This is a genomic window from Janthinobacterium sp. GW822-FHT07H11 (assembly GCF_058798615.1).
On sequence record NZ_CM179507.1, the window covers coordinates 2,164,084 to 2,394,769 of the forward strand.

The 230,686-nt window shown below is 63.9% G+C and carries 178 protein-coding genes and 2 tRNA genes (2 of these 180 running past the window's edge); 115 read left to right on the top strand and 65 right to left on the bottom strand.

Features of this window, described 5'->3' with window-relative positions:
* Positions 1-1,950, top strand: partial view of a M16 family metallopeptidase gene (locus AC3RCJ_RS09755; RefSeq protein ID WP_492960853.1) — the 3' portion only. Its footprint begins 891 nt before the window's first position; only the last 1,950 of its 2,841 coding nucleotides appear in the window; its start codon lies beyond the left edge, outside the window; its stop codon occupies positions 1,948-1,950.
* A gap of 203 nt (positions 1,951-2,153) precedes the next feature.
* Here AC3RCJ_RS09755 and AC3RCJ_RS09760 read toward each other — a convergent pair whose 3' ends face one another.
* From AC3RCJ_RS09760 to AC3RCJ_RS09775, 4 genes are all read right to left on the bottom strand, one after another.
* On the bottom strand, positions 2,154-2,837 hold the full coding sequence (locus AC3RCJ_RS09760) for a YiaD family glycine zipper/OmpA-like lipoprotein (RefSeq protein WP_492960855.1): 684 nt from the start codon (positions 2,835-2,837) through the stop codon (positions 2,154-2,156).
* 149 nt (positions 2,838-2,986) lie between these two features.
* Positions 2,987-3,133 (bottom strand): lmo0937 family membrane protein, encoded by a 147-nt coding sequence (locus AC3RCJ_RS09765; RefSeq protein WP_010396376.1) that lies wholly within the window; start codon positions 3,131-3,133, stop codon positions 2,987-2,989.
* Positions 3,134-3,351: 218 nt separating this feature from the next.
* Positions 3,352-3,621 carry a hypothetical protein gene (locus tag AC3RCJ_RS09770; RefSeq protein WP_492960857.1) on the bottom strand — a complete coding sequence of 90 codons (270 nt, stop codon included), beginning with the start codon at positions 3,619-3,621 and terminating at the stop codon, positions 3,352-3,354.
* Positions 3,622-3,780: 159 nt separating this feature from the next.
* Positions 3,781-4,452, bottom strand: coding sequence for an outer membrane lipoprotein (locus tag AC3RCJ_RS09775; protein ID WP_492960859.1), 672 nt, complete (start codon positions 4,450-4,452; stop codon positions 3,781-3,783).
* A gap of 237 nt (positions 4,453-4,689) precedes the next feature.
* On the opposite strand from AC3RCJ_RS09775, the gene AC3RCJ_RS09780 reads away from it, so the two are divergent.
* Positions 4,690-5,433 (top strand): Crp/Fnr family transcriptional regulator, encoded by a 744-nt coding sequence (locus AC3RCJ_RS09780; RefSeq protein ID WP_492960951.1) that lies wholly within the window; start codon positions 4,690-4,692, stop codon positions 5,431-5,433.
* Positions 5,434-5,497: 64 nt separating this feature from the next.
* Here AC3RCJ_RS09780 and AC3RCJ_RS09785 read toward each other — a convergent pair whose 3' ends face one another.
* Positions 5,498-5,716: a YMGG-like glycine zipper-containing protein gene (locus AC3RCJ_RS09785; RefSeq protein WP_492960861.1), complete on the bottom strand. Its 219-nt coding sequence runs from the start codon at positions 5,714-5,716 to the stop codon at positions 5,498-5,500.
* A gap of 183 nt (positions 5,717-5,899) precedes the next feature.
* Positions 5,900-7,927, bottom strand: a complete 2,028-nt coding sequence (locus AC3RCJ_RS09790) for an AsmA family protein (protein ID WP_492960863.1) — start codon at positions 7,925-7,927, stop codon at positions 5,900-5,902.
* A gap of 252 nt (positions 7,928-8,179) precedes the next feature.
* Here AC3RCJ_RS09790 and AC3RCJ_RS09795 point away from each other — a divergent pair, with 252 nt between their 5' ends.
* From AC3RCJ_RS09795 to AC3RCJ_RS09825, 7 genes are all read left to right on the top strand, one after another.
* Complete coding sequence (locus AC3RCJ_RS09795) at positions 8,180-8,584, top strand: DUF4398 domain-containing protein (protein WP_077401548.1); 405 nt, start codon at positions 8,180-8,182, stop codon at positions 8,582-8,584.
* 32 nt (positions 8,585-8,616) lie between these two features.
* Positions 8,617-9,516 (top strand): OmpA family protein, encoded by a 900-nt coding sequence (locus AC3RCJ_RS09800; protein WP_492960865.1) that lies wholly within the window; start codon positions 8,617-8,619, stop codon positions 9,514-9,516.
* A gap of 192 nt (positions 9,517-9,708) precedes the next feature.
* On the top strand, positions 9,709-10,245 hold the full coding sequence (locus tag AC3RCJ_RS09805; RefSeq protein WP_492960867.1) for a ferritin-like domain-containing protein: 537 nt from the start codon (positions 9,709-9,711) through the stop codon (positions 10,243-10,245).
* Positions 10,246-10,303: 58 nt separating this feature from the next.
* Positions 10,304-10,606: an ElaB/YgaM/YqjD family protein gene (locus AC3RCJ_RS09810; RefSeq protein WP_034786336.1), complete on the top strand. Its 303-nt coding sequence runs from the start codon at positions 10,304-10,306 to the stop codon at positions 10,604-10,606.
* A gap of 18 nt (positions 10,607-10,624) precedes the next feature.
* Complete coding sequence (locus AC3RCJ_RS09815) at positions 10,625-11,011, top strand: phage holin family protein (RefSeq protein WP_099760050.1); 387 nt, start codon at positions 10,625-10,627, stop codon at positions 11,009-11,011.
* 21 nt (positions 11,012-11,032) lie between these two features.
* Entirely contained in the window at positions 11,033-11,371 is a 339-nt protein-coding gene (locus AC3RCJ_RS09820) for a hypothetical protein (RefSeq protein WP_071078646.1), read from the top strand.
* 133 nt (positions 11,372-11,504) lie between these two features.
* Positions 11,505-12,656, top strand: coding sequence for a patatin-like phospholipase family protein (locus tag AC3RCJ_RS09825; RefSeq protein ID WP_492960953.1), 1,152 nt, complete (start codon positions 11,505-11,507; stop codon positions 12,654-12,656).
* A 33-nt stretch (positions 12,657-12,689) separates the two neighbouring features.
* Here the strand turns inward: AC3RCJ_RS09825 and AC3RCJ_RS09830 are convergent, their stop codons facing one another.
* From AC3RCJ_RS09830 to AC3RCJ_RS09840, 3 genes are all read right to left on the bottom strand, one after another.
* Positions 12,690-12,998: a hypothetical protein gene (locus AC3RCJ_RS09830; protein ID WP_492960870.1), complete on the bottom strand. Its 309-nt coding sequence runs from the start codon at positions 12,996-12,998 to the stop codon at positions 12,690-12,692.
* A 44-nt stretch (positions 12,999-13,042) separates the two neighbouring features.
* Entirely contained in the window at positions 13,043-13,195 is a 153-nt protein-coding gene (locus AC3RCJ_RS09835; protein ID WP_492960872.1) for a DUF3309 family protein, read from the bottom strand.
* A gap of 80 nt (positions 13,196-13,275) precedes the next feature.
* On the bottom strand, positions 13,276-13,722 hold the full coding sequence (locus AC3RCJ_RS09840; protein ID WP_492960874.1) for an outer membrane lipoprotein: 447 nt from the start codon (positions 13,720-13,722) through the stop codon (positions 13,276-13,278).
* A gap of 278 nt (positions 13,723-14,000) precedes the next feature.
* On the opposite strand from AC3RCJ_RS09840, the gene AC3RCJ_RS09845 reads away from it, so the two are divergent.
* The 3 genes from AC3RCJ_RS09845 (at position 14,001) to AC3RCJ_RS09855 (ending at position 16,221) form a co-directional block, all read left to right on the top strand.
* Entirely contained in the window at positions 14,001-14,555 is a 555-nt protein-coding gene (locus AC3RCJ_RS09845) for a hypothetical protein (RefSeq protein WP_492960876.1), read from the top strand.
* An 82-nt stretch (positions 14,556-14,637) separates the two neighbouring features.
* Positions 14,638-14,949: a BON domain-containing protein gene (locus AC3RCJ_RS09850; protein ID WP_046682432.1), complete on the top strand. Its 312-nt coding sequence runs from the start codon at positions 14,638-14,640 to the stop codon at positions 14,947-14,949.
* A gap of 72 nt (positions 14,950-15,021) precedes the next feature.
* Positions 15,022-16,221: an AI-2E family transporter gene (locus AC3RCJ_RS09855; RefSeq protein WP_492960878.1), complete on the top strand. Its 1,200-nt coding sequence runs from the start codon at positions 15,022-15,024 to the stop codon at positions 16,219-16,221.
* Between the two features lie 56 nt (positions 16,222-16,277).
* Here AC3RCJ_RS09855 and AC3RCJ_RS09860 read toward each other — a convergent pair whose 3' ends face one another.
* Together AC3RCJ_RS09860 and AC3RCJ_RS09865 are read right to left on the bottom strand one after the other, a co-directional pair.
* Complete coding sequence (locus tag AC3RCJ_RS09860; RefSeq protein WP_492960880.1) at positions 16,278-17,225, bottom strand: YihY/virulence factor BrkB family protein; 948 nt, start codon at positions 17,223-17,225, stop codon at positions 16,278-16,280.
* A gap of 67 nt (positions 17,226-17,292) precedes the next feature.
* A complete protein-coding gene (locus AC3RCJ_RS09865) occupies positions 17,293-18,318 on the bottom strand; it encodes an OmpA family protein (protein ID WP_492960882.1) in 1,026 nt (341 codons plus the stop codon).
* A 491-nt stretch (positions 18,319-18,809) separates the two neighbouring features.
* Between AC3RCJ_RS09865 and AC3RCJ_RS09870 the strand changes: the two genes are divergently transcribed.
* Both AC3RCJ_RS09870 and pbpC read left to right on the top strand, forming a co-directional pair.
* Positions 18,810-24,557 (top strand): alpha-2-macroglobulin family protein, encoded by a 5,748-nt coding sequence (locus AC3RCJ_RS09870; protein ID WP_492960884.1) that lies wholly within the window; start codon positions 18,810-18,812, stop codon positions 24,555-24,557.
* 17 nt (positions 24,558-24,574) lie between these two features.
* Positions 24,575-26,659 (top strand): penicillin-binding protein 1C, encoded by a 2,085-nt coding sequence (gene pbpC, locus AC3RCJ_RS09875; RefSeq protein ID WP_492960955.1) that lies wholly within the window; start codon positions 24,575-24,577, stop codon positions 26,657-26,659.
* 25 nt (positions 26,660-26,684) lie between these two features.
* Here the strand turns inward: pbpC and AC3RCJ_RS09880 are convergent, their stop codons facing one another.
* Positions 26,685-28,160, bottom strand: a complete 1,476-nt coding sequence (locus AC3RCJ_RS09880; RefSeq protein WP_492960957.1) for an MFS transporter — start codon at positions 28,158-28,160, stop codon at positions 26,685-26,687.
* Between the two features lie 123 nt (positions 28,161-28,283).
* Between AC3RCJ_RS09880 and AC3RCJ_RS09885 the strand changes: the two genes are divergently transcribed.
* Complete coding sequence (locus AC3RCJ_RS09885; RefSeq protein ID WP_492960886.1) at positions 28,284-28,913, top strand: TetR/AcrR family transcriptional regulator; 630 nt, start codon at positions 28,284-28,286, stop codon at positions 28,911-28,913.
* Positions 28,914-28,940: 27 nt separating this feature from the next.
* Here AC3RCJ_RS09885 and AC3RCJ_RS09890 read toward each other — a convergent pair whose 3' ends face one another.
* From AC3RCJ_RS09890 to AC3RCJ_RS09950, 13 genes are all read right to left on the bottom strand, one after another.
* Entirely contained in the window at positions 28,941-30,260 is a 1,320-nt protein-coding gene (locus AC3RCJ_RS09890) for an LLM class flavin-dependent oxidoreductase (protein ID WP_492960888.1), read from the bottom strand.
* Entirely contained in the window at positions 30,257-31,063 is an 807-nt protein-coding gene (locus tag AC3RCJ_RS09895; RefSeq protein ID WP_492960890.1) for an ABC transporter ATP-binding protein, read from the bottom strand. The genes AC3RCJ_RS09890 and AC3RCJ_RS09895 overlap by 4 nt, the downstream gene beginning before the upstream one ends.
* A complete protein-coding gene (locus AC3RCJ_RS09900) occupies positions 31,060-32,130 on the bottom strand; it encodes a FecCD family ABC transporter permease (RefSeq protein WP_492960892.1) in 1,071 nt (356 codons plus the stop codon). Before AC3RCJ_RS09900 ends, AC3RCJ_RS09895 begins: the two co-directional genes overlap by 4 nt.
* A complete protein-coding gene (locus tag AC3RCJ_RS09905; RefSeq protein WP_492960894.1) occupies positions 32,127-33,284 on the bottom strand; it encodes an ABC transporter substrate-binding protein in 1,158 nt (385 codons plus the stop codon). The genes AC3RCJ_RS09900 and AC3RCJ_RS09905 overlap by 4 nt, the downstream gene beginning before the upstream one ends.
* 5 nt (positions 33,285-33,289) lie before the next feature.
* Positions 33,290-35,566: a TonB-dependent siderophore receptor gene (locus AC3RCJ_RS09910; RefSeq protein WP_492960896.1), complete on the bottom strand. Its 2,277-nt coding sequence runs from the start codon at positions 35,564-35,566 to the stop codon at positions 33,290-33,292.
* A 495-nt stretch (positions 35,567-36,061) separates the two neighbouring features.
* Positions 36,062-36,742 carry a hypothetical protein gene (locus AC3RCJ_RS09915; RefSeq protein ID WP_492965446.1) on the bottom strand — a complete coding sequence of 227 codons (681 nt, stop codon included), beginning with the start codon at positions 36,740-36,742 and terminating at the stop codon, positions 36,062-36,064.
* A gap of 69 nt (positions 36,743-36,811) precedes the next feature.
* Positions 36,812-37,102 (bottom strand): hypothetical protein, encoded by a 291-nt coding sequence (locus AC3RCJ_RS09920; protein ID WP_492960900.1) that lies wholly within the window; start codon positions 37,100-37,102, stop codon positions 36,812-36,814.
* Positions 37,103-37,207: 105 nt separating this feature from the next.
* Entirely contained in the window at positions 37,208-38,554 is a 1,347-nt protein-coding gene (locus tag AC3RCJ_RS09925) for a sigma-54-dependent transcriptional regulator (protein ID WP_492960902.1), read from the bottom strand.
* A 3-nt stretch (positions 38,555-38,557) separates the two neighbouring features.
* Positions 38,558-40,456: a sensor histidine kinase gene (locus tag AC3RCJ_RS09930; RefSeq protein WP_492960904.1), complete on the bottom strand. Its 1,899-nt coding sequence runs from the start codon at positions 40,454-40,456 to the stop codon at positions 38,558-38,560.
* Positions 40,457-40,690: 234 nt separating this feature from the next.
* Positions 40,691-41,482 carry an ABC transporter ATP-binding protein gene (locus tag AC3RCJ_RS09935; protein WP_307780313.1) on the bottom strand — a complete coding sequence of 264 codons (792 nt, stop codon included), beginning with the start codon at positions 41,480-41,482 and terminating at the stop codon, positions 40,691-40,693.
* Positions 41,483-41,493: 11 nt separating this feature from the next.
* The gene (locus AC3RCJ_RS09940; RefSeq protein WP_442908093.1) at positions 41,494-42,303 is read right to left on the bottom strand and encodes an ABC transporter permease; all 810 of its coding nucleotides are present in this window, start codon (positions 42,301-42,303) and stop codon (positions 41,494-41,496) included.
* A gap of 42 nt (positions 42,304-42,345) precedes the next feature.
* Positions 42,346-43,347, bottom strand: a complete 1,002-nt coding sequence (locus AC3RCJ_RS09945; RefSeq protein ID WP_492960907.1) for an ABC transporter substrate-binding protein — start codon at positions 43,345-43,347, stop codon at positions 42,346-42,348.
* A gap of 412 nt (positions 43,348-43,759) precedes the next feature.
* A complete protein-coding gene (locus tag AC3RCJ_RS09950; RefSeq protein ID WP_492960909.1) occupies positions 43,760-43,993 on the bottom strand; it encodes a hypothetical protein in 234 nt (77 codons plus the stop codon).
* Between the two features lie 570 nt (positions 43,994-44,563).
* On the opposite strand from AC3RCJ_RS09950, the gene AC3RCJ_RS09955 reads away from it, so the two are divergent.
* From AC3RCJ_RS09955 to AC3RCJ_RS09990, 8 genes are all read left to right on the top strand, one after another.
* Positions 44,564-45,064: a winged helix-turn-helix domain-containing protein gene (locus tag AC3RCJ_RS09955; protein WP_223278908.1), complete on the top strand. Its 501-nt coding sequence runs from the start codon at positions 44,564-44,566 to the stop codon at positions 45,062-45,064.
* 263 nt (positions 45,065-45,327) lie between these two features.
* Positions 45,328-46,200 carry a M90 family metallopeptidase gene (locus AC3RCJ_RS09960; protein ID WP_492960911.1) on the top strand — a complete coding sequence of 291 codons (873 nt, stop codon included), beginning with the start codon at positions 45,328-45,330 and terminating at the stop codon, positions 46,198-46,200.
* 111 nt (positions 46,201-46,311) lie between these two features.
* Positions 46,312-47,142, top strand: a complete 831-nt coding sequence (locus AC3RCJ_RS09965) for a transporter substrate-binding domain-containing protein (protein ID WP_492960913.1) — start codon at positions 46,312-46,314, stop codon at positions 47,140-47,142.
* Between the two features lie 14 nt (positions 47,143-47,156).
* Positions 47,157-47,840, top strand: a complete 684-nt coding sequence (locus tag AC3RCJ_RS09970) for an amino acid ABC transporter permease (protein WP_492960915.1) — start codon at positions 47,157-47,159, stop codon at positions 47,838-47,840.
* Positions 47,840-48,532, top strand: coding sequence for an amino acid ABC transporter permease (locus AC3RCJ_RS09975; protein ID WP_492960917.1), 693 nt, complete (start codon positions 47,840-47,842; stop codon positions 48,530-48,532). Before AC3RCJ_RS09970 ends, AC3RCJ_RS09975 begins: the two co-directional genes overlap by 1 nt.
* Positions 48,529-49,272 carry an amino acid ABC transporter ATP-binding protein gene (locus tag AC3RCJ_RS09980; protein ID WP_492960919.1) on the top strand — a complete coding sequence of 248 codons (744 nt, stop codon included), beginning with the start codon at positions 48,529-48,531 and terminating at the stop codon, positions 49,270-49,272. The genes AC3RCJ_RS09975 and AC3RCJ_RS09980 overlap by 4 nt, the downstream gene beginning before the upstream one ends.
* Positions 49,273-49,375: 103 nt before the next feature.
* A complete protein-coding gene (locus AC3RCJ_RS09985) occupies positions 49,376-49,942 on the top strand; it encodes a glycine zipper domain-containing protein (RefSeq protein WP_492960921.1) in 567 nt (188 codons plus the stop codon).
* 181 nt (positions 49,943-50,123) lie between these two features.
* The gene (locus tag AC3RCJ_RS09990) at positions 50,124-50,486 is read left to right on the top strand and encodes a hypothetical protein (RefSeq protein WP_492960923.1); all 363 of its coding nucleotides are present in this window, start codon (positions 50,124-50,126) and stop codon (positions 50,484-50,486) included.
* A 21-nt stretch (positions 50,487-50,507) separates the two neighbouring features.
* Here the strand turns inward: AC3RCJ_RS09990 and AC3RCJ_RS09995 are convergent, their stop codons facing one another.
* A complete protein-coding gene (locus tag AC3RCJ_RS09995) occupies positions 50,508-51,374 on the bottom strand; it encodes a universal stress protein (protein WP_492960925.1) in 867 nt (288 codons plus the stop codon).
* A gap of 86 nt (positions 51,375-51,460) precedes the next feature.
* Complete coding sequence (locus AC3RCJ_RS10000; RefSeq protein ID WP_492960927.1) at positions 51,461-51,781, bottom strand: hypothetical protein; 321 nt, start codon at positions 51,779-51,781, stop codon at positions 51,461-51,463.
* A gap of 228 nt (positions 51,782-52,009) precedes the next feature.
* Between AC3RCJ_RS10000 and phbB the strand changes: the two genes are divergently transcribed.
* On the top strand, positions 52,010-52,756 hold the full coding sequence (phbB, locus tag AC3RCJ_RS10005) for an acetoacetyl-CoA reductase (protein ID WP_492960929.1): 747 nt from the start codon (positions 52,010-52,012) through the stop codon (positions 52,754-52,756).
* A 214-nt stretch (positions 52,757-52,970) separates the two neighbouring features.
* Here phbB and AC3RCJ_RS10010 read toward each other — a convergent pair whose 3' ends face one another.
* The 6 genes from AC3RCJ_RS10010 to AC3RCJ_RS10035 all read right to left on the bottom strand — a co-directional run bounded on the left by AC3RCJ_RS10010 (position 52,971) and on the right by AC3RCJ_RS10035 (position 57,759).
* Complete coding sequence (locus tag AC3RCJ_RS10010) at positions 52,971-53,342, bottom strand: TraR/DksA family transcriptional regulator (RefSeq protein ID WP_492960931.1); 372 nt, start codon at positions 53,340-53,342, stop codon at positions 52,971-52,973.
* Between the two features lie 112 nt (positions 53,343-53,454).
* A complete protein-coding gene (locus AC3RCJ_RS10015; protein ID WP_492960933.1) occupies positions 53,455-53,874 on the bottom strand; it encodes a VOC family protein in 420 nt (139 codons plus the stop codon).
* A gap of 80 nt (positions 53,875-53,954) precedes the next feature.
* A complete protein-coding gene (locus AC3RCJ_RS10020; protein ID WP_492960935.1) occupies positions 53,955-54,416 on the bottom strand; it encodes a hypothetical protein in 462 nt (153 codons plus the stop codon).
* Complete coding sequence (locus tag AC3RCJ_RS10025; protein WP_492960937.1) at positions 54,374-55,195, bottom strand: hypothetical protein; 822 nt, start codon at positions 55,193-55,195, stop codon at positions 54,374-54,376. Before AC3RCJ_RS10025 ends, AC3RCJ_RS10020 begins: the two co-directional genes overlap by 43 nt.
* A 157-nt stretch (positions 55,196-55,352) precedes the next feature.
* A complete protein-coding gene (gene otnI / locus AC3RCJ_RS10030) occupies positions 55,353-56,141 on the bottom strand; it encodes a 2-oxo-tetronate isomerase (protein ID WP_492960939.1) in 789 nt (262 codons plus the stop codon).
* Between the two features lie 244 nt (positions 56,142-56,385).
* Complete coding sequence (locus AC3RCJ_RS10035; protein WP_492960941.1) at positions 56,386-57,759, bottom strand: DEAD/DEAH box helicase; 1,374 nt, start codon at positions 57,757-57,759, stop codon at positions 56,386-56,388.
* 290 nt (positions 57,760-58,049) lie between these two features.
* On the opposite strand from AC3RCJ_RS10035, the gene AC3RCJ_RS10040 reads away from it, so the two are divergent.
* From AC3RCJ_RS10040 to AC3RCJ_RS10055, 4 genes are all read left to right on the top strand, one after another.
* Positions 58,050-59,780: a methyl-accepting chemotaxis protein gene (locus tag AC3RCJ_RS10040; protein WP_492965456.1), complete on the top strand. Its 1,731-nt coding sequence runs from the start codon at positions 58,050-58,052 to the stop codon at positions 59,778-59,780.
* Between the two features lie 91 nt (positions 59,781-59,871).
* Positions 59,872-60,249 carry a BlaI/MecI/CopY family transcriptional regulator gene (locus AC3RCJ_RS10045; protein WP_492965082.1) on the top strand — a complete coding sequence of 126 codons (378 nt, stop codon included), beginning with the start codon at positions 59,872-59,874 and terminating at the stop codon, positions 60,247-60,249.
* A 3-nt stretch (positions 60,250-60,252) separates the two neighbouring features.
* Positions 60,253-61,776, top strand: a complete 1,524-nt coding sequence (locus AC3RCJ_RS10050) for a M56 family metallopeptidase (protein WP_492965080.1) — start codon at positions 60,253-60,255, stop codon at positions 61,774-61,776.
* Positions 61,777-61,853: 77 nt separating this feature from the next.
* A complete protein-coding gene (locus AC3RCJ_RS10055) occupies positions 61,854-63,986 on the top strand; it encodes a TonB-dependent receptor plug domain-containing protein (protein WP_492965079.1) in 2,133 nt (710 codons plus the stop codon).
* Between the two features lie 157 nt (positions 63,987-64,143).
* Here the strand turns inward: AC3RCJ_RS10055 and AC3RCJ_RS10060 are convergent, their stop codons facing one another.
* On the bottom strand, positions 64,144-64,410 hold the full coding sequence (locus tag AC3RCJ_RS10060; RefSeq protein ID WP_492965078.1) for a hypothetical protein: 267 nt from the start codon (positions 64,408-64,410) through the stop codon (positions 64,144-64,146).
* Positions 64,411-64,626: 216 nt separating this feature from the next.
* Between AC3RCJ_RS10060 and AC3RCJ_RS10065 the strand changes: the two genes are divergently transcribed.
* The 4 genes from AC3RCJ_RS10065 (at position 64,627) to AC3RCJ_RS10080 (ending at position 67,562) form a co-directional block, all read left to right on the top strand.
* Positions 64,627-65,280 carry a hydrolase gene (locus AC3RCJ_RS10065; protein WP_492965077.1) on the top strand — a complete coding sequence of 218 codons (654 nt, stop codon included), beginning with the start codon at positions 64,627-64,629 and terminating at the stop codon, positions 65,278-65,280.
* Between the two features lie 67 nt (positions 65,281-65,347).
* Entirely contained in the window at positions 65,348-67,198 is a 1,851-nt protein-coding gene (locus AC3RCJ_RS10070) for an amidohydrolase (RefSeq protein ID WP_492965076.1), read from the top strand.
* Between the two features lie 14 nt (positions 67,199-67,212).
* Positions 67,213-67,407, top strand: a complete 195-nt coding sequence (locus AC3RCJ_RS10075) for a XapX domain-containing protein (protein ID WP_492965075.1) — start codon at positions 67,213-67,215, stop codon at positions 67,405-67,407.
* On the top strand, positions 67,404-67,562 hold the full coding sequence (locus AC3RCJ_RS10080; protein ID WP_492965074.1) for a XapX domain-containing protein: 159 nt from the start codon (positions 67,404-67,406) through the stop codon (positions 67,560-67,562). The genes AC3RCJ_RS10075 and AC3RCJ_RS10080 overlap by 4 nt, the downstream gene beginning before the upstream one ends.
* 96 nt (positions 67,563-67,658) lie before the next feature.
* Here AC3RCJ_RS10080 and AC3RCJ_RS10085 read toward each other — a convergent pair whose 3' ends face one another.
* Complete coding sequence (locus tag AC3RCJ_RS10085) at positions 67,659-68,441, bottom strand: inositol monophosphatase family protein (protein WP_492965083.1); 783 nt, start codon at positions 68,439-68,441, stop codon at positions 67,659-67,661.
* Between the two features lie 195 nt (positions 68,442-68,636).
* Between AC3RCJ_RS10085 and AC3RCJ_RS10090 the strand changes: the two genes are divergently transcribed.
* The 12 genes from AC3RCJ_RS10090 to AC3RCJ_RS10145 all read left to right on the top strand — a co-directional run bounded on the left by AC3RCJ_RS10090 (position 68,637) and on the right by AC3RCJ_RS10145 (position 82,565).
* Positions 68,637-69,401, top strand: coding sequence for an RNA methyltransferase (locus tag AC3RCJ_RS10090; protein ID WP_492965073.1), 765 nt, complete (start codon positions 68,637-68,639; stop codon positions 69,399-69,401).
* Positions 69,398-70,300, top strand: coding sequence for a LysR substrate-binding domain-containing protein (locus AC3RCJ_RS10095; RefSeq protein ID WP_492965072.1), 903 nt, complete (start codon positions 69,398-69,400; stop codon positions 70,298-70,300). Before AC3RCJ_RS10090 ends, AC3RCJ_RS10095 begins: the two co-directional genes overlap by 4 nt.
* Before the next feature lie 91 nt (positions 70,301-70,391).
* Complete coding sequence (locus tag AC3RCJ_RS10100) at positions 70,392-71,594, top strand: MFS transporter (protein ID WP_492965071.1); 1,203 nt, start codon at positions 70,392-70,394, stop codon at positions 71,592-71,594.
* 70 nt (positions 71,595-71,664) lie between these two features.
* Positions 71,665-72,192 (top strand): hypothetical protein, encoded by a 528-nt coding sequence (locus AC3RCJ_RS10105; RefSeq protein WP_492965462.1) that lies wholly within the window; start codon positions 71,665-71,667, stop codon positions 72,190-72,192.
* Between the two features lie 7 nt (positions 72,193-72,199).
* Complete coding sequence (locus tag AC3RCJ_RS10110; protein ID WP_492963346.1) at positions 72,200-73,837, top strand: GMC family oxidoreductase; 1,638 nt, start codon at positions 72,200-72,202, stop codon at positions 73,835-73,837.
* Positions 73,834-74,793 carry an alpha/beta fold hydrolase gene (locus AC3RCJ_RS10115; RefSeq protein WP_492963344.1) on the top strand — a complete coding sequence of 320 codons (960 nt, stop codon included), beginning with the start codon at positions 73,834-73,836 and terminating at the stop codon, positions 74,791-74,793. Before AC3RCJ_RS10110 ends, AC3RCJ_RS10115 begins: the two co-directional genes overlap by 4 nt.
* A gap of 309 nt (positions 74,794-75,102) precedes the next feature.
* On the top strand, positions 75,103-78,732 hold the full coding sequence (locus AC3RCJ_RS10120; protein ID WP_492963342.1) for an EAL domain-containing protein: 3,630 nt from the start codon (positions 75,103-75,105) through the stop codon (positions 78,730-78,732).
* Between the two features lie 150 nt (positions 78,733-78,882).
* Complete coding sequence (locus AC3RCJ_RS10125; protein ID WP_492963340.1) at positions 78,883-79,431, top strand: phasin family protein; 549 nt, start codon at positions 78,883-78,885, stop codon at positions 79,429-79,431.
* Positions 79,432-79,585: 154 nt separating this feature from the next.
* The gene (locus tag AC3RCJ_RS10130; protein ID WP_492963338.1) at positions 79,586-80,257 is read left to right on the top strand and encodes a TetR/AcrR family transcriptional regulator; all 672 of its coding nucleotides are present in this window, start codon (positions 79,586-79,588) and stop codon (positions 80,255-80,257) included.
* Between the two features lie 68 nt (positions 80,258-80,325).
* Entirely contained in the window at positions 80,326-81,099 is a 774-nt protein-coding gene (locus AC3RCJ_RS10135; RefSeq protein WP_492963336.1) for a hypothetical protein, read from the top strand.
* A gap of 12 nt (positions 81,100-81,111) precedes the next feature.
* Entirely contained in the window at positions 81,112-81,657 is a 546-nt protein-coding gene (locus AC3RCJ_RS10140; protein ID WP_492963357.1) for an LOG family protein, read from the top strand.
* Between the two features lie 311 nt (positions 81,658-81,968).
* Entirely contained in the window at positions 81,969-82,565 is a 597-nt protein-coding gene (locus tag AC3RCJ_RS10145) for a PEP-CTERM sorting domain-containing protein (RefSeq protein ID WP_492963355.1), read from the top strand.
* A gap of 300 nt (positions 82,566-82,865) precedes the next feature.
* On the opposite strand, the gene AC3RCJ_RS10150 is transcribed toward AC3RCJ_RS10145, so the two are convergent.
* From AC3RCJ_RS10150 to AC3RCJ_RS10160, 3 genes are all read right to left on the bottom strand, one after another.
* Entirely contained in the window at positions 82,866-83,378 is a 513-nt protein-coding gene (locus AC3RCJ_RS10150; RefSeq protein WP_492963334.1) for a YgjP-like metallopeptidase domain-containing protein, read from the bottom strand.
* A 366-nt stretch (positions 83,379-83,744) separates the two neighbouring features.
* The gene (locus AC3RCJ_RS10155; protein ID WP_492963332.1) at positions 83,745-84,155 is read right to left on the bottom strand and encodes a KGG domain-containing protein; all 411 of its coding nucleotides are present in this window, start codon (positions 84,153-84,155) and stop codon (positions 83,745-83,747) included.
* 45 nt (positions 84,156-84,200) lie between these two features.
* Positions 84,201-84,701, bottom strand: coding sequence for a phasin family protein (locus AC3RCJ_RS10160; RefSeq protein ID WP_492963330.1), 501 nt, complete (start codon positions 84,699-84,701; stop codon positions 84,201-84,203).
* 353 nt (positions 84,702-85,054) lie between these two features.
* On the opposite strand from AC3RCJ_RS10160, the gene purU reads away from it, so the two are divergent.
* Together purU and AC3RCJ_RS10170 are read left to right on the top strand one after the other, a co-directional pair.
* Positions 85,055-85,936 (top strand): formyltetrahydrofolate deformylase, encoded by an 882-nt coding sequence (purU, locus tag AC3RCJ_RS10165; RefSeq protein WP_492963328.1) that lies wholly within the window; start codon positions 85,055-85,057, stop codon positions 85,934-85,936.
* A 38-nt stretch (positions 85,937-85,974) separates the two neighbouring features.
* On the top strand, positions 85,975-86,517 hold the full coding sequence (locus tag AC3RCJ_RS10170; RefSeq protein WP_492963326.1) for a YaeQ family protein: 543 nt from the start codon (positions 85,975-85,977) through the stop codon (positions 86,515-86,517).
* Between the two features lie 64 nt (positions 86,518-86,581).
* On the opposite strand, the gene AC3RCJ_RS10175 is transcribed toward AC3RCJ_RS10170, so the two are convergent.
* Positions 86,582-87,130: a helix-turn-helix domain-containing protein gene (locus AC3RCJ_RS10175; protein WP_492963324.1), complete on the bottom strand. Its 549-nt coding sequence runs from the start codon at positions 87,128-87,130 to the stop codon at positions 86,582-86,584.
* A 141-nt stretch (positions 87,131-87,271) separates the two neighbouring features.
* Between AC3RCJ_RS10175 and AC3RCJ_RS10180 the strand changes: the two genes are divergently transcribed.
* Together AC3RCJ_RS10180 and AC3RCJ_RS10185 are read left to right on the top strand one after the other, a co-directional pair.
* A complete protein-coding gene (locus AC3RCJ_RS10180; protein ID WP_492963322.1) occupies positions 87,272-88,087 on the top strand; it encodes an aldolase in 816 nt (271 codons plus the stop codon).
* Positions 88,088-88,122: 35 nt separating this feature from the next.
* Entirely contained in the window at positions 88,123-89,010 is an 888-nt protein-coding gene (locus tag AC3RCJ_RS10185; protein ID WP_492963320.1) for a dihydrodipicolinate synthase family protein, read from the top strand.
* On the opposite strand, the gene AC3RCJ_RS10190 is transcribed toward AC3RCJ_RS10185, so the two are convergent.
* On the bottom strand, positions 89,007-89,798 hold the full coding sequence (locus AC3RCJ_RS10190) for a head GIN domain-containing protein (RefSeq protein ID WP_492963318.1): 792 nt from the start codon (positions 89,796-89,798) through the stop codon (positions 89,007-89,009). The genes AC3RCJ_RS10185 and AC3RCJ_RS10190 overlap by 4 nt on opposite strands.
* Positions 89,799-89,986: 188 nt before the next feature.
* On the opposite strand from AC3RCJ_RS10190, the gene AC3RCJ_RS10195 reads away from it, so the two are divergent.
* Complete coding sequence (locus AC3RCJ_RS10195) at positions 89,987-90,622, top strand: class I SAM-dependent rRNA methyltransferase (RefSeq protein WP_492963316.1); 636 nt, start codon at positions 89,987-89,989, stop codon at positions 90,620-90,622.
* A 118-nt stretch (positions 90,623-90,740) separates the two neighbouring features.
* Here AC3RCJ_RS10195 and AC3RCJ_RS10200 read toward each other — a convergent pair whose 3' ends face one another.
* Entirely contained in the window at positions 90,741-92,015 is a 1,275-nt protein-coding gene (locus AC3RCJ_RS10200; RefSeq protein WP_492963314.1) for a c-type cytochrome, read from the bottom strand.
* On the bottom strand, positions 92,012-92,758 hold the full coding sequence (locus tag AC3RCJ_RS10205; protein WP_492963312.1) for a c-type cytochrome: 747 nt from the start codon (positions 92,756-92,758) through the stop codon (positions 92,012-92,014). The genes AC3RCJ_RS10200 and AC3RCJ_RS10205 overlap by 4 nt, the downstream gene beginning before the upstream one ends.
* Before the next feature lie 143 nt (positions 92,759-92,901).
* Here AC3RCJ_RS10205 and AC3RCJ_RS10210 point away from each other — a divergent pair, with 143 nt between their 5' ends.
* Positions 92,902-94,320, top strand: coding sequence for an aminotransferase-like domain-containing protein (locus AC3RCJ_RS10210; protein ID WP_492963310.1), 1,419 nt, complete (start codon positions 92,902-92,904; stop codon positions 94,318-94,320).
* A 6-nt stretch (positions 94,321-94,326) separates the two neighbouring features.
* Here the strand turns inward: AC3RCJ_RS10210 and AC3RCJ_RS10215 are convergent, their stop codons facing one another.
* Genes AC3RCJ_RS10215 through AC3RCJ_RS10225 form a run of 3 tightly spaced genes read right to left on the bottom strand, consistent with a single transcriptional unit; the run spans position 94,327 to position 95,947 of the window.
* On the bottom strand, positions 94,327-94,767 hold the full coding sequence (locus AC3RCJ_RS10215) for an SMI1/KNR4 family protein (RefSeq protein WP_492963308.1): 441 nt from the start codon (positions 94,765-94,767) through the stop codon (positions 94,327-94,329).
* A 13-nt stretch (positions 94,768-94,780) separates the two neighbouring features.
* Complete coding sequence (locus AC3RCJ_RS10220) at positions 94,781-95,428, bottom strand: 3'-5' exonuclease (protein ID WP_492963306.1); 648 nt, start codon at positions 95,426-95,428, stop codon at positions 94,781-94,783.
* A 9-nt stretch (positions 95,429-95,437) separates the two neighbouring features.
* Positions 95,438-95,947 carry a ProQ/FINO family protein gene (locus AC3RCJ_RS10225; RefSeq protein WP_492963304.1) on the bottom strand — a complete coding sequence of 170 codons (510 nt, stop codon included), beginning with the start codon at positions 95,945-95,947 and terminating at the stop codon, positions 95,438-95,440.
* A gap of 567 nt (positions 95,948-96,514) precedes the next feature.
* On the opposite strand from AC3RCJ_RS10225, the gene rpoD reads away from it, so the two are divergent.
* Positions 96,515-99,064: an RNA polymerase sigma factor RpoD gene (gene rpoD / locus AC3RCJ_RS10230; RefSeq protein WP_492963302.1), complete on the top strand. Its 2,550-nt coding sequence runs from the start codon at positions 96,515-96,517 to the stop codon at positions 99,062-99,064.
* Positions 99,065-99,126: 62 nt separating this feature from the next.
* Here rpoD and AC3RCJ_RS10235 read toward each other — a convergent pair whose 3' ends face one another.
* The 3 genes from AC3RCJ_RS10235 to ppc form a co-directional block, all read right to left on the bottom strand.
* Positions 99,127-100,266, bottom strand: a complete 1,140-nt coding sequence (locus tag AC3RCJ_RS10235; RefSeq protein WP_492963300.1) for an HAF repeat-containing protein — start codon at positions 100,264-100,266, stop codon at positions 99,127-99,129.
* A gap of 91 nt (positions 100,267-100,357) precedes the next feature.
* A complete protein-coding gene (locus tag AC3RCJ_RS10240; RefSeq protein WP_492963298.1) occupies positions 100,358-102,118 on the bottom strand; it encodes a PAS domain-containing sensor histidine kinase in 1,761 nt (586 codons plus the stop codon).
* Between the two features lie 181 nt (positions 102,119-102,299).
* Complete coding sequence (gene ppc / locus AC3RCJ_RS10245) at positions 102,300-105,140, bottom strand: phosphoenolpyruvate carboxylase (protein WP_492963296.1); 2,841 nt, start codon at positions 105,138-105,140, stop codon at positions 102,300-102,302.
* 251 nt (positions 105,141-105,391) lie between these two features.
* On the opposite strand from ppc, the gene hemC reads away from it, so the two are divergent.
* The 6 genes from hemC (at position 105,392) to AC3RCJ_RS10275 (ending at position 110,978) form a co-directional block, all read left to right on the top strand.
* Positions 105,392-106,387, top strand: coding sequence for a hydroxymethylbilane synthase (hemC, locus tag AC3RCJ_RS10250; RefSeq protein WP_492963294.1), 996 nt, complete (start codon positions 105,392-105,394; stop codon positions 106,385-106,387).
* Positions 106,380-107,162, top strand: a complete 783-nt coding sequence (locus AC3RCJ_RS10255; protein ID WP_492963292.1) for a uroporphyrinogen-III synthase — start codon at positions 106,380-106,382, stop codon at positions 107,160-107,162. Before hemC ends, AC3RCJ_RS10255 begins: the two co-directional genes overlap by 8 nt.
* On the top strand, positions 107,159-108,307 hold the full coding sequence (locus AC3RCJ_RS10260; RefSeq protein ID WP_492963290.1) for a uroporphyrinogen-III C-methyltransferase: 1,149 nt from the start codon (positions 107,159-107,161) through the stop codon (positions 108,305-108,307). The genes AC3RCJ_RS10255 and AC3RCJ_RS10260 overlap by 4 nt, the downstream gene beginning before the upstream one ends.
* A gap of 4 nt (positions 108,308-108,311) precedes the next feature.
* The gene (locus AC3RCJ_RS10265) at positions 108,312-109,508 is read left to right on the top strand and encodes a heme biosynthesis protein HemY (RefSeq protein ID WP_492963288.1); all 1,197 of its coding nucleotides are present in this window, start codon (positions 108,312-108,314) and stop codon (positions 109,506-109,508) included.
* A gap of 147 nt (positions 109,509-109,655) precedes the next feature.
* Positions 109,656-110,204 carry an inorganic diphosphatase gene (gene ppa / locus AC3RCJ_RS10270; protein ID WP_092801086.1) on the top strand — a complete coding sequence of 183 codons (549 nt, stop codon included), beginning with the start codon at positions 109,656-109,658 and terminating at the stop codon, positions 110,202-110,204.
* 192 nt (positions 110,205-110,396) lie between these two features.
* A complete protein-coding gene (locus AC3RCJ_RS10275) occupies positions 110,397-110,978 on the top strand; it encodes an HdeD family acid-resistance protein (RefSeq protein ID WP_492963285.1) in 582 nt (193 codons plus the stop codon).
* A 51-nt stretch (positions 110,979-111,029) separates the two neighbouring features.
* Here AC3RCJ_RS10275 and AC3RCJ_RS10280 read toward each other — a convergent pair whose 3' ends face one another.
* Positions 111,030-112,163: a GNAT family N-acetyltransferase gene (locus AC3RCJ_RS10280; RefSeq protein WP_492963353.1), complete on the bottom strand. Its 1,134-nt coding sequence runs from the start codon at positions 112,161-112,163 to the stop codon at positions 111,030-111,032.
* Between the two features lie 103 nt (positions 112,164-112,266).
* On the opposite strand from AC3RCJ_RS10280, the gene AC3RCJ_RS10285 reads away from it, so the two are divergent.
* Together AC3RCJ_RS10285 and AC3RCJ_RS10290 are read left to right on the top strand one after the other, a co-directional pair.
* A complete protein-coding gene (locus AC3RCJ_RS10285; protein ID WP_492963283.1) occupies positions 112,267-113,883 on the top strand; it encodes an NAD+ synthase in 1,617 nt (538 codons plus the stop codon).
* Positions 113,884-113,924: 41 nt separating this feature from the next.
* A complete protein-coding gene (locus tag AC3RCJ_RS10290; RefSeq protein WP_034758685.1) occupies positions 113,925-114,263 on the top strand; it encodes a P-II family nitrogen regulator in 339 nt (112 codons plus the stop codon).
* A gap of 144 nt (positions 114,264-114,407) precedes the next feature.
* On the opposite strand, the gene AC3RCJ_RS10295 is transcribed toward AC3RCJ_RS10290, so the two are convergent.
* The 3 genes from AC3RCJ_RS10295 to trxB all read right to left on the bottom strand — a co-directional run bounded on the left by AC3RCJ_RS10295 (position 114,408) and on the right by trxB (position 116,808).
* Positions 114,408-115,037 carry a trimeric intracellular cation channel family protein gene (locus AC3RCJ_RS10295; protein ID WP_492963281.1) on the bottom strand — a complete coding sequence of 210 codons (630 nt, stop codon included), beginning with the start codon at positions 115,035-115,037 and terminating at the stop codon, positions 114,408-114,410.
* A 135-nt stretch (positions 115,038-115,172) separates the two neighbouring features.
* The gene (locus tag AC3RCJ_RS10300) at positions 115,173-115,847 is read right to left on the bottom strand and encodes a Smr/MutS family protein (protein ID WP_492963279.1); all 675 of its coding nucleotides are present in this window, start codon (positions 115,845-115,847) and stop codon (positions 115,173-115,175) included.
* 7 nt (positions 115,848-115,854) lie between these two features.
* Positions 115,855-116,808 (bottom strand): thioredoxin-disulfide reductase, encoded by a 954-nt coding sequence (gene trxB, locus AC3RCJ_RS10305; protein WP_034758671.1) that lies wholly within the window; start codon positions 116,806-116,808, stop codon positions 115,855-115,857.
* Positions 116,809-117,023: 215 nt separating this feature from the next.
* Here trxB and AC3RCJ_RS10310 point away from each other — a divergent pair, with 215 nt between their 5' ends.
* From AC3RCJ_RS10310 to AC3RCJ_RS10320, 3 genes are all read left to right on the top strand, one after another.
* Entirely contained in the window at positions 117,024-119,384 is a 2,361-nt protein-coding gene (locus tag AC3RCJ_RS10310; RefSeq protein ID WP_492963276.1) for a DNA translocase FtsK, read from the top strand.
* 31 nt (positions 119,385-119,415) lie between these two features.
* Positions 119,416-120,045: an outer membrane lipoprotein chaperone LolA gene (lolA, locus tag AC3RCJ_RS10315; protein WP_099759968.1), complete on the top strand. Its 630-nt coding sequence runs from the start codon at positions 119,416-119,418 to the stop codon at positions 120,043-120,045.
* Between the two features lie 71 nt (positions 120,046-120,116).
* Positions 120,117-121,436, top strand: coding sequence for a replication-associated recombination protein A (locus tag AC3RCJ_RS10320; RefSeq protein WP_492963274.1), 1,320 nt, complete (start codon positions 120,117-120,119; stop codon positions 121,434-121,436).
* A 2-nt stretch (positions 121,437-121,438) separates the two neighbouring features.
* Here AC3RCJ_RS10320 and AC3RCJ_RS10325 read toward each other — a convergent pair whose 3' ends face one another.
* Complete coding sequence (locus AC3RCJ_RS10325) at positions 121,439-122,191, bottom strand: NAD-dependent epimerase/dehydratase family protein (RefSeq protein WP_492963272.1); 753 nt, start codon at positions 122,189-122,191, stop codon at positions 121,439-121,441.
* Entirely contained in the window at positions 122,188-122,478 is a 291-nt protein-coding gene (locus AC3RCJ_RS10330) for a DUF2917 domain-containing protein (protein WP_492963270.1), read from the bottom strand. The genes AC3RCJ_RS10325 and AC3RCJ_RS10330 overlap by 4 nt, the downstream gene beginning before the upstream one ends.
* A gap of 180 nt (positions 122,479-122,658) precedes the next feature.
* Here AC3RCJ_RS10330 and AC3RCJ_RS10335 point away from each other — a divergent pair, with 180 nt between their 5' ends.
* The 5 genes from AC3RCJ_RS10335 to AC3RCJ_RS10355 all read left to right on the top strand — a co-directional run bounded on the left by AC3RCJ_RS10335 (position 122,659) and on the right by AC3RCJ_RS10355 (position 126,495).
* Positions 122,659-124,080, top strand: a complete 1,422-nt coding sequence (locus AC3RCJ_RS10335; RefSeq protein WP_492963268.1) for an aminotransferase-like domain-containing protein — start codon at positions 122,659-122,661, stop codon at positions 124,078-124,080.
* A 149-nt stretch (positions 124,081-124,229) separates the two neighbouring features.
* Entirely contained in the window at positions 124,230-124,433 is a 204-nt protein-coding gene (locus AC3RCJ_RS10340) for a hypothetical protein (protein WP_289950889.1), read from the top strand.
* A gap of 135 nt (positions 124,434-124,568) precedes the next feature.
* On the top strand, positions 124,569-125,858 hold the full coding sequence (gene serS, locus AC3RCJ_RS10345) for a serine--tRNA ligase (protein ID WP_492963266.1): 1,290 nt from the start codon (positions 124,569-124,571) through the stop codon (positions 125,856-125,858).
* Between the two features lie 111 nt (positions 125,859-125,969).
* Positions 125,970-126,059: transfer RNA gene (locus tag AC3RCJ_RS10350), tRNA-Ser, on the top strand.
* A 346-nt stretch (positions 126,060-126,405) separates the two neighbouring features.
* Positions 126,406-126,495: transfer RNA gene (locus AC3RCJ_RS10355), tRNA-Ser, on the top strand.
* A 165-nt stretch (positions 126,496-126,660) separates the two neighbouring features.
* On the opposite strand, the gene AC3RCJ_RS10360 is transcribed toward AC3RCJ_RS10355, so the two are convergent.
* A complete protein-coding gene (locus tag AC3RCJ_RS10360; protein ID WP_492963264.1) occupies positions 126,661-127,032 on the bottom strand; it encodes a hypothetical protein in 372 nt (123 codons plus the stop codon).
* Between the two features lie 116 nt (positions 127,033-127,148).
* Here AC3RCJ_RS10360 and hisC point away from each other — a divergent pair, with 116 nt between their 5' ends.
* The 9 genes from hisC (at position 127,149) to AC3RCJ_RS10405 (ending at position 137,711) form a co-directional block, all read left to right on the top strand.
* Positions 127,149-128,204 carry a histidinol-phosphate transaminase gene (gene hisC / locus AC3RCJ_RS10365; RefSeq protein ID WP_492963262.1) on the top strand — a complete coding sequence of 352 codons (1,056 nt, stop codon included), beginning with the start codon at positions 127,149-127,151 and terminating at the stop codon, positions 128,202-128,204.
* A 56-nt stretch (positions 128,205-128,260) separates the two neighbouring features.
* Positions 128,261-129,130: an NAD(P)-dependent oxidoreductase gene (locus AC3RCJ_RS10370; RefSeq protein ID WP_492963260.1), complete on the top strand. Its 870-nt coding sequence runs from the start codon at positions 128,261-128,263 to the stop codon at positions 129,128-129,130.
* A 206-nt stretch (positions 129,131-129,336) separates the two neighbouring features.
* Positions 129,337-130,401 (top strand): YeiH family protein, encoded by a 1,065-nt coding sequence (locus AC3RCJ_RS10375; protein ID WP_492963258.1) that lies wholly within the window; start codon positions 129,337-129,339, stop codon positions 130,399-130,401.
* A gap of 16 nt (positions 130,402-130,417) precedes the next feature.
* Positions 130,418-131,731, top strand: coding sequence for a D-amino acid dehydrogenase (locus AC3RCJ_RS10380; RefSeq protein ID WP_492963256.1), 1,314 nt, complete (start codon positions 130,418-130,420; stop codon positions 131,729-131,731).
* Positions 131,728-132,543 carry a thiazole synthase gene (locus AC3RCJ_RS10385; protein WP_492963254.1) on the top strand — a complete coding sequence of 272 codons (816 nt, stop codon included), beginning with the start codon at positions 131,728-131,730 and terminating at the stop codon, positions 132,541-132,543. The genes AC3RCJ_RS10380 and AC3RCJ_RS10385 overlap by 4 nt, the downstream gene beginning before the upstream one ends.
* An 84-nt stretch (positions 132,544-132,627) precedes the next feature.
* Positions 132,628-133,638 carry a porin gene (locus AC3RCJ_RS10390; RefSeq protein WP_492963252.1) on the top strand — a complete coding sequence of 337 codons (1,011 nt, stop codon included), beginning with the start codon at positions 132,628-132,630 and terminating at the stop codon, positions 133,636-133,638.
* Positions 133,639-133,864: 226 nt separating this feature from the next.
* The gene (gene xsc / locus AC3RCJ_RS10395) at positions 133,865-135,691 is read left to right on the top strand and encodes a sulfoacetaldehyde acetyltransferase (protein ID WP_492963250.1); all 1,827 of its coding nucleotides are present in this window, start codon (positions 133,865-133,867) and stop codon (positions 135,689-135,691) included.
* A 255-nt stretch (positions 135,692-135,946) separates the two neighbouring features.
* The gene (gene pta, locus AC3RCJ_RS10400) at positions 135,947-136,948 is read left to right on the top strand and encodes a phosphate acetyltransferase (RefSeq protein ID WP_492963248.1); all 1,002 of its coding nucleotides are present in this window, start codon (positions 135,947-135,949) and stop codon (positions 136,946-136,948) included.
* 1 nt (position 136,949) lies between these two features.
* Complete coding sequence (locus tag AC3RCJ_RS10405; protein WP_492963246.1) at positions 136,950-137,711, top strand: TSUP family transporter; 762 nt, start codon at positions 136,950-136,952, stop codon at positions 137,709-137,711.
* 10 nt (positions 137,712-137,721) lie between these two features.
* On the opposite strand, the gene AC3RCJ_RS10410 is transcribed toward AC3RCJ_RS10405, so the two are convergent.
* Positions 137,722-138,405 carry a response regulator transcription factor gene (locus AC3RCJ_RS10410; protein WP_492963244.1) on the bottom strand — a complete coding sequence of 228 codons (684 nt, stop codon included), beginning with the start codon at positions 138,403-138,405 and terminating at the stop codon, positions 137,722-137,724.
* Positions 138,406-138,486: 81 nt separating this feature from the next.
* Here AC3RCJ_RS10410 and AC3RCJ_RS10415 point away from each other — a divergent pair, with 81 nt between their 5' ends.
* The 6 genes from AC3RCJ_RS10415 (at position 138,487) to AC3RCJ_RS10440 (ending at position 152,689) form a co-directional block, all read left to right on the top strand.
* Positions 138,487-140,493 carry a sensor histidine kinase gene (locus tag AC3RCJ_RS10415; RefSeq protein WP_492963242.1) on the top strand — a complete coding sequence of 669 codons (2,007 nt, stop codon included), beginning with the start codon at positions 138,487-138,489 and terminating at the stop codon, positions 140,491-140,493.
* Positions 140,494-140,714: 221 nt separating this feature from the next.
* Positions 140,715-147,740 carry an MBG domain-containing protein gene (locus tag AC3RCJ_RS10420; RefSeq protein ID WP_492965483.1) on the top strand — a complete coding sequence of 2,342 codons (7,026 nt, stop codon included), beginning with the start codon at positions 140,715-140,717 and terminating at the stop codon, positions 147,738-147,740.
* A 29-nt stretch (positions 147,741-147,769) separates the two neighbouring features.
* Positions 147,770-149,434 carry a ShlB/FhaC/HecB family hemolysin secretion/activation protein gene (locus tag AC3RCJ_RS10425; RefSeq protein ID WP_492964834.1) on the top strand — a complete coding sequence of 555 codons (1,665 nt, stop codon included), beginning with the start codon at positions 147,770-147,772 and terminating at the stop codon, positions 149,432-149,434.
* 318 nt (positions 149,435-149,752) lie between these two features.
* On the top strand, positions 149,753-150,640 hold the full coding sequence (locus AC3RCJ_RS10430; RefSeq protein WP_492964833.1) for an RNA ligase family protein: 888 nt from the start codon (positions 149,753-149,755) through the stop codon (positions 150,638-150,640).
* Positions 150,640-151,779, top strand: coding sequence for an AAA family ATPase (locus tag AC3RCJ_RS10435; RefSeq protein ID WP_492964838.1), 1,140 nt, complete (start codon positions 150,640-150,642; stop codon positions 151,777-151,779). The genes AC3RCJ_RS10430 and AC3RCJ_RS10435 overlap by 1 nt, the downstream gene beginning before the upstream one ends.
* A gap of 217 nt (positions 151,780-151,996) precedes the next feature.
* Complete coding sequence (locus AC3RCJ_RS10440; RefSeq protein WP_492964832.1) at positions 151,997-152,689, top strand: choice-of-anchor E domain-containing protein; 693 nt, start codon at positions 151,997-151,999, stop codon at positions 152,687-152,689.
* Here the strand turns inward: AC3RCJ_RS10440 and AC3RCJ_RS10445 are convergent, their stop codons facing one another.
* From AC3RCJ_RS10445 to AC3RCJ_RS10455, 3 genes are all read right to left on the bottom strand, one after another.
* The gene (locus AC3RCJ_RS10445) at positions 152,690-154,423 is read right to left on the bottom strand and encodes a cobaltochelatase CobT-related protein (protein WP_492964831.1); all 1,734 of its coding nucleotides are present in this window, start codon (positions 154,421-154,423) and stop codon (positions 152,690-152,692) included.
* Positions 154,420-155,349 carry an AAA family ATPase gene (locus AC3RCJ_RS10450; RefSeq protein WP_492964837.1) on the bottom strand — a complete coding sequence of 310 codons (930 nt, stop codon included), beginning with the start codon at positions 155,347-155,349 and terminating at the stop codon, positions 154,420-154,422. The genes AC3RCJ_RS10445 and AC3RCJ_RS10450 overlap by 4 nt, the downstream gene beginning before the upstream one ends.
* 86 nt (positions 155,350-155,435) lie before the next feature.
* Positions 155,436-156,272, bottom strand: a complete 837-nt coding sequence (locus AC3RCJ_RS10455; protein WP_475413612.1) for an IclR family transcriptional regulator — start codon at positions 156,270-156,272, stop codon at positions 155,436-155,438.
* Positions 156,273-156,495: 223 nt separating this feature from the next.
* On the opposite strand from AC3RCJ_RS10455, the gene xsc (AC3RCJ_RS10460) reads away from it, so the two are divergent.
* The 16 genes from xsc (AC3RCJ_RS10460) to AC3RCJ_RS10535 all read left to right on the top strand — a co-directional run bounded on the left by xsc (AC3RCJ_RS10460) (position 156,496) and on the right by AC3RCJ_RS10535 (position 201,231).
* The gene (gene xsc, locus AC3RCJ_RS10460) at positions 156,496-158,304 is read left to right on the top strand and encodes a sulfoacetaldehyde acetyltransferase (protein WP_492964836.1); all 1,809 of its coding nucleotides are present in this window, start codon (positions 156,496-156,498) and stop codon (positions 158,302-158,304) included.
* Positions 158,305-158,601: 297 nt separating this feature from the next.
* Positions 158,602-159,018 (top strand): nuclear transport factor 2 family protein, encoded by a 417-nt coding sequence (locus tag AC3RCJ_RS10465; RefSeq protein ID WP_492964830.1) that lies wholly within the window; start codon positions 158,602-158,604, stop codon positions 159,016-159,018.
* Positions 159,019-159,043: 25 nt separating this feature from the next.
* Positions 159,044-160,486, top strand: coding sequence for an NAD(P)/FAD-dependent oxidoreductase (locus AC3RCJ_RS10470; protein WP_492964829.1), 1,443 nt, complete (start codon positions 159,044-159,046; stop codon positions 160,484-160,486).
* 122 nt (positions 160,487-160,608) lie between these two features.
* On the top strand, positions 160,609-161,661 hold the full coding sequence (gene tauA, locus AC3RCJ_RS10475; protein WP_492964828.1) for a taurine ABC transporter substrate-binding protein: 1,053 nt from the start codon (positions 160,609-160,611) through the stop codon (positions 161,659-161,661).
* Positions 161,662-161,732: 71 nt separating this feature from the next.
* Positions 161,733-162,548 carry a taurine ABC transporter ATP-binding protein gene (locus tag AC3RCJ_RS10480; RefSeq protein ID WP_070219220.1) on the top strand — a complete coding sequence of 272 codons (816 nt, stop codon included), beginning with the start codon at positions 161,733-161,735 and terminating at the stop codon, positions 162,546-162,548.
* Between the two features lie 79 nt (positions 162,549-162,627).
* Entirely contained in the window at positions 162,628-163,422 is a 795-nt protein-coding gene (locus tag AC3RCJ_RS10485; protein ID WP_058049276.1) for an ABC transporter permease subunit, read from the top strand.
* A 324-nt stretch (positions 163,423-163,746) separates the two neighbouring features.
* Entirely contained in the window at positions 163,747-165,174 is a 1,428-nt protein-coding gene (locus tag AC3RCJ_RS10490; protein ID WP_492964827.1) for an amino acid permease, read from the top strand.
* Complete coding sequence (sorA, locus tag AC3RCJ_RS10495; RefSeq protein WP_492964826.1) at positions 165,167-166,399, top strand: SorA family sulfite dehydrogenase catalytic subunit; 1,233 nt, start codon at positions 165,167-165,169, stop codon at positions 166,397-166,399. The genes AC3RCJ_RS10490 and sorA overlap by 8 nt, the downstream gene beginning before the upstream one ends.
* Before the next feature lie 10 nt (positions 166,400-166,409).
* On the top strand, positions 166,410-167,021 hold the full coding sequence (gene sorB / locus AC3RCJ_RS10500) for a SorB family sulfite dehydrogenase c-type cytochrome subunit (RefSeq protein WP_492964825.1): 612 nt from the start codon (positions 166,410-166,412) through the stop codon (positions 167,019-167,021).
* A 571-nt stretch (positions 167,022-167,592) separates the two neighbouring features.
* Positions 167,593-169,251, top strand: a complete 1,659-nt coding sequence (locus tag AC3RCJ_RS10505; RefSeq protein WP_492965488.1) for a ShlB/FhaC/HecB family hemolysin secretion/activation protein — start codon at positions 167,593-167,595, stop codon at positions 169,249-169,251.
* A 44-nt stretch (positions 169,252-169,295) separates the two neighbouring features.
* A complete protein-coding gene (locus AC3RCJ_RS10510) occupies positions 169,296-181,886 on the top strand; it encodes a YDG domain-containing protein (protein ID WP_492965490.1) in 12,591 nt (4,196 codons plus the stop codon).
* 585 nt (positions 181,887-182,471) lie between these two features.
* Entirely contained in the window at positions 182,472-184,130 is a 1,659-nt protein-coding gene (locus AC3RCJ_RS10515; protein ID WP_492965492.1) for a ShlB/FhaC/HecB family hemolysin secretion/activation protein, read from the top strand.
* A 44-nt stretch (positions 184,131-184,174) separates the two neighbouring features.
* On the top strand, positions 184,175-196,024 hold the full coding sequence (locus AC3RCJ_RS10520; protein WP_492965494.1) for a YDG domain-containing protein: 11,850 nt from the start codon (positions 184,175-184,177) through the stop codon (positions 196,022-196,024).
* Positions 196,025-196,166: 142 nt separating this feature from the next.
* The gene (locus AC3RCJ_RS10525; RefSeq protein WP_492962599.1) at positions 196,167-197,000 is read left to right on the top strand and encodes a sulfotransferase family protein; all 834 of its coding nucleotides are present in this window, start codon (positions 196,167-196,169) and stop codon (positions 196,998-197,000) included.
* A 297-nt stretch (positions 197,001-197,297) separates the two neighbouring features.
* Positions 197,298-198,746: a glycoside hydrolase family 19 protein gene (locus tag AC3RCJ_RS10530; RefSeq protein WP_492962597.1), complete on the top strand. Its 1,449-nt coding sequence runs from the start codon at positions 197,298-197,300 to the stop codon at positions 198,744-198,746.
* Between the two features lie 112 nt (positions 198,747-198,858).
* Positions 198,859-201,231: a chitinase C-terminal domain-containing protein gene (locus AC3RCJ_RS10535; protein ID WP_492962595.1), complete on the top strand. Its 2,373-nt coding sequence runs from the start codon at positions 198,859-198,861 to the stop codon at positions 201,229-201,231.
* A gap of 71 nt (positions 201,232-201,302) precedes the next feature.
* On the opposite strand, the gene AC3RCJ_RS10540 is transcribed toward AC3RCJ_RS10535, so the two are convergent.
* On the bottom strand, positions 201,303-202,571 hold the full coding sequence (locus AC3RCJ_RS10540) for a maltoporin (protein ID WP_492962593.1): 1,269 nt from the start codon (positions 202,569-202,571) through the stop codon (positions 201,303-201,305).
* A 305-nt stretch (positions 202,572-202,876) separates the two neighbouring features.
* Here AC3RCJ_RS10540 and AC3RCJ_RS10545 point away from each other — a divergent pair, with 305 nt between their 5' ends.
* The 8 genes from AC3RCJ_RS10545 (at position 202,877) to AC3RCJ_RS10580 (ending at position 212,610) form a co-directional block, all read left to right on the top strand.
* Positions 202,877-204,187 carry an ABC transporter substrate-binding protein gene (locus AC3RCJ_RS10545; RefSeq protein ID WP_492962591.1) on the top strand — a complete coding sequence of 437 codons (1,311 nt, stop codon included), beginning with the start codon at positions 202,877-202,879 and terminating at the stop codon, positions 204,185-204,187.
* Positions 204,188-204,313: 126 nt separating this feature from the next.
* Positions 204,314-205,174 (top strand): carbohydrate ABC transporter permease, encoded by an 861-nt coding sequence (locus AC3RCJ_RS10550; protein WP_492962589.1) that lies wholly within the window; start codon positions 204,314-204,316, stop codon positions 205,172-205,174.
* Between the two features lie 10 nt (positions 205,175-205,184).
* Complete coding sequence (locus AC3RCJ_RS10555) at positions 205,185-206,003, top strand: carbohydrate ABC transporter permease (RefSeq protein ID WP_492962587.1); 819 nt, start codon at positions 205,185-205,187, stop codon at positions 206,001-206,003.
* Between the two features lie 20 nt (positions 206,004-206,023).
* Complete coding sequence (locus AC3RCJ_RS10560; RefSeq protein WP_492962585.1) at positions 206,024-207,073, top strand: ABC transporter ATP-binding protein; 1,050 nt, start codon at positions 206,024-206,026, stop codon at positions 207,071-207,073.
* A complete protein-coding gene (locus AC3RCJ_RS10565; protein WP_492962583.1) occupies positions 207,073-208,548 on the top strand; it encodes a mannitol dehydrogenase family protein in 1,476 nt (491 codons plus the stop codon). The genes AC3RCJ_RS10560 and AC3RCJ_RS10565 overlap by 1 nt, the downstream gene beginning before the upstream one ends.
* A 15-nt stretch (positions 208,549-208,563) precedes the next feature.
* Complete coding sequence (locus AC3RCJ_RS10570) at positions 208,564-209,481, top strand: cupin domain-containing protein (RefSeq protein WP_492962581.1); 918 nt, start codon at positions 208,564-208,566, stop codon at positions 209,479-209,481.
* A gap of 64 nt (positions 209,482-209,545) precedes the next feature.
* A complete protein-coding gene (locus AC3RCJ_RS10575) occupies positions 209,546-210,484 on the top strand; it encodes a helix-turn-helix domain-containing protein (RefSeq protein ID WP_492962579.1) in 939 nt (312 codons plus the stop codon).
* A 71-nt stretch (positions 210,485-210,555) separates the two neighbouring features.
* Positions 210,556-212,610 (top strand): esterase-like activity of phytase family protein, encoded by a 2,055-nt coding sequence (locus tag AC3RCJ_RS10580; RefSeq protein ID WP_492962577.1) that lies wholly within the window; start codon positions 210,556-210,558, stop codon positions 212,608-212,610.
* A gap of 172 nt (positions 212,611-212,782) precedes the next feature.
* Here the strand turns inward: AC3RCJ_RS10580 and AC3RCJ_RS10585 are convergent, their stop codons facing one another.
* Positions 212,783-214,864, bottom strand: a complete 2,082-nt coding sequence (locus AC3RCJ_RS10585; RefSeq protein WP_492962575.1) for a S9 family peptidase — start codon at positions 214,862-214,864, stop codon at positions 212,783-212,785.
* Between the two features lie 118 nt (positions 214,865-214,982).
* Positions 214,983-215,690 (bottom strand): glutathione S-transferase family protein, encoded by a 708-nt coding sequence (locus AC3RCJ_RS10590; RefSeq protein ID WP_492962573.1) that lies wholly within the window; start codon positions 215,688-215,690, stop codon positions 214,983-214,985.
* Positions 215,691-215,804: 114 nt separating this feature from the next.
* Here AC3RCJ_RS10590 and AC3RCJ_RS10595 point away from each other — a divergent pair, with 114 nt between their 5' ends.
* From AC3RCJ_RS10595 to AC3RCJ_RS10610, 4 genes are all read left to right on the top strand, one after another.
* Positions 215,805-216,155 carry a winged helix-turn-helix transcriptional regulator gene (locus AC3RCJ_RS10595; protein WP_492962571.1) on the top strand — a complete coding sequence of 117 codons (351 nt, stop codon included), beginning with the start codon at positions 215,805-215,807 and terminating at the stop codon, positions 216,153-216,155.
* A gap of 80 nt (positions 216,156-216,235) precedes the next feature.
* On the top strand, positions 216,236-216,817 hold the full coding sequence (locus AC3RCJ_RS10600; protein ID WP_492962569.1) for a hypothetical protein: 582 nt from the start codon (positions 216,236-216,238) through the stop codon (positions 216,815-216,817).
* 378 nt (positions 216,818-217,195) lie between these two features.
* Positions 217,196-218,452: a cyclic di-GMP phosphodiesterase gene (locus AC3RCJ_RS10605; RefSeq protein ID WP_492962567.1), complete on the top strand. Its 1,257-nt coding sequence runs from the start codon at positions 217,196-217,198 to the stop codon at positions 218,450-218,452.
* A gap of 141 nt (positions 218,453-218,593) precedes the next feature.
* Positions 218,594-220,234, top strand: coding sequence for a methyl-accepting chemotaxis protein (locus tag AC3RCJ_RS10610; protein WP_492962565.1), 1,641 nt, complete (start codon positions 218,594-218,596; stop codon positions 220,232-220,234).
* Here AC3RCJ_RS10610 and AC3RCJ_RS10615 read toward each other — a convergent pair.
* The 3 genes from AC3RCJ_RS10615 to AC3RCJ_RS10625 all read right to left on the bottom strand — a co-directional run bounded on the left by AC3RCJ_RS10615 (position 220,206) and on the right by AC3RCJ_RS10625 (position 223,134).
* Entirely contained in the window at positions 220,206-221,054 is an 849-nt protein-coding gene (locus AC3RCJ_RS10615) for a DUF2071 domain-containing protein (RefSeq protein ID WP_492962563.1), read from the bottom strand. The two genes, AC3RCJ_RS10610 and AC3RCJ_RS10615, sit on opposite strands and share 29 nt — an antisense overlap.
* Positions 221,055-221,169: 115 nt before the next feature.
* Positions 221,170-221,952 (bottom strand): 3-hydroxybutyrate dehydrogenase, encoded by a 783-nt coding sequence (locus AC3RCJ_RS10620; protein ID WP_492962561.1) that lies wholly within the window; start codon positions 221,950-221,952, stop codon positions 221,170-221,172.
* A 105-nt stretch (positions 221,953-222,057) separates the two neighbouring features.
* Positions 222,058-223,134, bottom strand: a complete 1,077-nt coding sequence (locus AC3RCJ_RS10625; RefSeq protein ID WP_492962559.1) for an AraC family transcriptional regulator — start codon at positions 223,132-223,134, stop codon at positions 222,058-222,060.
* 116 nt (positions 223,135-223,250) lie between these two features.
* Here AC3RCJ_RS10625 and AC3RCJ_RS10630 point away from each other — a divergent pair, with 116 nt between their 5' ends.
* From AC3RCJ_RS10630 to AC3RCJ_RS10650, 5 genes are all read left to right on the top strand, one after another.
* Positions 223,251-224,867: an FAD-binding oxidoreductase gene (locus AC3RCJ_RS10630; protein ID WP_492962557.1), complete on the top strand. Its 1,617-nt coding sequence runs from the start codon at positions 223,251-223,253 to the stop codon at positions 224,865-224,867.
* The gene (locus AC3RCJ_RS10635) at positions 224,864-226,432 is read left to right on the top strand and encodes a glycerol-3-phosphate dehydrogenase/oxidase (RefSeq protein ID WP_492962555.1); all 1,569 of its coding nucleotides are present in this window, start codon (positions 224,864-224,866) and stop codon (positions 226,430-226,432) included. The genes AC3RCJ_RS10630 and AC3RCJ_RS10635 overlap by 4 nt, the downstream gene beginning before the upstream one ends.
* Before the next feature lie 46 nt (positions 226,433-226,478).
* Entirely contained in the window at positions 226,479-226,784 is a 306-nt protein-coding gene (locus AC3RCJ_RS10640; RefSeq protein ID WP_492962553.1) for a hypothetical protein, read from the top strand.
* A gap of 3 nt (positions 226,785-226,787) precedes the next feature.
* Positions 226,788-228,365 carry an FGGY-family carbohydrate kinase gene (locus AC3RCJ_RS10645; RefSeq protein WP_492962551.1) on the top strand — a complete coding sequence of 526 codons (1,578 nt, stop codon included), beginning with the start codon at positions 226,788-226,790 and terminating at the stop codon, positions 228,363-228,365.
* Between the two features lie 287 nt (positions 228,366-228,652).
* Positions 228,653-230,686, top strand: partial view of a TonB-dependent hemoglobin/transferrin/lactoferrin family receptor gene (locus AC3RCJ_RS10650; protein WP_492962549.1) — the 5' portion only. It continues 207 nt past the right edge of the window; the window shows 2,034 of its 2,241 coding nt (coding positions 1-2,034); it begins with the start codon at positions 228,653-228,655; its stop codon lies off the right edge, out of view.

The window sequence follows — 230,686 nt, forward strand, 5'->3', positions numbered from 1 at the left end:
GGCGGCACGCAATTCGTCGGCGCCGGCTACCACGTGGCGCCGTCCGGCAACCCGGACGCCGTCGCCATCGAGGTGCTCGGCCACGTGCTGACCGATGCGCCCGCCGGCCGCCTGCACAAGGCGCTGGTGGAAACCAAGCTGGCCAGCAAGATCGAATACAACTCCGTGAGCAACCTGGAACCGGGCTACAACCTGTTTGGCGCGCTCGTGCCCGTCGATGGCAACCTGGATGCGGCGCAAGCGGCCATGCTGAAAGTGCTGGAAGAGCTGAAATCGCAGCCGATCACGGATGCGGAAGTGGCGCGCGTGAAACAGCAGCTGAACAAGCAGGTCGAGCTGATCACCTCGAACACGGCGCGCATGACGATCGCCCTGACGGAGTCGCTGGCGGCCGGCGACTGGCGTCTGTTCTTCCTGCAGCGCGACCAGCTCGACAAGCTGACGACGGCGCAGGTGCAGGCGGCGGCCGAGAAATACCTGAAGAGCTCGAACCGCACCCTGGGCCGTTTCATCCCCACCGATGCGCCGGACCGCACCGTCGTGCCGGCCTACGCCGACGTGGCGCCGCAGCTGGCCGGCTACACGGGCCGTGCCGTCGTGGCGCAGGGCGAGGCGTTCGACCCCAGTCCCGACAATATCGAGGCGCGCACCACGCGCTTCACCTTGCCGAACGGCTTGAAGGGTGCCTTGCTGCCGAAAAAAACCAAGGGCAGCAACGTCAGCGTCGTATTGAAACTGCAGCTCGGCAGCGAAGAGAGCTTGCGCGGCAAGGCAGCCGTGGGCAGCTACACGGCCAATCTGTTGTCGCGTGGCACGGATAAATTGTCGCGCCAGGAAGTGAAGGACAAGTTTGACCAGCTGGGCATGCAAGTGGCCATCTCCGGTGGCGCCGAGGGCGTCACCGCCATGCTGACGGGCAAGCGCGAGAACTTGCCGGCCGCCATGGACCTGCTGGCGCAAGTGCTGCAAAAACCGGCCTTGAACGAGACGGAATTCCTGGAATTGCAGCGCGAGCGCGTCGGCCGCGCGGAGCAGGAATTGCCTGAACCGCAGCCGCTGGCCGTGAACGCCTTCCGCCGCCTGCTTGACGCCACGCCGGAAGGCCATGTGCGCCACGTGGTCACCTTGCCGGCGGAACTGGCGCAATGGAAAGCCATCCAGGTGGCCGATGTGAAAGCCTTCCATGGCGCCTACTATGGCGCGTCGAACGCCACCTTTGCCGCCGTGGGCGACTTCGACCCGGCCGCGCTGAAGGCGCAAGTGGCCAGCCTGTACGGCAGCTGGAAGGCGCAGCAGCCGTATGTGCGCATTCCCGACGCCGTCAAGCCCGTCAGCGGCGAGAAAGTCACGCTGGAAACGCCGGACAAGGCGAATAGCGTGCTGTTCGCCATCGAGCCGATCGCCCTCAAGGATGACGCCGCCGGCTATCCCGCCTTGCTGATCGCCAATCACATGCTCGGTGGCGGCGCCTTGCGCAGCCGTCTGGCCGACCGCATCCGCCAGAAGGAAGGCTTGTCGTACGGCGTCGGTTCGCAAGTGACGATCCCGGCGCGCGAGCCGGCCGGCTTCTGGATGGCGTATGCCATCAGCGCGCCGCAAAACACGGTCAAGGTGGAAGCGGCCCTGCGCGAGGAAATCGCCAAGGTGCTGGCCGATGGCTTTACGCAGGAGGAGCTGGCCGAGGCGAAGAAGGGCTGGCTGCAATCGGAAGAGGTGGGCCGCACGCAGGACAGCGGCCTGGCGCGCGGTCTGGCCGAGTACCTGACGCATGACCGTACCATGGCTTACGACAAGGACCTGGAAGCCAAGGTGGCCGCATTGACGCTGGCGCAAGTGAACCAGAGCCTGCGCGAGTACCTGAAGCCGGCGGCCGTGTCCATCGTGGTGGCGGGCGATTTTGCCAAGGTGGCGAAAGAGGGCGAAAGCGGCGCCAAGGCGACGTCGAAATAAGCTGTTTTAACTAAAGAAGCCCACTGGCAAGTTACCTTGCCAGTGGGCTTTTTGCTGTTGTCGTTGACGTGATAGTCACGACAACGAACCAAACCGGAGCGAGCGGAACGGAGAGGTGGCCGAAAAGCGCCGCCGTATGGAGGCCCCTAGCCGGTGAGCATCGCAGGCCGCCTATGCCGACGCGCAGCAGGTTTGGTTCGGTATTATCCGCGTGGCGCCATTTCGGCGACGTAGATTTCCACGCGGCGATTGCGGGCGCGGCCTTCGGCGTCGGCGTTCGAGGCAACCGGTTCGCGCGAGCCGCGGCCTTCGGTGACGATGCGCGTTGGCGATACGCCGCGCATGGCCAGGTAGTCGCGCGTATGGGCGGCGCGCTCGACCGACAATGGCTGGTTGATCGAATCGCTGCCCGTGCTGTCCGTGTGGCCGATGATGCTGACCGTGGTGTTCGGGTTTTCATTCAGGGTCGACGCAAAGCGGTCGAGGATGGGGCGGAAATTGCCCTTGATGTCGGCGCGGTTGGTATCGAACGAGATATCGCTGGGGATTTCCATCTTCAGGCGGTTATCGGCCGTCTGCGTCACTTGCACGCCCGTGCCCTGCGTGGCTTGCTCCATCGCGCGCTTCTGGTTTTCCATGCGGTTGGACCAGATATTGCCGACTACGGCGCCAGCTGCCGCACCGATCAGGGCGCCGCCCGCGGTGCGGCCACCGCTGCCGCCGCCGGTGGTGCCGCCGATCAGCGCGCCCAGGCCCGCGCCGATGCCGGCGCCCGTGGCCGTGCCGCGCTGGGTGGCGGACATGTCGGCACAGCCCGAGGCGGCCAATGCGAGGACCAGCATGCCGACCAGGGTTTTGGCGGTGGCGCCATTTTTGACTGTTTTCATGGATTTTCTCCTTGTTTTGTTATTGGGACATACCCAGGAACTACCCGTACACGTTACTGCAAAAATGCGCGTCTTGCCAGTGCAAGCGGCACGCAAAAGAACGGCGCCCGTTTGCACGCGCGCCGCCGGTATCCGTTTTCGCTAAGCGTCTATAGCCCGCGCCCGCTGATCAGGCGCAGCAGGACCATGATCACCGCCACGACCAGCAGGATATGGATGAAGCCGCCGATGGTATAGGAAGTTACCAGGCCCAGCAGCCAGAGAATGATGAGTACTACTGCGATTGTATAGAGCATGATATGTCCTCCGAGAGTAGTGTGTGGATGACGGCCCTTGCGCGTCGCCGGCTTGCAAGCCGCTAGCAGCAGGCGCTGTCATCGTTGGTTTGCCATTCCCGTTGCCCGCTTGTTGTGCAACGTTGATGCCATGACTTATTGTCTACTTTGTTTCTGAAATTATCTGTACGCTGCCGTACACAAGCTCTATTTAGAGCGTATTCCGGCAGGACATGTCGTTATTTGCTGGCGCGGTTCGTGGCCGGATTCTTCGCTGGCGCATGCTGCACGGCCATGCCAGGTATCCAGGCCAGCATGCCGGCCATGCCGACGGCGCCCGCCATGCAGCTGAGCATGCCGCCCGTGAGCAGCAGCATCACGCCGAAGACGGGCGCGCTGTCTGCCGCCGGCGCCAGGTCCAGCGCGCAAAAGCCCAGCGCCGTGGCCAGCATGCCGCCGCCGATAAAGCTGAACCAGATCTTGTTGCTGTTTATCTTGTCCGTATTCATTGCATCTCCTGTCCGGGATATTCGTTGAACTTTCCTGAGTGCATCATCTCCCGTCAGTGGCTAGCTCATCTGTACGCCAGCGAACATGATCAAAAAGAAAACGCCCGGACGGGCCGGGCGTGTATTCAATTTACAACTAATGGCTGACCGCCACGCGCATCAGCCGATGGCGCGCAAGCCGCCATTGACCACGCGTACGCGGTCGCCCTGGCGCCAGTTCGGCGCGGCGCTCTGGTGCACGGTGCGCGTCTTGCCATTGTCCAGGCGCACGACGATGTTGTAGCTGCGCGTGGCGCGCACGCTGCCTTCGATCTGGTTGCCCGCGACGGCGCCGCCGATGGCGCCCAGCACGGTGGCCACCTGCTTGCCATGGCCGCCGCCGACCTGGTTACCCAGCAAGCCGCCCACGACGGCACCGCCGGCCGCGCCCACGCCGCTGCCTTCGGCGCGCGTATTGACTTCATGGATGGCTTCAACCACGCCGCAGTTGCTGCAAACCTGCGGCGCCGGTGCCGGCGCGGCGGCCGCGTATTGCGGCTGCGGCTGGCGCACTGGCGCGGATTGCTGTTGTTGTGGCTGCTGCTGCTGCTGCTGCTGCTGCTGCTGCTGCTGCGACGGCATCGCGGCCAGCGGCTGCACGCCGGGCGGCGGCGCGATGGCTTGCAGGCTGGCCAGTTGCTCGGCCGAGGCGCTGCCATTCAGTGGCTGGCTGTCGCCCGCCGATGATGGCAGCCAGCCCATCAGGGCGGCCGTGCCCACGCCGCAGAACAGCAGCACGGCGACGGCGGCGGCAAGCACCAGCGGGTGCAGGGATTTGGTGGTGGTAGTCATGGAATGCTCCTTAATTATTGGTAATGAAACTGCGTATGCCATCGGGGATGGCCTTGCCCGCTGCGGACAAGGCGGAATGCCTGCTTTTTTCCCGTCAGGGCCAGTGTGCGGTGCCGCGTCCGGCGCTTCCGTGCGTCACCGTACATACAGGACCAGGGCTGCACCGTAGCCTAGGTAAAAATTATGTCGAGTTGTAACGACACCAAGGAAAAGGCAATGCCAGCTATGACCGCTACCATGAACCTGTCCCGCGATGCAGGCCGTCCGGGCTTGGCCGCGCCCAATGCGGGCAACCGCTTGCTGGCCAGCCTGCCCGAGTCCGACCTCAAGCATCTGGCGGCGCTGTTCGACACCGTCACGGTGGAGGTGGGCGAGGTGCTGTACGAGCCCGGCCAGCCTATCGGCCACATTTATTTTCCCGGCGATTGCCTGATCTCGCTGCTGGCCGTCGCGGAAGGACGCATGACCCTGGAAGTGGGTTCCGTCGGCCGCGAAGGCGTGCTGGGCGCATCCGTTGCGCTCGGCCACGAACTGGCGCAGGTGCGGGCCGTGGTGCAGCGTTCCGGCACGGCCAGCCGCATCGCGCGCGCGGCGTTCTGCGCCGAATTCGCCCAGCTCGATTCCCTGCAGCGCCTGCTGTACCGCTACACGGACACCTTGCTGGCGCAGGCGATCCAGATCGCCGTGTGCAGCCGCTTCCACGTGCTCGAAGCCCGGCTGGCCCGTTCGCTGCTGATCACGCGTGACCGCTTGCAGTCGGAAAAATTTCACCTGACCCACGAATTCCTCGCCCATACCCTCGGCGTGCGGCGCGTCGGCGTGACCAAGGCGGCCAGCGCGCTGCAGCAGCAGAAACTGATCATCTATAGCCGTGGCAATATCGAGATTCTCGATTCGGCCGGCCTGGAAGCCGTCTCCTGCCGCTGCTATGAGCTGGTGAAGGACGCGGGCACGATGGGCATGGCCAACGTCTTCGTCTGACGGTGCGGGACGCAAAAAAGCGGGGCGGGCGCATTCAGCACCCGCCCCGCTTTGGCATGGCCGATTACTTCGGCTTGACCTGGTTGCCGATCACGCCGCCGACGGCCGCGCCGCCGACTGCGCCAACGGCGCTGCCGCCCGTCAGCACGGAGCCGGCGACGGCGCCCACGCCGGCGCCGATGGCCGTGTTCTTGTCCTGGTTGGACATGTTGGCGCAAGCGGTCAGGCTCAGCATCAGGGCGACGACGGAAGTGGTGGCGGCGAGTTTTTTAATGGTTTGCATGGTATATCTCCTTTGAATTCGGACCCCGCGGCGCCGGCATGGTAGGGCCGGTCATTACACCGCGTATGAAGTGTTTCAGGCACGGTCACAGGATAGGATTGCGGCAAGGCAGGGTCTGTTCGGCAACGCACATAGGGGTGTAACAATTGTAAATGTGCCAGCGCGCCTTGCCATGCGTCGCGCTCAGGGCTTGACGACGCGCCGATGCTTGCCCGGCGGCGGCGCCACGGGCTTGACCCTGGCCTTGGCCAGCAAGGCCGCGCACTCGCTGTTTTCGCCTGGACCGGTATTGACCAGCGGCAGCAGGGCGGCGACGGGCGCCACCACGGCCAGCGCCAGCGCGCCGCCCGCGCGCAGGGCCAGCACCCCCTTGTCGACGCTCACGTCGGGCTTGCCGAAGGTGCCGTGCACGTACAGGGGCGAGCGCAGCGAGAAGATACGCAAGCCCTTGCTGTCCGGCTGCAGGGTCAGGTCCAGCCGTTCGTTCGCCAGGTTCACCGTGCCATCGATGTTGAGCACGGCGTCGTCCGTGTCGACGATGAACTGGCGCGTCTGCATCAAGCCCTTGGTGACGACGAAATCGGCGGCCATGCAATTGAGCTTGACCTGCTTGTCGCCGGCCAGCTTGGTGAGCACGATGCTGCCGATATTCAAGCCCATCTCTTCCAGCAACAGCTTGCTGATGCTGCCCCGGTTGATCAGCGCGCGCACTTCGCCGTTCGAGCTGCCCAGCAGGGTGGCGACGGAATTGCCCGTGGCCGACAGCGAGGCATCGCCATTGATCTCGCCCACGCTGGCCTGCAAGGCATCGAGCGTGGGAAACAGCTGCTTGATGCGCAGATGGCGGGCGCTGGCCTTGAGTTCGGCGGCGATGCCGTTGGCGATGACCTTGCCGCTGCCGTCGAGCTTGATCTGCGAGGTCAGCGTGCCGCCCGCCACGTTGAAGTTGAGCGGCGTCAAGGACAGCACGCCATCGGTCAGCACCACATGCGTATCGAGCTTGCTGATCGGCAGGTCGGCGTCGCGCGTGATCCTGTCGGCCGTGTAGCGCACGTCCGCGTCCAGGCTGGTCCAGCGTTCCGTCTTGAAGGTTTCCACCGGCAATACGCGTCCGGCCGGCTGCGTCGACGGCACGCCCCGTTCCGCCTTGCTGGCGCTGGAATCGGCGCCCACCAGCGGACCCAGGTCGGAAAATTGCAGCAGGCGCGAGTGCACCTCGCCCGTCAGGCGCTTGCGCGGCTTGCTGGCGGAGAAGGCCAGCTTGCCGCCGATGTCGCTGGAACCCACCTTGCCGCTGAACTGGTCGTACACCCATTCGCCGCCGCCCGGCGCCAGCGTGCCCGTCAAATGGCCTTCCGTGCTGAAGCGCGGCGTTTCCGGCAGCAAGACCCCCGTCAGCGGATACAGGCGGGCCATGCTGGGACCGGAAACCTTCAGGCGCACGTCGAGCGCGGCCAGGTCCGTGGGGCGCGTCAGGGTGCCGTCGATGGCGACGGTCGTGCCGCCCACGCGCACGTCGGCCTGCACGGGGAAGGGCGTGCCCTGCCGCTGCAGCGACAGCACGCCGCCGGCCTTGCCGCCGCCCACGATGGCCTGGCCATGGTAGTTGCCCGTCAGCTTCCATGCGATGCCATAGCGCGCGTCGCCCGCGATGGTATCGACGTCGGCGCGCATCTCGGCTTGCGTGAGCGCATCCGTCAGATAGACCGTGCCCTTGCTGAAGACCACGCTTTGCAATTCGAGCTTCCACGGCGACGCCTGCGCCTGCCGCTCGAAGGTCCAGTTGTTCTTGCCGTCCTTGCCGCGCAGCAGGTGCACCTGTGGCGTGTCGAAACGCAATTCCGGAATGCTGATCTTTTGCTCCAGCAGGGCCAGCGGATTGAGCGAAAACGCCAGCTGGCCGACGCTGGCCAGTTGCGCGCCATCGGCGCCCATGGCGTCGGGATTGCCCAGGCGCACATCCCTGGCCTGCAGGTGCGGCCACGGCAGGTAGTCGCGCCAGCCGCGCGGGCCGGCCGGCTGCTGCCACGTCAGCGACAGCTCGCCTTCGATGGCGAATGGCCGCCCCAGCGCTTCGCTGGTGCGCGCATTGAGCCAGGGCTTGGCGCGGTTCCAGTCCGTATTGAGGAGCACGAGGACGGCCGCGACGGGCAGGGCGACGAGGACGGCGGTGCTGGCGAGGGCGATTTTCTGGCGGCGTGACAGTTGCATGGGGGACGATTCTTTCTGGACAAGTATTCACGATGCTACAGGAATCGCTCCAAAGCCGGGCTCGTTTCTCGCTTTTGCAGCCCGGCACGTGCGCTGGCGCACGTTGCCGATGCAAGTATTGTCGATTTCTTACTCTATGTGCGGCACCGAACGGATATGCGGGGAGCCGAAGCCTATAACGTCATACATCAAACGCAGTTCCTGATTCGTTCCACGTGTCACACATCACTCACATTCTCCAGGAGAACAAAAATGACAAACCGAGATTTCATCAACACCCCCATGACCGCACTGGCCGCCTGCCTCACCGCCGTCGTCTTGATGACGGGCTGCTCGAGCCTGAAAACGCCGGCCACGGCCGATGTCGCCGTGTCGCGCGCCGCCGTCGATAACGCCGCCAGCGCCGGCGCCGCCGACCTGGCACCCGATGAAATGCGTTCGGCACGCGAAAAGATGCGCATGGCCAACCAGGCCTTGAAAGACCGCGACTACAAGCTGGCGCGCGACCTGGCCGACCAGGCGCAAGCCGATGCGAAGCTGGCGCAAAGCAAGGCCAACTCGGCCAAGGCCACCAGCGCCGCCGATGAAATCAACGAGAACATCCGCGTCATGCGCGAAGAACTCGACCGTGCCAACCAGCAAGCGCCAAAACAATAAGCAACAACAATAACTAATAACAGGATTCCATCATGAAAAAAGCTACCTACACCACCATTCCCGGCCTGCTGGCCATGGCCGCCCTCGTTGCCGCCTGCAGCTCCGCACCGACCACCACCAGCCTGCTCGACCAGACCCGCGGCGACTACATGGCCGCCCAGTCGAACCCGATGGTATCGACCTATGCGCCACGCGAATTCCGCGAAGCGAGCGCCGCGCTGGAAGCGGCCAATGCCGCCGCCACGCGCCAGGAAGATAGCGAAAAAGTCGACAAGCTGGCCTACCTGGCCAAGCAAAAGATAGCCACGGCGCAAGAAGTCGCCAAGCAGAAAGCGGCGGAAGCCGATATCGCCAACGCCGGCAAGCAGCGCGACCAGTTGCGCCTCGATGCGCGCACGCAGCAGGCTGACCAGGCCACGGCCCGCGCCCAGGCTGCGCAAGCGGATGCGGAAGCGGCCAAGGCCCAGGCGCAATCGGCTGAAGCATCGGCGCGTGACGCCACGGCCCGCGCCGCCGCGCTGGAAGTGCAGCTGGCCGACCTGGCCGCCAAGAAAACCGAGCGCGGCATGGTCATTACCCTGGGCGACGTGTTGTTTGGCACGGACAAGGCCAACCTGACGGCCGATGGCGCGAATACGGCGCGCAAGCTGGCCGAGGTGCTGAAAAACAACCCGCAGCGCACCGTGCTGATCGAAGGCTTTACGGATAGCACGGGCGGCTCCGCGCACAACCTGGAACTGTCGCAGCGCCGCGCCGAATCCGTGCGCAATGCGCTGCTCGAGCAAGGCATCAGCCGCGACCGCATCGCCACCAAAGGCTACGGCGCCGCCTATCCGGCCGCCGGCAACGATACGGCGGCAAACCGCCAGCTGAATCGCCGTGTGGAAATCGTCTTGTCCGAAGATAACACGGCCATTCCCGCCCGCCGTTAAAACACCAGGCCAAACCTGCTGCGCGTCGCCACTTGCGGCCTCCGATGCTCACTGTGCTATAGCACAGCTTCGCTTCTCGGCCACCATTGACTGCCGCTCGCGACGGTTTTGCCTAGTGTTTGATTGGTTAGCAGGCAGCACCGGCCGCTACTTGGCCGGTGGATACCCATGTACCACTTGAAAGGAAGCATCATGACACCAACATCTGTTGAGATTCCAGCTGGCATCGATACGGCCGCCATCCGCGCCGCCGCCAAAAACCTCGATGACGGCGCCGTGACGGCTGGCTACCAGGGCGACCGCCAGGAGCTGATCACCCTGTTGAATGGGGCGCTGGCCACCGAACTGGTGTGTATTGCGCGCTATAAACGCCATTACTACACGGTGAGCGGGCGCGACAATGGCACCATCAAGGCCGAGTTCCTCGAGCATGCGCAGCAGGAACAGGAGCATGCGGACTGGCTGGCCGAACGCATCGTGCAATTGAATGGCAAGCCAGATTTTAATCCTGCAACATTGCTTGCGCGTAGCCATGCCGAGTATGATGACTCCGAGGACGTGCAGAGCATGGTGCGTGCCAATCTGATCGCGGAACGGGTAGCGATCGAGTCGTATCGCCAGATGATCGTGAAAATCGGCGACAAAGACCCCACCACACGCCATTTGTTGATCAAGATCATGGCTGTCGAGGAAGAGCACGCCGATGATATGCGCGATCTAATGGAATAGTGTTTTTGAGTAAAGTAGGTATAGTAACTACATTCATCCACAGCTAAGGAGCTAAACCATGTTGGAAAACAATATCACCACCGTCAATAACGATGTCAAAACCCTGGTCAAGGATGCGCAAGCCCTGTTCAGCGCCGCTGCCGCCCTGACCGGCGAAAAAGCCGACGAAGTGCGCGTCAAGGGCATGAAAACCCTGGACGCCGCGCTGGCCAAGGCGCACGAAGCGCAGGCATCGGCCATCGTCGCCACCAAGCAGCTCGCCTCGCAGGCGGACGGTTATGTCAAGGAAAACCCATGGCGCACCGTGGCCGTCGCCGCTGGCGTCGGCGTGCTGGTCGGCTTCATCCTGGGCCGCAAGTAATCCACTGTCAGGAGCGATATGGACAAGTCTGCTTCGTCTCACCAGGGGCCGGGATTGATCGGCTCGGTCGCCGGCCTGGCCAAGAACGCCGTCGGACTGATGTTGTCGCGGCTGGAACTGGCCACCATCGAACTGTCGGAAGTGCGCAATCACATGCTGCAGCTGGTGGTCATTTTCGCCCTGGCGACGGTGGCGGGCTTGTTTGCCATCGCTTACGGCAGCGTGCTGATCGTTTTCCTGGCCTGGGATAGCCTGGGCTGGAAGATCCTGGCGATCATGACGGTCGTGTTCGTACTGCTGGCCATTGCGCTGGTCCTGTATGCGCGCGCCATGCTGCGTCAAGGAAAGCTGTCCATGCCCGCCACCATGGCGGAATTGAAGGCCGACCGCGACATGCTGATGTAAGCGGCCTCACGAGGAGAATTCATGTCGGAAAACGACAAACTGGCGGCGCAAGCCGCCCGCAAGCGCCTGTTGATCGCCCAGGGCGAAATGTACCGCGTGGGCATCGTGCATGCGCGCGCCAACGTGGGCTATGCCTTGCGTCCCGAATCGCTGCTGCAGGGCGTGGTCGAGACGGCGGTCGGCTTTGCCGGCCATCGCGTCGAGTCCCTGCTGGCGCCGGGCGGCATGCGTTTGCAAGGTGCCATGCCCTACGTGCTGACGGCGTTATCGTTTATCGGTCGCAAGAAGCTGGTCAAGCCGGCCCTGGTCCTCGTGGCCGTGGCCGCCGTTGCCGCCAGCTGGCTGCGCCGCAAGCGCTGAGCGCCAGCCGCACAGGAACGCCGTCATTGACGGCGTTTTTTTTGCCCGTACCCAAGCTCCGGCACGGGCAGGCGCAATCCCTTACAATGATACCCGCCGCATTCCGCGCGGCGGACAGAGGGCCCTCTTGATGATGCATGCGAAGACACCGGTCAATCAGTTAAATCCCTCGCGCCTGCGCATCGTGCTGGTGCTGCAGGGCGGCGGCGCGCTGGGCGCCTACCAGGCCGGCGTGTACCATGCGCTGCACGAACACGGACTGGCGCCCGACTGGGTGGTGGGCACCTCGATCGGCGCCATCAACGCCGCCATCCTGGCCGGCAACAAGCACGAAGACCGGCTCGTGCGCCTGAAACAGTTCTGGCAGCGCGTGGCGCACCGCGACAGCATCGACATGAACCTGGTGTCCGACCAGCAGCGCCGCTCCAACATCTGGCTCGCCACCCTGGATACGCTGTTGCGCGGCGTGCCCGGCTTCTTCAAGCCCCGTTCGTTCAGCCTGTTTCCCGCAGGAATTGCCGTCAAGCCGGAAGAGGCCAGTTTCTATGACACCAGCGAGCTGGCCAGCACCCTCGAGGAACTGGTCGATTTCGACTACCTGAACCAGCCTGGCGGCATGCGCCTGACGGTCAATGCCCTGCGCGTCAAATGCGGCAGCCTGACCAGTTTCGATAGCCAGCAGCAGCCGCTGACGGCCGACCATATCCGCGCCAGCGGCGCCTTGCCGCCCGGCTTTGCCGGCGTGCGCGTCGATGGCGACCTGTACTGGGATGGCGGCCTGTATTCGAATACGCCGCTGGAAACCGTGCTCGACGATACGCCCCACGTCGATACCCTGGTCTTCATGGTCGACTTGTGGAGTTCGGAAGGGCCGGAGCCGACCACGCTCGATGAAGTGCAGACGCGGCAAAAAGACGTCACCTTCGCTTCGCGCTCGAAGCGCCATATCGAAGACTACGTCAATACGCATACCTTGCAGCACAAATTGCGCGAGCTGTATGCCAAGCTGCCCGACGACGCGCATAATCGGCAGCAGACGGAAGAGCTGGTGGCGCTGGGCTGCGACAGCACCATGCACATCGTGCGCTTGCCGTACGCGGGCCGCGACTGGCATATGGCGGCCAAGGACATCAATTTTTCCAGGGGCTCGATCGAATGGCGCTGGGAACAGGGCTACCAGGATGCCTTGCGCGCCATCAAGGCGGCCGGCTGGCTCGCCTTTGTCACGGAAGACACGCCGCTGGTGGTGCATGAGCTGCCACCGTACGAACGCGACGCCGCGTAGTGATGTCGTAACAGCACTACCCGGCGCTGCTTGTCACTGCGGATGGGCTGCTTCGCGCAATTTTTCCGCGTTCGCCATGTCTTGCCGGTACGTGTCTTGCGCATCCTTCAGGCAGCTGGCGCGCGTGGCCGATGGCTCCAGGCGGCAAGCCTTCTTTGCCTCGGCCAGCGCGGCCGTGATTTCCTTGCGCAGGGTGCGCAGCTGCGCCTGCGGCGTGCTGTCGTCCTGGTACCAGCGTTGCGGGTCGCCCGGCTGGGGCGTGGCGGTTTGTGCGTGGGCCAGCGGCGCGAGGCAGCAGGCGAGCAGGGCGGCGATGGCCGGGAATGCGATGCGGGTAGTCATGATATTTCCTCCTTGAAATAAAAAAGGCGCCGTAGCGCCTTTTTTTACAACCTGCCTGTGAGTAACAGCAGGATCAGTATCACCACGATCAGGCCTGCCACTCCGCTGGGGCCGTAGCCCCAGCTACGGCTGTGCGGCCAGGTGGGCAGGACGCCGACCAGGGCCAGGATCAAAATAACCAGAATGATGGTGCCCATGGTATCTCCTTGTTGTACTACATGTCGTACTGAATGCTGGCGCGCGTGCCCGTCATTGCGGGACCGCGGCGCCAGTGGAATTAATAGCGGTAGACGCGGCCGTCGACGACGCGCACGCGGTTGCCGGGACGCAAGTCATACGCGCTATCCTGGACCACCGTGCGGTATTCGCCATTGTCCAGGCGTACGCTGATCTGGTAATTCTGCGCCTGCTGCTTGCGTCCTTCGACCTGGTTGCCCACGACGCCGCCGGCAACGGCGCCAGCCACGGTGGCGGCCGTGCGGCCGCTGCCCGAACCGATGGTGTTGCCCAGCAGGGCACCGGCGATGCCGCCGACCACGGCGCCGGCGCCGCTGGTCTGTCCGCTGCCCTGCACCAGCTGGATGGAATCGATGGTGCCGTAAGTTGCGGACTCAGGCTGGTTGGCCGGGTAGTACTGCTGTGATTGGGTAGGGCCGGTGGCGCAACCGCTCAGAATGGCGATGGCGGCAAGCATCAGTGCAGCCAAGGTGGCGTTGGTTTTCATTTTATTCTCCTGACGTGGTGAGGGTGTAAGGCCATCTTAGACATCGGTGCAATCCCGGTCTGTACGCTGCCGCACGTACTTATTGGCGGCTACGCCAGCCTGTTTGCCATCGCGATTTGTGCGCAAATGTTGTTTTATCTCCCGCCCCGCTGCGTGCTTTCAAAATAAATTGCTTGTGTACGGCAGCGTACAGAAGGGATGGAACTATCCACGTAAAACGGTAGTCATGCCAAGCAGACATGCTTATGACCACCAGGGAGTACCAGATGAATAAAAATATGCACAAGAACAAAATGTTTGCCGCCATCGTCGTCAGCTTCGCCTGCGCCGCATGGGGTGGACTGGCCGTCGCCGCCACCCCCGAAGCCAAGCTTGCTTACAAGACCGCCAATGAACAGGCGGCCCTCAATTACAAGGCGGCGCATGCGCAGTGCGAAAAAATCACGGGCAATCCCAAGGATGTCTGCATCGCCGAAGCCAAGGCCGTGCGTGCCTACGATGAAGCGGTAGCCCAGGCGCAATACACGAATACCCTGCGTGCCTATACCAAGGCGCGCATCAAGATCGCCGATGCCAACTACGACGTCGACCTGGCCCGTTGCGATGCGCTGACGGGCAACGACAAGGATGTCTGCGTCAAGCTGGCCAAGTCCACCAAGGTGGCGGCCCTGGCCGATGCCAAGGCGGACAAGAAAGTCATTGAAGCGCGCAGCGATGCGCGTGAAGCAAAAAGAAAAGCCGAGTACAAGGTCGCAGCAGAAAAATGCGATGCATTAGCCGGCGCAGCCAAGGATGACTGTATCAAGGCTGCAAAAACCCAGTTTGGCTATTGATCGCCTGTCGGCGTGATGTAGGCACACTGGTATAAGAAGCTCACTGTGAGCACGTTGATTGACCACTCCTAAGGAAAAAACCATGAAATTCACTAAATCTATCGCTACCGGCCTCTTCGTCGCTTCCCTGTTCGCCGTTGCAGGCTGCGCTTCGACCCCGACCAAAGAAGGCACGGGCGAATACATCGACGACGCTGCCATCACCACCAAAGTCAAGGCCAGCATCTTCAATGAGCCGACCCTGAAATCGACGGAAATCAACGTTGAAACCTTCAAGGGCGTGGTTCAGCTGAGCGGCTTCGTGGCCCAGCCATCGGATGCTGCCAAGGCGGGCGAAGTCGCCCGTGGCGTCAAGGGTGTGAAGTCGGTGAAAAACGATATCCGCGTCAAGTAATGGCATGACCTGCCGCGGCGGCCGGCCCCACGGCCGGCGCTGCGGCCCTCCACCGACCGTCGCGGGAATCGCATGCATATCCAGCCTACAGATACCCCGCCCGAGCCGGTGGCGGCGGCTTCCACCGAGCCTGCCGGGCCACCTCCCGGCGCGCCCGTGGAACAAACCGATTCATCCTTGCGCCTGCCGCTGCATGTCAATGCGCGTGGCGTAGCGCTGGGCATCATTGCCACTGTCAGCTTCGTGTATGCCTTGCAGTGGGCACAGAAATTCCTCATTCCCGTCCTCTTTGGCATCTTCATTGCCTATACCCTCAATCCCGTCGTCGCCTGGCTCGAGAAACTGCGCCTGCCGCGCGCCATCGCCGCCAGCGTGGTCACGGCCCTGATCCTGTTCGGCTCCGTCGCCATGATCGAGCGCGTGCATGGCGAGTTCGAATCCATCGTCGAGGAGCTGCCGGCGGCCACGCACAAGCTGGCGCGCCTGATCGCCGAAAACACGGGCGGCAAGAACAGCACTTTCCAGAAAATGCAGGCGGTGGCCAATGAGATCGAACAGGTCGCCGCCGGTGCCGAAGCGCGCCGCAACAACCGCCGCGCCGGCACGGCGCCCGACACGCCCAATTTCAAGGTCATGGACTGGGTATGGGCCGGCTCGCTGGGCCTGATGGGTTTCATCAGCCAGGCCACCATGGTCATCTTCCTCGTGTTTTTCCTGCTGCTGTCGGGCGACACCTTCAAGCGCAAGCTCGTCAAGCTGACAGGGCCGTCGCTGAGCCGCAAGAAGGTCACCGTGCATATCCTGGAAGATATCAATACCTCGATCCAGAACTATATGTTCATGCTGCTCGTCACGAACGGCCTGCTGGCGCTGCTGATGTGGATCGCCCTGCGCGTGATCGGCCTGGAAAACGCGGGCGCCTGGGCCATCGTGGCGGGATTGCTGCACATCATGCCGTATTTCGGCCCTCTGCTCATCACCATCGCCACCGGCCTGGTGGCCTTTTTGCAGTTCGAATCGCTGGAAATGGTCTTGCTGGTGACGGGCACGTCGATGGCCATCGCCACCCTGGTCGGCACCTTTGTCACCACCTGGATGACGGGGCGCATCGCCCGCATGAATCCCACGGCGGTGTTCATCAGCCTGCTGTTCTGGGGCTGGCTGTGGGGTGTCTGGGGCTTGCTGCTGGGCGTGCCCATCATCGTCATCGTGAAGGTGGTGGCCGAGCGCGTGCAGGGCATGGAAGTGGTGGCCGAGCTGCTGGGCGAATAGCTTGCGGCAACGCAAACGGCGCCCGCGGGCGCCGTTGCTGCATCTGTAGCACAGCCTTACGACTGGTGGCGTTTCAGTATCTTGACCTGCACGTCGCCGTCGTCCGTCTTCGGCATATCCTTCATGCTGCCCAGCTGCAAGGCGAACTGGCGCGTGAATTCCGCGCCCAGGAAGAAGATTTGCGCCGAGTAATATACCCACAGCAGCAGGGCGACCAGCGAACCGGCCGCGCCATAGCTGCTGGCCACGCCGCTATTGCCGATATACACGCCAATCGCATATTTCCCCAACGAAAACATGAAGGCCGTGCCCAAGGCGCCGATCAGCACGTCGCGCCAGGACAGGCGCACGCGCGGCAGCATTTTATAGATGACGGCGAACAGGCTGGCGATGACGGCAAAGCCGATCAGGTTGGACAGGACGGTAAACAGCACGGCCGTGTCCTTCCACACGCCTTCCCAGAAATTGGCGAGGATGGCCATGGCGGCGTTGACCACCAGCGACACCATCAGCAGGAAGGCCAGCACCAGCACCAGGCCGAAGGACAGCAGGCGCGTGCGCAGCATGTCCCAGGCGCCTGCTTCCTTCAGCGGCGGCACTTGCCAGATTTCATCGAGACTGGCCTTCAGTTCCGCAAAGACGCTGGTGGCGCCAAACAGCAGCAGGGCGCTGGCGATGAGGGTGGCGATGCGGCCCTGTTCGTGGTTCTTTGCGCCGGCCAGCACCAGCTGGATGGCTTCGGCGCCCTGCGTGCCCAGCAAACCCTGCAGTTGCCCCATCAGCTCGCCGCGCGCGGCGGCCGGGCCATAGAAAAAGCCGGCGATGGCGATCACCAGCACGAGGATGGGGGCGATGGAAAACAGGGTGTAATAGGCGAGGGCGGCGCCCTTGCTCGAGGCGCGGTGTTCCAGCCATTCGGTGACGGAGCAGACGATGACACTGCGCATCTGCTTGCCGAACGGCGCCAGGCCGGCCAGTCTGGGATAGCGGGTAGAGAAATTCATAGCGGCTTTCAATGAAAAAAAGGGGCCGCGGCCCCTTTTTTAACTAGTGGCGTACCACTGGCATTGCTTACTGTACGCGGCGTTCGATGGTGATCTGTTCCACTTCAACGCGGCGGTTCGGTTCCAGGCACTTGATCAGGTCGGCACGCTTCTTGTTATCGCAGGTGACGACAGGATTGGTGGAACCCTTGCCTTCGGCCGTCAGGCGGTTCGCGGCCACACCGTGGGCGACCAGGTATTCCTTGACGGCGTCAGCGCGCTGCTGCGACAGTTTCAGGTTGTACTTGGGCGCACCGATGCGGTCGGCATAACCACTGATGACGACGTTGTTGACGTCCGGTGCCGCGTTCAGCACGCGGGCGATTTCGTCGAGCTTGGTCTGTGTCGGGCCCAGCTTGGCGCTGTCGAATGCGAACAGTTCCGTCGCCGACATCGTTACTTTTTCAAAGCGGGCTGGCGGCGGTGGCGGTGGTGGTGGCGGCACGACGACGACGACTTCTTCACGCACGGGCGGCGGCGGTGGCGGTGCCGGCGGCGTAGGCGGTTTGTCGAACGCGTAGTTCAGGCCCACGGTCACGTAGTAGTTGTTCGATTTGCTGTTCGGGAAAGTGTTGCCACGCAAGAAGCCATGCACGTTGCGGATATCGACCTGGGTCGACCATTGATCGCTGAGTTTGCTTTGGAAACCCAGGCCCACGCTGGCATAAGGCGAGCTCTTGCTGCGGTCGCCCAGCACACCCGAGTCCTTGTCGCGCTGCATGCCGGCACCTACCAGCAGGAAGGGGCTGAACGACGGGCTGCGATTGAACATGTACAAGCCATCGACGCCCAGCGTGTTTTGCTGATAGCGCCGGCCGTTGTCTTTCGAGCGCGCATAGGTGGTACCCAACTGGATATCCCAATCTTGCGAAACTGGCTTACCGAAACGTAAGCCAGCACCATAGCCGGTCTTGTCGGTGGCGAAATCCGAATCGGGCTTCATGGCGTTGATGCTAGGTTGAATATACCAGGAGGGATTGATTTCCTGGGCCTGTGCGCCGAAGGCGGAGCACAGGGCGGCGGCGGCAACGGCGATTTTTTTTAGATTATTCACAAGTAACTCCCAACGTTGATAAGAGATTTTCTCTACAGCATCAAAGCGACATCTTGCTACACAGGCTATTGCCCAAGATGGAGAACAATTCCAGCTGCGGCCACGTACTATTGTGTAATTTGCACTGCTGTTGGACTAGAGAATACGTTTCCAGGTTCAGGCAGTCGGTGCGCTGGCGCACAAAGCATTGTTGTACATCAAGGGTGTTGCGGATTCACGACAAATACCACGATGTTGAAAGAAACTAATCCGCTACAGTGAAGGAAGTTTGCATAAAAAACAAATCTCCCCTGGCTTCTACAGAGGCAATCGTACGTCTTGTTACCAGCTTGCCACTGTATATTAGCAACACTGATGAGCTTGATAATTAATATTACATTGATGTCGCATTGTTGCTGCATTCCGGCTGCGCACCGTTGCTCATTATTTTTCCTTTGGGTAACTTTTCAGCGCCGCCGCCAGCTTCGCCACTTTTCCTGAAGGAGTCACCCGTGCCCCAGCCTATCCCTACTTTCCCGCTGACTCCGCTTGGCGCCCTTGCGCTGCTGTTAGCGCTGGGGACGGCGTTGCCGGCCTGGGCCGACAGCGGCGTGGCCCTGTTTTCGCCGAGCGGCACGGTCAAGGCCGTGCGCCAGGTACGCGCCCAGTTCGCCACGCCGATGGTGCCGTTCGGCGACATGGGCTTGCCCGCGCCGTTCGCCATCGATTGCGGCAAGGCCGAGCCTGGCGTCGTGGCGGGCGCGGGGCGCTGGGCCGACGAGCGCAACTGGAACTACGATTTCGAGCGCGACCTGCCGGCCGGCGTGGCCTGCAGTTTTAGCTTGAAGGCGGGGCTGAAGGACCTGGCGGGCCAGCCCTTGCAGGGAAGTACGTCCTACCGCTTTTCCACGGGCGGACCGGCCATCGTCGAGGCCGTCCCCTATGACGGCCAGCCCTACATCGATGAAAACCAGATCTTCGTGCTGGGCCTGGACGCTGTGCCGAACGAGGCCAGCGTGGCCGCGCATGCGTATTGCCGCGCCGATGGCATCAATGAAAAGATTCCCGTGCGGCGGCTTGTGGGCAAGGAACTGGAGCAGGTATTGACCCTGCGCAAGAGCTTTCTCGACCGCTACCTGACTGTCTACTTCAAGAAGCGCGGCACGCTCTGGAAAGCGGGCATGCCCGTCGCCAGCAAGGGCGCGCCGCCGTTGCCCGTGACCGTACTGCAATGCAAGCGCAGCTTCCCCGCCAACGCCAAGGTGTCGCTGGTGTGGGGCGAGGGCATCGCCAGCGCCAGCGGCATCGCCACGGACAAGGCGCAAACCCTGCAGTTCAAGACGCGGCCCGATTTCACGGCCAAGTTCAGCTGCGAGCGCAGCAATCCGAAGGAGCAGTGCATTCCCTTCCTGCCCATGCGCGTGCAGTTTTCCGCGCCCGTGAGCGCGGCGCAGGTACGCGCCATGACCCTGAAGGGCGGCGGCAAGACGTATGCGCCGACGATCTCGAAGGAAGAGGAAAAGGCGGAATTCCTGCAGTACGTGACCTTCAACGGACCGTTTCCCGTGCAGGCCAGCTTCGTGCTGAGCCTGCCGCCGGGCCTGAAGGATGACGCGGGCCGCGCCCTGCTCAACCATGCGCGCTTTCCCATGACGGTGCGCACGGGCGAACAGCCGCCGCTGCTGAAGTTTCCGGCCCCGTTCGGCATCATCGAAGCGAAGGGCGACGGCTTGCTGCCCGTGACGGTGCGCAATATCGAGCCCGTGCTGTCGGGCAAGGAAGTCGCGCAGCTATCCGCTGCCGCCACGGGCGCCACCCTGCGCGTGCCCGACAAGGACGACAAGTTCATCATCGAGTGGATGCAGCGCCTGGCCGGCAATGGCGACGGAGGCGAGTACTGGCAGCCGTACGCGCAATATGCGGGCAACATGAGCAAATCCGTGCTGGCCGATGCCGCCGGCACGCGCCCCATCAGCCTGCCCCGTCCCGATGGCAAGAAAACCTTTGAAGTGATCGGCATCCCTTTGCTGAAACCGGGCTTCTATGTGGTCGAGCTGGCCAGCCCTATCCTCGGCAAGGCGTTGCTGGGCAAACCGACGACCGCGTATATCCGCACGGCCGCGCTGGTGACGAACCTGGCGGCCCATTTCAAGCATGGCGCGCAATCGTCGCTCGTGTGGGTGACGTCGCTCGACAAGGGCGCGCCCGTTGCGAATGCGCAAGTTGCCGTGCGCGACTGCGTCGGCAAGCTGCTGTGGCAGGGTGCCACGGGCGCGGACGGCGTGGCGCACATGCCCGGCGAGCTGGCCGCTTCCAGCTGCAAGAACAATGGCGGCTACTTTATCAGTGCGCGCAGCGGCGGCGACATGACGTTTACCTTGTCGGACTGGGTGGGCGGCATCGAAGCCTGGCGTTTCAACTTGCCGACGGACGACACGCGCGCCGACAACACCCTGCTGGCGACCGTATTCGACCGCACCCTGCTGCGCGCCGGCGAAACCGTGCACATGAAGCATTTCATCCGCAAACACACGGAGCAGGGCATGGGCCTGGTCGACAAGAATAACGGCCCGGGCAGCGCCACCTCCGTCGTCATCACCCACCAGGGCAGCGACCAGAACTATCAATTACCGCTGCGCTGGTCCGCCAGCGGCACGGCGGAAAGCGACTGGGCCATTCCCGCCGACGCCAAGCAGGGCGAATACAGCGTCACCATGGCGGGGCGCCCGTCCGGCAGTTTCCGCGTGGAAGCGTTCCGCGTGCCGACCATGAAAGCCGTGCTGCAGGGACCAAAGGCGCCCGCCGTGCAGGCCAAGCAGCTGGCCCTCGATGCGCAAATCACGTATCTGGCCGGCGGCGCCGCCACGAATGCGCCCGTCAAGCTGCGCACGCTGCTGCAAGACAAGAGCGTGACGTTCGCCGATTATCCCGACTATAGCTTCAGCAATGGCGACGTGAAGGAAGGTCTGGTGAAGCAGGGCACGGGCTACGACGACGATGAAGGCGAGTGGCAGGACGAAGGCAACGGCGGCGCAGCCGGCCCCGGCGCCACGGCCGCGCGCACGCAAAGCTTGACCCTGGACAAGGCCGGTGGGGCGCGCATCGTCATCGACCAGCTGCCGCAGCTGTCCACGCCGCGCGACCTGGTGGCGGAAATGGCCTTCCAGGATGCGAATGGCGAGACAGCCTCGGTTGCCACGCGCGTGCCGCTGTGGCCGTCAAACTACGTGATCGGCATCAAGCCCGACGCCTGGGCCTTGAGCAAGGATGCCTTCAAGTTCACGGTGGCCGTGCTCGGTACCAATGGCAAGCCTGTGGCGAACGCCGCCGTCGCCGTCGACTTCTTCCAGCGCAACAGTTACTCGCACCGCCGGCGCCTGATCGGCGGCTTCTATGCGTATGAAAACAGCAGCGAAGTCGTCAAGCTGGGGCCTGCCTGCAATGGCAAGACGGATAATAAAGGCCTGTTGATCTGCGACGTGAAGGCGCCCGCCAGCGGCAATCTGATTTTGCGCGCCCGCACGCAGGATGCGTCCGGCAACGCGGCCGTGGCGAACCGCGAAACCTGGGTGGCCGGCAGCGGTGACTGGTGGTTCAACGCCAGCGACAATGACCGCATCGATGTCTTGCCGGAAAAGAAACGCTATGAACCGGGCCAGGAAGCGAGCTTGCAGGTGCGCATGCCGTTCCGCTCGGGCACGGCGCTGATCACGGTCGAGCGCGAAGGCATCCTCGACACCTATGTGCGCCAGCTCAATGGCCGGGAACCCGTGGTGACCATCCCGGTCAAAGCTAATTACGCGCCGAATGTGTACGTGTCCGTGTTTGTCGTGCGCGGGCGCGTCGATGGCGTGCAGCCGACGGCCCTGGTCGACCTGGGCAAGCCGGCCTACAAGATGGGCATCGCGCCGCTGAACGTGGGGTGGCAGGCGCATGAGCTGAACGTCATGGTCGTGTCCGACAAGGAAGTCTATAAAACGCGCGACAAGGCGGAAGTATCCGTGCGCGTGCGCCGCGCCGACGGCAAACCGCTGCCGGCCGGCGCCGAAGTGGCGCTGGCGGCCGTCGATACGGGCTTGCTGGAACTGATGCCCAACGATAGCTGGAAGTTGCTCGACACCATGATGGCACAGCGCAGCCTGCAGGTGGAAACGGCGACGGCGCAGATGCAGGTGATTGGCAAGCGCCACTTCGGCCGCAAGGCCTTCCCGGCCGGCGGGGGCGGCGGCAAGGGCGCCAGCCGCGAGCTGTTCGACACTTTGCTGTTCTGGAAAGGCACCGTCAAGCTCGACGCCAAGGGCGAAGCGACGGTGCAAGTGCCGCTCAACGACTCCTTGACGGGATTCCGCATCGTTGCCATCGCCAGTGCCGGCAAGCAATTGTTTGGCACGGGCAGCACGGATATCCGCAGCTCGCAAGACCTGATCTTGATGTCGGGCTTGCCGACGCTCGTGCGCGAAGGCGACCAGTTGCGCGCGGGCTTTACTGTGCGCAACACCTCGGCAGCGCCCCTGAGCGTGGAACTGAACGCCAGCGCGGCCGGCAAGGCCTTGCCGCGCCAGAGCTTAACCCTGGCGGCCGGCGAAGCGCGCGAAACGGGCTGGGATTACCAGGTGCCGCTCGGCGCGCAAACGGTCGTGTGGGAGATCAGCGCCAAGGCGGGCAACGGGCTTGGCAACACCTCCGATAAACTCAAAATCACGCAAAAAGTGGGCCAGGCGACGCCCGTGCGCACGTATCAAGCCACCTTGCTGCAGATCGAGAAACCCGTCAATATGTCCGTGCAGATGCCGGCCGGCGCCTTGCCGGGCCGGGGCGGCATCCAGACCAGCTTTGTCGCCAGGCTCGGTGGCGAGCTGCCCGGCGTGCGCGAGTACATGGCCGCCTACCCGTACACCTGCTTCGAGCAAAACACGTCGAAGGCCATCGCCCTGCAAGACCAGGAGGCGTGGAACCGGCTGGCCGCCAGCCTGCCCGCCTACCTGGACAGCGACGGCTTGCTGAAATATTTCCCCATCATGGAGCAGGGCAGCGACAGCCTGACGGCCTACGTCCTGTCGGCCACCAGGGAAGCGGGTTACGCGATTCCGGAACAGACGAAGAACCGCATGGAAGCAGCGTTGACGGCCTTTGTGCAGGGCAAGATCGTGCGCCGTTCCGCGCTGGCCACCACCGACCTGGCCGTGCGTAAACTTGCGGCGCTGGAAGCGCTGTCGCGTTCGAATAAAGTGCCGCCCGATGCGCTGGAGAGCATCAGCATCAGCCCGAATTTGTGGCCGACGTCCGCCGTCATCGACTGGAGCTTGTTGCTGCAACGCACGCCTGGCCTGGCGCGCCGCGATGCGCTGCTGGCCGAGGCGCAGCAGATTTTGCGTTCGCGCCTGAATTTCCAGGGTACGACCATGGGCTTTTCCACCGAGCGCAAGGATAACTGGTGGTGGCTGATGGTCTCCGGCGACGTCAACGCCAACCGTTTATTATTGGCCGTGATGGACGACCCGGCATGGAAGGACGATATCGGCCGCCTGGTGCGCGGCAGCATGGGCCGCCAGAAGAAGGGCCGCTGGGATACGACGGTGGCCAACGCCTGGGGCACCCTGGCGATCGCCAAATTCTCGGCCAAATTCGAATCCACGCCAGTGACGGGCGCCAGTGCCGTCAAGCTGGGCAGCGATACGCAGGCGCTCGTGTGGAATGGCGCGGCGAAAGTGGGACCCGTGCTGCAGGCGTGGCCGAAAGGCATGGACACCCTGGGCCTGGCGCACAGCGGCACGGGCAAACCCTGGGCCACCGTGCAAAGCCTGGCGGCCATCCCGCTCAAGGCGCCCGTCTCCAGCGGCTACACGATCAAGAAAACCATCACGCCGGTGGAACAGAAGACGGCGGGCGCCTGGTCGCGCGGCGACGTCTACCGCGTGCGCCTGGACTTGTCGGCGCAGGCGGACATGAGCTGGGTGGTGGTCGATGATCCGATTCCCGCCAGCGCCAGCGTGCTGGGCAATGGCCTGGGCCGCGATTCGCAGTTGCTGACGGCCGGAGAAAAATCCACGGGCTGGGTCTGGCCCACGTTCGAGGAACGGGCCTTCGACGCTTTCCGTGCCTACTACGCCTTCGTGCCGAAGGGTAACTGGAGCGTGGAATACACGGTGCGCCTGAACAATGCGGGCGACTTCAGCCTGCCGGCCACGCGCATCGAAGCCATGTATTCGCCCGAGATGTTTGGCGAGTCGCCGAATGCGAATGTCAAGGTGAACCAGTGAAACGGTTGATCTTGATCATGGGCGGCCTGCTGGCCGGCCCGGTTTTCGCCGAGGCGGTCCTGACACCGGCCCAGGTGCAAGCCGCTTACCGCAGTTCCGAAGCGCAATTGCTGGACCGCGGCGGCGCACCGCTGCAATCGTTACGCGTGGACATGAAGGTGCGGCGCTTGCCATGGGTGCCGCTGGCCGATATTTCACCGGCCGTGCAGCAGGCCGTGCTGCTGGCGGAAGACCAGCGCTTCATGCGCCATGGCGGCGTGGACGTGTCCGCGCTGGCCACGGCCGCCTGGGACAATCTGTTTTCCAAGAAAGCCCGGGGCGCTTCGACCATCACCATGCAGCTGGCGGGCCAGCTCGACGCGGACTTGCAGGCGTCCTCGGGCGGACGCAGCCTGCGCCAGAAATGGGACCAGATGCGCGCCGCCCAGGCGATCGAGGACAGCTGGAGCAAGGCGCAGATTTTTGAGGCCTATCTGAACCTCGTGTCGTTCCGTGGCGAGCTGCAAGGCATCGCGTCCGCCTCGTACAGCCTGTTCGGCAAGGCGCCGTCCGGCCTGAACCAGACCGACGCCATCATCCTGGCCAGCCTGGTGCGGGCGCCGAACGCGCCGCCGGCCACCGTCACGCGCCGCGCCTGCGCGCTGGCCAAGGAGTGGCGCATGGACAGCAGCTGCCAGCTGATCGGCCAGAGGGTGCAGACGGCCCTGCAGCGCAATGCGGTCTACGCGGAGCTGGCGCCCGCGCCGCAGGTGGCGCAGCAGTTATTGAAGCAGGCGGGCGCGCAAGTCGCCAGCACGCTCGATGGTCCCTTGCAGCGCTTCGCGCAGGAAAACCTGCGCCAGCAGCTGGGATCTTTGCGCGAACGCAATGTCAACGACGGCGCCATCATCGTGTTGGATAACCGCAGCGGAGAGATCCTCGCCTATGTCGGCAATGCGGGTGGCAGCCACGTCGATGGCGTGACGGCCTTGCGCCAGGCCGGTTCCACCTTAAAACCATTCCTGTATGAACTGGCCATCGAGCGCCGGCTGATGACGGCGGCCTCGGTCATGGACGATACACCGCTCGACGTCGCCACGGCGTCCGGCATGTACGCGCCGCAAAACTATGACCGCAATTTCAAGGGTTACGTCAGCGCCCGCACCAGCCTGGCCAGTTCCCTGAACATTCCGGCCGTGCGCACGGTGCTGCTGACGGGGCAGGACGGTTTTTATAACCGCCTGAAGGACGTTGGCTTGTCCAGCCTGACGGAGCCGGCCGAATACTACGGCCCCTCGCTGGCGCTCGGTTCGTCGGAAGTGACCCTGCTGGAACTGGCCAACGCCTACCGCGCGCTGGCCAATGACGGGCTGTACAGCACGGCCAGCCTGCAGCCGGGGCAGGCGGGCAAGGACAAACGCCGCGTGATGGAGCCGGGCGCCGCCTTCATCGTGAGCGATATCCTGGCGGACCGCGCCGCGCGCAGCATGACCTTTGGTTTGCGCAACGAGCTGGGGACGAATTTCTGGAGCGCCGTCAAGACGGGCACGAGCAAGGACATGCGCGACAACTGGTGCATGGGCTACTCGGCGCGCTACACGGTGGGCGTCTGGGTGGGCAATTTCGACGGCAAGCCCATGTGGGACGTGTCGGGCGTAACGGGCGCCGCGCCCGTGTGGCGCGACGTGATGGATTATCTGCACAAGAACGTGCCCAGCCACGCGCCGAAAGCCCCGCCCGGCGTGCAGCAGCAGATGGTGGCCTACCAGCCCGCGCTGGAAGCGCCGCGCCGCGAATGGTTTATTGCCGGGACGGAAAGCCCCGTCATCGCCGTGCTGGGCGACACCGTGAAGCCCCCCGCCATCGTGTATCCGGCCGAGGACAGCATCCTCGCCATCGACCCCGACATCCCGCCCGCCCTGCAGCGCGTGTTCTTCCAGGCGCAGGGCAGCCACGGCTTGCGCTGGGTGCTCGACGGCAAGGATATGGGCGCCGCCCTTGACAGCATCAGCTGGCGCCCCGTGCCCGGCAAGCACGCGCTGGCTCTCGTCGATGATGCCGGCAAGACGGTAGCCAGGGTGGCGTTCCAGGTGCGGGGGAATGCGCTGGCGTCGTTGCACTAAGCGTCCCTACGGCGATGGCGCATCGTCAATCCGCCGCAGGGCCTAGCGTCAACAGCAGGAGCATGGCGATCAGGCACGCCAAACCGGCGCACAACATGGCCAGGTGAAAGCCACTTTCCATGGCTGCCGTGTACAACGGCACAAATCCGGCCTGGATTCCGTGCATGAGATGCTGGGTCACGGCCCGGCGCGCCACCCCGGCGGCATCGGCAATACCTTGATGGGCGGCGCTGTCGGCCAGTACCTGCATTGCCCGGTTGCTCAACAGGGTACCCAGCAAAGCGATGCCAACGCTCATCCCCGTCTGGCGCAAGGCATTCATCGTCGCCGAAGCCATGCCCGAGCGCTCTGCCGGCGCCGTGCTCATGACGAGCAGGCCAGTGGCGGGTACGGCAAGTCCGGCGCCCAGTCCCAGCAAGCCAAACAGCGAACCGACGATCCAGTACGGCGTCGCCGCGTTGAAGACGACCATGGCCGACATGGTAATCGCCGTCATGCCGTAGCCGGCTATCATCAGCCAGCGCACGGGGATGGTTGAACTGAGCCGTCCGAACAGCATGGAAATACATCCTGTCATGACGAACTGGGGCATCATGCGCCACCCGGTTTCGACCGGCGACCAGCCCTGGATTTGTTGTAAAAAAATGGAAAAAAAGAACAGGCTGCTGTAATACGAAAAGCCCAGAATGAACGACGCAAGGTTGGCGATCGCGAACGAGCGCTGTCGGAACAGCGCCAGCGGCAGCAGGGGGCGCGCCGTGCGCGTTTCCACCAGCGCGAACAGGAGCAAGCAGATCAGTGCCAGCAGCAGGGCCGCTATCGGGGCCGCGCCGGCAAACCCATGTTCACCAGCTTCGATCAGGCCATACGTCAGGGCGCCCAGGCTGATCACGCTCAGGACCTGGCCGAGCGGGTCCAGCGCCGCGTGATCGGGATGCTTGCGCTCAGGAATGCCCCACAGGCCCAGTGCCAGCGCGACAAGGCCGAGCGGCAGGTTGATCAGGAAAATAGTCTGCCAGCCGGCACTGTGCAGCAGCAAGCCACCGAGCAGCGGACCGAGGATCAGCGCCAGCGCCGTGAATGCCGACCAGCCGCCGATGGCATGCGCGCGTTCTTGCGGATCCGGAAATGCATGCGTCAGGATGGGCATGGCGCCGGGGATCAGCAAGGCACCGGCCACGCCCTGGACCGCCCGGCCGGCGAGCAGGGGGCCGAGAGCGCTGGCCATGCCGCAGATTGCCGAGCCGATGGTGAACAGGATGACGCCGCAGAGCCAGGCCAGCTTGTGGCCATAGCGATCGCCTAGCGGGCCGGCCGACAGCATGAACGCCGACAGGCAGATGGCATAGGCATTGACGACCCATTGTAGTCCTGCGATATCGGTTTGCAGCGCGGTTTGCAGCGTCGGCAGCGCAACGTTGACGATACTGATGTCCAGCGTGGCGAGGAACGTGCCGAGATAGGCGGCGGCCAATGCTGCACGGCGGCGGGAGCGCGACATATTGATTCCTTTGCTAGTAGCAGGGTGAGCGTTGTTCATGATTTATGCCGCATGCAGAATATTCGAAGACTGCGGCGGCGCCTTCCAGTAAACTGTCCGGCTTAGCCTAATTTGCGAAAAGACATGATGAAAGTGAAATCCCCTGCACCCGCCATGCCGTCCACGCCCGCGCCGCGTCCGCGCACCAAGCCGGCGGAAGTCCGGCTCGATGAGTTGATGGCGGCGGCTGAAAGACTGTTCCTCGCGCAAGGTGTGGAAGCGACCACGATCAATGAAATCGTCGAGGAGGCGCAGGTTGCCAAGGGCACTTTCTATCACTACTTCACCTCCAAGAACGACATGCTCGAAGCGCTTGGCAAGCGCTACACCGAGCAATTTTTGGCGTCTGTCGAAGCGGCGGTCGACGCCTGCGCCGTCGGCGACTGGGCCGGGCGGCTGCGGGTCTGGATTCATGCCAATGTCGACACCTACGTCAAGACCTACCGCATGCATGACATCGTGTATACGAACCACCATCATCAGAACCGCTCCAACCAGGCCAGGAATGCCATTCTTGAGCAATTGCTGGCGATCATAGAAGGCGGCCGGGCCGCCGGTGTGTGGGCGACTGAGCAGCCAAGAGTGGTTGCATTGCTGATCTATTCCGGCGTGCATGGCGCCACCGATGACGTCATTGCAGCGCAAACCGACGATTGCGCGCCGTTCGCCCGCAGCCTGTCGGATGCCTGCCTGCGCATGCTGACGGTGAATTGAAAAAGCCGGGCATGACATCGGTGGCTCTCAGCGCTGATGGCAGCGATGCCGTGCTGCCGCCAGGCCGAGATTTTCCCGGAAGGTCGCCCCCGTGTATTCTTGCCGGAGCAGGCCGCGAGCCTGCAAGCGGGGTACCACTTGCTCGACGAACTCGGTGACGCCGCCTGGCAAGTGCGAGAACATGACGTTGAAGCCATCTGCCGCGCCGGAGCTGAACCACAGTTCCATCTGCTCCGCCACCATGCTTGCGGTCCCGACCATTTCCAGTCCCTGGTAGCCGCAGATGCGCTTTGCCAGGGCGGCAATGCTCAGGTGCTCGCGCCGGGCCAGTTGTAGCACGCGGTCGCGTCCGCTCTTGCTGGCATTGCTGTCTGGAATATGCGGTAACTGGCCGGCCGGATCGTAGCCGGAGATATCGTGTCCCAAGGCAATGGACAGGGTGGCCAGGCTGCTTGGCTCATCGACCAGCCGGTCCAGCGCGGCCCGCTTTTCCTGTGCCTGCGCCAGGCTGTCGCCGAGAACCACAAACACGGCGGGAATGATCTTGATGGGCTGCGTGCGGCTTGCCGCCGTGGCACGCGATTGCATGTCGGCATGGAATTGCCGGGCCGAGATCAGGTCGGTCTGGTAGGTGAAGACCAGTTCTGCGGTCTCGGCGGCAATCTGGCGCCCGGCCTCGGAGGCGCCGGCCTGGACGATCACGGGCCGGCCTTGAGGCGGGCGGGCAATGTTCAGCGGGCCCTTGACGGCGAAATGCGCGCCACGGTGATGCAGCACGTGCATCTTGCCGGCATCGAAGTACCTGCCATTTTCCACGTCATGTGTGAATGCATCTTGATCCCAGCTGTTCCACAGGCCATTCATCACATCGGTGAATTCGCGCGCCCGCCGGTATCGGTCGCCATGCTCCATGTGGTGCTCCTTGCCGAAATTGGCGGCTTCGTTCGGATTGCTGGAAGTCACCAGATTCCAGCCGGCGCGGCCAGCGCTGATGAGGTCTAGCGATGCCAGGCGACGCGCCAGCATGTACGGTTCGTTGTAGGTCGTGCTGGCGGTGCCGATCAAGCCGAGGTGTTCGGTCACGGCGGCCAGGGCCGGCAGCAGTGTGAGCGGATCGAGCGTCACCGCGCTGTGGCCACGCGCCAGCACCTCCAGTGGCGCTGCCCGCATGGCCAGAGAATCGGGCAGGAACAGTCCGTCGAACTTACCGTACTCAAGCATGCGGGCAAACCATTTCATGTGCGCAAAGCTGGACTGGAAACCGGGTTCCGCGCCGGGGTAGCGCCAGGCACCGGCGTGGATGCTGGGCATGCCCAGCAGGATGAGCTGTCGGTTTGGCTGATTCATGGTGTGGTGATGCTCCTGTTGGTGATTTGTCGGGTGGACCGGTCGACGACCAGCAATGGAAGTCCTTGCGTGCAACGTTCCAGGCGCGCCTGCACGCCATACACGCGCTGCAGCAAGGCGGGCGTCAGGACGTCGGCCGGCGCGCCGCTGGCATTGACCTGGCCCTGGTGAATGACGACAACGTGGTCGGCAAAGCGCAAGGCATGATTGAGGTCGTGGATGGCCATGACGATGCACATGCCGCGTTCCTGCGCCAGACGCCGCAGCAGCTCGAGTACTTCATATTGATGTTGCAGGTCCAGCGCACTGGTGGGTTCATCGAGGAGCAGCACGCGCGGCGCGCGGATCAGGGCCTGGGCAATCGAGACCAGCTGGCGTTGCCCGCCGCTGAGCGCGGCCAGTTCGCGCCCGGCGAGCGCATCGATCTCCAGCGTGCGCAGCAGCCGGGTGACCGCATCGAGCTCATCGCTGCCGACAGACCAGCCGCTGGCCTGTTTGCTGGCCAGCAGCACCGCTTCGAATACGCGCAGCGTTGAGCCCATGGAAATGTCTTGCGGCACATACGCCGGTAAATTCGGATGGTGCGCGGGCCAGCTTTCCAGCGCTGCGCCCATGACCTCGATGTGGCCGGCGCCGCGCAGTTCGCCCGCGATCCTGCGCAGCAAGGTGGACTTTCCTGCCGCGTTGGAGCCCAGCAATGCGGTGACGCTGCCGGCGGGAAGCGGGCCGAAGCTCACGTCTGTCAGTACCGTGCGGTGGCTGAAGCTGACGGACACGCGCGATACTTCAAGCAGGTGCTTCATCGTGCCCTCGTGCGCAGAATCAGCGCGAAAAACAGCGGCACGCCGACCAGGGACGTGACGATGCCGATGGGGAGCGTCTGTCCTGCCACCAGGGTTTTGCTCAATACCGACGCGGCCGACAGCATCAGCGCGCCGCACAGCGCCGAGGTGGGCAGCAGAAAGCGCTGGTCTTCGCCCACCAGCATGCGCGCGATATGCGGGCCGACCAGGCCGACGAAACCGATGGTGCCGACAAAGGACACGCAGACGGAAGCGAGCAGGCTGCCCAGTAAAATGCCTTGCAGCCGCAGCCGGGCGACCGGGATGCCGAGGCTGGCGGCCCGGGCTTCGCCCAGCCGCAAGGCGGTCAGCGCCCAGGCCTGACGGGCAAAGGCGAGCGATACGACGGCCAGGACGCCGCTCATGATGCCAAGCTTGGGCCAGCTGGCGCGCGACAGGCTGCCCATGGTCCAGAACACGACGGCAGAAAGTGCTTGATCCGGGGCAACATACTGCAGTGCCTCCAGCAGTGCCGTGAACGTGAAGACCAGGGTGGTGCCCAGCAACACGATCATTTCGGTGCTGATGCCGCGCTTCTGGCTCAGGCGATGGATGAACAAGGCCGCCGCCATGGAGACGAGGAAAGCGTTTGCGGGAACGGCGAAGGCCACCGCCGATGCCGGCAGCACGCTCACGCCCAGGATCAGTCCCAGCGCCGCGCCGAAGCTGGCCGCTGCCGACAGCCCCAGCGTGAACGGGCTGGCGAGGGGATTATTCAATACCGTCTGCATCTCCAAACCTGCCACCGCGAGGCTGGCGCCAACCACCAGTGCCGACAAGGCCACGGGCAAGCGGATGTCCCACAGAATGACTGTAACGGATAGCGGAGCATCCGCATGCCAGAATGCGGACAGTATTGTCAGCGGGCTGTAATGGGCCTGGCCGGAGCACAGGTCGATGACGAAGCAGGCGATGGTCAGGATGCCGATCGCGCCCAGCAGGATCAGGCGCCGCTGCGTCAGTTGGCTGTAGAGTTGCCGGCCGTGGACCAGCGCGCTGGACGAAGTGCAGGGAATGGGCGTGCTCATGTCGATGCTCCATCAAGGCTGAGCCAGTAGCCGGGTTGATACGGAACAGGCAGAAAACGCGCATGCAGTTCACGAAAGGTCGCATCCGGATCCAGCGCGGTAAACAGTTCCGGGTGTAGCCACTTAGCGATCCGCTGCAGCGCGATGAAGTAGTAGGGGTTGTCGTAGAACGGATGCCAGATCGCATGGACCTGCCGCGCCTTGACTGCGCTCAAGGCACGGTACGCCGGGCGGTGCATCAGCCGCCGCAGGCGAGCCTGGCCCTGCACCGGATCGGCGCCGGGACCGAGATTGACCCAGTCGCCGGCAGGCGAGTACAAGGACCAGTTGGCGCCGGTGACGAGGACGACGTCAGGGGCGGACGCAATCACCTGTTCCGGATGTAAGGTGCCAAATGCGCCATGCAGAAAGCGCGTGCCGAGGTTGATACCGCCGGCGACTGCAACAAGCTCGCCGAAGTTGCCGTTGCCATACGTCAGGCAACAATCGTCATACAGTCCGGCGGCGCGTTCGACCATCACGCTGGGCCTGGCACGGATGCCGCGTAGCGGCGAGGTCACCCGTTCTATCTGCTGGCGGCGAAAGCGCAGGAACGCTGCCGCCCGCTGCGGTTGTCCAAGTAGTTGTCCCATCACCTCGATACTGGCGGCGGTGTTGTCGAACATGCGGGTGCGAAAATCGACGAAGACCACGGGAATGCCGACCTGCGCCAGTCGCGCCATCAGACCGGAGGATACGGCCGCCGTGCGCGAACTCAGGTTGAGCACGACCACGTCCGGTTCCATCGAGATCGCCAGTTCGCTGCCGATGGAATCGAGCGTCGTGCTGGGAAAAGAGGGGATGTGCGCGATTCCGGGGAAGCGCCGTAAATAGGCTTGATAGCCATCGAGGTCGGCCGCGCGGAAGTTGTTTCCCCAGCCCACTACATTGGCAAACGGCTGTTCCGGTTGCAGCAGCGCCACCACATACGCCAGTGGGCCGTCGCCGAGCAGGATGCGTGTGACCGGCTGGCCGATGCGCACCGTGCGCGCGGCAATATCCTGAAGCAGCAACGGTGGCCGCCGCGCCGCGTGCAAGCCCGGGACGGCGAGCAGCAAAGCGCCGGCCAGTCCGCAGCGCAGCAGGGATCGCCGCGCAAGCGCGTCGTCGGGCATGGCGCTCACCATCGATAGCCCAGCGTGGCGACCGCGGTGCGATCCTGGCCTATGAAGCAATACAGCCTGGACGTGCAGCTTGCTACATAGCGCTTGTCGGTGAGGTTGCTGACATTGAGGGAGAACGTCGCGCCGCGCAATTGGGCAGAAAGGACGCCAAGGTCGTAGTGTAGTGCCAGGTCGGTCAATGTCACGCCGGGAACCTTGAACGTATTGCTCGGGTCGCCCCAGGTGTCGCCCAGGTAGCGCACCCCGATGCCAGCGCGCAGGCCACGCAAGGGGCCGCTGCCGATCAGGTAGTCCAGCCACGCCGAGGCGCTGTGCTTTGGTGTCTGTACCAGGCTCTTGCCCTGGTAGCGCGCGTCCTTGATCAGCGCGTTATCGAGATAGGTATGGCTTGCGATCAAATTGAGATTGCGGAGGATTTCGGCGGTCGCCTGAAAATCGGCACCGCGCGTACGCACTTCGCCAGCCTGGTTGTTAAAGCCGAGATGATCTGCATCGCTGGTCTTGACGTTGGTCTGATTGAGCTGGAAGAGCGCCGCGCTGACCTGCGTGCTGGAATTGGCGGGGTGATACTTGATGCCGATTTCAGATTGCTTGGTTTCCACCGGCACAAAGGCCGTTCCCTTGTAGTCACTGCCGAGCAGGGGATCGAATGAGGTGGCATGGCTGATGTAGGGCGCAATGCCCTCGGCGAACTGGTAACTGAGTCCCGCCCGGCTGCTCCATTTCCGGTCATCCTGCCTGGTGTACTTAATGGCCGGCGCATAGCTTTGCGTCTGGTCGTCGGTCTGGGAGCGATCATGCCGGGCACTCAAGGTAAGGCGCCAGTGCCCGTATGCCATTTGATCCTGCGCATACATGCCGATACGCTCGAATTGCTGGATCACATGGTACGGCGACCGGGTGTGGCTGGCGGTGAAGTCCGGATGGATAGCCGGCCGGTAGCTGGCACCGTAAGGATCAAACAGCACGGGACCGTCACTGTAATAGGCATTGCGCACCGTCCCCCTGGCGTAATCGATTCCCAGCAAGACCGTGTGACGGGCCGCGCCCAGAACGATATCTCCGCTCACGTGATTGTCCATCGAGAGCGTATTCGAGCTTCCTGGAGCCTGTTCGTAAGTGCCCTTGAGCAGCATCTTGTCGGCGACATCCACATATCCATATACGGCGCTGCGCTGCAGTGGGGCGTTGATATACATGTAGCGCAAGTTGCTGGTGAAACGCCAGTCATTGCCGAACTTGTGCTCGAACAGCGAGCTGGCCGAATCCTGGCTGCGCGAACTGTCAGCGAAATGGATATCGGTGTAATTCCTGGCGCGATTGACTTGCGGATATGGACTGTTCCCGAGTCCCAGGGCGGCTGCCGGCAAGCTATTGTAATTGCCGATATCCGGCTCGCGTACATGCGTCGCCATGACCGTCCACGATGTCTGGCTGTCGGGACGCCAGGTCAGGGACGGCGCCAGATACAGGCGCCGGTGGCGCACGTCTTCGATCTGCGCGTTGGTGTCCAGCCCGGTAGCGGTGAGACGGTAGGACAGGGTTTTCTCGTCGTTGAGGGGCCCGGTGGTGTCGATGCCGAGCTGTTTGCGTCCGAAATTGCCAACCTGCACGCTCACCTCGTGCGAGGCAACGTCCTGCGGCTTGCGGCTGACCTGATTGACGATGCCGCCGCCCGTTCCTTGTCCATATACCGAAGAGGATGGTCCGCGCAAGACTTCCACCCGTTCCAGGGTGTAGGGATCGATCTGCGGCGTCCAGCTTCCGGTATTGCTGATGATGCGCAAGCCATCGAGATAGTAATCGGCATCGATACCGCGAATCTTGGTCAGATCCAGATGGCTGCCGAATCCACCGTATTTTTCACCGGTGGCACCCGAGGTGTAGCGCAATGCCTGGCTGGTACTCAGTGGTTGCTGCACCTCCATCTGCTGGCGGCCCACCACCGACACCGATTGCGGTATCTCGAGTATGGCGGTTTGCGTCTTGCTACCCATTCTTGATTTTTCGGCAGCATAGCCGCGCGTCACGCCATTTTCGTCAGGCGCTGGATTGTCTGCGGTCACGGTGACAACCGGAAGTGTCGGGATTGTCGACGAGAGATCCGCGCTCTGGATGTCTGCTCCGGCATGGCCGGTGACGCCTGCGGCATGGGCTGCACCGTAGCCTATGCACATCAAGGCCGCAGTGATCGTGGTGTAGCGGCGAGCGGGGAAGTGCGGGCGGCACTGGCTTTGCTGTGCGCCGGAAGGGGGGCGTGGGTCGCGATCCATGGTCAATTTCAGTGTGGAGTGAAGTGGAGGAAAATGGATTATATTGTTCGACCGACCGTCGGTCAATGGTAAATGATAGTCATTTCCATTTGCGATGATGGCATTGTCCGCTGGTGTGGATAGTTATTTATTGCGCTAATTGCACGGTAATCGCGCTGGCCGCAGATGTCTTAGGGAGGAGTAGTGCGTTGTGGCTTGGTGAAATATGCAATCTACAGCAGCGGATGGTGGTCACCGCCCGAGGTGAGGCGGCGCCGGGGGCGGATGTATTGATTTGTCGGGCAGGCTTCAGATCAATTCGCCGGATCGATGGCTGGCGTGGCGCAGTGCTGGAGTCGTCGGATACGTCATCGCCGCTCCTTGCTGACCTGACAAGACAGCGTAGAAGGGCGGGGTGGTGAATTAATTGCGCTTACGTAAAGTTTGCTGGAAAGCATGCGGTGCTGCGCCAGGAGACTGATGTGTTTGCTCCTGGCGCACTGTGCCAGCAACGCATTACGGTGCACTGATGATTTTCGTCAATGCGATTCGGTAGGCCGGCTGCACGTCGCCATCCTGGTCCAGCTTGTCCGTCATGATCACGCCGAAACCTTGTGCGTACCACACGTATTCGCCGCTCTTGCCCTTGCTTTTGCCGCCCACGTCGCGCAGTTCGAACTTGCAGGCGTCGGGGAAGCGGCGCCCGCCCAGTTCCAGGCGTTCCCAGCCCAGGAAGGTGATCGAGAAATCGCGTTTGTCCGTGCGCGTGGAGGTGGTGATCTTGTCGGACAAGCCCGCCAGCGGGTAGTGGGTGCTTGTTTGCGTGTCCGTGAATTGCACGCGCACTTCCTGGCCGGGGCGCATCCTGGCGGGAATGGCGGACTGCGGCGTGTAGACGTTCTTGCTGCGCACGCTGCCGTCTTCGTTGTAATGGACCGTGCCCGTCAGGAAGACCTGGCCGTCGCGGATGTCCTGGTAGGACGTGGCCAGCAGCACGCCGCCGTCGAGGATCAGCTGGATGCCCTTGAGTTTCTTGCCTTCGAAGACTTCCTCGACGTTGACTTGCGCGTCGCCATTGTTCTTGCTGAACTTGACGCCCGGCGTCAGTTCCATGCACTCGCCCACCGTGGGCGCCGCCTGTACGCTCGCGGCCGCCAATACGCCTGCCGCCACCAACACTTGCCATGCTGCTTTCATTGTCATCCCGGCCATCTTGTAAAGCCGCGATGATAGCGTGCCTAGGAGCAATGTGGCGCAGCGCTGATCTTATTTCGCAGGGGCGATGGGGATGCTGGGCACAGCGGGGGTGGACGCTGGCGGCGCCGTTGGCTTGCCACGCCGCGTGCGCTTGTCCGTGCGCGCCTTGGCGGGCTTGGCGTCGTGGATCAGCCTGCCCTTGTTGTCGAGCTTGTCGGATTGGTCCGATTGCTGTCCCGGATCATTGGCATTGTTGGTGTGGTTGCCCGTCTGGTTCACGTTTGTCGTCGACTGGGCTTGCACCCAGGCGCCGCCAACGGTCATCAGGGTGGCGGCCAGCAAGAGAGCGGCGGTTTTCATGGCAGTGTCCTGTGCAGAAATGAATAAGAGCTTGCATTCTCACACAGGAGCTTGCCCGCACGGGTAGGACGCCGCCGCATGGCTGTGTCGGCTAGTTGCTAGTGCTTATCGGAATTGCTCCGTCGAGATATCGAAGCGCTTGAGCTTGTCGTACAGGGTTTTCTTCGGGATATTCAGCGCGGCGGCCGCGTCGATGACGTTGCCGTTGTGGCGGCGCAAGGCTTCCTCGATGATGGAAATCTCGAAGGTGTCCACCTGCTCGGCCAGCGACGCTTCGCGGCAGCCTGCCGGGCTCAGGGTGTCGTCGAGCAGGCCCAGCACGAAGCGGTCGGCCACATTGTGCAGCTCGCGCACATTGCCGGCCCAGCGCTGCGCCATTAATGACGCCAGCAGCTCGCCGCTGACGAGGGCGGCCGGCTGGCCATAGCGCAGCGCCGCCTGCAGCACGAAGAATTCGAACAGCAGCGGGATATCCTCGCGCCGGTTGCGCAGCGCGGGGAGCGTGAGGCTGGCCACGTTCAGGCGGTAATACAGGTCGGGCCGGAACTTGCCCTGTTCCGCCAGCACATTGAGGTCTTCCTTGGCGGCGGCGATCACGCGGAAATTGACGGAAATGAGTTTGTTTGAACCGAGCCGTTCCACCTGGCGCTCCTGCAGCACGCGCAGCAGTTTCACCTGCAGGGCCAGCGGCATGCTTTCGATTTCATCGAGGAACAGGGTGCCGCCGTTCGCGTACTCGATCTTGCCGATGCGCTGGCGCTGCGCGCCCGTGAATGCGCCTTCCTCGTGGCCGAACAGCTCCGATTCAAAGATCGATTCGGGCAGGGCGCCGCAGTTGATCGCCACGAAAGGGTGGTCGCGCCGCTCGCTGAAGTCGTGCAGGCAGCGCGCGACGAGTTCCTTGCCGGTCCCCGTTTCGCCGAGGATGATGATGTCGGCCGACTTCGGCGCCAGGTTCAGCACCAGCTGGCGCACCTTGGCCATGGCCGCGCTGCGGCCCACGATGCGCGCCTCGATGCCGACCCGCTGTTCGAGCTGGCGGCGCAAGTTCATGTTTTCCAGCACCAGGTGGCGTTTGTCCAGGGCGCGGCGGCACACTTCCACCAGCAGGTCGGCGGAAAACGGTTTTTCGATGAAGTCGTAGGCGCCCCGGCGCATGGCGCCCACGGCCATCGACACGTCGCCATGGCCGGTGACGAGGATGACGGGCAGGCTGGCATCCTGCGCCACGGCGATATCGAGCAGTTTCAAGCCATCCATGCCGGGCAGTTTGATGTCGCTCAATAAAATGCCCGCAAATTCGGGCACCAGATAGGGCAGCGCTTCCTCGGCCGTGGCCACGGCCGTTACTTGCAGGCCCGCCAGTTCCAGCGATTGCCGGGCGCCCTTGCGCACGACGGCATCGTCTTCCACCAGCAGCACTTGCATGCCTTCAAAATTATTCTCGTGCATACCCTATTCCTTCGTCTCTCTCTTATTCTCCCCCGGGTCGCAGCTCAGGGTGATGGTAAATTGCGCGCCGCCCCCTTCCTGCGCGCTGCGGTTGCGCACGGCCAGGGCGCTGCCGGCCGCGCGCAGTATGCCTGCGCTGATCGACAATCCCAAGCCCAGCCCGTGTTCCTTGGTGGTATAGAAGGGGTCGAAGATCTTGTCGAGCGAGGCCAGCGGGATGCCGGGGCCATTATCGGTGATATGCAGCACGGCAAGGCCGCCTTCGCGGCGCGCCTGGAACCAGATCTGCACGGGCTCGCTTTCCGGCACGGCATCCATGGCATTTGTGATCAGGTTGGTAAATACCTGCTCCAGGCCGATGGCGTTGCACAGCACGATGATGTCGTCCTCGAGCCAGCTTTCATGCAGGGTCAAACGCTGCGAGCCCTTGCGCGTGCGGATTTGCAGCATGGTTTGCGCGAATGCCTGGCGCACGCTGACGGGCTTGCGCGCATCGTCGCTGCGCCGCGCAAAGCCTTTCAATTGCGACGTGACGTAGCCGAGGCGCTTGACGAGGTCGGAAATGGTCGACAGATTGTCGAGCGCATCGTCGATGCGTCCGCGTGCCAGAAACACCTTGGCATTGTCGGAAAACGTTTGCAGGGCCGCCAGCGGCTGGTTCAACTCGTGCGTGACGCCGGCCGCCATCTGGCCGATGGCCGCCAGCTTGCCGCTTTGCACCAGTTCCGCCTGGGCGTAGCGCAAGGTTTGCTCGGCCCGCTCGCGCTCGGCCACTTCGGCCTGCAGGCGGCCGTTCGCGTGGACCAGGTCGGCCGTGCGCTGTTCGACCTTGATTTCCAGCTGTTCATAGGCACGGGCCAGCGTCTGCTGTGCATTGAGCTTGTCGGCGATGCGGCGCCGGCGCTGGCGCGCATACAGCAGGGCCAGCAGCAGCAGGGCCCAGCCCAGCGCCGTGGCGATGGCCGCGTTGCGCGCCGCCTCTTCCACCTGGTCGAGTTCGGCCAGCACCGTGATCTGCCATTGCAGGGGACCCAAGGCGCGGTTCACGGCCAGATAGCTGACCTTGTCGGCACTGCCGGACAGGGCGGGCGTATCGCCCGTCTGCGGACGCTCCAGCGTCATCACGCTGGCGCCGTCGGCGAACTGGCGCCGCACCTTGTGCGGCAGGATGGGAAGATTTTCCTGCAGGAACTGGCGCTGTGCGCTGATATCGTTCTTCGCTGCCGGCGACAGGGGCGCCAGGGTCTTGAACTTGAAGGCTTGTGTGGTGGCCAGGATGATCACGCCATTCGCATCCTTGACCCAGATCTGTTCGCCCGCACCGGGCGTGCGCCACGATTGCTCGATCCAGTCCAGGTTGACCTTGGCGGCGACGATGCCGAGAATGCGCCCGTCGCGCTGCACGGGCTGCGAAATGAAATAGCCGGCCTCGAAGGTGGAGGCACCGATGCCGTAGAAGCGGCCGATGCCGCCCGCGATCGCATCCTTGAAGTAGGGCCGGAAGCCGTAGTTGACGCCCACGTACGAGCTGCGGTCTTGCCAGTTGCTCGACGCCAGGGTGGTGCCCTTGTCGTCGAGCACGTAGACGGCAAACGCGCCCGCGCGGCGGTTCATGTCGACCAGGTAGGCATTGATCTGCGTCACCTTGTCGGCGCTGGGCTGCTCCAGCAATTGCGCCACGGCATCGCTCTGCGCCACGGCCAGGGGCAGGAATTCGTATTTGTTGAGGGCGCCGCCGATGGACGCCGCATACAGTTCCGCGCGCGAATCGAGGGTGCGGTGCAATTCATCTAGCTGGCGCTGCTTGACCCAGGCATACGAGGCCCACGTCAGCACGACCAGCGAGCCCACGGCCAGCAGGGGGGCAAGCAGCTGTCTCAGGGGCCATTTGCCGAATGCCATGGTGCTCCGTCTATTTGGTTAAGCTTGCGTGTGCCGCAAAGAAGGAATGGTAGTGTACGGCGGGATTCACCCGCATGGGCGAATCCTGATTTTGCACCGACATGCAAACGTGCGGTGCCTGACAAAACCGTAGCGAGCGGAAGGGAGAGGTGGCCGAGACGCGCAACCGTACTCTGGTACGGTGAGCATCGCAGGCCGCCTATACCGACGCGCAGTAGGTTTGGTCAGACACCACTAATCTGCCGTGCTGGCCATGGTCTCGGCATTGTGATGACGCTGCTGCTCCTCCATCACCATCTCGCCCAGCATGCGTTTCAGGCGGTTGAACTCGGGGTCGCTCGGGTCGCGCGGGCGGGGCAGGTCGATGGCCACGTCGCGCTTGATGGTGCCGGGACGGTAGGTCATGACGATGGTGCGGTCGGCCAGGTAGATCGATTCCTCAATCGAGTGCGTCACAAACACGATGGTGGTGCCGAAGACTTTCCAGATTTTCAGCAATTCATCTTGCAGGTTGCGCCGCGTCAAGGCGTCCAGCGCGCCGAACGGTTCATCCATCAGCATGATCGGCGAATCGAGGGCCAGCACGCGGGCAATCGCCACGCGCTGGCGCATGCCGCCGGACAAGTCTTTCGGGTAGCGGGTACGAAATTCCGTCAAGCCCAGCATGCTCAGCAGCATGTCGACCCGCTCCTTGATCTCGGCTGGCGTCTTGCCGGCGATTTCCAGGCCGAAGGCGATATTGCTTTCAATCGTCATCCAGGGGAACAGCGCGTATTCCTGGAACACCATGCCGCGGTCGGGGCCGGGCTCGGTGATCAGCTTGCCGCCGGCCAGGATCTGGCCCGACGTCGGCTGCGAAAAGCCGGCGATGGCGTTGAGCAGGGTCGACTTGCCGCAGCCGGACGGCCCCAGCAGGCAGATGAACTCGCCGCTGGCGATTTCCAGGTTGATATCCTTCAGGGCGATGACGTCGGCGCCGCCCGTGGTGAAGATTTTATTGACTGCATTGATATTGATCGTGGTCATGGCCGTTCCTCTCAGTGTTCCAGGCCGCGATGCCACTGCAGCAAATGATTATTCAGGGCATTCATGGCCATGTCGATGGCCAGGCCGAACAGGCCGATGGTGAACATGCCGGCGATAATTTTATCTGACCAGAAATATTCGCGCGCTTCCAGGATGCGGAAACCGAGGCCGCTGTTGACGGCGATCATTTCCGCCACGATTACGACGATGAAGGCCGTGCCCATGCCGATGCGCGCGCCGGCCAGGATGTAGGGCGTGGCCGCCGGCAGGATGACGCGGCGGAACATGGTCATCTGGCTGGCGCCCAGGTTGCGCGCGGCGCGAATATAAATGCCGTCGACCTGGCGCACGCCGGCGATGGTATTCATCAGCACGGGGAAGAAGGAACCGATGCTGATCAGGAAGAAGGCGGGCGGATTGCCCAGGCCGAACCACAAAATCGCCAGCGGAATGTAGGCGATCGGCGGAATCGGGCGCAGCACCTGCACCAGCGGGTCGAACAGTTTGTAGATGGTCTTGTTGGTGCCCATCAGCAAGCCCAGCGGCAAGGCCAGGCCGGCGCCGATGGCGAAGCCGCCCAGCACGCGCGACAGGCTGGCCCAGGCGTCGTGCGGCAGTTCGCCGGAGAACATCCACACCAGGTAGTTGCCCGCTTCGGGCGTGTAGGCTTGCATCGGGATCAGGTATTCATACCATTTGACCAGCACGGCCACGGGCGAAGGCAGGATTTGCGGGTTGATCCAGCCAAACGTCGACATGGCTTGCCACAGCAGCAGCACGGCCACGGGCACGGCGGCGCCGTGCGCGAAGCGTTTCATCATTTGCATATTCATCGTGAGACTTTCAGATTGGCGGGGTCGTGGTTAGCGTGGGACATAGGACTTCTTGGCTTTTTCCAGCAGGTCCAGCTTGACCCAATCCTTGGCGGCAGGTGCCTTGGCCATGCGGCCCACGCCGAATTTCACCATGTAGTCGGTGGTCAGCTGCACGTGGCTTTGCGTGATGTCTTCCGTGAAGATGGCGTTGTCGATGGCGTCGCGGTAATCCTCGCTCGTGATCTGGTTCTTGAACATCGATTCGCGCACGTATTTTTCCGCCAGTTTCGGGTCGGCCAGGAAGGCGCGGGTGGCGGCGACGAAGCAATCCATGAAGCGCTGCGCCACGGCCGGCTTTTCCTTGTACATCTTTTCCGTCATCACGAGGGCGCGCACGGGCTCGCCCAGCGGCGTGTCGTAGGGCTTGATGACGGCCGCGCCGTATTTCTTGTGGATGGCCTGGGTCGAGTACGGTTCGGACTGGCTCATGACGTCGATATCGCGGGTCAAGAGCGCCTGGTTCAGGTCGGGGTAGCCCATGTACAGGATCTGCACGTCCTTGCCCGGCTTGTCGGACCAGGTCAGCTTGGCCTTGGTGAGCTCGGCAAACAGCAGGATTTCCTGCGGGCCGCCGCGCGTGACGCCGACTTTCTTGCCTTTCAGGTCGGCGATGCCCTTGATGTTCAGGTCGGGCCGGGCGACGATCTGCACGCCGCCCTTGGCAAAGCCGCCCACCAGGTACACGGGCAGGCCGGTGGCGCGGCCCGTGATGGCCGCTTCCAGCGCACTGGCGGACACGTCGATTTCGCCGGCGATCATGGCCGGCACGATGTCGAGGCCCTTGGCGAAGATGCGTTCCTCGATCTTGAGGTCGTATTTGGGCGCGATCTCTTTCATGTAGGCGACGGCGCCGTAATGGGCGAATTTCAGGTTGCCCAGGCGGACCAGGTCGGCGGCGTGCGCCGACAGGGGGAACTGGGCCGCCAGCGCGACGGCCATGGCCAGTGCTTTGGTATTCAGGAAGGACGCGATACGGAAGGGGTGTGCCATGCTGTTGTCTCCAAAAAAGGTAGATGGTTTTATTTGGGCATTGCTGCTGCTCTGTCGGCGGCTATGAAAATATAAAAGCATCTTCCGTGCCAGTGGATCGCATTTTGACACTTATTGCAAGTGATTGTTTATAAAGGTTTAATTTGCATACATTAAAAGCTGGAAATATCCGGATTCCGCTTTTCCGCACGCCAGGCGGGAAATGCGTGCGGATTGCCGGATTCGCGGCGGAGGCGAAACCAGGGGCGGGCTGGCCGCGAGCTTGTGCAAAATCAAGGCGGCGGGGCTGAACCTAAATGCGCGTGGCAGACTCCAACCGTAAAAAAACGCGTTGCAGAAAAGGCTGGCAACGCGTAACTCCCCCGTGGAGTCGGGGTAGCGCTGGCACGGGTGGCAGCGCGTGTGCTTGAACTTACTTCGGTGCCGTGGCGGGCGGCAGCGCGGGGGGCGTGGCCGGGTCGGTCAATGGCGTGGGCGGCGGTACGCTGCCCGGCCCCAGCTCGGGCGTGGCCGGCGCGGCCGGGGCAGGCATCACTTGCGGTGCGGAAGATGGCGGCACGGTTTCGGGCAGCGGCGCTTCGGCAGGTTTTTTACACGCGGAAAGGCTGATCAGGGCGGCGGCAGCCAGCAGACAAGGCATTTTCATGATGGTTCCTTTGCAAATGGCGACAAACGGATACAAGCAAGGGGAGACAGGCGGCATGCTGAATCAAAAAAGCGGCATGCCTGATCAAAAGTTAATAAACGCTCAGCAAACGGTCAACAGGCTGGTGAGCAGGGCAAGATTGCATGGAGCAAGGCACGGCATCTGCGCATGCGGGTCTTGCGGGTCCGTCAGCTTGAATTTATTGCAAGACAGGCCGCGCTTCTGTTCGCCATTTCACCTTGAGCGAAGAATTGATCGGCGACTGATGGAATAGTGTCACATGGAAATATTTTCACTTTTCTTGCTTCTAATGTTCGTTAACGCACAGACCAACGCCGCGCAGGCAGGCATTCTGTGGTCAGACGCTCAGGATTTGCAGTTCTCTGGCATAAAAATTGCCAAGAATTTAACAATCCGGGCTACCGGCAATCGTTTAAAAGGAGTATTCAAATGCATGCAATGACTCAGTCTCACGTGAAGAGCGAATTAAAGGCAGCGCACCAGGAACTTCGTAGCCCAGAAAAAGGCTCGCAAATGGTCGAACGTGCAGCACCCATCCCCCCGGAACGCATGAATCCTATTTCCATGGCACCGATCGAGCGCGTGCGTTCGACGTCGGCCACCCTGCGCCGCATCGAAAACATGCAAAAACTGATCGGTGAATTGTCGCTGCACGAGATGCTGGCCGATGAAATCGCCTGGTTCCTCAAGTTTTCGCCATCGGGCGCCCGCAAATACATCCGCGACCTGCGCGAAGCGGGCGTGATCGAACTGGCCCGCTACATCGAAGGCACCGCCACCTACCTGGGCAAGGCAGTGTACCAGCTGACGCCAGACCCCGAGCGCGTGCGTGCCTTCCTGGCCGCCATCGTCCAGCCGAAACGCGAAGGCGCGCCACCGCGCAAGGATCGTCCAGGCCTGCGCGAGCAAAGCATGGCAGGCAGCGGCCGTCACTTCCACATCCTGGCCGATGACACGCATTATGCGATCCGCGTCAACCGCGGTCCCGTGACGCGCGATCCGCTGGTGGCTGCATTGTTTGGCGCGCCACAACAGAAATCGGCTGAGTAATCGCCCTCCCGCCTGGCCGCCTGGCGGCTGGCGGGCGTCGCTGGTGGTTCGTCGTATCAGACGCATGTCGAAAGCCGGGTCACGACCCGGCTTTTGGCGTTGCGCGCGGCTCGTTGATCTGGTCTGATTGAAAAGACTGCAAGCATCCCCATGTGGGCTGGACTGCCGCCCGCAACGCGCGGGTTCACTTGAAGGAGTTCGTCCTTGCCTGCCTACGCCGCCCGCTTGTTTTCCTGCCCCCGTGCCCTGAAACGGGCCGCCGCATGAACCCGCTGCTGTGGATCGCCCTCGTCACGGCCGCCATCGCCTTGTCGCTGTGGCTGCCCCGCTGGCGCTTGAAGCGGGCGCTGGCCAAGCCCTTGCCGGCCGCAGGCCTGGCCGTGCTGGAAAAAAATATCCCCGTGTATCCGCGCATGCCGGCGGCGCTGCAGGAACAATTGCGCCGTCTGGTCGTGCAGTTCCTGTTCCAGAAGAAATTCGTCGGTTGCGGCGGCCTGGAGATCACGGACGAGATGCGCTACACCATCGCCGGCCAAGCCTGCTTGCTGCTGCTCAACCGCCAGACCCAGGTGTATCCCGAGCTCGACACCATCCTCGTGTATCCCACGGAATTCATCGTCACGCGCAATGAAGTGGGGCCGGGCGGCGTGGTCACGCCATCGGCCAACGGTTTATTGGGCGAATCCTGGGGCGATGGCCGCGTCGTGCTGGCCTGGGACCACGTGCAGCGCGGCGCGGCCGACTGGACCGATGGCCACAATGTGGTGCTGCATGAATTCGCCCACCAACTCGACAGCGAGTCGGGCGCCGCGAATGGCGCGCCGTACCTGCCCAGCGTGTCGAGCTACCGCAGCTGGGCCACCGTGCTGTCGCGCGACTTCGACAACCTGCGCCATGACGCCATGGTCCAGCAGCAAAGCGTGATGGACCATTACGGCGCCACCAATCCCGCCGAGTTCTTTGCCGTGGCCACGGAAACCTTCTTTGAAAAGCCGTACCAGATGGCCGAGCACCACGAAGAGCTGTATGCGCAATTCTTGCAGTACTACAAGGTCGACCCGCGCGACTGGATGGCGCCGCCCGTGGAACCCGAGCACATGGCCTCGCCGTTTCCCAGCTACGCGCCGCACTGGTAGGTGGCGGTGCCTTACATGATTTACTCATAAGCAAGGGTGAAAAGATTCCTTTTTGGAAATATGGGCGCTGCGGTCTAATGGCGGCATTATTCATGCCACCAGAGGAATTTCATGCAGACCCGTCTTTACTTTGCCGCGCTACTTCTTTCCACCGTCGCCTACACGCAGGTGGCGCAAGCGGACCAGCTGGCCGGCATCAGGGCGAAGGGCGAACTGGTCTGCGGCACCCTTGGCACGGACGAGCCGAACAGCTTCATCGACGCCAAGTCGCGCCAGCTGGTCGGCTATGAAGTGGACCTGTGCCGCGCCATCGCCCAGGGCCTGGGCGTCAAACCGGTGATCCGGCAACTGGCCGTGGCGGCCCGCATTCCCGAACTGCAGCAGGGCCGCATCGATATCCTCACGGCGTCCCTGACGCACAACAAGGAACGCGAAGCGCTCGTCGATTTCTCGCTGTCCACGTTTTATACGGGCCAGCGCGTGCTGGTGAAAAAAAGCAGCAACATCACCACGGTCGCGGGACTGGCCGGCAAGAAAGTGCTGACCGTCAAGGGCGGCACGCAGGAACCGAATATCCGCAAGGCCGTGCCCGGCGTGGAGGTGGTGACGTTCGAGACGGCGGGCCAGGCTTACCTGGGTTTGCAACAGGGCAAGGGCGTCGGCTATGTCGACGATGAAGTGTCCTTGCTGAACAACTACGCCAAGCTGGGCGCCGTGCAAAAGGATTACCTTGTGCTGCCGCAAAACATCAGCAAGGAAGTGTTTGCCTTCGGCATCCGCAAGGGCGAGACGGGCCTGAAAACGGCCGTCGACAATGTGCTGCGCGGGTTGGAAAAATCGGGCGAGGCGGAAAAGCTGTTCTTCAAATGGTATGGCCCCACGAGCAATGTGAAATTTCAAAAACGGAACTTCAAGATTGAATCGGACAAGATTGACGCCTGAACCTTGCCTGACGCTTGCGCATGTTTGATCTGAACTTTTTGCTGTCCGGCGACTACCGCGACTGGCTCATCTCCGGCTTGCTGCTGTCCCTGCAACTGATGGGCATCACCTTGCTGCTGGCCCTGCCGCTGGCCTGCGGCGTGGCCATGCTGCGCCTGGCGCCGTCGCGCCTGCTCAACGGCCTGGGCGCCGCGTATGTCGAGCTGATTCGCAACGTGCCCCTGCTGGCGCACTTCCTGTTCTGGTATTTCGGCGCGCCCGAACTGCTGCCCCAGGCATGGAAGGAGCGCTTGTACGCCGGCAATATCGAAGCCGTCAGCGCCGTCACGGCCCTGACCCTGTACACGGCCGCCTACATGGCCGAAGACATCCGCAGCGGCATCCGCGCCATCCCGTCCCAGCAATTCGAGGCGGGTCGGGCGCTGGGCTTCAGTTTCCTTGCCACCATGCGCCTGTGCATCGTGCCGCAGGCGCTGCGGCTGGCCGCGCCGCCGCTGCTGTCGCAAACCCTGACCCTGTGGCAAAACACCAGCATCGCCACCGTCATCGGCGTGGCCGAGCTGATGTACCAGACGCAGCGCGTGGAAGCGGCCTCGTTCCGCAGCGTGGAGGCTTTCGTCTTCGCCAGCGCGGCCTACCTGGCGGTTTCCCTCGCCATTGCCGGCCTGGCGGCCTTGCTGCAAAGAAGGAGCGCCTGATGCTGGAACTGCTGCACGATTACTGGCTGTATTTTCTGGTGGGACGCTATCCCGCAGGGCCGCTGGGCGGGCTGGCGTTGACGGTCGTGCTGGCCAGCCTGGCACTGTTGCTCAGCCTGCCCGTGGGCTTGCTGCTGGGCCTGGCCCGCATCAGCCCGTGGCGCGCCCTGCGCTGGCCCGTGACCGCGCTGATCCACGTGGTGCGCGGCATTCCCTTGTTGCTCGTCATCTTCTGGGCGTATTTCTTCCTGCCCAGCATCACCGGGCATGAAAGCGGGCAGTTCGGCACCATGCTGGCGGCCCTCGTCATCTTCGACGGCATTTATCTGGCCGAGATCGTGCGCGCCGGCGTGCAAGCCGTGCCACGGGGGCAGGTGGAGGCGGCCCGTTCGCTGGGCCTGACTTACCTGGACAGCCTGCGCACGGTGGTGCTGCCGCAGGCGCTGCGCCACATGTTGCCCTCGCTGGTGAACCAGTTCGTCTCGACCATCAAGGAAACCTCGCTCGGCCATATCATCGGCCTGGCGGAAGTGTCGTTCATCGCCTCGCAAGTGAACGGCCTGGTGCTGACGAAACCGCTGCAAGTGTATTTCCTGCTGGGCATGAGTTATTTTGTTTTATGTTTCAGCCTGTCGCGCGCCGCCTTCTGGCTCGAGCGGCGCCAGGCGCGTTTCCTGAAAGCGGCTGCATGATTACCTTTGATAACGTCAACAAATACTATGGCGCGTATCACGCCTTGCGCGAGATCAATGAACACGTGGCCAAGGGCGAAGTGCTGGTCGTGTGCGGCCCGTCCGGCTCCGGCAAGTCGACCCTGATCCGCACCGTCAACCGCCTGGAAGCGATCGCTTCGGGCCGCATCACGGTGGCCGGCCAGGACATTCACGGGCCGGGACTGGACGTGAATGCCTTGCGCTCGCATATCGGCTTCGTCTTCCAGCAGTTCAACCTGTTTCCCCATCTGTCCGCGCTGGACAATTGCGCGCTGGCGCCGCGGCGCTTGCACGGCCTGAGCCGCAAGGAGGCCGAGGCGCGCGCGCTGGCCCTGCTCGAGCGCGTGGGCCTGGCGCACAAGGCCCATGCGATGCCGGCGGACCTGTCCGGCGGCCAGCAGCAGCGGGTGGCCATCGCGCGCGCGCTGGCCATGCAGCCGCCGCTGATGCTGTTCGATGAACCGACGAGCGCGCTGGACCCGGAAATGGTGGGCGAAGTGCTGCAGGTAATGCGCGACCTGGCACGCGACGGCATGACCATGGTGTGCGTCACCCACGAGATGGGTTTTGCGCGCGATGTGGCGGACCGGGTCTGGTTCATGGACCACGGGCAAGTGCTGGAGCGGGCCACGCCCGACGAGTTTTTTGCGCGTCCCCAGCATGCGCGTGCACAACAATTCCTGTCAGATATTCGCAGCCCGTTTGCCGTGGCGGCTTGATTTTTTCGCCTGCGTGCGTAAGCGAACAGTCGGGCCAGGGAGGGGCGCGCACGCTAGACCCATGGCGCGCGGGCGCCGGCAGCCCCATCCGAAGGAGGAGATCATGTCACGCATTATTGCAGGTCATTTTCAGTTGCAGGAACAGATAGATGCCGCGCGCGCGGCCTTGAACCATGCGGGCTTTCCCGACAGCCGCATCAGTGCCTTCTTTGTCAACCAGCCGGGCCAGCATGACTTGCATGCGCTGGGCGGCGACCGCGAGGTCTCGCCGGGCGCGCAGGAAACGCCGCAAGGCGTGGTTGAAGGCGTCGCCGTGGGCGCGGCGGTGGGGGCGGGCATCGGCGCCGCCACCACCCTGGCGACGGGGCCGCTGGGGCCGGTGGTGGGCGCGCTGGTGGGCGCCCACGTGGGCTCGCTGTACAGCTTCAACAAGATGAAGGAGGCGGGCGAGGGTGAGGCGGGCAAAGGCGGCAACGGTGAAAACCGGCGCCAGCCCCGTCATCCTGGCATGCTGATCGCCGTGGCGCTGGGCGGCCTGGACGACCGCCAGCGCGCGCTCGATGCCCTGCACCGGCTGGGCGCGGAGCATATCGAGGAAGCCGAAGGCACGATCGCGAACGGCGATTGGCACGACTTCGATCCGCTCAGCATTCCCGTGCTGGTGGCGTAGGCTGCGTTGTTGTTGTAGTGAAAGCTTCAGCGCCATGCGGCACGAAATTCGGTATGATCCCTGTTACTATTAATAAAAATACCGACAGGGATAGTTCCCGTGCGCCCGCTGCAGCAAGGACCATCGTGACTGCCCATCAGCTTGCCTCGCATGCTAACGAGTATGGATAGGAGGGCGCGTCATGACACAGGCATGGTTCATTCTCACGCGGGCCGATGGGCGCGACATCTGCGCGCCCTCGCCGACCCAGCTGGCCGATGCGCTGGCCGAAGTATACCGCGCGCCGGGCACGCTGCCCGACGGCAGCCCGGCCGCTGTGTTGTTGCGTTTTGGTTACGACGATGGCTTGATGTACCAGGTGGAAGTCGCTAGCGGAGGCGAAGTCACTTTCGAGGAGTGGTCGGACCGCGATTGCGAGATCGCCCTGGCCAGCCCGCGCCGCATGTCGGCCCTGCCGCAGGATGCCGCCATGCAATTGTGGCAGTGGCTGGCGCAGCGCCAGGTGGCGAAGATCCGCAGCCAGCCGTGGCAGTCGGGTGGCTAAGCGGCTCCCCTTTCGCGCCGGCTAGTGCGCCATCAGCACGGGGATGGTCATGCTTTGCAAGATGGTGCGCGTGACGCCGCCCAATATGGTTTCGCGCAGGCGCGAATGGCCATACGCGCCCATCACCAGCAGGTCGGCCGACAGGTCGGCCGCCTGCGACAGCAGGGCTTCGCCGATATCGCCGCGGCGCACGCCGCCGCCGTCGAGCAAATGCAGCCGCGCTTCCACGCCGTGGCGCGCCAGGTAGTGCAGCAGCTCCGCGCCCGGCTGTTCGCCGTGCTCGGCCGCATGCGCCTGGGCGTCGAAGATGGCCACGTGGACTTGCCCGGCGCGCTGCAGCAGGGGCAGGGCGGCGCTGACGGCGCGGCTCGCTTCCTTGCTGGCATTCCATGAAATGAGCACATGGCGGGCGCTGGCCGGCGGCGCCAGCATGGGCAGCGGCGGCGCATAGGGCACGATCAGCACGGGCCGGCCCGAATGCAGCAGCACGTAGGCGGGGAAATCGCGCATCACGGACGGCGATTTATCGCTGGCATTGTATTGGCTGATGACCACCAGGTCCGCATAGCGGGCCAGCAGGCTGATGCCGCCGGCCGCTTCGTCGTCGACCACGCGCTGCTCGAACGAGGCGACGCCGGCCGCGCGCACCTGCGGTTCGAAGCCGTCGAGGGCACGCGTGGCCCGCTCGCGCAGGAAGTTCAAATGCAAGCTCAGGTTCGGGTCCGCGTCGAGGTCGGGCTGGTTCTGGTACAGCAGGCGCGACACGCCCGTCAGCGCCACGCCGGCCAGATGGCCGCCACAGGCTTGCGCGATGCTGGCGGCCGCTTCTATGCGGGCGCCGCGCCCGCCGCTGTCGTCAATGTGGAGCAATACGGTTTTATACGTCATGGCCTGGCCTCTCGCTGTGCAGTAAGGGCCATTCTGGCACAGACCGGGGCACCGGCCGCGCACGACTGCGGCCGGCGCCTGGCGCCTCAGTTCATGCCGATGATGATGATGTCGGCGTCGCAGTTGCGGTAATGAATCACGATGATGATGATGCGCCGCAATTGCGCCGCCTTTTGCGCCACCTCCAGCATGGCGCGGCTGGCGCGGTTCTTCATGCTTACCTGCACTTGCGAGGCGTCGCTGACGGGGATGCCCATGGCTTTCAGCGCCGCCTTGGGGTTGGCCATCAGGGCCAGCGCATGCTGTGGATCGAGTTCGGCCTGATGCAGCGATTCCACGTCGCTCATGCCGGGATTGATGTCGTTGAACAAATCCCGCAATGCTTCTGTGTCGTCCTGGATGTCCATCGCGTTCTCCTTTGGATTGTCATCAAGCAAGGTTTCCGGCCTCGCCCGCCGAGGTGCCATCACCTCATCGCCAAGTATGATTTTGATAATTTTTCGCATATGGACCTGGCGCAGACGAACGCGTCCATAGGCAGGCTGAGCCTTTGATCTGGCGCAATGCCGTCTGCAAAAGTGCCACCTACACTTGATCCCACGCAGAACAACCATAACAAGCGGGGAGAGACAGCAATGACTGAACAAAAAGTAGCACTGGTGACGGGCGGCATGGGTGGCCTGGGCACGGCCTTGTGCCGCCGCCTGCACGATGCGGGCTTTGCCGTCGTGGCCGCCCACACGCCGGGCAACCCGCGCGTGGCGCAGTGGCTGGCCGGGCAGCGCGAACAGCACTACCATTTCCAGGCGCTGGCCGTCGACGTGGCCGATTTCGCGGCCTGCAGCGAGGCCGTCGGCCAGGTGCTGGCGCAGTCCGGCCGCATCGACGTGCTGGTCAACAACGCCGGCATCACGCGCGACCAGAGCATGCGCAAGATGCAATTGCCGCACTGGTCCGAGGTCATGCGCACCAATCTCGACAGCCTGTTCAACATGAGCAAGCAGGTGCTGGAGCCGATGCTGGCCAACCGCTGGGGCCGCATCATCAACATTTCTTCCGTGAATGGCCAGAAGGGGGCGTTTGGCCAATGCAACTACGCGGCCGCCAAGGCGGGCGTGCATGGCTTCAGCAAGGCGCTGGCGCTGGAAGTGGCGCGCCACGGCATCACGGTCAATACGGTCTCGCCCGGCTATTTGCGCACGCAGATGGTCACGGCCGTGCCCGCCGACATCCTGGAAACGAAGATCCTGCCGCAGATCCCGCTGGGCCGCCTGGGCGAGCCGGACGAGGTGGCGGCGCTGGTGGCCTACCTGGCGTCGGACGAGGCGGCATTCGTGACGGGTGCGAACATCGCCATCAACGGCGGGCAGCACATGAGTTAGGCATGGACGCGCGTCATCGCGCACAAGGCAATGGCAGTGGAGGAGACGCCGGCCGCCCAGCACGCACGCAGAGGCTGGCGGGTGGACGGACAAGCAGGGCGCAAGTCGTTGTACGGTAACACGGGTGGCTGGCAAGGGGCAGGGCAGCGATGCCTTGCCTCTTGTTCTTAGCCGAGCCGGTCTGGGCCGGTCCTGCCCGCCAGCGGCATGGCGTTTAGCGCTGCGCCTTTTCCAGGCGCGTCTGGCAATCGATGCACAGCCGCGCTTCCGGGCGGGCATTCAGGCGCGACAGGCCGATGGCTTCGCCGCAGTTGTCGCACAGCCCATAGCTGCCATCGGCAAACTTGGCCAGCGCATGCTTGATGATGGCCAGCTGCGCCAGATTGTGCTCGGCCGCTTCGCTGAGCAGCGCATTGAGCGTGCGCACGCTGGCGTTGTCGGCCGGCGACGCTTCGATTTCATTGAGCAGCGAGGCACGGGCAGCGGTCTCGGCCATTTCACTGTCGATTTGTTCTTGCAAGGCATGCTTGCGTTGCTCTAGCACGCCCTGCAAGCGCTGTAGCTGGTCTTGCGGCAATCCATTCATGGCCTGCTCACCGGGTTGGAGTCTCTTCCATCATGGTAGTCCAAGATGGCCCGCTTTGCTTGCGCCACTACCCGCGCCGCGTTTGAGGCGGCGCAGGGGGGAGGTTGCCGTTCTATGCTGGTTCTTTCAGGCAGTTGACCATCCACGACACGCCGAACTGGTCTTTCAGCATCCCGAAGCGTTTGGCCCAGAACGTTTCCTCGAGCGGCATCTGGATCGTGCCGTCACGGCCCAGCGCGGAGAAGGCCCGCTCCGCTTCTTCCGGTGTATCGATGGTCAGGCAGATCGAGCAGCCGCTCATGGCCTTGGCGCCGTCCTCGGAACAGCCGCCATCCGTCCCCATCAGCATGGTGTTGCCCAATTGCACGGAGCCGTGCATGATCTTGTCATACCAGTCTTCCTTGACCTGGTCCTGCGCCGGCGAGCCCCGGTACGGCATCAGGCACAGATTGTCGCCACCCAGATGCTGGCGGTAGTATTCCAGCGCTTGCGCGCAATTTCCATCGAATTGCAAATACGGTTCGATACGCATGTTGGTCTCCTCTGGTCGTCCCCCGGGCGTGATTGCCAGGCGGGGACGTCCCAGTATAGGCGCTGGCCGGCCGATTGCAATCAGTCCGGCGTCATCTCTTGCAGCCGCTCACGCACCTTGCCCAGCGTGCTGAGGATGCGTTCCGGGTTGCCGGCGATGACGGCGCTGCCCAGGTGCAACAAGCTGGTGGACAGTTCTATCCAGTGCCGCACATTGTCATTGCGCGCGATGCTCAGGCGCACCGTGTCGAGCAGGCCGCTGAGCTGGCGCTGCGCCGTCTCCAGCCCCGCCACCGTGTGGCCGGCCGCATCCGCATACAGCAGGTTGGCTTGCTGGCGCAAGGCCACTTCCAGCGCAAACACGGCCTGGGTCTGCGTCAGGGTGATGCCATTTTCGCCCTGGCTGGCGCGCCGGCGGATGGCGCGCATGACGGCCTCGTGCAAGGTGGCGGCCGCCTGCGACAGGCTGTCGGCCAGTTGCTCGACCCGCATGGCGCTGCTCAGGGCCGCTTCGCGGCGTTCGGTGATGACGCTGTCGTCCATGTTGCCTCCGTGACTATGCCGGCCAGGCGCGCATGTTCGCGCGCCAGGGCGGCGAGATGCCGGCGTGCCAGCGTGTGGTGCAGGCCGGCCAGCCGGTATTCCTCGCTTTTGCTTTGTTGCATGCTTTTCGCCAGCACGGACAGCAGGCGCTGCTGCGGCGTATCCGCATACGCGATTTCCGTTTCCAGCAGGCCGAGCACGATATCGCGTTCGTTGTCGCTGCCCTTGTCGTACAGGCGCAGCAGGTCATCGAGCGCGGCCAGCAGCGCTTGCAGCGGCGCATCGCCAGCGTGCAGCGCCTGCGCCACGCTGGCCTGCTGGGCCGACGTTCCCGCCAGCCGGGACAGCTGTTGCAGCAGCATGGCGTAGGCGGTCACCTGGCGGTCGTCGATGCCGCTGCCGGGCCAGGCGCGGATGGCGCTGGCGGCGCTGCCCAGCTCGCTTTGCACATCGTAGGCGTCCGCGCCCGCCAGCCTGCCCAGCGCCTGCAGATACAGCCGCACCGCTTGCAGCAGGTGCGCGACATCGGCCTGCATGGCGCGGCGCTGCGCATCGAGCTGGCGTTCGCGTGCATCCTGCGCCGGCGACAGGTAGGGGCGAAGGCGCTGGTAGCTGTCCAGCTGGCGCTGCGACAGTTCGCCGAACGCCTGCAAGCCCTTGCCGTCGGCGGCCAGGGCGCGCACTGGCGCCAGATCCGCGCGCGGACCGGCGCAGCCGGACAGGGCGACGAGCAAACTCAGCAAAAGGAAGCGGCTATGCCAGGCGGACAGGGAAGACATGGCACCTCTCGATACGATTGAAAATACTGTATGGAAAGGTATTGTTGTGCCGGCTTGCGCCGTCCGCCTTGTGCGGACGCAAGGTAGCGGTCGTTAGAGACTATCCCGGCAGGAAATGTCTTCAACCGCCGGGAGGGTCTCTTGGCCGGCGCGATGCTCAGGCCGGAGCGGACGTCAGTTGCTCGCGCCAGCCCAGTCCGGCGACGGTATCGCTGGCGGGCCGGTATTCGCAGCCCACCCAGCCCGCGTAGCCGACCTGGTCCAGCAGCTTGAACAGATGACGGTAGTTGATCTCGCCCGTGCCCGGCTCGTGGCGGCCCGGTGTGTCGGCGATCTGGATGTGGCGGATCAGGGGCAGCAGGGCGCGGATGGTGTTGCTCAGCTCGCCCTCCATGCGTTGCATGTGATAAATGTCATACTGCAGGAAGATATTGCTGCGCTGGCAGTCGGCGATGATGTCGGCCGCCTGCTGGCTATGGTTCAGAAAGTAACCTGGCATGTCGTAGCGGTTGATCGGCTCGATCAGCACATTGATGCCATGCGGACGGCAGGCGTCGGCCGCATATTGCAGCTTGCCGATCAGGCTTTGCCGCGCCCGCTCCAGGCTCATGCCGGGCGGCACGATGCCGGACATGCAGTGCAGCTGTTTCGCCCCCAGCGCCAGCGCGTAGTTGAGCGCCAGTTGCACATTGGTGTGGAATTCCTCGCCGCGGCGCGGATCGCAGGCGATGCCCCGTTCGCCGTGCTCCCAGTCGCCGGGCGGGAAATTGAAGACGGCCAGTTGCAGATGGTGGCGTTCCAGCCGCATGGCGATCTGGCGCGCCTCGACGGCATAGGGAAACAGAAATTCGACGGCATCGAAGCCCGCCTCCCTGGCGGCCGCAAAGCGGTCGAGGAAGGGCAGTTCGGTAAACATCATGCTGAGGTTGGCAGCGAAGTTCGGCATGGCGGCACGCAGGTAAGGAGGATGGACACTATCCTAGCCCAAATCGGCAATCAGTGGCGTGCATGAAAAAACCGTTCCAGAAACAAGTCCTGGAACGGTTTTTGTCGTCTTTTTGAGAAAGACAAACGGGGTCTGAAAGCGTCGCGAGCGGGAGTGATATTGCGTCGCGTCGCGCAGCCGTACTGGAGTACGGCGAGCAACGCAAACGCAATAGCGCCCCGCGCAGTAGCTTTCAGGCCGCGTTTTAGCGGCCGCGGCCGCCGGAGCGGTGGTTGGCCGCCGAACGCGGCGCATTGCCGGAACGGTTGCCGCCGCCACCGCCGCCGCCCGACGGGCCGGCGCTGCGTGGCTTGGCGCCGCCGCCACCGGTTTTCACGCGCACCACGGCGCCGGCTGGCGCGCGGCTGTTGTTGCGGTGGCCGCCGGTGCCGCTGCGCAATTGCACAGGCTGGGCGCGGGCGTTCAGGTCCGGTTCGAAGCCTGGGATGACTTCGCGCGGCAGGCTTTGCTTGATCAGCTTTTCGATGTCTTTCAACATTTCGTGCTCATCCACGCAGACCAGCGACACGGCCTCGCCCTTGGCGCCGGCACGGCCCGTGCGGCCGATACGGTGCACATAGTCTTCCGGAATGTTCGGCAAGTCGTAGTTGACGACGTGCGGCAACTGGTCGATGTCGATGCCGCGCGCGGCGATATCGGTGGCGACCAGCACTTGCAGGGTGCCATCTTTAAATTCCGACAGGGCGCGCGTGCGCGCCGACTGGCTCTTGTTGCCGTGGATGGCCAGGGCGCCGATGCCGTCCGCGCCCAGCTGCTCGACCAGTTTATTCGCGCCATGCTTGGTGCGCGTAAAGACCAGCACTTGCGTCCAGTTGTTCGACTTGATCAGGTAGGACAGCATCGGGTGCTTCTTGTCGCGGTCGACCGGATGGATCTTTTGCTTGATCACTTCGACGGTCGAATTGCGGCGCGCCACTTCGATCATGGCCGGCTTGTTCAGCAAGCCGTCGGCCAGGGCCTTGATCTCTTCCGAGAACGTGGCCGAGAACAGCAGGTTCTGGCGTTTCGGCGGCAGCACGGCCAGCACTTTCTTGATGTCGCGGATGAAACCCATGTCGAGCATGCGGTCGGCTTCGTCGAGGATCAGGATTTCCACTTTCGACAGGTCGACGGTGCCCTGGCCCATGTGGTCGAGCAAACGGCCCGGCGTGGCGACGAGAATGTCGACGCCATGCTTGAGCTGCTTGATTTGCGGGTTGATGCCGACGCCGCCGAAGATCACGGTGGAGTTCAGCTTGGTGTACTTGCTGTAGGCGCGCACGCTTTCCTCGACCTGCGCGGCGAGTTCGCGCGTCGGGGCCAGGATCAGGGCGCGGATGGGGCGCGTCGAAGTGTTGCTGGTGATCGATGCGCCATTCGCGTCGGTCGACAGGCGGTGCAGCACGGGCAGGGTGAAGCCGGCCGTCTTGCCGGTGCCGGTTTGTGCACCGGCCAGCAAATCGCCGCCAGCGAGCACGGCGGGAATCGCCTGCGACTGGATCGGGGTCGGCACGGTGTAGCCGTGTTCGGTAACGGCACGTACGATAGCGTCGGACAATCCGAGGGAGGAAAAGGACATGGTAACTTTATTGTGAGATCGGCCTGTCGCCATCGTGGGGCGCCAGTCGCAGGCAATCAGATTAGGGGTCGAAAGACAGCGGCAAGGGGACTGGTCATATGTGCCGCACACGCGAAGTATAACAGCATGGCAAAAAACCGCCGAGTTTGTTTAAAGTATGCAATGCCACAGGTAAAAGAAATACATGCTGAGGGCGCGCCTTTTCATGTCGATATTCATTATGATTGCCTGTAGCACTCCATGCGCGGGACTCACCGTGGCGCCGGGGTGTTCACTCCCGGAGGAATCCCATGCGTATTGCCGATCTTCGCATCGCCACCCGCCTGTATGGCGGTTTTGCCATCATCGTCCTGCTGCTGGCCGCCCTGCTCACCGTCGCCACGCTGAATGTCTCGCGGCTGGCCGACGCCAATGCCATCAATACCCACACCTACCAGGTACTCGCTGAAAACAGCGCCATCCTGGAAAGCCTGATCAACATGGAAACAGGCCAGCGCGGCTATGTGATCACGGGCGCCGAGGCTTCGCTGGAGCCGTACAAGGCGGGACAGGCCGCGTTTGGCACGCACCTGGCCAGGGCGCGCGCCTTGACCAGCGACAACCCCGCCCAGCAGGAGCGCCTGGCGAAGCTCGATGCCGCCAAGCAAGCCTGGCAGGCCGGCGCGCTCGATCCCGTGATCGCCTTGCGGCGCGCCGTGGCGCAGGGCACGGCGGCCATCGAACCCGTGCTGGCGCTGGAGAAGGAGGGCCGGGGCAAGCAGGGCATGGATGCCATGCGGACTTTGCTGGGCGAGATCGGCCAGGCGGAAACGGTGCTGCTGGCGCAGCGCTCGGAAGCGGCGGCGGCCCTGCAGGCGCGCACGCACTGGACCTTGCTGGGCGGCGGCGCGGCGGCGCTGCTCCTGGCCGCCGGCATCGCCTGGTGGCTGGCGCGTAACATCAGCGTGCCGCTGCGTTCGGCCATCGACGTGGCCAGGCAGGTGGCGCAGGGCGACCTGACGGTGCGGGTGGTGGTGCGCTCGAAGGACGAGACGGGCGAACTGATGCAGGCATTGCAGGACATGACGGCCAGCCTGCTGCGCATCGTCACCGAAGTGCGCGGCGGCACGCAGGCCATCGCCACGGCGTCGCGCCAGATTGCCTCGGGCAATATCGACCTGTCCGCGCGCACGGAGCAGCAGGCCAGTTCGCTGGAAGAGACGGCGTCGTCCATGGAGGAACTGACCAGCACGGTACAGAGCAACGCACAGAATGCCAGCGAGGCCAATGGCCTGGCGGCGTCGGCCTCCGCCGTGGCAGGCAAGGGCGGCGCGGTGGTGGCGCAGGTGGTCGACACCATGGGGGCGATCAACGACTCGTCGCGCAAGATCGTCGACATCATCGGCGTGATCGACGGCATCGCCTTCCAGACCAATATCCTGGCCCTGAACGCGGCCGTGGAAGCGGCCCGGGCGGGCGAGCAGGGACGCGGCTTTGCCGTCGTAGCCACCGAGGTGCGCAATCTGGCCCAAAGATCCGCTGGCGCGGCGAAGGAAATCAAGGCCCTGATCAACGACTCGGTGGCCCAGGTGGAGAGCGGCGCGCGCCTGGTCGACGAAGCGGGCCACACCATGCGCGAGATCGTCGACAGCGTGCACAGGGTCAGCAGCATCGTCGGGCAGATTTCCTCCGCCAGCGACGAGCAGCGGGCCGGCATCGAGCAAGTCAACCAGGCCATCACCGAAATGGACCAGGTGACGCAGCAAAACGCCGCGCTGGTGGAAGAGGCCGCCGCGGCGGCGGAATCCATGCAGGATCAGGCCTCCCGGCTGGCCGATGCGGTGAGCGTGTTCAAGACCGCGCAGGTGGACGCCGCGCCGCCGGCGCCACGCCGCAAGCCAGCCGTTCCGGCCGCGCGCCCGTCCGCCAGCCCGGCGCGCCCCGCGGCCAGGGCCTTGCCGGCCGGCAAGGCGCCATCGCGTCCGCCGCCAGCGGGCGATGGCAAGCGCCAGGCCCGGAATGACGAATGGGAAGAGTTCTGAAATGCTCATGCGACACGTGTCGCAGATTTTGCTTGTGTTGTCTGTGACAAGTGTCGCATAATTGTCTCATTCGTCACACAAGGAGATTTCCATGAGCACGCCATCCGTTACCGAGCTGTCGCTATTGAAAGCGTTGTGGAAGGAGCAGCCGCTGTCCGCCCGCGAACTGCATGCGAGGGTGGAAGAGGAGCTGGGCTGGTCGTTTTCGTCCACGCGCAAGACGGTCGAGCGCATGCTGGACAAGGGCATGTTGCTACAGCGCAGCGTGCACGGCGTCCTCGTGTATGCGGCGAACGTGGACAAGGTGGCCACGCTGGCCGCGTTTGCCCACGACTTTGGCCGGCGCGTGATGGAAATCGACAGTCCCTTGCCGGTCAGTATGTTTACAGGCAGCAAGCTCGTCGACCGGCAAGAACTGGCCGAACTGGAACAGATGCTGCAAGACTGGCCCACCGACGCCAGGGAGTAAGCGATGACCCTGTTCGCCCTGAAACTGTTGCAGGCGACGCTAGCCTGCCTGCTGGCCGGTTTGTTGCTGCAAGGCCTGCTGTACCTGGCGCAACGGCGCTGGCCCGCGCTGGCTGCCCGGCGCAGCTTGTGGCTGGGAGCGCAGCTGATGCTGGCGGCCCTCTTCATGCTGTCCCTCCTGCCCGGCAGCGCACAAGTGAGCGTCGTGCCGGAAGTGAGCCTGTCCGCTGCCGGAACCGGACCCGGCTTGCCGGCCGGGGCGGCACTGCCGGCCGTGGCGCTGGCGCAATCGCCGCAGGCGCCGGGCGACGGGTCAGCCGGCACGGCCTGGCTGGCCACCCTGGCGCTCGCGTGGCTGTGCGCGTATCCGCCGGGCGTGGTTTTCCTCGTCTGGCGCGGCTGGCGCGGCCGCGCCCTGGTGCGCGGCCTGCTGAAGGCGGCGCGCCCGCTCGACGTGGCGGCGCTGCAGGCGCGCGGGGCCGTCAATGGCGCCCAGCTGCGCCAGGTACGGCGCATGGCCGTGCTGGAGATCGACGCCCCCATTTCGCCGATGCTGGAAGGCATATGGCGGCCCCGGCTGCTGTTGCCGGCGCACCTGGCGCAATTCACGGCGGAGCAGCAGCACCTGGTGATCGAACATGAATTGACGCATGCGCGCCGCCGCGACCCCTTCATCCGGTCGCTCGCGCATGGCGTGCAGGCGCTGTTGTGGTTCAATCCTGCCGCACGCTGGCTGGGAGGCAAGCTGGGCTGGGCGCAAGAGCTGGGCTGCGACCGGCAAGTGCTGAGCGGCCGCCCGCAGCGCCAGCGCCAGCAATATGCGGCGGCGCTGCTGCGGCAGTTGAGCCTGCAGGCGCACTTCTCCGGCGGCCTGGCCTTTGGCGGCAGGCGCAGCGGCATGGCCGACCGCATCGCCCGCATGCGCGATACCCAGGCCGCTGGCGCGCCGTGGCTGGCCACGGCGGCCATCGCCTTGGTGCTGTGCTCGCTCGGCGCCGCCAGCCTGGCCTTGCAGCCGGCACTGGCCTGGAGCGTGCCCGGCGCCGCCGACGCCTCCGGGCCTGAGGCGCCGGCGCCTGCCAGGCCGGCCGCGGCCGCCTGGCGCAATCCTCTCGCCAGCATGCGCGTCACGGGTTTCTTTGGCGTGGTCCGCCCCATCACGCAGACGGGCTTGCGCGGGCTGGACCTGGCGGCGCGGCGCGGCACGCCCGTGCAGGCGGTGGCCGATGGCATCGCCACGGTGACGCAGGACGACTGGCTGGGCAAGGCCGTGCGCATCGCCCATGGCGGCGGACTGGAGTCGGTGTACGCCCACCTCGACAGCGTGGCGCTGGACGATGGCGCCATCGTCGCCGCCGGCCAGCTCATCGGCGCGGTGGGCGACACGGGCCGCGCGACGGGGCCGCACCTGCACTTCCAGGTGCGCCAGGATGGACGGCTGCAAGATCCGCAAACCCGGCTGGCCGGCCTGGACGCCAACGCCTCCGCGCGCGCCTTGCGCATGCGCAAGGAACAGTTTGGCCGCTAGCATATTGCGAAGCGGCAAGTAGGGCGGGTGCGCCGCGCGCCACCCGCCACCTCTGCCACACCTTTCCGGGAATTTTCATGCGATTGAGTTTATTGCTGTGCAGCCTGGCGCTGCCGTTGACGGCGCACGTCCGTGCGGATGACGCCGCGCCTGCCACCCTCGTTCCCACCGTCACCGTCAACGGGGGCGCGCTGGAGCAGCGGCGCAACGACACGGTGTCGGCCATCGTCGTCGGCCGCGATGAATTGCTGCGCCAGGGCGACCGCGCCTTGTCCGATGCCATCAAGCGCCTGCCCGGCATTTCCATCGGCGCGGGGCCCGGCGGGCAAGGCGCGCAGATCCGGATGCGCGGGCTGGGCCAGGGGTACACCCTCGTCATGCTGAACGGCCAGCCCGTGCCGCCCGGCTTTGCGCTCGATTCGCTGGACCCGGAACTGGTCGAGCGGGTGGAGATCATGCGCGCGGCCACGGCCGAATTTTCCGCGCAGGCCATCGCCGGCTCCGTCAACATCGTGCTGAAGAAAACCTCGGCGCGGCCCGAGCGCACGTTCAAGCTGGACGCGTCCGCCAGCCACGGCGCGCCGGGCGGCGGCGCCACGGTGCAGCTGTCGGACAAGCGGGGCACCCTGGCGTATGCGCTGGCGGGCACCCTGAGCCGCACGGCGCGGCGGGTGGACATCGATGAATGGGAGCGCGGCGCCGATGCCGCAGGCATGCCCACGGCCGTGCGCCATACGCCGCTGAACGAGCGCGTGACGGTCGACGCGCTGGAACTGGCGCCCCGGCTGCAGTGGGCGCTGGCCGGCGAGGGCAGCCTGGCGTGGCAAGGCCTGCTCAGTGTCAAGCGCCTGGCCAGCCGCCGCCATGCCGTGGAAACGGCTTATCTGGGCGGCGCCAGCAGCTATCCGGACAACCGCAGTGCCTTCGACCAGGACAGCACCAGCTTGCGCAGCGATCTGCACTGGCTGCGCAAGCTGGAACAGGGCGCCAGCGTCGAGGCCAGGCTGGGCGTGAGCTACAACCGCCGCGCCAATGACTATCTGTTCCAGGGCACGGGCGCCGCTCCCGCGCCAGGCACGACACGCGTGGTCGATTCGGGCGTCGATGACCTGGGCTTCCATTTCAGCGGCAGCTATCGCCGGCCGCTGGGCGAACGGCATACGCTGGCGGCAGGCTGGGATGCGGGCCGCCAGCGGCGCGCGGACTTTCGCCGCGAGCGCCAGTTCGACGCAGGCGCGCCGCAGGTGCTGACCGATGCAGACTATGCGGCCACGCTGCGGCGCCTGGCGCTGTTCGCGCAGGACGAATGGCAGCTGTCGGCGCGCTGGTCGCTGTACCTGGGCTTGCGCTGGGAGGTCTTGCACACGGCCAGCGCCCCGGCCGACGTACGCTCGCAAGTGTGGAGTCCCCTGCTGCAAAGCCTGTGGAAGCGGGGTGCCAGCGACCAGGTGCGCCTGGCCCTTACGCGCACCTACAAGGCACCGCAGATGTTCGAGCTGATTCCGCGCCCCTACACTATAGACAATGGCAATAGCCCGACCAACCCCGACACCCGCGGCAATCCGGCGCTGCGCCCGGAGCTGGCGTGGGGACTCGATGCCGCCTATGAATACTACCTGGGCGGGGGCGCCATGCTGGGCGCCAGCGCCTCGCTGCGGCGCATCGGCGACGTGATGATGGAGCGCCTGTATCAGGACCAGGGGCGCTGGGTGGCCACGCCCTTCAACCATGGCGCGGCGCTGGCGCGCGGCATCGAACTGGAAGCGAAGCTGCCGCTGGCGGCGATGCTGGCCGGCGCCCCCGCGCTGGAGGTGCGGGCAAATGTGGCGCGCAACTGGTCGCGCGTGGCTGCCGTGGCCGGTCCCGACAACCGGCTGGACAGCCAGCTGCCGTGGAGCGCCAACCTGGGCATGGATTACCGGCTGGCCAGCCTGCCCCTGAGCCTGGGAGGCAATCTCCATTACCAGGCTGGCGGACGCTCGCGCGAATCGGCCCAGCTGCTGGCGTACCAGGGCGCCAGGCGCGAACTCGACATGCATGCCGTATGGGCGTTCGGCGGCCGGCTGCGCCTGCGCCTGTCGGGCGCCAACCTGCTGGGCCAGGCCATCCGCACGCGCAGCCTGTATGCCGATGGCGCCGGCAGCCTGCTGCGCACGGTCGATACGGGCAGCTACCGCACCCTGCGCATCACGCTCGAAGGTCCCTTGTAGGCTTTATTTGCAATGCCTGGCAATACCGTCGCGGACGGAAGGAGGGCTGGGCGCCCCCGTTGGCCCGGGAAGCGCAACTGTATCAAGTGCGCTGCCGCCGGGGCGGTGCGCATCGCGGGGCGCAAACGACGACGCGCGGCAGGGTTGACCGGTGTTCCTAGTCGTCGATCTCCCCGACGGCGTAGTCCACGCCCTGCGCGTCGAGATAGGCGCGCAGGGCGGCCAGGCCGTGCCACGGGTCCGGGCGCAGGTGCTGGCATACATACAGGCCGCTGTCCGTCAGTCGGATGTCGCTCTCGGGCATGGCGCGATCGGGCGCGGTGCCGGGGGCGCGCGGCGTCTGTGGCAGCGCCTCGAGCAGCCGGGCGATGTGCTGGCGCTGGCCTGGCGCCAGGCTGGCCGTGATCCTGAATTCAAATCCCATGTTTTTCCTTGATCCGTATAGCGCAGCTGCGCCTGTTTTATATCATCGAAAAAATTGCATATAGCTTGGCATTCTTTCCGTTTTTCTTTTCAAAGCGGCTCCGCCATACTGCACAGCACTGGCCCGGCACGCAGAAGCTGTCGCAAGGGCAGGAGCAGAACCGCCGTACCGGAACACTTATTTTCATATTCAATTATTTTCACTAAGGAAAACATCATGCCTATCGCTACCGCCCAAGCCGCTCCAAAACTGCTGACCCCGAACGATCATACCCTGATCATGATCGACCACCAGTCGCAGATGGCGTTCGCCACGCGCTCGATCGACCTGGCCCTGCTGCGCAACAACGCGGCGCTGGTGGCCAAGGCGGCGGCGCAATTCAAGGTGCCGACGATTCTGACGACGGTGGCGGCCAAATCGTTCTCCGGCCCCATCTTCGACGAAATCCAGTCCGTCTTCCCCGAGCAGGCGCCGATCGACCGCACGAGCATGAACACCTGGGAAGACGCGCGCATCGCCGACCAGGTGAATGCCTACGGCAAGGGCAAGATCGTGCTGGCCGGCCTGTGGACCTCCGTCTGCATCGTCGGGCCAGCCCTGTCGGCGCTGGCGCAGGGCTTTGACGTGTACGTGATCGCCGACGCCAGCGGCGACGTCTCGGACGAAGCCCATGCGATGGCCATGCAGCGCATGCTGCAGGCGGGCGCGCAGCCGATGACGTCCGTGCAATACTTGCTGGAGCTGCAGCGCGACTGGGCCCGCGGCGAGACCTACAACGAGACGGTGGCGACGGCCGTGGCGCACGGCGGCGGCTATGGCCTGGGCTTGATCTACGCCAAATCCATGTTCAACGCCAGCGAAGGCCATTGATTTTTCACTGACTCCGGCTCCGCCGCCCGTCGGCGGGGCCGTGTTTTCATTTGATTCCGGAGTTCTCATGCACGCACACACGATCTTGCTCAATGGCCGTTTCCACACGGTCGACCGGACGCAGCCGCTGGCGTCCGCCGTCGCCATCGCCGATGGCAAATTCCTCGCCGTCGGCGACGTCGAAGACGTGATGCGCCATCGCGGTCCCGCCACGCGGCTGATCGACCTGGCTGGCCGCACGGTGATTCCCGGCCTGAACGACTCGCACCTGCACCTGATACGGGGCGGCTTGAACTACAACCTGGAACTGCGCTGGGAAGGCGTGCCCTCGCTGGCCGACGCCTTGCGCATGCTCAAGGAACAAGCCTTGCGCACGCCGAACCCGCAATGGGTGCGCGTCGTCGGCGGCTGGACCGAGTTCCAGTTCGCGGAAAAGCGCATGCCGACGCTTGATGAAATCAACGCGGCCGCGCCCGACACGCCCGTCTTCATCCTGCACCTGTACGACCGTGCCTTGTTGAACCGCGCCGCGCTGCGCGCCGTCGGCTACGACAAGCACACGCCGAACCCGCCCGGCGGCGAAATCGTGCGCGACGCGGCCGGCAACCCGACCGGCTTGCTGATCGCCCGGCCGAACGCCATGATTTTATATGCGACCCTGGCGAAAGGGCCGAAGCTGCCGCTGGAGCTGCAAGTGAACTCCACGCGCCAGTTCATGCGCGAATTGAACCGCCTGGGCGTCACCAGCGCCATCGACGCGGGCGGCGGCTTCCAGAATTATCCCGAGGATTACGCCGTCGTCGACGAGTTGGCGCAACAGGAGCAGTTGACGATACGTATCGCCTACAATCTGTTCACGCAAAACAAGGGCGCGGAATTGCAGGATTTCCAGAAGTGGACGGGCATGATCAAGCCCGGCGACGGTACGGATTACTATCGCCACAACGGCGCCGGCGAAATGCTGGTGTTTTCGGCCGCCGACTTCGAGGATTTCCTCGAGCCGCGCCCCGAGCTGGCGGCCGGCATGGAAGACGAGCTGGAAAAGGTCGTGCGCCACCTGGTCGAGCAGCGCTGGCCGTTCCGCCTGCACGCCACCTATGACGAATCGATCAGCCGCATGCTCGACGTGTTTGAAAAGGTCAACCGCGACACGCCGTTCGGCGGCTTGCACTGGCTGTTCGACCACGCGGAAACCATCAGCCCGCGCAATATCGACCGCGTGAAGGCGCTGGGCGGCGGCCTGGCCATCCAGCACCGCATGGCCTTCCAGGGCGAGTATTTCGTCGAGCGCTACGGCTTTGATGCGGCCAAGGCCACGCCGCCCGTGCAGCGCATGCTCGACGCGGGCGTGCCCGTGGGCGGCGGCACGGACGCGACCAGGGTCGCCAGCTACAACCCGTGGACGGCGCTGTACTGGCTCGTTTCCGGGCGCACCGTGGGCGGCCTGGCCCTGACGGATGCGGCGGGCAGGTTGTCGCGCGACACGGCGCTGGAACTGTGGACGGCGGGCAGCGCCTGGTTCTCGAGCGAGCAAGGCAAGAAGGGGCGCATCCGCGAGGGCATGCTGGCTGATCTGAGCGTGCTGTCGGCCGATTACTTTACGGTGCCGGAAGAGGCGATCAAGTCCATCGAATCCGTGCTGACCATGGTGGGCGGCAAGGTCGTCTATGGCCAGGGGGAATTCACGGCGCTGGCGCCGCCGCCGATTCCCGTGCTGCCCGAGTGGTCGCCCGTGCGCGCGGTGCCCGGTCATTACCGCCCGGTGGCCGGGCCGGCGCAAGCGATGCTGCCGCACCAGTGCGCGGGTGCCTGCGGCGTGCATGCGCATGCCCACGACCGGGCGCGCAAGTCGGCCGTGCCGGTGTCCGATTTTTCCGGTTTCTGGGGCGCGCTCGGTTGCAGCTGCTTCGCTTTCTGACAGAGGAGAGGGCCATGCGCTGCAAGAAAGTCATCCTCGGCCTGCTGCTGGCCTTTGCCGTGGGCTTCGTCTGCCAGCTGGCGCGCATTCCCGTGCCGGCGCCGCCCGTGCCGGGCGCCGCGCTGCTGGTGTTCCTGACCAGCTGCGGCTACTGGCTCACGGGGCTGTACCTTGAGCGCCGCGCGCGGCGGCACGGGGAGGCGCCATGAACGTCATGCTGGCGGGCGCCGTGCTGGGCATGCTGGTGGGGGCGGCATGCCGCTGGTTCGACCTGCCGTCGCCCACGCCGCCCACACCCACGGGCGCGGCGATGGTGGTGGCCATGACCCTGGGTTTCGTGGTGGCGGGACAGATCTGTCCCTGAATGCAAAAAAACCGGCCAGGGCCGGTTTTTTCGTGGGTGCCGCTCGCGCTGCACGTAGGTCGGCTTAGCGTAGCGTAATCCGACTAGCCTGCGCTATCAGGCGAAAGGCGTCAGCAGCGTGATCATCTGGCCAAAGATCTTCGGGCTGGCGGCGATGACGTCGCCCTTGTACAGGTACTCCGATTCGCCGGAAAATTCACCGACGATGCCGCCCGATTCCGTGATCATCAGGGCGCCGGCGGCGATATCCCAGGGCTTCAGGCCTTTTTCGTAGAAGCCGTCCAGGCGGCCGCAAGCGACGTAAGCGAGGTCCAGCGCGGCCGAGCCGGCGCGGCGCACGCCCTGGCTGCGTTCACCCATGATCGCGTACATCTTCAGGTATTCGTCCAGCGCGCGGGCGCTGCCGGCCACGTAGCCCGTGCCCAGCAGGGCGTTCGCGATGCGATCGAGCTTGGTGACGCGGATGCGTTTTTCGTTCAGGTAGGCGCCGGCGCCCTTGGTGGCCGTAAACAGGTCGTTGCGCACCGGGTCGTAGATGACGGCTTGCGTGACGACGCCGCGATGCGCGAGCGCGATCGAGATGCAGTATTGCGGGAAGCCGTGGATAAAGTTGGTGGTGCCGTCCAGCGGATCGATGATCCACTGATATTCATTCTCGTCGTGCGTGTTGGCGGAAGCGCCCGATTCCTCGGCCAGGAACGCGTGGTCCGGGTAGGCCTTGGACAGCACCTCGATGATGGCTTGTTCGGCCGCCTGGTCGACGTCGGTGACGAAATCGTTATGTTGTTTTTCCGTGACGACGACGCGGTCGAGGTCGAAAGAGGCGCGATTGATGACGGCGGCGCCGCGGCGGGCGGCTTTGATCGCCGTATTGAGCATTGGGTGCATGTGAGCTTCCGTTAAAAGCACGCGACCGCCCAGCGTCGCCTTTCGGCGCCGGTACGATGGAGTGCAAGAATGAATTAAAGAGCGGAGCGGTGCCGAAGTGGTTAAAATCCCGGCCTGGAGTCAGCGTTTTGTGGCTCCGTCTTCCGAAATTTCCTGTATCGATACCGCGCAATAGCGCTATTTTAAATGAATCTGCCCGAAATCAACACGTCTCTTTTCACACGCCTGCGATTTATTCTTGTCGAAACTAGTCGTCCTGGCAACATTGGCGGCGTCGCGCGCGCCATGAAAACGATGGGTTTTTCCGATCTGGTGCTGGTCAACCCCCGCTTTCCCGATGCCTTGACGGATGCGGAAGCGGTGGCCTTCGCCAGCGGCGCGCAGGATATTTTGTCCGGCGCGCGCATCGTCGGCTCCATCGCCGAGGCGCTCGAAGGCTGCAATTACGCGGCGGCCGTGTCGGCTAGATTGCGCGAATTCTCGCCGCCCGTCACGGCGCCGCGCGCCATCGCTGCCCAGCTGGCCGCCGGCACGGACTTGCACGCGGCCGTCATCTTCGGCAACGAGCGCTTCGGCCTGCCCAACGAGATCGTCGAGCAGTGCAATGTGCTGATCAACATCCCCGCCAATCCCGCGTACTCCTCGCTGAACCTGTCGCAGGCGGCGCAGGTCGTCGCCTATGAATGCCGCGTGGCGGCCCTCGGCGATGGGCAGCTCGCCAGTCCCGTCGGCTTCCATGGCGACGCGGCCAGCCTGGCGCAGGTCGACGGCATGTATGCGCACCTGGAACAGGCCCTGGTCGCCATCGATTTCCTCGACGCCGACAACCCGAAAAAGCTGATGCCGCGCTTGAAACGCCTGTTTTCGCGCACGGGGCTGGAAACGGAAGAAGTCAACATCCTGCGCGGCATCGCGCGGCACATCCTGGCGATGGCGAAAAAAGGCCCATGATAGAGACCCGGCTGCTGCGCCAGTTCATCGCCGTCGCCGAGGAGCTCAATTTCCGGCGCGCGGCCGAACGGCTGCACATGGCGCAGCCGCCGCTGTCGCAGGCGATTTTGCGGCTGGAAGAAGCGCTCGGCTATCCCGTCTTCGAGCGCACCAACCGCAAGGTCAGCCTGACGCCGGCCGGCAGCGCTTTCCTGGCCACGGCGCGCCAGGTGCTGGCCAGCCTGGAAGAGGGCGTGGCCGCCACGCGCCGCGTGGCGCAGGGCATCGAAGGCCATCTGCGCCTCAGCTTTATTCACATCACGCCGTATGCCCACGTATTGAATGCCTTGCGCGCCTTTCGCGCCGCCTCGCCGGCCGTGCAATTCACCTTGCGCGAAGCGTCGACGCAGGAACAGGTGGAATGGCTGGAAACGGGGCAGGTCGATATCGCCCTGCTGCGCACGCCGGGCCGCAGCACGCCGGGCTTGCGCTTCGAGCGCCTGTCGGGCGAGGACATCGTCGTTGCGCTGCCATTGGCGCACCGCTGTGCGGGCCAGGCGCGCGTGGACCTGGCGGACCTGGCCCTGGAAGATTTCGTCGCCTCGCCGCGCGACCTGGGCCAGGGTTTCCACGACCAGCTGGCCAGCCTGTGCCTGCATGCGGGCTTCGTGCCCCGCGTGGTGCAGCAGGCGCGCCGCCTGCAGACGGTGCTGGGCCTGGTGGCGGCCGGCTTCGGCGTGGCCCTGCTGCCGGCCAGCCTGGCCGCATCCCTGCCGTCCGGCGTCGCCATGCTGCCGCTGCACGGCGCTGCGCCCGCGCCGCTGCGCCAGCTCGACCTGTACATGGCGTGGGACCCGCGGCGCACGTCGCCCGTGCGCGAGCGGCTGCTGGCGCAGCTGCGGCGGTCCGCTGCCGAATGAGACCTTAAAAGTCTCGTTTCAAGATAAATAAGATATTTTACAGATGATGGCCCAGGGGCCAGCATGGCGCTTTGCCTTTACCGGAGCCGCCATGTTCCCAGCTTCTGCCTCTGCACGCGCCGCAGCTTCCCTGCCGCCCGCCATTTATCTGCTTTCCCTGTGCAGCTTCGCCTTTGGCTTGTCTGAATTCATCGCCGCCGGCCTGTTGACCTCCATGGCGCGCGACCTGCACGCCAGCGTGGCGGCGGCCGGCGGCGCCATCGCCGCGTATGCGCTGGGGGCGGCCATCGGCGCGCCCATCCTGACGGCCCTGCTGGCGCGCCAGTCCCCGCGCCGGGTGCTGGTGGCCACCATGCTCGTGCTGGCGGCCGGCAGCGTGGCCATGGCGGCGGCGCCGGCACTGGGCGCGCTGCTGGGCGTGCGCTTGGTCGTCGGTCTCGCGCATGGCGTGTTCATGGCCGTCGCCTCGCATGCGGCCACCAGCCTGGTCGACCCGTCCCGCGCGGGGCGGGCGCTGTCCATCGTCTGGCTGGGCCTGACCCTGGCGCTGGCCGGCGGCGTGCCGCTGGGAACGTGGCTGGGCGCCGTCTCGTCGTGGCGCTGGGTGTTTGCCGCCATCGGCGTGCTGGCCCTGGGCGGCGGCGCCGGTTTGCTGCTCGCCATGCCGGCCGCGCGCCAGCCGCTTGCCGCCGTATCGGCGCTGGCCAGCCTGCGCGCCATCCTGCTGCCGCCCCTGCTGCTGGCGGCCGGCGTGGCGGCGCTGGTCAGCGTGGCCACCTTCAGTTTTTTCACGTATATCTCTCCCTTCCTGCTGCAGCTGGGCGGACTCGATGCGCTCTGGCTGGGCGCCGCCATGCTGTGCTTTGGCGTATGCGCCATCGGCGGCAACCTGCTGGGCGGCTGGTGCGCGGACCGCCCCCACGCCCTGCGCTCGACCATGCTGGCCCTGGCCGCGCTGGCGCTCAACCTGCTGGGGTTTTATATATTGCGCACCCAGCCTTTCGCGCTGCTGGCCCTGTGCGGCACCCTGGGCTTGCTGTTCTTTGCCCTCGTCACCCTGTCCACCATGCGCCTCTTGCGCCTGGCGCAACGGCATTGCCCGGGCAGCGACGCGGTGGCGGCGGGCCTGAATATCGCCGCCTTCAATGCCGGCACGGCGGCCGGCGGCGCGCTGGGCGGCATGCTGATCGTCGCGTTTGGCTTGCCAGGCATCGCCATCGGCGGCGCGCTGGCGGCGCTGCTGGCCATGCTGCTGCTGTGGTGCCAGTCGCGCAAACTAGACGGCACGCTCTAGTTTTTGCGTTCAAACGCCCACTGCCTTTGGCGTACACTGGCCTGCAAAAGGTGGTGCAAAACAAGGGGACATGGGAATGCGACGCAGATCGTTTCTGAAACTGGGCGTGTTCGGCGCCGGTGCGCTGGCGGCCGGCGGCGCCGCCTACCGCGCCGTGCGCGGACCGGCGCCGCCAGGCCGTTTCGTGCTCGACGGCGAGGCGCGCGCGGCGCTGGCGGCCATCGTGCCGGCCATGCTGGGCGGCGCGCTGCCGCAGGAGCCCGGTGTACGGACCGCGGCGCTCGACGGCGCCATCGCCGGCGTGGACACGGCCATCCGTGGCTTGCCGCTGGCGGCGCAGCAGGAGGTGCAGGATATGTTCGGCTTGCTGGCGCTGGCGCCCGCGCGGCGCTTCGTCGCCGGCGTAAACGATGGCTGGCCCGGGGCCGACCCGGCCCAGGTGGCCGCCTTTTTGCAGTCGTGGCGCACGCACCGCCTGGCCACCCTGCAGACGGCCTACCTGGCCCTGCACGACCTGATCCTCGGCGCCTGGTATGCCGATGCCGCCCACTGGGCCGCCATCGGCTATCCGGGGCCGCTGCCCGAACTGAGCGCATAAGGCCGGCATGAGCACCTCTCCCATTCCCGACCCCGTCGCCATCGGCGTGGCCAGCGGCTGGAACGTCATCGACGCCAGCACCCTGGCCGCCGACCGCAGCTTCGAGGCCGATGTCGTCGTCATCGGCAGCGGCGCCGGCGGCGGCGTGACGGCGGAAATCCTCGCGCTGGCCGGTTTGACCGTCTTGATCGTCGAGGAGGGCGGCTTGAAGTCCTCGCGGGACTTCAAGATGCGCGAAGCGCAGGCCTATCCCGCCCTGTACCAGGAATCGGCCGCGCGCAAGACGCGCGACAAGGCCATCAATATTTTGCAGGGCCGCACCGTGGGCGGTTCGACCACCGTCAACTGGACCTCGAGCTTTCGCACGCCGCCCGGCACCCTCGACTACTGGCGCGGGCATTTCGGTTTGACTGCCTATTCGGTGGACGCCATGGCGCCGTGGTTCGCCATGATGGAAAAACGCCTGCACGTGAGCGACTGGGCCGCGCCGCCCAACGAAAACAACGATTTATTGCGCCGTGGCGCCGCGGCGCTGGGCATCCCCACGGCCGCCATCCGGCGCAATGTGAACGGTTGCTGGAACCTCGGCTATTGCGGCATGGGCTGTCCGACCAACGCCAAGCAATCGATGCTGGTGACGACGATACCTTCCGCGCTGGCGCTGGGGGCGGGCCTGCTCGTGCATGCGCGCGCCGAGCGCTTCAGCTTCAAGGGCGAGCGCGTCGACAGCCTGCAGGTGACGGCGCTGGACGCGGCCGGGCAAGCGCCCACGGGCGTGCGCCTGACGCTGCGCGCGAAACACTTCGTGCTGGCCGGCGGCGCCATCAACTCGCCGGCCCTGCTGCTGCGCTCGCAGGCGCCCGACCCGCACGGCTTGCTGGGCCGGCGCACCTTTTTGCATCCGACGGTGATTTCGGCGGGGCTGTTCCCGCAGCGCGTGGACGCCTATGCGGGCGCGCCGCAGACGATTTATTCCGACCATTTCCTGCATGCGGCCCCCATCGATGGTCCCATCGGCTACAAGCTCGAGGCGCCGCCCCTGCACCCGCTGCTGATGGCCACCACCATGGGCGGCTTCGGCGACGAGCACGCGCGCACCATGCGCGACTTCCCCCATGCGCACGCCTTGCTGGCGCTGCTGCGCGACGGCTTTCACCACGACTCGGCGGGCGGCAGCGTGTCCATCGACAGCTTCGGCGCGCCCGTGCTCGACTATCCGCTCACGCCCTTTATCTGGGATGGCGCGCGGCGCGCGCTGCTGTCGATGGCGGAAATCCAGTTCGCCGCCGGCGCGCAGAGCGTGTATCCCGTGCACGAGCTGGCCCGCCACTACACCAGCTGGGCGCAGGCGAAACAGGCCATCGGCGAGCTGCCGATGAAGGCGCTGCTGGCCAGGGTGGTGTCGGCCCACGTGATGGGCGGCTGCGCCATGTCGGACGATGCGCGCCTGGGCGTGACGGGGGCCGATGGCCGCTATCACGGCGTGCGTAACCTGTCCGTGCATGACGGCTCGCTGTTTCCCACTTCGCTGGGCGCCAATCCGCAGCTGAGCATCTACGCGCTGGCGGCGCGCCTGGCCAGCGGCCTGGCGCGGCAGCTGACGGGCCGGCCGGCGCCCGTGCCCATGCCGGCGTCCGCCGCATGATCGCGCGCATCCTCCGGTGGCTGATGCTGCTGCAGGTGCTGGCCGTGCTGGGGCTGGCGTACCTGGCCATGCACGCGTGGGGCGTCGGCCCGCCCGCCGCGGCCCTGCTGCTGGCGGCGACCATGCTGCTGGCCGTGCGCGCGCTCGTCGTGGCGCGCAATTTCTGGCAGAGCCGGCGCCTGGGCAGTGCCGTGCCGGCGCCATACCAGTTGGGCGTGCGGGGCGCCGCGCGCCTGTTCCTGGGCGAATTGCGCGCCACCTTGCGGGCCTCGTCCTGGGACATGCTGCGTCCGCGCCTGGCGCCGCTGGCCGCCACCGCGCCGCGCAAGGGCTTGCCGGTGCTGCTGATCCACGGCTATGTGTGCAACCGCGGCTACTGGGCGCCGCTGAGCCGGCAGCTGGCGCGGGCCGGCATCGCGCACGACGGCGTCGACCTGGAACCGATAGGCGCCGACATCGAGGATGTCGTGCCGCAGGTCGAGCAGGCCGTCGCCGAGCTGTGCGCCCGCACGGGCAGCAAGCGCGTCATCATCGTCGCGCACAGCATGGGCGGCCTGGTGGCGCGCGCCTGGCTGCGCCGCCATGGCGCGCAGCGCGTCGCGCGCATCATCACCCTCGGCACGCCGCACCACGGCACGGCGCTAGCCAACCTGGCGGCGGGGACGAATGCGCGGCAGATGAGCCGCATCGACGCTGCGCCCAGCGGCTGGCTGGCCCAGCTGGCCGCCAGCGAGACGCCGGAAACGCGCGCCCTGATCACCTCGATCTATTCGCACCACGACAATATCGTCGCGCCGCAGGCATCGGCACAGCTGCCCGGCGCGCGCAATATCGCCCTCGGCGGCATCGGCCACGTGGCCCTGGCCAGCGATGCGCGCGTGCTCGCTTCGCTGCTGGCGGAAATGACTATCATGGCCGAAGCCGCGGTCGTTTCTTCCGCGCCACATGCAGCTTGAGCACTGTTGTGTTTTGTCAGCATGGCAAGACTGTCTCTTTTGACTCTGCTGTTGCCTGTATTTAACAACTCAGGGGCCAGAAATTCCTGTTTTCCATTCGCCGCCTGTATTAAGCTAGGGGCAGGCAGCGGCTGCATGCGCGCGCTGCGCGGGCGAAATTCATGCGCGGTTTGGCGTCAATATGTTGTAGGATTGTCATGGCTGGTGCCGGCGGCGTACAGGCCTGGCGTGGCGGCGAAGCAGAACGCACACACGGCGATAGTCGTATGGCATCATGGGTTCATTATGTTTTTTTGGTGGGAGTGCTAATTGTCCGCACGTATCCTGATTATTGAAGATAACGCCACCAATATGGAATTGATGGTGTATCTGCTGCGTGCCTTCGGGTATACGCCGCTGGCCGCCTACGATGGCGAAGAGGGCGTGCGCATGGCGCGCAGCGAGGTGCCCGACCTGATCATCTGCGACGTGCACCTGCCCAAGCTCGATGGCTATGGCGTGGTGGCGGAGCTGAAAAAAGATCCCGTGCTGTGCAAGATCCCGGCCCTGGCCGTGACTGCGCTGGCCATGGTGGGCGACCGCGAACGCTTGCTCGAGGCGGGATTCAATGGCTATATCGGCAAGCCGATCGAGCCGGACCTGTTCGTGGCGGAACTCGAATCTTTTTTACCCGGGGCGCCGTCGACGCCCGTTAAAAACGACATAGCCACCATCCTGATCGTCGACGATCATGTGCTGAACCGCGAATTCCTCACCGCGCTGCTCGGTTACGGCGGCCATCGCCTGCTGGAAGCGGCGAACGGCGCCGAAGGCCTGGAAATCATGCGCACCGAACGGCCTGACCTGATCGTCTCCGATATCCTGATGCCGAACATGGACGGCTACGAATTCGTCACGCGCGTGCATGAAAACCCCGCGCTGGCCGACGTGCCCATCATCTTTTATACCGCCACCTACCGCGAGCAGGAAGCGATCCTGCTGGCGCAGGCCTGCGGCGTGCGCTGGGTGCTGCCCAAGCCGTCCGACCCCGACGTCATCGTGCGCACGGTGAACGAGGCGCTGGGACTGATGCCGCCCTCGGCCCAGATGCCGGGCCGGCTCGATGGCGCGCGCGGGCCGACGGACGGCAAGCTGGCCGGCATCGATCATCAGGTCAGCGGCTACCTGGACGAGCTTGAATCATCGAGCCAGAAGATCTCGCAACTGGCCGTGCAGGGCGATGGCCAGACTGCCGTGCCGGAAAACCTGGCGATCATGACGGAGCGCCTGTCGCGGTCCCTGTCCAGCCTGCAGGCGGTGAGCCTGCGCCTGACGGCCCTGATCGAACTGGGCATCGAGCTGGGCGCCGAGCGCGACCCGCGCGCGCTGATCGAAGCGGGCTGCAAGGTGGCGCAAAACATCTGCGTGTCCAAATACGCGTGCATCGGCGTGCTGGAAGAGGGCGCCGACAAACTCAGTTACTTTTCGTCCTGCGGTTCCGAGAAAAACCTGGAACAGATCGCCAGCTCGCCGCGCATGGGCATCCTGAACCGCCTGCTGGAGCAGCGCCAGCCGTATCGCGTCAACGGCCTGGCGGGCGATCCTGGCGCGCTGGGCTTGCCCGGCAACCATCCGCCCGTGCATTCCTTCCTGGGCGTGGCCATCGCGTCGCGCGAACGCAGCCACGGCTGGCTGTACCTGGTCGACAAGCTGGGCGCGAACGAGTTTTCCGAAGTCGACGAGCGCGTGGCCGCCACGGTGGCGGCGCAAATTGCCGTCGCCTACGACAATTTGCTGCTGTACGACGAGATCAAGCGCCACCACGAACAGCTGACCCTGGACATGGCGGCGCGCATCCGCCTCGATGAAGACTTGCGCCGCTTCCGCCTGGCGATGGACGCCACGGCCGACGCCATCTTCCTGATCGACCGCGCCGGCATGTGCTTCGTCGACGTCAACCAGACGGCATGCCGTATGCTGGGCTTCGAGCGCGAGGATTTCCTCAAGGTGGGGCCGGGCCGCTCGCACGAGGGCGAGGTGCAGCTGGAGGAGCTGTACAACAAGCTGCTGGCCGGCGACCAGGGCGGCCCGATGGCCGAATTGCAGCTGCAGCGCAGGGATGGCTCGCCGCTGGCCGTGGAAGTGCAGCGGCGCACCCTGCGCTCGGGCCAGAGCTGGATACTGGTGGCCGTGGCGCGCGACATCACCGAGCGCAAGGACGCCGAGCAGCGCCTGATGAAGCTCGCGCATTTCGACACCCTGACCGGCTTGCCGAACCGCAGCCAGTTCTATGCCTCGCTCACGCATTCGCTGGCCCAGGCTGCCGAGCACCAGTGGGCCGTGGCCGTGCTGTTCCTCGACGTGGACCGCTTCAAGAATATCAACGATACCCTCGGCCACACCATCGGCGACGAGCTGCTGCGCCAGTTCTCCAGCCGCCTGGTCGACTGCCTGCGCGTGCGCGATACCATCGGCCGCTTTGGCGGCGATGAATTCGCCGCCGTCCTGATCCTGCCCGATGGCGCCCAGCATTCCGTGGGCGTGGTCGACAAGATCCGCGAAGCGATGCGCAAGCCCTTCGACCTGCAGGGCCACGAAGTGACGGTCACCGTCAGCATCGGCATTTCCGTGTTCCCGGACGACGGCAGCGATGCCGATATCCTGATCCAGTACGCCGACACGGCCATGTACCGTGCCAAGGAAGCGGGCCGCGATGCCTTCCGTTTCTTCACGGCGGAAATGAATGCGCAGTCGATGGCCCGGCTGGACATGGAAAACGCCCTGCGGCGCGCCATCGACAACGAAGAATTCGTGCTGTTCTTCCAGCCCAAGGTCAACATCGTGTCGGGCCGCATCAGCGGCGCCGAAGCGCTGATACGCTGGCGCCGCCCGGGGCATGGCATGGTCTCGCCGGCGCTGTTCATCCCCCTGCTCGAAGAGACGGGCCTGATCGTGCGGGTCGGTAACTGGGTGCTCGACGAGGCATGCAAGAAGATCAGCGAGTGGGGCGCCAGCAGCATCGGTCCCGTGCACCTGTCGGTGAACGTGTCGGGCATCCAGTTCTTCGTCGGCGGACTGGAAGAAGAGGTGCTCAAGGCCATCCGCAAATACGATATCGCGCCGGACCTGCTGGAGCTGGAGTTGACGGAAAGCTCGCTGATGTCGAATGCCGAGGAAACCATCACGGTGCTGCGCAACCTGAAGGCGCTGGGCATCCAGATTTCCATCGACGATTTCGGCACCGGCTATTCCAGCCTGGCCTACCTGAAGCGCTTCCCCATCGACAAGCTGAAGATCGACATCGCCTTCGTGCGCGAAGTGACCAGCAATCCGGACGACGCGGCCATCGTGCTGGCCATCATCAGCATGGCGCACAGCATGAAGCTGCAGGTGATCGCCGAAGGCGTGGAAAGCGATGCGCAGCTGGCCTACCTGCGCCGTCACGGCTGCGATGAAATGCAGGGCTATTATTTCAGCCGTCCCGTGCCGCAGGAGGAATTCGAGCAGATGCTCATGGGAGGCAAGCTGCTGCAGGCGCCGCAGGATGCGGGCAGCGACGAGCAGCAAACCCTGCTGATCGTCGACGACGATGTCTTCATGCTCGACGTGCTCAGCGACTTCCTGGCGCAGGATGGCTACCGCATCCTGACGGCGCAGACGGCGGCCGAGGGCTTCGACCTGCTGGCGCGCCACAAGGTCCAGGTCATCCTGTGCGACCAGTGCATGCCGCTCATGAGCGGCACGGAATTCATGGAGCGCGTCAAGCATCTGTGCCCCGATACCTTCCGCATCATGCTGTCGGCCTTTGCCGACCTCACGCCCATCATGGCGGCCATCAACCGGGGCGCCGTCGACCGCTTCTACACCAAGCCGTGGAAGGGGGCCGTCCTGCGCGAAAATATCCGCGAGGGCTTCCGCCTGCATGGATTGCTGCACGGCACGGTCAAGGCGGCGGCCTGAGCGCGCGCAGCGTGCCGTGTGTGCGCTGCCGCACGCTGCCGCCTGTTTAGAAGCGCATCTCTATCGAATTAGACGCCTGTCTCTAGTTTTGCTCACTAGAATAAAATCATCCATGAACTGGCATGGCCTTGCATATGACGGGAGCTGACGATGGTGAAGAAATTGAAGGAACTGGCGGAAGACAAGGAGTTGGCCAGCGCGGTGCGCAGTTCGGCGCAGCAGATCTGGCAGGCCGGCCTGGGCGCTTTCGCCAAAGCACAGGAAGAGGGCGGCCGCGTGTTTTCCAGGCTGGTCAAGGAAGGCACGGAATTTCAAAAGCGCGCCGAAGACAAGGTGTCCGACGTGAGCGAGGGCGTGGGCAAGCTGGCCGATGGCGTCGGCAAGCAGGCCAGCGGCTCCTGGGACAAGCTCGAGCAGGTGTTTGAAGAGCGCGTGGCGCGCGCGCTGGCCACCATCGGCGTGCCCACGCATCTGGAGATCGCCTCGCTGCACGAGAGAATCGATGCCTTGAGCGCGCAGGTGGCGGCACTGTCGGGCAAGGCCACGGCCAAGCCTGTCGCGAAGGCAGCGGCCAAGCCCGCCGCCAAGCCCGTGGCCAAACGGGCCGTCAAGGCCGTCAAGGCCGCCGAGGCAGCGCCCGCCAAGCCGGCGGCAAAGAAAAAAGCGCCTCCCAAGGCCGCTGTCGCCAAGCGCGCCTAGCCAGCCGCCTGGCCTGGTACGCCATCAAGGCAAGCCTGCCCGCGCAGGCTTTTTTTTCGCCCCCGCCTTTTCGCCGGCGCCCACGGGCGTCGGTGTTTCGCCAGGGCTATTTTAGGTGGTATGCTTGAGGCAGAACACAGAGAGATTGCCCGCCATGCTACAAAAAGCACCACGCCGTACCCGCGAACGCATCCTGGAGTTGTCGCTACGCCTGTTCAATGAATTTGGTGAACCGAATATCACGACCACCGTGATTGCAGAAGAGATGAATATCTCACCGGGAAACCTGTACTACCACTTCCGCAACAAGGACGATATCGTCAATTCGATCTTCGTCCAGTTCGAGGCCGAGATCGAACGCATCCTGACCGTGCCTGACGGCCGCCGCTCGAATATCGAGGACGTGTGGCTGTACCTGCACCTGATGTTCGAACTGATCTGGCGCTACCGTTTCTTTTACCGCGACCTCAACGATTTGCTGTCGCGCAACCGCAAGCTGGAGCTGCACTTCAAGCTGATCCTGGCGCACAAGATCAAGGTGGCCACGCAGCTGTGCGAAGACTTGCGCAGCGAGCAGTCGCTGGAGGCGTCGGACATGGAAATCGGCGCGATGGCCACCAACATGGTGGTCGTTGCCACCTACTGGCTGTCGTACGAGTACGTGCGCAACCCGCGCAAGTACAGCGAGCAGCAATCGATGTCCGATGCGCTGGCGCGCGGCTGCTACCAGGTGCTGTCGCTGATCGGGCCGTATCTGCGCAATGAAACGCATCTGTTGTTCCGCAAATTGTCGGAAGAGTATGTGACCAAACTAAACAGCGACTGAGGGCCGTGCACGGCGCGCGGGCGCGGCCGTGGACGGTGTGCAGGACGTTCGATAACAGGAGACTCGGCATGGCTTGGAAACAATTTCCCTATCCTGAACTGGCATACGTGCATACGCCGCAAAGCCTGGAGGCGGCCTGGCCCCGCCTGCATGCGGGCGATGTCGAACCGTTTCCCAAGTCCGCTGCGCTGGTGCAGGCCTGGCTGGCCTACCATGCGGGCGACTTCGAGCGCGCGGCGAAACTGGGCCTGGCCGTCGGCGTGCCCGGCTATGCGGTGGCGCACAAGGCCACCTGCATCCATGCCACGCACCTGGAAGTGAGCGAGAGCCAGAAACTGGCCATGTACGAGGAAGTGGCCGAGCGCTGCGAGCGCCAGCAGAATGAGCAGCCGGACAATCCCGCCGGGTATTATTGGCATGCTTACAGCCTGGGCCGTTTTGCGCTGGGCATTTCCGTCGTCAAGGCCCTGGCGCAAGGCATGGGCGCGCGCGTGCGTAACAGCCTGGACCGCACCATGACCCTGGCGCCCATGCATGCCGAAGCGCATATCGCCTTCGGTATTTATCATACGGAAATTATCGACAAGGTCGGCGCCATGATCGGCAGCCTGACCTACGGCGCCAACAAGGACGATGGCTACCAGCACTTCAAGACGGCGCTGGCGCTGACGCCGTATTCGGCGCTGGCCCACAGCGAGTATGCGCGCGCCTTGAATATGCTTGATGGGAAGAAAAAACTGGCGGAAGCGATCGCCTTGTATGAACAGGCCGCCGATTGCGTGGCGGCCGATGCCAAGGAGCGTCTCGAGGTCGAGGCAGCAATTGATGAATTGAAAGAGTAAAGGGATGCTGTGATTAAAGCTTTATGTGTGTACTGTGGCGCCAATGCCGGCGTCAGCCCCCGCTATGCGACAGCGGCGCGGGAACTGGCGCGCGTGCTGGTGGCGGAAAATATCTCGCTCGTGTATGGCGGCGGCAATGTGGGCCTGATGGGCGTGATCGCCGACGAAGTGCTGCGCCTGGGCGGCGAGGTGACGGGCGTGATCCCGACCCAGCTGGTCGAGCGCGAAGTGGGCCACACGGGCTTGACGCGCCAGTTCATCGTGAAGGACATGCATGAGCGCAAGGCGATGATGGCCAGCCTGTCCGATGCCTTCATCGCCATGCCCGGCGGCTATGGCACGCTGGAAGAACTGTTCGAAATGCTGACCTGGGCCCAGCTGGGCATCCACGCCAAGCCGATCGGCTTGCTCAATGTCGACCATTTTTATGACGGTTTGATCTCCTTCGTACAGAACGGCAAGGAACAGGGCTTCGTACGCCCGCAACACGCGGCTTTCCTGAATGCCGATGCCGACCCTGCCGCGCTGGTGCAGCGCCTGAAGGACTGCGCGCCGTAGTTATTCCTGAAGAAACGTCATGTCCAGCCATGGTCCGCAAGGGCCATGGCTTTTTTATTTCCATGCGGGAAAATTTATCGAGGCTGGCATCCTCATCAATAAATTTGCGGCATAAAGTTTCTATTGAGGCATGTTTTTTTGAAAATGAAGATGCTTTTTATTCATGCCTGTGGTCTACTGCTAGTGTTCAAAAGCTAGGAATTTCGGAAGCCCGAGTCGGCATGGCCCACTCCAGAAAATGGCACCGATCTGCTTCAAGTCGCCTCAATCACGCTACTTCATCATCTCGAAAGGATGCTATTTTGAAACCTATGACCCTCTTGCGCACGGCCGCCGTTGCAGCCGTCCTCGCCGCTGGCGGCGCCCACGCCCAAACCACCACGATCGGCTTCGATGAGCTGGAACAGCCTGGCTACTTCGGTTCCGTATTTTCCACTTACTCCGAAAGCGGCTACGACTTCAACAGCAGCTTCCTGGGTCTGTTGGGCTCGGCACATCAGAGCAGCTTGGCCTATGCGGGTTCGGCCGGCCTGGGTGCCAGCCTGTTGTCGACCACGACACTGAGCCGCACCGACGGCGCCGCCTTTTCGCTCAATACCATCAGCCTGGCCAATTTCGTGAGCCTGCTGCCGGGTGCCTTTGACGTCACCTTTGTCGGCCACCAGGTGGGCGGCGGCACGGTTACCCAGACCTTTACCGTGGGCGGCAGCCATTCGTTCAGCAACTACAGTTTCACGGGCTTCAGCAACCTGCTGTCGGCATCGTGGAAGGAAGGCGCGCTGCATACCTTCCAGGTGGACAATATCGCTGCCAGCGTGAGCGCCGTGCCGGAACCGGCGACCTACGGCATGCTGCTGGGTGGCCTGGGCCTGCTGGCTTTCATGCGCCGCCGCAAGAACGCAGCCTGAGCAGGACCAGCGCGCCGGCCGGCCCGGCGCGCATGGTAAAAATCCGCCCGCCTGTGCGACCGGGCGGATTTTTTTAGGCTATGTCCCGGGCCGCTGCGGGAATTCTCCCAACGTTGCCTTCAATAATGTTTCTGCAGAGCGGATGCGCCCGGCGTCGAGTATCCGGCACCGTCCGTGGACAGTGCAATCGCTGCCGGGCTGGCGGCATGGACGGCGCCTGTTGCTTTGCGATGCGGACTCAGACAGCAGGGACGGATGGACATTCCTGGCATTGCCCTGCTGGATGGGGCGCGCCATTTTTTACGACCACAGGCGCTGGCCCGACAGGTCCAGCTGGGTAAGGTACAGGCGCACGTCGAACTCGTATTGATGGTATTGCGGTTCCATATAGGTGCATAGTTTGTAGAAGGCCTTGTCGTGCTGCTTTTCCTTCACGTGCGCCAGTTCGTGCACGGCGATCATGCGCAGGAATTCCAGCGGCACTTCCTTGAACATGGTGGCCACGCGAATCTCGTGCTTGGCCTTCAGCTTGCCCCCTTGTACGCGGGAAATGGAGGTGTGCAAGCCCAGCGCGTGCTGGATCACGTGGATCTTGCTGTCGAACGCCACCTTGTTGATGGGTTCGGCGTTGCGCAGGAATTCATTCTTCAGCTCCTGCACGTACTGGTACAGCGCCTTGTCGTTGCGCACGTCATGCGCCTGCGGATAGCGTTGGCGCAGCACCGCCGCCAGCTTGTCCTGGGCGATCAGTTGCTGTACTTGCGCCTGGGTTTGCTCGGAATACGCGCTCAGGTATTTCAGGGATGGCTGCATGCGGGAAGGGCGGGGAATCGGTGGAGGCGAGAATGTAACATACTGCCGCACATGGCGCAGCAGGGGCCAGGAGCAGCCCCGCAGGAGCAGTCCATCAGGAGCAGTCCATCAGGAGCAGCCCCGCAGGACCAGCCCCGCAGGACCAGCCGCTCAGACCCGCCCCTCATCGCCTGGCCACGCCGGCTGCGTCGTGTCCCCTGTCCGTCATCCTCCTGCGCAGGGCGAGCATGGCGCTGATGCTGTCGTCATCCCGCGCCAACGCCACTGCCAGCGGGCATGCTCCGCCGTCCCGCTTGCCATGCCGCGCTGCAAGTGCCCGAGTTGGCGCCGCTTCTGCCCGTTTCCAGGCAGAAACGGCGCCCGGCTTCAGCCCTTGCTGTCGTCGTCTTCGTCCTTGCCGCCGCCTTGCCTGCCGGTCGTCCTGGACTGCTGCTCCGACGCGCTGCCGCGTGCCGCCGTGCTGCGGGCGTCATTGGCGCGCTGCGCCGATTGCCGGCTTTCCCCGCCTTTCCGGCCGATTTCGGCCATGTGCTCACGGTTGCGGCTGACGGCCTCGCCCCCTTTTTGCCCGGCCCGGCGCGCCTCTTCGGAGTCGAATTCGTGGGCCGTGCCTTTCTGGTGCGCGGCCTGGCCGCCCTTGCTGGCGATTTCGCGCTGCTGCGCTTCGTTCATGGCGGCAAAGCCCCGCTTGCCCGTGCCTTTCTGGCTGCCTTGACCTTCCATTTTCTGGCTGCTGCCGGCGCCTTTGCCTTGTTCATTGCCTTGATTCGTTGCCATGGTGTTCTCCTTGCTGTCGATAGCGTTGTGTCGGGGGACGGGCTGTCAATGCGCCTGGTCGGATGGGCGGCTGGCGTCGCTGCCGCGGCCCGCGCCGTCGCTGCGCGCGCCCGCATGCATTTTTTCGATCAGTTCGCGCTGGCGCTGCGTGGCTTTTTCCGTTTCTTCGGCCGTCTTGCGCACGACCTCGTCGGCGAAGGCCGCGGCCGTGCGGCTCGCTTCGGGAATGTGCGTTTCCGCCGTGCGGTTCATCTCGACATTGGCGTTGGCGACGAGATGCGATAACTGCTGCTGGTACTGGCGCAGCTTGTCAGCGCCCGGCTGCATCTGGGCGGCGGCCAGCGACAGGAGCTCGCCCGTGTCGCGCGCCGTCAGCAGTTGATTGTTGGCATTGGAAATTTCCTGGAGCATGTCTTGCGCCAGTCGCATGTTGAGTTCGCTGACTTTTTGCGCCGTGTCGAACATCTTGCGCGACAGCTCGGTAATGAAGTTGAGCTGCGCTTCCAGGTGGGACTTCAGGGCGGGGCTGATGCTATTTGTGAACATGTTCTACCTCAGTAATGATCTGGTCCGAGAAACACCCGGTGCACCGGATGCGACGTATGAAACAAGCAAAGGGATAGACGCCGAACGGTGCGGCAGGTTCCGTGCAAGTGATGGGTTTATGTGCAGAATGGCCCTGGGCCGCTTGAAAAATATGTGCACTTTGCGCCAGATCAAATGAACGCTGAATACGGCGCTGGCCCTTGTCCGCCATGGGCGGTGATGGAAAATGCGGGTTTACCGGCCCAGCCGTGCGACAATAGCCGGCTCGCGGCGGCGCGGCCGATGGCCGGCGCGCGTGGCCGGGCCGAGACCGCCCTTAATCATCCGCTTATTTACTGCCATATTTCGCGACCATGACGCATCCCGAATACATCCTGACCCTGTCCTGCCTGGACCAGCGCGGCATCGTGCACCGCGTGTCCGGCTTTCTTGCCGAACGCGGCTGCAATATTATCGATTCGGCCCAGTTCGGCGACCAGGAATCCCAGCTGTTCTTCATGCGCGTGCACTTCGCGCTGGAAGACGGCGCCGTCAGCGACGCCCAGCTGCGCGCCGACTTCGCCGCCCTGTCGCAAGCCATGCAATTGAACGGCCCCTTCCACGGCCAGCTGCACGATGCGCGCGTCAAGCCGCGCGTCATGCTGATGGTGTCGAAAATCGGCCACTGCCTGAATGACTTGCTGTTCCGCTACAAGAGCGGCCTGCTGGACGTGGAAATTCCCGCCATCGTGTCGAACCACATGGAGTTCTACCAGCTGGCGGCCAGCTACAACATTCCCTTCCACCACCTGCCGCTGGCCACCGGGGCGCCTGAATCGGCCAAGCTGGCGCAGGAAGCGAAGATCATCGAGCTGATGGAGTCGCACAGGATCGACCTGGTGGTGCTGGCGCGCTACATGCAGATCCTGTCGCCGGGCCTGTGCCAGGCGCTCGATGGCAAGGCGATCAATATCCACCATTCCTTCCTGCCCAGCTTCAAGGGCGCCAAGCCGTATGCGCAGGCGCACCACCGCGGCGTCAAGCTGATCGGCGCGACGGCCCATTTCGTCACGGGCGACCTGGACGAAGGCCCGATCATCGAGCAGGATGTCGAGCGCGTCGACCATGCGATGGACGCCGACACCCTGACGGCCATCGGCCGCGACGTCGAATGCGTGGTGCTGGCGCGTGCCGTGAAATGGTTCGTCGAACACCGCATCCTGAAAAATGGCGACAAGACCGTGGTCTTCCGCTGATCCAGAATTTATCTACCGATTACCGAGACAGAAATACGATGGCCCTCAAAGCAACAATTTTCAAAGCCGATCTGCAGATCGCTGACATGGACCGCAATTACTACCAGGATCACGCGCTGACCCTGGCGCGCCACCCGTCCGAAACGGACGAGCGCATGATGGTGCGCCTGCTGGCGTTCGCCATCCACGCCAACGAGGCGCTGACCTTCACCAAGGGCCTGTTCGACACGGAAGAGCCGGACCTGTGGCAAAAGGACTTGACGGGTGCCATCGAGCTGTGGATCGAAGTGGGCCAGCCCGACGAAAAACGCATCCTGAAGGCCTGCGGCCGTTCGGAGCAGGTGATCGTCTACAGCTATGGCGCGACCAGCCACATCTGGTGGAAGCAGATCGCCAACAAGCTGGAACGGGCGAAGAACTTGACCGTCATCAACCTGCCGTCGGACGCGGCGCAAGAGATGATCAAGCTGGCGCAGCGCACCATGCAGCTGCAATGCACGATCCAGGATGGCCAGATCTGGCTGACCGACAGCGTCAACACGGTGCTGATCGACCGCGAACCGGTGAAGCCGGCACGCTGATCTTGACTGTCTGAAATGCAAAAAGCCCGGAGCGATCCGGGCTTTTTGCGTTGCGGCGCCGTTTTCAGGCGGCCGCGTCTTCGTCGTTGCTGACGATGACCAGCAGCTGTGCCTGCTGCGCGCCGATGCTGCGCGTGCGGTGCGGAATCAGGGCGTTGAAATACACGGAGTCGCCCGTGTGCAGCTGCACCGTTTCCTGGGGGAACTCGATTTCCACCGTGCCCTGGTGCACGAACAGGAATTCCTCGCCCGCATGTTCCTTGAAGGCGGAGGCGACGAAATCGGGCGCCGGATACACCATGAAGGGCAGCATTTTCTTCGGCGCCACGCCGGCCGCGATGCTGGCGAAATGCGGCAGCGGCGGCATCGTCCCCGCGCTGCCCGGATCGCCCGCGCGCGTGATGGTCACGGCCGCCTGCCGGTGGCTGTCGCTGAACAGCTGCTCCACGTCCACCCGCATGGCGCGCGACAGTTTCAGCGCCACGGCGATCGAGGGCACGCTCAGGCCCCGCTCCACCTTGGACAGGTAACTCTTCGTCAAGCCGCTCTTGTCCGCCAGCTGTTCCAGGGTCCAGCCCATCTGTTTTCTCAGCAGTTTCAGGCGCATAGCCATGGTTGCATCGTTCGATTTAAAAAAACTATTGTACCTCATGACACAAAGTGTCCTAAAATACACTCAGTTTCCTTGGATTGGGTTGCGCGGCCACGGCCGTGCATGCCGGGAAGCGTGGCAAGCATGAGTGAAGGAAAGACGATGCAGCAAAATACTCCCTATGAAGCAGCAGCGCCGGGCGCCAGCCTGGCCTTGTCGAAGGACGAACTGGTGGCCATCGCCGAGCGGCGCCTGGCCAGCGTCACGCAGGACAGCCCCTGGACGGCGCGGCAAACGCTGGCCCTGTCCTGCCGCATCCTGTTCGACGGCGGCCACGATGCGGGCCTGGCCGGGCAGATCAGCTGCCGCGGCGCGCAGGACGACACGTTTTACACGCAGCGCCTGGGCCTGGGTTTCGATGAAATCACGGCCGGCAACCTGCTCGAGGTCGACCAGGACCTGCGCGTGGTGCAGGGCGAGGGCATCCCCAACCCGGCCAACCGTTTCCACAGCTGGATCTACCGCCAGCGTCCCGACGTGGCGTGCATCATCCATACGCATCCCACGCACGTGGCCGCGCTGTCGATGCTGGAGCAGCCGCTGGTGGTGGCGCAGATGGATACCTGCCCCCTGTTCGACGATTGCGCCTTCCTGCCGTCCTGGCCTGGCGTGCCGGTGGGCAATGAAGAGGGCGAGATCATCGCCGCCGCGCTGGGCGACAAGCGCGCCATCCTGCTGGCCCACCATGGCCAGCTGGTGGTGGGACGCACGGTGGAAGAGGCGTGCATGCTGGCGCTGCTGATCGAGCGGGCCGCCCGTTTGCAACTGCTGGCCATGGCGGCGGGCAAGATCCAGCCGCTGCCGCCGGCCCTGGCGCGCGAGGCGCACGACTGGATTTCCACGCCGCGCCGCGACACGGTGACCTTCGCCTATTACGCGCGGCGCGCCCTGCGCCAGCACGCCGACTGCCTGGCCTGAACCGCACACACTCACTAAATAAAGGAAACTACATCATGCAGACTCCATTTCACGGCATCATTGCCTATCCGGTCACCCCGTTCACGCCGGACGGCCGGGACGTCGACCTGCCGCGCCTGCAACAGCTGATCGACCGCCTGATCGCCGACGGCGTGCACTGCATCGCCCCGCTGGGCAGCACGGGCGAAAGCGCCTATCTGCAGGACGCGGAATGGGACGCCGTCGCCGCCGCCTCGCTGGCCGCCGTGGCCAGGCGCGTGCCCACCGTGGTGGGCATTTCCGACCTGACCACGGCCGGCGCCGTGCGCCGCGCCCGCCATGCGGAAAAGCAGGGCGCCGACGCGGTGATGGTCTTGCCGGTGTCGTACTGGAAATTGAGCGAGGCAGAAATCGTGCGCCACATGGCGCGCATCGGCGATGCCGTGGGCATTCCGATCATGCTCTACAACAACCCCGCTACCAGCGGCATCGACATGTCGCCCGAGCTGATCGTGCGCATCTGGCGCGAGGTGCCGAATGTGACGATGGTCAAGGAAAGCACGGGCGACATCCAGCGCATGCACCGGCTGGCGCAACTGGGCGAAGGCCAGCTGCCGTTCTATAACGGCAGCAACACCCTGGCCTTCGCCGCGCTGGCGGCCGGCGCCCGTGGCTGGTGCACGGCCGCGCCCAACCTGCATGCGGGCTTGCCGCTGGCCCTGTATGCGGCCGTGCAGGCGGGCGACCTGGTGCAGGCGCGCGAACTGTTCTTCCGGCAATTGCCGCTGCTGCAGTGCCTGATGAAGGGGGGCTTGCCGCCCACCGTCAAGGCGGGCCTGGCGCTGCTGGGCTTCGAGGCGGGCACGCCGCGTGCGCCGCTGCAGCCGCTGGGCGAGGCGGCCACGCGGGAGCTGGCCGCCGTGCTGGCCGGCTTGCGCGCTTAATCCGGCGCGGCGCCCAGGCGGCGGATGCTGCTCGAGCGCTGCATGCTGCGGCTGATGCGCGGGTCGCCGTAGTAGCTCACTTCGCCCGAGCCGCCTATGCTGATGGTCAAGTCATCCTTGGCCCACACCTGCGCTTCGCCGGAGCCGCCTATGCTCACCTGCACGTCGCGCGCGGCCAGGCGGCCCGCCTGGATATTGCCCGAGCCGCCGATCGAGGCCGTCAGCTGCTCCGTCTTGCCGCTGGCCTTGAAGTTGCCGCTGCCGCCGATGGCCACCGATACCGTGCGGCTGTCGAGTTCGCGGGCATGGATCGAGCCGGAGCCGCCCACGTCGAAGCGCAGCTTGTCGCCGCGCAAGCCGGAGGCGGCGATGCTGCCCGAGCCGCCCACGCTGATGCGCTCCACCTGGCGTGCCTCGATCACGATGGTCAGCTTGGTCTGGCGGAAATTCGCATTGCGCTTGGCCGGGCGGATGCGCAGGGTGCCGTTTTCCACGGCCGTGTCGATCAGGGGCAGGATATTGTCATCGGCTTCGATGGTGATGCTGTCCGTGTTGCCGATGCGCAGTTCGACATTGCCCGGCACGTTCAGCGCCACGCCATGGAAGCTGCCCACCTCGCGCGTCTGCTTTTGCAGCTTGCCGCTGCCCTGGATGCTGTTGCCCGAGATCCATTCCAGTGGCGAGGCCAGCGCCGGCGCGGCGGGCGCGGCCAGCGCGCAGGCGCCGGCGGCTAGCAGCAGGGCGCGCGCGGCACCGGCCATGCGGGTGGGGAAAAGCGAGTGAACCATGATGACTCCCTGTTTGAATTGTCTGCGGCCATGGTAGGCGAGCGCCTGCCGGCTGCCTATGCCGTTGCGACAGACTGCAACGCTGGCGGCACAGAATGCGGGAGGATGCGACAGGATGGCATGAGGTATCATGCCGGTATTGGACATATCGAACGACCGGCGCGTGCCGGTCCCACTACTGGAATTACATGCTGATCATCACCATCAAACAGGGCAAGGAAAAAAGCTTGCTGGGCCAATCGTGGATTTACGCGTCCGCGATCGAAAAGGTCGAAGGCAAGCCGCAGGAAAAAATGAAGCCGGGCTCGACGGCCATCGTGCAAAGCTCGTCCAAGCAGTTCATCGCCCGCGCCGCCTACAATTCGAAGTCGCAGATCCGCGCGCGCATCTGGAGCTTCAAGGAAGACGAACCGGTCGACCACGCTTTGATCAAGCGCAGGGTCAAGGCCGCCATCGAGAAAAAACTGCCGGCCATCAAGAAGGCGGGCGAAAACCAGCTGTTGACGCTGATCAAGGGCGAGGACGAGGGCTTGCCCGGCCTGGTGGTGCAGCTGTTTGGCGGCGCGCAAGGCTATCTGATCTGCGAATTCAACGCCGGCGGCGTCGATGCGTGGAAAGTGGCCATCGTGCAATCGCTGATGGCGTCCACCGGCTGCGCCAATGTGTACGAGCGCTGCGACGACCTGATGCGCAAGGGCGAAGGCTTGCCCCTGATCGACGGCGCCCTGGCCGGCGAGGAGCCGCCCGATGAAGTCATGCTGACGGACAACGGCGTGCGCTATGCGCTGGACCTCAAGACGGGACACAAGAGCAAGTTCCGCTGAGAACGGCTGTTTGACGTGAAAAAAACCGGCGCGAGCCGGTTTTTTTACTTCATATGCGTGCCTGCAAACCGTTCAGGGCAAGGAAATGCCACGCCGCCATGGACGTTTTTCAGGCGCGCTACTCCAGCGGCACGCTGCGGTACTTGTTTACCTCCAGCGCCGACACCGCCGGCGCATCATTACCCCACGAGGCGCGCAGATACGTCACCACGGCCGCCACTTCGGCGTCGTCCATGACGGGGCCGAACGGCGGCATGCCATACGGGCGCGGATTGCCTGTTGTCCCGGGCGCGAAGCCGCCGTTGAGCACGAGGCGGATGGCGTTCACGGCCGAGTCCGTCGTCAGCGCGCGGTTGCCGGCCAGCGGCGGGTAGCCGGGCGGCACGCCCTTGCCGTCGGCCTGGTGGCAGCTGGCGCAGTGCGCCTCATACAGTTTCGCGCCCAGCGCCAACTGCGCCTGCGCCGCCGGCGACGCGTCGCGCGGCGCCGCTTTTTCGCGCGGCGCGGCGCCGGGCAAGGTCTTCAGGTAGACGGCCATGGCGTGCACGTCGCTGGTCTCCAGGTGTTGCAGGCTTTGCCGTACCACCTCGGCCATGGGGCCGAACACGGTGGCGCGCGGCGAGACGCCCGTTTGCAGCAGTGCCACGATGTGCGCCGTGTCCCAGTCGCCCAGGCCTGCTTCCGCATCCGAGGTCAGCGATGGCGCATACCAGCCCAGTACGGGGATCAGGCCGCCAGACAGGCCGTCGTTGCTGCCGCCCAGCGTGGTGCGGCTGCTATGGCAGGCGCTGCAGTGGCCCAGGCCCTGCACCAGGTAGGCGCCGCGGTTCCATTCCATGCTTTTTTCCGTGAGCGGCTGGTACACGCCGGGTTTGAAGTACAGCGCGCGCCAGGCCGCCAGGGCGATCTGCTGGTTGTAGGGGAAGCGCAGTTCGTGCGGCGCATTCGCCTGCCGGTGCGCGGGCACGCTCTGGAAATAAGCGTACAGGGCGTCGCTGTCCTCGCGCCGCACCCTGGTGTAGCTGGTGTAGGGGAAGGCCGGGTACAGCATGCGGCCATCCCGGGACTTGCCGTTGTGGATGGCGCGCCAGAAATCGTCGGCCGTCCAGCTGCCGATGCCCGTTTCCCTGTCGGACGTGATATTCGGCGAGAGCACCTTGCCGAACGGCGTGTGCAATGCGCGCCCGCCCGCGTAGGCCACGCCGCCGCGCGTCGTGTGGCACGCCATGCAGTCGCCGGCCTTGGCCAGGTAGGCGCCGCGCGCGACCAGCTGTTCCTGGCTCAGGGCGCTGGCGGCGGCGGGCGGGCCGGCATCGTCGCCCGGGTACAGCACGAATCTGGCAGCGGCCACGCCGAGGGCCGCGATGGCGGCCGCGATCATCCATTTTTTCATGGCGCCGCCTTCCCGGTCGAGCCCGGCACGCCGCCGCAATGCAGCGGCAAGGGCAGGGCGATGCCGGCGGCGGGGCGCGCCTCGGGGCTGGCCACTTGCGTGCCCAGCCAGGCCGAGACGGCGCCCACGTCGGCGTCGGACAGGCGCGCGGCGATCTGCGTCATGCAGTCGGGCGCCTGGGCGCGGCGGATGCCGTTCTTCCAGGCGCCGAACTGGGCATTGATATAGTCGCGTGGCAAGCCCAGCAGGCCAGGGATGGCGGGTGCCACGCCGGCCAGCTGTTCGCCATGGCAGGCGATGCAGGCGGGAATTTTCTTGGACGTATCGCCTTGCAGGACCAGCTGCCGTCCCCGCGCCAGGGCGGCCGCGCCGGCGCCGCTGGCCTGGGCCGGCGGCGGGGCGGGGTGTTGCTGTGCGAAATAATCGGCGATTTCACGCAGGTAGGCGTCCGGCAAGTGCTCGACCATGTAGTTCATCATCGGATACTGGCGCCGCCCTTCGCGGAAGTTCAGCAACTGGTTGTACAGGTAGCCGGCCGGCTTGCCGGCGATGCGGGGGAAGAAGGCGTCGTGGCGCTCCTTTTGCGCATGGCAGGCGGTGCAGGCCTTGATGCGCTGTTCCAGGCTGTCGTGGCTGGCCAGCGCGGCGGCAGGCCGGGCAGCTGGCGCGGCCCATGCCAGGCCGGGCAGCGCGACAGCCAGTGCCAGCAGGGAGAGGGAATGCGTTAGGATGGAGCGTTGCATGGGAAAATAACCTGTCTCGTCGGTCGATGTCGCGTGCCGGTGTTGCTGCCCGGATGTTGTTGCCCTAGCATATACCGGGCGCTGTCATTGTGACAGGATCAGTTTTGCAAAAAAACTACGGATCAGTTTAAAGTGGAGCAGGTTTGAAGCGATATGAGGAGCTGGCGGAAGAAATGGCCGCCATGATAGCCGCGCAGCTGCTGCTGCCCGGCGAGAAACTGCCGTCCGTGCGCCAGCAGCATGCGCGGCGCGGCGTGAGCCCGTCGACCGTGTTCCAGGCGTACTACCTGCTCGAGGCGCGCGGCATGATCGTCTCGCGCCCCCGCTCCGGGTATTACGTGGCGCCGCAGCGGGCCGCGCTGGCGCCCGAGCCGGACAGTTCCCGCCCGCTGGACGCCAGCACCACCGTCGATGTCAGCGACCTCGTGTTCGAGGTGCTGGGCGCCGTGGGCGCGCGCGACATCGTGCCTTTCGGCTCGGCCTTTCCCAGCCCGCACCTGTTTCCGATGGAAAAGCTGGCGCGGGCCGTGTCGGCCAGCATGCGCCGCCTCGACCCGTGGAGCACGGTGACGGACCTGTCGCTGGGCAATGCCGAGCTGCGCCGGCAGATCGCGCTGCGCTACCAGCTCGACGGCGTGCAAGTGTCCAGCGACGATATCGTCATCACGAATGGCGCGCTGGAAGCGCTGAACCTGTGCCTGCAAGCCGTCACGCGGCCCGGCGACACGGTGCTGATCGAGTCGCCCAGCTTCTATGCCTGCCTGCAGGCGCTGGAGCGGCTGGAACTCAAGGCGGTGGAAATTGCCACCAGCCCGCGCGACGGCGTGGACCTGGCCGCGCTGGCCGAACTGCTGGAGCGGCACCAGCCGAAGGCGTGCTGGCTGATGACGAGTTTCCAGAATCCGCTGGGCAGCCTGATGTCGGCGGAAAAGAAACGCGCCCTGGTCGCCTTGCTGGCGTGCCATGACGTGCCCCTGATCGAGGATGATGTGTACGGCGAGCTGTACTTTGGCAAGCAGCGCCCCGGCTTGGCGAAAAGCCATGACGGCGCCGGTCTCGTCATGCATTGCAGCTCGTTCTCGAAGACCCTGGCGCCCGGTTTCCGCCTGGGCTGGGCCGTGGCGGGCCGGCATGCGCGCAAGGTCGAGCGGCTCAAGCTGACCACCAGCCTGTCGGCGCCCATCCCGCTGCAGATGGCGCTGGCCGACTATCTCGCGCACGGCGGCTACGACCGCCATTTGCGCCAGCTGCGGCTGACCCTGGCCGCGCAGCAAAACACCATGCTGCAGGCGATCGCCGTGCATTTTCCGCCGGGCACGCGCGTCACGCGGCCGCAGGGCGGCTATTTCGTCTGGGTGGAAATGCCGGCCGGCATCGATGCGCTGGACCTGCACCGCAGCGCGCTGGCGGCGGGCATCAGCATCGCGCCCGGCCCCATCTTTTCGGCCACGCGCGCGTTCCGCAACTGCATCCGCCTCAACTACGGCCACCCGTGGGGCATGCAGCTGGAAGCGGCGATTGCCACCCTGGGGCGGCTGGCGGCGCAGCAGCTGGCGCCGTAGGGGAAGTCAGCCGGGACGGCCGGGCAGGGCCAGGAAGGCGGTAAAGTCCGGCGCCACGGCGCGCGTGGCGCCCGTCTCGTGCGACCACAGCACGACCACGGGCTCGCCCGATGGTCCCGCCTGGGCATAGTCGAAGCAATAGTAGTCGCCCGTGCCGAACTGCGCGAAAGGCAGCAGGTTGCTGCAATCGATGCCGCTGCCGGCGAAGTTGTCCAGCCACGCCTGCCAGCCTTCGCGGTAGTGGCGGTCTATCGACTCCCAGGTCTTGCGCGGCTTGTCCGCGTCGTAGACGGGAAACAGGGTCAGCGCGCCCAGTGCGCGGCCGTTGTTGACCAATAACCATTGCACGTAGGAAGCGGGCAGCGCTCGCCCCAGCGCCTGTTCGGCGGCGGCGATCGCGTCGGGCGTCGTGCCGATGGACTTGCTCTTGCTCTTGCTCTTGCTCATGCTGCGGGACGGCTCAGGCGGGTGCGGGTGGCGTGGCCGCCGGCATGCTGGCCCGTGGGGCTTTTTGCGGCGCCACCTTGCCGCCGTCGGCGATCCAGCGGCGGTATACGCGCAAGGCGACTTGCGCATCGTCGGCCGCATACAGGATCTGCTTTTCCGTCAGGCGCGAACTGGCCCAGTTGGTGGTGGAGATTTTTTTCGACTTCTGCAGGTGCAGGCCGAAGAACTTGGCCACGGCCGTCTTGGCGCCCAGGTCGTTGCGCTGGCCGCCGCGCAGGGCGACGGACAGGTCCAGCACTTGTGCCGGAACAATGCCCAGCTTGTTGCGCAGGCGCTTGACGTCGTCGGACAGGCCAAAGCCCACTTTCAGCGTGGTGGTCGATTCGAGGATGGCTTTGAGTTCGGCCAGGGCCGGCGCGGGCGCGCTCCCCACCTGGAACAGATAGGCGATGTCGTCGGTGGCCAGCTGGATCAAATGCGGCCCGGTGGAGGACTCGCCCTTGACGAAGGTGGGTTTCGATTCGGTGTCAAACCCGATCGCATCCATCGCCAGCAGGGCGGCCATGGCCGCTTTTGCATCGTCACTGGTGCGTACCAGCCTGACGTGCTCGAGTGCAATGCCTTGATACGGGGGCAGTGGCGGTGCGGCAGCTGTGTCCATGAAACCGGATCAGCCTTTGCGCGAGAATTTCGCGGTCAGCTGATTCAGTTTTTCCAGGCGCAGGCGGTTCGCTTCTTCGGCGGCGGCCGCGTCGCGCTCGGCCTTCTTGCGCTCGGCTTCCTTCTTGAAGCGCTGCTGCAGCACTTGCGTGGCGTGGTCGCGGTGGGTTTGCGTCACTTCCGCGCCGGCGGTGCCGTCGAGGTCGTAACGGACCTTGGCTTTTTCCATCACGCGCAGGTAGCGCAAGGAACCCGTGTGGATGCCCAGCGCCGTGCGCATCAGCTTGCGGTCCAGGTCCGGCAGGCGCGCCAGGATCTGCTTGTCGATACCGATGGACAAGGGCAGGCAATCGCGGAAAGGCGGGAATTGCTCCTGGAACTGCTTCAGCAGGGCGCGCGCGGTCAGGCCGGCGGGCGCCGGGGTGGCTGCGGCGACCGGTGCCGCCGCTGGGGCTGCATCGGCTGGCGTGTCAGGAGTGGTGGCTTGCTGGTCTGGCGTGGAGCTGGTCATCGACATCATTGGTTGGGCTATAAAAGGGGAGCATAGCACGCGGCACAGGCAAGTGCATTGTCTTTTTTGGCAACTTGAGCTGCGATAAGCGGGCCCGTACTGCAGCAGACACAGCGCGAAATGCGGGAAATGTGTATAATGTCGGCTTGCGCTGATCACTGGACCACCTGTTTCACGGTCTGGCTCAGGTGTGCAGGGGATAGGAGCAATGCCGCTCAGGGCCGCTATTATTGATATTTTTGATATCGGATATTCCGCTTATCAATTATCCAGATAACTGGCCTTCGTGCATAATCTTGCTCTCCGCTGTGTCTTCACTGAACAACAATAGATTCAAGCCCGTTCTGGTACGGGCTTTTTTTCATTCCGCAATGTACATCGCCTATTTATCTGACCCGGCTTCGGCCCCGCCGCTCCTATCGACGGATGCGCGGGCTTTGAGCGTCCCGATAGACAGGCGCCGCTGCCCTTGACGGCAGCCGCAACAACACGCTCCATCGAGTCCGGTTTCGCAGGCTTAGGTGGAATCATTCACTTCGCGCCGACACCATCTGGTCTCGCATTAAGAGATATCTCATGAAGAATACGCCAAAAACTTTAACGTTGTCCGCCAAGGCTCCCCGTCCTGCTTCCGCGCAACTTGCCGTACCGAAAACGACTTTATCTTACTTTATCGATAATGCGCAAGCGAATCCGGAAGCCACCGTCACGACGGCGCCGACCGTCGTCACCGTGGTGAAGAAGAGCCGTTCGCGCCTGGCCGCCGTGCCGCCGGCCGAGCCGGTGGCTGAAGCGCCAGCGGCGGCTGTCGACGCCGTTGCCGAAGTGACCGACGTGGCCGACGCCGCGCCGGTCAAGACGCCGAGCGTGAAGATCGCCCCTGGCGTCAAGGCCCCGGCCGCGCCGCGCAAGGTCAGCGAAAGCGCCGCCACGAATAAAGTGGTGACGGCCGCCCGCTCGAAAGTCGTGCGCGCCAAGCCTGAAGCGGCACCCGTGACCATCATCACCGGCGCGCAAGTGGTCAGCAAGACCACGGACGCCGATGCCCTGGCCGCCATCGATACCTCGAATTACTTCTTGCCGACCGTCAAGGTGCCCGGCCGCCGCGGCCGTAAACCAAGCGAATTCACGCCGGAAAACGATGAAGTGGCGGCACTGAACGCCGTCGAGCGGGCCGAACTGAAGGCCGTGTCGAAAGCGCGCGACCGCAAGGCCAAGGGCGGCCTGGCCGATGCCTTGGGCGATCCGGAAGCGTCGGCGGCGGACCTGGAACGCCGCCGCAAGCAGATCACGGGCCTGATCAACATGGGCAAGGAACGCGGTTTCCTCACCTATGCCGAGATCAATGACCAATTGCCGGAAAACATCATCGATCCGGAAGCGATCGAAGGCATCATCGCCACCTTCAACGACATGGGCATCGCCGTCTACGAGCGCGCCCCTGACGCGGAAAGCCTGCTGTTGACCGACAATGTCGCCACCGTCACCAGCGACGACGAAGTGGAAGCGGCTGCCGCCACCGCGCTGTCGACCGTCGACTCCGACTTTGGCCGCACCACCGACCCCGTGCGCATGTACATGCGTGAAATGGGCGCCGTGGCGCTGCTGACGCGCGAAGGCGAGATCGAGATCGCCAAGCGCATCGAAGGCGGCCTGAAGGACATGATCCAGGCCATTTCCTCCTGCCCCACCACCATCGGCGAAATCGTTGCGCTGTCGCAAAAAATCGCGCGCGATGAAATCAAGGTCGATGAAGTGGTCGACGGCTTTGTCGACTTGAACGAAAGCAATGCCCCGGCCCCGGCCGTCGCAGCCGTGCCCGCCAGCGCAGGCGACGACGAGGAAGAGGAAGAGGAAGCGGAAGAAGAAGACGGCGACGCCAATGGCGGCGCGGCCGGCTTCTCCAGCGAGCAGCTGGCCCAGCTGAAAAAGAATGCGTTGGAGAAATTCAACGTCATTTCCACGCAGTACGACAAGATGCGCAAGGCGCCCGAGGGTTACAACTCGAAAGCCTATATCAAGGCGCAGGAAGCCATTTCGCAGGAATTGCTGGGCATCCGCTTCACGGCCAAGGTCGTGGAAAAGCTGTGCGACACCTTGCGCGGCCAGATGGAAGAAGTGCGCCACATCGAGCGCGCCGTGCTGGAACTGTGCGTGAACAAATGCGGCATGCCGCGCGCCCACTTCATCAAGGTGTTCCCGGGCAATGAATGCGACCTGGAATGGGTCGACCGCGAAGTCGATTGCAAGTATCCGTACAGCGCCATCCTCAGCCGCAACGTGCCTGCCGTCAAGGAACTGCAAAAGAAGATGATCGACCTGCAAGCGCGCGTGGCCCTGCCATTGGCGGACTTGCGCAAGATCAACAAGCAGATGGCTGCCGGCGAAAAGCGTGCGCGTCACGCGAAACGCGAAATGACGGTGGCCAACTTGCGTCTGGTCATCTCGATCGCCAAGAAATACATCAACCGCGGCCTGCAATTCCTCGACCTGATCCAGGAAGGCAACATCGGCCTGCTGAAGGCGGTCGATAAATTCGAATACCGTCGCGGCTACAAGTTCTCGACCTACGCCACCTGGTGGATCCGCCAGGCCATCACGCGTTCGATCGCCGACATGGCCCGCACCATCCGCGTGCCGGTGCACATGATCGAGACGATCAACAAGATGAACCGCATCTCGCGCCAGATCATGCAGGAAACGGGCAGCGAGCCGGACCTGGCGACCCTGGCTGTCAAGATGGAAATGCCGGAAAACAAGGTGCGCGAGATCATGAAGATCGCCAAAGAGCCGATTTCCATGGAAACGCCGATGGGCGAAGATGGCGATTCGCAACTGGGCGACTTCATCGAAGACAACACGACGCTGGCGCCGCTGGACGCCGCGCTGCACGCCTCGATGCGCAACGTGATCAAGGAAGTGCTCGATTCCCTGACGCCGCGCGAAGCGAAGGTGCTGCGCATGCGTTACGGCGTGGAAATGTCGAACGACCACACGCTGGAAGAAGTGGGCAAGCAGTTCGACGTGACGCGCGAGCGCATCCGCCAGATCGAAGCGAAAGCCATGAGCAAGCTGCGCCAGCCTTCGCGTTCGGACAAGCTGAAAACGTTCCTGACACAGAACTAAGCGGTCAGCAGGCAATAAAAAAGAGGCGCAAGCCTCTTTTTTTTCGCCTGTACGGTCGTGGATTACATGAAACGCGTGCGCGCCCCCAGCAGGCCCATGCGGTAGTTGCGCTGCAATTTGTACAGCAGCACGCCGCTGGCGCCGGTGAGGAAGGTGATGACCAGCCAGTCCAGCGGATTGCTGCGCGGCGGCGCCGGCGACGCTTGCGACGGCACGGCGAAGGCCTGGAATTTGTGTCCCGTGTAGACGGCGCCCACGACCAGGCCGGCATCCGTGATCTTGTTGGTCAGGTACAGGCCGTCGTCGCGGCGGCGCACCGTCATCACGCCGTCTTTGTAGACAAAGGTCATCGGCTCGAAGCCCTTGATGCTGACGCTGCCGACGACGTGGCCGGCCGCGTTGACGGCCGTGGCGTAGCTGTCGCCCTGGCCTATCATGGCGCCCAGGTCGAGCATGCGCTTGCCGTCCCAGGCAAAGGCGTGCCAGCGGCGCTTCTCCGTTTCCGCAGCGCCCACGACCAGGCCCGCGTCGTTGATGGCGGTGGCCGAGCTGATGCGTCCGCCTGGCAGGGTACCGATTTCCTGCATGCCCGTGCCGGGACGGTAGACGAAGGCGCGGCGGTAGCCATCTTCGCGCTGGGCCGTGCCCACCACCACGCCATGGCTGTTCATGCCGCTGGCATAGCTGCTGGCGCCGCCCAGGGTGCCCAGGTCTTGCAGGCTGTGGTCAGCTTGCGTGACAAAGGCGTGGAAATCGCCGCCGCTGGTGTCGGCATAGCCGGCCACCTGGCCGCCGCGCGTGATGGCCGTGGCGTAGCTGCTGTTGCCGCCCAAGGTGCCCAGGTCGCGCATGCCGCCCGCCGCGTCGTAGCGGAAGGCGTGCCAGGCGCCGCCGGCCGTCTGCGCCGAACCCACCACCACGCCATGCATATTGATGGCCTTGGTGAAACCTTCATGGCCGCCCAGGGTGCCCAGCTCGCGTATGCGGCCGTGCTGGTAGGTCACGGCGCGGCGCCGTCCCTCTTCCTCGAGGATGATGCCGGCCACCAGCCCGGCCGGATTCAGGTCCGAGGCGATGCTGCCATGGCCATCCTTTTCGCCAAAGCCGTGTTCGGCATGGATGGCGGCGCTGGCGGAGGGGATGGCGGCCAGCAGGAGCAGGCCGAGCAGTGGGGCGGAGACGCGGCAAGACCGTGGCGGCATGGTAGTTTCCTAAAAGAAAAATTTACTATACTTTTTTATGCCGCAAATGCATACCTAATTTACTACTGTTTTTAGTAATATTTGTATTTCATCATGATCGCTCCGTAACGCTTTCCCTGGCCTGCGGCAAACGGATGGCCAGTTCCGTGCCCTGGCCCGCCTGGCTGTCGATGCACAGCTCGCCGCCCATGGCATGGACGCGTTCGCGGATGCTTTTGAGGCCGAAGGCGGCGCGCTTGCCATGGTCGCCCGGCTGCATGCCGATGCCATTGTCGCTGATGCGCATGACGATTTCGCCGTTGTCCTGGGCCAGCACCACGTGCACTTCGCTGGCCTGGGCATGGCGCACGATGTTCGACAGCGATTCCTGCAGCACGCGGAAGACGGCCGACGTCTGGCGCTGGTCCAGGCCCAGCTGGGGTGCGTCGCTGTCGATGCGCAGCCGGTAGCGGATGGCGCCGCGCCCTTCCATCTGCCGTATCAGCCATTCGGCCGCCGGTCCCAGGCCCAGTTCCAGCGTGCTCGGGTGCAAGTCGTTGATGATGGCGCGCACCGAGCGGATGGTGGTGTCGATGGTGTCGAGCGCGCGCTGGGCGTGGCGGTGCAGGCGCGGATGCGAGGCGGCCGTGCGCGCGTGCAGCAGCGAGGCATCGATGCGCAGCACCATCAGGTTCTGCCCCAGGTCGTCGTGGACGTCGAGCGCGATGCGCCGGCGTTCTTCTTCCTTGATGGTCTGCTGGTGCTCGGACAGTTCGCGCAACTGGGCCAGCGAGCAGCGCAATTTTTCCTCGTTGTCCTTGCTGTCGGTAATGTCGATGCCCATGGCAATGATCATGTGCGGCTGGCCCTCGGCATCGAACACGGGTTTCTTGTGCGTTTGCACCAGGCGATTTTCTTGCAGCTGGGCATTCCAGATCAATTCCTCGCGGATGACGACGCGGCGCTGCGCAAACGCTTCGCGGTCGGCCTCGTGGAAGCCGGCGTTCTGCTCGATGGGGAAGTGCAGCAAGTCGCGGCCCTCGGCCACGTCCTCGAAGCGCACGCCCCATTGCTGTTCGCACGCTTTGTTCATCAGCAATACACGTGAATCGGCGTCCTTCAGGAATAGCGATAGCGGCATCATCGAGATGATATCGTGCAGCCGCTCTTCGCTGCGTGCCAGCGCCGCTTCCGTTTGCGCGCGCATAGCGATCTCGGCGGACAGGTGGTTGTTGGCATCCTGTAACTGCGCCGTGCGCAGGGCAACGCGGTTTTCCAGTTCCGCATGGGCCAGCGCCAGTGCCTGCTCGGAGCGCTTGTGCTCGGTGATGTCGCTGGCCAGCACCAGCGCGCCCGCCAGCACGCCATGCTGGTCGTACAGCCGGCGCCCGCTGATCATGGCCCAGGCATCCGTACCGTCGCCGCGCCGGTAGTGCAGTTCTCCCATGCAGCTCTGCCCCTCCGCGCGGCGTAGCGGGCACAGGCGTTGCAAGGTGGCTTCATCGTGGAATTCGGCCATGCTGTGGCCCAGCAGTTGCTGCGCGGGCAGGCCCAGCATGTCGCACAGGCGCTGGTTGATATGCAGGATGCGGCCCTGGGCGTCGGTTTGCCACATGCCGTCCTGTGCCGTTTCGGCCAGGTCGCGGTAGCGCATCATGCTCGCGTCGAGTTGCGCGCGCGTGCTGGCCAGGTGGGCGCGCAGCGTGCGCAGCAGCCATATGGCCGTGCCGGCCGCACTCAGGAGCAGGGCGCCCAGCCACACGTGCTCCCAGAAGTCGAGTGTTTGCCAGGCGGCGCCGGCGAGCCAGCCCAGCATGGTCAGGATCAGCGCGGCGCAAGCGGCACTCAAGGTTTCAATCGACCATTTGCTCATGCACATCCCTGGCGTCTCGGTTGGCCGCAGCGGCGCGCGTGGCGGCGCAGCGGCGTAATGGCTAGTCGCTAGTGTAATGCCTAATATTGCCTTATTGAGAATATTTTTGTGACAGGAACCCAGAGGCGAGGGCCGGCGCGTGCGGCGCCGGCCCCCTGTGTGCCGATGGCAATGTGGCGCGTCAGCCCGTGTTGCGCAGGCCGGCCGCCACGCCGTTGATCGACAGCTGGATGCCGCGGTGCACGCGCTCGTCGATCTTGCTTTCCGCCGACAGCGCGCGGTTGCGTTTGATCAACTCCACCTGCAAGTGGTTGAGCGGATCGAGGTAGGCGAAGCGGTTCTGGATCGAGCGGGCCAGCAGCGGATTGCCCGCCAGGCGTTCCGTGTTGCCGGTGATCAGTTCCAGGCAGCGCAGGGTGTTGCCATGCTCGTCCGTGATGCGCTTGTAGATGCGTTCGCGCAAGTCCTGGTCCGCCACCAGTTCCGCATAGCGCGAGGCGATGGCCAGGTCCGTCTTGGCCAGCACCATGTCCATGTTCGACAGCAGGGTGGCGAAGAACGGCCATTCGGCGTACATGGCGCGCAGGGTGGCGATTTTTTCATCTTTCGACGCGCCCTCTGCCGCGTTGATCCAGGCCTCGATGGCGCTGCCGAAGCCGAACCAGCCCGGCAGCAGCAAGCGGCACTGGCCCCAGGAAAAGCCCCAGGGAATGGCGCGCAAGTCTTCGATGCGCTGGTTGGCCTTGCGCGAGGCGGGGCGCGAACCGAGGTTCAGCTCGGCGATTTCCGCGATCGGCGTAGCCGAGAAGAAATACTCCGTAAAGCCCGGCGTTTCATACACGAGGTGGCGGTAGGAGCGGTAGGCCAGGTCCGACAGCTGCGCCATCACGGCTTCGAAGCGCGCCAGCTGGCTGTTGCGGGCCGGGTTCGCTTCCTGCGGCGCCAGGCTCGCTTCCAGGGTGGCGGCCACCAGCAATTCCAGGTTGCGCCGGCCGATTTCCGCGTTGGAAAACTTCGAGGCGATGATTTCGCCCTGTTCCGTCAGGCGGATCTGGCCGTTGACGGTGCCCGGCGGCTGGGCCAGGATGGCTTCGTAGCTGGGGCCGCCGCCACGGCCTACCGTGCCGCCGCGGCCGTGGAACAGGCGCAGCTTGACGCCGGCCTTCTGGAAGTCACTGACCAGCGCCAGTTCCGCCTTGTACAGTTCCCAGTTCGAGGTGAGAAAACCGCCATCCTTGTTCGAATCGGAATAGCCGAGCATGACTTCCTGCAACTGTCCCTGCTTGGCGATCAATTGCTTGACCAAAGGCAAAGCCATCACCTGGCTCATGATGCCGGCCGCGCGCTGCAGGTCGGGGATCGTTTCGAACAGGGGAATGACCATCAGCTCGCAGCTGCTGTCGCCGGCTTGCCAGTCGGTGCGCAGCAAGCCCGTTTCTTTTTGCAGCAGCAACACTTCCAGCAGGTCGGACACGGTTTCCGTGTGCGAGATGATGTAATTGCGGATCGCGCGCGCGCCGTAGCGCTGGCGGATGTCGCGCGCCGCGCGCAGGATCGCCAGTTCCGAATCCGTTTCCGTGGCGTAGCTGATGTAGGGCGAGTACAGCAGGCGCGGCTGGGCCAGCTCGCTCAGCAGCAGTGCCTGCTTGTCTGCCTCGGCCAGGGCCGCGTAATCGGCCGCCACGCCGCTCTTGGCGAACAGGTCGGCCAGCACGCGCTCGTGCACATCGGACGTCTGGCGCATGTCGAGCGACGCCAGGTGGAAGCCGAAGATGTCGGCCGCGCGCGCCAGGGTGGCCAGGCGCGGACGCACGAGGGCCGCGCCGTGGTGCGCTTCGAGCGAGGCGACGATGGTGCGCAGGTCGGCGACGAAGGCGGCCGCGTCGGCATAGGCGGCCGCCGCGCCCACTTCCTTGCGCAGGATGTTGGTGGCGCCCAGGGCGCGGGCCGTGGCGGCCAGGCGCGCATAGATGCCGATCAGGGCGCGGCGGTACGGTTCGTCGCTGCGGTGCGGCGAGGCGTCCGGCGACTGGTCGGCCAGCGCCTGCAGTTCGGCGCTCACGCCCACCATCAGGGTCGAGACGGACAATTCGGCGCCCAGCGCATGCACTTCATCGAGGTAGAAGTCGAGGATGGTGGTGGCGTGGCGCGCCAGCGCGTGCTGCATGGTGCCGGCGTTGACGTTCGGGTTGCCGTCGCGGTCGCCGCCGATCCAGCTGCCCATCTGCACATAGGCGGCATTGATCGGCTCGATGGTGCCGTCGCCGTTCGGGTACTCGGCGGCGATATCGTCCTCGATATCGTCGTACAGGCCCGGCAGTTCGCGCAGGAAGGTGATGCGGTAATAGGACAGCGCGTTTTCGATCTCGTCGGCCACCGTCAGCTTCGAATAGCGCAGCATGCGCGTCTGCCACAGCGTGGAGACGCGCGAGCGCAGCAGCTGCATGTTGGCCAGGCGTTCCTTGGGCGTGAGCGGCAGGTCGCGCTCGGCCAGCAGGCGGGCGATGTCGTGCTCGGCGTCGAGGATGCTCTTGCGCTGCACTTCCGTCGGGTGGGCCGTCAGCACGGGCGCGATCAGCGCGTCCTGGAAGAAGGTGTCGACGGTGGCGCGCGGCACGCCGGCCATGCGCAGCTTTTTCAGCGCGAAGCTGACGCTGCCCTTTTGCGCCGGCGAGCCGGCCAGCAAATGGGCGCGGCGGCGGCGGATGTGGTGTTGATCTTCCGCAATGTTGGCCAGGTGCGAAAAATAGGAAAAGGCGCGCACGACGGAAATCGTCTGTTCGCGGCTCAGTTCCTTCAGCATGGCGTCGAGTTCCAGCGCGGCGTCCGCATCGGCTTCGCGGCGGAAGCGCACGGACGTCTGGCGTATGGTTTCCACCACATGGAACACGGCGTCGCCTTCCTGTTCGCGCAGCACGTCGCCCAGCAGGCGGCCCAGCAGGCGGATATCTTCTTTCAGCGGCGCGTCCTTGTCGGGGCTGGCCGGGGAGGCTGTTTCTGGTGCTACTGCGTCATTGAGCATAATAAAGAACCAAAGTAGGTGTAAAAGCAAAGGAAAGAGGAACGCACCGGGCTTTTAGCCGCAGAGGGGAGGGGGCGCATGATAAAATTTGTGGTCTTCAACATGGACGCTAGCCTGACTTGGCCGTATAGGCAAAGGGATAACGATTATAGCGACGATGGGCGTCATTTCGATACATATTGATATCGCGTCGGCGAAATGGCAACGATAACGGTTAATGATAACGACTACGATAGCGAAAGAGCCTTGTTTTGAAAGCATCCGAATTGACCCAGAATATTCCTTCCCGGCTGGTGATCGCCACGCGCGAGAGCCGTCTTGCCATGTGGCAAGCTGAACACGTGCGCGCGCGCCTGGCGGCCCTGTATCCGCAGTGTAGCGTTGAACTTCTCGGCATGACCACACGCGGCGACCAGATTCTCGACCGCGCCCTGTCCAAGGTAGGCGGCAAGGGCCTGTTCGTCAAGGAGCTGGAAGTGGCGATGGACGAAGGCCGCGCCGACCTGGCCGTGCATTCGCTCAAGGACGTGCCGATGGAGTTGCCGGAAGGCTTCGCGCTGGCCGCCATCCTCGAGCGCGAAGACCCGCGCGACGCGTTTGTCTCCAACGATTACGCCAGCCTGGCCGAACTGCCGCACGGCGCCGTCGTCGGCACCAGCAGCCTGCGCCGCCAGTCGCTGATCGCCGCGCGCTATCCGCACCTGACGATACTGCCCCTGCGCGGCAATCTCGACACGCGCCTGGGCAAGCTCGACCGTGGTGATTATGCGGCCATCATCCTGGCCGCCGCCGGCTTGAAGCGCCTGGGCCTGGCGTCGCGCATCCGCGCCGTGCTGGCGCCCGAAGACAGCCTGCCGGCCGCCGGCCAGGGCGCGATGGCCATCGAGATCCGCGCCGGGCGCGCCGACGGCGTCGACCTGGCGGCCGTGCTGGCGCCGTTGAACCACACGGCCACGGCACAGGCCGTCACAGCCGAGCGCAAGGTATCGAAGATCTTCGGCGGCAGCTGCCAGATTCCGCTGGCCGCGTTTGCCACCGTCGAGGGCGACAGCATGCGTTTGCGCGCCATGGTCGCCACGCCGGACGGCGCGCGCATGGCCAGCGCCGAGGTCAGTGGCCCGGCCGGCGCGCCGGAACTGCTGGGTGAACAGGTGGCCGAGCTGCTGCGCGCGCAGGACGCGGCCGGCATCCTCGCCTCGTGTGCCGTTACGCCCGACAATCACGAAGGCCTGGCGCCGCATGCCTGACAGCGTGGTGATCACGCGGCCCGCGGCGCAGGCGGGACCGCTGGCCGCCCGGATCGCGGCCCTGGGCTGGCCGGTGACCCTGCTGCCGCTGCTGGAAATCCATGCGCTCGACGGCGAGGAGGAATGCGCGCGGCTGCACGCCGTGCTGCACCGCCTGGCTGATTACGACCTGGTGGTATTCGTCTCGCCCAACGCCATCGACTGCGTCTTTGCGCATCTGCCTGCGTGGCCGCCCGGCGTGCCGCTGGCCGTGGTGGGCGAGGGCAGCAAGATGGCCCTGGCCGCGCACGGCGTCACCGATGCCAACGCCAGCATCACCAGTCCGCGCGACGCGGCGCGCAGCGATTCCGAGCATTTATTGCTGGCGCTGGACTTGCCGGCCCTGCGCGGGCGGCGCGTGCTGATCGTGCGCGGCGACGGCGGGCGCGACTTCCTGGCCGACGGCTTGCGCGCGGCCGGTGCCGAAGTCAGCTTCGTGACAGCCTATCGCCGCAAGGTACCGACGCTGACGCCGGTCTTGCGGGCGACCCTGGAAAACTTGTTGCAGCATAATAACGACTGGATCATCACCAGCTCGGAAGCGCTGCGCGGCTTGCTTGCCTTGCTGGACGAAATGGGGGACAGAGCAGCTGTTGTTGCAAAAATGCAACAGCAGCATCTGATCGTGCCGCACGCCCGCATTGCACAAACGGCGGCCGGCCTGGGCTTTGCCCGTGTCACCTTGACAGGATCAGGCGACGCAGGAGTGCTCGCCGCGTTACAATCACGACCATGAACGAAATGCCTACACTCTCCGAACCGAATGCAACGCCTGGCAGCGCCGTGAAGACGGCGCCGCAGGCGCCTGAGCAACCCCCTGGCCGCGCGCCCGGCCTGATCGAGCAGCTGCAAAAGCCGATGAGCATTGCCGTCATCGTGCTGGCCGTGCTGCTGGCCGCGCAAAGCTGGTCGACCAGCAACAAGATCCGCAATCTGCGCGAAGAAGTGGCCAAGCGCCTGCAAAAAGGCGACGTCAGCAACGCCGAAACAGGCGTGCTGGCGCGTAACGTGCAAGAAGGCACGAAAGAGCTGCAAATCAAGGTGGGAGCGCTGGAAAACCGCCAGAGCGAAACCCAGAGCCAGCAGCTTGCGCTGGAGCAACTGTACAACGACTTGTCGAAGAACCGCGACGAGTGGGCGCTGACCGAGATCGAGCAAGTGCTGTCGACGGCCAGCCAGCAGCTGCAACTGGCCGGCAACGTGCCCGGCGCGCTGATCGCCCTGCAAAACGCGGACCGCAGCCTGTCGCGCTCGGACAAGCCGCAGTTCATCACCATCCGCCGCGCCATCGGCCGCGACATGGAAAAACTCAAGGCCCTGCCCAGCGTCGATTCGACGGGCGTGGCCCTGCGCCTGGACGCCGTGATCGCCCAGATCGACGCCTTGCCGATGCTGTCCGACGAAACGCCGGCCCTGCCTGCCGCCCCGCAAAAGCCGGGCAAGGCCAAGCCCGTGCGCGACGCCGCCGGCAAGCTGGTGGGACCGCCGGCGCCGGAACCGCTGCTGCAGACAGTGCGCGACGGCTGGAATACGTGGAGCGGCGACATGTGGGACGACGTGCGCCAGTTGATCCGCATCCGCCGGGTCGATACGCCGGAAGCGCTGATGCTGTCGCCGACGCAGTCGTATTTCTTGCGCGAAAACGTCAAGCTGCGCTTGCTGAATGCGCGCATGGCCTTGTTGTCGCGCAATGAAACCGCCTTCCGCAACGACTTGATCGCCGCCCAGGATGCGCTGGCCAAGTATTTCGATACGCGCGCCAAGAACACGCAAACGGCGCAAGCCCTGCTGCGCCAGGTACAGGCAAGCAATCTGGCCATCGAAATGCCGACCTTGTCCGACAGCCTGACGGCTGTGCGCAACTACAAAGCGAAGTCCTGAGCCCATGCGTCTATTCCTCTGGTTACTCGCCCTGATGGCCGCGGCGATCGGTATCGCCGTGACGGCCCGTTTCAATCCCGGCAACGTGGTGCTGTTCTATCCGCCATACCGCGTCGACCTGTCGCTGAACTTCTTCCTGCTGCTGCAGGTGACCCTGTTCGTGCTGCTGTACCTGCTGGTGCGCGCCGTGCGCGCCACCGTGCGCATGCCGTCGCAAGTGGCCGCCTACCGCCAGCGCAAGCGTGAGCGCGACGGCAACAAGGGCTTGCGCGAAGCCTTGAAGGCCCTGTTCGAAGGCCGTTTCGGCCATGCGGAAAAAGCCGCGCTGCGCGCCGCCGAGTTGGACGAGAACGCCGGCCTGGCCGCGCTGATCGGCGCGCGCGCCGCCCACCGCATGCGCCAGTCCGAGCGCCGCGACAGCTGGCTGGCCAGAGTCGAAGGCGATGCCAGCCTGAAGACGGCCCGCTTGATGACGGTGACGGAACTGCTGGTCGACGACCACCAGCCGGAAGCGGCGCTGGCCGCCGTGCGCGAACTCAACGCCAGCGGCACGCGCCACATCCATGCGCTGCAATGGTCGCTGAAGGCCGAGCAGCAGGCGAAGAACTGGCCGGAAGTGCTGCGCCTCGTGCGTTCGCTCGACAAGCACCGCGCCCTGCATCCGGCCCTGTCCTCGCGCCTGCGCGAGCTGGCCTACGAGCATCTGCTGTCCGATCCTTCGCACGATGCGGAATCGTTGCTGCGCGTCTGGTCCAGCGTGCCGAGCAGCGACAGGGTCAAGCCATATATCGCCTGCCGCGCCGCCACGGCCCTGAATGCGCGCGGCCTGCACGATGAAGCGCGCCTCGTGTGCGAAGAATCGCTGGCCGCCGACTGGGACGAGCGCGTCGTGCGCGCCTACCGCGAAGCGGCGGCGCCGGCCGGCACGCCGGCCCTGCTGCTGCAGATCGAGCATTGCGAACAGTGGCTGAAGCAGCGTCCGCTGGACGCGGAACTGGCCCTGACCCTCGGTTCGCTGTGCCTCAAGCAAAAACTCTGGGGCAAGGCGCAGCGCCACCTGGAGCAGGCGCTGTCGGACGCGAACGATCCGCAGATGGTGCGCGACGCCCACCTGAAGCTGGCGCAGATGCACGATGCCTTGCAGCAAACGGAGCAGGCTGCCGCGCATTACCGGCAGTGCGCTTTAGCAACAATTCTGTAAGATAGCTGTCAGATAAGATAAAGAGCTGACAAAGAGCCCGTTTTCCATAAGAAAGCGGGCTCTTTTTTATGTGCTGCGGCGCACAAGCCCGGCCGAGTTCTCTATAATTACGTCGTTAAAACACAATCCGCATAATGAGGAAAATCCATGAGTTTGAATAACGTCTCTTCCGGCCGCGACCTGCCGAACGATTTCAACGTCGTCATCGAAATCCCGATGAACGCCGATCCGATCAAGTACGAAGTCGACAAGGAAAGCGGCGCGATCTTCGTCGATCGCTTCATGGGTACCGCCATGCACTACCCGTGCAACTACGGCTATGTGCCGAACACCCTGTCGCCCGATGGCGACCCGGTCGACGTCCTGGTCATCACCCCGTTCCCGCTGATCCCGGGCGTGGTCGTGCGCTGCCGTCCTATCGGCGTGCTGAAAATGACGGACGAGTCGGGCGAAGACGCGAAAGTGCTGGCCGTGCCAGTCGACAAGGTCCTGTCGATCTACAGCCACTGGCAAAAGCCGGAAGACCTGAACGAACTGCGTTTGCGCCAGATCCAGCATTTCTTCGAGCATTACAAAGATCTGGAAAAAGGCAAATGGGTCAAGATCGACGGCTGGTATGGTCCTGACGTGGCCAAGGAAGAAATCCTCGGCGGCGTCGCCGCCTACAAGGCCGATGCTGAAAAAGCCGCTTCCTGATTAGCCGCCGCGCGTGGCAAGGCGCGGCTGCCGCCGCTTTCCTGCCGTGTGCGAGTAAAAAACGCCTCCTGCTATCATGGCAGGAGGCGTTTTTTTTGCCATAAATATCATGCTTTACGGAGGATGAAGTCGCTTCATTGCGCCAATTCATTATTCATAAATCAATTTCTTCAATGATGACAGGGAGGTGATATGCATACCGGGCATGTATTCATGCGTTCGTGGTGGGTGCTGGCCTTGCGCGGGCTGGCGGCCATCGTCTTTGGCGCGATCACCCTGGCGTGGCCGGGTGTCACCGTCCTGTCGCTGCTGCTGGTGTTTGCCGCCTACGCGCTGCTGGGCGGCGGGGCGTCGGTGATCGGCGCGTTCAGCAACCGCAAGCATGGCGGCGACTGGTGGGCCTTGTTGTTGCTGGGTATATGTGGCCTGGCCGTGGGCATATTGACTATCATCAACCCGCTGCTGACGACGTTTGCCTTGATCGTCATGATCGGCGTCAATGCCCTTGTTTCCGGCGTGTGCGACATCGTGCTGGCGATCCGCCTGCGCAAGGCCATCGAGGGCGAATGGCTGCTGGTGCTCAACGCCGTCATCTCCATCGCCTTCGGCCTCCTGATCCTGCTGTTTCCCGCTGCCGGCACCTTCGCCCTCGTGTGGATGATAGGCGTGTATGCCTTGCTCACGGGTATCTTGCTGCTGACCCTGGCATGGCGCGCCTACAAGCTGCAGAAGGATGGCGCCTACGGTTCCGGTGCGGGCCGCTCGGCCGCCTGATCGCCATTGCACGCGCGATGAGCAATGCTCCCCGCCGGCCGGGGGCATTGTTTACGCGCGAAACGGGCTGTGCTCGTTCAATTCATCGAGATAGGCATCGATGCCGCCCCGTTCGCGCTCGAGGAAGCGCTGCACGGCGTCGGCAAAGGCCGGGTGCGCCAGCCAGTGGGCGGACCAGGTCTTTTGCGGCAGGAAGCCGCGCGCCATCTTGTGCTCGCCCTGGGCGCCCCCTTCGAAGGTGGCGATGCCGTTGGCGATGCAAAATTCCAGCGGCTGGTAGTAGGCCGTCTCGAAGTGCAGGCAGGGCACGTGTTCGAGCGCGCCCCAGTAGCGGCCATACAGAGTGTCGGCCGTGTGGATCACCAGCGAGGCGGCGATGGCGCGGCCTTCGCGCTCGGCGATCAGCAATAGAATGTTTTGCGGCATGGTCGCGCCGATGCGCCGGAAGAAATCCAGCGACAGATAGGGCGAGGAGCGGTGCTCGGCATAGGTATTGCTGTAGCAGCGGTGAAACAGCTTCCAGTCCGCGTCCGTGGCGTCGATGCCGCGCACCTGGCGCATGGTCACGCCCGCTTCCCGCACCTTGCGCCGCTCGGCGCGGATATTCTTGCGCTTCTTGTGTTCCAGGGTGGCAAGAAACTGCTCGAAATCCGTATAGCCGGGATTGAGCCAGTGAAACTGCACGCCGCTGCGCAGCAGGTAGCCCGCTTGCTCCAGCTGGCGCGCCTCGCTTTCCGGCGGGAACAGGAGGTGGCAGGACGACACTGCGCTGGCCTGCTGCTGGGCCTGTAAAAAGGCCAGCAGGGCGGCGCGCGCTTCGCCGTCGCGGGCCAGCAAACGCGTGCCGCTCACGGGCGTAAAGGGAATAGCGGACAACAGTTTCGGGTAATATTCGAGGCCATGCTGCTGATAGGCATCGGCCCAGGCCCAGTCGAACACGTACTCGCCATACGAATGCATTTTCAGGTACAGGGGCAGGGCGGCGGCCAGCGTGTCTCCTTGCCACAGCACCAGGTAATTCGGCTGCCAGCCCGTGTCCGCGCTGGCGCAGCCGGACTCGTGCAGCGCATGCAAAAAGGCATACGAGAGGAAGGGAGTGGCATCCGCCTGGCGCGCCAGCAGTTCAGACCAGGCCGCTTCGCCAATTTCAGCCAGGGTAGTGACGATAGCCGTGCGATAATTCATTGTTCTAGTGTGCATTCATCACTCTCGGGGCGCCACACAGCGGCCTGCGCGCTCCCGTCTTGTTCTTGTTTAATAAAATTAATAAAACGAAATTTCCATCATCATGACAGTCAAAGTCGCAATTGCTCAAATGAATAGTACGGTCGGTGATCTGAGCGGCAACCGTGCCAAGATCGTCGACCTTTCCCGCCGCGCCTTTGACGCGGGCGCCGATATCGTGCTCACGCCGGAACTGTCGCTGGTCGGCTACCCGCCCGAGGACTTATTGCTGCGCAATGCATTCTACGCAAAAACGCAGGAAGCGTTTGCCGGGCTGGCCCGCGACCTGGCCCAGTTCAAGGATATGCACGTGGTGGTGGGCCTGCCGCTGCAGGACGAGAAGGGCGTGCGTTACAACGCCGCCTCCGTACTGCTCAATGGCGAGGTGCTGGGCACCTACCGCAAGCACGACTTGCCGAACACCACCGTGTTCGATGAAAAGCGTTATTTCACCTCGTCGGACCAGGCTTTCGTGTTTGGCGTGAAGGGCGTGCGCTTCGGCATCAATATCTGCGAAGACACGTGGTTCGAGCATGCACCGATGCGCGCCCGCGCGGCCGGCGCGCAAGTGCTGCTGGTGCCGAACGGCTCGCCCTACCACATGAACAAGCAGCATTTGCGCTACGAAACCATGCGCAAGAACGTCAGCGCGCAAGGCATGGCCCTCGTGTACGCCAACCTGGTCGGCGGCCAGGATGAGCTGATCTTCGACGGCGACTCGTTTGTCATGGATGCGGCCGGCACCATTTGCGCCCAGTTGCGCCATTTCGAGGAAGACTTGCAGCTGGTCGAATTCGACGGCGCCACGCCCGTGCCGCAGCCGCTGGCCGCGCCGCTGACCACCGAGGCGCAGGTGTACCAGGCGCTGGTGCTGGGCGTGCGCGACTACATAGTCAAGAACGGCTTCCCGGGCGTGCTGATCGGCATGTCGGGCGGCGTCGATTCCGCGCTGACCCTGGCCATCGCCGTCGATGCGCTGGGCGCCGACAAGGTGCGCGCCGTGATGATGCCGTCGCAATTTACGGCCGATATCTCGTGGATCGATTCGCGCGACATGGTAAAGCGCCTCGATGTGCGCTACGATGAAATTCCGATCAAGCAAACCTTCGACGCCTTCCGCGCCACCCTGGCGGACGAGTTCGCGGGGCTGGCGGAGGACGCGACGGAAGAGAACATCCAGGCGCGCATCCGCGGCACCCTGCTGATGGCCCTGTCGAACAAGCATGGCAGTATCGTCTTGACAACGGGTAACAAGAGCGAGATGGCCGTCGGTTATTGCACCCTGTACGGCGACATGGCGGGCGGCTTTGCCGTGATCAAGGATATCGCCAAGACGCTGGTGTACCGCCTGTGCGCGTACCGCAACGGCATCTCCAGCGTGATTCCCGAGCGCATCCTGACGCGGGGACCGTCGGCCGAGCTGCGCGCCGACCAGCTGGACCAGGATTCGCTGCCGCCGTATGACGTACTCGACGGCATCATGCAGCTGTACATGGAAGAAAACCGGCCGATCGCCGAGATTATCGAGGCTGGCTACCCGCCGGCCGACGTGGCCCGGGTCACGCGTTTGATCAAGATCAATGAATACAAGCGGCGCCAGTCGCCGGTCGGCATCCGCGTCACGCACCGTGGCTTCGGCCGCGACTGGCGCTACCCGATTACCTCGAAATTCTACGAATAAGCAGCCATCTGTCCACAATCCAACAATTTTAAGGAGTAGCCATGAAACAGATTACCGCCATCATCAAACCATTCAAGCTCGACGAAGTACGCGAGGCCCTGGCCGATGTGAATGTGACGGGCTTGACCGTGACAGAAGTGAAGGGCTTTGGCCGCCAGAAGGGCCATACCGAGCTGTACCGTGGCGCCGAGTACGTGGTCGACTTCTTGCCGAAAGTCAAAGTCGAAGTGGTGGTGGACGACAGCGTGTCGGAACTGGTGGTCGACGCCATCATCAAGGCGGCCCGCACGGGCAAGATCGGCGACGGCAAGATCTTCGTGCGCGACGTGGAGCAGGTCATCCGCATCCGCACGGGTGAAACCGGCCCGGACGCGGTGTAAGTCCAAGCCAACGATGTTGTCGGATTACGGCTCTTCGAGCCTGATCCGACCTACTGCCTGATGCACGTCGATACGCGTAGGTCGGCTTAGCGCGCCAGCGCGTAAGCCGACGCTGCTGAGCCACCCAAGCTGCCGGATTGCGCTTCAGCGCCCCAGCCGCATGTCGAATTTCCAGCAGATCAGGCGCATGATGGTGATGCCGCTGGCGCTGGTCCACAGCGCAAAGTCGTGTTCCGCGCCGAAATGTTTTTGCAGCAGGTAGGCCCAGCAGCCGATGAACGCGCAGATCGCATACGGTTTGCCGTCGCGAAACACCATCGGCACTTCGTTACAGACGATGTCGCGCATCACGCCGCCGAAAATCCCCGTAATCACTCCCATCATCGAGGCAATGAAAATCGGCATGCCGGCGCGCATGGCTTCGGCCACGCCCGCGATGGCGAACATGCCCAGGCCGATGGCGTCGGCGATGACGATCAGGCGTTCCGAGACGATCTGGCGCAGATGCTGGATCAGGGGCGCGGCCGTCAGGGCCAGCACGAAGATGAGAATCGCGTATTCCTGGTGCGAGACCCAGAACAAAGGCCGCTTGTCGAGCAGGATGTCGCGCAGGGTGCCGCCGCCGAATGCCGTGATGAAGGCCACGACGAATACGCCGACGAGGTCCATGCGCTTGCGGCGCGCTTCGATGAAACCGGAAAACGCGCCCACCAGGATGGCGATGATCTCGATGATCTTGATCAGCGAGCCAGGCGGCAATTGGGGTGGCATCATGGGGGGAGCGCGTGCACGAGACGCTAAGCAGGAAATAATTGTCACAGGTTAACATGACACGGCCCCGAATGGTGACAAACGGGGCCGTGCGCAGGGTGTAACTTGTTACTGAATTGTAATTTCTTGCTATCTATCCTAGCGGATGGGCTGCAGGGCCGCCGAGAGCAGCACGACGAGGGCGCCATCGCCCCCTTCCGAGCGGCGCGCCTGGCAAAAGGCGATGACTTCATCCTTTTGCACGAGCCAGCTGTGCACCATCGATTTCAAGACCGGTTCCTGGCCTTTCGAGCCGAAACCCTTGCCGTGGATCACGCGCACGCAGCGCAGCTTGCGCCGCGCCGCCTGGTTCAAAAAGGCGCCGATGCCATCGCGCGCCTCGTCGCGGCGCAAGCCGTGCAAGTCCAGCTCATCCTGGATGGGCCAATGGCCCTTGCGCATCTTCTTGACCACGTCCGGCCCCACGCCGGGGCGGGCGTAGTTCAGGGCCGGATCGTTTTCCAGATAATGGTCGACCTCGAACAAGTCCGACAGCGATTCGCGCAGCACGGCCGCGTCGTCCTCTGCCGGAGACAACTTGCGCGCCGGCGGCGGGGCGCCTGCCGCACCCGTCTTGGGCAGGCTGGGCACGTAGCGGTCCGACTCGGGCAGGCGCTTGACGCCGCCGATGCTGGCCTTGAACAGATTGCTTTCCACGGCCTGGACCTTGGCCTGTTGCGCGCGCGCCGCTTGCTCGGCTGCGCGCGCATCGGCTTGTTCCTTGAGCTGCTTGCTGACCGCTTTCAGGTCGGCAAAGTCTTTCATCGACGCCATGCGACGCTTACTCCTGGCCTTCCAGGTAGCGCTGGGCGTCCAGTGCTGCCATGCAACCCGTGCCGGCGCTGGTGATGGCCTGGCGGTAGATATGGTCTTGCACGTCGCCGGCGGCAAACACGCCCGGCGCGCTGGTGGCCGTGGCCATGCCTTCCAGGCCAGTCTTGGTCTTGATGTAGCCGTTGTGCATGTCCAGCTGGCCTTCGAAGATGCCCGTGTTCGGCTTGTGGCCGATGGCGATGAAGACGCCATGCACGGACAGCGCTTCGACCTTGCCGTCGATGGTCGACTTGATGTTCAGGCCCGTCACGCCGCCTTCGTTGCCCGTCACTTCGTCCAGGGTGTGGTTATATTTCAACACGATCTTGCCTTCGGCAACCTTGGCGTTCAGGCGGTCGATCAAAATCGCTTCGGCGCGGAACTTGTCGCGGCGGTGGATCAGCGTGACCTTATTGGCGATGTTCGACAGGTACAGCGCTTCCTCGACGGCCGTATTGCCGCCGCCGACGACGGCCACTTCCTGGTTGCGGTAGAAGAAACCATCGCAGGTGGCGCAGGCGGACACGCCCTTGCCCATGAACTCCGCTTCGGATGGCAGGCCCAGGTATTGCGCGGACGCGCCCGTGGCGATGATCAAGGTGTCGCACGTGTATTCGTGGCTGTCGCCCTTCAGGCGGATCGGCTTTTCGTTGAGGAAAGTGGTGTGGATGTGGTCAAACACGATTTCCGTATTGAAACGCTCGGCATGTTGCAGCAAGCGCTGCATCAGGTCCGGGCCTTGCACGCCCATCGGGTCGCCGGGCCAGTTTTCCACGTCCGTGGTGGTCATCAACTGGCCGCCTTGTTCCACGCCGGTGACCAGCATCGGGTTCAGGTTGGCGCGGGCGGCGTAGACGGCGGCGCTGTAGCCGGCTGGGCCGGAGCCGAGGATCAAAACGCGGGCGTGTTTGGTAGTGGTCATGGGAGGCTTCTCTATGAGTGGGGTCTATCCGAATTGGGGGCATACGCGCGAAGAACAAGGCTGTATTGCGCTTGCGCAAGCAATCCTCGATTATAGACCAAGCCGCCTGTAGCGACGAATCGTGGGGCCGTCCGGGGCATATATGGCTTAGAATACTTCCTTATTATGGGAAATTCCCTTTCAGAAACATTTATCACCTAGCAGCGCTTCCCAGAATGACTAAACCAGCCCAGGCCAATCAAAATAGCTATACCCGAAAACCGGTCGAACGCCGGCCCTTGCCGAACCGGCTGGTACGGCTGCTGTCCGAGGCGCGCTGGTTCGCGCTGGCCGCGTTTGCCCTGTATTTCGTGCTGATACTGGCCAGCTTCAACAAGCTCGACCCGGGCTGGTCGCACGCCACCAATGTCGACAAGGTGGCCAACCTGGGCGGCAAGCTCGGTGCGACTTTCTCCGATCTGCTGCTGTACATCTTCGGCTTTTCCGCCTGGTGGTGGTGCGTCTGGCTGCTGCGCACCGTGTGGAATGGCTATCGCCGGCTGAGTAAGCGCTTCCTGCTGGAAGAAGAGGACGTGGAGCGCGAGCACCATGTCGAGATGCTGATCCGCATCGTCGGTTTCTCCGTCATGCTGATCGGCAGCATGGGCCTCGAATACCTGCGCATGGCCAAGAGCCTGCACGTACAGCTGCCGCGCGATCCCGGTGGCGTGCTGGGCCAGCTGGTGGGGCATTCGGCCCACGTGGCCTTTGGTTTTACCGGCGCTACTTTATTACTGTTGCTGCTGTTTGGCCTCGGTTTCAGCCTGTTCTTCCACGTTTCTTGGCTGCAAGTGGCGGAACGCATCGGCGGCGCCATCGAGGACGCCTTCAACTGGTTCGTGCTGCGCTACCAGGACCGCGAAGACCGCCGCCAGGGCGAAGTGGCTGCCGTGCGCCGCGACGAAGTGGTGGTCATCGAACGGGCCAAGCACGTGGAAAAGCACGTGGCCGCGCCGCCCGTCAAGATCGAGCCGCAAGTGGTCACCGTGGTGAAATCCGAGCGCGTGGAAAAAGAGCGCCAGGCGCATCTGTTCGAGAACTTGGGCGATGGCAAGCTGCCGCCGCTGTCCCTGCTCGACGAGGCGCCGCCCGTGGTGGAAACGGTGTCCGTGGAAACCCTGGAATTCACGAGCCGCCTGATCGAAAAGAAATTGTCGGACTTTGGCGTGGATGCCAAGGTAGTGGCCGCTTACCCCGGCCCTGTGGTGACGCGCTATGAAATCGAGCCGGCCACGGGCGTCAAGGGCAGCCAGATCGTGGGCCTGGCGCGCGACCTGGCCCGTTCGCTGTCCCTGACGTCGATCCGTGTCGTGGAAACCATTCCTGGCAAGAATTACATGGCGCTGGAATTGCCGAACAGCAAGCGCCAGATCGTGCGCCTGACGGAAATCCTCGGCTCCAAGGTCTACAACGATGGCGTGTCCAGCCTGACGATTGCGCTGGGCAAGGATATCGCCGGCAAGCCCGTCGTGGCGGATCTGGCCAAGATGCCCCACTTGCTGGTGGCCGGCACCACCGGTTCCGGCAAGTCCGTTGGCATCAATGCGACGATTCTGTCGCTGCTGTACAAATCCGACCCGCTCGATGTGCGCCTGATTTTGATCGATCCGAAGATGCTGGAAATGTCCGTCTACGAAGGCATTCCGCACTTGCTGGCGCCCGTCGTGACCGACATGCGCCAGGCCGGCCACGCGCTGAACTGGGCCGTGAACGAGATGGAACGCCGCTACAAGCTGATGAGCAAGATGGGCGTGCGCAACCTGGCCGGCTACAACGCGAAGATTGCTGACGCGAAAAAGCGCGAAGAACACATCCCGAACCCGTTCAGCCTGACGCCGGACTCGCCCGAGCCGCTCGATAAGCTGCCGACCATCGTCATCATCATCGACGAACTGGCCGATTTGATGATGGTGGTGGGCAAAAAAGTCGAGGAATTGATCGCGCGCATCGCACAAAAGGCCCGCGCCGCCGGTCTGCACTTGATTCTGGCCACGCAGCGCCCATCTGTAGACGTGATCACGGGGCTGATCAAGGCGAATATCCCGACGCGTATCGCCTTCCAGGTCTCGTCGAAGATTGACTCGCGCACCATTCTGGACCAGATGGGCGCGGAAACCCTGCTGGGCATGGGCGACATGCTGTACATGCCGCCCGGCACCGGTTTGCCGATGCGCGTGCACGGCGCGTTTGTGTCGGATGAAGAAGTCCACCGCGTTGTCAGCCATTTGAAGCTGCAGGGCGAACCGAATTACATCGAGGGCATCCTCGAAGGCGGCACCCTGGAAGGCGATGGCGCCGAAGGCGGCGCGCCGGGCGAGGGCGGCGGCGAGGCCGATGCCCTGTACGACCAGGCGGTGGCGGTGGTGCTGAAAAACCGCCGCGCCTCGATTTCGCTGGTGCAGCGTCATTTGCGCATCGGCTACAACCGCGCGGCCCGTCTGCTCGAGCAGATGGAGCAGAGCGGGGTGGTATCAACCATGCAATCCAATGGCAACCGGGACATCCTGGTGCCGGCGGCGAGTAGTGAACAAGGGTAACGGAATGAAGAATACGACTTTCGCAGCAAAAATGATCATCGGCGCGGCCAGCGTTGCCTGCAGCCTGCTGTTCGCGGCCAGCGCCTCGGCCAGCGCCCTCGAGCAATTCAAGAGCTTTGCCGCCGGCACCAAGTCGGCCAAGGGCGAATTCGTGCAGCGCCAGGTCAAGAAGGCGGACGCCAGCGGCAAGGCGAAAGTTTCCACGCCAGCTAGCGGCACCTTCGAGTTTGCCCGCCCGGGCAAGTTCATCTGGACGTATCTGAAGCCGTACGAGCAGTTGCTGCAGGCGGACGGCGACAAGTTGTATATCTACGACAAGGACTTGAGCCAGGTGACGGTCAAGAAACTGGGCGACGCGCTCGGTTCCTCGCCGGCCGCCATCTTGTTCGGCAGCAACGACCTGGAAAAGAACTTCACCCTGGCCGAAGCAGGCACGCGCGACGGCCTGGAATGGCTGAAAGCCACGCCGAAGGCGAAGGACACGACGTTTGACGAAATCACCATCGGCCTGCGCAACGGCGTGCCCGAAGCGATGGAATTGCGCGACTCGTTCGGCCAGACGTCGGTGTTGGCGTTCAAGAACTTCCAGAAAAATCCGGCCTTGTCCGCGAACCATTTCAAATTCGTGATGCCAAAAGGCGCGGACGTCATTAATAACTGATTGTTGACGTCTTGCTGTTGACCGGCCTCGCAGCGATGCGGGGCTTTTGCATTCTTACCCGGTACCATACTATGGCGGATCTCTTTTCCACCGCACCGCGCCAGCCGCTGGCCGAAGCCTTGCGGCCTGCTACCCTCAACGAAGTCATCGGCCAGACGCATCTGCTGGGCGTGGGCAAGCCGTTGCGCCTGGCCTTCGAGGCAGGCAAGGCCCATTCGATGATTTTATGGGGGCCGCCCGGCGTGGGCAAGACGACGCTGGCGCGGCTGATGGCAAACGCGTTTGACAGCGAATTCATCGCCCTGTCAGCCGTGTTCGCGGGCGTAAAAGATATCCGCGCTGCCATGGACCAGGCCCGCCACAGCCTGGACCAGTTCGGCAAGCACACTTTATTGTTCGTCGACGAGATCCACAGGTTTAATAAATCGCAACAGGATGCCTTGCTGCCCTTCGTCGAGTCGGGCCTGGTGACGTTCATTGGCGCCACCACCGAAAATCCCAGCTTCGAAGTGAACTCGGCGCTGCTGTCGCGCGCGCAAGTGTATGTGTTGAAATCGCTCAACGAAGACGAGATGAAGCTGCTGCTGGCCAAGGCGCAAAGCACGGCGCTCACGCACCTGAGCTTCGACGAGGCGGCGGCCGATACCCTGATCGGCTACGCGGACGGCGATGCGCGCCGCTTTTTGAATTTGCTGGAACAGGCCGAGACGGCCGCCAGCTCGACGGGCACGACGACCATCGACGCGGCCTTCGTCGACAATGCGCTGACCCTCAATTCGCGCCGCTTCGACAAGGGCGGCGACAATTTCTATGACCAGATTTCTGCCCTGCACAAATCCGTGCGCGGTTCGAACCCGGACGCGGCCCTGTACTGGTTTTGCCGCATGATCGACGGCGGCGCCGACCCGCGCTACCTGTCGCGGCGCATCGTGCGCATGGCCTGGGAAGACATCGGCCTGGCCGACCCCCGCGCCTTGACCATGGTCAATGACGCGGCGGAAACGTATGAACGCCTCGGTTCGCCCGAAGGCGAGCTGGCGCTGGGCCAGGCCGTGATCTACCTGGCGATTGCCGCGAAAAGCAATGCCGGCTACAACGCGTTCAATACGGCCATGGCCTTCGTCAAGAAAGACAAGTCGAAGGAAGTGCCCGTGCACTTGCGCAATGCGCCGACCAAGCTGATGAAGGAACTCGGCTACGGCCACGCCTACCGTTATGCGCATGACGAGCCTGATGCGTATGCGGCCGGGGAAACCTATTTCCCGGACGGCATGGCCGAACCGGGCTGGTACCAGCCCGTGCCGCGCGGCCTGGAAAGTAAAATAGCCGACAAGCTGGCGTGGCTGCGCGAGCTGGACCGGAAAGCAGGAAAACCGGCCGGCAAGGGCTGAGGCTACAGTCCCAGCAATGTAAAACCGTCATCCTGCGGCGCGTAGCCGACCAGCCGGCGCGTCGAATCAATCGACAGCCGTTTATAGCGGTTGTCCGACACGCCATGCACGACGTGGTAGCCGGGCGGCACGTCCGCAGCGATGCAGCAGGCCAGCAATTGCACCACGTCGCGCTCGCTGATGAAGGCGGCGATGTCGCGCGCGCTGTGCTGTTGACCTGGCGCAAAGTCGGCCACATTGGCGATGCGCACGGCGATGGCCGTCATGCCGTGCTGGTGCGCGAAGGCCGATGCCACGCCTTCGCCGAAGGCCTTGCTGGCGCCATACATGTTCGCCGGACGCGCCGGCATGTGCTCATGCACTTGCACGTCCAACGGATAGCCCTCGATGGCTTGCGCGCTGCTGGCAAACACCACTCTGCCCACTCCCTGCGCCTGTGCCGCGCGGAAGATGTTGTGCGTGCCGACGATGTTCGGCTGCAGCAATTGCGCATCGAAATCGGCGCTGGCGTGCGGCACGCCGGCCAGGTGCAGCACCACGTCGGTATCCATGCAGGCGGCCAGGCAGGCGGCGTAATCGCTGACGTCGAGCTGCATGGAGGGGCAGGGCGCCGATACCAGCCCATCCGTATGCAGGTCGGCCAGGCGCAGGGAGAATTCCCCGTGCCGGCGCTTCCAGAAAGCGGTACCGATGACGCCGGCGGCGCCCGTGACGAGGACGCGCAGTGGTTCTTGATGCAGTGATTCTTTAGTCATGTATTCCTAGTATTGAGTGTGTGAGGCAATGCCAGGCTCAGCCAGCGCAGCAGGGCGGGGCGCGGTGCGGCTGTTGCGTGCACGCGGATGCGTCCGCTGCCCACGGCTTCGACCAGCACCAGGCCGTCATTCGGGATCGTGTAGCGTTCGCCGCTGCGCAGCACGCAATCCTCGAACTGGGCGTAGGCCGTGATCCAGGCCGTGCCGGACAGGCATTCGATGACCCTGGCGTGCGCTTTTTCCAGGCGCAAGGGCCGTTCGCTGCGTAATTCGTGGTCGGTTTGCATGGCATCGCTCCTGTTGTGCTGACAGGAACAGCTTAGGCGCTGGGCTTGAACCATGACAGATGCAGGAAAACGAAATTGTCATGCATACAGTGCCCTTTGCCGTACACTGTGCTTGTCAAAAAAACGGGCAACTGTATCTGTGCGTGCCGCGCGCGCCAGCCGCATACTGAAGGGATGAACATGAGCGCGCACTTGAATCTGTACGAGCACCTGGCCAACGAGCTGGGCGCCCTGATCGACGCGCGCGTGTTTGCGCCCGGCGACCGGCTGCCGTCGATCCGCCACCTGGCGCAGCAAAAGCGCATCTCCGTCAGCACCGTGATGCAAGCCTTGCGCCTGATGGAAGACCGGGGGCAGGTCGATGCGCGGCCCCAGTCCGGCTATTTCGTGCGCCACCGCGCGCCGCGCCGGCCGTGCAGCTTTGACGCTCAGCATTTGAAGGAGCCGGCCTTTGTCGGCATCAACAACCTGTTGATGCGCGTGCTGAAGGAAAACGAAACGCCCGATATCGTGCAGCTGGGCACGGCTTGGCCGCCCGACGAGATACTGCCGATCAAGCGCATGCAGCGCACCATCAGCGCCGTGGCACGGCGCGAACCCATCTTATTGAGCAAGGTCAGCTGCTACGACGTCAGCGAAGGCAATTTCCTGCGCCAGGTGGCGCGCCGGGCGCTGGACTGGGGCAAGCTCGACCCGCACGAGATCGTCGTGACGAATTCCTGCACGGAAGCGATCAGCCTGTGCCTGCGCGCCGTGGCCAGGCCGGGCGACACCATCGCCATCGAGTCGGCCACGTATTTCGTGCTGTTGCAGATGATAGAAAGCCTGGGCATGAAGGCGCTGGAAATCCCCACGGACCCGAAGACGGGGCCGTCGCTCGACGCGCTCGAGCTGGCCATGCGCGCCGGCCTCGTGCAAGCCTGCCTGTTCGTGCCGAACGCCAACAACCCGCTCGGCTGCGTCATGCCGGAAGCCAACAAGAAGCGGCTGGCGGGGCTGCTGTCGGAATTCAATATTCCGCTGGTGGAAGACGATGTGTATGGCGACCTGTGCTTTGCGCCGCAGCGCCCGTGGCCCGTGAAGGCCTACGATACGAGCGGCAACGTTTTATTGTGTTCCTCGTTTTCCAAGGCCATCACGCCCGCCGCGCGCGTCGGTTACGTGCTGGCCGGGCGTTTCGCGCAGGAAGTGGCCTTGCTGAAAACCGTGTCGAGCGGCGCCACCAGCCATTTCTTCCAGGCCGTGCTGGCCGACTTTTTGGAAGGCAGCAGCTACGACCAGCAACTGCGCAAGATGCGGCGCACGCTGGTGCAGCGCATCGCGCGCATGTCCGACGCCGTGGCGGCCAGCTTTCCGGCGGACTGCATGCTGTCCGAGCCGCAGGGCGGTTTCGTGCTGTGGGTGCAGATGCCGCCGCAGGTCGATGCGCTGGCCCTGCACGGCCAGGCCATCGGCGATGGCGTGGCCTACATGCCGGGGCGGCTGTTCTCGGCCTCTGGCAAGTTCGGCAATTATCTGCGCCTCAATTGCGGCAATGCCTGGACGCCGCGCATCGAGCAGGCCATCGGCCGCCTGGGCCGCCTGGTGCATGAGGCCTTGTAACTATTCTTTGCGTTTCAGCCCCCCATTTTCACCGTTCGCTCCCTGTTTTTCGCCGCCGGTCGCAAGCCGGTGGCCTTGTTTGCCGCCGTTGGCTAAAGTAGCACCATACCAGCAGCAGTCAAGCAAACAAACCAACCAGGAGTTACATCATGCACGCACTGAAAAACATGGAAATCACCTTTGTCGCCGCCGCCATCATCGCCATCGGCGCCAGCTTCGCCAGCGCCGGCGCGAACACGGTGGAAGTGAGCGCCAGCAGCACGGTAATCGCCCAGGCCGCCGACAGCGCGATGCCCGTCGTTACCGTCAGCGCCCGCCGCCTGACGGCCGCCGAAAAAGCCGCCTTTATCTAAGCTGTAGCCGTAAAGCGGGCGCGAGTGCCCGGCCATGCCGCCATGACGATGGCAGAGCGTGTGCAAAACTCGGAAAGAACTGAACGGGTCTTGGTACAATGAGTGCTTTCGATACATCGGCACCGCCATCCACCCATGATAGATATCCAACTTCTCCGTAAAGACATCGCCACCGTCGCAGAACGCCTGGCGACGCGCAACTTCCCGCTCGACGTGGCCGGTTTTACCGCCCTCGAAGCCGAACGCAAGGCGATCCAGACGCGCACCGAGGAACTGCAGGGCAAGCGCAACGCGCTGTCCAAGCAAATCGGCATGTTGAAAGGCAAGGGGGAGGACACCTCGGCCGTGATGGCGCAAGTAGCCGGCCTGGGCGATGAGCTGAAAGCCGATGAGGCGGCCCTGACCCTGGTGCAGGCCAAGCTGAGCGAATTCATCATGGCCGTGCCGAATTTGCCGCATGAATCGACGCCAGTGGGCGAAAACGAAGCGGGCAACGTGGAAGTGCGCAAGGTCGGCACGCCGCGCACGTTTGACTTTGAAGTCAAGGATCACGTCGACGTGGGCGCCCCGCTGGGCCTGGACTTCGAAGTGGCCACCAAGCTGACCGGTTCGCGCTTCTCCGTCATGAAGGGCGGCATCGCCCGTCTGCACCGCGCGCTGGCGCAGTTCATGCTCAACACGCACGTGGACGAGCACGGCTACACGGAATGCTATACCCCGTACATGGTCAACGCCGATTCCCTGCGCGGCACGGGCCAGCTGCCGAAGTTTGAAGCCGACCTGTTCTCGGTGAAAAAAGGCGGCGTGGAAGGCGAGGGCGAGACCTTCTACCTGATCCCGACCTCGGAAGTGTCGCTGACCAATATCGCGCGCGATGAAATCCTGGCGCTCGACCAATTGCCCCTGAAAATGACGGCCCACACGCCATGTTTCCGTTCGGAAGCGGGCAGCTATGGCCGCGACACGCGCGGCATGATCCGCCAGCACCAGTTCGACAAGGTGGAAATGGTGCAAGTAGTGCACCCGGACACCTCGTACCAGGTGCTCGATGAAATGGTCGGTCACGCGGAAACGATCTTGCAACGCCTGGGCCTGCCATACCGCGTGATGTCGCTGTGCACGGGCGACATGGGCTTTACGGCCAGCAAGACCTTCGACCTGGAAGTGTGGCTGCCGGCGCAGAACACCTACCGCGAAATCTCGTCCCTGTCGAACACGGAAGCCTTCCAGGCCCGCCGCATGCAGGCGCGTTTCCGCAACGCCGCCGGCAAGCCGGAACTGGCGCACACCCTGAACGGCTCCGGCCTGGCAGTGGGCCGCACCCTGGTCGCCGTGCTGGAAAACTACCAGCAAGCCGACGGCAGCGTCGAAATCCCGCCAGTGCTGCGCCCGTACATGGGCGGCCTGACGCATCTGAAGGCTTGAAAGCTTAGGGCAGCCGGGTGAAGGGAAGGCTTAAAATAGTCCTTCCATTTTTTCAAGCGGCTGCTATAATCTTGCCTTCTCGCAGCAATGCGGGAAAAGACCGCAGCAAATGGAGAGGTGGCAGAGTGGTCGAATGTACTTGACTCGAAATCAAGCGTACGTTAAATCGTACCGTGGGTTCGAATCCCACCCTCTCCGCCAGAACAAATAGAGAAAGCTCCCGCAAGGGAGCTTTTTTTATTTGTGGCGGCGAAGAGGAGTACGCCCCCTGCGGGGCGTACGCGTGGGATTCGAAGCCCCGCGCATATTTGCGCGGGGCTCTCCGAATCGCCCAATTGGTTTTTACACGTGCGCCAAGGCGGCAGCTTCGAAGACGAGCGCGTACTCGCGCGAGACTCCCCGAATCGCCCAATTGTTTTTTCGGGTTGGCGGCCAGCATTGAGTTGCAAATCACCAATAAACCCCTACCCAACCCAACAACACCCATGCTAAAATAGCGCCTCGTTCAAACAGGCATGCCAGTTTGAATGAATAGACCGCAGTAAACGGAGAGGTGGCAGAGTGGTCGAATGTACTTGACTCGAAATCAAGCGTACGTTAAATCGTACCGTGGGTTCGAATCCCACCCTCTCCGCCAGAATACATGAGAGAAGCTCCCCGAAAGGGAGCTTTTTTTATACCCGCAACGCCAAAAAACCACCAACGCATCAATGCCGGTAGAAAAAACCGCCCAAAGCGCGCAGCGCAAGGCGATTTTTCCTCCATTCAGGCCTTGAAAGCCAGCGCCCCCCACGAACCCAAGCTAGTGCACCAGCCGCGCCACCGCAAACGCCACACTCGACAGCGCAATCATCGTTCCCACGCACGACAGAATGATAGCCGACTTCGCCTCAGCCACATCGGACCTGGTCGCATAATTGGAGCGCACCACCGCCACGTCCACTTTCAAGTTACTGACATCCGTCTTTAGAACAGCAACATCCGCTTTTACGTCAGCCATATCTTTTGCCAATGTGGTGACTTGCTCGTCCATGACCAAATCCTCCATGCTTTTCATTTCATGCTCCTCGCTTTTTTCACCGCTGTCAAACAGTGTCCCGAGAGTATCGCCCATAGCCTTGCTATTCCTCGCCAAGTGTTGTGCCAGCGCTGTTGCGCGCTGCAGGTCGGCCATTCTCCCGCCAGCTTTGGTCCGAAGTTTGACGCTACTCCTCACCCTGGATTCCACCTTGACCCTGCTCAGCCTATGGTAATCTACCCCCTCCCATCCCGACCCCACCCATACAAGCAATGAGCCGATTCTGGAGCAACATCGTCAGCGAGCTGACCCCCTACGTCCCCGGCGAGCAGCCGAAACTGCCCAACCTGGTCAAACTCAACACCAACGAAAACCCCTACGGTCCGTCGCCGCAGGTGCTGGCCGCGCTGCACGCAGCCAGCAACGACAGCCTGCGCCTGTATCCCGATCCCACGGCCAGCGAACTGAAGCAAACCCTGGCCGCCTACCATGGCTTGAGCAGCGCACAAGTGTTCGTCGGCAACGGTTCCGACGAAGTGCTGGCGCTGGTCTTCATGGCCTTGCTCAAGCACGATGCGCCGCTGCTGTTCCCCGACATCAGCTACAGCTTCTATCCCGTGTATTGCAAGCTGTATGGCATCGATTACCGCACGGTCGCGCTCGACGAGGCCATGCGCATCCGCCCGCAAGACTACCAGGGGCCGTGCGGCGCCATCATCTTCCCCAATCCCAACGCGCCCACGGGCGTGGACTTGCCGCTGGCCGGCGTGGAAACCTTGCTGCGCGGCCATCCCGACGCCGTCGTGGTGGTCGATGAAGCGTACGTGGATTTCGGCGGCGAGAGCGCCGTGGCCCTGGTCGAGCGGTATCCGAACCTGCTGGTGGTGCAGACGTTCTCGAAATCGCGCTCGCTGGCCGGCTTGCGCGTCGGTTGCGCCTTCGGGCATGCAGACCTGATCGAGGCGCTGGAACGGGTGAAGAACAGTTTCAACTCGTATCCGCTGGACCGCCTGGCCCTGGCCGGCGCCGTCGCCTCGCTGCATGACGAAGCGTATTTCCAGCAGACGCGCCAGGCCGTCATCGCCAGCCGCGAACAGCTGGCGGCGGACCTGGCGGCGCTGGGCTTCGAGGTGCTGCCGTCGGTGGCCAACTTTGTCTTCGCCCGCCACCCGCAGCATGACGCGGCGCAACTGGCGGCCGGCTTGCGCGCCAGATCGGTGATCGTGCGCCATTTCAATGCCCCGCGCATCAGCCAGTATTTGCGTATCAGCATCGGTAATCCGGCGGAATGTGCGGCCCTGATGGCGGCGTTGCGCGAAGTGCTTTGATCTTGCGTAAGGTAATGCAACAATAATCGGATTCACACATCGACAGGACGGACAATATGGCAAAAGTGGCATTCATCGGTTTGGGCGTCATGGGTTTCCCCATGGCAGGCCACCTGGCGGCGGGCGGGCACGACGTCACCGTGTACAACCGCAACCCGGCCCGCGCGGCCGCCTGGCTGGAGCAGCACAAGGGCAGCAGCGCCGCCACGCCGGCCGCCGCCGCTGCGGGTGCCGAATTCGTCTTCACCTGCATCGGCAACGATAACGATCTGTATCAAGTGATCCTGGAAGAGGGCGGCTTGCTGTCCGCCATGGCGCCGGGCAGCATCCTGATCGACCATACGACGGCGTCCGCCGAAGCGGCGCGCACCATCCACGCGGCGGCGCAAGAGCAGGGCGTATTCTTCCTCGACGCGCCCGTGTCCGGCGGCCAGGCGGGCGCGGAAAACGGCAAGCTGACCGTGATGGCGGGCGGCGATGCAGAGGCGTATGCGCGGGCCGAGCCCGTCATCGCCCTGTTCGCGCGCGCCGTCACCTACATGGGAGAATCCGGTTCGGGCCAGCTGACGAAGATGGTCAACCAGATCTGCATCGCCGGTCTCGTGCAAGCCTTGAGCGAGGGCATTGCCTTTGCGGAAAATGCGGGCCTCGATGCGGCGCTGGTCGTCGACGTGATTTCGAAGGGCGCGGCGCAGTCGTGGCAGCTGGAAAACCGGGGCAAGACCATGATCGAGCGCAAGTTCGATTTCGGTTTCGCCGTCGACCTGATGCGCAAGGACCTGGGCATCTGCCTGGCCGAAGCCAAGCGCAACGGCAGCGACTTGCCCGTGACAACCTTGACGGACCAGTTCTATGGCGAAGTGCAGCAGGCGGGCGGCAACCGTTACGACACCTCCAGCCTGATCACCCGCTTGAACAAAAAGTAACCGTTTAACTCATCAGCAAATAGCGGCGCGTCCCTGCCCAGGGCCGCGCCGCTCGTCGTTTACGGGCGTGAGAAATAAAAAACGTCAGTTTCCGGAACATCTGGTTTCGATTTTCATGGAAAAGCATGGACTTCGCTAACTCATCGTGTATTATTAAAAAACGAGATGAAATGTCCCAATTTTTAAAACATTATGAGCGGACCAGCATGAAAACTAACTCCTCAGCGATAACACGCGTTGTCGACAAGAACATCCCCTATTTGTCTTCCGCCGTCGCCATCTGGCGGCCCCGCACCGTGCTGCGCAGCTGGCCCGGCGTGGCCATCGCGCTGGTGATCGCCCTGTCGGCCACCTTTATTTCCAGCAATTACGGCGGCCCCCAGCTGCTGTATGCGCTGTTCTTCGGCCTGGCCTTCCACTTCCTCGCGTCCGACCCCACCTGCAAGCCCGGCATCGAGTTTTGCAGCAAGGTGCTGCTGCGCACGGGCGTGGCCCTGCTGGGCGCGCGCATCACCTTCAACCAGATCGCCTCGGTCGGCGTGACGCCCTTATTGATCGTCGTGGGCGGCCTGATCGCCACGCTGGGCTTCGGCTACCTGCTGGCCAAATGGCTGAAACGTCCGATCACGGAAGGTATTCTGTCGGGCGGCTCGGTGGCCATCTGCGGCGCCTCGGCCGCGCTGGCCATTTCGGCCGTGCTGCCGCAAACCAAGGAAAACGAAAAGTTCACCCTGCTGACGGTGGTGGGCGTGACCTCGCTGTCGACCCTGGCCATGATCGTCTACCCGCTGCTGGTCAAGCTGCTGGGCTTTGACCCGACGGAAGCGGGCGTGTTCATCGGCGGCACCATCCATGACGTGGCGCAAGTGGTGGGCGCGGGCTATCTGGTCAGCAACCATACGGGTGACGTGGCCACCTTCGTGAAACTGACGCGCGTCGCCTGCCTCGTGCCCGTCGTGCTGGGCCTGTCGATCATGTTCAAGCGCAAGGACGGCAAGAGCGAAGTCGATGCGCCGCCGCTCGTGCCCTTCTTCCTGATCGGCTTTGTCTGGCTCGTCATTACCAACAGCCTGGGCCTGATTCCGCAGGAAGTGAATGGCTGGATCAACAATGCCTCGCGTGCCTGTCTCGTCATCGCCATTGCCGCCTTGGGCGTGAAAACCTCGTTCCAGTCGCTGGCCTCGCTGGGCTGGCGTCCCGTGATCATGCTGGTGATGGAAACGGTGTGGATCGCCGCCTTTGTCGCCATCGCCGTGCTGTTGACGCGCTGAGCGCTGGCCATTCGCCATGAAGATCCTTGTCCTCGGCGCCGGCGTGGTCGGCACGGCATCGGCCTGGTATTTGCGCCAGGCGGGCCACGACGTGCGCGTGCTCGAGCGCCAGGCGGGCGCCGCGCAGGAAACCAGTTTCGGCAACGGCGGGCAGATTTCCGTCTCGCATGCGGAACCGTGGGCCAATCCCGCCACCCTGCGCAAGGTCGTGAGCTGGCTGGGCAAGGACGACGCGCCGCTGCTGTTCCGTCCCCGCCTGGACCCGCTGCAATGGCAGTGGGCCTTGCATTACCTGCGCGAATGCCTGCCGACGCGGGTGGCGCGCAATATGCGCCAGATCGTCGCCCTGGCCGAGTACAGCCGCCAGAGCCTGCAAGCCTTGCGCCGCGAGACGGGCATCGCCTACGATCACCTCGAGCGCGGTATTTTGCATTTCTATACGGACGAGCAGGAGTTTGATAAATCGCAAGCGGGCGCCGCGCTCCTGCGTGAACTGGGCTGCCCGCGCAACACCGTCAGCGCCGACGAAGTGATACGGCTGGAACCGGCCCTGGCCCATGCTCGCCGGCACATCGTCGGCGGCGATTTTACGGCCAGCGACGAGTCGGGTGACGTGCATCTGTTTACCACGGCCCTGGCCGCGCGCGCCGCCAGGGCCGGCGTGGATTTTTGCTTTGGCACGACCGTGACGCGCTTGCTGGAAGATGGTGCACATGGCGCACGCATCACGGGCGTGGAATGCATCGATGCGCAGGGGCGCCACCGCCTCGAGCACGCGGATGCCGTGGTGGTGGCCATGGGCAGCTTTTCCGCGCCGCTGCTGCAGCCGCTGGGCATCCGCTTGATGCTGTATCCGGGCAAGGGGTATTCCGCCACCTATCCGATTCTCGATTCCGCCAGTGCGCCCAGCGTGTCGCTGACGGACGACGGCCACAAGCTGGTGTTTTCGCGCCTGGGCGAGCGTCTGCGCGTGGCGGGCACGTGCGAACTGAACGGTTATACGCGGGAACTCAACCCCGTGCGCTGCGCCGCCATCACGCGCCGCGTGCAGGCCTTGTTTCCCCATGCCTGCGATTACAGCGACCCCGTCTACTGGGCCGGCTTGCGTCCGCTCACGCCCTCGAATGTGCCGTATATTGGTGCCACGCGCTACCGCCAGCTCTTCCTTAACACGGGCCACGGCACCCTGGGCTGGACCATGGGCTGCGGCGCGGGCAGGGCGATCGCCGACCTGGTGTCGGGACGGCGGCCCGATGTCGATTTTGCGTTTTGCGGCGAAGCCCCCCGGCACGAGGCCGCTTTGGTTCAACTTAGGAGAGCACCACGATGAGAGATGACGCCATCCCCAGCCAACCACCCGGCGGCCTGACCCTGGCCGGCACCACCTACCGGTCGCGCCTGCTGGTGGGCACCGGCAAATACAAGGATTTCGAGGAAACGCGCCTCGCCATCGAGGAGAGCGGCGCCGAGATCGTCACTGTGACCATCCGCAGGGTCAACATTGGCCAGGAGAAGGGCGAGCCGAACCTGCTCGACTTCATTCCGCCGTCGAAGTACACGATCCTGCCCAACACGGGGGGCTGCTACAACGCGCGCGACGCCGTCTATACCCTGCAACTGGCGCGCGAGCTGCTGGGTGGCCACCAGCTATGCAAGCTGGAAGTGCTCGGCGATGAAAAGACCCTGTTCCCGAACATGCCGGAAACGCTGAAGGCGGCGGAACAGCTGGTGCGCGACGGCTTCCAGGTGATGGTGTATTGCAGTGACGACCCCATCCAGGCGCGCATGCTGGAAGACCTCGGCTGCATCGCCGTCATGCCGCTGGCGTCATTGATCGGCTCGGGCATGGGCATACTCAATCCATGGAATCTGTCGCTGATCATCGAGCAAGCCCGCGTGCCCGTGCTGGTCGACGCCGGCGTGGGCACGGCATCGGACGCGGCCATCGCCATGGAACTCGGCTGCGACGGCATCTTGATGAATACCGCCATCGCGGCGGCGCGCGAGCCGATCCGCATGGCGCGCGCCATGAAACTGGCAGTGCAGGGCGGACGCGAGGCCTATCTGGCCGGGCGCATGCCCCGGAGAGCAGGCGTCATGAGCGCTTCGCCCTCGTCGCCGATGGCCGGGCTGATCGCCTGAGCGGCCGCATTGACCCGCAGTTCGCAGCACCGTTGTTGATTCTTGTTTGAAGTACCCATAAAAACCACAATACCTGGAGATGACATGAAACACACACTCGTAGCGGCAGCAATTTTCGCCACATTCTTCGCCGGCGGCGCCAGCGCCCAGTCGTCCGTCACCGTGTACGGCTTGCTCGACGCGGGCCTGACGTCCGAGCACGGCGGCGCGGACGGTTCCGTCACCAAGCTGGCCACCGGCGTGCAGTCGGGCAGCCGCATCGGCTTCAAGGGCACGGAAGACCTGGGCAATAACTTGAAAGCCAATTTCCTGCTGGAAAATGGCCTCGACCTCGATACCGGTGCGTACCGCCAGGGTGCGCTGTTCGGGCGCAAGGCCTACGTGGGGCTGTCCGGCGACTTCGGCACCGTGAACCTGGGCTTGCAGCACAACCCGCTGTTTACGGCGCTGGACAATATCGACCCCTTCGAGACGGGCCTGACGGGCGCTTCGCTCAACCTGATGAGCGTGGCCAGCCTGCGCACGAAAAACGCCATCATGTACGAGACGCCGAAGGTGAAGGGCTTGTCGGCCGCTGTCATGGTTGGCCTGGGCGAGAAGCCGGACAGCGCCAGCCTGGGCCGCACCATCGACTTTTCCATCGACTACGCCAACGGCCCGCTGGTGCTGACCCTGGCCCACGACAAGCGCAAGGACAGCGAGTTGAACACGGCGAAAGTCACCTTGCTCGGCGGCACCTACGACTTCGGCCCCGCCAAGCTGCACGCCGCGTATGAAACGGACAAGGATGATATCGGCACGGATTTCCGCGACTACATGCTGGGCGTATCGGCCCCCGTGGGCGCGGCGGGCAGTGTGATGGCCTCCTACATCCGCAAGGATGACCGCACGAATGCGCGCCGCGGCGGGCGCCAGCTGGCCATCGGCTACACGTACGCCTTGTCCAAGCGCACCAATCTGTACACCTCGTACGGGCGCATCAACAACGATGGCGCGGGCAGCAACTTCGTCGGTGATGCATCGAGCGGCGGCAGCGTGCCCTTGCCTGGCCATAACTCGAGCGCCTTCACGGCGGGCATGCGCCTGAAGTTCTAAGGCGTAGCGCAGCAGGTATCGATGGCGGCTTGTCTGTTGCGGATAAGCCGCCATTGTTGTTTCAGGGGCGGTGTACATGCACGGATTCCGGATTCAGGAATGAAACAGTCCGATTTTTCATGAATTTTGATTGACAGCACAATTCGCAACCGTTAAATTGAGCATGTATTTCAAATATCGGAACAAAATATACCGATTTTTCATAAAACCGTAAGGAGACTGAGCCATGACCGATTTGTCCGACCAAAAAGCCGCCGCCGCTGCCGCTACCGCAGCAACCCCGGTAGGCCCGCAAAAGATGACGCCGTCCGAAGCGTTCGTGGAAACCCTGGCCGCCAATGGCGTGACCGACATGTTCGGCATCATGGGCTCGGCCTTCATGGACCCGATGGATATCTTTGCCCCGGCCGGCATCCGCCTGATTCCCGTCGTGCACGAGCAGGGCGCCGGCCACATGGCCGACGGCTATGCCCGCGTCTCGGGCCGTCACGGCGTCGTCATCGGCCAGAACGGCCCCGGCATCAGCAATTGCGTCACGGCGATTGCCGCCGCCTACTGGGCGCACACCCCGGTCGTCATCATCACGCCGGAGACGGGCACCATGAGCATGGGCCTGGGCGGCTTCCAGGAAGCGAACCAGTTGCCGATGTTCGAGGAATTCACGAAATACCAGGGTCACGTGACCAATCCGGCCCGCATGGCGGAATTTACGGGCCGCTGCTTCGACCGCGCCATGTCGGAAATGGGGCCTACGCAGCTGAACATTCCGCGCGATTACTTCTATGGCGAAATCAAGGCCGAAATCCCGAAACCGAGCCGCCTGGACCGCGGTGCCGGCGGCGAGCAAAGCCTCGACGATGCGGCCGAGCTCTTGGCCAAGGCCAAGTTCCCCGTGATCATCTCGGGCGGCGGCGTCGTCATGGGCGAAGCGATCGAGGAATGCAAGGCCCTGGCCGAGCGCCTCGGCGCGCCCGTCGTCAACAGCTATCTGCACAACGACTCGTTTCCCGCCAGCCACCCGCTGTGGTGCGGTCCGCTCGGCTATCAAGGCTCGAAGGCGGCCATGAAACTGATCGCCCAGGCCGACGTCGTCGTGGCCCTGGGTTCGCGTTTGGGACCGTTCGGCACCCTGCCGCAGCACGGCATGGATTACTGGCCGAAAAATGCCAAGATCATCCAGATCGACGCGGACAACAAGATGCTCGGTTTGGTGAAAAAGATTTCGGTCGGCATCTGCGGCGACGCCAAGGCGGCCGCCAAGGCGATTCTGGCCCGCCTGGACGGCAAGACGCTGGACTGCGACGCCACGCGCGGCGCGCGCAAGGCCACCATCGAGGCGGAAAAAGCCGCGTGGGAAGACGAACTGGACAACTGGACGCACGAGAAGGATGCGTACAGCCTGGACATGATCGAAGAGCAAAAGAAGGAGCCGGGCAATTATCTGCACCCGCGCCAGGTCTTGCGCGAGCTGGAAAAAGCCATGCCGGAAGATGTGATGGTGTCGACCGACATCGGCAACATCAACTCGGTGGCCAATAGTTACTTGCGCTTTGAAAAGCCGCGCAGTTTCTTTGCGGCTATGAGCTTTGGCAACTGCGGCTATGCGTTTCCGACGATTATCGGTGCGAAAGTGGCTGCACCGCACCGTCCGGCCGTGTCGTATGCGGGCGACGGCGCCTGGGGCATGAGCTTGATGGAAACGATGACTTGCGTGCGCCACAACATTCCCGTGACGGCCGTGGTGTTCCACAACCGCCAGTGGGGCGCGGAAAAGAAAAACCAGGTCGATTTCTACAACCGCCGTTTTGTTGCCGGCGAGCTCGACAACCAGAGCTTCGCGGAAATTGCGCGGGCCATGGGCGCCGAAGGCATCACGGTCGACAAGCTGGAAGACGTGGGTCCGGCCTTGAAAAAGGCAATCGACATGCAGATGAATGAAGGCAAGACCACCATCATCGAAATCATGTGCACGCGCGAGCTGGGCGACCCGTTCCGCCGCGATGCGCTGAGTAAACCAATCCGTCATCTGGACAAGTACAAAGACTACGTCTGATTTGCTGCTGGAGTGTTGGATTACGCCTTTCAGGCTAATCCAACCTACCCAACCTACGCGTGGTGCTGGCGTAGGTCGGATTAGCCGGGCAAAGCCTGGCGTAATCCGACACCACCCGGGCAGTAACCAGGCCCGGCTTCATCCGACACCACCCTGACCGATCCTTGTATGACCCCGGCTTGCCGGGTTTTATGTGCCGGAATCATCTGCATGCTTCCATGGTTCCGGCACTTTTTTTACCGAATTGGAGTCCCCATGAAAGCCCTGCACCGCATCATCGAACAAGCCCGTGCCGTGCCGAAACATATCGTGTTGTGCGAGGGCGGCGATGCGCGCGTGCTGCAGGCGGCGGCGCGGGCGGCACGCGAAGGCCTGGCGCACATCACCCTCGTCGGCCAGCCGGCCGCCATCCTGGCCCTGGCGCGCGAACATGCGCTGGACCTCGATGCCGTGCGCCTGGTCGACCCTGCCACGTCCAGCGAATCGGAACACTATGCCCAGCAATTGTTTGTGCTGCGTCAAGCCAAGGGCATGACGGTGGAGCAGGCGCGCATCGCCGTGCAAGACCCGCTGTGCTACGCCAACCTGATGGTGCGCCTGGGCGACGCGGACGGCTGCGTGGCGGGCGCCGTGCACACGACGGCCGACGTGGTGCGCAGCGCCATCCAGATCATCGGCGTCGACCCGGCCTTCAAGCTGGTGTCGAGCTTTTTCCTGATGATGCTGTGCGAACCGTTCCACAGCCTGAAGGGCGGATTCATCTTTTCCGACTGCGCCCTGGTCGTCGATCCGAAGGCCGAGGAATTGGCCGACATCGCCATGGCCGCCGCCGACAGCGCGCAAGCCTTGCTGATGGAAGAGCCCAGGGTCGCCATGCTGTCGTTTTCCACCAGCGGCAGCGCCCACCACGCGGCCGTCGACAAGGTGCATGCGGCCACGGACCGGGTCAAGGCCCAGCGGCCCAAGCTGGCCATCGATGGCGACGTGCAGCTCGATGCGGCCATCGTGGCCGAGATTTCGCAGAGAAAAGTCAAGGATTCCGTCGTCAACGGCCGCGCGAATGTGCTGGTATTTCCGAACCTGGACGCGGGCAATATCGGCTACAAGCTGGCCGAGCGCATGGGCGGCGCCGTCGCCATCGGTCCCTTGCTGCAAGGCTTGAACAAGCCGGCCAACGACTTGTCGCGCGGCTGCAGCGCGATTGACGTGTACAACGTGATTGCCGTGACGGCCGTGCAGGCCCAGGGTGGGCGCTGAGTTGTTCAGTCTGCCCGTGCTGGCGCTGCTGGGCGTGGTGGCGGCCGGCACGTATTTCCAGACCGTCACGGGCTTTGGCCTGGGCATGATCGTCATGGGCGTGGCCAGCGGCCTGGGCCTGGCGCCCGTGCCCGCGCTGGCGGCCCTGGTCAGCTTGCTGTCGCTGGCCAATTGCCTCGTGGCCTTGCCGGGCGCCTTGCACCACCTGGACTGGCGCGCCATCCGCGCCGCCAGCATCGGCTTGCTGCCGGCCATGGCGGCCGGCGTGTTGCTGTTGGGATATCTGGACCAGGCGTATGCGCCTTTGCTGAAGCTGTTGCTGGGCGCGGCCATCGTGTATGGCGGCATCAGCATCCTGCTGCAGGCGCCGCCGGGACCGGGCGCGGCCGACAAGCGCAGCTTTTTCATCAGCGGCGTGTGCGGCGGCCTGTTTTCGGGCCTGTTTTCGCTGGCCGGCCCGCCGCTCGTGTACCAGTTTTACCGCCAGGAAATGAGTTTGACTACCATACGCTACAGCCTGATCTTTTTGTTCGCCATCAGCGCGGGCGGACGTTCGCTGATGGCGGGCAGCCAGGGCCAGCTGGACGCGAACGTGTTATTTTTGTGCGCGCTGGCCTTGCCCGTGGGCGTGCTGGCCACCGTGGCCGGCAAGCGCTACCCGCCGCCGATCGCCCAGCGCGGCATGCGCCGCATCGCGTTTGCCGTGCTGACCCTGATCGGCCTGTCGCTGATGGCGGCGGCCGTGCCGCGCTTGCTGGCCTAGTGGGGCAGGCTCAGGGACGTACGGCGGCGCTGGCGAAAAAGCGGTAGCCGACGTTGCGCGCCGTATTGATCGGCAGCGACAGCCCGGTGGCCTGCTCGGTCTTGCGGCGCAAGCGGCGGATCTGCGTGTCGAGGCGGCGCTGGTCGTAGTCGAGGAAGTCCTCGCCCAGCGACTGGACGATCTGCTGGCGGCTGACGATGCGTTCCGGTTCCGCCATCAGCACCTGCAGCACGATGGCATCCTGCTGCGACAGCGCGATGGCGCTGCAACCGGGCGGCAACAGACGGCGCGGTCCCAGTTCGAGTATCCAGCTTGGCGCGCTGGCCGGTTCGCCCAGGCGGCGGCGCAAGCTGTTCAAGGTCGCCGCCAGTTCATCGAGATCGGTATGTTTCGGCAGATAGTAGTCGGCGCCGCCAGTGAGCCCGCTGACCTTGTCCTGCTTGGCGCTGCGCGCGGTAAAGACGACAATGCCGAGCTGCGGGTCCTGGACGCGCAGCGCGCGCACCAGTTCCATGCCATCGCCATCGGGCAGGCCCAGGTCGATGATGGCAATGCGGTGTCGCGCAGGCGCGTAACAGGCATGAAAGCCGGCCAGGTCGGCGACGGCGCTGACGCGATAGCCGCAGTCGCCGAGAAATTCAGTCAGTTCTTGCCGCAGGACGGCTTCATCTTCAAGCAGGATAAGGTTCAGCATGGCGCAAGGATAACCGATCACCCAGATGGCGTGTAGGCGGCTTGTCGATGCCTTGATCTGCCTGTGATAAGCTGCGCCGCCATGACTATCCTGCTTGCCATTTTTTTCTTCTTTTCCAGTATCTGCCCGTTGTCCGCATGGGCCGTGCCGGCCCCGGCGCCGCTGGTGCTGCCGGAAAGCGCGCAAGCGGTGTCCGCCAGCGGTCACATGCTGATGTTGCGCGACCCGGGCGGTACGCTGGGTCCGGGCGCGGTGCTGGCCGCACCCGGCTGGCGTGCGCTGCCGGGCGCCGTCAGTGCCGGCTACACGGACGATGCCGTATGGCTGCGGCTGGACCTGGCGCGCGCCGCGCATGCGCCCGACGAGTGGGTGTTGCGTTTCAGTAACGCCGTGCTCGACGACGTGCGCCTGTACCGGCAGGATGTTGCGGGGCACTGGACCCTGCAGGCGGCCGGGGCGGACGTGGCACGCGGTGCCTGGCCTGTCGATGCGCGCCAGGTGGTGTTTCCATTTCGCCTGCAGGACGGCGCGACCGAACGCTGGCTGGTGCGCTTGCACAGCAAGAAAGCCATGTCGACCGAGCTGACCCTGTGGCCGCGCGCGGCGTTCGATGCATCCTCGCGCCGCGAGTACCTGTATTACGGCTTGCAGTTCGGCAGCTACCTGCTGCTGATCCTGTTTCACGTGTTCTTCTGGCGCATGACGCGCGAAGCCCACAGCGGCTGGTACTTGCTGTATGTGCTGACGAATGCGACTACCGAGGCCTTGACGATCGCCATCCCGCAGCAAATCTTCAGCATGCCGAACTGGCTGTCCGACCCGATGCTGGGCGTGTCGATGGCCATGTCCATCGCCATCGGCGCCCGCTTTTCCACCTTGCAGCTGGAGTTGCCAGCCTTGTTGCCCCGCTTCAGCCGTGGCGTTGTCGGCGTCACCGCCGCCGCCGCGTTGACGGGGGCGGTGCTGGTATTGCGCGGCAATTACGCGGCCGGCGTGCTCGTGGTGCAGGGGGCGGCCTTGCCGCTGATCGTGCTGTTCATCGTGCTGGCCGCCTGGCTGGCATGGCGCGGCCACCGCCCGGCGCGCGCCTTCCTGTTGATCTTCGGCATCTTTTACGCGGGCGTACTGGTCAGCTTCCTGCGCAACATGGCCGTGCTGCCGCCGAATTTCTGGACCAACCATGCGGCCACCCTGGGCGCCTTTGTCCACATGATGCTGATGAGCTTGCGGCTCAACCGGCGCTATGCGGAATTGCGCCGCGCCAAGGACCTGGCGCAGGCCGAAGCCGTGCGGGCCGTGCGCGCGCTCAATGAAAGGCTGGAAGGGCTGGTGGCGCTGCGCACGGAAGCGCTGCAACAGGAAATCGGCCGGCGCGCGGCGCTGGAAACGGACCTGCGCGCGGCGCTGGCGGTGGAAACGCGCACGCGCGAAGAGCAGCAGGATTTCGTCGCCATGGTGTCGCATGAATTCCATACGCCGCTGGCCATCATCAATACGACGGCCCAGCAGATTGCCCGCAATCCCGGCGCCGCCTGGGACAAGACCCTGCAGCGCTGCCAGAACCTGCGCGAAGCGAGCGGCCGCATGACGGCGCTTGTGGATGAGTACCTGAGCGCCGACCGCATGGAAACGAGCGCCGCCACCTTCCGTCCCCAGTCTTGCGACCCGCGCTGGCTGCTCGAGGCGGTGCTGGCCGAATGGCCGGAGGGCAGGGTGGAAGCGAGCTGGCCCGTCTTGCCGGCGCGCCTGCAGTGCGACCCGGGTCTGCTGCGGGTGGCCTTGCGCAACCTGCTCAGCAATGCGGACCGGCATGCGCCGCAGGTGCTGGCCATACGCGTGCATGCCGCGCCGGATGGCGACGGCGGCCTGTGTATCACCGTCAGCAACCCCGGCGATCCCTTGCCCGCCGATGAGATTCCGCGCCTGTTCCAGAAGTATTTCCGTGGCCGCATCGCCCAGCACAAGCCCGGCGCGGGACTGGGCCTGTATCTGGTGCAGCGCATCGCGGCACTGCATGGCGGCAAGGTCACGCTCGACAGTGCCGGTGGGGATGGTGTTGTCAGTTTTTCATTGCACATACCTGCCTAGGACGTCCGATATTCCAGACTGAATCAGTCGGGAATTGCTCAGGTTTGCTCACTTATAAATCCTGAATCTTTGTTACATTTTCCCAAAGGAAATTTTTGTAGCTTTTTGCCACATATGTGTAGCGAAAGGAAACAGAGACGGGAGCGCCGCCATCGCCGTGCGCCAGCGGTATCGGCTGGGGCCGATGCGCTCCCTGGATAACATTGACAAGGATAGAGAGCATGCATCGCCACGGATCACTGAATCACATTTACCGGCTCGTCTGGAGCCATGTCCTGAACGCCTGGGTCGCCGTTGCCGAGACGTCGCGCGGGCGCGGCAAGGGCGGGCGCCGCAAGCTGGCCGCCGCTGCCGCCGCCATGGCGGCGCTGGCGCTGGGCGGACCTGCCTGCGCCGGACCCACGGGCGGGCAGGTGGTGGCCGGCACGGCGACCATCACGCAGTCGGGCGCCACGACGACGGTCCGGCAGGCGAGCGAGCAGGCGTCGCTGAACTGGGCCAGCTTCAATGTGGGCAGCAAGGAAAGCGTCAATTTCGTCCAGCCGTCGTCGCAGGCGCTGGCGGTCAACCGCATTCTCGACAGCAATGGCTCGCAGATACTCGGGCGTATCAATGCCAACGGCCAGGTGTATCTGATTAACCCGAACGGCATCCTGTTCGGCCGCACGGCCCAGGTCAATGTGGGCGGCCTCGTCGCCTCGACCCTGGATGTCGATAATGCCAGCCTGGGCGGCAACAAGCATGTCTTCAACGGCAAGGGCGCAGGCAGCATCGTCAATGAAGGCAGCATCCGCGCGGCCGACGGCGGTTACGTGGCCCTGGTTTCCGCCCGCATCAGCAACAGCGGCAGCATCGCGGCGCGCGCGGGCAGCGTGCTGATGGGCGCCGGCAGCCAGGTCGTGCTGGACCTGGGCGGCCCCGTCAAGCTGCAGGTGACGCAGGGCGCGCTCGATACCCTGATCGAGAATGGCGGCGCCATCCGTGCCGACGGCGGCCAGGTCTACCTGACGGCCAAGGCGGCCGGCCAGCTGGCTTCCAGCGTCATCAACAATACGGGCGTGATCGAGGCGCATACGCTGGGCACGGGTGAAAAAGGCCAGATCGTGCTGCTCGGCGACATGCAGCGGGGCAGTGTCCATGTGGCCGGCGTGCTCGACGCCAGCGCGCCGCAGGGCGGCGACGGCGGTTTCATCGAAACGAGCGCCAACCATGTCGCTATTGACGCCGCGCAAGTCACCACGGCCGCGCCGCGCGGCAAGACCGGCACCTGGCTGATCGATCCGAACGACTTCACGGTGGCGGCCAGCGGCGGCAACATGACGGGGGCGGCCGTGTCCAGCGCCCTGGCCAGCAACAATTTCGCCATCATGACGACTAGCATGGGGACGACGGGCGGCAATGGCGACATCCACGTGAACGACGCCATCAGCTGGTCGGCCAACAAGCTGACCTTGACTGCCGAGCGCAATATCAACATCAATGCCAACCTGAACGCGACGGGCTCGGCCTCGCTGGCTTACCGGTACGGGCAGGCTACGGCCGATGGCGCGGGCAGCGGCTACAATGTGGCGGCCGGCGTGGCCGTCAACATTCCTGCCGCCAGTGCCTTTACCTGGCAAAAGGGCAGTGCTGGCGCAGTGAAGAACCTGGTGCTGGATAACGGCAAGGTACGCTTTGGCTCTGGCCAGGAAGACTCCTTCACCAGCGACGGCCTGCTCAAGACGCCATTTTATTTCGACAACACTACCCCCGGCCGCAACGGCTGGTTCCAGCTGACCCGTGGCCGGCCCTTCGACTTTGCCGTGGCCGCTGGCGGCAATGGCGGCAGCGCCTGGAATAACACTGGACAGGTCCTGACCACCGACCGCTTTAACGGTGGCTTCCCTGGCATGGACGACAATTTCCCCGGCATGCCTACGAGCGGCAGTTATTCCTCGGCGCTGAGCAACCGTACGCTGAACATCGCCGGCTACCGGGAAGGCCTGGGGACGGTCGTGACGACGGGGACGCTCAATTTCAGCAGCTTGAATCAGTCGGCCAGCATCGCGCACACCTATGTCTTGAAGGCAGGTGATGCCTTCGTCAACATGGATAGCCGGCTGACCAATTTGAGCAACGCGCCGCTGACGAATGTCCGCATGTGGCTGGGCACGGGCGATGATTTTATCGGCACTTCGGATCGCAATTTCAAGATCAAGGGCAACATCGTTTCGGGTGCGTTTGCCCAGTTGACCGATAGCAATACCGCGTCGAATGCCATCATGGTGACGGAAACCAATAGCACTACCAGCGGCTCGGCCGTGCTGTTCTATTCCACGACGGCTGGCGTGGATACCGTGCACAGCAATTGCTGCTTCTTTTCCAATGCCGTCAACCAGAACCCGCGCGGCGCATCCGTCGCTTCCGGCCAGACGGACGGCAGCTACGCCATGTTCCTGCGCGCAGCCGACCTGGCGCCGGGCCAGTCCGGCGGTCTGTCCGTCTACTATGCGGCGGCGCCCGTCGCGCAATTGAAGGACGCCATCGTTTCCGTCGACAATGCCGCCGGCAACGCCTCCAAGCCCGTGTATGTCCGCTTGACGCCAGGCAGCAGCATGTATGGCGACTTGCCCGTCTTTAACTATGCGCTGTACGATGCGCTGAGCGGCGGCACGCTGATTAGCGATGCCGGCGCGAGCGGCACGGTTTCCTGGCTGGGCGCGCCGACGGCGACGTCTTCGGCTGGCGTCTACACGATCAGCTACAACACTGGCCTGGTGCTGGGCAAGACGGGCTATACCCTGACGCCGGGCGGCCCTGTTTACTGGACGGTGACGCCGCGCCCGCTGAACGTGGCCGTGACGAAAACCTACGATGGCAGCAGCACCTTCAATTCGGGCTTCGTCCTGTCTGGCTTGGTCAATGGCGACAGCGCGCCTACGGTCGCCGGTTCGGCCACTGTCGGCAGCCGAAATGCCGGCCGCTACAGCAGTTTCGATTCCAGCACCTTGAGCCTGTCCAGCAGCAATTATGTGCTGAACGCCAGCGGCGTCAGCGCCAGCATCGACCCGCGTCCCATCATGGTGGCCGCCGATGCGAAGAGCAAGGTGTATGGCAACGTCGATCCTGGCCTGACGTATCAAGTGACCCAGGGCAACCTGGTGGCGGGCGACAGCCTGAACGGCGTGCTGCGCCGCGCGGCAGGTGAAAATGTCGGCAGCTATACGATCGACGCGTCGGCACTGGCCAACGGCAATTATGTTGTCACGGCGCAAAACGGCAGCCTGAGCATTGATGCGCGCCCGATCACGGTGACGGCGGACGCGAAGAGCAAGGTCTACGGCAACGTCGATCCTGGCCTCACGTATCAGGTGACAAAAGGTGCGCTGGTGGAGGGCGATAGCCTGAACGGCGTGCTGCGCCGCGTGGCCGGCGAGAACGTCGGCAGCTACACGATCGACGCGTCGGCACTGGCCAACGGCAATTACATTGTCACGGCGCAAAACGGCAGCCTGAGCATCGCTGCGCGTCCGATCACGGTGACGGCGGATGCGAAGAGCAAGGTGTATGGCAATGTCGATCCGGGCCTCACGTATCAAGTGACCCAGGGCAACCTGGTGGCGGGCGACAGCCTGTCCGGCGTGCTGCGCCGCACGGCCGGTGAGAATGTCGGCAGCTACACGATCGATGCTTCCGCGCTGGCCAACGGCAATTACATTGTGACCGCGCAAAACGGCGCCCTGAGCATCGCTGCGCGCCCGATCACGGTGACGGCTGATGCGAAAAGCAAGGTGTATGGCAACGTCGATCCGGGCCTGACGTATCAGGTGACAAAAGGGGCGCTGGTGGAGGGCGACAGCCTGAACGGCGTGCTGCGCCGCGCGGCCGGCGAGAATGTCGGCAGCTATACGATCGACGCGTCGGCCCTGGCCAACGGCAATTATGTTGTCACGGCGCAAAACGGCGCCTTGAGCATCGCTGCGCGTCCGATCACGGTGACGGCGGACGCGAAGAGCAAGGTGTATGGCAACGTCGATCCTGGCCTCACGTATCAAGTGACCCAGGGTAACCTCGTCGCGGGCGACAGCCTGGGCGGCGTGCTGCGCCGCGCGGCCGGTGAAAACGTCGGCAGCTACACGATTGACGCGTCGGCGCTGGCCAACGGCAATTATGTTGTCACGGCACAAAACGGCAGCCTGAGCATTGATGCGCGCCCGATCACGGTGACGGCCGATGCGAAGAGCAAGGTGTATGGCAATGTCGATCCGGGCCTCACGTATCAAGTGACCCAGGGCAACCTGGTGGCGGGCGACAGCCTGGGCGGCGTGCTGCGCCGCACGGCAGGTGAAAATGTCGGCAGCTACACGATTGACGCGTCGGCCCTGGCCAACGGCAATTATGTTGTCACGGCGCAAAACGGCGCCTTGACGATCGATGCGCGCCCGATCACGGTGACGGCGGATGCGAAGAGCAAGGTGTATGGCAATGTCGATCCGGGCCTCACGTATCAAGTGACCCAGGGTAACCTCGTCGCGGGCGATAGCCTGAACGGCGTGCTGCGCCGCGCGGCCGGTGAAAATGTCGGCAGCTATACGATCGACGCGTCGGCCCTGGCCAATGGCAATTATGTTGTCACGGCGCAAAACGGCGCTTTGACGATCGATGCGCGTCCGATCACGGTGACGGCTGATGCGAAGAGCAAGGTGTATGGCAATGTCGATCCGGGCTTCACGTATCAGGTGACAAAAGGTGCGCTGGTGGAGGGCGACAGCCTGAACGGCGTGCTGCGCCGCGCGGCAGGTGAAAACGTCGGCAGCTACACGATCGACGCGTCGGCGCTGGCCAATGGCAATTATGTTGTCACGGCGCAAAACGGCAGCCTGAGCATTGCTGCGCGTCCGATCACGGTGACGGCGGACGCGAAGAGCAAGGTGTATGGCAATGTCGATCCTGGCCTGACGTATCAAGTGACCCAGGGCAACCTCGTCGCGGGCGATAGCCTGTCCGGCGTGCTGCGCCGCGCGGCTGGCGAAAACGTCGGCAGCTATACGATCGACGCGTCGGCACTGGCCAACGGCAATTATGTTGTCACGGCGCAAAACGGCGCCCTGAGCATCGCTGCGCGTCCGATCACGGTGACGGCCGATGCGAAAAGCAAGGTGTATGGCAACGTCGATCCTGGCCTCACGTATCAAGTGAGCCAGGGCAACCTCGTCGCGGGCGACAGCCTGAGCGGCGTGCTGCGCCGCGCGGCCGGTGAAAACGTCGGCAGCTACACGATCGATGCGTCGGCCTTGGCCAATGGCAATTATGTTGTGACTGCGCAAAACGGCAGCCTGAGCATTGATGCGCGCCCGATCACGGTGACGGCCGATGCGAAGAGCAAGGTGTATGGCAATGTCGATCCTGGCCTGACGTATCAGGTCACGCAAGGCAATCTGGTGGCAGGCGACAGCCTGTCCGGCGTGCTGCGCCGCGCGGCCGGTGAAAACGTCGGCAGCTACACGATTGACGCGTCGGCCCTGGCCAACGGCAATTATGTTGTCACGGCGCAAAACGGCGCCCTGAGCATCGCGGCGCGTCCGATCACGGTGACGGCCGACGCGAAGAGCAAGGTGTATGGCAATGTCGATCCTGGCCTCACGTATCAGGTCACGCAAGGCAATCTGGTGGAAGGCGATAGCCTGGGCGGCGTGCTGCGCCGCACGGCCGGTGAGAACGTCGGCAGCTACACGATCGACGCGTCGGCACTGGCCAACGGCAATTACATTGTCACGGCGCAAAACGGCGCCCTGAGCATCGCTGCGCGCCCGATCACGGTGACGGCCGATGCGAAGAGCAAGGTGTATGGCAACGTCGATCCGGGCCTCACGTATCAAGTGACCCAGGGTAACCTCGTCGCGGGCGACAGCCTGGGCGGCGTGCTGCGCCGCGCGGCTGGCGAAAACGTCGGCAGCTATACGATCGACGCGTCGGCACTGGCCAACGGCAATTACATTGTGACCGCGCAAAACGGCGCCCTGAGCATCGCTGCGCGCCCGATCACGGTGACGGCGGATGCGAAGAGCAAGGTGTATGGCAATGTCGATCCGGGCCTGACGTATCAGGTGACAAAAGGTGCGCTGGTGGAAGGCGATAGCCTGTCCGGCGTGCTGCGCCGCGCGGCCGGTGAGAATGTCGGCAGCTACACGATCGACGCTTCCGCACTGGCCAACGGCAACTACATTGTCACGGCGCAAAACGGCAGCCTGAGCATCGCTGCGCGCCCGATCACGGTGACGGCGGACGCGAAGAGCAAGGTCTACGGCAACGTCGATCCGGGCCTCACGTATCAAGTGACCCAGGGCAACCTCGTCGCGGGCGACAGCTTGTCCGGCGTGCTGCGCCGCGCGGCCGGTGAAAACGTCGGCAGCTATACGATCGACGCGTCGGCACTGGCCAACGGCAATTACATTGTCACGGCGCAAAACGGCGCCCTGAGCATCGCTGCGCGCCCGATCACGGTGACGGCGGACGCGAAAAGCAAGGTGTATGGCAATGTCGATCCTGGCCTCACGTATCAAGTGACCCAGGGCAACCTGGTGGCGGGCGATAGCCTGGGCGGCGTGCTGCGCCGCGCGGCCGGTGAAAACGTCGGCAGCTACACGATCGACGCGTCGGCACTGGCCAACGGCAATTACATTGTCACGGCGCAAAACGGCAGCCTGAGCATCGATGCGCGCCCGATCACGGTGACGGCGGACGCGAAGAGCAAGGTCTACGGCAACGTCGATCCGGGCCTCACGTATCAAGTGACCCAGGGCAACCTTGTCGCGGGCGATAGCCTGTCCGGCGTGCTGCGCCGCGCGGCCGGTGAGAATGTCGGCAGCTACACGATCGACGCGTCGGCCCTGGCCAACGGCAACTATGTTGTCACGGCGCAAAACGGCAGCCTGAGCATCGATGCCGATCCCGGATTGGAAAATGCGATACGCCTGGCGCGGCGCCAGGTCACCACGGGCACCAATGATGTGGCGGCGGGCACGGCGGCAAACGCCGGCGCACTGGCCGTGCCGGGTGTCGCGGCGTATGACGCTCCCGGCAACGCTGGCGTACCCAATGGCGGCGGCAGCCTGATCGGTGGACTGGTCCTGGTGCCGGTGGCTGACGCGGCGCACGCCGCGCCAGCACCGGGAGCCGGCACGCCTGGCTTTACGCGCATCTTTGTCGTCAACGGCGGCATTAATGTGCTTGCTGCTGCCCCGGTAGCCGGAGGCGTGGCGCAATGATGGTATTGATTCAAACTAGAAAAACACTTATGAAAAAACAACAACCTCCACAGCGCACGGCTGCGGCCATGGCACTGGGATTTGCTTTATTGCATGTGGCACCGCTTGCGCAGGCACAAGTTCCTCCTGACGCTGGCCAGACCCTGCAGCAGCTCCAGCCGCCCGTCGCGGCGCCGCGTGAAAGCCAGCCCTTGAAAATCCAGGTGCCGCACGATGCGCTTGCCGTGGCGCCTGGCGGTCCAAGCGTGGTATTGCGTTCGATCAAGGTCGCCGGCAATTCCATCTTCGGCGAGGAAACGCTGCGCGCGGCGCTGGGCGACGTCACGGGCCAGACGTTCGACCTGGCAGGCTTGCGCGGCCTGGCCGAGCGCCTCACGGATTTTTACCAGGCCAGCGGCTACCCGTTTGCCCGTGCCATCCTGCCGCCGCAAGACCTTGACCAGGGGGCTTTGCGCATCGACATCATCGAGGGACGTTATGGCGTGGTGCAGGCCGAGGGCGACGATGGCGCGCTGGCGCGGCGGGCGACGGCCTTCCTCGATGGCTTGCGTCCGGGCAGCGTGATCGCCAGCGGTTCGCTGGAGCGGGCCGCCCTGCTGCTCGATGATTTACCGGGCATCGAGTCCACCGCCACCGTGCGTCCCGGCGCGCAGGCGGGAACGGGCGACCTGATCGTCCAGGTCGCGCGCGGGCAGCGCGTGCGCGGCGATATCGGCCTGGACAATGCCGGCAGCCGCTACACGGGCAAAAACCGCGTGCGCGCGAATGTCGACATCAACAGTCCTTTCTTGCTGGGCGACCAGATCACCGTGCGGGCACTGCTCAGCGAGGAAGAGTTGTGGCTGGGTTCGCTTGGCTACAGCCTGCCCCTGGGTGCGTCCGGCTTGCGCGGCAATGTCGGCTACTCGCATACCAGCTATGTGCTGGCGAAGGAGTTTGCCAGCCTGCATGCCAACGGGACGGCCAAGGTGGCCAGCGCCGGGCTCAGCTATCCCATCCTGCGCTCGCAGCGGGCCAACCTGACCCTGGTCGCCACCTATCAGTCCAAGGACTTGCAGGATAACCGCGACAGCACGCAGACCTATGAAAGCAAGTCCAGCCGGACCATGCCGCTGGCCCTGCAATTCGATTACCGCGATGGCTACGACGGCATGACCTACGGCAGCGTGAGCTGGACGCCGGGCAGGCTGAAGCTCGATGCGGCCTTGACGGCCGTCGATTACTACGCGACCAAGGGCAGCTTCCATAAGGTCAACCTCGACGTGGTGCGCCTGCAATCCCTGCCCGCCGGCTTGAGCCTGATGGCCCGCCTGAGCTGGCAGCAGGCAGACAAGAACCTGGACTCGTCCGAGAAACTGAGCCTGGGCGGCGCCAGCGGCGTGCGCGCCTATCCATCGGGCGAAGCGACGGGCGACGAAGGCGGCCTGGCGCAGCTGGAACTGCGCTATGGCGCCGGTGCCTACACCCCCTATGCGTTCATGGATGCGGGGCGCATCACGGTCAACGCCAAGCCGGCCCCGGCCAGCAATAACCGGCGCAGCCTGCGCGGCAGCGGCCTGGGCTTGCGCTACCAGCGGCAGGCCTGGAGTGCGGACCTGGCCCTGGCCTGGCGCACCACAGGTGGCCGTCCGTTGTCGGAAACGAACAGCGACCCCACGCCGCGCGTCTGGCTCAACCTCGAGTACCGCTTCTAAGCGGGACGCTGCAAGGCGCACGATAGAAACGAGCGCCTTGCAAAACAATCACACTTGCCTTATATTCGCGGTTCTTTCTCGAACCTCTTCCTTATTGGAGCCAAAAGTGCCTCGCTTCTTCGCCATCACCTGCTAACGCTGACGAAATGCTCTCTGCAGCATCGTTCGGCGCGTTGACGCCCCCGATTGCTGCGGCACTGTTTTTGCTCCCTCCGCACACGTATCCAGGACCACTGTCCTGATCGTCCACGCCCGAACACGTCGTCAGCACCCCTGACCCTGTATGGACACGCCCCGGTGAACGCGGCGTGGGACGCTATGTTTTTACAATCTTTACCTTTATTCAAATACCCGCGCACGCCGCACCTGGAAGGCTCGCGCCTGCAGGACGGCGACGACGGCTCGGACCAGATGCCCCTGAAAAAGCTGGCCGGCCAGTACGTCGTCATCGAGGAAAAAATCGATGGCGCCAACTCCGCCGTGTCGTTCAGCGATGCGGGCGAGGTGCTGCTGCAGTCGCGCGGCCATTACCTGGCGGGCGGCGGCAGCGAACGCCAGTTCAACCTGTTGAAACCGTGGGCGCACGCGCATGAACACGCCTTGCTGGCCTTGCTGGAAGACCAGTTTGTGCTGTTTGGCGAATGGTCCTACAGCAAGCATTCCGTGTTTTATGACCGGTTGCCCCATTATTTCAACGAGTTCGACGTGTATTGCCGGCGCAGCCAGATGTTTCTGTCCACAGCGCGCCGCCACGCCATGCTGGCCGGTTCGCCCGTCCTGTCGGTGCCCGTGCTGTATGCGGGCCTGATGCCCGCCTCGCCGAAGCAGCTGTGGCAGCTGTTGCGTCATTCGCTGGCCAAGTCCCGGCTGTGGCGCGACGCCTTTGAAAACGTGGTGGCGCGCGAACGCCTGCCGCTGGACCTGTGCTGGAAGCAGACGGACAAGTCCGACCACGCGGAAGGCCTGTACCTGAAAGTGGAAGACGACGAGCAGGTGCTGGCCCGCTACAAGCTGGTGCGCCATGACTTTACGCAAACCATCCTCGACAGCGGCTCGCACCACAGCGCGCGGCCATTGATCCCGAACCAGCTGGCCGACGGCGTCGACCTGTACGCGCCGCAGCCCCTCGTCACGTGGGAGAGCCTGGGTTTACACACCTGCAGCTCGCTCGACGAACTGGCAGCTTACTCAAGGAGTACAAAATGATGAACTGGAAAACCCTGCAGCAACTGGTGCCGCCAGCGGGCCAGTCGCCCGATTTCAACGCCTGCCTGGCCGCTTTCCCGCAGCTGGAACTGGCCAAGACGACGCCGCAAAACCCCGTGTATCACGCGGAAGGCGACGTGTGGACGCATACCATGATGGTGGTCGAATCCCTGCTGGGCATGCCTGGATATCAGCAAGCCACGCGCGCGGAGCAGGAAATCGTGTTCCTGGCCGCCTTGCTGCACGACGTGGCCAAGTGCAGCACCACGGTGATCGACCCGGTGACGGGCGCCATCGGCCAGCCCGGCCACTCGCGCAAGGGCGCGCTCGATGCGCGCATCGCCCTGTGGGATTGCGATGTGCCATTTGCCGTGCGCGAAGAAATCTGCCGTTTGATTAACGTGCATCAAGTGCCGTTCTTTGCGCTGGAACAATCGCGGCGCGGCGTCACGCCCGAGTTCACCGTGCGCGAACTGTCGTGGCAGGTCGATATCCGCCTGCTGGCCATGCTGGCCGAGGCCGATATCCGCGGCCGCATCTGTCCCGATCCGCAGCGCATTCTCGACGCGATCGAGCTGTTCCGGGAACTGGCGCGCGAGGAGGGCTGCTATGGCCAGCGCAGGGTTTTTGTCGACGAGCACACGCGCGTCAAATACTTTCGCGGCGCCGAGGCGCATCCCGACTATGCCCTGTTCCAGGAGCCGGGTTCGCACGTGATCGTCATGTCGGGCCTGCCCGCGTCGGGCAAGAATACCTGGGTGGACAAGCACCATCCGCGCCTGCCCGTCGTGTCGTTTGACGATGCGCGGACAGCCTTGGGCTTGAAGCACGGCAAGAACGAGGGGCAGGTGGGCGACTATGCGGAAGAGCGCGCGCGCGAACTGTTGCGCCGTGGCGAGCCGTTCGTGTGGAACGCCACGCACTTGTCGCGGCTGATGCGCGAAAAGACGCTGAACCTGCTGTATAAATACCATGCGCAGGTGGAGCTCGTGTACCTGGAGCAGACGCGTAAGGAATTACTCAGGCGCAACGGCCAGCGCGACACCTCGCTCAGCAACAAGAAGCTGCAATCGATGCTGTGGAACTGGGAAATCCCGTTGCCGACGGAAGCCCATGCCGTGCGTTATTGCGTCGATTGAGGCATGCGCTTTTTCACGCATGCATCAGCAATCAAAATAATAACGTTTATTTTTAAAATTGCAACAAATTGAGTATATTGCGACTCTTTCGTTTATTACAATGAATTGCCTGGTTGGCTGAATCGCCGGGCTGTGGCGCGAGGGCAATACCCTCGCGTTTCCTCCGTGAATCACTGCGTGATCCACTCGTCCTCATTGAATGAAACAGGAGTCATCGATGCACAAATCTCTCATCGCACTGGCCGCCGCCGCCGTGCTTGGCCTCGGCGCCGTGCCTTCCGCCCAGGCTGCCACCCAGACCATCAGCTTCAGCGCCGACCGCGCCCTGGGCGCCACCAACTGGTCAGACACCCTGGGCCTGGGCAAGTTCGACAGCAACCTGGGCACCCTGACGTCGATCAAGTTCCATCTGGAAGGCGCCGTACAGGGCAGCGGCAAGACGGAAAGCCTGGACGCCAGCGCATCCGACGTGACCCTGAGCCTGGCCTCGCTGCTGACCTTGTACCGTCCCGACAATTCCACCTTGCTGGTGGCCAACCCCTTGTTTACGCAGACGTTTGCCCTGAGCGCCTTCGACGGCAGCATCGATTTTGCCGGCACCTCGGGCGCCAGCACGGGCTTGCGTTCGAGCACTGGCTCGAATGGCTACACGAGCGCCAGCGCCAGCGACTTCGCCCTGTTTTCCTCGGCGGGCGGCGGCCTGATTTACCTGGGCTTGAACGCCATCGGTTCCTCGGCGGGCAGTGGCGCGGGCAACTTGCTGACGCAGTTTCAGACGGCCGCTTCCGGCCGCGTTCAAGTGACATATGAATACATCAGTGCCGTGCCGGAACCGGAAACCTATGTGATGTTGCTGACGGGCCTGGCGCTGGCCGGCGTGATGGCGCGCCGCCGCAAGCCCCGCGCCTAATCAGCGCCGGCCGCGCCCGGCGATCAGCTGGGCGATCTCGCTGCACAGTTCATTGTTCAGCGAGGCGGGCAGGGTGGTGGCCAGGCTGCGGCTGTAGTAGGCGCCCAGATCCAGGCCCAGTCCCAGCCCGCAGATTTCCACGGCACCCTGCGCTTCGCGGCGTGCCACCACCTGTTTCAGATGTTGCGCCAAATAAAACTCGTCGTTGGCCAGATTCGTGGCCGTATCCATTGGGCAACCGTCTGACACGACGAGCAGGATGCGCCGCCGCTCGGGCCGCGCCAGCATGCGCGTGCAGGCCCAGTCCACGGCTTCGCCATCGACGCCTTCGCGGTACAGGTCCGCCTTCAGCAGGGCCGCGATGTCGGGGCGCGCGCGGCGCCAGGGGGTATCGCCTTCCTTGAAGACCATGTGCAGCCGTTCGTTCAGGCGCCCCGGGTGGGCCGGCGAGCGGGCGCGCATCCAGTCGCGTTTGACTCTTCCCCCGTTCCAGGCGCCCGTCGTAAAGCCCAGCAATTCCGTCGTGATGCCCGCCTGGTCCAGCGCGCGCAGCAGAATATCCAGCAGCACGGCCACCGATTCCGCATGCGTCTTCATGGAGCCGGAGCAATCGACAAGAAAGGTGACGAGGCAATCGGCCTGGGGCAGGAATTGTTCCTTGCGAAACAGCCTGCGCTCGGAGGGCGAGCTGATCAGCTGCGCCAGGCGGCGGCCATCGATATAACCCTCTTCCTCGCCGAAGGACCAGCCGTCTCGCTGCGGCATGGCCAGCAATTGCGTGAAACGCCGCGCCAGGCGGGCCGTGTTGATGCCCAGGCTGGCGATGTGCGCATCCATGCGTGCGCGGTAGTCGAGCAGCAGGGCGCGGCGCACGAGCTCGCCCGCTGGTTCCTCGCGGTCGTAGCTTGTGGAGTACGCCTTGTAGCCGCCAGCGCCATCGCTGAAGGCGCGGCTCTCGCCCAGCGGGGCGGCATCGGGCAGGTGGTCGTTGTCGCTGTCGAAATCGAGCAGCAGCTTGAAGGCCGCCTGCGCCTTGGCGTCGCCGGCCTCGTCCTGGCTGCCGTCGCGCGCCGCTTGCGCCTCTTGCAGCATGGCGTCGACGGCATGGGCGATGGCCAGCGCGTGGCGCGCAAAGGCGGCCTGGTCGGCGCGGTGGCGGCGCAGTCCGGCCAGGTCGCCGCTCAGTTGCGACGACACGGACCAGCGTGTGGCTTCAATAAAATCTTCCGTCTTTTCCAGCACGGGCCGGGCCGTCAGGCGCGACCAGCACATCTGGAACACGGTATACAAAAGCAGGCCCGACGCGCCTTCGGCCAGGCCGGAATCGTAGAATGCATGCGACCATGCCGTGAAACGGTGGCGCAGGTTGGCGATCACGCCCGCATGTTGATCTGGCGCAAGCGTTTCCACCCTGAGCTGTTCCAGCAGCTCGAAGACGAGGCGCGCCACGGGGTCAAGCGGACACAGCGACTTGTGCAGAGCAGCGTCCGTGTGCAGCAGCCGCAGGGCCACGCTGTCGGCCGCGCCGCGCAGCGACGGCAAATCCTGCAGCGCCGCATCGGGCTGCAGATGGGCCGCGTGGATGGGCAGCGGGCGGTGGCCGTCGTGCAGGCGCCGGCCCCGGTAGCGTATCGCGGGCGAAGCGCTGAGGGCGCGGATGGCGCCCGCGCACAGCTCATCCGTTTCCTGCTGTGCACGCGTGTAGGCGGCAGGAACGATGGCTTCGGCGCTCATGCCTGGCTCGCCAGCAATTCCTCATTGAAACAGCGCTGGTAATACTCGGCCACCATGGGCCGTTCGGCCTCGTCGCATTTGTTGAGGAAGGACAGGCGGAAGGCCAGGGCCGGGTCGCGGAAGATCTGGCAATTCTCGGCCCAGGTAATCACCGTGCGCGGCGACATCAGGCACGCCAGGTCGCCCGCCGCATAGCCGTGGCGCGTGAGGCTGGCCACGGCCACCATGCGGCCAGCCAGCTGGCGGCCCGCCGCGTCGTTCATGGCCGGAACGCGCGCCAGCACGATCTCCGTTTCTTCGTCCTGCGGCAGATAGTTCAGGGTAGCAACGATATTCCAGCGGTCGATCTGCGCGTGATTGAGCACTTGCGTGCCGTGGTACATGCCGTTCAGGTTGCCCAGGCCTACCGTATTCGAGGTGGCGAACAAACGGAAGTGGGGGTGGGGCGTGATGACCCGGTTCTGGTCGAGCAGGGTGAACTTGCCGTCGCGTTCCAGAATGCGCTGGATGACGAACATCACGTCGGGGCGGCCCGCGTCGTACTCGTCGAAGATCAGGGCCACGGGCCGTTGCAAGGACCAGGGCACGATGCCTTCCTGGAATTCGGTGACTTGCTGCTGTTCGCGCAGCACGATGGCATCCTTGCCGACCAGGTCCAGGCGGCTGATGTGGCCATCGAGGTTGACGCGCACGCAGGGCCAGTTCAGACGCGCCGCCACCTGCTCGATGTGCGTGGACTTGCCCGTGCCATGCAAGCCTTGCACCATCACGCGGCGGTTGTGCGTGAAGCCGGCCAAAATCGCCAGGGTCACGTCCTGGTTGAAGCGGTAGGCGGGATCGATGTCGGGCACGTGCGGATCGCGCTCGGTGAAGACGGGCACGAGCAGGTCGCTGTCGATATGGAACAGGCTGCGCACGGACTGCATGGTTTGCGCTGCGGCGGCGGGGGGATGTTGGCGTGAATCTGGCACCTTGTTCTCCTGGTCAAGCCGCAGCATGGGTGCCGCAGCGGTTATGAATTACCTGTCTGCAATGCGTCGTCGTCCCCGCCCGTCGTCGGCATGGTTTCCGATTCGATGGCGGCCAGGGCTTGCGCGGCGCGTTGCAATGCTGGCAAGAAATGTAAAGCCTTGTCGTGCGTCAAACGGATGATGGGCGCCTGGATCGCCACGGCCAGGTTCGAGCGGCCGTTCGGGTTTGGCACCAGCACGGCCACGCAGAGCAGGCCGGGCAGGAATTCCTCGTCGTCCAGCGCGTAGCCGTTGCGGCGCACCAGTTCCAGTTCGCGCTCGAGCTTGGCGGGGTCCGTTTCCGTCTTGTCCGTAAAGCGCGTCAATTCCATGTGGCCCAGCAGGCGGCGCCGTTGCACGGGCGTCATCTGCGCCAGGAACAGCTTGCCGCTCGACGAGCAGTGGGCCGGCACGCGCGAACCCGGATGCAGGTAGAAGCGCAGCGGCGCTGCCGTTTCCACCCGGTCCAGGTACACCACTTCGCTGCCGCTGAAGGCCGTCAGGTTGCAGCTTTCGCCCACTTCCTCGACCAGCTGGCGCAAGACCATGCGACGGGCGCCATGGAAGGTGTTGTTAATCAAGAGGTTAGACGCGAGGCGGCGCAGGCGCACGCCCGTGCTGTAGTGGCGGCCGTCGCTTTCGCGCTGCAGCACGCCCACGCTTTCCAGCTGTTGCAGCATGCGGTGCAAGGTGGGCTTGGGCAAGCCCGTTTCTTCCACCAGCGCTTGCAGCGACAGCAGCTGGTCTTTTTCGGCAATCACTTCCAGCAAGGCAAACAAACGCATCGTGGGCGTGTCGCCTTCCAGTTTTTCCGGCTCAAGTTTTGGGGATGAAATCATGTCCATGGTGGCCTCGGTTGGGTATCTGAGTGTTACATCAGCTTATTTCATTTTCGAACTCAAATTGTACCGTTTCCTCGAAATTCTGTTTGACTTTTGATTCCCGAACGCTTAAATTGAATTGTATATCAAATTTCGGAACAAAATATACCGTTTTTTGATAAATATATTCATCAATACAGTGCAGTTCATTACCACAGACCAGGAGACACCCATGAATGACATGACCGAGCAAAAAGCCGCCGCCGCAGCGGCCATCCCCACCGGGCCGCAAAAGATGACGCCGTCCGAAGCGTTCGTGGAAACCCTGGCCGCCAATGGCGTGACCGACATGTTCGGCATCATGGGCTCGGCCTTCATGGACCCGATGGATATCTTCGCCCCGGCCGGCATCCGCCTGATTCCCGTCGTGCACGAGCAGGGCGCCGGCCACATGGCCGACGGCTATGCCCGCGTCTCGGGCCGTCACGGCGTCGTCATCGGCCAGAACGGCCCCGGCATCAGCAATTGCGTCACGGCGATTGCCGCCGCCTACTGGGCGCACACCCCGGTCGTCATCATCACGCCGGAGACGGGCACCATGAGCATGGGTCTGGGCGGCTTCCAGGAAGCGAACCAGTTGCCGATGTTCGAGGAATTCACGAAATACCAGGGTCATGTGACCAATCCGGCCCGCATGGCGGAATTTACGGGCCGCTGCTTCGACCGCGCCATGTCGGAAATGGGGCCGACGCAGCTGAATATTCCGCGCGATTACTTCTATGGCGAAATCAAGGCCGAGATCCCGAAACCGAGCCGCCTGGACCGCGGTGCCGGCGGCGAGCAAAGCCTCGACGATGCGGCCGAGCTCTTGGCTAAGGCCAAGTTCCCCGTGATCATCTCGGGCGGCGGCGTCGTCATGGGCGAAGCGATCGAGGAATGCAAGGCCCTGGCCGAGCGCCTCGGCGCGCCCGTCGTCAACAGCTATCTGCACAACGACTCGTTTCCCGCCAGCCACCCGCTGTGGTGCGGTCCGCTTGGCTATCAAGGCTCGAAGGCGGCCATGAAACTGATCGCCCAGGCCGACGTCGTCGTGGCCCTGGGTTCGCGTTTGGGACCGTTCGGCACCTTGCCGCAGCACGGCATGGATTACTGGCCGAAAAATGCCAAGATCATCCAGATCGACGCCGACAACAAGATGCTCGGTTTGGTGAAAAAGATTTCGGTCGGCATCTGCGGCGACGCCAAGGCGGCCGCCAAGGCGATTCTTGCCCGCCTGGACGGCAAGACGCTCGACTGCGACGCCACGCGCGGCGCGCGCAAGGCCACCATCGAGGCGGAAAAAGCCGCGTGGGAAGACGAACTGGACAACTGGACGCACGAGAAGGATGCGTACAGCCTGGACATGATCGAAGAGCAAAAGAAGGAGCCGGGCAATTATCTGCACCCGCGCCAGGTCTTGCGCGAGCTGGAAAAAGCCATGCCGGAAGATGTGATGGTGTCGACCGACATCGGCAACATCAACTCGGTGGCCAATAGTTACTTGCGCTTTGAAAAGCCGCGCAGTTTCTTTGCGGCTATGAGCTTTGGCAACTGCGGCTATGCGTTTCCGACGATTATCGGCGCGAAAGTGGCGGCGCCGCACCGTCCGGCCGTGTCGTATGCGGGCGACGGCGCCTGGGGCATGAGCCTGATGGAAACGATGACTTGCGTGCGCCACAACATTCCCGTGACGGCCGTGGTGTTCCACAACCGCCAGTGGGGCGCGGAAAAGAAAAACCAGGTGGATTTCTACAACCGCCGTTTTGTTGCCGGTGAACTCGACAACCAGAGCTTCGCGGAAATTGCGCGCGCCATGGGCGCCGAAGGCATCACGGTCGACAAGCTGGAAGACGTGGGTCCGGCCTTGAAGAAGGCGATCGACATGCAGATGAATGAAGGCAAGACGACCATCATCGAAATCATGTGCACGCGCGAGCTGGGCGACCCGTTCCGCCGCGATGCGCTGAGTAAACCAATCCGTCACCTGGACAAGTACAAAGACTACGTCTGATTTGCTGCTGGAGTGTTGGATTACGCCTTTCAGGCTAATCCAACCTACCCAACCTGCCCAACCTACGCGTGGTGCTGGCGTAGGTCGGATTAGCCGGGCAAAAGCCCGGCGTAATCCGACAAAGCGTTGTGACCAAATTCTCACAGATTGTCACGAAAACATCATAATTTCATTAAAGAATACAAGGCGTCCCGTTTTTTGGATTATTTGATTTGACAAGGCCATGCTTAAGGCTTAAATTCAATAAAAGACAAAAAACGGAACGTAGCGTATCAAAAACGATTTACGGAGACCAACATGAACCACCCTGTACCGCACACCGACGCCGTCACTACCGACTTCCTGCAAGCGTTCGGCGATGCCTGGAACCGCCACGATATCGAGGCCCTGATGGCCGCCATGGCCGACGACTGCGAATTCCACGCCGTGGCCGGCCCCGACCTGCTGGGCAAGAGTTTTGTCGGCCGCGACGCCGTGCGCGCCGGCTTCGAGCTGGCCTGGCAAACCTTCCCCGACGCCGCCTGGCTCAATCCGGAACACTTCGTCAGCGGCCAGCGCGGCGTGACGGAATCGACCTTTGCCGGCACCAAGGCGGACGGCACGCGCATCGAGGCGCGCATGGTCGACATCTTCACTTTCCGCGACGGCAAGATCGCCGTGAAGAATGCCTTCCGCAAGGATCGCCCACCGGTTGCCACGGCTGCCAAAGCCTGAGCCAGTACGTTCACCAGGAATGATCATGAACAAACCTGTCGACACTCCATCTGACGTACTGGGCAGCCACAGCACTGCCGCCCGCACGCCCTACGATCCCGCCTTCGATCCGCTGGTGGCGCAGCGGCCCGGCCACGGCAATGCCTACGCGCCCACCTACTGGATCGGCACGGCCGGCGAACCGCCCGCCGACGACGGCCCCATCACGCATGACATCGACGTCGACGTGGCCATCATCGGCTCGGGTTTTACCGGTCTCTCCTGCGCCATCTTCCTGGCCCAGGAACACGGCATCAAGGCCACCGTGCTGGAAGCGAACCGGGTCAGCTGGGGCTGCAGCACGCGCAACGGCGGCCAGGCGCAATGCACGACGGGCCGCCTGAAGCGCTCGCAGTGGATCGCGCGCTACGGCATGGACACGGCCCTCAAATTGCACGCGGAAGTGTGCGACGCGATGCAGACATTCAAGAAGATCACGGCCGACATCGATTGCGACCCGCAGCCGGGCGGCCACCTGTACATCGCCCACAAGGCGAAAGCCATGCCCGCGCTGGAAAAAGAAGCCAAGGTCATGCGCGAGATCTTCAAGTACGACGCCCGCATCCTCGACGCCGACACCGTCAAGCGCGAATTCGTCGACGACAAGGAAGCGGCCGGCGCGCTGCACGAGCCGGAAGGCATCGGCATCCACGCGGGCAAGCTGGCCTTCGGCTACCTGCGCAAGGCGCGCGCGCTGGGCGCCAGGGTGCACCCGTCCAGCCCCGTGATGGGCTGGGAAACGCGCAACGGCGTGCATTACCTGCAAACGCCGGGCGGCGTGGTGCGTGCCCGTTCCGTGGCCGTGGCCACGGGCGGCTACACCTCGCCCCATCTGCATCCGCAAGTGAAAAACCGGCTGCTGCCGATTTTGTCGAATTCGCTCGTCACGCGCCCGTTGACCCCGGCGGAAATCGCGGCGTGCAACTTCCGCACCCACCAGGTGATCACGGATACGCGCATCTTGCGCCACTACTACCGCTTGATGCCGGACAACCGCGTGCAGATCGGCAGCCGCAGCGCCATCACGGGCGCCGATGCGCCGGACGACAAGTACAAACAGTTTTTGATCAACGATCTGCACCGCAAGTTCCCCGCGCTGACCGGTATTCCCATCGATTATTCGTGGTGGGGCTGGGTCGACGTCAGCCACGACATGATGCCGCGCATCGTGCAACCCGATCCGAAGCAATCGATCTTCTATTCGCTCGGCTACGGCGGCAACGGCGTCATGTATTCGGCGCAGGCGGGCCGGCGCATGGCCGAACGCATCGCGGGCAAGGCCAGCGACACGGGCTTGCCGATCTTCAATTCGAAATTGCCGTACCCGAACATGATGGAACTGGTCGAGTCGCAAGCGTTCGCCCCGTTCCGCCGCCTGGGCCAGCGCTTCCTGTACCGCTGGTATCACTTGAAGGATGAAGTGTTTTAAATAGTAATCGCAGTAGCCGTACTAAGCCGCCGCATGGTTGACAAAGAGCAAACAGCGGCGCCTCCCGCAAGGGATGAGATTGCCCGAACGTTCACACATAACAATAAATCTTGGAGTGAGACATGAACACCAATACGAGCAAAAACACGGTTTTTTCAACGCTGCGCCGCGCCGTCCTCGGCACCCTGGTGCTGGGCGTGGCGGTCGCATCGAGCGGCACGGCCTTCGCGCAAAGCAAGGAAGTAACGATTGCCTACCAGGAAATCAACGGCCCCTTCCTGGTGGCCATCGCCAGCGGCGAAGTGGAAAAGACCACCGGCTATAAGATCAACTGGCGCAAGTTCGACTCGGGCGCCAAGGTGGCCACCGGCATGGCGTCCGGCGACGTGCAGATCGGCGTCATCGGTTCCAGCCCATTGACGGCGGCCGTCAGCCGCGGCGTCGACCTGCAGCTGTTCTGGATCATCGACGACATCAACGAAGCCGAAGCGATGGTGGCCCGCAATGGCGCCGGCATCAGCAAGCCCACGGACTTGCGCGGCAAGAAGATCGCCGTGCCATTTGTTTCCACCACGCACTTCCACACCATGTTCGCGCTGGAAACGTGGGGCATCAAGCCCACGGAAGTGAAGCTGCTCAATATGCAGCCGAACCAGATCGCCGCCGCCTGGGAGCGGGGCGACATCGATGCCGCCTTCGTCTGGGACCCGGCCTTGAGCAAACTCAAGCAAAACGGCAAGGTGCTGGTGACCTCCGGCGAACTGAGCAAGAAGGGCAAGGCCACGTTTGACGGCATGGCCGTCGAGCGCGCCTGGGGCGAAGCGAATGCCGATTTCATGGCCAAGTTCGTCAAGGTGATGGCCGCTGCCGACGCTGATTACCGCGCCAATCCGAAGGCGTGGACCATCGATTCCCCTCAAGTGAAAGCCAACGTCAAGCATTCGGGCGCGGCTGCCAAGGACGTGGCCGCTTCCGTGGCCCTGTACGCCTACCCGTCGCTGCAGGAACAGGCGTCGCCGGCCTGGCTCGGTGGCGGCGCGAAGGGCGGCGTGGCGCAAGCCTTGCTGGCCACGGCGCAATTTTTGAAGGGCGAAGGCAAGATCGACACCCTGGCTCCCGATTACGCCAAATATGTGACACCCAAATATGCACAGGCCGCCGGCCTGCTGAAGTAAACGTTGTGCGATGGCGCGCCTGCGGGCGCGCTGACTGAACAGAGTGCGTTGAACAGAACTGTGGGGACACGATGGAAAATCTGTACGTCAAGGATGTCAGCGTGATTTATCCGGGCAAGACGGCCGGTGAACGCGTACATGCCTTAAATAATATCAATCTCACCATCAACAGCGGCGACTTCGTCGTCGCGCTCGGTGCTTCCGGTTGTGGCAAGACAACCTTGCTGAGCCTGATGGCGGGCTTTATCGCCCCGTCCAAGGGTGAAATCATGCTCGGGGACAATAAAGTGGAAGGGCCGGGCGCCGACCGTGGCGTGGTGTTCCAGAAACATGCCTTGCTGCCGTGGCTGAACGTGATGGAAAACGTGGAATTCGGCCTCAAGCTGCAAGGCGTGCCGAAAGCCGTGCGGCGCGAACAGGCGGCGAAAAACCTGGCGCTGGTCGGCTTGAAGGACTTTCACGACAATATGATCTACCAATTGTCGGGCGGCATGCAGCAAAGGGTCGGCATCGCCCGCGCCCTGACCAGCAATCCCGCCATGCTGCTGATGGATGAACCGATGGCGGCGCTCGATGCGCTGACGCGTGAAACCATCCAGGAATTGCTGCTCGATATATGGGCCAAGTCCAGCACCATGTTCTTCTTCATCACCCACAGCGTCGACGAGGCGCTGTTCCTGGCGAACCGGCTGATCGTCATGTCGCCCCGCCCGGGCCGCATCACGCATACGTATGAACTCGATTTCAACAAGCGCTTCCTCGAATGCCGCGATGCGCGCGCCGTGAAATCGAGCCCGGACTTCATCAAGATGCGCGAAACAGTGCTCAACATCATTTATGGCGACGAGCGCGCCGTCAATAAAGAGCTGGAGGTGTCCCATGCATAGCCCATCCGTCGTGGGATTTCCTCCCGCCACCGCCAAGCGCGCCGGCTTTTTTGGCCGCCTGTTCGCTCCCCGCTGCGCCATGCCCGGCGAAGCGTTCGGTGCGCCGGGGCAGGGCAATTCCAGCCGCATCGCCACCGTCACCGTCATCGCCGTGCTCTTGCTGTGGTTTGGCGTGACGGCCAGCGGCATGGTGAAGCCGCTGTTTTTACCTTCGCCGCAAGCCGTGTATGAGAAATTCATCATGGCGGCCACCACCGGTTTCGGCGGCGCCACCCTGTGGGAACACACTGTCGCCAGCCTGGTGCGCGTGTTCGGCGCATTTGGCCTGGCTTGCCTGTTCGCCATCCCCGTCGGCGTGATGATGGGCGTGAACCGCGTGGCGCGCGGCATCTTCGATCCCTTGATCGAGTTCTACCGTCCGCTGCCGCCGCTCGCTTACTTGCCACTGGTTATCATCTGGTTCGGCATCGGCGAGTTTTCGAAGGTCTACCTGATCTTCCTGGCCATCTTTGCGCCGATGGCCATCGCGGCCCGCGCCGGCGTCAGCTCTGTTTCATTGGAGCAAATCCACGCGGCCTACTCGATGGGTGCCACCCGCTTCCAGGTGATCGTGCACGTGATCCTGCGCGCCGCGATCCCGGAAATCCTCACCGGCATGCGCATCGGCATCGGCGTGGGCTGGACCACCCTGGTGGCGGGCGAGATGGTGGCGGCCACGCGCGGCCTCGGCTACATGGTGCTGAGCGCCTCCGAGTTCCTCGCCAGCGACGTCGTGATCATGGGCATCATCGTGATCGGCTTCTTTGCTTTCCTGTTTGATTTGATGATGCGCTACCTCGAACGTACCCTCGTGCCATGGAAGGGCAAGGTGTAAGACGTTCCCGGGGAGTGGCGCGCACGCCACAAGTGTTGCGCGCCACTCCCCATCTTTTTAACCATTGCCGCGCCGATGTCGAGGCCGGCTCAACGTAACGCCCGGCAACGCCCCTTACTTTTCTCCCAGCGTGTTTTGCTCTCAGGCAACCGCGCCGGGCCGCTGCATTTCCAGATTGACTTATGGCATGCAGCCAACCAGACTGATTTGATGATGTATCGATGCTGCTTGACGGTGTTGCCCAAATAAAACAAAGCCGCGCGGCAGTAACCAGCCGCAGCAGGCCAGGGCGCACCGAGCTTCAGATATTACTAGGAGACAAACATGATTAGCGACAACCACAACAATACCGGCTTGCAGCACTCGCTGAAGCAACGCCACATGAGCATGATCGCCATCGGCGGCGTGATCGGCGCCGGCCTTTTCGTTGGCAGCGGCGTCATCGCCAAGGCCGCCGGCCCGGCCGCCATCCTTTCCTTTTTGCTCACGGGCGGCCTGGTCGTCCTGATCATGCGCATGCTGGGCGAGCTGGCCTCGTCCCTGCCCGTGGTCGGCTCCTTTTACGAATATGCGCGCCTGGCCTTCGACGACAAGCCGAAAGTGTCGAAATTCCTCGGCTTCATGAGCGGCTGGATGTACTGGTATTTCTGGGTCGTCGTAGTGGCGCTGGAAGCGATCGCCGGCGCCAAGCTGGTCAACTTCTGGCTGCCCGACGTGCCGTCCTGGTCCATCAGCCTGGTGCTGCTCGTGTCCATGACCTTGCTCAATCTGTTCTCGGTGAAAGCCTTCGGCGAATTCGAATTCTGGTTTGCCTCGATCAAGGTGGTCGCCATCGTCGTCTTCCTGTTCGTCGGCGCCCTGTTCATCACGGGCAGCTTGCCGAACAGCATACCCACGTTGGGCTTCTTGACCAGCCATGGCGGCTTCATGCCGCACGGCTGGGGACCGGTGCTGAGCGGCGCCGTGGCCGCCACGGCGTTTTATTCGGGGGCCGAGATCGTCACCATCGCCGCCGCCGAAACAGCCGACCCGGCCAAGGCCATCGCCCGCGCCACCAATTCCGTCATCACGCGCGTGCTGATGTTCTATGTCGGCTCGATGTTCGTCGTCGTCTGCATCGTGCCCTGGGATTCGCCGGACATCGCCACGCCCTTCGTCAGCGCGCTGAAGGTCATGAATATACCGTACGCGGCGCATATCATGAATGCCATCATCCTGACGGCCGTGCTGTCGGCCCTGAACTCCAGCCTGTATGCATCCTCGCGCATGATCTTCGCGCTGACGCGCCGCGGCGATGCGCCCACGGGCCTGGTCAAGCTGAGCAAGAACGGCGTACCGATTCGCGCCATCCTGTTCAGCACCCTGTTTGCCTATTTCGCCATCGCCGTGTCGTATGTGTCGGCCGACCTGGTGTTCCCCTTCATCGTCAATTCCTACGGCATCCTGATCCTGTTCGTGTATCTGCTCATTGCGATATCTCAATTGCGCCTGCGCCGCCGCCTGGAGCGCGAATGTCCGGAACGCATCAAGGTGCGCATGTGGCTGTTCCCCTATCTGACGTATTTCACCATCATCGCCATGCTGGTGATCCTCGGTGCCATGAGCGTGTCGTCCGATACGGAGCAGCGCGTGTCGTTCTGGTTCGGCCTGCTGAGCGTGGCCATCATGAGCGTCATGTACTACATCAAGAAGCTGGTCAACGACGACCGCAGCGGCGGCGCCGAACCGAAACCGGAGCTCAACCATGTCTGATACGACTTTGTTGCCTGCAGGACGGCGCCGCTTCCTGCGCACGACGGCCGCCCTGGGCGCCGCCGCCGTGGCGGGGCCTGGGTCAGCCTTGGCTGCCTCCGCTTCCCTTACTTTGCCGTTTGAAAACGGCGAGCGCGAACTGGTGGCTTTCCCGCAAAAGCGCCCGCTGATTTTGCTGACCAGCCGTCCGCCCCAGCTGGAAACGCCGTTCAGCGTGTTTGACGAGGGCGCGATTACCCCCAACGACGCGTTTTTCGTGCGCTATCACTGGAGTGGCTTGCCGACCAGCATAGACGGTGACAGCTACCGGCTGCGCGTCCAGGGCCTCGTCAAGACGCCGTTGCAGCTGTCGCTGGCCGAACTGAAACAGCTGGCCGACCCCGTCGACGTGGTGGCCGTGACGCAATGCTCGGGCAACAGCCGCGGCTTCTTCAGCCCGCGCGCCAACGGCGGGCAGCTGGGCAATGGCGCCATGGGCAATGCCCGCTGGACCGGCATCCCCCTGAAAACCGTGCTGGAAAAGGCTGGAATACAGCCCAGTGCCGTGCAGGTGGCCTTCAACGGCCTGGAAACGCCGCCCGTGGGCGATGGTCCCGACTTCCAGAAAGCCTTGTCCGTCGAGCACATCATGGCCGGCGACGTGCTGCTGGCCTGGGCCATGAATGGCGAGGACATTCCTTTCCTCAACGGCTATCCGCTGCGCCTGATCGTGCCCGGATTTTATGGCACTTACTGGGTCAAGCACCTGAGCGACATCACCGTGCTCGACAAACCGTTTGACGGCTTCTGGATGAGCACGGGCTACCGCATCCCCGACAACGGTTCCGGCTTCATCGAGCCGGGTACACCGGTGGGCAGGACGACGCCGATCAGCCGCCTGAACGTGCGCTCCTTCATTACCAGCGTGCAAGATGGCGCGCAAGTGAAGGCGGGGCGCGACCTGGCCTTGCGCGGCATCGCCTTCGATGGCGGGCAGGGCATCAGCGAGGTGACGGTGTCGGTGGACGGCGGCCAGACGTGGCAGGAAGCAAAGCTGGGCAAGGATCTGGGACGTTTCTCGTTCCGCGCGTGGACGATGGTCATGAAGGCGCCGCGCAAGGGCAAGCATGTGCTGATGGTGCGCGCCGTCAACCGCATCGGCCAGAGCCAGCCGATGAAAGCCCTGTGGAATCCCATGGGTTATATGCGCAATGTGGTGGAAACCACGCGCATTCAGGCAGTCTGAGGAGAACCATATGAAGATATTACTTGCCGCGCTGGCACTGTCGGCGGCGGGCGGCGCGTGCGCGCTGGACATCCACTTGCCGCCGGAAACGGCAAGCTATGCACCCAGCGAATTGCCCGGCTACCAACTGGTGCAGCGCAACTGCATGACTTGCCACGCGGCCCAGTATGCGTCGAGCCAGCCGCCCGCCTCGCCGCGCGCCTACTGGGAAGCGACCGTCAAGAAGATGAAAAAGCCGTTCGGCGCGCAGTTTGACGACGCGGACATGCCGGCCATGGTCGATTACCTAGTGAAAACCTATGGCGCGGAGCGGGGCGCCGCCGCGCCTGCCGCCGCAGTGAAGAGCATCGCAGCCGCTGTCCCTGCCGCCGGCGGCAAGGATGTCAAAGCCTTGCTGGCGGCAAATGGCTGCATGGCATGCCACGCCCTCGACCAGAAAGTGGTCGGCCCCGGCTTTGCGGAAGTGGCGGCCAAATACAAGGGCAGGGACGGTGTCGCCGCCGTGGCGGCCAACATCCGCAACGGCGGTTCCGGCAAATGGGGACCCGTACCCATGCCGCCATTCAGCCAGCTGAGTGTAGCCGATGCGGCCGCCTTGGCCAGCTACGTACTGTCCAGGTAAGCCTGGCGTCCTCCCCGCACAAGCCCGGTAAGTCAGCTCCCTCAGCCTGACATGCCGGGCGCCTGTCGCGTCCCCTCTGCATCCCAGAATTGATCACTATTACTCACAATATTGTTACATCCTGTACGGATTGACTTTTTTTGCCATTAAAAAACAAATCAATTTTCTGAAAAAATAACATTGTTATTAAGTTGGTAATGGTAAATTATTGCTGTTTTTCACTATCTTATCTTTGTACCAATTGAATGGGGAGCGCCATTCGATCTCTGATTTGTGGTAATAAGACAACAATTTTCTGAACTATACAGTGCATTTCCATGCCGTTTTGATGGAGATGGGGATCGCTCTTCGCTGCGGTGCAGCAAAACGTTGAAGTTGTTCTATAGACAGGATTTTTATCGTGGGCTGGCGCGTAAAATGGATCGATATTGCAGTAAGGGATTTATTTTTTTAGTTGCCATTCTATTTAACATTGATGTCAAATAATTACTTCCTTGCTAGCTGTTAGCTGCTCATGACTACAGATGGAAGCGGTGTGCCTGTTGCAGGCGCGCGGCAAGAAAGGATGACCTTGAACACCAAATTACTTCCCCTGACCCTGCTGCTGGCCATCCAGTCGACGTATGCCGTCGATCCCCCCGGCGCGGGCAGCCAGCTGCAGCAGATTCCCGTGGCGCCGCAGTTGCCGAAGGCGCCGCCGGCCATCCGCGTGCAGCAGGGCAGTGTGCCGGCGACCACGGTGGGCGACACCACGCGCATCACCGTGCGGCGCCTGCGCATCAGCGCGCCGCCCGTGTTTGCCGAAAGCGAACTGCTCGCCGCCACGGGTTTCGTGCCCGGCAGCGAACTGACCCTGGGCGAACTGCGCGCCATGGCCTCCCGCATTGCCAGCTATTACCAGAACCGTGGTTATTTCCTTGCGCAGGCGTATTTGCCGGCGCAGGATATCGAGGATGGCGTCGTCGCCATCGACGTGTTGCCGGGCCGCTATGGCCAGGTGCAGCTGCGCAACCAGAGCAATCTGTCCGACGGCCTGGCCGGCACCATATTGGCCGGTCTCGACGGACAAGTGATCGCCACGCCGCCGCTGGAGCGGCGCTTGCTGCTGCTGTCGGATTTGCCGGGCGTGCAGGTCAGTTCGACCCTGGCGCCGGGGGCGTCCCTGGGCGCGTCCGACCTCATCGTCGAGGTGCAGCCGGGATCGCGCTTCAACGGCAGCATCGACGTCGATAACCAGGGCAACCGCTACACGGGCCGCAACCGCATCGGCGCCACCCTGAACATCAACGAACTGGCCGGCATCGGCGACGTGGCCAGCGTGCGCGCGTTTACCTCGGCCGACGGCCTGAACTATGCGCGCCTGGCCTACCAGGGACAGGCGGGGCTGCTGCGCCTGGGCGGCGCCTACACCTATATGGATTACAAGCTGGGCAAGGAATTTGCCGTGCTCGACGCCAAGGGCACGGCGAAGATCGCCAGCGCCTACGGCAGCTATCCGCTGATCCGCTCGCGCAGCAGCAACCTGTATGCGCAGGTCAGCTACGACGACAAGAAATTCCAGGACAGGACGGAATCGACGGGCACCGTCAACGACAAGACGGCCAAGGTGTGGATGCTGAACCTGAACGGCGACAGCCGCGATGGCTGGGGCGGTGGCGGCGTGAGCACCTATTCCATCACTTACACCACCGGCAAGATCGACATCGAGACGCCACTCGCCTTGCTGATCGACCGGCTGACGGTGAAGAGCAACGGCCACTTCAACAAGCTTGCCTTCAACGCGGCGCGCGTGCAAAGCCTGGGCGGCGAGACCAGCCTGTACGGGGTGCTCAGCGGCCAGGCGGCGTCGAAAAATCTCGATGTGTCGGAAAAGATGGGCCTCGGTGGCGTGGGCGGCGTGCGCGCGTATCCGGGCGGCGAGGCGTATGGCGACCAGGGCTATGTGCTGAACCTGGAACTGCGCCAGAACGTGACGGCGTTCACGGCCTTGCCCGGCCAGCTGCAGGTGCTGGCGTTTGCCGACACGGGCACGGTCAAGCTGAACCGCGATGCCTGGAGCGCGGGCGAAAACCGCCGCACGCTGAGCGGCGCGGGCGTGGGCGTCACGTGGACGGGCGCCAATGCGCTGGTGCTGAAAGCGTATTACGCGCACAAGCTGGGCAATGCCAAGGCGACTTCCGCGCCGGACGCGGCTGGCCGTTTCTGGCTGCAAGCCGTCAAGTATTTCTAAATTAATGCAAGTTAATTAATAAGTTAAAAAATCAGGACACCGCCATGAACCGCATCTACCGCTCCATCTGGAACCAGGCCACCGGCGCCTATGCCGCCGTTTCCGAAAACGTCAAATCCGCCGGCAAGCGCTCGCTGCCGGGATGCAGCGGGGGCGGGGCGCACTTTGCCCTGACCAGCATGGCGGCGGCGCTGATGCTCGGCTATGGCTCGCTGGCCCTGGCGGGGCCGGCGGGCGGCACGGTGGTGGCGGGGCAGGCGAGCATCCACGGCGCGCCCGGTGCCACGGTGATCCAGCAGAGCAGCCAGAATGCGGTGATCAACTGGGCCAGTTTCAATATCGGCAAGGGCGAGTCGGTGCAGTTCCAGCAGCCCAACAGCAATGCGGTGGCCCTGAACCGGGTGCTGGGCGGCGACGGCACTACCATCCTGGGCAACTTGTCGGCCAACGGCAAGGTGTTCATCGTCAACCCGAACGGCGTGCTGTTCGGCAAGGGCGCATCGGTGAACACGGCGGGCCTGGTGGCCTCGACCCTGGATATTTCGAATAACGATTTCATGTCGGGCAAGTACCAGTTTTCCGGCAGTGGCACGGGTAAAGTCCTGAACCAGGGCAGCATCAGCGCGCCGGGCGGCTATGTGGCCTTGCTGGGAGCCAACGTCTCGAACGAAGGCACGATCCAGGCGCGCCTCGGTTCGGTGGCGCTGGCGGCGGGCAAGGCGATCACGCTGGACGTGGCCGGTGATGGCTTGCTCAACGTGGCGGTGGACCGGGGCGCCGTGGGCGCGCTGGTGAATAACGGCGGCTTGATCCAGGCCGATGGCGGCACGGTGGTCTTGAGCGCGCAGGCGGCGGGCGACCTGCTGAAAACCGTGGTCAACAATACGGGCGTGATCGAGGCGCATACGATCGCCACGCGCGGCGGCACGATCAAGCTGCTGGGCGACATGCAAAGCGGCACGGTGAACGCGGCCGGCACCCTGGACGCCAGCGCGCCGGCGGGCGCGGTTGGCAGCCGTGGCGGCTTCATCGACACGTCGGCGGCGCACGTGAAGATCGCCGATGGCCTGAAGGTGACGACGGCCGCGCCACAGGGCCTGTCGGGCACCTGGCTGATCGACCCGAGCGACTTCAATATCGCCGTCTCCGGCGGCGACATGACAGGCGCCTTCCTCAGCAATTCCTTAAAATCGGGCAATGTGCAGATCCAGAGTGTGTCGGGCGGCAGCGGCACGCAGGGCAATATCAACGTCAACGACAACGTCAACTGGTCGGCCAACAAGCTGACCCTGACGGCGCACAACAACATCAACATCAACCGTGCCATGCGTGGCGCGGGCACGGCCAGCCTGGCGCTCGAGTATGGCCAGGGCGCGGTGGTGGCCGGCAATCTGTCCACGTATAACGTCAAGGCGGAAGTGGATCTGCCATCGGGCAATAATTTCAGCACCAAGCTGGGCAGCAATGATGGCGTGGTCGTGTATCAGGTCATCAACAGCCTGGGCGCCGTCAACAGCAGCAGCGGCAGCGACGTGCAGGGTATGCAGGGCAATTTGTCCGGCAGGTATGTGTTGGGCAGCAATATCGACGCGCGCGCCACGGGCAGCTGGGAGAGTGGCAGGGGATTTATGCCTATCGGCAATGATACGACGCCATTCACGGGCACGCTCGATGGCCTGGGCCATGAAATCATCGGGTTGACGATCAACCGTTCGCAAATGAGCATCGGTATGTTCGGTAATATTGGACTCACCGGTATCGTACACAACTTAAGTTTGAGCAATGTCAACATTGCGGGCTCGCAAGCCGCATATGGCTACTTGACCATGGGCATTGGTGCGCTGGCGGGTCGAAATAATGGCATGATCGACAATGTATCCAGCAGCGGTGTCCTCGGCGGCTTCAGCAATAGCAATCTGGGCGGCCTGGTCGGCATTAACGCTGGCGTCATCAGCGACAGCCGCGCGGCAGGTAATGCTGTCAACAACGGTTTATATGGAAATGGAGGCGGCCTGGTGGGCACAAATGCCACAACAGGCTTGATCAAGAGCAGTTCCAGCGCCGTGGCCGTTACATCGGGCCGCTATGCCGGCGGCCTGGTGGGCAACAATATGGGTAATATCAGCAACAGCCATGCCAGCGGCATCATTGCGGCTGGCTATAACAACGGCACTGGTGGCGGCTTGGTTGGCATTAGCTATGGATCGGTGAGCAATAGCTACGCCACCGGGAATGTGTCGGGCATGATGGCGGGCGGCTTGGTCGGTTCGCAGCTGAGCGGTACGGTTGATAACAGCTATGCCACCGGCAATGTGTTCAATAGCGGTTTCACTAGCGGTGGCTTGGTCGGCTCGTCATATGGTTCGATCAGCAACAGCTACGCGAGCGGTAATGTGACTGGTAGCGGTAGCCGGGGCGGCCTGGTGGGTGGGTTCGGTGGCGGCACGATCAGCAATGTCTATTACTCGAACAAGCTTAGTGCCGGCGGCACAGTTGGCCTGATCGTGGGCAATCTCTCGGGCGGTAACTTGGCGAACGCCTACTATGATAAGACACTTAACCCCGCGCTCGGCGCCATCGGCAATAAGTTCGCGGGAGTGACTTCGAACGTGCAGGGCTTGACCAGTGCACAGATGCTGCAGGGTAGTAATTTTGCGGGTTTCACGTTTACCACCACGGCTGGAGCAACCGGTAACAACTGGGTCATTGTCAGTGGTGACGGATCGCTCAATGGTACCGTCCCCGGCACCCGCCCCATGCTGGCCTCGGAGTGGTCGAATACCATCAATTCCACGCACCAGTTGCAATTGATGGCGATGAACAAGACGGCCAGCTATACGCTGGGCAGCAATTTCAGCGCTGCCGGGACCGCCAGCACGGCCAGCGATGTGTGGGGTAGCACGGGCTTCATTCCGGTTGGAACCAGCGCTGAGGCTTTTACCGGCAAGTTCGATGGCACCGGGCATATTGTTAGCAACCTGAATATCTACAAGTCGGGCGTGGCGGATGTGGGCTTGTTCGGTGTCGTCGGCAGCGGGGGTGTGATCGCGAATGTAGGCTTGTCTGGCGGCACGATCGTCGGCGGTGGCAATGTGGGTGCCCTGGTGGGTACGAACGGCGGCAGCGTCAGCGGCAGCTTTGCCACCAGCACCGTCACGGGCGCCAACAATGTCGGCGGCCTGGTGGGCATCAACACTGGCACGGGCAACATCAAGGATAGCTATGCCAGTGGCGCGGTGACTGGCAGCAGCGGGGTGGGCGGCTTGCTGGGAAGCAACAGCGGCACGGTCGCCACCAGCTATGCGAATGGCAGCGTGAGCGGCGTCGGCGGTGGCCTGGTCGGCGCGGGCGCGGGCAGCGTCACGGGCAGTTACTGGGATACCACGGCCAGCGGGAAAGCGTCCGGCGCCAGCGCCGGCGGCACGGGCATGACCACGAGCGAGCTCAAGATGTTGTCGAATTACACGGGCGCGGGCTGGGACCTGGGCCAGATGTGGGTCGCCTACGATGGCCGGAGCGCGCCTTTCCTGCGCTCGTTCATGAAGGAGATCGTCGTCAGGGTTTCTTACAATACCCAGGTTTACGATGGCGTCGCCTATGCCGGCAGCAGCAATAGCGTCGCTTATTCCAACGTCTACAACGACACGGTGCTGCTGGGCACGCCCGTGTATACGGGCAACACCACCGGCGCCGTGAATGCAGGGACGTATGTGGTGACGGCCAGCGGCCTGTATTCCACGAATGGCCAGTCCGGTTATGCGGTCAGCTATATCGATGGCGGACTGGTGATCACGCCCAGGTCCGTCACCCTGAGTGGTGCGGTAGTGGCCGGCAAAGTGTATGACGGCACCACTGTGGCCACCATCAGCGGCACCGTGAGCGGCGTGCTGGCAGGCGACTTGGCCAATGTAAGCTCGACGGTGAGCGGCAGGTTCGCCAGCAAGAACGCCGGCAACGGCATCGCCGTGACGACCAACGCCACGCTCGGTGGCAGCGCTGGCGGCAATTATGTACTGGTGCCTGTGAATGGTTTGAGGGGCAATATCAGCAAGGCGACGATCAGCGGCGTAAGTGGTATTGTTGCCGGTAATAAAGTGTATGACGGCAGCGTTGCCGCCAGCCTGAACACGGCCGGGGCGTCCTTTGCCGGCATGATGGACGGAGACACGCTGACGGTGTCGGGCGCCAGCGGCAGCTTTGCGGACAAGAACGCCGCTAGCGGCAAGACGGTCAGCATCAGCGGCATCGCACTCGGCGGCACGGACGCCAGCAACTATAACTTGAGCAATACATCGGCCAGCAGCACCGCCAATATCAGCAAGGCAAGCATCTCCGGCGTGGGCGGTATTGTGGCTGGCAACAAGGTCTACGACGGCTCGCTTGCCGCGAGCCTGAGCACGGCTGGGGCGTCGTTTGCCGGCATGGTGGGTGGCGACACGCTGACGGTGTCTGGTGCCAGCGGCAACTTCCGCGACAAGAGCGCCGGCACCGGCAAGACCGTCGACGTGAGCGGCATAACGTTGGGTGGCACCGATGCGGGCAATTACACGCTGGCCAACGACACCGCCAGCAGCAACGCCAATATCAGCAAGGCGAGCATCAGCAGCGTGACGGACGTGGGCGTGAACAGCAAGACCTACGATGGCTCCAGCACGGCCACGCTCAACGGCGCGGGGACCATCAACGGTATGGTGAACGGCGACAGCCTGACGTTCAGCGCGGCCACGGCCGTGTTCAACGACAAGAATGCGGGCAGCAAGACGGTCAGCGTCGATGGCATCGTGCTGGGCGGCGCCGATGCGGGCAACTACACGCTGGGCAACGCCACGGCCAGCGGCAGCGGCACGATCACGGCCAAGACCCTGACCCTGTCGAGCATCGCCGACAAGGTATATGACGGCAGCAGCAAGGCCAGCTTCAGCCAGGGCGTGCTGAACGGCCTGGTGGGCAGCGAAGTCCTCGACATCAGCGGCAGCGGCAGCTATGCGGACAAGAACGCGGGCGTCGGCAAGGCCTTCACGGTGAATGCGGCGACCCTGGCCGACGCGGGCAGCGGCGCGAGCGCCGGCATGGCCAGCAACTATGTGCTGGCCACGCCAAGCGGCGTGACGGGCACGGTCAGCAAGGCGAGCATCAATGGCGTGACGGGCATCGTGGCCAATAACAAGGTCTACGACGGCAATGCGCTTGCCAGCCTGAATACGGGCAGCGCCTCGTTCGCCGGCATGGTCGGTGGCGACAACCTGGCGGTGACAGGCGCCAGCGGCAGCTTTGCGGACAAGAACGCGGCCAGCGGCAAGACGGTCAGTGTCACCGGCATCGCGCTGGGCGGCGCCGATGCCGGTAACTATACGCTGGCCAGCAATACGGCCAGCACGACGGCCGATATTGCCAAGGCCAGCATCAGCGCCGTAGGCGGGATTATGGCCAACAGCAAGGTCTACGACGGCAATGCGCTTGCCAGCCTGAATACGGGCAGCGCCTCGTTCGCCGGCATGGTGGGCGGCGACAACTTGGTGGTAACAGGTGCCAGCGGCAGCTTTGCGGACAAGAACGCGGCCAACGGCAAGACGGTCAGCGTGACGGGTATCGCGCTGGGCGGCACGGATGCGGGTAACTATGTGCTGGCCAGCAATACGGCCAGCACCACAGCCGATATCACCAAGGCCAGCATCAGCGCCGTAGGCGGGATTACTGCAAACAGCAAGGTCTACGACGGCAATGCGACCGCCAGCCTGAACACGGGTAGTGCCTCGTTCGCCGGCATGGTCGGCGGCGACAACCTGGTGGTGACAGGCGCCAGCGGCAGCTTTGCGGACAAGAATGCGGCCAGCGGCAAGATGGTCAGTGTCACCGGTATTGCGCTGGGCGGCACGGATGCGGGCAACTACACATTGCTCGATAGCACGGCCAGCACGATGGCCGATATCGCCAAGGCCAGCATTAGCGCGGTGGCCGGTATCACGGCTGGTAACAAGGTCTACGACGGCAATACAGGCGCCAGCCTGAATACGGGCAGTGCCGCCTTCACCGGCATGGTGGGCGGCGACAACTTGGTGGTAACAGGTGCCAGCGGCAGCTTTGCGGACAAGAACGCGGCCAGCGGCAAGACGGTCAGCGTGACGGGCATCGCGCTGGGCGGCACGGATGCCGGCAACTACACGCTGGCCAGCACGACGGCCAGCACCACAGCCGATATCGCCAAGGCCAGCATCAGCGCGGTGGCCGGTATCACGGCTGGCAACAAGGTCTACGACGGCAATGCGCTTGCCAGTCTGAATACGGGCAGCGCTGTCTTCACCGGCATGGTCGGTGGCGACAGCCTGACGGTAGCCACCGCGACGGGCAGTTTTACTGACAAGAACGCTGCCAACGGCAAGACGGTCAATGTCTCCGGCATCGCGCTGGGCGGCACCGATGCGGGCAACTACACCTTGATCAATAGCACGGCCAGCACGACGGCCGATATCGCCAAGGCCAGCATCAGCGCGGTGGCCGGTATCACGGCTGGCAACAAGGTCTACGACGGCAATGCGCTTGCCAGTCTGAATACGAGCAGCGCCTCGTTCGCGGGCATGGTCGGTGGCGACAACCTGACGGTGACAGGTGCCAGCGGCAGCTTTGCGGACAAGAACGCGGCCAGCGGCAAGACGGTCAGTGTGACCGGTATCGCGCTGGGCGGCACGGATGCGGGAAACTACACCTTGATCAATAGCACGGCCAGCACGACGGCCGATATCGCCAAGGCCAGCATCAGCGCCATAGGCGGGATTACGGCCAACAGCAAGGTCTACGACGGCAATGCGACCGCCAGCCTGAATACGGGCGGTGCTGCCTTCACCGGCATGGTCGGTGGTGATAACTTGGTGGTGACAAGTGCCAGCGGCGGCTTTGTGGACAAGAACGCAGCCAGCGGCAAGACGGTCAGCGTGACCGGCATCGCGCTGGGCGGCGCCGATGCGGGTAACTACACCTTGCTCAATAGCACGGCCAGCACGACGGCCGATATCGCCAAGGCCAGCATCGCCAATGTGGCTGGCATTACGGCTGGCAACAAGGTCTACGACGGCAATGCGACCGCCAGCCTGAATACGGGCAGCACCTCGTTCGCGGGCATGGTCGGCGGCGACAACCTGACGGTATCGAACGCAACAGGCAGCTTCGGCGACAAGAACGCGGCCAGCGGCAAGACGGTCAGTGTCACCGGCATCGTCCTGGGCGGCACGGATGCGGGCAACTACACGCTGGCCAGCAATACGGCCAGCACGACGGCCGATATCGCCAAGGCCAGCATTAGCGCGGTGGCCGGTATCACGGCTGGTAACAAGGTCTACGACGGCAATACAGGCGCCAGCCTGAATACGGGCAGTGCCGCCTTTACCGGCATGGTGGGCGGCGACAACTTGGTGGTAACAGGTGCCAGCGGCAGTTTTACGGACAAGAACGCGGCCAGCGGCAAGACGGTCAGTGTCACCGGCATCGTCCTGGGCGGCACGGATGCCGGTAACTATGTGCTGGCCAGCAATACGGCCAGCACGACGGCCGATATCGCCAAGGCCAGCATCAGCGCCGTAGGCGGGATTACGGCCAACAATAAGGTCTACGACGGCAATGCGCTTGCCAGCCTGAACACGGGTGGTGCTTCGTTCACCAGCATGATCGGCGGCGACAGTCTGACGGTAGCCACCGCGACGGGCAGTTTTGCGGACAAGAACGCGGCCAATGGCAAGACAGTCAGCGTGACGGGCATCGCGCTGGGCGGCACGGATGCCGGTAACTATACGCTGGCCAGCAATACGGCCAGCACCACGGCCGATATCGCCAAGGCCAGCATCGCCAATGTGGCTGGCATTACGGCCAATAACAAGGTCTACGACGGCAACGCGCTTGCCAGCCTGAACACGGGCGGTGCTTCGTTTACCGGCATGGTCGGTGGCGACAACCTGACGGTAGCCACCGCGACGGGCAGCTTTGCGGACAAGAATGCAGCCAGCGGCAAGACGGTCAGCGTGACGGGCATCGCGCTGGGCGGCACGGATGCGGGTAACTATGTGCTGGCCAGCAATACGGCCAGTACCACGGCCGATATTGCCAAGGCCAGCATCAGCGGAGTGGCCGGTATCACGGCTGGCAACAAGGTCTACGACGGCAATACAGGCGCCAGCCTGAATACGGGCAGTGCTGCCTTCACCGGCATGGTCGGCGGCGACAGCCTGACGGTAGCCACCGCGACGGGCAGTTTTGCGGACAAGAACGCGGCCAGCGGCAAGACGGTCAGCGTGACCGGCATCGCGCTGGGCGGCACGGATGCGGGCAACTATACCTTGATCAATAGCACGGCCAGCACGACGGCCGATATCGCCAAGGCCAGCATCGCCCATGTGGCTGGCATCGTGGCCAATAACAAGGTCTACGACGGCAACGCGCTTGCCAGCCTGAACACGGGCAGCGCCGCCTTCGCCGGCATGGTCGGCGGCGATAACCTGACGGTATCGAACGCAACAGGCAGCTTCGGCGACAAGAACGCGGCCAGCGGCAAGACGGTCAGTGTGAGCGGCATCGCGCTGGGCGGCGCCGATGCCGGTAACTATACGCTGGCCAGCAATACGGCCAGCACGACGGCCGATATCGCCAAGGCCAGCGTCAGCGCGGTGGCCGGTATCACGGCTGGCAACAAGGTATACGACGGCAACGCGCTTGCCAGCCTGAACACGGGCAGCGCCTCGTTCACCGGCATGGTCGGTGGCGATAACCTGGCGGTAGCCACCGCGACGGGCAGCTTTGCGGACAAGAACGCTGCCAACGGCAAGACGGTCAGCGTGACGGGTATCGCGCTGGGCGGCACGGATGCGGGCAACTACACCTTGATCAATAGCACGGCCAGCACCACGGCTGATATCGCCAAGGCCAGCATCGCCAATGTGGCTGGCATTACGGCCAATAACAAGGTCTACGACGGCAACGCGCTTGCCAGCCTGAACACGGGCAGCGCCGCCTTCACCGGCATGGTCGGCGGCGACAACCTGACGGTATCGAACGCAACAGGCAGTTTCGGCGACAAGAACGCGGCCAGCGGCAAGACGGTCAGTGTGAGCGGTATCGCGCTGGGCGGCACGGATGCGGGTAACTATGTGCTGGCCAGCAATACGGTCAGCACGACGGCCGATATCTCCAAGGCCAGCATCACCAATGTGGCCGGTATCACGGCTGGCAACAAGGTCTACGACGGCAATACAGGCGCCAGCCTGAATACGGGCAGCGCCTCGTTCGCGGGCATGGTCGGCGGCGACAACTTGGTGGTAACAGGTGCCAGCGGCAGCTTTGCGGACAAGAACGCGGCCAGCGGCAAGACGGTCAGCGTGACCGGTATCGCGTTGGGCGGCACCGATGCGGGCAACTATACCTTGCTTAATAGCACGGCCAGCACGACGGCCGATATTGCCAAGGCCAGCATCAGTGCCGTAGGCGGGATTACTGCCAACAGCAAGGTCTATGACGGCAACGCGCTTGCCAGCCTGAATACGGGCAGTGCTGCCTTCACCGGCATGGTCGGCGGCGACAGCCTGACGGTAGCCACCGCGACGGGCAGCTTTGCGGACAAGAATGCGGCCAGCGGCAAGACGGTCAGTGTGACGGGTATCGCGCTGGGCGGCACGGATGCGGGCAACTATACCTTGCTCAATAGCACGGCCAGCACCACGGCCGATATCGCCAAGGCCAGCATCAGCGCCGTAGGCGGGATTACGGCCAACAACAAGGTCTACGACGGCAATGCGCTTGCCAGCCTGAATACGGGCAGCGCCGCCTTCACCGGCATGGTCGGTGGCGACAACCTGACGGTATCGAACGCAACAGGCAGCTTCGGCGACAAGAACGCGGCCAGCGGCAAGACAGTCAGTGTGACGGGTATCGCGCTGGGCGGCACGGATGCGGGCAACTACACCTTGCTCAATAGCACGGCCAGCACGACGGCCGATATCGCCAAGGCCAGCATCAGCGCCGTAGGCGGGATTACGGCCAACAGCAAGGTCTACGACGGCAATACAGGCGCCAGCCTGAATACGGGCAGTGCCGCCTTCACCGGCATGGTCGGCGGCGACAGCCTGACGGTAGCCACCGCGACGGGCAGCTTTGCGGACAAGAACGCGGCCAGCGGTAAGACGGTCAATGTTTCCGGCATCGCGCTGGGCGGCACGGATGCGGGCAACTACACGCTGGCCAGCACGACGGCCAGCACGACGGCTGATATCGCCAAGGCCAGCATCAGCGCCGTAGGCGGGATTACTGCCAACAGCAAGGTCTACGATGGCAACGCGCTTGCCAGCCTGAACACGGGCGGCGCTTCATTCACCGGCATGGTCGGTGGTGACAACCTGACGGTATCGAACGCAACAGGCAGCTTCGGCGACAAGAACGCGGCCAGCGGTAAGACGGTCAATGTCTCCGGCATCGCGCTGGGCGGCACGGATGCGGGCAACTACACCTTGGTCAATAGCACGGCCAGCACCACGGCCGATATCGCCAAGGCCAGTATCAGCGCCGTAGGCGGGATTACTGCCAACAACAAGGTCTACGACGGCAATGCGCTTGCCAGCCTGAATACGGGTAGCGCTGCCTTCACCGGCATGGTCGGTGGCGACAACCTGGCGGTAGCCACCGCGACGGGCAGCTTTGCGGACAAGAATGCGGCCAGCGGCAAGACGGTCAGTGTCACCGGCATCGCGTTGGGCGGTGCCGATGCGGGTAACTATGTGCTGGCCAGCAATACGGCCAGCACGACGGCCGATATCGCCAAGGCCAGTATCAGCGCCGTAGGCGGGATTACGGCCAACAGCAAGGTCTACGACGGCAATGCGCTTGCCAGCCTGAACATGGGCGGCGCTGCCTTCACCGGCATGGTCGGCGGCGACAACTTGGTGGTGACAAGTGCCAGCGGCAGCTTCGGCGACAAGAACGCGGCCAGCGGCAAGACGGTCAGCGTGACCGGCATCGCGCTGGGCGGCACGGATGCGGGCAACTACACCTTGCTCAATAGCACGGCCAGCACGACGGCCGATATCGCCAAGGCCAGTATCAGCGCCATAGGCGGGATTACGGCCAACAGCAAGGTCTACGACGGCAATGCGCTTGCCAGTCTGAATACGGGCAGCGCTGTCTTCACCGGCATGGTCGGTGGCGACAGCTTGGCAGTAGCCACCGCGACGGGCAGCTTCGGCGACAAGAACGCGGCCAGCGGCAAGACGGTCAGCGTGACGGGCATCGCGCTGGGCGGTGCCGATGCGGGCAATTACAATCTGGCCACTAACACATCCAGTACGACGGCCAGCATCACGCCAAAAGCCTTGACGGTGGCGGGCCAGCTCGCTGGCAACAAGATCTATGACGGCAATGCTGTTGCCAGCCTGTCCGGCGGCGTGCTGAGTGGGCTGGTGGACGGCGAAAGCCTGGCCATCGCCGGCCAGACGGCCAGTTTCAGCGACAAAAATGTTGCCAATGGCAAGTTGGTCACAGTGACGGGCACGACCTTGCTCGATACGGCGAGCGGCCTGGCCAGCAACTACACGGTTGGCAATCCGACCGGCTTGACAGCCAGCATCACGCCAGCATCGTTATTGGTCAGCGTCAGTGCCGCTGCCAAGGTCTACGATGGTTTGACAGATGCAACCGTCACCTTTGCCGATAACCGGATTGCTGGCGACGTATTGGCCATCAACCGTGGCAGCGCTCACTTCAGCGACAAGAATGTTGCCAATGGTAAGACCGTCACGGTGGGCGGCATAGGCATTTCCGGCACGGATGCCGCGAACTACATTGTCAATACGACAGCTGTGACCACGGCCAGCATTACACCGGCCACGCTGCTGGTCAGTGCGACGGACGGTAGCAAAGTGTACGACGCAACGAACGGCGCCACGGTGAACCTGCACGACAACCGCGTCGCTGGCGATCAGTTCAGTATTGTCACGAATGGCGCGACATTTGCCGATAAGAATGTGGGGCAGGGCAAGACGGTAACCGTGGATGGCATCCGCCTTGCCGGGGCCGATGCCGGCAACTACGTGTTCAATCGTACGGCTGCCAGCAGCGCCGATATCACCCCGGCGAAACTGACGATCAAGGCGAACAACGCCGAGAAAAATCAGGGCAGCCCGAATCCTGAGTTTGGCGCCACCTATAGTGGTTTGCTGGGCAGTGACACGCTGGCTTCCGAGTTGACTGGCAGCCTGCTGTTTAATACGGCGGCGACAACGGGATCGGTGGCGGCCAATTACCTGATTACGCCATCTGGTCAGGCCTCGGGGAATTACGCAATCACCTATGTCGACGGTATATTGAAGGTGAATCCAATGGCAGCCTTGCAAAGTGCCGTGACGGCCACCCTGGGTTCCTTGGCGATAGCGCCGTCCCTGGGCAATATGGTACAGGCCGATCAGCTCATGGGCGGTGACACGCCTGCCGCTCCCGCCAGTGTTGCCCGCGACGAGGGTGCCGGCAAGAGTGGCGCCGCGCCGGCCCTTGTGCAAATCAGTGGCAGTACGGTGACCAACGTCTTGCCTGGCCTGCGGCTCAGTGTCATCAACCAGGGACTCTTGCTGCCCCCTGAGCTTGGTGTTAACACCGACCTGGCCAAGTAATCGCAAGCGCGGACGGCAAGGCGTGATGAACGTCTTGTCGCCCTTGCCGGCCGCGGCTCTAGTGATTCTAAAAAATAATATTTAGTTATTTGAATTATTTATTTGTAATTCTATTTGGCAAGATTGTGACATGTTAGGCTGGCAGGGAAATTTGTGCTGTTGGAAAACGTTTAATGTATATAAAAAATAACATTGTTTTGAGTTGTATTGATATTAATAGAAGCCGTTTTTTTACCTTTTGAATGCCTGGAAAATTGCGCATTGATAGTAAAGAAGTGCGGTTATTGTTGTATGTGGCCAACGTTACTATCGCATCAGGAGCGCATTCCTGCTGACTCTCCCCCCTCTTTTCGGCCTGGCAATCGGACATTGCATCAATGATGCACCAAAGGTGGGCAGCCACGTATTTCTACTAGAGCTGACACGCTAAAATAGATCAATGTTACTGATGAGAATTTATTTTCCCGTTAGCTATAGCTTTTAACATTGATGCAAAAATGGCTATTTCTGCCGCCTCTTACATTTTTCGTTAATACCGTCCGCATCGCTATGCTTGCAGCAGGCGCAATGCTAGAAAGGATGACTTTGAACGCCAAATTCCTTCCCCTGACCCTGCTGCTGGCCATCCAGTCGACGTATGCCGTCGATCCCCCCGGCGCGGGCAGCCAGCTGCAGCAGATTCCCGTGGCGCCGCAGTTGCCGAAGGCGCCGCCGGCCATCCGCGTGCAGCAGGGCAGTGTGCCGGCGACCACGGTGGGCGACACCACGCGCATCACCGTGCAGCGCCTGCACATCAGCGCGCCGCCCGTGTTTGCCGAAAGCGAACTGCTCGCCGCCACGGGTTTCGTGCCCGGCAGCGAACTGACCCTGGGCGAACTGCGCGCCATGGCCTCCCGTATTGCCAGCTATTACCAGAACCGTGGTTATTTCCTTGCGCAGGCGTATCTGCCGGCGCAGGATATCGAGGATGGCGTCGTCGCCATCGACGTGTTGCCGGGCCGCTATGGCCAGGTGCAGCTGCGCAACCAGAGCAATCTGTCCGACGGCCTGGCCGGCACCATATTGGCCGGTCTCGACGGACAAGTGATCGCCACGCCGCCGCTGGAGCGGCGCTTGTTGCTGCTGTCGGATTTGCCGGGCGTGCAGGTCAGTTCGACCCTGGCGCCGGGGGCCTCGCTGGGCGCGTCCGACCTCATCGTCGAGGTGCAGCCGGGATCGCGTTTCAACGGCAGCATCGACGTCGATAACCAGGGCAACCGCTACACGGGCCGCAACCGCATCGGCGCCACCCTGAACATCAACGAACTGGCCGGCATCGGCGACGTGGCCAGCGTGCGCGCGTTTACCTCGGCCGACGGCCTGAACTATGCTCGCCTGGCCTACCAGGGACAGGCGGGGCTGCTGCGCCTGGGCGGCGCCTACACCTATATGGATTACAAGCTGGACAAGGAATTTGCCGTGCTCGACGCCAAGGGCACGGCGAAGATCGCCAGCGCCTACGGCAGCTATCCGCTGATCCGCTCGCGCAGCAGCAACCTGTATGCGCAGGTCAGCTACGACGACAAGACCTTCCAGGACAAGACGGAATCGACGGGCACCGTCAACGACAAGACGGCCAAGGTGTGGATGCTGAACCTGAACGGCGACAGCCGCGATGGCTGGGGCGGTGGCGGCGTGAGCACCTATTCCATCACTTACACCACCGGCAAGATCGACATCGAGACGCCGCTCGCCTTGCTGATCGACCGGCTGACGGTGAAGAGCAACGGCCACTTCAACAAGCTTGCCTTCAACGTGGCGCGCGTGCAAAGCCTGGGCGGCGAGACCAGCCTGTACGGGGTGCTCAGCGGCCAGGCGGCGTCGAAAAACCTCGATGTGTCGGAAAAGATGGGCCTCGGTGGCGTGGGCGGCGTGCGTGCGTATCCGGGCGGCGAGGCGTATGGCGACCAGGGCTATGTGCTGAACCTGGAACTGCGCCAGAACGTGACGGCGTTCACGGCCTTGCCCGGCCAGCTGCAGGTGCTGGCGTTTGCCGACACGGGCACGGTCAAGCTGAACCGCGATGCCTGGAGCGCGGGCGAAAACCGCCGCACGCTGAGCGGCGCGGGCGTGGGCGTCACGTGGACGGGCGCCAATGCGCTGGTGCTGAAAGCGTATTACGCGCACAAGCTGGGCAATGCCAAGGCGACTTCCGCGCCGGACGCGGCTGGCCGTTTCTGGCTGCAAGCCGTCAAGTATTTCTAAATTAATGCAAGTTAATTAATAAGTTAAAAAATCAGGACACCGCCATGAACCGCATCTACCGCTCCATCTGGAACCAGGCCACCGGCGCCTATGCCGCCGTTTCCGAAAACGTCAAATCCGCCGGCAAGCGCTCGCTGCCGGGATGCAGCGGGGGCGGGGCGCACTTTGCCCTGACCAGCATGGCGGCGGCGCTGATGCTCGGCTATGGCTCGCTGGCCCTGGCGGGGCCGGCGGGCGGCACGGTGGTGGCGGGGCAGGCGAGCATCCACGGCGCGCCCGGTGCCACGGTGATCCAGCAGAGCAGCCAGAATGCGGTGATCAACTGGGCCAGTTTCAATATCGGCAAGGGCGAGTCGGTGCAGTTCCAGCAGCCCAACAGCAATGCGGTGGCCCTGAACCGGGTGCTGGGCGGCGACGGCACTACCATCCTGGGCAACTTGTCGGCCAACGGCAAGGTGTTCATCGTCAACCCGAACGGCGTGCTGTTCGGCAAGGGCGCATCGGTGAACACGGCGGGCCTGGTGGCCTCGACCCTGGATATTTCGAATAACGATTTCATGTCGGGCAAGTACCAGTTTTCCGGCAGTGGCACGGGTAAAGTCCTGAACCAGGGCAGCATCAGCGCGCCGGGCGGCTATGTGGCCTTGCTGGGAGCCAACGTCTCGAACGAAGGCACGATCCAGGCGCGCCTCGGTTCGGTGGCGCTGGCGGCGGGCAAGGCGATCACGCTGGACGTGGCCGGCGATGGCTTGCTCAACGTGGCGGTGGACCGGGGCGCCGTGGGCGCGCTGGTGAATAACGGCGGCTTGATCCAGGCCGATGGCGGCACGGTGGTCTTGAGCGCGCAGGCGGCGGGCGACCTGCTGAAAACCGTGGTCAACAACACGGGCGTGATCGAGGCGCATACGATCGCCACGCGCGGCGGCACGATCAAGCTGCTGGGCGACATGCAAAGCGGCACGGTGAACGCGGCCGGCACCCTGGACGCCAGCGCGCCGGCGGGTGCGGTTGGCAGCCGTGGCGGCTTCATCGACACGTCGGCGGCGCACGTGAAGATCGCCGATGGCCTGAAGGTGACGACGGCCGCGCCACAGGGCCTGTCAGGCACCTGGCTGATCGACCCGAGCGACTTCAATATCGCCGTCTCCGGCGGCGACATGACAGGCGCCTTCCTCAGCAATTCCTTAAAATCGGGCAATGTGCAGATCCAGAGTGTGTCGGGCGGCAGCGGCACGCAGGGCAATATCAATGTCAACGACAACGTCAACTGGTCGGCCAACAAGCTGACCCTGACGGCGCAAAACAACATCAACATCAACCGTGCCATGCGTGGCGCGGGCACGGCCAGCCTGGCGCTCGAATATGGCCAGAGCGGGGTCGCCGCCGGCAATCTGTCCACGTATAACGTCAAGGCGGAAGTGGATCTGCCATCGGGCAATAATTTCAGCACCAAGCTGGGCAGCAATGGCGGCGTGGTCGTGTATCAGGTCATCAACAGCCTGGGCGCCTTCAACAGCAGCAGCGGCAGCGACGTGCAGGGCATGCAGGGTAATTTGTCCGGCAAATATGTGCTGGGCAGCAATATCGACGCGCGCGCCACGGGCAGCTGGGATAGCGGCAAGGGATTTATGCCTATCGGCAATGATACGACGCCATTCACGGGCACGCTCGATGGCCTGGGCCATGAAATCATCGGGTTGACGATCAACCGTCCGGAAATGGCCATCGGTATGTTCGGCAATATCGGCACGGGCGGGGCGGTGCGCAACATGGGCTTGGGCAACGTCAGCGTTGCGGGCTCGGTAGCTGCCTATGCCAGTAGTAGCTACGCCGGCATCGGTGCGCTGGCCGCCGTTAATAATGGCAAGATCGATAACGTGTATAGCAGCGGTGCCGTCAGTGGCTCCGGCTATGTCAATCTGGGCGGCCTGGTCGGCATTAATACGGGAACGATCAGCAACAGCCGCGTCTCTGGCACGGTGGTCTCGGCTGGTAATCCCGGGCCCGGCGGCTATGGCGCGGCAGGTGGTTTTGTGGGCCTCAACGACGTAGGCGGCTTGATCAAGAACAGTTCCAGTTCCGCCACCACCAGCTCCCTGCGCTACGTTGCGGCCGGGCTGGTTGCCACCAACTCCGGTGCGATCAGCGATAGCTTTGCAACGGGCAACGTTAATGCGGGAGGCAACTATGGCGGTGGCCTGGTCAGTTTCAATAATGGCAGTATCAGCAACAGCTATGCGACTGGCGCGACGAACGGCACGGGCAGTGCTGGTGGCCTGGTGGGTATCAATAACGATAGCAGCGCCACGATCAGCAACAGTTATGCGACCGGCAAGGTGACTTCGAACGGCGGCTATGTTGGCGGCCTGGTGGGCTTGTTGCGCGGAACCTTGAGCAATAGCTATGTGACAGGCGATGTGCAGACCACCGGGCTGGCAGGCGGCGTCGTCGGCTACAACGTGAGCGGCACCATCACGAATGTGTACACCACGGGCAAGGTGACGGGCGGCGGCGCCAGCGTGGGCGCCATCGTGGGCGAGCATAACAACGGTAGCGTCAACCGCGCCTATTTTGACAGCACGATTAATTCCGGCCTGAACGGCATCGGCCAAAGCTTCAACGGCGCCACCTCGAATGCGCAAGGGCTGAGCACGGCGCAGATGCTGGTATCGAGTAATTATGTGGGTTTCAATTTCACGAGCACGGGTGGTGCCAGCGGCAACAACTGGGTGGCGGTCAGCGCCGACGGCACCCTCAACGGCGGCACCGGCACGCGTCCGATGCTGGCTTCCGAATGGTCGGCGATCATCAATTCGGCGCACCAGTTGCAGCTGATGGCGATGAACAAGACGGCCAGCTATACGCTGGGCAGCAGCTTCAGCGCCGGCACGACGGCGGCCAACGGCAAGGATATCTGGGGCACGACGGGCTTCATTCCGGTCGGCACGGCAGGTTCGCCCTTTACGGGCAGTCTTGATGGCGCCGGTCATATCATTTCCAGCCTGAACATCGCCAAGAACGGCGTGAGCAACGTGGGTCTGTTCGGTGCCATCGGCAGTGCGGGCAGTGTGGCGAACGTGGGCCTGTCCGGCGGCAGCGTGGCCGGAGGCACGAATGTGGGCGCCCTGGCCGGCAGCAATGCGGGCACGATCAGCGGCAGCTTTGTCACCAGCGACGTGAACAGCACGTCCACCGGCGGCGGCCTGGTGGGCAGCAATACGGGCACGGTCACGGACAGCTATGCCAGCGGCGCAGTGAATGGCACGGCCACCGTTGGCGGCCTGGTCGGCAGCAATAGCGGCAGTATCGCCAACAGCTATGCCAACGGCAGCGTGAGCGGCGTCAGCAATGTGGGCGGACTGGTTGGAAGTAGCGCGGGCGGTGTTACCGGCAGCTATTGGGATATGCTCAGCAGCAGCCAGGCCGCGAGCATGGGCGGCACGGGACTGACGACGGCGCAGTTGAAGAACCTGTCCAATTACACGGGTGCGGGCTGGGAACTGGCGCAGATGTGGGTGGTCTACAATGGCCAGAGCGCGCCTTTCCTGCGCTCGTTCATGAAAACGGTCGCCGTGCGTGTTTCCCAGGATAGCAAGGTATATGACGGTTTGGCCTATGCGGGCGGCAACAGCAGCGTCACGTATTCGAATGCGGTGGCCGGAGAAAGTCTGCTGGGCACGACCGTGTATGGTGGCAATGCCGCTGGCGCCGTCAATGCGGGCAGCTATGGCGTATCGGCCAGCGGCCTGTATTCCACGGGCGGCCAGTCCGGATATGCGATCAGCTATATCGATGGCGGACTGGTGATCACGCCCAAACAGATCAGCCTGACCGGCGCCAGCGCCGGCAGCAAGGTGTATGACGGTACCACCAGCGCGACCATCAGCGGTGGCGCGCTGGCCGGCCTGGTGGCTGGCGATGTGGGGAATGTGACGTTCAGCAGCACAGGCACGTATATCAGCAAAAATGTCGGCAGCGGCATTGCGGTGAACGCCAGTGCCACACTTGGCGGCAGCGCCGCCGGCAATTACACCCTGGCGTCCTTGGCTGGCATCACGGGCGATATCACGCCAGCGAGCATTACCAGCATCAACGGCATCCTGGCAGGCAACAAGGTGTATGACGGCTTGGCTGATGCCACGCTCAATACGGGCGCGGCGGTCTTGAGCGGCAAGTTCAATGGCGATGTGCTGACGGTGAGTGGTACAGGCACGTTTGACAGCAAGAACGCGGGCACTGGCAAAACGGTGAATCTCAGCGGCCTGGTGCTGGGCGGCGCCGATGCGGGCAACTATGTCCTGTCCAACACGACGACGAACAGCGTGACGGCCGATATCACGGCCAAGACCCTGACCCTGTCGAGCATTGCCGACAAGGTGTATGACGGCAGCAGCAAGGCCAGCTTCAGCCAGGGCGTGCTGAACGGCCTGGTGGGCAGCGAAGTCCTCGACATCAGCGGCAGCGGCAGCTATGCGGACAAGAACGCGGGCATCGGCAAGGCCTTCACGGTGAATGCGGCGACCCTGGCCGATGCGGGCAGCGGCGCGAGCGCCGGCATGGCCAGCAACTATGTGCTGGCCACGCCAAGCGGCGTGACGGGCACGGTCAGCAAGGCAAGCATCAATGGCGTGACGGGCATCGTGGCGCAGACCCGCGCCTATGACGGCACGGCCGATGCCACGCTGGACACGGGCAGCGCCGCGTACACGGGCATGGTGAACGGCGACAGCCTGACGTTCAGCGCGGCCACGGCCGTGTTCAACGACAAGAATGCAGGCAGCAAGACGGTCAGTGTCAATGGCATCGTGCTGGGCGGCGCCGATGCGGGCAACTACACGCTGGGCAATGCCACGGCCAGCGGCAGCGGCACGATCACGGCCAAGACCCTGACCCTGTCGAGCATCGCCGACAAGGTGTATGACGGCAGCAGCAAGGCCAGCTTCAGCCAGGGCGTGCTCAATGGCCTGGTGGGCAGCGAAGTCCTCGACATCAGCGGCAGCGGCAGCTATGCGGACAAGAACGCGGGCATCGGCAAGGCCTTCACGGTGAATGCGGCGACCCTGGCCGATGCGGGCAGCGGCGCGAGCGCCGGCATGGCCAGCAACTATGTGCTGGCCACGCCAAGCGGCGTGACGGGCACGGTCAGCAAGGCAAGCATCAACGGCGTGACGGGCATCGTGGCGCAGACCCGCGCCTATGACGGCACGGCCGATGCCACGCTGGACACGGGCAGCGCCGCGTACACGGGCATGGTGAACGGCGACAGCCTGACGTTCAGCGCGGCCACGGCCGTGTTCAACGACAAGAATGCAGGCAGCAAGACGGTCAGTGTCAATGGCATCGTGCTGGGCGGCGCCGATGCGGGCAACTACACGCTGGGCAATGCCACGGCCAGCGGCAGCGGCACGATCACGGCCAAGACCCTGACCCTGTCGAGCATCGCCGACAAGGTGTATGACGGCAGCAGCAAGGCCAGCTTCAGCCAGGGCGTGCTCAATGGCCTGGTGGGCAGCGAAGTCCTCGACATCAGCGGCAGCGGCAGCTATGCGGACAAGAACGCGGGCATCGGCAAGGCCTTCACGGTGAATGCGGCGACCCTGGCCGATGCGGGCAGCGGCGCGAGCGCCGGCATGGCCAGCAACTATGTGCTGGCCACGCCAAGCGGCGTGACGGGCACGGTCAGCAAGGCAAGCATCAACGGCGTGACGGGCATCGTGGCGCAGACCCGCGCCTATGACGGCACGGCCGATGCCACGCTGGACACGGGCAGCGCCGCGTACACGGGCATGGTGAACGGCGACAGCCTGACGTTCAGCGCGGCCACGGCCGTGTTCAACGACAAGAATGCAGGCAGCAAGACGGTCAGTGTCAATGGCATCGTGCTGGGCGGCGCCGATGCGGGCAACTACACGCTGGGCAATGCCACGGCCAGCGGCAGCGGCACGATCACGGCCAAGACCCTGACCCTGTCGAGCATCGCCGACAAGGTGTATGACGGCAGCAGCAAGGCCAGCTTCAGCCAGGGCGTGCTCAATGGCCTGGTGGGCAGCGAAGTCCTCGACATCAGCGGCAGCGGCAGCTATGCGGACAAGAACGCGGGCATCGGCAAGGCCTTCACGGTGAATGCGGCGACCCTGGCCGATGCGGGCAGCGGCGCGAGCGCCGGCATGGCCAGCAACTATGTGCTGGCCACGCCAAGCGGCGTGACGGGCACGGTCAGCAAGGCAAGCATCAACGGCGTGACGGGCATCGTGGCGCAGACCCGCGCCTATGACGGCACGGCCGATGCCACGCTGGACACGGGCAGCGCCGCGTACACGGGCATGGTGAACGGCGACAGCCTGACGTTCAGCGCGGCCACGGCCGTGTTCAACGACAAGAATGCAGGCAGCAAGACGGTCAGTGTCAATGGCATCGTGCTGGGCGGCGCCGATGCGGGCAACTACACGCTGGGCAATGCCACGGCCAGCGGCAGCGGCACGATCACGGCCAAGACCCTGACCCTGTCGAGCATCGCCGACAAGGTGTATGACGGCAGCAGCAAGGCCAGCTTCAGCCAGGGCGTGCTCAATGGCCTGGTGGGCAGCGAAGTCCTCGACATCAGCGGCAGCGGCAGCTATGCGGACAAGAACGCGGGCATCGGCAAGGCCTTCACGGTGAATGCGGCGACCCTGGCCGATGCGGGCAGCGGCGCGAGCGCCGGCATGGCCAGCAACTATGTGCTGGCCACGCCAAGCGGCGTGACGGGCACGGTCAGCAAGGCAAGCATCAACGGCGTGACGGGCATCGTGGCGCAGACCCGCGCCTATGACGGCACGGCCGATGCCACGCTGGACACGGGCAGCGCCGCGTACACGGGCATGGTGAACGGCGACAGCCTGACGTTCAGCGCGGCCACGGCCGTGTTCAACGACAAGAATGCAGGCAGCAAGACGGTCAGTGTCAATGGCATCGTGCTGGGCGGCGCCGATGCGGGCAACTACACGCTGGGCAATGCCACGGCCAGCGGCAGCGGCACGATCACGGCCAAGACCCTGACCCTGTCGAGCATCGCCGACAAGGTGTATGACGGCAGCAGCAAGGCCAGCTTCAGCCAGGGCGTGCTGAACGGCCTGGTGGGCAGCGAAGTCCTCGACATCAGCGGCAGCGGCAGCTATGCGGACAAGAATGCAGGTATCGGCAAGGCCTTCACGGTGAATGCGGCGACTCTGGCCGACGCGGGCAGCGGCGCGAGCGCCGGCATGGCCAGCAACTATGTGCTGGCCATGCCAAGCGGCGTGACGGGCACGGTCAGCAAGGCAAGCATCAACGGCGTGACGGGCATCGTGGCCAATAACAAGGTCTACGACGGCAATGCGCTTGCCAGCCTGAATACGGGCAGCGCCGCCTTCACCGGCATGGTCGGTGGCGACAACTTGGTGGTGACAGGCGCCAGCGGCAGCTTTGCGGACAAGAACGCGGCCAGCGGCAAGACGGTCAGCGTGACGGGTATCGCGCTGGGCGGCACGGATGCGGGCAACTACACCTTGCTCAATAGCACGGCCAGCACCACGGCTGATATCGCCAAGGCCAGCATCGCGAATGTGGCTGGCATTACGGCCAATAACAAGGACTACGACGGCAATGCGCTTGCCAGCCTGAATACGGGCAGCGCCTCGTTTACCGGCATGGTCGGTGGCGACAACCTGACGGTAGCCACCGCGACGGGCAGCTTTGCGGACAAGAATGCGGCCAGCGGCAAGACGGTCAGCGTGACCGGCATCGCGCTGGGCGGCACGGATGCGGGTAACTATGTGCTGGCCAGCAATACGGCCAGCACGACGGCCGATATCGCCAAGGCCAGCATCAGCGCGGTGGCCGGTATCACGGCTGGCAACAAGGTCTACGACGGCAATACGCTTGCCAGCCTGAATACGGGTAGCGCCTCGTTCACCGGCATGGTCGGCGGCGACAACCTGGCGGTAGCCACCGCGACGGGCAGCTTTGCGAACAAGAACGCTGCCAACGGCAAGACGGTCAGCGTGACGGGTATCGCGCTGGGCGGCACGGATGCGGGCAACTATACCTTGCTCAATAGCACGGCCAGCACCACGGCTGATATCGCCAAGGCCAGCATCGCCAATGTGGCTGGCATTACGGCCAATAACAAGGTCTACGACGGCAACGCGCTTGCCAGCCTGAACACGGGCAGCGCCGCCTTCACCGGCATGATCGGCGGCGACAACCTGACGGTATCGAACGCTACGGGCAGCTTCGGCGACAAGAACGCGGCCAGCGGCAAGACGGTCAGTGTCACCGGCATCGTGCTGGGCGGCACGGATGCAGGTAACTATGTGCTGGCCAGCAATACGGCCAGTACCACGGCCGATATTGCCAAGGCCAGCATCAGTGCCGTAGGCGGGATTACTGCCAACAGCAAGGTCTACGACGGCAATGCGCTTGCCAGCCTGAATACGGGCAGCGCTGCCTTCACCGGCATGGTCGGCGGCGACAGTCTGACGGTAGCCACCGCGACGGGCAGTTTTGCGGACAAGAATGCGGCCAGCGGCAAGACAGTCAGTGTGACGGGTATCGCGCTGGGCGGCACGGATGCGGGCAACTACACCTTGCTCAATAGCACGGCCAGCACGACGGCCGATATCGCCAAGGCCAGCATCAGCGCCGTAGGCGGGATTACGGCCAACAGCAAGGTCTACGACGGCAATACAGGCGCCAGCCTGAATACGGGCAGTGCCGCCTTCACCGGCATGGTCGGCGGCGACAGCCTGACGGTAGCCACCGCGACGGGCAGCTTTGCGGACAAGAACGCGGCCAGCGGTAAGACGGTCAATGTTTCCGGCATCGCGCTGGGCGGCACGGATGCGGGCAACTACACGCTGGCCAGCACGACGGCCAGCACCACAGCCGATATCGCCAAGGCCAGCATCAGCGCCGTAGGCGGGATTACTGCCAACAGCAAGGTCTACGATGGCAACGCGCTTGCCAGCCTGAACACGGGCGGCGCTTCATTCACCGGCATGGTCGGTGGTGACAACCTGACGGTATCGAACGCAACAGGCAGCTTCGGCGACAAGAACGCGGCCAACGGCAAGACGGTCAGCGTGACGGGTATCGCGCTGGGCGGCACGGATGCGGGCAACTACACCTTGATCAATAGCACGGCCAGCACGACGGCCGATATCGCCAAGGCCAGCATCAGCGCGGTGGCCGGTATCACGGCTGGTAACAAGGTCTACGACGGCAACGCGCTTGCCAGCCTGAGCACGGGCAGCGCTTCGTTTACCGGCATGGTCGGCGGCGACAACCTGACGGTATCGAACGCAACAGGCAGCTTCGGCGACAAGAATGCAGCCAGCGGCAAGACGGTCAGCGTGACGGGCATCGCGCTGGGCGGCACCGATGCGGGCAACTACACCTTGGTCAATAGCACGGCCAGCACCACGGCCGATATCGCCAAGGCTAGCATCGCCAATGTGGCTGGCATTACGGCCAATAACAAGGTCTACGACGGCAACACGCTTGCCAGCCTGAACACGGGCAGCGCCGCCTTCACCGGCATGGTCGGCGGCGACAACCTGACGGTATCGAACGCTACGGGCAGCTTCGGCGACAAGAACGCGGCCAGCGGCAAGACGGTCAGTGTCACCGGCATCGCGCTGGGCGGCGCCGATGCCGGTAACTATACGCTGGCCAGCAATACGGCCAGCACGACGGCCGATATCGCCAAGGCCAGCATCGCCAATGTGGCTGGCATTACGGCCAATAACAAGGTCTACGACGGCAACGCGCTTGCCAGCCTGAACACGGGCAGCGCCGCCTTCACCGGCATGGTCGGCGGCGACAACCTGACGGTATCGAACGCAACAGGCAGCTTCGGCGACAAGAACGCGGCCAGCGGCAAGACGGTCAATGTGTCCGGCATCGCGCTGGGCGGCACGGATGCCGGTAACTATCTGCTGGCCAGCAATACGGCCAGCACGACGGCCGATATCGCCAAGGCCAGCATCAGCGCCGTAGGGGGGATTACGGCCAACAACAAGGTCTACGACGGCAATACAGGCGCCACCCTGAACACGGGTAGTGCCGCCTTCACCGGCATGGTCGGTGGCGACAACTTGGTGGTAACAGGTGCCAGCGGCAGCTTTGCGGACAAGAACGCGGCCAGCGGCAAGACGGTCAGCGTGACCGGTATCGCGTTGGGCGGCACGGATGCGGGCAACTATACCTTGCTCAATAGCACGGCCAGCACGACGGCCGATATCGCCAAGGCCAGCATCAGCGCCGTAGGCGGGATTACGGCCAACAACAAGGTCTACGACGGCAATACAGGCGCCACCCTGAACACGGGTAGTGCCGCCTTCACCGGCATGGTCGGTGGCGACAGCCTGACGGTATCGAATGCAACAGGCAGCTTCGGCGACAAGAATGCAGCCAGCGGCAAGACGGTCAGTGTCACCGGCATCGCGCTGGGCGGCACGGATGCGGGCAACTATACCTTGCTCAATAGCACGGCCAGCACCACGGCCGATATCGCCAAGGCCAGCATCAGCGCCGTAGGCGGGATTACGGCCAACAACAAGGTCTACGACGGCAATGCGCTTGCCAGCCTGAACACGGGTAGTGCTTCATTCACCGGCATGGTCGGCGGCGACAACCTGACGGTATCGAATGCAACAGGCAGCTTCGGCGACAAGAACGCGGCCAGCGGCAAGACGGTCAGTGTGACCGGTATCGCGCTGGGCGGCACGGATGCGGGCAACTACACCTTGGTCAATAGCACGGCCAGCACGACGGCCGATATCGCCAAGGCCAGCATCAGCGCCGTAGGCGGGATTACTGCCAACAACAAGGTCTACGACGGCAACGCGCTTGCCAGCCTGAACACGGGCAGCGCCGCCTTCACCGGCATGGTCGGCGGCGACAGCCTGACGGTAGCCACCGCGACGGGCAGCTTTGCGGACAAGAACGCGGCCAGCGGCAAGACGGTCAGCGTGACCGGTATCGCGCTGGGCGGCGCCGATGCGGGCAACTACACCTTGGTCAATAGCACGGCCAGCACGACGGCCGATATCGCCAAGGCCACCATCGCCAATGTGTCCGGTATCACGGCTGGCAACAAGGTGTATGACACCAGCACGGCCGCCAGCCTGAACACGGGTAGTGCGGCGTTCACCGGCATGGTGGGTGGCGACAAGCTGACGGTAGCCACCGCGACGGGCAGTTTTGCTGACAAGAATGCGGCCAGTGGCAAGACGGTGAGCGTGACAGGCATCTCGCTCGGTGGCAGCGATGCGGGCAATTACACGCTGGCCAACACGACGGCCAGCACCACGGCCACCATTTCGCGGGCGGACTTGACGGTGAAGGTCGACAATACGGAGAAAGACCAGGGGCGCACCAATCCGCTCTTCACGGCCAGTTACACGGGCTTGCTGGGCGCCGATACCCTGGCGGGTGAACTGGGCGGCAGCCTGGCGTTCGATACGACGGCATCGACCGGTTCCGTCGCAGGCATGTACCTGGTATCGGCATCGGGCCAGAGTTCTGGTAACTACACCTTGAAGTATATCGATGGCGTGTTGAAGGTCAATCCGACGGAAGCGCTGCAAAGTGCAATTTCAAGCGTGATCGGCACGGTCAACGTGGCGCCATCGCAAGGCAATATGGTCCAGGCCGACATGGTCGCCAGCGGCGAAACCGCGCCAGGCAAACCTGTCGCCACGCTGGCGCCAAAGGCCTCGCCAGAGCAGGCCGATGGCACGGCCGCGCCGGTAGTGCAGCTTGCCGGCAATGTCGTCACCAACGCCTTGCCGGGGCTGCGCCTGAGTGTCGTGGACAGAGGCTTGCGCCTGCCGACCGAGACGGGGGGCAATACCAGCCAGGAAAGCCAGTAAGCACAGGCCTGGCGCGCGGGTGACCGCTGGCCAGAAATGCCGCTTCGTCGCTCGAAGCGGCATTTTTTATATGTGGCATGACGGTGCGATACTCTTATAATTGGCGCATGCTCATCATTTATCTTCAGGAAAGCTACGCTACATGACATCCAATTTTATCGGCGTGGCCGGCTTGCCCCGGGCCGGTTCAACCTTGCTGTGCCAGCTGCTGGCACAGCATCCGGACCTGTATTGCGAAGGCAATAGCTCTCCCTTGTGCAACGCCTTGCTGGGCATGCGGCGCATGGTCAGCGACGACGCTTTTTTCCTGTCGCAGCTCGACAGCACTTTCGACGCCAGTTACGGCCATCTGAAAACGGCCATGCAGGGCTTCCTGCGCGGCTGGTACCAGGATTGCGGCAAGCAGGGCGTGGTCGACAAGAACCGGGCCTGGCTGCATTGCGTGGAAATGCTGCTGCAGCTGGCGCCGGAAGCGAAGATCATCGTGTGCGTGCGCGAACTGGGACAGGTCTACGGCTCCATCGAAGCCCAGCACCAGCGCACCATCCTTGTCGATTTTATCGATCACCTGGCCGATTTTGACCGCATGGGGCGCGCGGACATGCTGTTTGCCAAGGATCGCACCATAGGTGCCCCCTTGAGTTCCCTGCACGCCGTGCTGGACCTGCCCGTCGAGGTGCAGCAAAAGCTGTATTTCGTGCGTTTCGAAGACTTGATGGCGCGGCCGGTGGAATGCATGTCGCACCTGTATGCGTGGCTGGGCCTGGCGCCATGGCAGATTGATCCGCATAATCTGGCCGTGGGGATACAGGAAAGCGACAGCCATTACCGCATGAAATACACGCACCGCCAGCAGGCGACGATCAGCGTGCCGAAGCTGCATGCGATTCCGCCGCGTATCCAGGCGCAAATCGAAGATACCTATGGCTGGTTTTACGATCTGTATTATCCGGCAAAGCCAGCGTCCGCGCCGTAATGCGCATGTGTCGGGTGCGGCAGTGCTAATACCACTTGCCGCGCCGGTCTGGTGCGGTATTGCCGCCCGTCGCCGGGCAAGCCCCTTTTTCAAGCTCCCTTCCTTCTTTGCCGCTTTGCCTTCAATACAGTGCGCGCTCTTACTGGTATTGTAAAAAACACCGTTTCATAAAACCACTTGACTACCAATTTTCGGCGTCGCATTCTCTGTGCAGAAAGCCGATGCTTCGCTGTGCTTTCTTTACGTACAACATAAAAAGCTACTTCGATAGTTTTCGTATAACGTTCAGGAGACAATGTGAAGACACGGCAATCAAGCCGGCTGGCTACGCCATTCATGGCCGGCCTGCTGGGCAGCGCGCTGCTCGCTTGCGGCGGCAACACCACCACCGAAGCCCCATCGACCCTGCTGGCCGCCACTGCCGCCGGCGACAGTTGCCTGGCCTGGAGCGCCAGCGCCGTCTACACTGCGGGCCAGTGCACTGTCTACGACGGCAAGGTGTACCGCGCCAAATGGTGGGTGCAGGGCACGGCGCCAAACAACGACCAGTGGGGGCCGTGGAGCCTGGATACCACCACCCCGACGCCTACCCCGACGCCCACCCCGACACCGACGCCGACACCGACTCCCACACCGACCCCGACGCCAGGCGGCGTGCCCACCAGGGCCCAGGCCGAGGCCAACGAGGCGGCACTGACAAACAATGATTTCTTCCGCAAGGTCAAGGCATCGATCCGCACCCTGGGCAATGCCGCCGTCGAAGCCGTGCAGCCTGGCCTGGCCAGCAATCCCCTGAACGTCAAGCGCGTCGAGCGCCTGCTGCCAGCGGCGAAGTGGGATTACTATTTTGCCGCGCGCGACGCCAGCTACACCTACCAGCGCTTCCTGCAGGCCGTGGCGAAATTTCCCGCCGTGTGCGACGACTACAGCGACGGGCGCAACGCGGACGCCATCTGCCGCCACAGCCTGGCCACCATGTTCGCCCACTTTGGCCAGGAAACGGGCGACCATAACGCCAGCAGCCCGCTGCCGCAATGGCGCCAGGGCTTGAAGTATTTGCGCGAGCTGGGCTGCGACGAAACGGGCGCCGGCTGCGGCTACAACGTCGAATGCGCGGACCCCGTCTTCAACAAGGTGTGGACGTGCGGCACGAATGCCGACGGCAGCTTCAAGAAGTATTTTGGGCGCGGCGCCAAGCAGCTGTCCTACAACTATAACTATGGGCCGTTTTCGCAAGCCATGCATGACGGCGATCAATCCGTGCTGCTGAAGAACCCGGACCTCGTCGCCTCGACCTGGCTGAACCTGGCGTCGGCCACGTTCTTCTTTGTCTATCCGCAACCACCGAAACCGTCGATGCTGCACGTGCTCGACGGCACCTGGGTGCCGAACGCGGCCGATACGGCAGCAGGGGCAGGCAATAATTTTGCCACCACCATCATGATCATCAACGCCGAATGCGGGCAGGGGACGGAAAAGCAGGCCGCGCAAAACCGCATCGATTACTACAAGCAATTTGCCGCCGACATGGGCTGGGATTACTCCGGCGAACAATTGTCCTGCGCCAACATGCAACGCTTCACCCCGGCCAGTTCCGCTGCCTACAACATCTACTGGGAAAAGAACTGGAGCGCCGGTGGCGAGAACCAATGCCAGCTGGTCAGCTATCAAACCCCGTACAGCGCCTTGCTGGCCGGGAATTACGTGAAATGCGTGGAAGCCAACTGGAATGTGAAGTTGCAGTAGCAGCAAATGCAGGAAAGCCGGCCAGGGATCACAGTTGACAAGAGCCCCATGAGGGGCCTGCAACAAGCTCACAATGTACAACCCGTACAACCATAACGGAGACAGACACCACATGAAATCGAATGCATTATTGATGGCTTTGCTCAGCGGCGTGCTCGCCGCTTGCGGCGGTGGCCAGGAAGGCACGACGGCCACCCCGAATACCTTGCTCGCCGCCGTCGAGGCGTGCGCCGTCTGGGACGCCGCCACCGTCTACACGGGCGGCCAATGCGTGACTTACCAGGGCGTCAGCTATAAGGCCAAGTGGTGGACGCAAGGCAATGTCCCCAGCGCGGCTGACCAGTGGGGCCCATGGGCCGTGACGGATACGCCGACACCAACCCCGACACCGACGCCAACGCCAACGCCAACGCCGACACCAACACCAACGCCAACGCCAACGCCGACGCCAACGCCAACCCCGACACCGACGCCGACGCCGACACCCACGCCCACGCCCACGCCCACCCCCACGGCTTGCCGTCCGGACGGCCTGATATCGGCCGTGCCGAATGTGCCGTATTGCAAGGTCTACGATGCAAACGGCCGCGAAGTGCTCGGGAATGGCTTGAACCGGCGCATCGTCGGCTATTTCGCCAGCTGGCGCACGGGCGTCGATGGCAGCCCGACTTACCTGGTGAATAACCTGCCGTGGGACAAGATCACCCACTTGAACTATGCGTTCGCCTCCGTCGATCCGGCCACGTCGAAGATCGCCATCGGCAGCGGCGCGGCCAATCCCGACACGGGCCTCACCTGGCCGAACGTGCCGGCCGCGGCCATGGATCCGTCGCTGCCGTACAAGGGCCATTTCAACTTGCTGGCGCAATACAAGAAGAAGTATCCGGGCGTGAAACTGATGATCTCCGTGGGCGGCTGGGCCGGCAGCGGCGGTTTTTACACGGCCACGACAAATGCGGACGGCAGCGTCAACACGGCCGGCATCAACACCCTGGCCGATTCCATGGTGGCCTTCGTGCGCCAGTACAACTTCTTCGATGGCGTCGATGTCGATTACGAACACCCGACCACCAACAACGAGGCGGGCAATCCGAACGACTTCGCCGTCTCGAAACCGCGGCTGGCCGGCCTGATGACGAGCTATAACGTGCTGCTGAAAGTGCTGCGCCAGAAGCTCGACGAAGCGGCCGTGCAGGACAATAAATACTATCTGCTGACCATCGCCGGCTCCGCCTCGGGCTGGGTCTTGCGCGGCGAGGAAAACATGTCGGGATTGAAATATCTCGATTACGCCAGCCTGATGACGTATGACTTGCACGGCGCGTGGAACCAGTATGTGGGACCGAACGCGGCGCTGTTTGACGACGGCAACGATGGCGAGTTGCGTGCCGGCAATGCGTACCAGTACCAGAACATCGGCTACCTGAACACGGACTGGGCGTACCGCTACTACCGGGGCGCCATGCAGGCGGGCCGCATCAATATCGGCGTGCCGTTCTACACGCGGGGCTGGAAGGATGTGACAGGCGGCACCAACGGCCTGTGGGGTACGACGGCGCTGACCAATTCCACGGTCACGTGCGCGGGCGTAAAAACCTGCGGCATGGGCGCCACCGGCATCGACAACGTGTGGTACGACCTCGATACACAAGGCAAGCCCACGCCAGGCGGCGGCAACCCCATCTGGCATGCATTGAACTTGCAAAACGGCATAGTGCCGAGCTACCTGGACGCCTATAAAGTCACGGACAAGACGCTGGTGGGCACGTATGTGCCGTACTACAGCAGCACCATGGTGGCGCCGTGGCTTTGGAATGCGACCAAGAAAGTCTTCATTTCCACGGAAACCACGCAGTCGATCGCGGCCAAGGCCCAGTACATCGTCAACAACAATATCGGCGGCGTGATGATCTGGGAAATGGCGGGCGACTATGCCTGGGATGCCACGCGCAACGGCGGCAAGGGCGAGTATTTCATGGGCACCACCCTGACGGACGTGCTGTACCAGGCTTTCCGCACGGCTGGCGCGTATGGCAACAAGCGCGCCGAAATCGCCATGCCGGGCACGGCGGCCAACGTCAGCATCACCCTGGGTGGCTGGAAGCTGGGCGACAACAACTTCCCCATCAATCCGGTGATGACGGTGAAGAACAATACGGCCTCGACCCTGCCGGGCGGCACCGTGGTGGAGTTCGACTATCCCGTGTCGGCACCATCGGACATGAGCGACCAGTCCGGCTTCGGCTTGACGGTGATCAATGCCGGCTACACGGGACCGAACAATATCGGCGGCTTCACGAAGAACTACAACCGGGCCCGCTTTGCGATTCCCGCCTGGCAATCGCTGGCGCCGGGCGGCTCCGTGGCGCTGACCCTGAACTACCGCCTGCCGATCTCGGGACCGGCCAACTACACGGTCACCGTGGGCGGCACCAAGTACGCCTTGACGCAGGAGTATCCGGAACTGCCGGTGGCCTTGCCGTAAGTTGTTGATGCCGTAAAGTAAAAGGGCGGAACCGAGGTTCCGCCCTTTTCAGTTTCTACCGCAGCCAGGTATTAGAACCAGGTTTCCACCTGGAAACCATACGAGGTGCCGCTGGTATTGTTGTTGTAGATCGGGCCGCCGTTGTTGGCCGCATTGACCGAGGCGGTGGCCGCATCGTTCCATTTGCCGTAGGTTACGAAAGCGCGCAGCTCGGGACGCGACCACAGGCCAGGACCGGCCGAGATCGTCGGGGCGATGGTCAGCTTGGTCAGGCGCTTGGCCGGCAGGCCGCCCGCTTGCGTCACGCGGTCCGTGCCCAGTTCGCCCACCAGCTTGAAGTTGTTGGTGAACGCGTACACGGGGCGCACGCCGACCGAGGTCCAGGTCGAGGAACCGGTGGCGTTCGACTCGTCTTTTTGCCACAGGGCGACAAATTCCATGCCGAAGTTGGCCATCGGCTGGATCGCCATGTCATTGAAGATGCGCGTGCGTTTCACGTCCGAACCGAAATTGGTGTCGCCCGAAGCGCCGAACTGCGCGCCCTTGCCGGTGCCAGGGCCGACGCCGTACTGCACGCCGAAGGTATTGCCGCCGCCGAAGACTTTCGCTTGACGGTGGAAGGCCGACAATTGCCAGCCATTGTGCTTCTGGCCAAATGCGTCGTTGTCCTTGCCTTCGCCGATGATGTAGGTCGCGGCCAGGTCCAGGGTGCCGTTTTCATTGACGGGAATTTCGCCGTAGATGAAGTTCTGGCGCACGGCCGACTTGGTGCTGACGACGCCGGTCTTCGACACGGTGTTGATGTCGTTGTCCTTGAAGAAGGCGTACGAGAATTTACCGGGACCGGCAGGAATGCGGTCCAGGCCGGCGCCCGTGCCGTTCATGTTGATGTACTGCAAGTCCAGCATGTGGATGTCAGGACGGTAGTAGAAGCGCTTGCCGATCCAGGCCGTGCCGCCGTTCAGGAAATCGAGTCCCTGCGCTTCGACATAGGCCTTGACGATGCCCAGCTTGTTGTCGCCGAAATCGGAGTTGGGCGCGTAGGCGTTGACCCAGATGGTGGCCAGGTAGTTCACGCCGCCGGACTGGGCGACGGACTTGGTGTAGCCGAATTCCGTGTAGGCGTCGCACTCATTGCCCAGACGGTATTTCATGGTATTGCCGCCCAGGCCGAAGCAGCCTTGCGAGCCGCCGTCGCCCGAGGTATTGCTGCCGGCGCCGGCGCGCAGGTAGCCGTGGAAGCCTTCGGCATCGCTTGGGTACATGGGGTCGGCCATGGCGGAAGCGCTGGCGAGAGCCAGGAGCAGGGCAGGTAAGGTTTTCAATGCAGTGCGATTCATGCGGTCTCCAGGAAGATGTCTGTTGAAACGGGGTGCCCGAGGGAAGCCCGCGTACGGTCTAATGCCGAAAACCAAGTCTAGCAGCGCTTTTTTAACCACCCTGATACAAATCGAACAAGTAGCGATACTTTCTTTCAAAGTGTTGTTTTTACTCAATGTCGATACTTTCGCCCACAGCATGGCTGCAAAAGAGTATTGAATTGCGGTTTTGGAGTATCAGAAAGTATCAAAGCCCGGTGATACATTGTGGTCGTGGTGCCAAGCATGCAGGCATTGCCAACGACAAAAAACACTGGAGACCCACAATGAAACGTACCGCCATTGCCGCGCTGTGCGCCGGCGCCCTCAGCCTCAGCGCCTCCGCCCTGGCCGCAACCGATCTCGTCATCGCCACCGTCAACAACGGCCACATGATCGAAATGCAAAAGCTCAGCAAGTTCTTCGAGCAAGCCAATCCTGACATCAAGCTCAAATGGGTGACCCTGGAAGAGGGCGTCTTGCGCCAGCGCATGACCACCGATATCGCCACCAAGGGCGGCCAGTTCGACGTGATGACCATCGGCCTGTATGAAACGCCCATCTGGGGCAAGAAAAACTGGTTGATCCCCATCAAGCCGGACGCCAAGTACGATATCGACGATCTGCTGCCGGCCATCCGCGAAGGCCTCTCCGGCGACGGCAAGCTGTACGCGTCGCCTTTCTATGGCGAAAGCTCGATGATCATGTACCGCAGCGACCTGGTGAAAAAAGCCGGCGTGACGCTCGAGGACCGCCCCAGCTGGAACCAGCTGCGCGACGTGGCGGCCAAGCTGCACGATCCGGCCAACGGCGTGTACGGCATCTGCCTGCGCGGCAAGCCGGGCTGGGGCGACAACATGGCCCTGATCACCACCATGGCCAATTCCTACGGCGGCCAGTTGTTCGACATGCAATGGAAACCGCAATTTACCAGCAAGCCGTGGAAGGACGCGGTCACCATGTATGTCGAGCTGATGAAGAAATACGGCCCGCCGGGCGCGGCCGCCAACAGCTTCAATGAAAACCTGGCGCTGTTCAACCAGGGCAAGTGCGGCATCTGGATCGACGCGACCATCGCCGCCTCCTTCATCACGGACCCCAAGCAAAGCAAGGTGGCCGACAAGGTGGCGTTTGCCCAGTCGCCCGTCGGCGTGACGGAGCGGGGCGCCAATTGGCTGTGGATCTGGTCGCTGGCGATTCCAGCAAGCTCGAAACACCCGAACGAGGCGCAGCGCTTCATCAACTGGGCCACCTCGCCCGATTACGTGAAACTGGTGGCCAAGGAAACGAGCTGGGCCAACGTGCCGACGGGCACGCGCAAGTCGACGTATGCGAGTCCCGAGTTCCAGAAAGTGGCGAAATTCGCCGCCGCCGAAGGCAAGGCCCTGGCCACCACGCGCAATGTGCAAAGTACCTTGCCGCCATCGCCTTACGTGGGCGTGCAATTCGCCTCGATTCCCGAATTCCAGGTGATCGGCGTGGCGGCCGGCCAGCAGATGGCGGCAGCGCTGCTGGGCAAGGTGACGGTGGAGCAGGCGCTGGAGTTGTCGCAGCAGACGGCGGAACGCGAAATGCGCAAGGGTGGGTACTACAAGTAAGACCTTTCTTGCCGTCTGGTTTATCAACAGGCGAAGAGATTGGTGGCTTAAAACTGGGGTCTGACCCGACGGGTCTGACCCCGGATTTCTGTTGATGATCATTCCCTCACGTCCCAAGAGTATCCTATGAAACGCTTTATCCCCCGGACTTTGCTGACGCCGGCCGTGCTTGCCGTCTCCGTCATTTCCGTGATTCCGTTGCTGATCACGCTGTATTACGCGTTCGTGCGCTATTCCATGCTCGATCCGAGCGGCCATCCTTTCCATGGTCTGGCCAATTTCCACTTTTTCTTTAGCGATGCCTCGTTCCTGCCGGCCTTGCAAAACACGTTTACCCTGCTGTTTTCCGTCATGCTGATCACGGTGGTGCTGGGCACCGCGCTGGGGCTGCTGATCAACGAAGCGTTTCCGGGGCGCGCCATCGTGCGCGTGCTGCTCATTTCGCCGTTTCTCGTCATGCCTGCCGTGAATGCCCTGATGTGGAAGAACATGCTGCTCAACCCGATCTACGGCCTGTTCGCGCAAATCAGCCTCTTCTTTGGCGCCACGCCCGTCGACTGGCTGTCGGCCCACCCCCTGTTTTCCATCATCATGATGGTCTCCTGGCAATGGCTGCCGTTTGCCTGCCTGATCTTCATGACGGCCCTGCAATCGATGGACCGCGAGCAACTGGAAGCGGCGCGCATGGATGGCGCCACCTACCTGCAGCAGTTGCGTTACCTCTACATTCCCCACCTGGGCCGCGCCGTCTCGGTGGTGCTGATGATCGAGATGATCTTCCTGCTGTCGATCTTCGCGGAAATCTTTACCACCACGGGCGGCGGTCCCGGCTTCGACACGACCACGATTACCTTCATGATCTATCAGCAGGCGCTGCTGTCGTATGACGTGGGAGCGGCCTCGGCCGGTGCCCTGTTCGCCGTGCTCATCGCCAACATCGCCGCCTTCTTCCTGATGCGCGTCATCGGCAAGAACTTGTCGAAATAAGGAGACCTTGATGCATAGCAAACTTCATTTATATGGCCGCACGGCCGCCGCCTGGCTGTGCGCGCTGCTGCTGTTCTTTCCCATCTTCTGGCTGGGCCTGATGGCCTTCAAGACGGAAGGGCAAGCCATTTCCACGCCGCCGCTGCTGTTCTTCACGCCGACCCTGGACAGCTTCCGCGAAGTGCTGGCGCGCGACAATTACTTCGGCTACGCGTGGAACTCGCTGTTTACCAGCGTGGTGTCCACCGCCATCGGCCTCTTGATCGCCATCCCGGCCGCGTATTCGATGGCCTTCTTTCCCACGGGCGGCACCATTGGCTTGCTGAAGTTCATGCTCAGCTCGCGCTACATGCCCGGCGTGGGCGCTTTGATGCCGATTTATATCTGCTACCAGTACTTCGGCCTGCTCGACACGCGCATCGGCTTGACCATCATGTTCATGCTGATGAACCTGCCCATCATGATCTGGCTGCTGTACACGAGCATGAAGGAGTTGCCGCGCGAAATCCTCGAGGCGTCGCGCATGGACGGCGCCACCGTGTGGGACGAATTCCGCCACGTCGTGCTGCCCCTGTCCGTGGGCGGCATCGCTTCCACGGCGCTGGTCTGCATGGTCTGGTCGTGGAATGAATCGTTCTGGTCGCTGAACCTGGGCGCCTCCAACGCGGGCACCCTGGCCTGGCTCATCGCCTCATATTCGAGCCCGGAAGGCCTGTTCTGGGCCAAATTGTCGGCCGCTTCGCTGATGGCGATTGCGCCCATCATGGCGCTGGGCTGGTTCTGCCAGAAACAACTCGTGCAAGGCATGACCTTCGGCGCAGTCAAATAATTAAAGAATTGAGAAAAATCATGGCTTACCTTCAACTGAGCAATATCGAGAAATTCTTTGGCGAGCACCGCGCCATCAAGGGCATCGACCTGGAGATCCAACAGGGCGAGTTCGTCGTCTTCGTGGGGCCGTCGGGTTGCGGAAAATCAACCCTGCTGCGCCTGATCGCGGGCCTGGAACCGATCGACGGCGGCAAGCTGTCGCTCGACGGGCGCGACATCACGGCGCTGCCATCGTCCAAGCGCGACCTGGCGATGGTATTCCAGTCGTATGCGCTGTACCCGCACATGACGGTGTTCCAGAACATGTCGTTCGCCTTGAAACTGGCCGGCGTCGATCCGGCCATCATCCGCGAGAAGGTCGACAAGGCGGCCGCCATCCTCGACCTTGGGCGTTACCTGGAGCGCACGCCGAAGGAATTGTCGGGTGGCCAGCGCCAGCGGGTGGCCATCGGCCGCGCCATCGTGCGCGACCCGAAAGTATTTTTGTTCGATGAACCGCTGTCCAACCTGGACGCGGCCCTGCGCGTGCAGACGCGCATCGAAATCGCCAAGCTGCACCGCGAGCTGGGCGCCACCACCATCTACGTCACGCATGACCAGGTCGAGGCGATGACCCTGGCCGATCGCGTGGTGGTGCTGCGCGACGGGCAGATCGAGCAGCATGGCTCGCCCCTGGAACTGTACGACCGCCCGGCCAACCGTTTTGTGGCGCAATTCATCGGCACGCCCAGCATGAACGTGGTGCCGGCCGACGCGGCGCCGCAGCTGCTGGCGCAGGCGGGCAGCGCGGCGCAGGCGGACGGCTTTGTCGGCATCCGCCCCGAGCACGTGCACCTGGGCGCGGCGCAGCCGGGCAGCGTGCCCGTCACCGTCGACCTGGTGGAGTCCCTGGGCGTGGAAACCCTGACCTATGTGCGCTTGCCGAACAATGTGCAGCTGGTCTCGCGCGGCGCCGAACGCAGCAGCCTGCAGCCGGGCCAGCAGACGCATTTGAGGTTCGAACCGGGCTTCGTCCATTATTTCGACCGCGCCGGCAAGACCTACGCGGCGGCGAAAGGAGCGCTGTGATGACGGCTATCGCATTGAAGCAGGCGAACCTGGCGCGGTTGCCCGCCAACGTGGCCGTGCCCGCGTATGCGCGCGAGGCGCTCGTGCCCGGCATCGTGCATATCGGCGTGGGCGGTTTTTTTCGCGCCCACCAGGCCGTCTACCTCGATGACTTATCGGCCCTGCCCGGGCAGGCACAATGGAGCTACTGCGGCGTGGGCCTGCTCGCGCATGATGCGGCCATGCGCGACGCCATGCGGGCGCAGGATGGCTTGTACACGGTGGTCGAGCGCAGCGCGGCCGGCGACTCGGCGCGCATCATCGGCTGCATCGGCGAGTATCTGTATGCGCCCGACGAGCCGCAGGCCGTGCTGGAAAAGCTGGCCGACCCCGGCACGCGCATCGTCGCGCTGACCATCACGGAGGGCGGCTACTACGTCAACCAGGGCACGGGCGAGTTTGATGCGGATCATGCCGACATCAGGTACGAACTGGCGCATCCCGGGGCGCCGCGCTGCTCCTTCGGCTACCTGGTCGCCGCGCTGGCCCTGCGCCGCCAGCGCGGCTTGCCGCCGTTTGTCATCATGTCCTGCGATAACCTGCAAAACAATGGCGACGTCACGCGCAAGATGCTGCTGGCCTTTGTCGCCCTGCGCGACCTGGCGCTGGCGCGCTGGCTGGCCACGCATGGCAGCTTCCCCAACAGCATGGTCGACCGCATCACGCCGGCCACCACGGACGAACACCGGGCGCTCGTGCGTGACAGCTTCGGCATCATCGATGCCTGGCCCGTCGTGTGCGAGCCGTTCCGCCAATGGGTCATCGAAGACGAATTCCCGCAGGGCCGTCCGGCCTGGGAGCTGGTGGGCGCGCAGATGACGCACGACGTGCTGCCGTATGAAAAGATGAAGCTGCGTTTGCTCAATGCCAGCCACCAGGCCCTGTGCTACATTGGCATGCAGCTTGGCTACACATATGCGCACGAAGCGATGGAGGATGCGGGCATCCGCGCGCTCGTGCGGCGCATGATGGATGACGAGGTCACGCCCCTGCTGGGCGCAGTGGAAGGCATGGACCTGGCCAGCTACAAGGACACCCTGATCGAGCGCTTCTCGAATCCGGCCGTGCGCGACCAGCTGGCGCGCATCGGCACGGAAGGCTCGGCGCGCATCCCGAAATTCGTGCTGCCATCCGTGCGCGAGGCGCTGGCGCGGGGCGGCGCCATCAAGCTGCTGGCTTTCACGGTGGCGTGCTGGTTCCGCTACCTGGAAGGCCACGACGAGCAGGGGCGCGAGATGCCCTTGAACGACCCGTACGCGGCGCGCCTGCGCGCACTGGCGCTGCAGGGCGGGGCGGATGCCGCGCCGCTGCTGTCCCTGCGCGAGCTGTTCGGCGACCTCTGCGACACACCCGCGTTCACGCAGGCCGTATCGCAGTCGCTGGCCAGCCTGTATGGGCTGGGCGCGCTCGGCGCGCTGGAACGGATCGTCGCCTGACGGGGAGGGCGCACCATGCCACGCAAGGCCGGATATCCGCAGGTGGAGCAGGAACTGGAGCAGCAGCGCGACGCCACGCCCGGCTTCGAGCCGAAAGGCAGTTTCGGCTTCATCCGCTACCTCGAGCACGGTTTTCCGAATGCGCTGGTGCGCTGGCACTATCACGACGAGTACGAGCTGCACCTGATCGTCGAGACGAGCGGCAAGGTTTTTGTCGGCGACTATATCGGCCAGTTCGCGCCCGGCCACCTGGTGTTGACGGGACCGCGCGTGCCGCACAACTGGGTCTCGCTGGACACGCCGCCCGAGGGCGTGGCGCTGCGCGACATGGTGATCCAGTTCTCGCATGCGCCGCTGGCCTCGATGGCCGCCGCCATCCCCGAACTGAAGGGGATTTTCCCCTTGCTGCAGCGGGCCCTGCACGGCGTGGAATTCTTTGGCGTCAGCGAGCAGGCGCTGCGTCGCTTCCGGCGCATCCGCGACACCAGCGGCCTGCCGCGCTTCATCGAATTCCTAACCCTGCTGGGGGAACTGGCGCAGACCAGCAATTTCCAGCTGCTGTCGACGGTGCCCATGCAGTCGAGCGACGACGACGCGGCGCTGGCGCGCATCAGTTCCGCCATCAACTTCATCGTGCACAACTACAGCAGCCAGTTTTCGCTCCGGCAGCTGGCCGAGCAGGTGGACATGCCCGAGCGGACCTTTTCGCGCTTCTTCCGCCACGCCACGGGCAACAGCTTCACGGACTTCGTCAACCGCCTGCGCATCAACAAGGCGTGCCAGCTGCTGATGGAGACGGAGCGCTACGTGAACAATATCTGCTACGAGGCGGGCTTCAACAACGTGGCCAACTTCAACCGGCGCTTCCTGGAGCTGAAGGGCATGACGCCGAAGGAATTCCGCCTGCAGGCGCTGGGGCGCTTTGGCGAATGATTTCATTAAGGCGCGCCATTTTGAGGTACATTGAATGAATTGGCAGCAGACAGCATAGACGATCATGGAATACACATGGCAGAAGGACGGTCAGCGCGACATCGAGCGCAAGCCGCCCGAACTGGAGCGCGAAAGCTACGACGGCATCATCAACTACCTGGAACATGGCTATCCCAGCACGCGCGTGCGCTGGCACTGCCACGAGGAATACGAGCTGCACCTGATCGTCGCCACCAGCGGGCGGCTGTTCGTCGGCGACTATATCGGTGAATTTTCGCCCGGCCACCTGGTGCTGACGGGACCGCGCCTGCCGCATAACTGGATTTCCAATGGCGTGGCCCTCGAAGGCGTGCCGCTGCGCGACATGATCGTGCAGTTCGCCCACGCGCCGCTGGCCGCCGCCGCGCGCGTGATTCCCGAACTGCGCGAACTGCTGCCGCTGCTCGATCGTTCCAGCTATGGCGTGGAATTCTTCGACATGGGAGCGGCTGCGGAACTGCACCTGGCACGCATCCGCGCCACGCACGGCGCCGAGCGCTTCGCCGAATTCGTGCAGCTGATGAGCAAATTGGCGCGCACGGCCAATTACCGCCTGCTGTCGAGCGCCTCGCTGCGTTCCTACGACGATGACGCCACCCTGGCCAAGGTCAATTCGGTCCTCAACTACATCACGGACAACTACCGCGAGCCGATTTCGGCGGAAATGCTGGCCGAGCAGGTAGGCATGTCGCTGAGTAAATTCTCGCGCTTCTTCCGCAAGGCCACGGGCAACAGCTTCACGGATTTCCTCAGCCGGCTGCGCATCAACAAGGCTTGCCAGCTGCTGATGGACACCGATCACTATGTTTCCAACGTCTGCTACGACGTGGGTTTCCAGAACGTGGCCAATTTCAACCGCCGCTTCCTGCAGGTGAAGGGCGTCACGCCCAAGGAGTTCCGGCGCCAGGCCGATGGCCGCTTCGGCGGCATCGGCGGGCCTGTTGCGGATACGCCACTGGCGTGACGGCTGTCATGGGCTTGTCACTTTGCCCAGTTACTCTCCACGGCTTCCATCCCACTCTAGCCGAGGAATGCATGAACACTGCTGTAACGTCGATCCCGAAACTGACCCTGCTGGCCATCGCCGCCGGCCTGTGCCTGGCCGCCTGTGGCGGCAGCGATAATCCGCCGGCGGAGCCTTCCAAGCCCGTGGCGCAGACGGGCGTGTTCCTCGACGGCGCAGTGGAAGGACTCGATTACGTGGCCGGCAGCGCGGCCAAGGCCAGCACCAACGCCAAGGGCGAATTCATTTGCAATCCGGGCGAGACGGTGGCCTTCAGCGTGGGCGGCCTGGCGCTCGGTTCCGCGCCGTGCGGCGCCATCGTCACGCCGCTGGCGCTGGCGGCCAGCACCAACGTGGCCGACGACAAGGTTGTCAACCGCCTGCTGGCGCTGCAACTGCTCGACGATGACAGCGATCCGTCGAACGGCATCAAGCTGGCGGCCGAGGTGAAGGCTGCGCTGGCCGGCAAGACCCTGGACTTTAGCGCCGCCCCGGCCGTCTTCAACGCGGCGCTGGCCGCGCATCTGGCATCGGTCGGCGGCAAATTCGCCGGCCGCACGGTCGATGCCGAACGCCGCGCCCTGGTGCGCGAGCATTTCGAAGACACCCTGGCCTCGAAAGCGGGCGCGCCCGTCAACGAAGTGCTGACACAGGCCAATCCGGTGGGCGAAGTGAAAGTGACCGTGACGCGCTACCAGATCCAGGCGGACAGCAAGTTCTACGTGCCGTACGAAGGCGCCAACGCCAGGATCAAGGGCGAATTCCCGAACGGCTTCCTGCCATCGTACGGCTCGGGCCTGGCCTACAAGGGCAAGAACGCGGCCGGCGACCTGGAATTCTATGGCCTGACGGACCGCGGCCCGAACGGCGACGGCCCGCTGGTGCCTGACCCGTCGGGCAAGGGCACGATCGGCAGCAAGATCTTCCCGTCGCCCAGCTTTACCCCGTCGTTCGGCGTGATCACGGTAGGCAAGAACGGCGCCGTGCTGGCATCGAGCACGCCGATCAAGGTGTCGGCCACCGTCAACAGCTCGGGCTTGCCCGTGCCCGTGGGCGCGGTCGGCAATTCGGCCGAGATTCCCGTCATGGATGCGATGAAGTTCGACGCGACGGGCAAGGCCGTCTTCAATGCGGGTGGCCTCGATTCGGAAGCCATCGTCGTCGATGCCAAGCGCAATGCGCTGTGGGTCTCCGACGAATACGGTCCCTTCATCGTCAAGATCGATGCCGCCACGGGCATCATCCAGGCGAAATACGAGCCGGGCAAGGGCTTGCCGGCGCTGTTCGCCAAGCGTCGCGCGAACCGCGGCATGGAAGGCATGACCTTAGATACGAGCAACGACAAGCTGTATGCCTTCCTGCAAAGCCCCCTGTCCGACGGCAGCGCGCCGTACACGGTGACGAAGAAGAATGAGCAGGTCGAGCGCTTTGCCCGCTTCACGCGCTGGATCGAATTTGATCCGACGACGGGCAGCAGCGGCAAGATGTACGCGTATCCGCTCAATGCCGCCGACTACCAGGATGGCCGCACGGGCAACGCCAAGCTGGGCGACATGGTGGCGCTGGGCGGCGGCAAGTTCCTCGTCATCGAGCAGGGCGCCGCGCCGTCGGGCAAGGTATTCAATAAACTGATGCTGGTCGAACTGAAGGGCGCCACGGACATTGCGGCCGCCGGCTTCAACGCGACGACCTCCGACCTCGAAAAGAGCAGCATGGGCGGCGCCCCCGTCAATGGCGCCGACTGGGCCGCCGTCACGCCGCTGAAGAAAACCGTGCTGCTGGACTTGAACGCCATCGGCTGGGCGGCGGAAAAGGCCGAAGGCCTGACCCTGGTCGACGACTCCACCATTGCGCTGGCCAACGACAATGACTTCGGCCTGAAAACCAAGATCTTTGACGCGAATGGCGTGGAAGTCGATGGCGCCGACGTGACCAAGTGCACGGTCGATGCCAACGGCGCCATCGTCACCAGCAGCGCTGCCGGCTGCAACGCGGCCAACACCATCCGCGTGGCGCGCGGCGACGACCGCGAGCGTCCTAGCCGGCTGTGGATCGTGAAGTTCGCCAAGGCGCTCAATACGTATTGATGTGATGCGCAGTGTCGGATTACGCGGCGCGCGCGCCGCTAATCCGACCTACAAAACAAAAAGCCGCGCGGTGCAGAGATGCACCGCGCGGCTTTTTTTTGATATGAGGAGCGAACGTAGGTCGGATCAGGCCGAAGGCCGTAATCCGACTTTCACCCCATTGCTTCATGGCTTACTTCTTGGTATAGGTATTCAACCAATCGAGCACCGTGTGATGCCACAGCAGTGAATTGGCCGGCTTCAGCACCCAGTGGTTTTCGTCCGGGAAGACCAGCAGCTTGCTCGGGATGCCCTGGCGCTGCAGCGCCGTGTAGGTGCCCAGGCCCTGCGCGGTAGGGATGCGGAAGTCCAGGTCGCCCTGCACCACCAGCATCGGCGTCTTCCAGTTCTTCACGAAGTTGACGGGATTGAACTGCTCGTGCTTGGCCGGCGCGTCGTAATAGGTGCCGCCGTTTTCCCACTCGGTGAACCACAGTTCTTCCGTCGCGTAGGCCATGCCGCGGTTGTCGAACACGCCGTCGTGGTTGACCAGGCACTTGAAGCCGTCCGGCCAATTACCGGCGATCCAGTTCATCATGTAGCCGCCGTAGGACGCGCCCAGCGCGCAGCTGCGCTCGCGGTCCAGCCATGGGAACTTCTTGGTGGCCGCTTCCAGGCCCTTCTGCAGGTCGAGCAGCGGCTTGCCGCCCCAGTCGCCGCTGATGGAATCCGTGAACTTCTGGCCATAGCCGGTGGAGCCGTGGAAGTCGATGAAGACGGTGGCGTAGCCGGCGCCCGCATACACTTGCGGGTTCCAGCGGTAGCTCCAGCTGTTGCCGAAGCTGCCCTGCGGGCCGCCGTGCACGAGGAAGGCGATCGGATATTTTTCGCCGGCCTTGGCGTTCCACGGTTTCATGACGTGGCCGTAGACGGTTTCGCCATTCGCGCCCGCGAACGAGAACTGTTCATATTCGCCGAAGCGCACGTCGGCCAGTGCTTGCGCATTCTGCTTCGTCAGCTGCTGCATCGGTGCGTTTTCCGACTTGGCGTCGAGCTTGCGCGTGTACAGCTGCGCGCCCGAGGCCAGGTTGGCTTGCGCCAGGACGATGGTATTGCCGCGCACGTCGAAGTCGCCCACGGCGCCCTTGCCCGTCAGCGCGGCGACCTTGCCGCTGGCCGCGTCGATGTGGAACAAGCGGTGCTGGCCCACGTCGTCGGCCGTCACGAGGAAGGCCTTGCCGTCCGGCGTCCAGCGGAAATCGGCCACGGAACGGTCCCAGTCGTCGGTCAGGGTGCGCTTCTTGCCCGTGGCGACATCCATCAGCACCAAATGAAAACGGTCCGCCTCGAAGCCCGGCCTGGTCATGGCGACATAGGCCAGGGTGCGGCCATCGGGCGAATACGTGGCTTTCGCGTCCCAGGCGGGATTATCGCTGGTCAGGTTGCGCGGCGCCTGGCCGCCGGCGGCCGGTATCGTATAGACGTCGAAGTTGGTCGACCACGCTTCCGTGCGGCCGGCCACGCGCACGGAGAAGGCCACCGTCTTGCCGTCCGGGCTGAAGTGGTATTCGCCGTTGTCGCCGAACGGCTTCGAGGGCGCGTCGCCATCGAGGGTGCCGCTCAGGCTCACGGGGGCGGCGCTGACCTTGCCGGTCGCATCGATGGGCGCCGAGTACAGCGCGTTGCGGCGGCCATCGGCCCAGGTATCCCAGTGACGCACGAACATCTGGTCGTAGACCATGCCGCTCGCCTTGTTTTTCGCTTTTTCATCGAGGCGTTTCCTGGTGCAGGCGATATCGGCGCAATCGAGGAAGACGCCCATGCTGAAGGCCAGGCGGTCACCCTGCGGCGACAAGCGGTAGGTGTCGACGTCGAGCGCCAGGTCGGTGACCCTGGCCGCTTCGCCGCCAGTCAGGGGCAGCTGCCACACTTGCGAGGAGCCGGAGCGGCCCGAGAGGAAATAGATGGCGTCGCCGTTCGGCGACCATTGCGGGTCGCTGGCGCTGGCGTCGCCGCGCGTGAGCTGGCGCGGCGCCGCGTTCGGCGCGCGCAGGTCGATCATCCACAGCTGGGTATTGCCGCGGTTCTTGTCCAGGTTGGTCGTGCGCACCGTGTAGACGACGCGCGTGGCGTCCGGCGACAGCACGGGGCTGCCGACTCTTTCCATGGCAACCATGTCTTCCACGGTGAAACCGCGCGGCGCGGCCCATGCTGGCACGGCGGTGGTGGCCATGGCGGCACTGAATGCTCCCAAGAGCAGCAGACGTAAACTCATTCAAACTCCCGTTTTATATTACGACGTTATCGATATGGTCTTGATGTGGCCGGCTGTACCGCCGGCAGCCCGACATCATAGCAATAAAGACGCGCTGCCAGCGGGTGTTGACCACCGGTTAGCCGGCTGGAGTGGCCAGTTGGTCGAGCGCCACGTGGCCCAGGAAACCGCCGCGACTGGCGGCCGGCAAGCCCGCTTCGATGGCGTGGGCAAAGCGGATGCCGGGGTCCTGTTCCAGCGCCGCCAGCACGCGCGCCACGCGCGGATAGTCGGCCAGGCGGGCCAGTTGCAGCGGTTCGGCCCAGCGCGCCGTGGCGGCCAGGTAGGCGTCGGCGATGCTCGGCGCGGCATCGGAAGCGAGCCAGGCGCGGCCTTCGAGCAGGCGATCGAGGTGCGCCAGGCCCTTGTTGACCTTGTCGATGGCCATTTCGCGCCAGACGGCGGCGCGCGCGTCATCCGGCGCCGCGCGCGCCGCCTGGAAGGCGGGCATGAAGGCGGCGTGGAAGCTCGTGTGCAGGAAAGACAGCATGCTGTTCAGGCGGTCGTAGGCGGGCGTGCCCTGCATGAAGCCCAGGCTGCTGTCCGGCGCGCGGGCGGCGATATGCAGCAGGATCGCCATGCTTTCCAGCAGCGGCGCGCCCGTGTGCGTGAGCAGGGCCGGCGTCTGGCTCAGGGGATTGATGGCGAGAAAGGCCGGATGCTGCTTGCTGGCCGGCTCGCGCGCTTCGACGCGGGCCAGGCGATACGGCAGGCCGCTCCATTCGAGGGCGGCGATGGCGGCAAACGAGCAGCCGAACGGCACGCTGTAGATCAGGGTAGTTTCCATGCTGGAACTCCAGAGAGAGGCGGGAAGGGCAGTCTAGCGGCAATGGTTACTATTTGGAAGAAGCCAGAATAATGTGGTATAGGTACATTTTTTATACCGAATGGGAAGCGAATCATGAAAGACAATGCCTCCGGCTGCGCCGTGGAAGAAGCGATGCGGCTGCTGGGCGGGCGCTGGAGAATGGTGCTGCTCAGCTATCTGATGGCGGGGCCGAAGCGCTTCAGTGAAATCCGCCGCGCCGTGCCGGCTATCTCGCAGCGCATGCTGACCCTGGACTTGCGCGCGCTGGAACAGGCGGGCTTGCTCACGCGCACGGTCTACGCGGAAGTGCCCGTCAAGGTCGAGTACCAACTGACCGACGAGGGCCTGCGCCTGCGCGAACTGGTGGAAATGCTGCGTGCCATCGGCCTGCGCCTGCGCGGGCAGCGCGATGACGGCGGCGCCTTTCTCGATGCGCCGGGGTGACACCGTTGCGGCCCTGCGGAAATGGCAAGTTGCATGGGAAATGCTAGACTGCGTTTCCCTTTTTATATGAGTGAATCACCATGCGTTTGACCACCCTTGCCCTGACCGCCGCCGCCGCGTTTTCCTGCGCCACGCTGGCCCATGCCGCCACCATGCCGACGCTGGAGCAGATTCACGCCGCCGTGCAGGCGGCCGTGGCCAAGACGCCGTCGTCCCTGCCGATTCCCGTGCGCGTGACCAGCCTGCTGGGCTGCCAGGATGTACCGGAAGCGCAAGGCGAGGTCGTTTGCCTGGCGAACATGAGCATCGGCATGCGCGACGGTTATACGGTGCTGCCGCTGCGCAATGAGGACGGCACCTGGGTCGGCGTCGAGCGCAAGCACGCCAAGTTCGCGGGACCGTCGCCATCCGAGGCGCAAGCCATGCTCCGCGCCTGGGCCAAGGAGGAAGTGGCGCGCAATCCGGAAGCGGCCAAGGATGCGCAGATGCAGGAAGCGCAGACGACCATGCAGGTCAAGGCCCTCAATGATTGCGAAGTCAAGCGCAAGACGGGTTACCTGGTGTGCGACACCGTGCTGAGCGTGCCGAGTCGCCCGGAAGACATCAAGACGGAGTTTACGTTCGCGCTGGAGCGCGCGGGCTGGCGCTACGTGCCGCGCTAGACTCCGGCCGCGCCGCCGCGCCAGCCCATCCTCGGGCTGCCTGCATTGCTGCGCCGTGGCGGCGGCCGTGCTGGCAAACATCGGCTGCCTGCCAGCACGGCATTGCCGTACCGCCAAATCCAGTCGATATCGCTGGTCAGGCCAGCAGGCGGGCGCCAACGGGCCTGGCGTCGACCATCCTTCAGCATCAATTCACTGAAATAATGAAATTAACGAAATATTGCCATTTTCATGGTGATTGTGATTATTCGTGATAATTCACGTTTATGTTGCTAAATCACATCAAAAAATGATTTATTTGTTTAATTTAATTATTTTATGGTAATATGTTTCCATTGCGCAATTAAATCTTGTTGCCTAAACCGCAGGGGAACTTTTATGCTGAAAAAAATCGCCAGCGCCGAATTGACGTTAGGAATGTATGTGGAGCGGCTGGGACGATCCTGGCTCGATACGCCATTCTGGAAGCGTTCTTTCCTGCTGGAGTCACCGGCCGATCTCGACCGCATCCGTGCGGCCGGGCTGCGCGAAATATGGATCGATACGGCGCGTGGCTTGCCGCCGGTGCCGGCGCCAGCGGCCGAGACGGTGAGCGCGCCGGCCGGTGCCGGGCCGGATGCGCCCGGCACGCCGTCCGTTCCGGGTGCCGCCGAGGCCCCGCCTGCCGCCTGCGTGCCGCTGACGCGCGACGAGGAACTGGCGCATGCCAGGCGTTTGATCGAGCATTCGCGCCAGGCCGTGCAATCGATGTTCGACGAGGCGCGCATGGGCAAGGCCCTGCCCGTGGGCCAGGCCTACGCGCTGGTCGACGACATCGCCGCCTCGGTACTGCGCGGCGGCAGCGCGCTGATCGGCCTGGCGCGGCTGAAAACGGCAGACAACTATACCTATATGCATTCGGTGGCCGTGTGCGCGCTGATGATCGCGCTGGCCGGGGAAGTGGGACTGGCGCCGGAGCAGGTGCGCGCCGCCGGCCTGGCCGGCTTGCTGCACGACATAGGCAAGATGTCCGTGCCCTCGGCCATCCTCAACAAGCCGGGCAGCCTCAGCGAGGCTGAATTCAGTTCCGTGCGCGCCCACCCCGCGGCGGGCCACCGCATGCTGCAGGAGGCGGCCGACATCGATCCGGTGGCGCTCGACGTGTGCCTGCATCACCATGAAAAGCTCGACGGCAGCGGCTATCCCGAAGGCTTGCGCGGCGAAGAAATCAGCCTGTTTGCGCGCATGGGCGCCATTTGCGACGTGTACGACGCGATCACCTCGACGCGCGCATACAAGCAGGGGTGGTGCCCGGCCGAATCGCTGCGCCGCATGGCCGCCTGGCGCGGCAGCCACCTGGACGCGCAATTGTTTGCCGCCTTTGTCAAATGCCTGGGCATCTATCCGCAGGGCACCCTGGTGCGCCTGCAGTCGGAACGCCTGGCCGTGGTGGTGGGGCAGGCGGTGGGGAAATCGCTGACCCTGCCCACCGTGCGCGTCTTTTTCTCGATACGCGCCGGCACCTGCATCGCGCCGACGCTGCTGGACCTGGCCGCGCCCGGGTGCCTGGAACGCATCGTCTCCACCGAAAGCGCGGCCCAGTGGCGCCTGCAGGATATCGAACGCTACTGGGCTGGCGAGGCGGCCGTGGCGTAGCGGCGACTGGCCGGAATAAATTACATTTTATTAATAACAAGATATTAAAATAAAAGCGCCAGTGCAGCGTGCGCATTTGCCCGGCAACAGGCTGTTGTCCGCTTACCCGTCACTGTACGGGCCAACTCTGAGGATGTGACCATGCGACTCAATCTTCCCGTCAGCGATACCGAGATCACCCTGAGCGATACCGAAACCATCGTATCGACTACCGATTTGCAAGGCAATATCACGTATGCCAACCCGTATTTCATCGCCGTCAGCGGGTACAGCGCGGAAGAGTTGATCGGTGCGCCGCAGAATATCCTGCGCCACCCGGACATGCCGGTCGAGGCGTTCGCCGACTTCTGGGCCACCATCCGTTCGGGACGCTCGTGGAGCGGCATGGTCAAGAACCGCTGCAAGAGCGGCGATTTTTACTGGGTGCTGGCGAACGTGACGCCGGTCGTCGAGGATGGCGTGGCCGTCGGCTATATGTCCGTGCGTACCAAGCCGACGCGGCAGCAGGTGGCGCAGGCCACGGCCCTGTACGCGCGCATCAAGGCGGGCCAGGCCGCGGGCATCGCCCTCAGCCAGGGCGCCGCCGTGCGCACGGGCTGGCTGGCCAGGCTGCTCAGCGTGCGCGACATGGCCATCGGCCGGCGCATCGCCTGGAACCTGGGCGCGCTGGTGCTGCTGTTGCTGCTGCAGCTGGGGTGGGATGCGGGACTGCTGCCGGCCGCGGCCCACGGCTGGCTGACGGGCCTGTCCGTGCTGGCCCTGTGCCTGACCTTGTATTTCTGGCATGCCTTGCACAAGGTCGTGCTGCAGCCGCTGCAGCGGGCGCGCCAGGCTTGCGACGTGATGGCGGGCGGCGACTTGACGGGCGAACTCGACACCACGCGGCGCGACGAGATGGGACAGTTGCTGCGCTCGCTGCGACAGCTGCGCGTGAACCTGCACTCCATCGTCGGCGACGTGCGCGGTAACTTTTTGCGCATCAGCATGGCCAGCCAGGAAATTGCCGCCGGCAATATGGACCTGTCGGGCCGCACGGAAGCGCAGGCCTCGGCCCTGGAGCAGACGGCGTCGAGCATGGAGCAGCTGGCCGCCACGGTGCAGCAAAATAGCGGCAATGCCGTGCAAGCGAGCGACATGGCGGGCAAGGTGCACGGCCTGGCCGGGCGCGGCGGCGAGATCGTCGGCCAGATGGTGACGATGATGGCGGATATTAACGCTTCATCGAAGAAGATCGGCGACATTACGGGCATTATCGAGGGCATCGCCTTCCAGACGAATATCCTGGCCCTGAACGCGGCAGTGGAAGCGGCGCGCGCGGGCGACCAGGGACGCGGCTTTGCCGTGGTGGCGGGCGAAGTGCGCACCCTGGCCCACCGCAGCGCGGCGGCCGCCACGGAAATCAAGCAATTGATCACGGCCTCGCTCGAGCAGGTGCAGGCGGGCGCGAAACTGGCCGAGCAGGCGGGTGCCAGCAGCGCCGAAATGCTGGGCGCGGTGCAGGGCGTGCACGGCATCATGGAAGAAATCGCCTCGGCCTCGCGCGAGCAAAGCCACGGCATCGGCCAGGTCAACATGGCCGTCACGCAGATGGATGAAGTGACGCAGCAGAACGCGGCATTGGTGGAAGAGTCGGCGGCAGCTTCCGCGTCGCTGCAAGACCAGGCCTTGCAGCTGGAACAGGCGATGGCGCTGTTCAAGCTGGAACGCCGGCGCGGCGGCATGGCCGCGCCCTTGCGCGCCCCCGCGCGCAGCGCTACAGCAGGCGCTCTGACAGCGCCTTGAAGGGCACCTGGGGCACGAGAAAGGCGAACGGGCCGGACAGGGGCGGCAACTGCGCCAGCAAGCCGCAGTCGGCGCGCCCGGCCGTCAATGCCTGCACTTGATCCAGATCAACGGGCAAGTCGATTTCGCCGAAGACCAGCTTGCCGTTGCGCGGCACGGACGCGATGGCTGCATCCTGGCAGGCGAGAAAGGCGACGGCGTCGCGCCAGCTGCCGAACAGCGGTTGCCAGTCGCCATCGAGGGCCTTGCCGCCGCCGATGTCGGCCTGCACGTCCAGCGGTGGAGCGCTGCCGGCGCCGCTGGCGATGGCGCAGCGGGCTTGCGTGGCCGTGACGTCCAGCGTCATGCCGGCGGCCAGGTGCGTCGGCAATATATCGCTGAACAGGCGCGTGCCCAGCGCATGCGGCAGGCTGTCCATGATATTTTTCAGAAAATACACGCAGGGCACGTCAGGCGCACCCGCTGGCGTGTGGTCCAGGTACAGCCGCCAGTTGCTTTGCAGCGGAGACGGCAGCAGGCGGCGCAGCGGACCGAGCAGGGCGGGGCCGAAATGCCCGTGGCGGTAGGTCAGCACGGTGAACGGCGTCTTGCCGTCGCGCTGCCACAGGGTCACGCCTGGCGGCAATAATTTCTGCGCGGCGGCGGCGTCGACCAGCCAGCTCACGTACACGACGTCGCGCACGTCGCTGTGCAGTGTCAGGAAGGGCAGGCGCGCCATGACAGCCTGGCGCGCGCTGGCGAAATGCGTGCAATTGGCCAGCGCGGCAAACAGGCGCCCCGGCCGGCCCGCGCGCGGGTGGCGGTAAGTGTTGTCTTGCAAGGGAAAAACTTTCGGGTGGGATGCGGAAAGGTTGATACGCTGATGTCGCAACGTCCGCCCACATCATCGCCGGCCGCACAGGGCGCCGCGCAGCCGATGTGGGCGGGCGTCACTCTTACTGCATGTGCCAGCCGTGGCTGACGACGATGGACTGGCCGCTCAGTGCCGTCGACGGGAAGGCGGCCAGGAACACGGCCGTTTGCGCCACGTCCTGCGTGGTGGTGAATTCGCCGTCGATGGTGTCCTTCAGCATGACTTTCTTGATCACGTCTTCCTCGCTGATGTTCAGCTGGGCCGCCTGTTCGGGGATCTGCTTGTCGACCAGCGGCGTGCGCACGAAGCCGGGGCAGATGACGTTGGCGCGGATATGGTCCTTCGCACCTTCCTTGGCCACCACCTTGGCCAGGCCCAGCAGGCCGTGCTTGGCGGCCACGTAGGCGCTCTTGAACGGCGAGCCTTCGTGCGAGTGCACGGAACCCATGTAGATGATGGCGCCGCCGCGGCCGGCCTTGATCATTTCGCGCATGCAGGCGCGCGTGGTGAGGAAGGCGCCGTCCATATGGATGGCCAGCATCTTCTTCCATTGCTCGAACGGATAGTCGACGACGGGGCTGATGATCTGGATGCCGGCGTTGCTGATCAGAATGTCAATGCCGCCGAAGTGGGCGGCGGCGTCCGCCACGCCCTTGTCGACCTGTTCTTCGCTGGACACATCCATGGCGACGGCAAACGCCTGGCCGCCCGATTGCTTGATTTCCTCGGCTGTCTTGCTGGCCGCGTCCAGTGCCAGGTCGGCGATGACGACCTTGGCGCCCTGTTTCGCGTATTCGATGGCCATTTCCTTGCCGATACCACTGGCGGCGCCGGTAATCAGTGCGACTTTGTCTTTGAGTTGCATATTAATCCTTTGCATTGCGGGTTGGAGTGATCGTGGGAGTCGTGACTGTGCCAGTATAGCCAGAAAACCGCGCAGGCATGGCTTGCGCACGCACAGGAATTGCCGTTACAGGGGCGCGTGCGGCTCCTGCAATTGCTGCAGGCGCCAGGCGCCCGGATTGGTGCCGGCCCAGGTGCGGAACGCATGGTTGAACGCGCTTTGTTCCTGGTAGCCGAGCAGGAAGGCGACGTCGACCAGCGACAGGCTGGGCTGGCGCAGGTAGTCGCGCGCCAGGCCGTAGCGCGCCTGGTCCAGCACGGCCTGGAAGCTGGTGCCCGCCTCGGCCAGCTTGCGCTGCAAGGTGCGCGGCGTGAACGCCAGCTCCGTGGCGACGTGGGCCAGGCGCGCCGCGCCCTGGCGCAAGCCCGCCACGATGGCCGCGTGCACCAGCGCTTCGATGCCGCTTCCCGCGGCCGCCTCGGCATGGCGCCGCGCCAGCAGTTGTTCCGCATGCTGGCACAGCACCGGGTACAGGCTGACATCGGCGTTCGGCACGGGCCAGTCCAGCAGCTGCGCGTCGAACGTGGCCGTATTGGCGCCGGCGCCAAAGGCGGGCAGGCTGCCCAGCACGCGCACATATTCGTCGCGGTGCGACGCGTGCCGCAGCAGCGGCCCGCCGCCATCGTGGGCAAACGCCAGCCCGGCGGGCGGCAGCGGCATGCCGGCCAGCCAGTCGCCGCAGACGCGAATGCCGGCGAAGACGCTGTCGACCAGGTGGCGGCTGGCGTCCGGAAAATGGCTGCTCCAATGGTAGTGGGCGACGGCGCCGTCGCGCCGCAGGGTCGAGCGCCCCAGATCGTGCGCCAGCCGTTCGTAGCGGGCCGTCTGTTCCAGCGCCTGGCCGACATTCTTGCAGCTGAGCAGTATCAAACCGTAGGCGCTGTACGTACCCATGCGCGCGCGCTGGCCCACGTGCAGCCCGAAGTGCGCGTCGCCCGCCAGTGCCGCGCCGGCGTCGAGCAGGCGCACGTAGGCGCGCGCGCTGACGCCGGCCGGCTGTCCGTCCAGGCTGTGCGGCGGCAGGCCGGCCGCCTGCGCCAGCTCGGTGGCGGCGATGGCGTGCGCGGCGGCCGCTTCCAGCAACGGTTGCAGATACGCGCCGGCAACCCTGCCTTCAGTGTGATGGCTGTCTGTGCTTGGCATGATGGAACAATGCGATTGTCATGAAAAACCAATACCCGTTGGTGGCGATGGCATATTCTGCCCCTGGTGCAGTATAACGATAGCAAGCCGGGCAGACATGCAAAAAAGGAGATGCGATGCAACGCTGGAATGGCTGGGGAGACGATGGCATCGCCCATGTGCTGGGCGAGGAGGCGCTGGCATTCCTGCGCGAACGGCTGGGGCCGGGCAGCGGCATCGCCGACGCCACGTTCGAAGCGGCCTGCGCCGCCGTTCCCGTCACGCGCCTGGCGCCCCATCCGCTGATCGACACGACGCCTGCCACGCGCGTGCGCAATGCGCTGGGGCAAAGCCTGCCCGACTGGCTCAAGCTGCGCCATGGCCGCATCGGCGCCGTTCCCGATGGCGTGGCCTTTCCCGACAGCGCGCAACAGGTGCGCCAGTTGCTCGACTATGCGCGCCGGGCCTGCGCGGCCGTGATCCCGCATGGCGGCGGCACCAGCGTGGCCGGGCATCTGACGGTGGCGGCCGGGCCGCGGCCCGTGCTGTCGATCAATCTCACGCGCCTGTGCGCGCTGGGTCACCTGGACCGCGAGGCCCAGCTGGCCACGTTTGGCGCGGGCGTGTACGGCCCCGACCTGGAAGCGCAGCTGCGCGCACACGGCTATACGCTGGGCCACTACCCGCAATCGTTCGAATATTCGACCCTGGGTGGCTGGATCGCCACGCGCTCGTCGGGCCAGCAATCGCTGCGCTATGGCCGCATCGAGCAGCTGTTCGCGGGCGGCGTGGTGGAAACGCCGTGCGGTACCCTGACCATCCCCACCTTTCCCGCTTCGGCGGCCGGCATCGACCTGCGCGAAATGGTGCTGGGGTCCGAGGGACGGCTGGGCATCGTGACGCAGGCGACCGTGCGCATTTCCGCGCTGCCGCCGCATGAAGCGTTCCACGCCGTGTTCTTCGCCGGCTGGGCGCAGGCGCAGGCGGCCGTGCGCGCGCTGGCGCAGGCCCGCTCGGACATTCCGCTGTCCCTGCTGCGCCTGTCGAACGGGCTGGAAACGCAAACCATGCTGACCCTGGCCGGACACAGGAAACTGGTGGGCTTGCTGGAGCGCTACCTGGCGCTGCGCGGCTGCGGCGACGGCAAATGCATGCTGATGGTCGGCGTCAGCGGAGAAGAAAAGCCGGCGCGCGCGGCCCTGCGCGCCGCGCTGGCGCTGGCGCGGCGGCACAAGGGCGTGCACGTGGGGCGCCACATGGGCGACAAGTGGAAGCAGGGGCGCTTTCGCAACGTCTACCTGCGCAACGGCGCCTGGGAACACGGCTATGTGATCGACACGGTGGAGACAGCCGTTGACTGGCCGCGCGTGACGCCCATGATGGCGGCGCTGGAGCAGGCGGGCGCCGGCGCGCTGGCCGCGCACGGCGAGCGAGTCCACGCCTACACGCACCTGTCGCACCTGTACCCGCAGGGCGCCAGCGTCTACACCACGTATGTGTACCGGCTGGCGCCAACCTATGAGGAAAACATGGCGCGCTGGCGCTCGCTGAAGGAGGCGGCCGGCGCGGCCATCGTCGCCAACGGCGGCACCATCAGCCATCAGCACGGCGTGGGCACCGACCACGCGCCGTGGCTGACGGCTGAAAAGGGAGAATTGGGCATCGCGGCCATGCGCGCGCTGTTCCGACAGGTCGACCCGCAAGGCATGATGAACCCAGGCAAACTGCTGCCCGAGGTTGGGGAGCCATCGTGAACAGGGCGGACTTGCCTGGCGTCCTGGCGCGCGACTGGGATGTGCTGGTCGTCGGCGGCGGCATCACGGGCGCCGGCATCCTGCTCGAAGCATCGCGGCGCGGCCTGCACGCACTGCTGGTGGAGCAGCGCGATTTTGCCTGGGGCACGTCGAGCCGCTCATCGAAACTCGTGCATGGCGGCTTGCGCTACCTTAAGCAGGGCCGCTTCGGCCTGACGCGCGAGGCGGTGCACGAGCGGCAAGCCCTGTTGACCGATGCGGCGGGGCTGGTCGAGCCGCAGGGCTTTGCCTTCGGCGACTATGCCGGCCGCAAGCCGGGACGGCGCCAGTTCATGCTGGGCCTGGCCATCTACGACGCCATGGCGGGCCAGCGCGCGCGCCGCTATCTGGACGCCGCGGACTTCGCCATGCTGGCGCCGCATGTGGGGCGCGACGGCCTGCGCGGCGGCATGCTGTACCAGGACGCCAAGACGGACGATGCGCGCCTGGTGCTGCGCGTGCTGCAGGAGGCGCGGCGCCATGGCGGCGCGGCCGTCAATTACCTGGGCGTGGCATCGCTGCTGCGCGAAAATGGCCAGGTCGCCGGCGCCACCTTGAACGATGCGCTCGATGGCACGACATTCACCGTGCGCGCGCGCCTGGTCATCAGCGCCACCGGCGCCTGGGCCGACGGCTTGCGTGGCCAGGTGGGAGCAAAACCGAAACTGCGTCCCCTGCGCGGCAGCCACCTGCTGCTGCCCGCCTGGCGCCTGCCGCTGGCGCAGGCCGTCAGCCTGATGCACCCGCACGATGGCCGCCCCGTGTTTGCCTATCCGTGGGAAGGCGTGACGCTGGTGGGCACCACCGATGTCGACCACGGCGGCGGACTCGATGCCGAGGCGGCGATGACGCGCGGCGAACTCGATTACCTGCTGGCCGCGCTGCGCTGGCAGTTCCCCGGCCTGGCGCTGGGCGAACACGACGTGATCGCCACGTTTGCCGGCGTGCGCCCCGTGATCGGCAGCGGCCAGCTTGACCCGTCGAAGGAAGCGCGCGAACATGCGCTGTGGCTGGAGCACGGCTTGCTGACGGTGGCCGGCGGCAAGCTGACGACCTTCCGCGTGATCGCGCTCGACGCGCTGCGCCTGGCCGCGCCGCTGCTGCCAGGCTGGCAGGCGGACTTGCGCCCGCTGCCGATTTTCGCGCCGGTGCCGCCCCTGGCCGGCTGCGCGCTGGCGCTCGACGGGGAACAGCGCGCGCGACTGCAGGGGCGCCATGGCATGGCCGCGCAAGCGCTGTGCGATGCCGCCCGCGACGGCGAGCTGGCGCCGATTCCCGGCACGCAGACCCTGTGGGCGCAGCTGCGCTGGGGCGCGCGCGCGGAAGACGTGCAGCACCTGGAAGACCTGCTGCTGCGGCGCACGCGCCTCGGTTTGCAGCTGGCCGGCGGCGCGCTTGCTATCATGCCGCGCTTGCGCGCCATCTGCCAGGACGAGCTGGCGTGGGACGATGCGCGCTGGGAGCGGGAGCAGCAGCGCTACCTGGCCCTGTGGCGCAGCCATTACAGCGTGCCGCAGGGCGAGTGACGCAACGATAAAAACGATAAAAGAGGAGAGCATCATCGACACCATCGTGTTTGGCGAAGTGCTGGAACTGGGCGGCGCCCGCATTACCTATGACAGCCTGTCGCAGCTTGACCTGGCGCAGCCCGTGGCGGCCCTTGCCGACGACCTGGGGGAAGACCTGCTGCAGATCGTTTGCCCGAATGGCGACATCGTCGACGTGGGCTGGTATCCGGCCTGGAGCGAACAGGGCCGGCTGCGCGTGGTGACGGTGCGCGGCCAGGACTGGGAGGCGCCCGTGTTCAGCGCGCTGCCGGAAAAGGAGCCGCAGGCGCTGCTGCTGGCGCTGCGCGCCGCGCTGGCCCGCGCGGGATAAGCCATGCGCAGCCCGTCCGGCCATGGCCCGTATATCCTCTCCATCGACAATGGCACGCAAAGCGTGCGCGCGCTGCTGTTCGACTTGCAGGGCAACCTGGCGGCCAAGGCGCAGGTGTTCCTGGAACCGTATTTTTCCGACCATCCCGGCTGGGCCGAGCACGACGCCGACGGCTACTGGCAGGCCGTGTGCGAGGCTTGCCAGCAGCTGTGGCGCGGCACGCCGATAGACAAAGCCAGCGTGAAGGGCGTGGCGGTGACCACGCAGCGCGGCACGGTGGTCAACGTGGACAAGGATGGCCGGCCCTTGCGGCCCGCCATCACCTGGCTGGACCAGCGCAGCACGCGCCAGATTCCGCCGCTGGCGCCCTGGTGGCGCGCCGCCTTCCGCGCCGCGCGCGTCGATGGCACGATCACGTATTTCCGGCGCGAGGCGGAGATCAACTGGATTGCCGCGCACCAGCCCGATATCTGGCGCGGCACGCACAAATTCCTGCTGCTGTCGGGCTTTCTGAACCACCGCCTGTGCGGAAAATATATCGATTCGACCGGCTCGCAGGTGGCGTATATTCCGTTCGACTACAAGCGCCACGCCTGGGCCGGGCGCTTCGACTGGAAGTGGCAGGCCCTTGCGGTGAAGCCTTCCATGCTGCCCGAGCTGGTGGCGCCGGGCACCGTGATGGGCGCCATCACGGCTGCCGCCGCGCAGGCGACCGGCATTCCCGAGGGCACGCCGCTGCTGGCCGCCGCCGCCGACAAGGCCTGCGAAGTGCTGGGCGCCGGCTGCGTCGAGCCGCACGTGGCGTGCCTGAGCTACGGCACCACCGCCACCATCAACACGACCAACCGCAAGTACGTGGAAGTGACGCGTTTTATCCCTCCGTACCCGGCCGCCATGCCGGGCGCCTACAGCACGGAAGTGCAGATCTTCCGCGGCTACTGGATGGTCAACTGGTTCAAGGAGCAGTTCGGCGACCGCGAACGGGCGGCGGCGGCCGAGGATGGCACGGGCTTGTCCGCCGAGGCGCTGTTCGACCGCCTGGTCGAGGCCGTGCCGCCCGGTTCCATGGGCCTGATGCTGCAGCCGTACTGGAGCCCGGGCATCAAGGTGCCGGGGCCGGAAGCGAAGGGCGCCATGATCGGCTTTGGCGACGTGCATACGCGCGCGCACATGTACCGCGCCATCCTCGAGGGCCTCGCGTATGCGCTGCGCGAAGGCAAGGAGCGCATCGAGCGGCGCAGCGGCATCGCCATCACGCAGCTGCGCATCGCCGGCGGCGGCTCGCAAAGCGATGCGGCCATGCAGCTGACGGCCGACATTTTCGGCCTGCCCGCCGCGCGCGCCCACGTGTATGAAAGTTCGGGCCTGGGCGCGGCCATCGCCGCCGCCGTGGGACTGGGCCTGCATGCGGATTTTCCCGCCGCCGTGCAAGCGATGACGCGCGCGGGCAGGGTATTCCAGCCGCATCCCGGGCACAGCAGGATCTATGAGCAACTGTACCGGCGCGTGTACCAGAAAATGTATGCGCGGCTGCAGCCGCTGTACCGCGAGATCGCCGACATCACCGGCTATCCACAGTAGCTGGATGATGAATGATATTGCGAATCATTCTCATCTGATATATGATGTGGTTCGCATTTCACTGAGGCAACATCCACGGTGATGTGCCTTGCGCCGCGGCCATGTGCCGGGGCGCGTCCGCGCGGGCAGGGTGCCGCAACGCTTCCTTCAATGCCGCCGCTTGATCGTGCCCAGCCTGTTCCCTCTGCCCTGCGTTTTCCCATTCCGGAAGTTTGATGAACCAGGCAAGGAAAGCAATGAAGTCCAGTAGCAGGAAAGCAATGTATGCAAGAGTGCGCGCAGGCGCCATGACCCCGCTGGCCGCCGCGCTGGCGCTGGCCTTGGGCGGCACGCCGGGCCAGGCATGGGCGGACGATGCCGCCAAGCCGGAAAACGCCACGCAGATGCCCGCCATCAGCGTGTTTGGCGACGCCATCAGCGCCGGCACGGCCGGCCGCTCGTATATCAATAGCGCCGATATCGAACGCCAGCAGGCCGACAATGTCGCGTCCTTGCTCGACACCCTGCCTGGCGTGGACCTGGCCGGCACGGCCCGTCCCAGCGGCCAGAGCCTCAACATCTGGGGCTTTAACAAGGTGCAGGACGTGAAGGTCATCCTCGACGGCGTGCCCAAGGGCTTCGAGAAATACCGCCAGGGTTCCATCTTCATCGAGCCGGAACTGATCAAGCAGATCGAAGTGAACAAGGGCGCGCATACCAGCCTGTACGGCAATGGCGGCTTCGGCGGCGTCATCACGGTCGAGACCAAGGATGCGCAAGACTTGCTGGAAGGCGGCGAGAGCGTGGGCGCCATGCTCAAGTACTCGCGCCACTCGAACAATGCGGAAAACGACGCCACCGTGGCCGTCTACGGCCGCACGCAAGACGGCCGCTTCGACGCCATGGCCTTCACCACGCAGCGCAAGTCCGACGATTTGCGCAAGCCCGACGGCAAGCCCTTCCGCTTTTCCGCCATCGACGCGCCCTCGAGCCTGGCCAAGCTGAATATCCGCCTGACGCCGGAGCAGCTCCTGACCCTGACGGCGATGAAGAGCGGCAGCTCGGGCTGGGGGCCGTTCGCCGCCATGGGCGAGGACGTGCCCACGCCGACCGAGGCGGAAATCAAAAAATACGGGCTGGATGAAGCGTGGCAGCGCAAGGCCGTCTACCGCGACCAGAATGACGACACCTATTCCGTGAAATGGCAGTATGCGCCGCAACATAATCCATGGGTCAAACTGACGGCCAGCGCCGGCTATTCGCACACGGACCAGCATGACGCGCGGCTGCCGTCCGCCTCGCAGGGTTCCTACCTGGGATCGCTGGGCAACGAGAGCTGGGCCTCGTACGTGGACCGCATCGCGGAGGTGCGCAACGAGAGCGCGTTTGCGACGGGCGCCGTGTCGCACGTGCTGCAAACGGGCCTGCAATGGCACAAGAACGTGCGCGACACCCTGATGTACTACCCGTTGTCGACGGCATTGAAGGACCCCAGCTACAACTACGGCTACTTCCAGCCCTACTACATGCCGGCCGGGCGCCAGGAAACCACGGGCCTGTACCTGCAGGATGCGATGACGTATGGCGACCTGACCCTGACGGCGGCGCTGCGCCACGATCGCGTCGTTTCCGAGGGCGTGCCGAACAAGGCCTCGCGCTACAACAGCCCGCTGCCGGCCGCCGGCCACGACTTCAGCGAAAAGACGCACGCGGACTGGTCGCCCCGCCTGGGGCTGTTCTGGAAGGCGTCCAGCACGCTGGCCTTGTTCGGCGACTTGAGCCGCACCTGGCGCGCGCCCACCATCGACGAGATGTATTCGAATGAATACTATGTGTCGCCGCGCCTCGGTTCATCGACGCCTGGCACCAGCCGCAACCTGGCTGTCGAGCGCGTGACGGCCGTGCGCGCGGGTGTCATGCTGCACCGCCAGAACCTGTTCATGGCGCGCGACGACGCGCAGCTGCGCCTGACGGTCTACCGCAACCGTGTCAGCGACAATATCGGCCCGCGCCTGGGCGTGCTGGTCGAAGGCTACGAGCCGGGATCGGGCAAGGTGCCGCCGGCGCTGTCCGACTACCGCAACCTGGCCGGTTTCCAGACGCAGGGGGTGGAAGTGGAGTCCTATTACAACACGCCGCGCCTGTTTGCCAGCGCTTCGCTGTCGAAGCAGCGCGGCACCCGCACGGGGTCGCAGCGCGACCCGTGGGGCGCGGACGAACCCGTGTCGACCATCGCGCCGGACAAGCTGATGGCGGGCCTGGGCTGGCGCTTCCCCGACCTGGGTGCCAGCGTCGGCTGGCAGGGCCGCTTCGTGGCGAAGCAGGAGCGCGTGCTGCCCGTG

Excerpts from the sequence above, each read along its gene's own strand:
- ppa (WP_092801086.1), top strand. The coding sequence starts at position 109,656 with ATGAGTTTGAATAACGTCTCTTCCGGCCGCGACCTGCCGAACGATTTC.
- AC3RCJ_RS10545 (WP_492962591.1), top strand. The coding sequence starts at position 202,877 with ATGAAACGTACCGCCATTGCCGCGCTGTGCGCCGGCGCCCTCAGCCTC.
- AC3RCJ_RS10300 (WP_492963279.1), bottom strand. The coding sequence starts at position 115,847 with ATGGCGTCGATGAAAGACTTTGCCGACCTGAAAGCGGTCAGCAAGCAG.
- AC3RCJ_RS10440 (WP_492964832.1), top strand. The coding sequence starts at position 151,997 with ATGCACAAATCTCTCATCGCACTGGCCGCCGCCGCCGTGCTTGGCCTC.
- AC3RCJ_RS09860 (WP_492960880.1), bottom strand. The coding sequence starts at position 17,225 with ATGAATTTCTCTACCCGCTATCCCAGACTGGCCGGCCTGGCGCCGTTC.
- AC3RCJ_RS10610 (WP_492962565.1), top strand. The coding sequence starts at position 218,594 with ATGCGACTCAATCTTCCCGTCAGCGATACCGAGATCACCCTGAGCGAT.
- AC3RCJ_RS09825 (WP_492960953.1), top strand. The coding sequence starts at position 11,505 with ATGCATGCGAAGACACCGGTCAATCAGTTAAATCCCTCGCGCCTGCGC.
- AC3RCJ_RS10420 (WP_492965483.1), top strand. The coding sequence starts at position 140,715 with ATGCATCGCCACGGATCACTGAATCACATTTACCGGCTCGTCTGGAGC.
- AC3RCJ_RS09800 (WP_492960865.1), top strand. The coding sequence starts at position 8,617 with ATGAAAAAAGCTACCTACACCACCATTCCCGGCCTGCTGGCCATGGCC.
- AC3RCJ_RS09985 (WP_492960921.1), top strand. The coding sequence starts at position 49,376 with ATGTCACGCATTATTGCAGGTCATTTTCAGTTGCAGGAACAGATAGAT.
- sorA (WP_492964826.1), top strand. The coding sequence starts at position 165,167 with ATGTCTGATACGACTTTGTTGCCTGCAGGACGGCGCCGCTTCCTGCGC.
- AC3RCJ_RS10155 (WP_492963332.1), bottom strand. The coding sequence starts at position 84,155 with ATGGCAACGAATCAAGGCAATGAACAAGGCAAAGGCGCCGGCAGCAGC.
- AC3RCJ_RS10020 (WP_492960935.1), bottom strand. The coding sequence starts at position 54,416 with ATGGACGACAGCGTCATCACCGAACGCCGCGAAGCGGCCCTGAGCAGC.
- AC3RCJ_RS09780 (WP_492960951.1), top strand. The coding sequence starts at position 4,690 with ATGAACCTGTCCCGCGATGCAGGCCGTCCGGGCTTGGCCGCGCCCAAT.
- AC3RCJ_RS10535 (WP_492962595.1), top strand. The coding sequence starts at position 198,859 with ATGAAATCGAATGCATTATTGATGGCTTTGCTCAGCGGCGTGCTCGCC.
- AC3RCJ_RS09925 (WP_492960902.1), bottom strand. The coding sequence starts at position 38,554 with ATGCACGAGAATAATTTTGAAGGCATGCAAGTGCTGCTGGTGGAAGAC.
- AC3RCJ_RS09810 (WP_034786336.1), top strand. The coding sequence starts at position 10,304 with ATGTTGGAAAACAATATCACCACCGTCAATAACGATGTCAAAACCCTG.
- AC3RCJ_RS10275 (WP_492963285.1), top strand. The coding sequence starts at position 110,397 with ATGCATACCGGGCATGTATTCATGCGTTCGTGGTGGGTGCTGGCCTTG.
- AC3RCJ_RS10200 (WP_492963314.1), bottom strand. The coding sequence starts at position 92,015 with ATGAAAAAATGGATGATCGCGGCCGCCATCGCGGCCCTCGGCGTGGCC.
- AC3RCJ_RS10125 (WP_492963340.1), top strand. The coding sequence starts at position 78,883 with ATGGTGAAGAAATTGAAGGAACTGGCGGAAGACAAGGAGTTGGCCAGC.
- AC3RCJ_RS10645 (WP_492962551.1), top strand. The coding sequence starts at position 226,788 with ATGCGCAGCCCGTCCGGCCATGGCCCGTATATCCTCTCCATCGACAAT.
- AC3RCJ_RS10630 (WP_492962557.1), top strand. The coding sequence starts at position 223,251 with ATGCAACGCTGGAATGGCTGGGGAGACGATGGCATCGCCCATGTGCTG.
- AC3RCJ_RS10105 (WP_492965462.1), top strand. The coding sequence starts at position 71,665 with ATGGGAATGCGACGCAGATCGTTTCTGAAACTGGGCGTGTTCGGCGCC.
- AC3RCJ_RS10525 (WP_492962599.1), top strand. The coding sequence starts at position 196,167 with ATGACATCCAATTTTATCGGCGTGGCCGGCTTGCCCCGGGCCGGTTCA.
- AC3RCJ_RS10455 (WP_475413612.1), bottom strand. The coding sequence starts at position 156,272 with ATGATTTCATCCCCAAAACTTGAGCCGGAAAAACTGGAAGGCGACACG.
- AC3RCJ_RS10485 (WP_058049276.1), top strand. The coding sequence starts at position 162,628 with ATGCCCGGCGAAGCGTTCGGTGCGCCGGGGCAGGGCAATTCCAGCCGC.
- AC3RCJ_RS10600 (WP_492962569.1), top strand. The coding sequence starts at position 216,236 with ATGCGTTTGACCACCCTTGCCCTGACCGCCGCCGCCGCGTTTTCCTGC.
- AC3RCJ_RS10035 (WP_492960941.1), bottom strand. The coding sequence starts at position 57,759 with ATGTCCTTTTCCTCCCTCGGATTGTCCGACGCTATCGTACGTGCCGTT.
- AC3RCJ_RS10240 (WP_492963298.1), bottom strand. The coding sequence starts at position 102,118 with ATGAGCAAATGGTCGATTGAAACCTTGAGTGCCGCTTGCGCCGCGCTG.
- AC3RCJ_RS10170 (WP_492963326.1), top strand. The coding sequence starts at position 85,975 with ATGGCCCTCAAAGCAACAATTTTCAAAGCCGATCTGCAGATCGCTGAC.
- AC3RCJ_RS09990 (WP_492960923.1), top strand. The coding sequence starts at position 50,124 with ATGACACAGGCATGGTTCATTCTCACGCGGGCCGATGGGCGCGACATC.
- otnI (WP_492960939.1), bottom strand. The coding sequence starts at position 56,141 with ATGCCGAACTTCGCTGCCAACCTCAGCATGATGTTTACCGAACTGCCC.
- AC3RCJ_RS09830 (WP_492960870.1), bottom strand. The coding sequence starts at position 12,998 with ATGACTACCCGCATCGCATTCCCGGCCATCGCCGCCCTGCTCGCCTGC.
- AC3RCJ_RS10380 (WP_492963256.1), top strand. The coding sequence starts at position 130,418 with ATGAAGATCCTTGTCCTCGGCGCCGGCGTGGTCGGCACGGCATCGGCC.
- AC3RCJ_RS10040 (WP_492965456.1), top strand. The coding sequence starts at position 58,050 with ATGCGTATTGCCGATCTTCGCATCGCCACCCGCCTGTATGGCGGTTTT.
- AC3RCJ_RS10150 (WP_492963334.1), bottom strand. The coding sequence starts at position 83,378 with ATGCAGCCATCCCTGAAATACCTGAGCGCGTATTCCGAGCAAACCCAG.
- AC3RCJ_RS09955 (WP_223278908.1), top strand. The coding sequence starts at position 44,564 with ATGAATCCTATTTCCATGGCACCGATCGAGCGCGTGCGTTCGACGTCG.
- AC3RCJ_RS09945 (WP_492960907.1), bottom strand. The coding sequence starts at position 43,347 with ATGGCACACCCCTTCCGTATCGCGTCCTTCCTGAATACCAAAGCACTG.
- AC3RCJ_RS10390 (WP_492963252.1), top strand. The coding sequence starts at position 132,628 with ATGAAACACACACTCGTAGCGGCAGCAATTTTCGCCACATTCTTCGCC.
- AC3RCJ_RS10330 (WP_492963270.1), bottom strand. The coding sequence starts at position 122,478 with ATGCAAACCGACCACGAATTACGCAGCGAACGGCCCTTGCGCCTGGAA.
- AC3RCJ_RS10000 (WP_492960927.1), bottom strand. The coding sequence starts at position 51,781 with ATGGACATCCAGGACGACACAGAAGCATTGCGGGATTTGTTCAACGAC.
- AC3RCJ_RS09855 (WP_492960878.1), top strand. The coding sequence starts at position 15,022 with ATGCATATCCAGCCTACAGATACCCCGCCCGAGCCGGTGGCGGCGGCT.
- AC3RCJ_RS10135 (WP_492963336.1), top strand. The coding sequence starts at position 80,326 with ATGGCTTGGAAACAATTTCCCTATCCTGAACTGGCATACGTGCATACG.
- AC3RCJ_RS10185 (WP_492963320.1), top strand. The coding sequence starts at position 88,123 with ATGCAGACTCCATTTCACGGCATCATTGCCTATCCGGTCACCCCGTTC.
- AC3RCJ_RS10620 (WP_492962561.1), bottom strand. The coding sequence starts at position 221,952 with ATGCAACTCAAAGACAAAGTCGCACTGATTACCGGCGCCGCCAGTGGT.
- AC3RCJ_RS10375 (WP_492963258.1), top strand. The coding sequence starts at position 129,337 with ATGAAAACTAACTCCTCAGCGATAACACGCGTTGTCGACAAGAACATC.
- AC3RCJ_RS10100 (WP_492965071.1), top strand. The coding sequence starts at position 70,392 with ATGTTCCCAGCTTCTGCCTCTGCACGCGCCGCAGCTTCCCTGCCGCCC.
- AC3RCJ_RS10605 (WP_492962567.1), top strand. The coding sequence starts at position 217,196 with ATGCTGAAAAAAATCGCCAGCGCCGAATTGACGTTAGGAATGTATGTG.
- rpoD (WP_492963302.1), top strand. The coding sequence starts at position 96,515 with ATGAAGAATACGCCAAAAACTTTAACGTTGTCCGCCAAGGCTCCCCGT.
- AC3RCJ_RS09805 (WP_492960867.1), top strand. The coding sequence starts at position 9,709 with ATGACACCAACATCTGTTGAGATTCCAGCTGGCATCGATACGGCCGCC.
- AC3RCJ_RS09775 (WP_492960859.1), bottom strand. The coding sequence starts at position 4,452 with ATGACTACCACCACCAAATCCCTGCACCCGCTGGTGCTTGCCGCCGCC.
- phbB (WP_492960929.1), top strand. The coding sequence starts at position 52,010 with ATGACTGAACAAAAAGTAGCACTGGTGACGGGCGGCATGGGTGGCCTG.
- AC3RCJ_RS10320 (WP_492963274.1), top strand. The coding sequence starts at position 120,117 with ATGGCGGATCTCTTTTCCACCGCACCGCGCCAGCCGCTGGCCGAAGCC.
- AC3RCJ_RS10370 (WP_492963260.1), top strand. The coding sequence starts at position 128,261 with ATGGCAAAAGTGGCATTCATCGGTTTGGGCGTCATGGGTTTCCCCATG.
- AC3RCJ_RS10090 (WP_492965073.1), top strand. The coding sequence starts at position 68,637 with ATGAATCTGCCCGAAATCAACACGTCTCTTTTCACACGCCTGCGATTT.
- AC3RCJ_RS10025 (WP_492960937.1), bottom strand. The coding sequence starts at position 55,195 with ATGTCTTCCCTGTCCGCCTGGCATAGCCGCTTCCTTTTGCTGAGTTTG.
- AC3RCJ_RS10215 (WP_492963308.1), bottom strand. The coding sequence starts at position 94,767 with ATGAGCAAGAGCAAGAGCAAGAGCAAGTCCATCGGCACGACGCCCGAC.
- AC3RCJ_RS09930 (WP_492960904.1), bottom strand. The coding sequence starts at position 40,456 with ATGGCATTCGGCAAATGGCCCCTGAGACAGCTGCTTGCCCCCCTGCTG.
- AC3RCJ_RS10065 (WP_492965077.1), top strand. The coding sequence starts at position 64,627 with ATGCCTATCGCTACCGCCCAAGCCGCTCCAAAACTGCTGACCCCGAAC.
- AC3RCJ_RS09920 (WP_492960900.1), bottom strand. The coding sequence starts at position 37,102 with ATGAAAACCGCCGCTCTCTTGCTGGCCGCCACCCTGATGACCGTTGGC.
- AC3RCJ_RS10255 (WP_492963292.1), top strand. The coding sequence starts at position 106,380 with ATGCCTGACAGCGTGGTGATCACGCGGCCCGCGGCGCAGGCGGGACCG.
- AC3RCJ_RS10465 (WP_492964830.1), top strand. The coding sequence starts at position 158,602 with ATGAACCACCCTGTACCGCACACCGACGCCGTCACTACCGACTTCCTG.
- AC3RCJ_RS10310 (WP_492963276.1), top strand. The coding sequence starts at position 117,024 with ATGACTAAACCAGCCCAGGCCAATCAAAATAGCTATACCCGAAAACCG.
- AC3RCJ_RS09885 (WP_492960886.1), top strand. The coding sequence starts at position 28,284 with ATGATGAAAGTGAAATCCCCTGCACCCGCCATGCCGTCCACGCCCGCG.
- AC3RCJ_RS10195 (WP_492963316.1), top strand. The coding sequence starts at position 89,987 with ATGCTGATCATCACCATCAAACAGGGCAAGGAAAAAAGCTTGCTGGGC.
- AC3RCJ_RS09915 (WP_492965446.1), bottom strand. The coding sequence starts at position 36,742 with ATGAAAGCAGCATGGCAAGTGTTGGTGGCGGCAGGCGTATTGGCGGCC.
- AC3RCJ_RS10160 (WP_492963330.1), bottom strand. The coding sequence starts at position 84,701 with ATGTTCACAAATAGCATCAGCCCCGCCCTGAAGTCCCACCTGGAAGCG.
- AC3RCJ_RS09840 (WP_492960874.1), bottom strand. The coding sequence starts at position 13,722 with ATGAAAACCAACGCCACCTTGGCTGCACTGATGCTTGCCGCCATCGCC.
- xsc (WP_492964836.1), top strand. The coding sequence starts at position 156,496 with ATGACCGAGCAAAAAGCCGCCGCCGCAGCGGCCATCCCCACCGGGCCG.
- AC3RCJ_RS09995 (WP_492960925.1), bottom strand. The coding sequence starts at position 51,374 with ATGACGTATAAAACCGTATTGCTCCACATTGACGACAGCGGCGGGCGC.
- AC3RCJ_RS10435 (WP_492964838.1), top strand. The coding sequence starts at position 150,640 with ATGAACTGGAAAACCCTGCAGCAACTGGTGCCGCCAGCGGGCCAGTCG.
- AC3RCJ_RS09790 (WP_492960863.1), bottom strand. The coding sequence starts at position 7,927 with ATGCAACTGTCACGCCGCCAGAAAATCGCCCTCGCCAGCACCGCCGTC.
- AC3RCJ_RS10575 (WP_492962579.1), top strand. The coding sequence starts at position 209,546 with ATGGAATACACATGGCAGAAGGACGGTCAGCGCGACATCGAGCGCAAG.
- AC3RCJ_RS09900 (WP_492960892.1), bottom strand. The coding sequence starts at position 32,130 with ATGAGCACGCCCATTCCCTGCACTTCGTCCAGCGCGCTGGTCCACGGC.
- AC3RCJ_RS09895 (WP_492960890.1), bottom strand. The coding sequence starts at position 31,063 with ATGAAGCACCTGCTTGAAGTATCGCGCGTGTCCGTCAGCTTCAGCCAC.
- AC3RCJ_RS10470 (WP_492964829.1), top strand. The coding sequence starts at position 159,044 with ATGAACAAACCTGTCGACACTCCATCTGACGTACTGGGCAGCCACAGC.
- AC3RCJ_RS10410 (WP_492963244.1), bottom strand. The coding sequence starts at position 138,405 with ATGCTGAACCTTATCCTGCTTGAAGATGAAGCCGTCCTGCGGCAAGAA.
- AC3RCJ_RS10290 (WP_034758685.1), top strand. The coding sequence starts at position 113,925 with ATGAAACAGATTACCGCCATCATCAAACCATTCAAGCTCGACGAAGTA.
- AC3RCJ_RS09940 (WP_442908093.1), bottom strand. The coding sequence starts at position 42,303 with ATGATGAAACGCTTCGCGCACGGCGCCGCCGTGCCCGTGGCCGTGCTG.
- AC3RCJ_RS10070 (WP_492965076.1), top strand. The coding sequence starts at position 65,348 with ATGCACGCACACACGATCTTGCTCAATGGCCGTTTCCACACGGTCGAC.
- AC3RCJ_RS10450 (WP_492964837.1), bottom strand. The coding sequence starts at position 155,349 with ATGCAGTCCGTGCGCAGCCTGTTCCATATCGACAGCGACCTGCTCGTG.
- AC3RCJ_RS10560 (WP_492962585.1), top strand. The coding sequence starts at position 206,024 with ATGGCTTACCTTCAACTGAGCAATATCGAGAAATTCTTTGGCGAGCAC.
- AC3RCJ_RS10110 (WP_492963346.1), top strand. The coding sequence starts at position 72,200 with ATGAGCACCTCTCCCATTCCCGACCCCGTCGCCATCGGCGTGGCCAGC.
- AC3RCJ_RS09960 (WP_492960911.1), top strand. The coding sequence starts at position 45,328 with ATGAACCCGCTGCTGTGGATCGCCCTCGTCACGGCCGCCATCGCCTTG.
- AC3RCJ_RS10360 (WP_492963264.1), bottom strand. The coding sequence starts at position 127,032 with ATGGCCGACCTGCAGCGCGCAACAGCGCTGGCACAACACTTGGCGAGG.
- AC3RCJ_RS10445 (WP_492964831.1), bottom strand. The coding sequence starts at position 154,423 with ATGAGCGCCGAAGCCATCGTTCCTGCCGCCTACACGCGTGCACAGCAG.
- AC3RCJ_RS10225 (WP_492963304.1), bottom strand. The coding sequence starts at position 95,947 with ATGATGTCGATGACCAGCTCCACGCCAGACCAGCAAGCCACCACTCCT.
- AC3RCJ_RS09850 (WP_046682432.1), top strand. The coding sequence starts at position 14,638 with ATGAAATTCACTAAATCTATCGCTACCGGCCTCTTCGTCGCTTCCCTG.
- AC3RCJ_RS09845 (WP_492960876.1), top strand. The coding sequence starts at position 14,001 with ATGCACAAGAACAAAATGTTTGCCGCCATCGTCGTCAGCTTCGCCTGC.
- AC3RCJ_RS10145 (WP_492963355.1), top strand. The coding sequence starts at position 81,969 with ATGACCCTCTTGCGCACGGCCGCCGTTGCAGCCGTCCTCGCCGCTGGC.
- AC3RCJ_RS10055 (WP_492965079.1), top strand. The coding sequence starts at position 61,854 with ATGCGATTGAGTTTATTGCTGTGCAGCCTGGCGCTGCCGTTGACGGCG.
- AC3RCJ_RS10550 (WP_492962589.1), top strand. The coding sequence starts at position 204,314 with ATGAAACGCTTTATCCCCCGGACTTTGCTGACGCCGGCCGTGCTTGCC.
- AC3RCJ_RS09765 (WP_010396376.1), bottom strand. The coding sequence starts at position 3,133 with ATGCTCTATACAATCGCAGTAGTACTCATCATTCTCTGGCTGCTGGGC.
- AC3RCJ_RS09965 (WP_492960913.1), top strand. The coding sequence starts at position 46,312 with ATGCAGACCCGTCTTTACTTTGCCGCGCTACTTCTTTCCACCGTCGCC.
- tauA (WP_492964828.1), top strand. The coding sequence starts at position 160,609 with ATGAACACCAATACGAGCAAAAACACGGTTTTTTCAACGCTGCGCCGC.
- AC3RCJ_RS10010 (WP_492960931.1), bottom strand. The coding sequence starts at position 53,342 with ATGAATGGATTGCCGCAAGACCAGCTACAGCGCTTGCAGGGCGTGCTA.
- AC3RCJ_RS10130 (WP_492963338.1), top strand. The coding sequence starts at position 79,586 with ATGCTACAAAAAGCACCACGCCGTACCCGCGAACGCATCCTGGAGTTG.
- lolA (WP_099759968.1), top strand. The coding sequence starts at position 119,416 with ATGATCATCGGCGCGGCCAGCGTTGCCTGCAGCCTGCTGTTCGCGGCC.
- AC3RCJ_RS10060 (WP_492965078.1), bottom strand. The coding sequence starts at position 64,410 with ATGGGATTTGAATTCAGGATCACGGCCAGCCTGGCGCCAGGCCAGCGC.
- AC3RCJ_RS10260 (WP_492963290.1), top strand. The coding sequence starts at position 107,159 with ATGAACGAAATGCCTACACTCTCCGAACCGAATGCAACGCCTGGCAGC.
- AC3RCJ_RS10080 (WP_492965074.1), top strand. The coding sequence starts at position 67,404 with ATGAACGTCATGCTGGCGGGCGCCGTGCTGGGCATGCTGGTGGGGGCG.
- AC3RCJ_RS10595 (WP_492962571.1), top strand. The coding sequence starts at position 215,805 with ATGAAAGACAATGCCTCCGGCTGCGCCGTGGAAGAAGCGATGCGGCTG.
- ppc (WP_492963296.1), bottom strand. The coding sequence starts at position 105,140 with ATGCTCAATGACGCAGTAGCACCAGAAACAGCCTCCCCGGCCAGCCCC.
- AC3RCJ_RS09795 (WP_077401548.1), top strand. The coding sequence starts at position 8,180 with ATGACAAACCGAGATTTCATCAACACCCCCATGACCGCACTGGCCGCC.
- AC3RCJ_RS10325 (WP_492963272.1), bottom strand. The coding sequence starts at position 122,191 with ATGACTAAAGAATCACTGCATCAAGAACCACTGCGCGTCCTCGTCACG.
- AC3RCJ_RS10265 (WP_492963288.1), top strand. The coding sequence starts at position 108,312 with ATGCGTCTATTCCTCTGGTTACTCGCCCTGATGGCCGCGGCGATCGGT.
- AC3RCJ_RS10235 (WP_492963300.1), bottom strand. The coding sequence starts at position 100,266 with ATGCCGCCACGGTCTTGCCGCGTCTCCGCCCCACTGCTCGGCCTGCTC.
- AC3RCJ_RS10280 (WP_492963353.1), bottom strand. The coding sequence starts at position 112,163 with ATGAATTATCGCACGGCTATCGTCACTACCCTGGCTGAAATTGGCGAA.
- AC3RCJ_RS10625 (WP_492962559.1), bottom strand. The coding sequence starts at position 223,134 with ATGCCAAGCACAGACAGCCATCACACTGAAGGCAGGGTTGCCGGCGCG.
- AC3RCJ_RS09815 (WP_099760050.1), top strand. The coding sequence starts at position 10,625 with ATGGACAAGTCTGCTTCGTCTCACCAGGGGCCGGGATTGATCGGCTCG.
- AC3RCJ_RS09950 (WP_492960909.1), bottom strand. The coding sequence starts at position 43,993 with ATGAAAATGCCTTGTCTGCTGGCTGCCGCCGCCCTGATCAGCCTTTCC.
- AC3RCJ_RS10565 (WP_492962583.1), top strand. The coding sequence starts at position 207,073 with ATGACGGCTATCGCATTGAAGCAGGCGAACCTGGCGCGGTTGCCCGCC.
- AC3RCJ_RS10385 (WP_492963254.1), top strand. The coding sequence starts at position 131,728 with ATGAGAGATGACGCCATCCCCAGCCAACCACCCGGCGGCCTGACCCTG.
- AC3RCJ_RS10425 (WP_492964834.1), top strand. The coding sequence starts at position 147,770 with ATGAAAAAACAACAACCTCCACAGCGCACGGCTGCGGCCATGGCACTG.
- AC3RCJ_RS10115 (WP_492963344.1), top strand. The coding sequence starts at position 73,834 with ATGATCGCGCGCATCCTCCGGTGGCTGATGCTGCTGCAGGTGCTGGCC.
- AC3RCJ_RS10480 (WP_070219220.1), top strand. The coding sequence starts at position 161,733 with ATGGAAAATCTGTACGTCAAGGATGTCAGCGTGATTTATCCGGGCAAG.
- AC3RCJ_RS09905 (WP_492960894.1), bottom strand. The coding sequence starts at position 33,284 with ATGCCCGACGACGCGCTTGCGCGGCGATCCCTGCTGCGCTGCGGACTG.
- AC3RCJ_RS10555 (WP_492962587.1), top strand. The coding sequence starts at position 205,185 with ATGCATAGCAAACTTCATTTATATGGCCGCACGGCCGCCGCCTGGCTG.
- AC3RCJ_RS09770 (WP_492960857.1), bottom strand. The coding sequence starts at position 3,621 with ATGAATACGGACAAGATAAACAGCAACAAGATCTGGTTCAGCTTTATC.
- serS (WP_492963266.1), top strand. The coding sequence starts at position 124,569 with ATGATAGATATCCAACTTCTCCGTAAAGACATCGCCACCGTCGCAGAA.
- AC3RCJ_RS10580 (WP_492962577.1), top strand. The coding sequence starts at position 210,556 with ATGAACACTGCTGTAACGTCGATCCCGAAACTGACCCTGCTGGCCATC.
- purU (WP_492963328.1), top strand. The coding sequence starts at position 85,055 with ATGACGCATCCCGAATACATCCTGACCCTGTCCTGCCTGGACCAGCGC.
- AC3RCJ_RS10540 (WP_492962593.1), bottom strand. The coding sequence starts at position 202,571 with ATGAATCGCACTGCATTGAAAACCTTACCTGCCCTGCTCCTGGCTCTC.
- AC3RCJ_RS10220 (WP_492963306.1), bottom strand. The coding sequence starts at position 95,428 with ATGGACACAGCTGCCGCACCGCCACTGCCCCCGTATCAAGGCATTGCA.
- AC3RCJ_RS09980 (WP_492960919.1), top strand. The coding sequence starts at position 48,529 with ATGATTACCTTTGATAACGTCAACAAATACTATGGCGCGTATCACGCC.
- AC3RCJ_RS09785 (WP_492960861.1), bottom strand. The coding sequence starts at position 5,716 with ATGCAAACCATTAAAAAACTCGCCGCCACCACTTCCGTCGTCGCCCTG.
- trxB (WP_034758671.1), bottom strand. The coding sequence starts at position 116,808 with ATGACCACTACCAAACACGCCCGCGTTTTGATCCTCGGCTCCGGCCCA.
- AC3RCJ_RS10190 (WP_492963318.1), bottom strand. The coding sequence starts at position 89,798 with ATGGTTCACTCGCTTTTCCCCACCCGCATGGCCGGTGCCGCGCGCGCC.
- AC3RCJ_RS09760 (WP_492960855.1), bottom strand. The coding sequence starts at position 2,837 with ATGAAAACAGTCAAAAATGGCGCCACCGCCAAAACCCTGGTCGGCATG.
- AC3RCJ_RS10050 (WP_492965080.1), top strand. The coding sequence starts at position 60,253 with ATGACCCTGTTCGCCCTGAAACTGTTGCAGGCGACGCTAGCCTGCCTG.
- AC3RCJ_RS09820 (WP_071078646.1), top strand. The coding sequence starts at position 11,033 with ATGTCGGAAAACGACAAACTGGCGGCGCAAGCCGCCCGCAAGCGCCTG.
- AC3RCJ_RS10415 (WP_492963242.1), top strand. The coding sequence starts at position 138,487 with ATGACTATCCTGCTTGCCATTTTTTTCTTCTTTTCCAGTATCTGCCCG.
- AC3RCJ_RS10285 (WP_492963283.1), top strand. The coding sequence starts at position 112,267 with ATGACAGTCAAAGTCGCAATTGCTCAAATGAATAGTACGGTCGGTGAT.
- AC3RCJ_RS09835 (WP_492960872.1), bottom strand. The coding sequence starts at position 13,195 with ATGGGCACCATCATTCTGGTTATTTTGATCCTGGCCCTGGTCGGCGTC.
- AC3RCJ_RS10015 (WP_492960933.1), bottom strand. The coding sequence starts at position 53,874 with ATGCGTATCGAACCGTATTTGCAATTCGATGGAAATTGCGCGCAAGCG.
- AC3RCJ_RS09975 (WP_492960917.1), top strand. The coding sequence starts at position 47,840 with ATGCTGGAACTGCTGCACGATTACTGGCTGTATTTTCTGGTGGGACGC.
- AC3RCJ_RS10340 (WP_289950889.1), top strand. The coding sequence starts at position 124,230 with ATGCACGCACTGAAAAACATGGAAATCACCTTTGTCGCCGCCGCCATC.
- AC3RCJ_RS10095 (WP_492965072.1), top strand. The coding sequence starts at position 69,398 with ATGATAGAGACCCGGCTGCTGCGCCAGTTCATCGCCGTCGCCGAGGAG.
- pta (WP_492963248.1), top strand. The coding sequence starts at position 135,947 with ATGAAAGCCCTGCACCGCATCATCGAACAAGCCCGTGCCGTGCCGAAA.
- AC3RCJ_RS10205 (WP_492963312.1), bottom strand. The coding sequence starts at position 92,758 with ATGCAACGCTCCATCCTAACGCATTCCCTCTCCCTGCTGGCACTGGCT.
- AC3RCJ_RS10570 (WP_492962581.1), top strand. The coding sequence starts at position 208,564 with ATGCCACGCAAGGCCGGATATCCGCAGGTGGAGCAGGAACTGGAGCAG.
- AC3RCJ_RS10510 (WP_492965490.1), top strand. The coding sequence starts at position 169,296 with ATGAACCGCATCTACCGCTCCATCTGGAACCAGGCCACCGGCGCCTAT.
- AC3RCJ_RS10585 (WP_492962575.1), bottom strand. The coding sequence starts at position 214,864 with ATGAGTTTACGTCTGCTGCTCTTGGGAGCATTCAGTGCCGCCATGGCC.
- AC3RCJ_RS09890 (WP_492960888.1), bottom strand. The coding sequence starts at position 30,260 with ATGAATCAGCCAAACCGACAGCTCATCCTGCTGGGCATGCCCAGCATC.
- AC3RCJ_RS10490 (WP_492964827.1), top strand. The coding sequence starts at position 163,747 with ATGATTAGCGACAACCACAACAATACCGGCTTGCAGCACTCGCTGAAG.
- hisC (WP_492963262.1), top strand. The coding sequence starts at position 127,149 with ATGAGCCGATTCTGGAGCAACATCGTCAGCGAGCTGACCCCCTACGTC.
- AC3RCJ_RS10520 (WP_492965494.1), top strand. The coding sequence starts at position 184,175 with ATGAACCGCATCTACCGCTCCATCTGGAACCAGGCCACCGGCGCCTAT.
- AC3RCJ_RS10085 (WP_492965083.1), bottom strand. The coding sequence starts at position 68,441 with ATGCTCAATACGGCGATCAAAGCCGCCCGCCGCGGCGCCGCCGTCATC.
- xsc (WP_492963250.1), top strand. The coding sequence starts at position 133,865 with ATGACCGATTTGTCCGACCAAAAAGCCGCCGCCGCTGCCGCTACCGCA.
- AC3RCJ_RS10180 (WP_492963322.1), top strand. The coding sequence starts at position 87,272 with ATGCAGCAAAATACTCCCTATGAAGCAGCAGCGCCGGGCGCCAGCCTG.
- AC3RCJ_RS10335 (WP_492963268.1), top strand. The coding sequence starts at position 122,659 with ATGAGCGCGCACTTGAATCTGTACGAGCACCTGGCCAACGAGCTGGGC.
- AC3RCJ_RS10430 (WP_492964833.1), top strand. The coding sequence starts at position 149,753 with ATGTTTTTACAATCTTTACCTTTATTCAAATACCCGCGCACGCCGCAC.
- AC3RCJ_RS09910 (WP_492960896.1), bottom strand. The coding sequence starts at position 35,566 with ATGGATCGCGACCCACGCCCCCCTTCCGGCGCACAGCAAAGCCAGTGC.
- AC3RCJ_RS10590 (WP_492962573.1), bottom strand. The coding sequence starts at position 215,690 with ATGGAAACTACCCTGATCTACAGCGTGCCGTTCGGCTGCTCGTTTGCC.
- AC3RCJ_RS09935 (WP_307780313.1), bottom strand. The coding sequence starts at position 41,482 with ATGACCACGATCAATATCAATGCAGTCAATAAAATCTTCACCACGGGC.
- AC3RCJ_RS10295 (WP_492963281.1), bottom strand. The coding sequence starts at position 115,037 with ATGATGCCACCCCAATTGCCGCCTGGCTCGCTGATCAAGATCATCGAG.
- pbpC (WP_492960955.1), top strand. The coding sequence starts at position 24,575 with ATGGGCGGCCTGCTGGCCGGCCCGGTTTTCGCCGAGGCGGTCCTGACA.
- sorB (WP_492964825.1), top strand. The coding sequence starts at position 166,410 with ATGAAGATATTACTTGCCGCGCTGGCACTGTCGGCGGCGGGCGGCGCG.
- AC3RCJ_RS10175 (WP_492963324.1), bottom strand. The coding sequence starts at position 87,130 with ATGGCTATGCGCCTGAAACTGCTGAGAAAACAGATGGGCTGGACCCTG.
- AC3RCJ_RS09880 (WP_492960957.1), bottom strand. The coding sequence starts at position 28,160 with ATGTCGCGCTCCCGCCGCCGTGCAGCATTGGCCGCCGCCTATCTCGGC.
- AC3RCJ_RS10075 (WP_492965075.1), top strand. The coding sequence starts at position 67,213 with ATGCGCTGCAAGAAAGTCATCCTCGGCCTGCTGCTGGCCTTTGCCGTG.
- AC3RCJ_RS10045 (WP_492965082.1), top strand. The coding sequence starts at position 59,872 with ATGAGCACGCCATCCGTTACCGAGCTGTCGCTATTGAAAGCGTTGTGG.